This is a genomic window from Dictyoglomus sp., from assembly GCF_049968615.1.
GTDB lineage: Bacteria > Dictyoglomota > Dictyoglomia > Dictyoglomales > Dictyoglomaceae > Dictyoglomus > Dictyoglomus turgidum.
This window is the reverse complement of record NZ_JBMFQK010000003.1, coordinates 1-177,840: the sequence shown is the minus strand read 5'-3', so window position 1 is coordinate 177,840 and position 177,840 is coordinate 1. Positions and strand designations below refer to the sequence as shown.

General features: G+C 33.5%; 168 protein-coding genes, 3 pseudogenes and 1 other annotated feature. Of the genes and pseudogenes, 94 read left to right on the top strand and 77 right to left on the bottom strand.

What is annotated here, in order from left to right:
- Positions 1-622 precede the first annotated feature (622 nt).
- The 4 genes from queD to folK are packed head-to-tail and all read left to right on the top strand — an operon-like array spanning position 623 to position 3,396.
- Complete coding sequence (queD, locus tag ACP5QL_RS04270) at positions 623-1,000, top strand: 6-carboxytetrahydropterin synthase QueD (protein WP_272996505.1); 378 nt, start codon at positions 623-625, stop codon at positions 998-1,000.
- Positions 981-1,754, top strand: a complete 774-nt coding sequence (gene folE2 / locus ACP5QL_RS04265) for a GTP cyclohydrolase FolE2 (RefSeq protein WP_012582988.1) — start codon at positions 981-983, stop codon at positions 1,752-1,754. The genes queD and folE2 overlap by 20 nt, the downstream gene beginning before the upstream one ends.
- Positions 1,751-2,953, top strand: a complete 1,203-nt coding sequence (gene folP / locus ACP5QL_RS04260) for a dihydropteroate synthase (RefSeq protein ID WP_012582989.1) — start codon at positions 1,751-1,753, stop codon at positions 2,951-2,953. The genes folE2 and folP overlap by 4 nt, the downstream gene beginning before the upstream one ends.
- Positions 2,929-3,396, top strand: a complete 468-nt coding sequence (gene folK, locus ACP5QL_RS04255; protein ID WP_012582990.1) for a 2-amino-4-hydroxy-6-hydroxymethyldihydropteridine diphosphokinase — start codon at positions 2,929-2,931, stop codon at positions 3,394-3,396. The genes folP and folK overlap by 25 nt, the downstream gene beginning before the upstream one ends.
- 12 nt (positions 3,397-3,408) lie before the next feature.
- Here the strand turns inward: folK and cas2 are convergent, their stop codons facing one another.
- Genes cas2 through cas6 form a run of 8 tightly spaced genes read right to left on the bottom strand, consistent with a single transcriptional unit; the run spans position 3,409 to position 11,687 of the window.
- Complete coding sequence (gene cas2 / locus ACP5QL_RS04250; protein WP_420536159.1) at positions 3,409-3,672, bottom strand: CRISPR-associated endonuclease Cas2; 264 nt, start codon at positions 3,670-3,672, stop codon at positions 3,409-3,411.
- Positions 3,673-3,681: 9 nt separating this feature from the next.
- The gene (gene cas1b / locus ACP5QL_RS04245) at positions 3,682-4,677 is read right to left on the bottom strand and encodes a type I-B CRISPR-associated endonuclease Cas1b (RefSeq protein ID WP_273333795.1); all 996 of its coding nucleotides are present in this window, start codon (positions 4,675-4,677) and stop codon (positions 3,682-3,684) included.
- Positions 4,674-5,180: a CRISPR-associated protein Cas4 gene (cas4, locus tag ACP5QL_RS04240; protein ID WP_272996499.1), complete on the bottom strand. Its 507-nt coding sequence runs from the start codon at positions 5,178-5,180 to the stop codon at positions 4,674-4,676. Before cas4 ends, cas1b begins: the two co-directional genes overlap by 4 nt.
- Positions 5,174-7,528, bottom strand: coding sequence for a CRISPR-associated helicase Cas3' (gene cas3 / locus ACP5QL_RS04235; RefSeq protein WP_272996497.1), 2,355 nt, complete (start codon positions 7,526-7,528; stop codon positions 5,174-5,176). The genes cas4 and cas3 overlap by 7 nt, the downstream gene beginning before the upstream one ends.
- On the bottom strand, positions 7,512-8,228 hold the full coding sequence (cas5b, locus tag ACP5QL_RS04230) for a type I-B CRISPR-associated protein Cas5b (RefSeq protein WP_428125588.1): 717 nt from the start codon (positions 8,226-8,228) through the stop codon (positions 7,512-7,514). Before cas5b ends, cas3 begins: the two co-directional genes overlap by 17 nt.
- A gap of 13 nt (positions 8,229-8,241) precedes the next feature.
- Positions 8,242-9,153, bottom strand: coding sequence for a type I-B CRISPR-associated protein Cas7/Csh2 (gene cas7b / locus ACP5QL_RS04225; RefSeq protein WP_428125586.1), 912 nt, complete (start codon positions 9,151-9,153; stop codon positions 8,242-8,244).
- 13 nt (positions 9,154-9,166) lie between these two features.
- Positions 9,167-10,924, bottom strand: coding sequence for a TIGR02556 family CRISPR-associated protein (locus tag ACP5QL_RS04220; RefSeq protein ID WP_428125584.1), 1,758 nt, complete (start codon positions 10,922-10,924; stop codon positions 9,167-9,169).
- A complete protein-coding gene (gene cas6 / locus ACP5QL_RS04215) occupies positions 10,917-11,687 on the bottom strand; it encodes a CRISPR-associated endoribonuclease Cas6 (protein ID WP_012582998.1) in 771 nt (256 codons plus the stop codon). Before cas6 ends, ACP5QL_RS04220 begins: the two co-directional genes overlap by 8 nt.
- Positions 11,688-11,851: 164 nt before the next feature.
- On the opposite strand from cas6, the gene ACP5QL_RS04210 reads away from it, so the two are divergent.
- The gene (locus ACP5QL_RS04210; protein ID WP_012582999.1) at positions 11,852-12,577 is read left to right on the top strand and encodes a creatininase family protein; all 726 of its coding nucleotides are present in this window, start codon (positions 11,852-11,854) and stop codon (positions 12,575-12,577) included.
- A gap of 19 nt (positions 12,578-12,596) precedes the next feature.
- Positions 12,597-15,755: a GGDEF domain-containing protein gene (locus ACP5QL_RS04205; RefSeq protein ID WP_428125581.1), complete on the top strand. Its 3,159-nt coding sequence runs from the start codon at positions 12,597-12,599 to the stop codon at positions 15,753-15,755.
- 33 nt (positions 15,756-15,788) lie between these two features.
- Here ACP5QL_RS04205 and ACP5QL_RS04200 read toward each other — a convergent pair whose 3' ends face one another.
- Genes ACP5QL_RS04200 through ACP5QL_RS04190 form a run of 3 tightly spaced genes read right to left on the bottom strand, consistent with a single transcriptional unit; the run spans position 15,789 to position 18,973 of the window.
- Entirely contained in the window at positions 15,789-16,655 is an 867-nt protein-coding gene (locus ACP5QL_RS04200; protein WP_012583001.1) for a GH12 family glycosyl hydrolase domain-containing protein, read from the bottom strand.
- A gap of 39 nt (positions 16,656-16,694) precedes the next feature.
- Complete coding sequence (locus tag ACP5QL_RS04195; protein ID WP_012583002.1) at positions 16,695-17,948, bottom strand: glycosyl hydrolase; 1,254 nt, start codon at positions 17,946-17,948, stop codon at positions 16,695-16,697.
- Positions 17,945-18,973 carry a zinc-dependent alcohol dehydrogenase family protein gene (locus ACP5QL_RS04190; protein WP_272996591.1) on the bottom strand — a complete coding sequence of 343 codons (1,029 nt, stop codon included), beginning with the start codon at positions 18,971-18,973 and terminating at the stop codon, positions 17,945-17,947. Before ACP5QL_RS04190 ends, ACP5QL_RS04195 begins: the two co-directional genes overlap by 4 nt.
- 93 nt (positions 18,974-19,066) lie before the next feature.
- Between ACP5QL_RS04190 and ACP5QL_RS04185 the strand changes: the two genes are divergently transcribed.
- The 7 genes and pseudogenes from ACP5QL_RS04185 (at position 19,067) to ACP5QL_RS04155 (ending at position 22,113) form a co-directional block, all read left to right on the top strand.
- Positions 19,067-19,432 carry a GntR family transcriptional regulator gene (locus ACP5QL_RS04185; RefSeq protein WP_272996590.1) on the top strand — a complete coding sequence of 122 codons (366 nt, stop codon included), beginning with the start codon at positions 19,067-19,069 and terminating at the stop codon, positions 19,430-19,432.
- A complete protein-coding gene (locus ACP5QL_RS04180) occupies positions 19,433-20,119 on the top strand; it encodes an ABC transporter ATP-binding protein (protein ID WP_273333781.1) in 687 nt (228 codons plus the stop codon).
- A gap of 13 nt (positions 20,120-20,132) precedes the next feature.
- Positions 20,133-20,912, top strand: coding sequence for a hypothetical protein (locus ACP5QL_RS04175; protein ID WP_272996588.1), 780 nt, complete (start codon positions 20,133-20,135; stop codon positions 20,910-20,912).
- Positions 20,913-20,961: 49 nt separating this feature from the next.
- A pseudogene (locus ACP5QL_RS04170) lies at positions 20,962-21,153 on the top strand (ATP-binding cassette domain-containing protein); the annotation flags it as partial.
- A gap of 112 nt (positions 21,154-21,265) precedes the next feature.
- On the top strand, positions 21,266-21,454 hold the full coding sequence (locus ACP5QL_RS04165; RefSeq protein ID WP_164931001.1) for a hypothetical protein: 189 nt from the start codon (positions 21,266-21,268) through the stop codon (positions 21,452-21,454).
- Positions 21,455-21,457: 3 nt separating this feature from the next.
- A complete protein-coding gene (locus tag ACP5QL_RS04160) occupies positions 21,458-21,694 on the top strand; it encodes an FtsX-like permease family protein (RefSeq protein WP_337955230.1) in 237 nt (78 codons plus the stop codon).
- A 44-nt stretch (positions 21,695-21,738) separates the two neighbouring features.
- On the top strand, positions 21,739-22,113 hold the full coding sequence (locus ACP5QL_RS04155; protein WP_164931002.1) for an alcohol dehydrogenase catalytic domain-containing protein: 375 nt from the start codon (positions 21,739-21,741) through the stop codon (positions 22,111-22,113).
- A 40-nt stretch (positions 22,114-22,153) separates the two neighbouring features.
- On the opposite strand, the gene ACP5QL_RS04150 is transcribed toward ACP5QL_RS04155, so the two are convergent.
- On the bottom strand, positions 22,154-22,642 hold the full coding sequence (locus tag ACP5QL_RS04150) for a hypothetical protein (protein WP_428125573.1): 489 nt from the start codon (positions 22,640-22,642) through the stop codon (positions 22,154-22,156).
- 184 nt (positions 22,643-22,826) lie between these two features.
- Here ACP5QL_RS04150 and ACP5QL_RS04145 point away from each other — a divergent pair, with 184 nt between their 5' ends.
- The 6 genes from ACP5QL_RS04145 to ACP5QL_RS04120 all read left to right on the top strand — a co-directional run bounded on the left by ACP5QL_RS04145 (position 22,827) and on the right by ACP5QL_RS04120 (position 29,609).
- Positions 22,827-23,813 (top strand): GTPase, encoded by a 987-nt coding sequence (locus tag ACP5QL_RS04145; protein ID WP_012583008.1) that lies wholly within the window; start codon positions 22,827-22,829, stop codon positions 23,811-23,813.
- A gap of 13 nt (positions 23,814-23,826) precedes the next feature.
- On the top strand, positions 23,827-24,792 hold the full coding sequence (locus tag ACP5QL_RS04140) for a Gfo/Idh/MocA family protein (RefSeq protein WP_272996582.1): 966 nt from the start codon (positions 23,827-23,829) through the stop codon (positions 24,790-24,792).
- A gap of 50 nt (positions 24,793-24,842) precedes the next feature.
- Entirely contained in the window at positions 24,843-25,280 is a 438-nt protein-coding gene (locus ACP5QL_RS04135) for a MarR family winged helix-turn-helix transcriptional regulator (RefSeq protein WP_012583010.1), read from the top strand.
- Positions 25,281-25,284: 4 nt separating this feature from the next.
- On the top strand, positions 25,285-27,018 hold the full coding sequence (locus tag ACP5QL_RS04130) for an ABC transporter ATP-binding protein (RefSeq protein WP_424662161.1): 1,734 nt from the start codon (positions 25,285-25,287) through the stop codon (positions 27,016-27,018).
- Positions 27,011-28,873, top strand: coding sequence for an ABC transporter ATP-binding protein (locus ACP5QL_RS04125; protein WP_272996578.1), 1,863 nt, complete (start codon positions 27,011-27,013; stop codon positions 28,871-28,873). Before ACP5QL_RS04130 ends, ACP5QL_RS04125 begins: the two co-directional genes overlap by 8 nt.
- Before the next feature lie 88 nt (positions 28,874-28,961).
- Positions 28,962-29,609 carry a sugar-binding protein gene (locus ACP5QL_RS04120; protein ID WP_428125567.1) on the top strand — a complete coding sequence of 216 codons (648 nt, stop codon included), beginning with the start codon at positions 28,962-28,964 and terminating at the stop codon, positions 29,607-29,609.
- Positions 29,610-29,652: 43 nt separating this feature from the next.
- On the opposite strand, the gene ACP5QL_RS04115 is transcribed toward ACP5QL_RS04120, so the two are convergent.
- On the bottom strand, positions 29,653-30,516 hold the full coding sequence (locus ACP5QL_RS04115; RefSeq protein WP_273333770.1) for a DMT family transporter: 864 nt from the start codon (positions 30,514-30,516) through the stop codon (positions 29,653-29,655).
- Between the two features lie 87 nt (positions 30,517-30,603).
- Here ACP5QL_RS04115 and ACP5QL_RS04110 point away from each other — a divergent pair, with 87 nt between their 5' ends.
- The 6 genes from ACP5QL_RS04110 (at position 30,604) to ACP5QL_RS04085 (ending at position 40,620) form a co-directional block, all read left to right on the top strand.
- A complete protein-coding gene (locus ACP5QL_RS04110; protein WP_428125564.1) occupies positions 30,604-31,458 on the top strand; it encodes a lipoprotein in 855 nt (284 codons plus the stop codon).
- Positions 31,459-31,621: 163 nt separating this feature from the next.
- Positions 31,622-32,428, top strand: coding sequence for a 5-deoxy-glucuronate isomerase (gene iolB / locus ACP5QL_RS04105; protein ID WP_272996173.1), 807 nt, complete (start codon positions 31,622-31,624; stop codon positions 32,426-32,428).
- Between the two features lie 11 nt (positions 32,429-32,439).
- Entirely contained in the window at positions 32,440-33,087 is a 648-nt protein-coding gene (locus ACP5QL_RS04100; RefSeq protein ID WP_012583017.1) for a bifunctional 4-hydroxy-2-oxoglutarate aldolase/2-dehydro-3-deoxy-phosphogluconate aldolase, read from the top strand.
- Positions 33,088-33,298: 211 nt separating this feature from the next.
- The gene (locus tag ACP5QL_RS04095) at positions 33,299-35,728 is read left to right on the top strand and encodes a GH36-type glycosyl hydrolase domain-containing protein (protein ID WP_273333766.1); all 2,430 of its coding nucleotides are present in this window, start codon (positions 33,299-33,301) and stop codon (positions 35,726-35,728) included.
- Between the two features lie 14 nt (positions 35,729-35,742).
- The gene (locus ACP5QL_RS04090) at positions 35,743-38,178 is read left to right on the top strand and encodes a GH36-type glycosyl hydrolase domain-containing protein (protein ID WP_012583019.1); all 2,436 of its coding nucleotides are present in this window, start codon (positions 35,743-35,745) and stop codon (positions 38,176-38,178) included.
- Between the two features lie 111 nt (positions 38,179-38,289).
- On the top strand, positions 38,290-40,620 hold the full coding sequence (locus ACP5QL_RS04085) for a glycoside hydrolase family 31 protein (protein WP_428125559.1): 2,331 nt from the start codon (positions 38,290-38,292) through the stop codon (positions 40,618-40,620).
- A gap of 2 nt (positions 40,621-40,622) precedes the next feature.
- Here the strand turns inward: ACP5QL_RS04085 and ACP5QL_RS04080 are convergent, their stop codons facing one another.
- Together ACP5QL_RS04080 and ACP5QL_RS04075 are read right to left on the bottom strand one after the other, a co-directional pair.
- Complete coding sequence (locus tag ACP5QL_RS04080; protein WP_273333762.1) at positions 40,623-41,864, bottom strand: MFS transporter; 1,242 nt, start codon at positions 41,862-41,864, stop codon at positions 40,623-40,625.
- A 1-nt stretch (position 41,865) separates the two neighbouring features.
- Entirely contained in the window at positions 41,866-43,035 is a 1,170-nt protein-coding gene (locus ACP5QL_RS04075; protein ID WP_424662166.1) for a cellobiose 2-epimerase, read from the bottom strand.
- Positions 43,036-43,150: 115 nt separating this feature from the next.
- Here ACP5QL_RS04075 and ACP5QL_RS04070 point away from each other — a divergent pair, with 115 nt between their 5' ends.
- From ACP5QL_RS04070 to ACP5QL_RS04060, 3 genes are read left to right on the top strand one after another with little or no spacing between them, the layout of a single operon-like run.
- On the top strand, positions 43,151-44,788 hold the full coding sequence (locus tag ACP5QL_RS04070; RefSeq protein ID WP_012583023.1) for a permease: 1,638 nt from the start codon (positions 43,151-43,153) through the stop codon (positions 44,786-44,788).
- Between the two features lie 17 nt (positions 44,789-44,805).
- Positions 44,806-45,195 carry a GIY-YIG nuclease family protein gene (locus ACP5QL_RS04065; RefSeq protein WP_428125552.1) on the top strand — a complete coding sequence of 130 codons (390 nt, stop codon included), beginning with the start codon at positions 44,806-44,808 and terminating at the stop codon, positions 45,193-45,195.
- On the top strand, positions 45,192-45,821 hold the full coding sequence (locus ACP5QL_RS04060; protein WP_012583025.1) for a LysE family transporter: 630 nt from the start codon (positions 45,192-45,194) through the stop codon (positions 45,819-45,821). The genes ACP5QL_RS04065 and ACP5QL_RS04060 overlap by 4 nt, the downstream gene beginning before the upstream one ends.
- 3 nt (positions 45,822-45,824) lie before the next feature.
- On the opposite strand, the gene ACP5QL_RS04055 is transcribed toward ACP5QL_RS04060, so the two are convergent.
- Positions 45,825-46,286, bottom strand: coding sequence for a hypothetical protein (locus ACP5QL_RS04055; RefSeq protein ID WP_012583026.1), 462 nt, complete (start codon positions 46,284-46,286; stop codon positions 45,825-45,827).
- Positions 46,283-47,272 (bottom strand): CapA family protein, encoded by a 990-nt coding sequence (locus tag ACP5QL_RS04050; RefSeq protein WP_273333799.1) that lies wholly within the window; start codon positions 47,270-47,272, stop codon positions 46,283-46,285. Before ACP5QL_RS04050 ends, ACP5QL_RS04055 begins: the two co-directional genes overlap by 4 nt.
- Before the next feature lie 163 nt (positions 47,273-47,435).
- On the opposite strand from ACP5QL_RS04050, the gene ACP5QL_RS04045 reads away from it, so the two are divergent.
- Positions 47,436-49,580, top strand: a complete 2,145-nt coding sequence (locus ACP5QL_RS04045; protein WP_428125546.1) for a glycosidase — start codon at positions 47,436-47,438, stop codon at positions 49,578-49,580.
- On the opposite strand, the gene ACP5QL_RS04040 is transcribed toward ACP5QL_RS04045, so the two are convergent.
- The gene (locus ACP5QL_RS04040; protein ID WP_012583029.1) at positions 49,567-50,082 is read right to left on the bottom strand and encodes a biotin transporter BioY; all 516 of its coding nucleotides are present in this window, start codon (positions 50,080-50,082) and stop codon (positions 49,567-49,569) included. The genes ACP5QL_RS04045 and ACP5QL_RS04040 overlap by 14 nt on opposite strands.
- Before the next feature lie 142 nt (positions 50,083-50,224).
- Between ACP5QL_RS04040 and ACP5QL_RS04035 the strand changes: the two genes are divergently transcribed.
- The 3 genes from ACP5QL_RS04035 to ACP5QL_RS04025 are packed head-to-tail and all read left to right on the top strand — an operon-like array spanning position 50,225 to position 51,748.
- Positions 50,225-50,470, top strand: coding sequence for a PspC domain-containing protein (locus tag ACP5QL_RS04035; RefSeq protein WP_272996159.1), 246 nt, complete (start codon positions 50,225-50,227; stop codon positions 50,468-50,470).
- Between the two features lie 15 nt (positions 50,471-50,485).
- The gene (locus ACP5QL_RS04030) at positions 50,486-50,845 is read left to right on the top strand and encodes a PspC domain-containing protein (protein ID WP_012583031.1); all 360 of its coding nucleotides are present in this window, start codon (positions 50,486-50,488) and stop codon (positions 50,843-50,845) included.
- Between the two features lie 12 nt (positions 50,846-50,857).
- Positions 50,858-51,748 carry a LiaF transmembrane domain-containing protein gene (locus ACP5QL_RS04025; protein ID WP_428125539.1) on the top strand — a complete coding sequence of 297 codons (891 nt, stop codon included), beginning with the start codon at positions 50,858-50,860 and terminating at the stop codon, positions 51,746-51,748.
- A 2-nt stretch (positions 51,749-51,750) separates the two neighbouring features.
- On the opposite strand, the gene ACP5QL_RS04020 is transcribed toward ACP5QL_RS04025, so the two are convergent.
- A complete protein-coding gene (locus ACP5QL_RS04020; protein WP_012583033.1) occupies positions 51,751-52,767 on the bottom strand; it encodes a LacI family DNA-binding transcriptional regulator in 1,017 nt (338 codons plus the stop codon).
- 268 nt (positions 52,768-53,035) lie between these two features.
- Here ACP5QL_RS04020 and ACP5QL_RS04015 point away from each other — a divergent pair, with 268 nt between their 5' ends.
- From ACP5QL_RS04015 to ACP5QL_RS03980, 8 genes are all read left to right on the top strand, one after another.
- On the top strand, positions 53,036-54,979 hold the full coding sequence (locus ACP5QL_RS04015) for a peptide ABC transporter substrate-binding protein (RefSeq protein WP_428125536.1): 1,944 nt from the start codon (positions 53,036-53,038) through the stop codon (positions 54,977-54,979).
- Between the two features lie 70 nt (positions 54,980-55,049).
- Positions 55,050-56,012, top strand: a complete 963-nt coding sequence (locus tag ACP5QL_RS04010; protein WP_012583035.1) for an ABC transporter permease — start codon at positions 55,050-55,052, stop codon at positions 56,010-56,012.
- A 38-nt stretch (positions 56,013-56,050) separates the two neighbouring features.
- On the top strand, positions 56,051-56,923 hold the full coding sequence (locus ACP5QL_RS04005) for an ABC transporter permease (RefSeq protein WP_012583036.1): 873 nt from the start codon (positions 56,051-56,053) through the stop codon (positions 56,921-56,923).
- Between the two features lie 4 nt (positions 56,924-56,927).
- Entirely contained in the window at positions 56,928-57,908 is a 981-nt protein-coding gene (locus tag ACP5QL_RS04000) for an ABC transporter ATP-binding protein (RefSeq protein WP_012583037.1), read from the top strand.
- Positions 57,901-58,848: an ABC transporter ATP-binding protein gene (locus ACP5QL_RS03995; protein ID WP_424662168.1), complete on the top strand. Its 948-nt coding sequence runs from the start codon at positions 57,901-57,903 to the stop codon at positions 58,846-58,848. Before ACP5QL_RS04000 ends, ACP5QL_RS03995 begins: the two co-directional genes overlap by 8 nt.
- A 52-nt stretch (positions 58,849-58,900) precedes the next feature.
- Positions 58,901-59,899, top strand: a complete 999-nt coding sequence (locus ACP5QL_RS03990) for a glycoside hydrolase family 5 protein (protein WP_012583039.1) — start codon at positions 58,901-58,903, stop codon at positions 59,897-59,899.
- A 127-nt stretch (positions 59,900-60,026) separates the two neighbouring features.
- Positions 60,027-60,827, top strand: a complete 801-nt coding sequence (locus ACP5QL_RS03985) for a glycoside hydrolase family 5 protein (protein ID WP_428125604.1) — start codon at positions 60,027-60,029, stop codon at positions 60,825-60,827.
- A 26-nt stretch (positions 60,828-60,853) separates the two neighbouring features.
- Positions 60,854-61,849: a glycoside hydrolase family 5 protein gene (locus ACP5QL_RS03980; RefSeq protein ID WP_272996143.1), complete on the top strand. Its 996-nt coding sequence runs from the start codon at positions 60,854-60,856 to the stop codon at positions 61,847-61,849.
- Here ACP5QL_RS03980 and ACP5QL_RS03975 read toward each other — a convergent pair.
- The 11 genes from ACP5QL_RS03975 to ACP5QL_RS03925 all read right to left on the bottom strand — a co-directional run bounded on the left by ACP5QL_RS03975 (position 61,846) and on the right by ACP5QL_RS03925 (position 76,305).
- Positions 61,846-63,021: a hypothetical protein gene (locus ACP5QL_RS03975; RefSeq protein ID WP_428125521.1), complete on the bottom strand. Its 1,176-nt coding sequence runs from the start codon at positions 63,019-63,021 to the stop codon at positions 61,846-61,848. The genes ACP5QL_RS03980 and ACP5QL_RS03975 overlap by 4 nt on opposite strands.
- 22 nt (positions 63,022-63,043) lie before the next feature.
- Entirely contained in the window at positions 63,044-64,996 is a 1,953-nt protein-coding gene (locus ACP5QL_RS03970) for an ABC transporter ATP-binding protein (protein ID WP_428125519.1), read from the bottom strand.
- Positions 64,980-66,749, bottom strand: a complete 1,770-nt coding sequence (locus tag ACP5QL_RS03965; protein ID WP_272996139.1) for an ABC transporter ATP-binding protein — start codon at positions 66,747-66,749, stop codon at positions 64,980-64,982. Before ACP5QL_RS03965 ends, ACP5QL_RS03970 begins: the two co-directional genes overlap by 17 nt.
- Positions 66,750-66,851: 102 nt before the next feature.
- Positions 66,852-69,980: a glucodextranase DOMON-like domain-containing protein gene (locus ACP5QL_RS03960; RefSeq protein WP_428125516.1), complete on the bottom strand. Its 3,129-nt coding sequence runs from the start codon at positions 69,978-69,980 to the stop codon at positions 66,852-66,854.
- 13 nt (positions 69,981-69,993) lie between these two features.
- Positions 69,994-70,797 (bottom strand): glucodextranase DOMON-like domain-containing protein, encoded by an 804-nt coding sequence (locus ACP5QL_RS03955; RefSeq protein ID WP_012583046.1) that lies wholly within the window; start codon positions 70,795-70,797, stop codon positions 69,994-69,996.
- A 57-nt stretch (positions 70,798-70,854) separates the two neighbouring features.
- A complete protein-coding gene (locus ACP5QL_RS03950) occupies positions 70,855-72,267 on the bottom strand; it encodes a hypothetical protein (protein ID WP_428125512.1) in 1,413 nt (470 codons plus the stop codon).
- Positions 72,268-72,469: 202 nt separating this feature from the next.
- The gene (locus tag ACP5QL_RS03945) at positions 72,470-72,913 is read right to left on the bottom strand and encodes an ImmA/IrrE family metallo-endopeptidase (RefSeq protein WP_428125509.1); all 444 of its coding nucleotides are present in this window, start codon (positions 72,911-72,913) and stop codon (positions 72,470-72,472) included.
- Positions 72,894-73,211: a helix-turn-helix domain-containing protein gene (locus ACP5QL_RS03940; RefSeq protein WP_272996112.1), complete on the bottom strand. Its 318-nt coding sequence runs from the start codon at positions 73,209-73,211 to the stop codon at positions 72,894-72,896. Before ACP5QL_RS03940 ends, ACP5QL_RS03945 begins: the two co-directional genes overlap by 20 nt.
- A gap of 73 nt (positions 73,212-73,284) precedes the next feature.
- Positions 73,285-74,295, bottom strand: a complete 1,011-nt coding sequence (locus ACP5QL_RS03935) for a M42 family metallopeptidase (protein ID WP_012583050.1) — start codon at positions 74,293-74,295, stop codon at positions 73,285-73,287.
- Between the two features lies 1 nt (position 74,296).
- Entirely contained in the window at positions 74,297-75,295 is a 999-nt protein-coding gene (locus tag ACP5QL_RS03930) for a M42 family metallopeptidase (protein WP_012583051.1), read from the bottom strand.
- A 2-nt stretch (positions 75,296-75,297) separates the two neighbouring features.
- Complete coding sequence (locus ACP5QL_RS03925; RefSeq protein ID WP_012583052.1) at positions 75,298-76,305, bottom strand: M20/M25/M40 family metallo-hydrolase; 1,008 nt, start codon at positions 76,303-76,305, stop codon at positions 75,298-75,300.
- An 89-nt stretch (positions 76,306-76,394) separates the two neighbouring features.
- Between ACP5QL_RS03925 and nth the strand changes: the two genes are divergently transcribed.
- Positions 76,395-77,027: an endonuclease III gene (gene nth / locus ACP5QL_RS03920; RefSeq protein WP_012583053.1), complete on the top strand. Its 633-nt coding sequence runs from the start codon at positions 76,395-76,397 to the stop codon at positions 77,025-77,027.
- A 31-nt stretch (positions 77,028-77,058) separates the two neighbouring features.
- On the opposite strand, the gene ACP5QL_RS03915 is transcribed toward nth, so the two are convergent.
- Complete coding sequence (locus ACP5QL_RS03915) at positions 77,059-78,189, bottom strand: aldo/keto reductase (RefSeq protein WP_012583054.1); 1,131 nt, start codon at positions 78,187-78,189, stop codon at positions 77,059-77,061.
- A gap of 156 nt (positions 78,190-78,345) precedes the next feature.
- Here ACP5QL_RS03915 and ACP5QL_RS03910 point away from each other — a divergent pair, with 156 nt between their 5' ends.
- Genes ACP5QL_RS03910 through ACP5QL_RS03900 form a run of 3 tightly spaced genes read left to right on the top strand, consistent with a single transcriptional unit; the run spans position 78,346 to position 80,646 of the window.
- The gene (locus ACP5QL_RS03910; RefSeq protein ID WP_272996108.1) at positions 78,346-79,362 is read left to right on the top strand and encodes a zinc-dependent alcohol dehydrogenase family protein; all 1,017 of its coding nucleotides are present in this window, start codon (positions 78,346-78,348) and stop codon (positions 79,360-79,362) included.
- 4 nt (positions 79,363-79,366) lie between these two features.
- Positions 79,367-79,783 carry a hypothetical protein gene (locus tag ACP5QL_RS03905; RefSeq protein WP_012583056.1) on the top strand — a complete coding sequence of 139 codons (417 nt, stop codon included), beginning with the start codon at positions 79,367-79,369 and terminating at the stop codon, positions 79,781-79,783.
- Positions 79,780-80,646 (top strand): metallophosphoesterase, encoded by an 867-nt coding sequence (locus ACP5QL_RS03900; RefSeq protein WP_012583057.1) that lies wholly within the window; start codon positions 79,780-79,782, stop codon positions 80,644-80,646. Before ACP5QL_RS03905 ends, ACP5QL_RS03900 begins: the two co-directional genes overlap by 4 nt.
- Here the strand turns inward: ACP5QL_RS03900 and ACP5QL_RS03895 are convergent.
- The gene (locus ACP5QL_RS03895) at positions 80,617-81,780 is read right to left on the bottom strand and encodes an ROK family transcriptional regulator (protein ID WP_272996105.1); all 1,164 of its coding nucleotides are present in this window, start codon (positions 81,778-81,780) and stop codon (positions 80,617-80,619) included. The genes ACP5QL_RS03900 and ACP5QL_RS03895 overlap by 30 nt on opposite strands.
- Before the next feature lie 163 nt (positions 81,781-81,943).
- Between ACP5QL_RS03895 and mnmA the strand changes: the two genes are divergently transcribed.
- The 9 genes from mnmA (at position 81,944) to ACP5QL_RS03850 (ending at position 90,949) form a co-directional block, all read left to right on the top strand.
- On the top strand, positions 81,944-82,993 hold the full coding sequence (gene mnmA, locus ACP5QL_RS03890) for a tRNA 2-thiouridine(34) synthase MnmA (protein ID WP_272996118.1): 1,050 nt from the start codon (positions 81,944-81,946) through the stop codon (positions 82,991-82,993).
- A 76-nt stretch (positions 82,994-83,069) separates the two neighbouring features.
- Positions 83,070-83,343 (top strand) — a binding site (T-box leader).
- A 64-nt stretch (positions 83,344-83,407) separates the two neighbouring features.
- Positions 83,408-84,805: an anthranilate synthase component I family protein gene (locus ACP5QL_RS03885; protein WP_272996104.1), complete on the top strand. Its 1,398-nt coding sequence runs from the start codon at positions 83,408-83,410 to the stop codon at positions 84,803-84,805.
- A 1-nt stretch (position 84,806) separates the two neighbouring features.
- On the top strand, positions 84,807-85,385 hold the full coding sequence (locus ACP5QL_RS03880) for an anthranilate synthase component II (protein ID WP_012583061.1): 579 nt from the start codon (positions 84,807-84,809) through the stop codon (positions 85,383-85,385).
- Complete coding sequence (trpD, locus tag ACP5QL_RS03875; protein ID WP_428125501.1) at positions 85,378-86,388, top strand: anthranilate phosphoribosyltransferase; 1,011 nt, start codon at positions 85,378-85,380, stop codon at positions 86,386-86,388. Before ACP5QL_RS03880 ends, trpD begins: the two co-directional genes overlap by 8 nt.
- Positions 86,385-87,161: an indole-3-glycerol phosphate synthase TrpC gene (locus ACP5QL_RS03870; protein WP_272996099.1), complete on the top strand. Its 777-nt coding sequence runs from the start codon at positions 86,385-86,387 to the stop codon at positions 87,159-87,161. The genes trpD and ACP5QL_RS03870 overlap by 4 nt, the downstream gene beginning before the upstream one ends.
- On the top strand, positions 87,137-87,757 hold the full coding sequence (locus ACP5QL_RS03865) for a phosphoribosylanthranilate isomerase (RefSeq protein ID WP_012583064.1): 621 nt from the start codon (positions 87,137-87,139) through the stop codon (positions 87,755-87,757). Before ACP5QL_RS03870 ends, ACP5QL_RS03865 begins: the two co-directional genes overlap by 25 nt.
- Positions 87,738-88,943, top strand: coding sequence for a tryptophan synthase subunit beta (gene trpB / locus ACP5QL_RS03860; protein WP_012583065.1), 1,206 nt, complete (start codon positions 87,738-87,740; stop codon positions 88,941-88,943). Before ACP5QL_RS03865 ends, trpB begins: the two co-directional genes overlap by 20 nt.
- Entirely contained in the window at positions 88,940-89,701 is a 762-nt protein-coding gene (trpA, locus tag ACP5QL_RS03855) for a tryptophan synthase subunit alpha (protein WP_272996096.1), read from the top strand. Before trpB ends, trpA begins: the two co-directional genes overlap by 4 nt.
- 21 nt (positions 89,702-89,722) lie before the next feature.
- Complete coding sequence (locus ACP5QL_RS03850; RefSeq protein WP_012583067.1) at positions 89,723-90,949, top strand: zinc-dependent alcohol dehydrogenase; 1,227 nt, start codon at positions 89,723-89,725, stop codon at positions 90,947-90,949.
- Here ACP5QL_RS03850 and ACP5QL_RS03845 read toward each other — a convergent pair.
- Together ACP5QL_RS03845 and ACP5QL_RS03840 are read right to left on the bottom strand one after the other, a co-directional pair.
- Positions 90,946-91,599 (bottom strand): cyclodeaminase/cyclohydrolase family protein, encoded by a 654-nt coding sequence (locus tag ACP5QL_RS03845; RefSeq protein ID WP_273333739.1) that lies wholly within the window; start codon positions 91,597-91,599, stop codon positions 90,946-90,948. The two genes, ACP5QL_RS03850 and ACP5QL_RS03845, sit on opposite strands and share 4 nt — an antisense overlap.
- A complete protein-coding gene (locus tag ACP5QL_RS03840; RefSeq protein ID WP_428125495.1) occupies positions 91,586-92,776 on the bottom strand; it encodes an aminotransferase class I/II-fold pyridoxal phosphate-dependent enzyme in 1,191 nt (396 codons plus the stop codon). Before ACP5QL_RS03840 ends, ACP5QL_RS03845 begins: the two co-directional genes overlap by 14 nt.
- A gap of 182 nt (positions 92,777-92,958) precedes the next feature.
- On the opposite strand from ACP5QL_RS03840, the gene ACP5QL_RS03835 reads away from it, so the two are divergent.
- From ACP5QL_RS03835 to ACP5QL_RS03795, 9 genes are all read left to right on the top strand, one after another.
- Positions 92,959-93,915: an L-lactate dehydrogenase gene (locus ACP5QL_RS03835; RefSeq protein WP_012583070.1), complete on the top strand. Its 957-nt coding sequence runs from the start codon at positions 92,959-92,961 to the stop codon at positions 93,913-93,915.
- 124 nt (positions 93,916-94,039) lie between these two features.
- Positions 94,040-94,951, top strand: coding sequence for a KaiC domain-containing protein (locus tag ACP5QL_RS03830; RefSeq protein ID WP_012583071.1), 912 nt, complete (start codon positions 94,040-94,042; stop codon positions 94,949-94,951).
- Positions 94,938-95,321 carry a hypothetical protein gene (locus ACP5QL_RS03825; RefSeq protein WP_012583072.1) on the top strand — a complete coding sequence of 128 codons (384 nt, stop codon included), beginning with the start codon at positions 94,938-94,940 and terminating at the stop codon, positions 95,319-95,321. Before ACP5QL_RS03830 ends, ACP5QL_RS03825 begins: the two co-directional genes overlap by 14 nt.
- A gap of 6 nt (positions 95,322-95,327) precedes the next feature.
- Positions 95,328-96,674: a 23S rRNA (uracil(1939)-C(5))-methyltransferase RlmD gene (rlmD, locus tag ACP5QL_RS03820; protein WP_272995102.1), complete on the top strand. Its 1,347-nt coding sequence runs from the start codon at positions 95,328-95,330 to the stop codon at positions 96,672-96,674.
- 58 nt (positions 96,675-96,732) lie between these two features.
- Positions 96,733-97,677, top strand: coding sequence for an AAA family ATPase (locus tag ACP5QL_RS03815; protein ID WP_012583074.1), 945 nt, complete (start codon positions 96,733-96,735; stop codon positions 97,675-97,677).
- A complete protein-coding gene (locus tag ACP5QL_RS03810; RefSeq protein WP_012583075.1) occupies positions 97,678-98,817 on the top strand; it encodes a DUF58 domain-containing protein in 1,140 nt (379 codons plus the stop codon).
- Positions 98,798-100,048, top strand: coding sequence for a hypothetical protein (locus ACP5QL_RS03805; RefSeq protein ID WP_272995100.1), 1,251 nt, complete (start codon positions 98,798-98,800; stop codon positions 100,046-100,048). The genes ACP5QL_RS03810 and ACP5QL_RS03805 overlap by 20 nt, the downstream gene beginning before the upstream one ends.
- 18 nt (positions 100,049-100,066) lie before the next feature.
- A complete protein-coding gene (locus ACP5QL_RS03800) occupies positions 100,067-100,612 on the top strand; it encodes a D-lyxose/D-mannose family sugar isomerase (RefSeq protein WP_272995099.1) in 546 nt (181 codons plus the stop codon).
- Between the two features lie 2 nt (positions 100,613-100,614).
- A complete protein-coding gene (locus ACP5QL_RS03795; protein ID WP_272995096.1) occupies positions 100,615-101,889 on the top strand; it encodes a ribonuclease HII in 1,275 nt (424 codons plus the stop codon).
- On the opposite strand, the gene ACP5QL_RS03790 is transcribed toward ACP5QL_RS03795, so the two are convergent.
- The 4 genes from ACP5QL_RS03790 to malE form a co-directional block, all read right to left on the bottom strand.
- Positions 101,830-102,321, bottom strand: a complete 492-nt coding sequence (locus ACP5QL_RS03790) for a DUF4352 domain-containing protein (protein ID WP_012583079.1) — start codon at positions 102,319-102,321, stop codon at positions 101,830-101,832. The genes ACP5QL_RS03795 and ACP5QL_RS03790 overlap by 60 nt on opposite strands.
- A gap of 68 nt (positions 102,322-102,389) precedes the next feature.
- A complete protein-coding gene (locus ACP5QL_RS03785) occupies positions 102,390-103,235 on the bottom strand; it encodes a sugar ABC transporter permease (RefSeq protein ID WP_428125486.1) in 846 nt (281 codons plus the stop codon).
- Entirely contained in the window at positions 103,232-104,749 is a 1,518-nt protein-coding gene (gene malF / locus ACP5QL_RS03780; protein ID WP_428125484.1) for a maltose ABC transporter permease MalF, read from the bottom strand. Before malF ends, ACP5QL_RS03785 begins: the two co-directional genes overlap by 4 nt.
- A 55-nt stretch (positions 104,750-104,804) precedes the next feature.
- On the bottom strand, positions 104,805-105,998 hold the full coding sequence (gene malE / locus ACP5QL_RS03775; RefSeq protein ID WP_428125482.1) for a maltose/maltodextrin ABC transporter substrate-binding protein MalE: 1,194 nt from the start codon (positions 105,996-105,998) through the stop codon (positions 104,805-104,807).
- A 206-nt stretch (positions 105,999-106,204) separates the two neighbouring features.
- Here malE and ACP5QL_RS03770 point away from each other — a divergent pair, with 206 nt between their 5' ends.
- Together ACP5QL_RS03770 and ACP5QL_RS03765 are read left to right on the top strand one after the other, a co-directional pair.
- Complete coding sequence (locus ACP5QL_RS03770; protein WP_012583083.1) at positions 106,205-106,681, top strand: DUF4330 domain-containing protein; 477 nt, start codon at positions 106,205-106,207, stop codon at positions 106,679-106,681.
- Positions 106,682-106,684: 3 nt separating this feature from the next.
- A complete protein-coding gene (locus tag ACP5QL_RS03765) occupies positions 106,685-109,030 on the top strand; it encodes a glycosyltransferase family 9 protein (protein ID WP_273333731.1) in 2,346 nt (781 codons plus the stop codon).
- Here ACP5QL_RS03765 and rfaE2 read toward each other — a convergent pair.
- The 6 genes and pseudogenes from rfaE2 to nifS all read right to left on the bottom strand — a co-directional run bounded on the left by rfaE2 (position 109,007) and on the right by nifS (position 114,069).
- Positions 109,007-109,501 (bottom strand): D-glycero-beta-D-manno-heptose 1-phosphate adenylyltransferase, encoded by a 495-nt coding sequence (gene rfaE2 / locus ACP5QL_RS03760; protein WP_012583085.1) that lies wholly within the window; start codon positions 109,499-109,501, stop codon positions 109,007-109,009. The two genes, ACP5QL_RS03765 and rfaE2, sit on opposite strands and share 24 nt — an antisense overlap.
- A complete protein-coding gene (rfaE1, locus tag ACP5QL_RS03755; protein WP_012583086.1) occupies positions 109,488-110,489 on the bottom strand; it encodes a D-glycero-beta-D-manno-heptose-7-phosphate kinase in 1,002 nt (333 codons plus the stop codon). Before rfaE1 ends, rfaE2 begins: the two co-directional genes overlap by 14 nt.
- Entirely contained in the window at positions 110,465-110,953 is a 489-nt protein-coding gene (locus ACP5QL_RS03750) for a D-glycero-alpha-D-manno-heptose-1,7-bisphosphate 7-phosphatase (RefSeq protein WP_353745323.1), read from the bottom strand. The genes rfaE1 and ACP5QL_RS03750 overlap by 25 nt, the downstream gene beginning before the upstream one ends.
- A gap of 9 nt (positions 110,954-110,962) precedes the next feature.
- Positions 110,963-111,535 (bottom strand): annotated as a pseudogene (locus tag ACP5QL_RS03745) (D-sedoheptulose-7-phosphate isomerase); the annotation flags it as partial.
- A complete protein-coding gene (locus ACP5QL_RS03740) occupies positions 111,535-112,836 on the bottom strand; it encodes a UDP-glucose dehydrogenase family protein (RefSeq protein WP_428125478.1) in 1,302 nt (433 codons plus the stop codon). The gene ACP5QL_RS03740 and the pseudogene ACP5QL_RS03745, both read right to left, overlap by 1 nt.
- Positions 112,837-112,884: 48 nt before the next feature.
- Positions 112,885-114,069 carry a cysteine desulfurase NifS gene (gene nifS / locus ACP5QL_RS03735; RefSeq protein WP_012583089.1) on the bottom strand — a complete coding sequence of 395 codons (1,185 nt, stop codon included), beginning with the start codon at positions 114,067-114,069 and terminating at the stop codon, positions 112,885-112,887.
- A gap of 98 nt (positions 114,070-114,167) precedes the next feature.
- Here nifS and ACP5QL_RS03730 point away from each other — a divergent pair, with 98 nt between their 5' ends.
- Genes ACP5QL_RS03730 through ACP5QL_RS03695 form a run of 8 tightly spaced genes read left to right on the top strand, consistent with a single transcriptional unit; the run spans position 114,168 to position 119,168 of the window.
- On the top strand, positions 114,168-114,791 hold the full coding sequence (locus ACP5QL_RS03730; protein WP_428125475.1) for an iron-sulfur cluster assembly scaffold protein: 624 nt from the start codon (positions 114,168-114,170) through the stop codon (positions 114,789-114,791).
- 42 nt (positions 114,792-114,833) lie between these two features.
- Positions 114,834-115,223, top strand: a complete 390-nt coding sequence (locus ACP5QL_RS03725) for a glycosyltransferase family 2 protein (RefSeq protein ID WP_207285095.1) — start codon at positions 114,834-114,836, stop codon at positions 115,221-115,223.
- Positions 115,220-115,777 carry a hypothetical protein gene (locus tag ACP5QL_RS03720; protein ID WP_272994847.1) on the top strand — a complete coding sequence of 186 codons (558 nt, stop codon included), beginning with the start codon at positions 115,220-115,222 and terminating at the stop codon, positions 115,775-115,777. The genes ACP5QL_RS03725 and ACP5QL_RS03720 overlap by 4 nt, the downstream gene beginning before the upstream one ends.
- On the top strand, positions 115,770-116,570 hold the full coding sequence (locus ACP5QL_RS03715) for a hypothetical protein (RefSeq protein WP_428125472.1): 801 nt from the start codon (positions 115,770-115,772) through the stop codon (positions 116,568-116,570). Before ACP5QL_RS03720 ends, ACP5QL_RS03715 begins: the two co-directional genes overlap by 8 nt.
- 38 nt (positions 116,571-116,608) lie before the next feature.
- Positions 116,609-117,382 carry a hypothetical protein gene (locus ACP5QL_RS03710; RefSeq protein WP_428125470.1) on the top strand — a complete coding sequence of 258 codons (774 nt, stop codon included), beginning with the start codon at positions 116,609-116,611 and terminating at the stop codon, positions 117,380-117,382.
- Complete coding sequence (locus ACP5QL_RS03705) at positions 117,363-117,635, top strand: lysylphosphatidylglycerol synthase domain-containing protein (protein WP_428125467.1); 273 nt, start codon at positions 117,363-117,365, stop codon at positions 117,633-117,635. Before ACP5QL_RS03710 ends, ACP5QL_RS03705 begins: the two co-directional genes overlap by 20 nt.
- A 13-nt stretch (positions 117,636-117,648) precedes the next feature.
- Positions 117,649-118,056, top strand: a complete 408-nt coding sequence (locus tag ACP5QL_RS03700; protein ID WP_428125595.1) for a lysylphosphatidylglycerol synthase domain-containing protein — start codon at positions 117,649-117,651, stop codon at positions 118,054-118,056.
- Positions 118,053-119,168, top strand: coding sequence for a glycosyltransferase family 39 protein (locus ACP5QL_RS03695; protein WP_428125465.1), 1,116 nt, complete (start codon positions 118,053-118,055; stop codon positions 119,166-119,168). The genes ACP5QL_RS03700 and ACP5QL_RS03695 overlap by 4 nt, the downstream gene beginning before the upstream one ends.
- On the opposite strand, the gene ACP5QL_RS03690 is transcribed toward ACP5QL_RS03695, so the two are convergent.
- The gene (locus ACP5QL_RS03690; RefSeq protein ID WP_428125463.1) at positions 119,165-122,842 is read right to left on the bottom strand and encodes a DUF3857 domain-containing protein; all 3,678 of its coding nucleotides are present in this window, start codon (positions 122,840-122,842) and stop codon (positions 119,165-119,167) included. The two genes, ACP5QL_RS03695 and ACP5QL_RS03690, sit on opposite strands and share 4 nt — an antisense overlap.
- A 136-nt stretch (positions 122,843-122,978) precedes the next feature.
- Here ACP5QL_RS03690 and ACP5QL_RS03685 point away from each other — a divergent pair, with 136 nt between their 5' ends.
- From ACP5QL_RS03685 to ACP5QL_RS03655, 7 genes are all read left to right on the top strand, one after another.
- Positions 122,979-123,992, top strand: coding sequence for a LacI family DNA-binding transcriptional regulator (locus ACP5QL_RS03685; protein ID WP_012583096.1), 1,014 nt, complete (start codon positions 122,979-122,981; stop codon positions 123,990-123,992).
- An 86-nt stretch (positions 123,993-124,078) separates the two neighbouring features.
- On the top strand, positions 124,079-124,717 hold the full coding sequence (locus tag ACP5QL_RS03680; RefSeq protein ID WP_428125460.1) for a cobalamin B12-binding domain-containing protein: 639 nt from the start codon (positions 124,079-124,081) through the stop codon (positions 124,715-124,717).
- The gene (locus tag ACP5QL_RS03675; protein ID WP_273333712.1) at positions 124,718-126,430 is read left to right on the top strand and encodes an ASKHA domain-containing protein; all 1,713 of its coding nucleotides are present in this window, start codon (positions 124,718-124,720) and stop codon (positions 126,428-126,430) included.
- Between the two features lie 3 nt (positions 126,431-126,433).
- Positions 126,434-127,393 carry a uroporphyrinogen decarboxylase family protein gene (locus tag ACP5QL_RS03670; RefSeq protein ID WP_012583099.1) on the top strand — a complete coding sequence of 320 codons (960 nt, stop codon included), beginning with the start codon at positions 126,434-126,436 and terminating at the stop codon, positions 127,391-127,393.
- Positions 127,394-127,549: 156 nt separating this feature from the next.
- Entirely contained in the window at positions 127,550-128,773 is a 1,224-nt protein-coding gene (locus tag ACP5QL_RS03665; protein ID WP_424662190.1) for a homocysteine biosynthesis protein, read from the top strand.
- Positions 128,770-129,183, top strand: coding sequence for an NIL domain-containing protein (locus ACP5QL_RS03660; protein WP_012583101.1), 414 nt, complete (start codon positions 128,770-128,772; stop codon positions 129,181-129,183). Before ACP5QL_RS03665 ends, ACP5QL_RS03660 begins: the two co-directional genes overlap by 4 nt.
- 68 nt (positions 129,184-129,251) lie before the next feature.
- Positions 129,252-129,983 carry a UPF0280 family protein gene (locus ACP5QL_RS03655; RefSeq protein ID WP_272994837.1) on the top strand — a complete coding sequence of 244 codons (732 nt, stop codon included), beginning with the start codon at positions 129,252-129,254 and terminating at the stop codon, positions 129,981-129,983.
- Here the strand turns inward: ACP5QL_RS03655 and ACP5QL_RS03650 are convergent, their stop codons facing one another.
- From ACP5QL_RS03650 to ACP5QL_RS03605, 10 genes and pseudogenes are all read right to left on the bottom strand, one after another.
- Positions 129,984-130,334 (bottom strand): SHOCT-like domain-containing protein, encoded by a 351-nt coding sequence (locus ACP5QL_RS03650; RefSeq protein WP_012583103.1) that lies wholly within the window; start codon positions 130,332-130,334, stop codon positions 129,984-129,986. It lies immediately after the preceding gene.
- Positions 130,335-130,355: 21 nt separating this feature from the next.
- Positions 130,356-130,502 (bottom strand): annotated as a pseudogene (locus tag ACP5QL_RS03645) (LiaI-LiaF-like domain-containing protein); the annotation flags it as partial.
- Positions 130,495-130,872, bottom strand: a complete 378-nt coding sequence (locus ACP5QL_RS03640) for a DUF2089 domain-containing protein (RefSeq protein WP_012583104.1) — start codon at positions 130,870-130,872, stop codon at positions 130,495-130,497. The gene ACP5QL_RS03640 and the pseudogene ACP5QL_RS03645, both read right to left, overlap by 8 nt.
- Before the next feature lie 95 nt (positions 130,873-130,967).
- Positions 130,968-132,194, bottom strand: coding sequence for an ABC transporter permease (locus tag ACP5QL_RS03635; protein WP_012583105.1), 1,227 nt, complete (start codon positions 132,192-132,194; stop codon positions 130,968-130,970).
- Complete coding sequence (locus ACP5QL_RS03630) at positions 132,191-133,279, bottom strand: efflux RND transporter periplasmic adaptor subunit (protein WP_272994834.1); 1,089 nt, start codon at positions 133,277-133,279, stop codon at positions 132,191-132,193. The genes ACP5QL_RS03635 and ACP5QL_RS03630 overlap by 4 nt, the downstream gene beginning before the upstream one ends.
- Positions 133,280-133,282: 3 nt before the next feature.
- Positions 133,283-134,233, bottom strand: a complete 951-nt coding sequence (locus tag ACP5QL_RS03625; protein WP_272994832.1) for a hypothetical protein — start codon at positions 134,231-134,233, stop codon at positions 133,283-133,285.
- A gap of 14 nt (positions 134,234-134,247) precedes the next feature.
- A complete protein-coding gene (locus tag ACP5QL_RS03620) occupies positions 134,248-135,321 on the bottom strand; it encodes an ABC transporter ATP-binding protein (protein WP_012583108.1) in 1,074 nt (357 codons plus the stop codon).
- Between the two features lie 3 nt (positions 135,322-135,324).
- Positions 135,325-135,984 carry a LolA family protein gene (locus ACP5QL_RS03615; protein ID WP_012583109.1) on the bottom strand — a complete coding sequence of 220 codons (660 nt, stop codon included), beginning with the start codon at positions 135,982-135,984 and terminating at the stop codon, positions 135,325-135,327.
- A 1-nt stretch (position 135,985) separates the two neighbouring features.
- Positions 135,986-136,543 (bottom strand): flavin reductase family protein, encoded by a 558-nt coding sequence (locus ACP5QL_RS03610; protein ID WP_428125453.1) that lies wholly within the window; start codon positions 136,541-136,543, stop codon positions 135,986-135,988.
- Between the two features lie 12 nt (positions 136,544-136,555).
- Complete coding sequence (locus ACP5QL_RS03605; RefSeq protein WP_012583111.1) at positions 136,556-137,134, bottom strand: hypothetical protein; 579 nt, start codon at positions 137,132-137,134, stop codon at positions 136,556-136,558.
- 54 nt (positions 137,135-137,188) lie between these two features.
- On the opposite strand from ACP5QL_RS03605, the gene ACP5QL_RS03600 reads away from it, so the two are divergent.
- On the top strand, positions 137,189-139,156 hold the full coding sequence (locus tag ACP5QL_RS03600) for an ATP-dependent helicase (RefSeq protein WP_428125449.1): 1,968 nt from the start codon (positions 137,189-137,191) through the stop codon (positions 139,154-139,156).
- A gap of 1 nt (position 139,157) precedes the next feature.
- Here the strand turns inward: ACP5QL_RS03600 and ACP5QL_RS03595 are convergent, their stop codons facing one another.
- Positions 139,158-139,442 (bottom strand): metal-sulfur cluster assembly factor, encoded by a 285-nt coding sequence (locus ACP5QL_RS03595; RefSeq protein ID WP_012583113.1) that lies wholly within the window; start codon positions 139,440-139,442, stop codon positions 139,158-139,160.
- A 94-nt stretch (positions 139,443-139,536) separates the two neighbouring features.
- Here ACP5QL_RS03595 and ACP5QL_RS03590 point away from each other — a divergent pair, with 94 nt between their 5' ends.
- Complete coding sequence (locus tag ACP5QL_RS03590) at positions 139,537-139,902, top strand: response regulator transcription factor (protein WP_012583114.1); 366 nt, start codon at positions 139,537-139,539, stop codon at positions 139,900-139,902.
- A 29-nt stretch (positions 139,903-139,931) separates the two neighbouring features.
- Positions 139,932-142,379: an ATP-binding protein gene (locus tag ACP5QL_RS03585; protein WP_428125445.1), complete on the top strand. Its 2,448-nt coding sequence runs from the start codon at positions 139,932-139,934 to the stop codon at positions 142,377-142,379.
- Here the strand turns inward: ACP5QL_RS03585 and guaB are convergent.
- Entirely contained in the window at positions 142,373-143,854 is a 1,482-nt protein-coding gene (gene guaB, locus ACP5QL_RS03580) for an IMP dehydrogenase (RefSeq protein WP_012583116.1), read from the bottom strand. The genes ACP5QL_RS03585 and guaB overlap by 7 nt on opposite strands.
- Positions 143,855-143,948: 94 nt before the next feature.
- On the opposite strand from guaB, the gene ACP5QL_RS03575 reads away from it, so the two are divergent.
- Positions 143,949-145,166, top strand: coding sequence for a TIGR04013 family B12-binding domain/radical SAM domain-containing protein (locus ACP5QL_RS03575; protein ID WP_012583117.1), 1,218 nt, complete (start codon positions 143,949-143,951; stop codon positions 145,164-145,166).
- On the opposite strand, the gene ACP5QL_RS03570 is transcribed toward ACP5QL_RS03575, so the two are convergent.
- The 7 genes from ACP5QL_RS03570 to ACP5QL_RS03540 form a co-directional block, all read right to left on the bottom strand.
- Positions 145,142-145,996: a DMT family transporter gene (locus ACP5QL_RS03570; RefSeq protein ID WP_272994823.1), complete on the bottom strand. Its 855-nt coding sequence runs from the start codon at positions 145,994-145,996 to the stop codon at positions 145,142-145,144. The two genes, ACP5QL_RS03575 and ACP5QL_RS03570, sit on opposite strands and share 25 nt — an antisense overlap.
- The gene (gene nadC, locus ACP5QL_RS03565) at positions 145,997-146,836 is read right to left on the bottom strand and encodes a carboxylating nicotinate-nucleotide diphosphorylase (protein WP_272994822.1); all 840 of its coding nucleotides are present in this window, start codon (positions 146,834-146,836) and stop codon (positions 145,997-145,999) included.
- Complete coding sequence (gene nadB, locus ACP5QL_RS03560) at positions 146,796-148,424, bottom strand: L-aspartate oxidase (RefSeq protein ID WP_428125439.1); 1,629 nt, start codon at positions 148,422-148,424, stop codon at positions 146,796-146,798. Before nadB ends, nadC begins: the two co-directional genes overlap by 41 nt.
- Entirely contained in the window at positions 148,421-149,317 is an 897-nt protein-coding gene (nadA, locus tag ACP5QL_RS03555) for a quinolinate synthase NadA (protein ID WP_012583121.1), read from the bottom strand. Before nadA ends, nadB begins: the two co-directional genes overlap by 4 nt.
- A 77-nt stretch (positions 149,318-149,394) precedes the next feature.
- Entirely contained in the window at positions 149,395-149,682 is a 288-nt protein-coding gene (locus ACP5QL_RS03550; protein ID WP_012583122.1) for a LapA family protein, read from the bottom strand.
- An 80-nt stretch (positions 149,683-149,762) separates the two neighbouring features.
- The gene (locus ACP5QL_RS03545) at positions 149,763-150,368 is read right to left on the bottom strand and encodes a phosphate propanoyltransferase (RefSeq protein ID WP_012583123.1); all 606 of its coding nucleotides are present in this window, start codon (positions 150,366-150,368) and stop codon (positions 149,763-149,765) included.
- A gap of 102 nt (positions 150,369-150,470) precedes the next feature.
- On the bottom strand, positions 150,471-152,351 hold the full coding sequence (locus ACP5QL_RS03540; RefSeq protein WP_012583124.1) for a DUF4914 family protein: 1,881 nt from the start codon (positions 152,349-152,351) through the stop codon (positions 150,471-150,473).
- A 167-nt stretch (positions 152,352-152,518) separates the two neighbouring features.
- Here ACP5QL_RS03540 and ACP5QL_RS03535 point away from each other — a divergent pair, with 167 nt between their 5' ends.
- Positions 152,519-153,850, top strand: a complete 1,332-nt coding sequence (locus ACP5QL_RS03535) for a bifunctional folylpolyglutamate synthase/dihydrofolate synthase (protein ID WP_424662194.1) — start codon at positions 152,519-152,521, stop codon at positions 153,848-153,850.
- On the opposite strand, the gene pdo is transcribed toward ACP5QL_RS03535, so the two are convergent.
- The 3 genes from pdo to ACP5QL_RS03520 all read right to left on the bottom strand — a co-directional run bounded on the left by pdo (position 153,847) and on the right by ACP5QL_RS03520 (position 156,427).
- On the bottom strand, positions 153,847-154,530 hold the full coding sequence (pdo, locus tag ACP5QL_RS03530; protein WP_012583126.1) for a protein disulfide oxidoreductase: 684 nt from the start codon (positions 154,528-154,530) through the stop codon (positions 153,847-153,849). The genes ACP5QL_RS03535 and pdo overlap by 4 nt on opposite strands.
- Before the next feature lie 3 nt (positions 154,531-154,533).
- Positions 154,534-155,505: a thioredoxin-disulfide reductase gene (trxB, locus tag ACP5QL_RS03525; protein ID WP_428125434.1), complete on the bottom strand. Its 972-nt coding sequence runs from the start codon at positions 155,503-155,505 to the stop codon at positions 154,534-154,536.
- 70 nt (positions 155,506-155,575) lie between these two features.
- Positions 155,576-156,427, bottom strand: coding sequence for an aldo/keto reductase (locus ACP5QL_RS03520; protein WP_012583128.1), 852 nt, complete (start codon positions 156,425-156,427; stop codon positions 155,576-155,578).
- Between the two features lie 178 nt (positions 156,428-156,605).
- Between ACP5QL_RS03520 and ACP5QL_RS03515 the strand changes: the two genes are divergently transcribed.
- Positions 156,606-157,982: an MATE family efflux transporter gene (locus ACP5QL_RS03515; RefSeq protein WP_428125431.1), complete on the top strand. Its 1,377-nt coding sequence runs from the start codon at positions 156,606-156,608 to the stop codon at positions 157,980-157,982.
- Complete coding sequence (lipB, locus tag ACP5QL_RS03510; RefSeq protein ID WP_012583130.1) at positions 157,960-158,658, top strand: lipoyl(octanoyl) transferase LipB; 699 nt, start codon at positions 157,960-157,962, stop codon at positions 158,656-158,658. The genes ACP5QL_RS03515 and lipB overlap by 23 nt, the downstream gene beginning before the upstream one ends.
- Here lipB and ACP5QL_RS03505 read toward each other — a convergent pair.
- The 6 genes from ACP5QL_RS03505 to ACP5QL_RS03480 are packed head-to-tail and all read right to left on the bottom strand — an operon-like array spanning position 158,600 to position 164,738.
- The gene (locus ACP5QL_RS03505; RefSeq protein WP_012583131.1) at positions 158,600-158,947 is read right to left on the bottom strand and encodes a hypothetical protein; all 348 of its coding nucleotides are present in this window, start codon (positions 158,945-158,947) and stop codon (positions 158,600-158,602) included. The genes lipB and ACP5QL_RS03505 overlap by 59 nt on opposite strands.
- Positions 158,948-159,937 (bottom strand): flotillin-like protein FloA, encoded by a 990-nt coding sequence (gene floA, locus ACP5QL_RS03500; RefSeq protein ID WP_428125428.1) that lies wholly within the window; start codon positions 159,935-159,937, stop codon positions 158,948-158,950.
- The gene (locus ACP5QL_RS03495; protein ID WP_012583133.1) at positions 159,934-161,205 is read right to left on the bottom strand and encodes an NfeD family protein; all 1,272 of its coding nucleotides are present in this window, start codon (positions 161,203-161,205) and stop codon (positions 159,934-159,936) included. The genes floA and ACP5QL_RS03495 overlap by 4 nt, the downstream gene beginning before the upstream one ends.
- A gap of 1 nt (position 161,206) precedes the next feature.
- The gene (locus ACP5QL_RS03490; RefSeq protein ID WP_012583134.1) at positions 161,207-161,671 is read right to left on the bottom strand and encodes a hypothetical protein; all 465 of its coding nucleotides are present in this window, start codon (positions 161,669-161,671) and stop codon (positions 161,207-161,209) included.
- Positions 161,672-161,707: 36 nt separating this feature from the next.
- Entirely contained in the window at positions 161,708-163,006 is a 1,299-nt protein-coding gene (locus tag ACP5QL_RS03485; RefSeq protein WP_272995540.1) for a nitrate/sulfonate/bicarbonate ABC transporter ATP-binding protein, read from the bottom strand.
- Positions 163,007-163,025: 19 nt separating this feature from the next.
- Entirely contained in the window at positions 163,026-164,738 is a 1,713-nt protein-coding gene (locus ACP5QL_RS03480; protein ID WP_012583136.1) for an ABC transporter permease, read from the bottom strand.
- Positions 164,739-165,010: 272 nt separating this feature from the next.
- On the opposite strand from ACP5QL_RS03480, the gene ACP5QL_RS03475 reads away from it, so the two are divergent.
- Together ACP5QL_RS03475 and nfi are read left to right on the top strand one after the other, a co-directional pair.
- On the top strand, positions 165,011-167,500 hold the full coding sequence (locus ACP5QL_RS03475; protein WP_012583137.1) for a glycoside hydrolase family 57 protein: 2,490 nt from the start codon (positions 165,011-165,013) through the stop codon (positions 167,498-167,500).
- Positions 167,475-168,161, top strand: a complete 687-nt coding sequence (gene nfi / locus ACP5QL_RS03470) for a deoxyribonuclease V (protein WP_012583138.1) — start codon at positions 167,475-167,477, stop codon at positions 168,159-168,161. The genes ACP5QL_RS03475 and nfi overlap by 26 nt, the downstream gene beginning before the upstream one ends.
- Here the strand turns inward: nfi and ACP5QL_RS03465 are convergent.
- Positions 168,129-169,205: a DUF763 domain-containing protein gene (locus ACP5QL_RS03465; protein WP_272995542.1), complete on the bottom strand. Its 1,077-nt coding sequence runs from the start codon at positions 169,203-169,205 to the stop codon at positions 168,129-168,131. The two genes, nfi and ACP5QL_RS03465, sit on opposite strands and share 33 nt — an antisense overlap.
- 56 nt (positions 169,206-169,261) lie before the next feature.
- Between ACP5QL_RS03465 and ACP5QL_RS03460 the strand changes: the two genes are divergently transcribed.
- The 5 genes from ACP5QL_RS03460 (at position 169,262) to ACP5QL_RS03440 (ending at position 173,287) form a co-directional block, all read left to right on the top strand.
- Positions 169,262-169,750: a DUF192 domain-containing protein gene (locus ACP5QL_RS03460; RefSeq protein WP_272995543.1), complete on the top strand. Its 489-nt coding sequence runs from the start codon at positions 169,262-169,264 to the stop codon at positions 169,748-169,750.
- 66 nt (positions 169,751-169,816) lie between these two features.
- Positions 169,817-170,002, top strand: a complete 186-nt coding sequence (locus ACP5QL_RS03455) for a ferredoxin (RefSeq protein ID WP_012583141.1) — start codon at positions 169,817-169,819, stop codon at positions 170,000-170,002.
- Positions 170,003-170,079: 77 nt separating this feature from the next.
- Positions 170,080-171,468 carry a TldD/PmbA family protein gene (locus ACP5QL_RS03450; protein WP_272995546.1) on the top strand — a complete coding sequence of 463 codons (1,389 nt, stop codon included), beginning with the start codon at positions 170,080-170,082 and terminating at the stop codon, positions 171,466-171,468.
- 5 nt (positions 171,469-171,473) lie between these two features.
- The gene (locus tag ACP5QL_RS03445) at positions 171,474-172,787 is read left to right on the top strand and encodes a TldD/PmbA family protein (RefSeq protein WP_272995548.1); all 1,314 of its coding nucleotides are present in this window, start codon (positions 171,474-171,476) and stop codon (positions 172,785-172,787) included.
- 20 nt (positions 172,788-172,807) lie between these two features.
- A complete protein-coding gene (locus ACP5QL_RS03440) occupies positions 172,808-173,287 on the top strand; it encodes a ferritin-like domain-containing protein (RefSeq protein ID WP_428125421.1) in 480 nt (159 codons plus the stop codon).
- Here the strand turns inward: ACP5QL_RS03440 and dapF are convergent.
- Genes dapF through ACP5QL_RS03425 form a run of 3 tightly spaced genes read right to left on the bottom strand, consistent with a single transcriptional unit; the run spans position 173,284 to position 175,536 of the window.
- Entirely contained in the window at positions 173,284-174,141 is an 858-nt protein-coding gene (dapF, locus tag ACP5QL_RS03435) for a diaminopimelate epimerase (RefSeq protein ID WP_012583145.1), read from the bottom strand. The two genes, ACP5QL_RS03440 and dapF, sit on opposite strands and share 4 nt — an antisense overlap.
- A 30-nt stretch (positions 174,142-174,171) precedes the next feature.
- Positions 174,172-174,792: a GGDEF domain-containing protein gene (locus ACP5QL_RS03430; RefSeq protein WP_428125418.1), complete on the bottom strand. Its 621-nt coding sequence runs from the start codon at positions 174,790-174,792 to the stop codon at positions 174,172-174,174.
- Positions 174,793-174,828: 36 nt separating this feature from the next.
- A complete protein-coding gene (locus tag ACP5QL_RS03425) occupies positions 174,829-175,536 on the bottom strand; it encodes a cache domain-containing protein (RefSeq protein WP_428125416.1) in 708 nt (235 codons plus the stop codon).
- Positions 175,537-175,854: 318 nt separating this feature from the next.
- Between ACP5QL_RS03425 and ACP5QL_RS03420 the strand changes: the two genes are divergently transcribed.
- Positions 175,855-177,603, top strand: a complete 1,749-nt coding sequence (locus ACP5QL_RS03420) for an ATP-dependent DNA ligase (protein ID WP_428125413.1) — start codon at positions 175,855-175,857, stop codon at positions 177,601-177,603.
- Positions 177,604-177,840 lie beyond the last annotated feature (237 nt).

The window sequence follows — 177,840 nt, the reverse complement described above, 5'->3', positions numbered from 1 at the left end:
ATAATTTTAAAGTTAATTTAGGGTTTTTCTGATATGGTAAAATAGTTTCAAGGATCCCTTATAGGTACGCTACAAACTGAAATTCCTAGTATTCCTCCTCCCTACACTCCCTCGTTTCAATCCCTTATAGGTACGCTACAAACCCGTAAAAAGGGCAAAAAAGCTACCGCTTAAAATTAACTACCCTTATAGGTACGCTACAATTTTGAGGATAATATAGCATAAAAAGAATAAGATGTAAAGAGGTATGGAATGGAAAATTTATAGGTCTGTCGATCCCCCGGGGTTTAGGGGGTTATTGGGGGTCGACGAAGAAATAAGCTTTTAAGAATAAAATTAAAAAGTTTTAAATGAAGTATTTAAGAAGATTTTAGAGAGATTCTACTCAGAAAAGTTAGAAAATTTTTATGAAATTGAGTAATAATGAGGTTTTTCTTTAAAAATTTGCTTTGATTTTTTGTTACAATTTCTGTCGATCTTAAAAAGTTTAGATAAAATAATGTTTTTGTTGAATGGTATTATGTAACAAAATGGTATTTTTTTAAAGATTTTTAAACAGAAAATTCCATTTAGTTTCTCATTTTAAATGGTATAATTTACAAAAAACTTAGGGAGATTTGAGATGTTCCTTATACGTGAGTTTAAATTTGACGCAGCTCACAATTTAGAAAATTATAAAGGTAAGTGTGAAAAATTGCATGGACATACTTATAGGTTGGTAATTGTTGTAGAGGGTGTTCCAGATTCGGAAGGTATGATTATAGATTTTGTAGAATTAAAAGATATTGTAAAAGAAGAGGTAATTAATGTTTTAGATCATTCTTATATAAATGAAATAATAAATCAACCTACTGCAGAGAATATAGCTATATGGGTCTGGAAGAGGTTAGAAAAAAAACTGCAGAGGGATAATTGTCATCTTTATGAAGTGCAAGTGTGGGAGACAGAAGATAGCGGGGTAATTTATAGGGGTGAAAAGATTGAAGGATGTTCAAAATGAGAGAGACTATAGAGGTATATATTTGAGAAAAGTGGGAATTAAAAATATACATTGGCCTATAAAGATTATTACAAAGAGTGGAGAATATCAAAGTACTGTTGCTAATATTGATATTTCTGTGGATTTAAGAGAAGATTTAAGGGGAACCCACATGAGTAGATTTGTTGAAGTTTTAAATGGAATTGACTTTCTTCATCCAGAAAATCTTGGCAAGATATTGCAAGAGGTCAGAGAAAAGTTAAAAGCAGACAGCAGTCATATAAAGATAACCTTTCCTTATTTTATCTTTAAAAAGACTCCTGTATCTCAGATAGCTTCTCCTAATATGATAGAATGTGTTATTGAGGCTGAACTTAGTAAAAAGCTCTATATGATTATTGGAGTCAAGGTGCCTATTCATACTTTATGTCCATGCTCAAAAGAAATAAGCGAATATGGGGCACATAATCAGAGGGCTATAGCAGAGATCTATATTAAATCTAAAAAGTTAATATGGTTTGAAGATCTAGTGGAGATTGCTGAAAGATCTGCTAGTGCTCCTATCTATTCTCTTTTAAAAAGACCCGATGAGAAGTACATCACTGAGACTGCATATAACAATCCCAAATTTGTTGAAGATGTAGTAAGAGACATTGTTTCAGAGTTAGAAAAAGAACCTAAAATTAGTTGGTATAGAGTTGAGGTCACAAGTTTTGAAAGTATTCACAATCACAATGCTTTTGCATGCGTAGAAAAGGGGTGGATTAAGAAGTGATAGTAGAGCTTAGTCATGAATTTTTAAGAAAAGAGATATTAAAAGTAGGAGCTCATCCTGCTTCTCTTGAAATTTTTGAAAGAAAAGCTCAAATTATTCCTCTAAAAATTTTTAATATTTCTTCTCCAACTGCAAATGTAATTAAGCAAGAGATGCTTTCTCTTGGTGGGGATGTAGTGGTGCATAAGAACGTTGTAGATTGTAAAATTGAAAAAAGTGATGTTATTCTTCTTGGAACCAAAAAGCATTATGAACTTTTTATTAAAAAATTAGAGAACAACAAATATTTTGAAATTCCACTGGTTCTGCAGGAATTAAAAGAATATTTATTAAAGCAAAAACCTGAAAAAATTGTCTCTCCATGGGGTAGAGTTTTAAACTTAAGTAGAACTTTAGTTATGGGGATAATAAATGTAACTCCTGACTCTTTTTATAGTGGATCAAGAAAGATGCAGATTAATGAAGTTTTAAAGACTGTTGAAGATATGGTAATAAATGGTGTAGATATCATAGATATAGGGGGTCAATCTACGCGTCCTGGTGCTGAACCAGTAAGTATAGATGAGGAGATGTCAAGAGTTATTCCAGCTATTGAGAGTATTAGAAAAAGTTATCCCGATGTAGTGATCTCAGTTGATACTTATTATTCTAAGGTAGCAGAGCTTGCTGTTGATAGAGGGGCAGACATGATAAATGATATAAGTGCCTTTAGATTTGATAATGATTTAGTTAAAATAGTTGCAAAATATAAAGTTCCTTATATACTTATGCATATGAAGGGAACCCCTAAGGATATGCAGAAAAATCCATATTATGATGATGTGGTTAGAGAAATCATGGAATTTTTTGAAGAGAGAATTAATTATGCTAAGGAAAATGGTGTTGATCCTGAGAAAATAATTGTCGATCCAGGAATTGGTTTTGGAAAGAGATATGAGGATAATCTTGAGATTATGGCAAGATTAAAGGAATTCAAAAGTCTTAGAAAGCCTATACTCATAGGGGCTTCAAGAAAGAGTTTTATTGGAAAAGCTTTATCTGATCTTCCACCTGAGGAGAGGCTTGAGGGAACTCTTGGAATTACTGCACTGTGTGTGCTAAATGACGTGGATATCGTTAGAGTTCATGACGTTAAAGAGAATAAGAGAGTAATAAAGGTACTTGAGGAGATAAAATGCATAAGGTCTTCATCGCTATAGGAAGTAACATAGGGGACAGAAGAAAGAATATTGAGACAGCCTTAAAGAAAATGGAAGAGTTAGGGTTGAGAATTATTAAGAAATCATCAATTATTGAAACAGAGCCCTATGGATATAAGGATCAGGATAAATTTTTAAATGGAGTAGTACTAGTAGAGACAGGTTTTGATCCCTTTGAACTTCTTGAACTTCTTTTGAATATAGAGAAAGAAATGGGAAGAGAGAGAAAAATAAAATGGGGACCAAGAAATATTGATCTTGATATAATCTTTTACGATGATTTAGTAATTGATACTGAAAATCTAAAAATACCCCATCCTGATGCTCATAATAGAACCTTTGTTATGGGTCCACTTTCGGAAATAGCTCCTGATTTTGTACATCCTGTTCTAAAAAAAAGAGTAGAGGAAATATATAAAGAATTGATTGAGAAAAATGCTTAATTCTTAATTTACTTATAATATTTGTTCTCTTTTATTTTTTTCAATACCGAGTATTTGTCTTTCCGAATATTTGGTAGTTCTCATTATGTAGAAAATTACTGAGTCTTCTTCTTCATTTATTATGATTTCGATTTCTCTTTTTAGCATCTCAAATTTAGCTTCGGTTATTTCTCCCTCAAGAACTGAATTTTGTATCCATTCAAGATACTTCCTAGCAGTATTCAATACTTTGTTTACCCTTCTTTGGTTCACATCATATACCATTATTACATACATGGAAAATAATTACCAAGAGGATATGTAAGGTTCGTATTCTTCCTCTCCTATTAGGTGTTTCTCAAGTTTATAAAGCTCAAGTCTTATAAGTCTTCTATACGAGACCTTGCCAAGATTTTTATACTGTATTGTAGTTTTCATTCTTTCTTCAAAATTTTGTACAAAGATTTTCATGCCTTTTTCATTCATGTAAACTCCATCTAACTTTTCTTCAAAATCCTTAGGAGTAATCTCTCCTTTATTTACAAGGCTAAATATTATTCTATCCACAATGATAGGTTTAAATATCTCAGCTACGTCAAGATTTAATGTGAATCTACGGAAATTAGTAGTATGAAGATATCCAATTCTTGGGTCAAGGTGAGTTTTGTATATTTCAGAGAGTGTAGTAGTATAAAGGAGGGAATTTCCAAAACTTATGAGAGCATTCATATAGTTTGAGGGGGGTCTTTTGGTTCTTTCATCAATAAAGAATTCTTCTTTTTCTGTTATTATGTTGAAACAGGAGTAATAAATATCTCTTATATTTCCTTCTATTCCCATAAGTCCGTCCACATTATTAGTAATATCTATTTTTTCTTCCAGTTCTTGAATTCTCTCAAGATAATCTTCTAACTCTTTCTTTTCGCGATTTAGATAATAATTAATCACTCTTTTTATATTTCCCGAAGCTCCTTTTACAATTTTTGTTGCTATCTTTAATCTTTTTTCATTATCTAAGTAGTGCTCTGCTTGTTTTAGAACCATAAAACCAGAGTTATAATGTTCCCTTGGGTAAAAGCTTCCTATATAATATTCATAATAGTTATAGAAGTGCAATATTATTTCTTTTTGAGATATTAACTCTAAAAACTCTTTATTAAGGGTTACCTCACCAAAAAAGTGTATATCCCTAATGTTTTCTATGGGAAGATACTTCTTTTGACCGTCGGACGTTTCGAAAAATGTTGTATTGTGCTTTCTTTTTAGTTCCCCACTTGAAAAAATATAAATACTTTCGCTCATGACCAACAAAGCTCCCTGTATGCACAGTGTATACAATAATTTATTTTTTCTGGTGCAGGAGGAAGATTTTTATAAATGATCTCACTTATCTCATAGATTATTTTTTCTATCTTTTTCTCTTCCTCTTCGGTAAGATCTACCTTTATTCTTTTCTTTTCCTTTGGGAAAAGGAGTATTCCTTTAGCTTCTATGCCGTAGTTATATTTTAAGTTATATAGGTAAAAAAGAAGTTGGAGTTTTGCACTCTCTTGAGCTTTTGAGGTCTTCTTTATTTCTCCTATAAGGAGCGTGTTATTTTCAGTTTTTATAAGGTCAATTATCATATTTTCAAGGTTTACTTTTTTCTTTTCTTCATTATAACTTTCCATGTCAATAAATCTTCCAAGTTCTAAGTATGGATGATCTTGATCAGGAGTAATCTGATGAGACATAAGCCAACACTGTCTTTTGCAGATAAGAAAACTTTCTACTAATGTTCCTGTAATTAATCTTGGAACTACCATAATAGGATCTCTGCCTTTGCCTGGTAACCTGTAATCTTGCTATAGAAATCCTCTAAGTTATCTTTACTTACATAGCCAAAACCGTTTACTATTGGAGGTAAATTCTCTATTTTAGTGGGTACAGATATGACGTATTTGTAAAAATCTCCTTTTATTTTTTGAAATTCAGTCCTTCTTTCATAAATATCTTTTATCTCTTTTAAATTGCAATATTTTTTCCATAATTCTTCAGCGTATTCGTCAAGTTCTATAAAAACATCTATTTTGGGATAATCCTCTTCAATGAGTTTAAAATTCTCAATACCTACTTGTTCTTTATCTTCGGTTTCTGTCCATCCAGAATATCTTAATGTGTAAACAGCATTGAGCAGATTTTTGGAGATATCATGAGATTTTCTGTCGTTTATTTCTAAAAAATAGTCTTGAATAAAGTTAATGAATTTGATCTCTTCTATTTTTTCTTCCTTTTTGAGTAGATCCGTGGTGACCTCTAATAAAATCTTGTCATAGATATATGAGGCGTATTTTCTTCTTTCATCTTTTAAGATAAATATATCTACTTCTCCTATATCTTTTTCCCAATTTCGATTACATCTTCCTGCAGATTGATTTATAGAATCAAGAGGTGCTATGTCTCTATATACTATATCAAGATCAATGTCTACTCCTGCTTCTACCAGTTGAGTGCTTATTACGATTCTTGACTTTTTATTTCTAATCTTTTCTATTCTTTCTAACCTTTCTTTAGGAGTAACGTGGCTTGAGAGAAAAATAATGTCCTCTTTTGTTTTTTCTCTTAAAAGTTCATAAAATGTTTTTGCAGAGTTTATGGTATTTAGTATAAACATATAACTTTTGTCGGGTTCAAAATTAATTCTTTCAACGAATTCTTCTAAACTTAATACTTCAGAAAGATTGGGAATTAATATAGTACGATTTAATTGAACAAAATAATCTTCACCTTTTACTAAGTTAAACATTTCATCTTTTTGGAATATTAAGGGTTGAGTTGCAGTAGAGAAAATAATGTAACAATTAAATTTTTCTACAAGACCTATAAAGATCTCCCTAAGAAGTAACCAATATTTCATAGGAATTGATTGTACCTCATCAAGAATTATGATACTTCCAAATATTCTGTGTAGTTTTCTTAAATTACTATTTCTGTTAGATAGAAGAGTTTGGAAAAGTTGTACAAAGGTAGTGATTATTATTTCAGAGTTCCATCCTTCAATTAAGATTTTTGCATCATCTGGTTCTAATTCTTTTTCGTCAATTTTATAATATATATCCGCTAAGTGATGGTGTTTTAACAAAATCGTTGTGTCTATTTTTCCAAAGTAATCTTTAAGTATTTTCTCTATTACTTCTGCATTTTGTTCAATAATACTTAAGAAAGGTAGTGAATAAATGATTCTTGGGGTATAATTCAGCTTCTTCTTTATTTTTTCTCGAAGTTTTAATGCAAAAGCAAGAGATATGAAGGTTTTGCCAAGCCCAGTAGGAAGATTAAGAGAGTAAATCTTTTGAGAAAGATCTATTTCTTTACTTAAAGCCTCATTATAAGCTTTTTCTCTGAGATTATTAATTGGTTTTTTTTCTATTTTAATAGTTTTTTTGAAGGCATCGACTATAATGTATGGTATTTCTTGTAAATTTCTTTCGGGTTTACCAATAGTTACTTCACTTTTATCACTATCTATTAGAAGGGAAAATAATAGATTATTTAAAAAGTAGTAGTCTAAGGATTTTTGTTTAGAGAGTCTTTTCATACTTAGCCTAAGAATTTTTATATCCTTTGAAACTTCTTCAAGAATTGAATATAGTTTTTCTTTGGAAATTTCTTGAAAATTGGGATCTTCTAAATTTTTTATTAATTTCTCAAATTTTTCTTCATCTATAGAGTCTATTTGCTTTTTCAAGAGATTCTTTTCTTCTTCATCCAAGTCTAGTTCTATGGTTATGTCTGAAAAATTTCCATGGTGCCTTTTAACGGTGAGAAAAGCAATTACAGGAAAAAAGATCTTAACATCTTCTGGAATATTTTCCCTAGAAAAAGAGTTTTTAGTTATGTAGTAAGCAATAATAGAGGAGAGGAGAGAATGTCTGGTCTCTTTCTCTCCTCTCTTCTCTCCTTTAAGAAGATAATCTTGGAAAAATGTAGTAGACTTTCCTATATCATGGGAAAGGGTTATGATTTGAGCTAACTTTTTTATATGTTCTTTTTTAATTGGCAGTTTTTCTATGGGAATGTCTTCCAAAAATTTCCAGGAAAGCTCCTTTACATTTTTCAAATGTAATTCTAATGGTTTTTCAGGATGGGAATAAAGTTCAGAAAAAGATGACATTTAGATTCTCTCCCTTATAATAGGAGTTTACAAAAGCCTTGATAGGTTTTCCATTACTTTCATATATTACATCTTCGTATTTTTCTACCACTCTTTCTTTGTTCATTATTACGGGTATTCTCTCTCTAAAATAGCTCTTGCCTTCTTCAAATATGATCTTGCTTTCGGAGATGTAAGACATGGGGAGAAGGGAGTGAATATAAACCTCTTCTTTCTCTTTTATTTCAATAAACTCAGCCACTTTTATAAATTGAAAATCCCCAATAAGCTCTGAAAGCCCTAAGGAAAAAGTGAAGAAAGTTTCATGGTTTTTAATCTTGTTTATTACATCTTCAAAGATGTTTTCATCCTTGTGGTAAAAATAGACCCTATATCTTGGATCTTTTATAAATTCAGTCTTTACTTGAGTTCTAGCATCATGATTTTTAGTTTTAACGGGTTGCCAGAAGTTTCCTTTTGTGTTTATTAAGTTAAGCCCCAGTCTTATCTTCTTTATAGGATTCATTATTTGTAGAGAGATTTTACAATTTTCTGGACAAAGTACTTCCAGATATTTTTTTCTATCTATTCCAGCAATGGCTCCTATCATCCCTAAGATGGTAGGGGGAGGAGGAAAGGAAAAGGATAGGGGAGAGGATGTAGTATAGAATCTTCTAAAGTGAGCTAAATCTCCAAATATATCAAATACAAGAACTTTCATTTAAGATCATCTCCTAAAAAGAAAGTTCCTCAAGAGAAAGCTGTGATAAAGCTTGAGTTAAAGATGTGTCCATACCGTCTTTTACTAATCTTAATCTTTCATCTACTTTATATCTTATTTTTTCAATTTTTCCTTTATTCTCCTCAAGGGCTTTTGCAAGATCAGAGATGTCAATCTTTACCTGAGAGATATCTCTTATTTTTTCATCCTCTATATCAGATATTAACTTTATTCTTCTATTTAGTTCACCAATGTAGAAATAAGAATCGGGTTTATATACAATTTGTATGAGAAGTCTTGGAACTTGGCCGAATTTAGAGCCTGAAATTAAATTTTTGGTTCCATGCCACATAGCTTCAAGCATATAATCCACATCTTCCTGAGTAAGAGGAATATTCTGTACTTTAGCAAGGTTATCGTTTACTATTCCATAAAAGGCTATAAGAGAATAGGGAAGTATATACTTTTCAGTAAAGGTGCCTTGAGTTTTCTCTGCTCCAGAGGGCATTACAGTTGTACCTTTAATATAAGTTAGATCAACCCTATGGAGAGATCTTCCATATTTGAATTGAACAGGTCCAGTTAAAGCCATAGTTTTCCTTTCCACTGCTGTAGTTGCCCCAAAAAGTCTTATATCAATGCATTTTTCTATCACTTCTTGATTGCTCTTGAATTCTTCAAGCCTTTCTTCTTTAGTTTTTAGTTTTCCATCTTCTTTTCTTATTTCTCTTATAAATACCTCTAATCCTTTATACTCATATAGATAATCTCTTATGGTTCTTTTTAATCTTACATCGGTGACAATGTTTACTCCTGTCTCTTCATCTATTCTTGGCTTATTTTCATCAACGGGATCTCCATTAGGGTTTGCATCGGTCACATCATAGAGAAATAATAGTTCAGACCTATTTTTTAACTCAGTCATTTTTAAACACCCCCTAATTAGTTTTTTCATAAACTATAGAAGTAATTTCTGGTAAAAGATTCATACCACAAACAAAGTAAAAGTTTAGTTCGTCATTGGATAATTTCCAATTGTCTCCTGCTTGAAGGAGATAGTAGGATGCTTCTTCTGCTATTTTCTGTTTGCCTTTATCAAAGGCATCATATTCTTGAAGTTTATTGATTACCTTTGGAAGGAGCCCTTTAAAGTCCTTTTCTTCCATTTTTAAGCTTTTAAGTTGTTTTCTAAATGGGGTACTTTCTCTTTGGGAGTATTGTATGTTTAGGAGCATCTGGGTCAATGCACCCAAAAGGAAAAGACCCTTTTTCACTGGATGGTCAAAGGTGGGAGAGAATCTTTTAAATACAGGATCAAACAATCTCTCTTCATCCATGAGTTTCACCTCCATTTGTATTAAATTTAAATATGTTAAGAATAAGAGGGACATAATAGCATCTTTTACAACCTGTGGAAAATATTCTTCTCTTACGAAGGCAATTCTTACTCTTTTCATAATAAATTGCATAAGGAAGTTTTTATCTATAGGTCTTGCTTTAAATATTCGGTCCACAATATCTAAAAAGTAGTTAATTAAGTCTTGATCTCTATTATTAGGATCAGATTTGGAGAAGAAGGTCCATAGGTTTCTAAAGGTAAAATCGGTTTCAAATAATTTGTCAATTTTGTCTTTTATATTAAATATGGTTCTGAATCTTGAAGGAAGTACGTCTTCAATTAGAGCAAGTATTTTTTCAGCGCTTTGTCTTCTTTCTATAAAGAGAAAGTTTAAGGTTAAGTTATCCTCAACAAAACTTAAATAATTTAAGATATCTTCCTCATCAGTTAGGTATTTTTTAGCTTCTTGTTTTCTTAAGTTTATAAGTTTATTTGTCTCAAAAAAAGTATTTAAAACGTCTTCTTTTACAAATTCTTTTCCAATTACAAATTTAGGTATAAGCTGATAGGATAAACCTCCTAATTTAAAAGTTAGTTCTTTGTTAATATATTCTTTTCCTTTTTCAAGGCTTCTTCTACAGTCCTCGCAAAGAGGAAAATTTTTCCAGGCTTCCTTTTCTTTAAATCCACCAGCTATAAAACCTGGTTTGTCAACAGTAAAGAAAGTGTAAATACCGTCCCCTACACTTACTTCCTTTTCCTCAAGACAGATAGAACATATACCTATGGTGCTACCTTTTTTACCCTCTCTTATTCTAAGAAGATCCTGTAAGATTCTTACAAAAACTTCTTTATCCCCGAGATATTCAATTTTATGAGGACTTCTAAATTTAAAAGTAAGGAAAATTCCTCCCTCTTTTTTTGGAATTTCTTTGATGAGCTCATTATATTCCTTTATAAATTTCTCTGTGTTATTCATGATTTCTTGACTTAAGTTTTCTAGAAATGCTCTTTCTTCGGTGCTGAGTTTAATATTTTTATTCGATAAAACCTCCTTAAACCATCCTATAATTTTATTTTTCAGGGTTTTATCAATTTCAGTAACCTTAGTTGAAGGTGAAAAGTTGGCTCCGTTTTTTGGTCCACCTCTGTATAGATATCTTACAAGTTTATCTGTGGAATATTCTTCTCTTTCTATTCCTTTATACTGGTATTTTCCCTCCCTCTCCTCAAAAGTAAGGCAAAATACATTTTTATATCTTCCCTCTGCATTAGGATCTTCTAATAAAGTCTCTAAGGGATACGAGATTTTCTTACCTAAAATAATATCTCCGATTTCTTTCACTGCATCAAGCATTTTCATCCTCCTCCTTTTCTCTCCATATTTCCCACATACCAAATCCCCCTGAGTTTTTGTTTCCCAATCCTGCCTCGTAGGTTACGTAGATTAATTCAGGACTTCCAGTAAGCTCATATACTCCGGTATATCCCTCAATTATTGTGTCTTTAAATTTAACAAGTTTTAAATTATCTTTTACAGAAAACTTCAGGGGTTTTATTTCTAACTTTAGTTCCTCTGGGTCTTTTCCATATATTAGGTGAAATTTCTTTTTAGCATTATTTTCTATTAGTTTGGAAAATTCTTTATCTATGGGCTTGTAAAAATGTACAATTTTGCTTCCATCCGCCTTCTTTAATGTACTATATATGGTGATAGGAGATATGGCTTTTATTTTTACTTTTTCTTCAATTTTAGGAGTTGTGATTATTTGAAGTTGAGATATGTATATTTTCTTTCCACAAAGTTCAAATTCTCTCTCTTTAAAGCTTCTTTCTGCAAGATTTTCAACAATATCTTCTATTGGGGAAGAAAAATAGAATGTAATTTTCCTTTTAAAGATTAATTTTGTGTCATCCTTAGTAGGGATACCCTTCTCAAGGATACGAGAGAAGGTAAAAAGCTTAAATCTTCTTTTCCCATATGGAAAACCAATATTGTGAAGATTTGTGGCAAGCTGCGGGGAGAAGGTTTTGTAAATAAGAGCCTGGATATGATGATTATAGTGCTTAGGAAGTACTATATCTCCGTCAAGAGTCTCATATGTTATTTTTATTCTCACTTTTTCTTCCCCCTAATTTTTTAATAATTTTAACATATAAACCTTTTGTTTAAATATTACCATATTGATGGGGTCAAAATAAGTCACTTTTCTTTTTAACACAAAAAGAAATTTTTAAAGGATAAAATTAAAGTTAAAAGTAAAAAGTTATGGAGGTTGAAGGTATGCTTAAGTATAGGTATGAGAGCATGTTTCCTTATCATCTTAGAGAAGTTCTTGAAAAGAACCCTATAGTTTATCTTCCTGTAAGTCCTCTTGAGTGGCATGGAGAACATCTTATATTTGGTACTGATCCTTTTAGAGCAAGAAAATTATTGGAGCTTGTATGGGAAAGATTAGGAGGAGTGCTCATGCCTACTTTGTATGTGGGGACTGATAGTACTTTGGTGGAAGATGGAGAAGAATTTTGGGGAATGGAGATGTTTGCAAAGGAGAGAATACCTGGAAGTATTTTTGTAAGAAAGGAAACTTTTTACAATCTTCTTAAAGATATACTTAATTTTCTTGAAAGGACTGGTTTTAAGTTATGTATTTTATGTACAGGACACATGGCAAAACCTCAAATAGAAGTAGTAGAAAGGTTAGAAGAAGAACATAAAGAAAGGAATATGAGGGTGCTTTCATGGCATTGGGGAAAGGTAAATTACCCTAAGGAGCTTATGACCCCAAATCCTCTTCATGCAGGAGTTGAAGAAAGTAGTGAGATTTTAAGTATTGATCTTTCCTATGTAGATCTTGATAGGATAGGAAGTATGGAGGTGGATAGGAAAGTTAGTTTGCTAAAAGAGAATTTGAAAGGTATTAGTGAAACTTTAGGGATAAAGAGGTTTAACTTTGAGGTTGAGGAACTTATTAAAGAGATTATGAAATGTTATAATAAAAATAGTTAGTTAAAAACTTTAATGTAAAATGGATTTTCTTTTAGAGAATTTAAATCATATTGAAGAGCTTTTAAAGAGGGAACCTATAATATATTTAAACCTTCCAAGGGGAAGTGGAAGAACCTATTTATTAAGATCTCTTTTTGAGAGAAATAAGTCTTATTCTCTTTTTACCCATTATGCATCCCATAGAACTCCAATTGGTGAATTCTTTTTAACTCTTCTTTCTTTAATAGATAAGAGGGCTTTTTTTAAAGAAAAGGGAGATTTAGTGGGTCCCATATTAGTAAGATATATTCATCCTAGGTTCTTGTCCTATCTGGAAAAGTATAAATCCGAAGAAGTGATATCTTCAGATTTAGAGATAGGTCAAATAGCTGATATAGCCTCATATATTTTAGGGCAGAAAAAGATAAAATATTGGATTTTTGATAATTGGCAGGAATATTTAAATTATAACGAGATTTTTAAAGAATTAATACCCTATTTGAATAAAAAGCACAGTGTAAATTTTGTTGTTGCTGGTGAAGATTTTGATGTAGAAGCTTATGAAATAAGTTCTGAGGCCTTATCGGTTCCTATAAGTGAGAAGACTTTTATAGAAGAAATAAAAAAGGCATTTAATTTGCCCCATAAGGATGCATTAAAACTTTTTGAAATGAGTAATGGAAACTGGAATAATGCTTTAATAGTATATAAGAACAATTTTAAAACCCTTCAAGAGATTATTAATGAAAAAGTCAATTCTTTAACAGATAGCGAGAAAAAAGCTCTTTATACTCTTACTTTTGTTGGAAAGACTTTTTCCTCTACTTCCATAAAGGCATTAAAGGAACTTTATGGTCCCTTAAATTTTATTATGGATTTTGTTAAGACAGGATTAATAAGGTGGGAATATCCTCTTTGGAGATTTGGATCCGAAGAGGTTTTAAATTATATAAAAGAGAATATGTCTCATGATTCATCTCAATTAAAAGAGGAATTTATAAAAAAACTTTCTTCTTTTAACTATTGTGATATATGGGGAAGAATAGGAGTGTTAGCTGAGGATAATAGGAAATATTGGAAGTATGCAAAGATAAGGGAGTTTAGAACCTCTTATAACACTCAGAGGAAAATGGAAATTTTGGAAGAAATTATTAAAAAAGATGAGGACAGTAGAAATATATATAAACGAAGGTTGATAGATCTTCTTATAGATTTCCAGAAGTTTGATAAAGCCCTTATTATAATTGACTCTATTGAAGATAAAAATGAGCTTGATCTTGCAAATAAAATTAGATGTTTATCATATTTAGGAAGGTATGAGGAGGCAAGAAAAATAAAAGAGGAAATTTTGGGTAGACTAAAAGTGGATTATACTCTTCCTCAGGTTCTTTCTAGGTTGGTTAGTTATTACTTTCTTACTAAGGAAAGTCTTGATGGTTTAATTCTATTGAATAAATATTTAGAAGATATTTTACGCTTGAGGAGTTCTCCTAAATACCTTGCTAATTTTTATAATGCCTTAGGACTTTTGACCCTTACTGATAGTAAATTTGAAAAGGCTCTTTCCATATTTGAGAATGGGCTTATTTTTGCCGAAAAAACAAGAGACAAAATAATATTGCATAAATTAATAAACAATCTTGGCGATTTGAGGAATTACCTTTATGGTCCTAAGAGTGCATTAGTACTTAATCAAAGGGCATATGAGATATCAAAATCCCTTTCTAAGAATTTAATGGTTATTAGCCTTGGAAACTTGATTAAAAGTAAAATGCAATATGCTGATTTCTCTGAAGTAAAAAACTTATTAAATGATCTGGAAGAGCTACTGTCTGAAGTAGAATTAGAATATTTTCTTTACTCGGGATATAGAAGATTAGCGATTGCATATCTTAGTTATAGAGAAGTGGAAAAATTAGAAGAAGTTATGAAAAAATTGGATAGTCTAAAGACTATTCCAGAAAGTAAAGTTCTATTGAAGATTTTAAAGAGTTTCTTAGGGGAGATTGAGATAAGCGAAGATGAAGTAATGTGGACAAAAGAAGAACAGATAATGACTCTATATATGAAATTAGTTGCTGAAAAAAGCTTAAAGATTTCTAAATCTTTAAGAGATTATCCTACCGATTATCCTATTCACAATTTTTTGAAAGGATATATTCTCAGGGAAAGTTTTTTTACACTTCTCTCTTACATAGACTTGATGCTTGAGAGATGGGAATTTTTAGATGCTCTTTATTCTTATAAACTTCTTATTAGATTCCTTGAAAAGGATAAAAATTTAAATGTCTTTATTCCCTATATAAGACTTGAGATTATAGGACTTGCTACCCTTTTAAATCTTCAAAAGGAGTTAGAAACTCAGATAATAGAGCTTTCTTCAGATTATGTAAACCTAATGAAGGAACATTCAAAGGTAAAAGCTCTGGAAGGTTATGTGGGAAAAGCTATTATAGATTCTGAAGATGAGAATGAAGCCTTAGAACTAATATATAGGGTTATTTCAGATTTTGTAGATGATTTTCTGTTAGTATTGAAAGTTGGAGAAAAAACTTTAGAAAAAGGCAATAAGCTTATTTATAGGAATAGATTTAGATTCTTCTATAAAAAGCCTCCTTTTTCCATAACTGTCTACTCCCTTAAAAATCTTCCTCCTTCTCTATTCTTTGTTATACGAAATCTTCTTAAGAGTTTTATTGTCTTTTGGGAGAGAAAGTATGGTATGTTTGATCCATTGACAGGACTTTTTAATAGATCTTATGGGGAGAGAAAGCTTGAAGAAGCTTTTTTGGATTTCTTGCGTGAAAAGGAAGATTTTAGTGTGGTTTTTGTAGATATAGATGGATTTAAAAGAATAAATGATACCCTTGGGCATTCCTATGGAGATTATGTATTGAAAGAGATTGCAACTGCCATCAAGAATTCTATAAGGCAAAGTGATTCTGCGGTAAGGTGGGGTGGTGATGAATTTTTAATTCTATTAAGGAAAGCTGATTATAACGAGGCACTAAAAGTGGTAAATAGAATTAAGGATAGAATTGAAGATATAACTAAGGGAGAAATAAGGATTAGTTTTGGTATAGAGACAACTTCAGAGGAGATATCTTCTTATAGGGAACTTGTGGATAAAGCAGATATGAAGATGTACGCTCAAAAATTTAGAAAGGCAAAGGGTTTAGAAAATACTAAAAGAGATTAGTTATAAAGGGACCCAATACTGGGTCCCTTTTCTTTATTTAGATTCAATGTTAAAGTTTGAGAAGGTCCACCCAAATTTTGCTTCATTGGTGTAGGGATCTCCAAATTCAGTTCCAATTTCCCAAACCGTTACATACATCTGGTCATATTTTTCTGCAGTTATTCTACTGGAATTATTAGCTATAACTGTTCTTAAATGTTTTATAAAATCCTTTATTGGTATTTTTACTTCTCCTTGGATAATGTTTTCTTTTGATTTATAAGCAATGTAATCCCAACTCCCTGGTGAGAAATATACTTCCCATACAATGTCTTTTTGATTTCCATTGAGAATAATTGGTATTTTTACTTCTGCTACTTTTCTTCCTGCAGGAGAGAGTCTATTGGCATAAAGCCATACCATCATCTCAATATCTCCTGCGGTTACTGTTTTTTGATATGGTTCTTTTGTTATCCAGGTCTCCATTGCAAAGTTTATAGAGAGATTTCTCTCATACCATATATTGTATTTTAAGTTAAATAAAACATCGGGAAATTCTAATACTTTTCGTGGAAGAACTAATTTTTCAATGGAGTTTCCATGGGCAGACCATGGCTTGTATCCATAATAAACCTCAGGATACCCATGTACCCATGAGTTTTTATCCTTTAGTATTATATTTTTTATATCTGCATAATATTCTACTGCATCTTCTTCTTTATAAAATGCCATCCACGTATTTCCTTCATACTTTGCAATATTCCAAAAATTAAGCTCTATGGTAAGGGGAAGATTTTTGGTTATCACATCCCCTGAAGATGGTTCTTTAAGGATAAATGCGTCCTTATACTTTGGAGTTTGGCTAAAGGAGAGAGTAATAAGAAGCAAAAGAAATACGATTAAAAGTAGATATTTTTTCATAGGTTTCCTCCCCAAAAATAGTTTTTTTTTGAAATTATTTTAGCATGATAAGAAAAGATGAGTCAAATTTTTTAAATTTTCCAGAGTGATTACTTTTTCGTGATTGTAAACCTTTTTAAAATGTTCTTTAGAATTGAAGTTTTCATTAAAGACGAAATCTCCAAACCAGGGCATAAACCATAGGAAGTAAGCTTCATACTCAAAAAGAAGATCAGGATCTGGAATGGGTCCATTTTCTGTTAGAGCTACGAGTTTTTCATTATCGGTAAGTCTTAATAAGAGATCATAAGAAAACTTCATGGGTCCATAATTTCCAGGTGGTGCATAATGGTCAATACCCGCTATGTCGTATAGGTCTTTCTCAATTTTCCATTCGGGATGAGGAGCATTCCATATCCATATTAAGTTGTTTAATCTGTATTTCTCTGTAAATATCTCATAAAGAAGCATGTATAGTTTTTTGTAGTTTTCAGGACCTTTTGCACCCCACCAAAACCATTTTCCATCAGCTTCATGAAGGGGTCTCCATAAAATTGGAATATCAAGATCTCTAAGTATGGAAAGTTTTTCTGCAATAATCTCTATATCTCTCAATAGAGTTTTATTCTCTTCAGTGCCATTTAGGAGGGCTTCTTCTAAATTAAAGTCAGTGTTAACGGTGTAAAAGGTTTTATCCTTTCCTCCCAAGGGTGCATACCAGTGCCAACATAGAGTGATAATGCCTCCAAGGTCTTTTGCCCATTCTATGGCTTTTTCTATAGAACCTTTATTCCCTTCAATCTCAATTAGGGCATGGGGAGTCATATCTTGAGTCCTTACGGCTGGAGTATAACTTAAAAGATCAAAACCACGAAGGGCAGGTTTTTTCCCTGTGAAATATTCTATGTAGGCTATCTCAGGACCTAAGGCAGTGTTTGTATGTTGTCCAGCTATTATGTATTTGGAATAAATCTTTTGTAAGAATTCTAAAAGTCTTTTAGCATTATCTGAGAGATTAGGCCTTATTTTATAATTTGTGATCTTTGTAGTAGAATAATCTTTCTCTTTAATTTCTAAGGAAATTATTTTAAAGTCTTCTTGAGGAAGATTTATTTTAAAAGAGTATTTTCCAGGTTTAAGTTTTAATTCTCCTATGTAGGAATGAGTTTCTCCCTGTGGAAATTGTATTTCTCCAAAGGCAAGGTTGTTTATGAAAACGTGAGTTTTTGAAAATTGATTTAAAGGAGTGTGATTTAAGTAGAGATCGTAATATTTTTGTTTCTCAATTATAAATTCTATTTCTATAATTTTCATCTTATTTTCAATACCTTTGCCCCTCTAATTTTTCCTTCTTTTAGCTCAAGAAGGGCTTTATTAGCTTCTTCCAAGGGATATATTTGAATCTCAGGTTTAAAATTTAGTTTTTCTGCTATCTTTAAAAATTCCTCTACATCTTTTCTTGTTACATTGGCTACACTTTTTATTTCCTTTTCCATCCAAAGATCTCTTTCATATTTTAAGTTCAAAAGAAATTCTTTATCTCCCTCTTCCTTTCTTATGGCATTTATCACCAATCTTCCACCTTTTTCAAGGTTTTTTAGTACTGAAATTATGGGCTTCCATGCTGGAGTAGTGTCTATTATGGCTTTTAGTTTTTCAGGAGGATCTTCATCGAAATCTCCTGTCCAATAAGCTGAAAGTTCCTTTGCAAAATTTCTTTCTTCTTTGCTTCTTGCAAAGACAAAAATTTTTGAATTAGGATAGAGAAATTTTATCATTTTTAATACCAAGTGTCCCGATGCTCCAAATCCAGAAAGTCCAATATTATCTCCATCTTTTATGTTGGTGAGTTTTAAAGATCTATATCCTACAGCACCTGCACAAAGAAGGGGAGCCGATTCTTCATCGGAATAATTCTCAGGAATCTTGTATGCAAAATCTTCTGAAACCACTGTATACTCTGCATATCCTCCATCCACATCTCTTCCTGTAGCCTTAAATTCATCGCATAGATTTTCTTGCCCTGATAAGCAATATTTACACTTTCCACAAGAAGAATTTATCCATGCAATACCTACCCTTTCTCCAATGGAAAATTTATTTGCATTTTTACCCTTTTCCACAACTCTTCCCACGATTTGATGTCCTAAGATTATGGGAAATTTTGATGGAAGAGTTCTTCCTTCAATAATATCTAAATCGGTTCTGCAAACTCCGCATGCATATACCTCTATTAATATTTCTTTCTCCTTTGGGGTTGGAACTTCTATTTCCTCAAGGGTTAGAGGATTTCTATCTATGGATAGATTTTTTATCTCTTTTAAAAGCATCGCCTTCATCTTCATAGGAGATATTATACACCAAAATTGTTGACAAGATTAAAGTAATACTGTATTATATAGCTAATACAGTAGCATAGAAAGGTGGTGAAGATGATTAATTTTGATGAGGAAATTCCCATATATTTGCAGATTATGGATTTTATTAAAAAAGAAGTAGTAAAAGGAAAGCTTAAAGGGGGTGATAAATTGCCATCGGTGAGGGAGCTTGCAGAGATGTTGAAGGTAAATCCTAACACTGTTCAGAAAGCTTATCAAGAACTTGAAAGAGAGGGTATAACTTACACATTAAGAGGGATTGGTTCCTTTGTAACTCAGGATGGAAAGAAAATAGAAGAACTTAAGAAAAAGATGGCAGAGGATATTTTGGAAAGATTTTGCAAGGATATGAGAGATTTAGGTTTTTCTGATGAAGATATTATTGCTTTGCTACAAGGTTATTTGAAGGAGGTTAAGTAAATGGAGATTCTTAAGATTTCTAATCTCTATAAGGATTATGGTAAAAAACTTACTTTGAAAAATATTAACCTATCTTTTAATCTTGGTGAGATTGTAGGACTTTATGGACCTAACGGGAGCGGAAAGACTACCTTTTTAAAAATCGTAGCTGGACTTTTAAAACCTTCAAAAGGAAAAGTATTGGTAGATGGCAAAGAGGTTGGAGTCTATTCAAAATCTATAATTTCTTATCTTCCCGATAGAAATATTTTTCCTTTGTGGATGAAGATTAAAGATACTTATAAATTTTACAGAGATTTTTTTGATTTTGATGATAAAAAATTTAAAAATCTTCTTGACTTTTTTAGTTTAAAAGAAGATTTATCTCTTAAAGCACTTTCTAAAGGTGACATGGAAAAATTACTCCTAAGTCTTTCCCTTTCAAGAAAAGCCAAAATTTATCTTTTGGATGAGCCCCTTAGTGGCATAGATCCATCTACAAGAGACAAGATTATTACAAGTATTTTAAAAAATTACCATGAAGAAAGCCTAATGATCATAGCTACTCATCTTATAAATGAGATTGAAACTATAGCAGATAGAACTATTTTCCTATACCAAGGTGAGATTGCTTTAGATGAGAATACAGAAAAAATAAGGGAACAGAAGAAGATTTCTATAAATGAACTCTTTAAGAGTATGTTTTAGGGAGGAGAATAAGATGAGGAATGTAATAAATATTGTAAAATATGAAATTTTGGGGAAAAAGAACGCTTATCTAATTTCTCTACTTACATTAATAGGGTTGGTTTTTGCTATTTATGCAAGGTTAAATTCTACTGTTATGAATAGAGATGATCTAAGTCTCATAATTTTTGTATTTCTCTTTTTGGTGTTTTTGGTAGGCATAATACTCATAGCAATTAGTAATCTTATGGATATTAATTCTAAGGATCTTAACTATTTGAGCTTTACTTTACCCCTGAAACCTTCTGTTTTGTTTTTAAAAAGGATGATTATATATTTAATTGAGCTTTTAAGTTTCTTAATTGTCATAATATTTTTAACATTTTTCATTTTAAGACTTTACAATACTTCTTTCTCTCATGCTGTAATTAATTATTTTTCCAGTTATGGAGCTATCTTGTTTTTGGATTTTCTCTTTGGTAACGTTATTGCCTTTTTCCTCGTTTCTCTCATGATTATTGCTAAAAAACTCCCCTATGAAAATAGAATTTTGAAAATAATCATTTATATTGGATGTATTTTATACCTATTATTTAAGGGTCATTTAAATAATTTTCTAATCAAGATTTTTCCTCAAAAACTTCCTATTTTTATTCCTGCTTTTGATTATAAGATTAGTGGAAAGTTAGAAACAGGATTTAGTGTTCCTAAGATAGAATATTTTGTGGTGGAGGTAATATTAAGAATTTTGGTACTTGCAATTATTATTTTTCTTTACAATAGGCTATTAAATAAGGTGGAAATCAGGGGGTAGGAGAAAATGATAAAGGTGGAAAATTTATATAAATATTATCTTATTTATGCTTCCTCTAATATTTTCAGAGGGTAATAACAGGGAATTAAGGGTAAAGGAAGCTATTGAGAAGGTTGGTCTTTCTCATAAACTAAAAAATAAGGGAAACGAGCTTTCTGGGGGTGAAAGACAAAGGGTTGCCATTGCGAGAGCTATTGTTAATAATCCATCAATTTTACTTTGCGATGAGCCTGCAGGAAATAAGTAAGATGTGAAGATCTTTAAAAATATAAATGGAGTGTCTGCAGTAAGGGCTGTTGTAGAAGTAATTTTGAGCGAGATTAGGATCAATAGTAAGAAATTAGCCTTTGTTTATGGCTAAGGAATACTCAGTAGGAGATGAGAGTTATTTTGAGAGATATGGATATGAAGTAGTCTATATTAGAGCAGAGTCTTTTAGAGAAGTAGAGGAGATTGCAAAGAAGATAAAAGATATGGGGTTTACGGTTAACACCTTTAAAGAAGCCTTAGACGAATTAAATAAGTATTTTAGAATTTTTTAAGGAATTTTAGGGGGATTTTTGGGAATTTTCATGGGATGGTTTTTAAATAATCTTTTAAATTTCGCTTTAAATAAAATGTTAATTAAAGACTCGTCAAATTTTGTAAGAATCTTTTATGTTCCTCTTCCTTTGGTTATTGCCACCTTACTTTTTGCTTTACTGCTTTCTGCTGTAGCAGGGCTGTATCCTGCAATAAGAGCATCAAGACTTGATCCTGTGGAGGCTTTAAGGTATGAGTAAAAAATAGTAAAATATATTTACAAAATTAAAACTTAGAAGGTAAAATGAAGTCAAAAGCAATAGTGTTTAGAGGACCCTTTCAGTTAGAGATTAAAGAGTATGATTTAAGAGAATTAGAAGAGGGGAAGATTTTGGTAAAAACAATTTACACGGGAGTAAGTCCAGGTACAGAGCTTAGAGTTCTTTCTGGAAAGCAGAAAGGAGAAAAATTTCCTCTAATTCCTGGTTATGAAAATGTGGGAAAAGTAGTTGAAGAAGGTAAACAGAATATTCCATTCTGTTTTAATTATCATCCTACCCTTTTTGATCACGAGATAGATATTTTGGTCTCAAGAGATTGCACTTATTTTGATCTATTGGAAGGATACAAAAAGCTGATGAAAGAGGAAATAATTAAGGCAATATTCAAATGGAGCTAACCAAGGGGAGAAATTAATTTCTCCCCCCTTGGTTTTTCTCTTACTTATGGGAGTTTAGATTTGTCTTTATCTTAGGAGAATAAACTTCTTCTGCAGATGGTGGAATATCGGGGCTTACGTCTAAATTCATAATATATCTTAAAGATCTAACAAGCATTAATTTGAATAAATCTTTATATGTAGTAGTATATCCTTCAGGACAGGATGTTGGTCCATTTACCACATACCATTCTAATGGAGTTGTAGTAGCTAAAACCCTTCCCATATTATATCGGTACTCAATGTATGTTGGATATTGACTACTTCCGTCTCCGTAATTTTCTTTTACATATACCATGAGATTAGATATATTAATAGAATCAAGGTTATTAAAACCACCATGACTTGCGTAGTTTCCATAAAGTTGTGCAGGAAAGTTTTTAGTAATGGGATGCTCAAAATAGACAATATCATTGTAATTGTCGTAAGCATCTCTCCAGCTTACTCCACCAGGAAGGGTAGAAGAGAAGTTTCCATTTTCCCATCCCATATCGCAAGCTATCCAAAAGATGGTCCCACCGTTATATACAAAGTTGTCAAAGGCATTTTTATTGTTAGTATATACATCAAATATTTTTTAAAATAATTATAAAAGTGACTTATATCACACTTTGAGAAGCTATTTCTTTTTTAATGTATAATCATGAAGGATAACAATTAGAAGGGGTGATTTTATGCCTGCTAATTTGCCACCTCAATATTTTGAGGCAGAAAAGAAATTCCGAGAGGCGAAAACTATTGAAGATAAGATTCAGGCATTAAAAGAGATGCTTGCTATATTACCTAAACATAAAGGTACCGATAAGATGAAGGCAGATTTAAGAAGAAAACTTTCCCAACTTATGGAAGAGGCAGAAAAAAGGGCTAAAAAAGGAGGTGGAAGGGGACTTGATTATATTGAAAAGGAAGGAGCAGGTCAGGTGCTTTTAATAGGTCCCCCTAATACTGGAAAATCTAAATTTTTTACCCTTCTTACAGGGGTCGAGAGTTTAGTTGCTGATTATCCTTTTACTACCATGAATCCTGTGATTGGTATGTTACCTTATGAAAATATTCAAATTCAACTTGTAGATCTTCCTCCTCTTTGGGAGGAATCGGAAGGGTGGATGTATAACTTAATAAGAAATGCAGATTTAATAATCTTATTTTTAAGCATGGATCTTGATTCCATAGTGGATGAATATATAAAGATAAGAAATCTTTTGGAAGGAAAAAAGATAAAGCTTGTAAGGAAAAATCCTGATAGAGATCCTTATTCTCCTATTAAGGAAAATAGGGGCATTGTAATATTGAATAAAATTGATATTTTTGCTCCCGAGGAAAGAAAGGAGGAAATAGAGATTATAAAAAAAGATCTAAATGTATTTTGTGTATCCGCTGAAGAGGGTGTAAATATGGAGGATATTAAGAAGAGCATATTTGATGCTCTACATATAGTAAGGGTTTATACAAAAAAGCCCGGGTATCCTCCCGACTTATCAAAACCATATATTCTTGAAAAGGGAAGTACTGTATTAGATGTAGCAGAGATGATCCATAAAGATATTGCAAAAAATTTAAAATTTGCAAAGCTTTATAAAAAAGACGGTTCAGTAAAAGGACTTCCTGTAGAAAAGAGTTATGAGGTAAAAGATGAAGATATTTTGGAATTTCACACTTAAGGAGGGAAAATTTATGAGATGGGGAATAGTGGGAACTGGAAGGATTGTAAGGGATAGGTTTTTGCCTGCCTTAGAGCAAGTTCCCGGGGCAAAGTTGACAGCTATTGTGACCACAAATCCAGAGAGAGCAAAAGATCTTTCTGAGAGATATGGGGCAAGAATTTATTCTAATTTAGAAGCTGTAGAAGATGTAGATGTGATCTATATTGCAACGCCAAATAAATTTCATAAAGAGCAGACAATAATATGTGCTAAGATGGGAATTCATGTGCTTTGTGAAAAGCCTATGGCGCTTAGTGTGAAAGAGGCTGAGGAGATGGTAGAAGAGTGCAAAAGAAATAAGGTTATTCTTGGAATTGCCAATATGGGAAGATTTAATCCTTTTAATATTGGAGCTAAAAAGCTTCTTGAGGAAAATATTGTGGGGAAAATTGGAATTATAAAGGCAAGCTTTTCTTTTGTAAATAATGAGAGGAATGCCTGGAGATATAGTTTAGATCTTGCTGGGGGTGGAGCCATAATGGATATTGGAGTTCATGTGATAAATACCCTTCATTTTTGGTTTCCTAATAATAAAGTTGAAGAGATTGTGGCTATCAATGAGCATTATGGGTATGAGGTAGAGCAAAATGCAGGTGCAGTGGTACGTTTTGATAATGGTATGATGGCACTTTTGGATGTAAGTTATGATACTATGCTTTCTGTGTCCTTTGAAATACGCGGAGATGAAGGTATTTTATATATTCTTGACACATTATATCAGGAGTATGATGGAAAAGTAATCCTAAGAAGGTTTAATAATTACACCTTTTATAATTTTTATGGAGAGAATCAATATGTGGCTGAGATAAAAGACATGGAGGAGGCTATAAAAGAAGGAAGAGAGCCTGCAACTTCAGGAACTGATGGGCTGAAAGATATGAGGGTAATAGAAGGTTGGTATGAATCGGCAAAAGAGAAAAAGTTAGTATACTTGTAAAATTTATAGTGGAGTGATAATATTTAGATAGCTAATTTTTGGAGAGAAGTATGGAGAAGAAGAATATATATGAAATATTTAAAGAAGTGATAAGGGAGCACTTTATAAGGAGAGAAAAACTTCTTAGTGGTTTGAAGCTTTATCGGGGACAGGCTCCTATACTTCTTCTTTTATCAGAAAGAGATGGTTTAACCCAAAAGGAGATTGTAGAAAATATGAAAATAAAGCCTTCTACCGTTGCTATAATGATAAGGAGAATGAAAAAAAGAGGTTTAGTAATTACAAAGAGGGATGAAAAAGATAAAAGGTTCTCAAAGGTTTATCTTACCGATGAGGGAAGAAAATTTATCTGTAAACTGAAGAAAACTTATAAACAGCTTGAAGAAGAATGCTTTGGGAACTTTACAGAAGAGGAAAGAGAGACTTTAAAAAATTATTTAGAAAGGATCAGAGATAATTTGAGAATACTTAACGAAGAAAAAGGGTAAAAATATGAGAAAACTTTTGAAGTTTTTAAAACCTTATACTTATGCAGTTATTCTTGCACCTCTTTTAATGCTTGTGGAAGTTATTTGTGATCTTTATCAGCCTAATTTGCTTGCTAAAATTGTAGACCAAGGAATTTTGAAAAATAATTTTCAAGTTATTCTTAACACAGGACTTATTATGTTAGGTATTGCTATGATAGGTATGATTGGAGGTGTTGGCTGTACCATTTTTTCTTCTATTGCAAGTCAGAATTTTGGTAAGGATTTAAGAAATGAGTTATTTAAAAAGGTTCAAAAACTTTCCTTTCATAGTATTGATAAATTTAAATCATCTTCTCTTATTACACGTCTCACCAATGATGTAACCCAGCTTCAGACCCTTGTCATGATGGCTTTAAGAATAATGGTAAGAGCGCCTTTACTTTTTATTGGTGGGATAATTATGGCTATATCCCTAAATAAAAATCTTTCTTTCATATTTTTATTATCAATTCCTGTCCTTATTGCTCTCTTTTTGTTTATTATGAAAAGAAGCTTTCCTTTGTTTTCAGAAGTACAAAAAAGAATTGATTATGTGAATAGTGTGGTGAGAGAGAATTTAGTTGGGATAAGATTAGTAAGGGCTTTTAGAAGGGAAGATTATGAAAGGGAAAGATTTAAATATGCTAATACTGCTTTGATGAATGCTATTATAAAAGCGCTTATGCTTATGATAATTGCCATGCCTCTCTTTATGCTGGTTATGAATTTTAGCATTTTAGCTGTGCTATGGTTTGGAGGACTTCTTGTGGAAAGAGGAAATATGCAAGTTGGAGAGGTGATGGCTTATATAAACTATATGGGACAGATTCTTTTTTCTTTAATGATGATTGGAAATATTTTGATGTTTATCTCAAGGGCTTCAGCGTCAGCTTCAAGAGTGGTAGAAGTACTTGAGGAGAAAATTGACATTGAAGATAAAGAGGAGAGTGATACAAGATCTATAGAGAGCGGGAAGGTTAAGTTTGAACATGTTTATTTTAGTTATTTCAAGGATAGGGAGCCTGTACTTATAGATATAGATTTTGAGGCTGAAGCTGGAGAGATTATAGGAATAATAGGTACAACGGGTTCTGGAAAATCTACCTTAGTAAATCTTATTCCAAGGCTATATGATGCCACTTCTGGAAGAATTCTTGTAGATGGTAGAGATGTGAGGGATATAAATTTGAGGGTTTTAAGAAGTGCTATTTCCATGGTTCCCCAAGATATAATTTTGTTCTCTGGAACTATAAAAGAAAACATTTGCTGGGGAAAAGAGGATGCTACTGATGAAGAAGTGATAGAAGCTGCCAAAATTGCTCAGGCTCATGACTTTATAATAAGGCTTCCTAATGGATATGATACAGTAATTGGAGAGCGTGGGGTGACTCTTTCTGGGGGACAAAAGCAGAGGATTGCTATTGCAAGAGCCCTTATCAAAAAACCAAAGATTTTAATTCTGGATGATGCTACTTCTGCGGTAGATTTTGTAACAGAACAAAAAATAATCAGAGGGTTAAAGGAGATAATGAAGCATTGCACTACCTTCTTAATAGCTCAAAGGGTAAGTACTATGATGAATGCTGATAAGATTATAATTCTTGACAGAGGGAGAATTGTAGGTTTTGGTACTCATTATGAACTTTTAGAGAAGAATCCTATTTATCAAGAGATTTATAGATCTCAAATAGATGAAGAGGTAGTAAAACATGCGTAGAGATGATAGAACTTTAAGAAGCCAAATTCCTCAGAGAGGTTTTGGTCCGAGACCTTTCGGTGGTCCTGGGAGGGGAGGTCCTCGGTTTAGTTTTGAAAAGATTGAAATAAAAGATCCTTTGGGCACATTGAAGAAGTTATTAAAATATATAAGTCTCTATAAATGGGGATTTGTCTTCTCATTTTTATTGGTATTTATCTCCTCGGTTTTAGGTATAATTGGTCCCTACCTTATAGGTCGTGCCATAGATTTGTATATACTACCTAAGAAATTTGCAGGCTTTCTTAATTTTCTCATCCTTCTTGGAGGAATTTATCTTTTATCTTCTTTTCTTGCCTGGCTTCAAGGTTATATAATGTTGAAAACTACTCAAAAGTTAGTATTCACATTAAGAAGCGATTTATTCAACAAATTTCATTCTTTGCCTGTTAAATTTTTTGATCTTCGCCCTTACGGAGACCTAATGAGTAGGATAACCAATGATATTGATAACCTTAGTATGGTTTTGTCTAACAGTGTGATACAATTTTTCTCTGCTATTACTACTCTAATTGGCATAGTAATTATGATGCTTAGAATAAGTATTCCTATGACCTTTGTAAGTTTAATAACTATTCCATTGACTGTATTTTTAACTGACTTTATCTCAAAAAGGACTCGAAATTATTTTTATGCTAATCAGACTCTTCTTGGAAAGTTAAATGGAATCATAGAAGAGGATATTTCGGGCTTAAAGGTAATTAGAATATTTGGTAGAGAGGAAAAGGAGATTAAAAAATTTGAAGAAGTGAATAATGATCTTACTCAAGTTGGTATAAGAGCTCAAATATTTTCTGGTTCTATAGGTCCTCTAATGAACCTTTTAAATAACTTAGGATTTGCAATTATAGCTGGAGTAGGAGGTTTTTTTGCTTATAGAAGATTAATTACAATAGGAGATATTACAGTTTTTATTAACTACTCAAGGCAATTTACAAGACCTATAAATGAGCTTGCTAACCAATACAATATGATTCAGTCTGCTATTGCGAGTGCTGAGAGAATTTTTGAGGTTATGGATGAAGAAGATGAGAAGGATGTCATGGATGGAGCAATAGAGCTTAAGGATATTAAAGGTGAAGTGGAGTTTAAGAATGTTTGGTTTTCTTATGTTAAAGGTAATCCTGTAATAAAAAATGTGAGTTTTCATGTAAAACCAGGAGAAGTTTTTGCTCTTGTTGGACCTACTGGGGCAGGAAAAACTACAATTGCGAGTTTGGTGGCAAGATTTTACGATGTGGATGATGGTGAGATTTTAATTGATGGAATAGATATTAGAAGAATAAGAAGAAAGAACTTAAGGGAATTTTTGGGGATTGTTCTTCAAGATACTCTCCTCTTTTCTACAACAATTAGGGAAAATATAAGATATGGGAGACTTTCTGCTACCGATGAGGAGGTTGAAGAAGCGGCAAAATTGGCTCATGCCCATGACTTTATAATTAAACTTCCCCAGGGCTATGATACAGTGCTCTCTGAAGATGGAGGGGGTCTTAGTCAAGGGCAAAGACAGCTTATTGCTATTGCGAGGGCTATTCTTGCAGATCCTAAGATTTTGATTCTTGATGAGGCTACCAGTAATGTGGATACGGTTACAGAAAAATATATACAAAAAGCTATGTTAAATTTAATGTCAGGAAGAACGAGTTTTGTGATAGCTCATAGACTGTCTACAGTAAAAAATGCTGACATGATTTTGGTGATAAACAATGGGGAAATAATAGAGATGGGAAGTCATGAGGAGCTTATTAGAAAGAAAGGTTTTTATTATCGCCTTTATATGAGTCAATTTGCCGATGAAGTAGAAATAAAATAAAACTTACTAATAAAAAAATTGACTCTTTTTAAAATTAATTTTATAATACAACCACAATTAAAATTTTACTTAAGGGGGTGGATCTTTTGTGAGAAGGTCAAGACTTTTTATCCTCATTACTCTTTTGGTTATCGGGCTTTTCCTATCCTTAGCTTTTGGTCAAACTTTAACTGCTACTGCTAAATATGGTAAACCTAAGATTGATGCAGAGATGGACGAGGTTTGGAAAAATGCCGAGGAATATATTACTGATCGTTATGTACAGGGGGAAAAGGGGAAGGTAGCATATGCTAAATTCAGAGTACTCTGGGACGAAGAAAGTATATATGTTTGGGCTGAAGTGTATGATTCACTTCTAAATAAGGATAGTACGAATCCATGGGAACAAGATTCTTTAGAAATATTTGTAGATGAGGGTAATGAAAAAGCAACCTCTTACGATAAAAATGATGCTCAGTACAGGGTAAATTTTGAGAATGTACAAAGTTATGGTACTAATGCTTCCCGTGATTACTTTGTGACAGCTACAAAAAAGACTGACTTTGGCTATATTGTAGAGGCGCAAGTAAAGATGAGAACAAGAAAACTTAACGAGGGAGATGTAATTGGATTTGACGTGCAAGTAAACGATGCTGATAGGTTTGGAAGCAGAGTTGGAATTATTGCATGGAATGAGACTGAGAATGAAAACTGGAGAAATCCATCCTATCTTGGGAATTTAAAACTTGTGAAGTGATATTTGGAAAAATTAGCCTGCCCTCGTAAAGAGGGCAGGCTTTTTATTTTGAGGATGATATGCTTACCCCTAAAATGATTAGCACTCCACCAATTATCTTTATAAAAGTTAAAGACTCATTGAGGTAAATTACTCCCCATATAGCTCCGAAAAGGGGTATCAAATTTAAGATATTAACTACTTGGCTTACTGATAGGATTTTTAAACCATGGTTGTAGAAAAGATATCCAAGCCCTGAACAAAAGAAGGCAAGAAAGAATATTCCTATAAATGCATCAAGGGTTTTTGGAATTTTTAATCCTGTAGAGAAAAGGAAAGGAATAAACAAAATAGAACCCCATATCATTTGGAAGGTAGTTATTACCTCATAAGGATAATTTTGATTAACCCTTTTAATCTCCCAGTTGTATATGACCCAAGAGATTCCAGAAAGTAGGATTAAAAAATCTCCAAAAAGGTTGTTAAATTTTAAATTTAATCCTGAATCGCTCATGATGAGAAATACACCAAGAATGGAGAGAAGAACTCCTAATATCCTATTTAAAGGAAGTTTTTCTCTATGAAACAAGTATTCTACTAAGAGTCCTAAGGCAGGAAAAGATCCTACTATAAGAGCTCCCTCTGAGGCATCAGTAAATTTTAAACCACTATTTTCGAATATGAAATATAATGTAACTCCAAGAAGACCAGCAATAAAAAGAGGCTTTTGATAATTCCAACTTAAGGATGCCTTTCTTATTTTGGGAAAGAATACAATTAGTGAAAAGATGGAAGCAAGAAAGAATCTAATAAAGGCAAGTTCAAAAGGAGAAAGAATTTTAAGAAGGAGTTTTGACACTGAGAAGGATATACTCCAAAACAGGCACGCTATTATAACTAATGTTAATCCAATTAGTTTTTCTTTCATTTAATCTATTTTAATCAATATTTGACAAATTTTTATTGCCATATTATTATAATATTAGAAAATTTCAAGGGGAAGGAGGAAAATTTTATGAAGAAGTTTATTGTTTTAATGCTTATTATTTTTTTTGTTTTTTTTGTTTCTGGCTGTGTAAAGCAGGAGCCACAGGCAGATAAAGATTTAAGTAGTACTGAACTAAACAACATTTATGATTTAGTTAATAGTGGGGAGTACAACAAAAGCATTCAAATCTATATGTTAGATTTACCAGGAAATTTATGGCCTACCTCTCCTGTTTCAAAACCAGAGCTTAGTAAATTAATTGAGAAGGCTCCGATGGCTAAATCCATAGATAAGGTCTCTATTGAGCTTAATTGGCAAGGACCCGATGCCGATGGATGGTATACTTTAACTTTAGATAGTTCTTCTTATCTAAAAATTAGATATTACTCCTCTCTTAAGAAGTTAGAGTTTAAAGCATACAAAGCATACTTAGATTCTACAAATACATTGAGATCTGTAGTAGTTGAGGAAGGATATTTTGTCTTTAACAAAAATATTAGGGTAGATACCATAAATGTTTATCCTGTAAGTGGAAAATTTTCTTTCTACTTTTTAGCTCCATCTAAAAATGATCCAAATAAAATGAATAAATTTGGACTTACATTGTCTTGGGATGATATTAGCATAACTTCTCTTTCTCAGTTTAATATAGGTATTCTTACAGGAAGTATGGGTTTATATATAACATATGTCGATTATGATCAAAATATTAACGTGAATAATAAATTAATGGCAAATTTTACATCAAGTGTTAATGGCGCTGATACTACTGATCCAATTTTAATAATTTCAGGTACTAAGGATAGTGATGGAGATCCCACTACAGATGGATATGACAATTTCAATTTAGAGCTTCCTCTTGCTAATCTGCTTGGAACTTAGTTAAGACTGAAAATAAAGATAGAAGAGTAAAAAAGAGCCCCCACCTCATAGGGGCTCTTTTTTGATTTATATTTTTTTTTTCTTGACATAAAAATTTATTGTCTTTATTCTCTTAAATAAGGATAAATATTTTTTTAGCAATAAAAAAGGAGGATCTTAAAGTATGTTTAGAAAGGTTAATCTGCAATGGGGATTAAATATTCTTGTTAAGCCTGGAGAGATGCAATTTATAGAGCTTGATATTTTTAAGGGCCAAAAAGGAGACAGTTATAATTTTAACTCTCGAGATTATGAGATTGGACTTGTGATTCTTACAGGTAAATGCAATGTGGAGATTGATGGGGAGATGTATAACTCCATTGGAGCAAGGAGAAATGTTTTTGATGGTAATGCCTATGCTTTTTACATACCCAATAATAGGGAAGTAAAAATTGAGGCATTAGAGCCTCTTGAGGTTGCTATTTGTAAGACAAAAGTAAAGACTGACGAGGAGGTTAAGTTGATTAAGCCTAGTGATGTGGTGGTAAGGGATGTAGGGGTATATAATTGGAGAAGGGATGTAAAGGATATTATTGATGGAAGGATTAAGGCAAAGAGACTTCTTATAGGAGAGACCATAAATCCACCTGGGAATTGGTCTAGTTATCCTCCTCACAAGCATGATACTGACAATTATCCTGAGGAAGTGAGGATGGAAGAGGTTTATTTTTACAGAGTAAATCCTCCATCGGGTTTTGGACTTCAAAGGGTTTATACTGAGGAGGGTGATATTAATGAGGTATTTCTCATAGAGAATGATAGTTTACTTCTAATAGATAAGGGATATCATCCTGTTGTGGCTGCACCTGGATATCAGTTATACTACTTGTGGATACTTGCGGGAGAGATTAGAGAATCAGTAATGTACGATGATCCTAAGCATAAATGGTTAAGAGCTGTGGAGAAAATTATGAAAGAAGCTAAGAAGTAAGTAGGTTTATTATGGGAGATAGGTTTGATATTTTACAAAAGATGATTGATTGCGGAATTGTAGCAGTGATAAGGACTGATTCTCCTGATGATCTTATACCAGTTACGAAAGCCTTAAAAGAAGGTGGAGTTATAGCTTTGGAAGTTACTATGACAGTTCCTTCTGCCATAGAGTATTTGCCAAAAGTGAAAAAAGAGTTGGGTAAAGATGCCATAGTGGGAATGGGAACTGTCCTTGATCCTGAAACTGCCCGATTAGCGATTCTTGCAGGTGCCGATTTTATAGTTTCTCCTGTTTTGAAGAAAGAGATCATAAATCTTTGTCATCGCTATGATAAGATAGCTATTCCTGGGGCATATACTCCTACTGAGATTTTAACTGCTTGGGAAGAGGGTGCCGATGTAGTTAAGTTATTCCCCGCAGATACTCTTGGACCTAAGTATATAAAGGCTATACATGGACCTATGCCTTATATTAGGATTTCTCCTACAGGTGGGGTAAGTCTTGAGAATGTGGGTGAGTTTATTAAAGCAGGAGCATGTTTTGTGGGAGTTGGAGGAAATCTTGTAGATAAAAAGGTAATTGCTGAGAAGAAGTTTGAGATTCTTACCGAGAGAGCAAAGGAATATATAGAAGCAATAAAGAAGGCAAGAAGCTAAGCTGATTTTAAATTATATTCTCAGGATTGTTTTTAGAAAGGAGAAAGATAAATAGTCTTTCTCCTTTCTATTTTATATTTTTTTGTAAATAGTTACTTAATGCTTGACATAATGGTTTAAAAATTATAGTATACTTATTAATTAAAAGTTTCTTTATGAAATTATAAACGGTTTCTTAATAAAAATCTTTAAAAGGTAAGGGGGTCATTCAATGAAGTTTGGTTATTTTGACAATGAAAAGAAAGAGTATGTAATCACAAGACCCGATACTCCCCGTGAATGGACTAATTATCTTGGATCCTTAGAATACGGAGCTATTATAACCAATAATGCTCAGGGATATAGTTTTGTAAAATCAGGTGCTAGTGGAAGAATATTAAGAGGTAGGTTCAATGTTCCTCCAACCACAGCTCCTGGAAGATATATTTATTTAAGAGATATGGAAAATGGGGATTTTTGGTCTGCCTCTTGGCTTCCAGTAAAAAAGGATTTATCAAAATATGAATCAGTATGTAGGCATGGAGTTCTTTACACTATCATATCTTCAAGATATGATGGAATTGAGACTGAAACTCTTTATTATGTACCTCTAAATGCTCTTTATGAGGTATGGGCTATAAAGGTAAGAAATAAAAGTGGAAGAAAAAGGAAGATATCCCTCTTTAGCTATGCAGAGTTTACTAATGAACCTAATGAAAATCAGGATTTAGTAAACATGCAATATACCCTTTTCATATCTCGCACTTATTACAAAGATAATCTTATTATTCAGACCATAAATGAAAACTATTCTGAACTGGGAAGAAATATTCCTCAGGAGAAAGGAATAAGTGGGAGAAGGTTTAATAGATTTTTTGGAGTTATTGGAGCAGAAGTGGTATCCTTTGATGGAGATAGAGATGTATTTATAGGGAATTATAGAGATTATTCTAACCCTATAGCAGTGGAAAAAGGAAAATGTAGTAATAGTCTTAACTATGGCAAAAATAGCTGCGCAGGAACTCAAGTTATTCTTGAACTTGATGTGGATGAGGAGAAAGAAATAATTTATGTTCTTGGGGATGGAGCAGAGGAAACAGGAAGGAAGGTAATGGAAAAGTATAAAGAAAAGGGAAAAGTAGAGAGAGAATGGGAAGAGCTTAAGAGGTATTGGCATTCAAGGATTGAGAATTTTAAAGTAAAAACTCCTGATGAATCCTTTGACAGTATGATAGGAATCTGGAATGCTTACCAGTGCTTTATAACCTTTTTCTGGTCAAGGGCAGCCTCTATGATCTATGTAGGACATAGAGATGGCTATGGATATAGGGATACGGTTCAAGATATTCAAGGGATAATTCATCTTGATCCTCAAAGTGCAAAGGATAGACTAAGACTTATGCTTGCGGGTCAAACTTCAAAGGGGGTAGCTTTACCTCTTGTATTTTTTGATTACGAAATTAAGCCCAATCAAGGTTTATCCTTAGATAATCCTTATTATGTGAAGAGAACTGGTTATACTGAATATAGATGTGATGACCATTTGTGGTTATATATTACCACACGTCAATATGTGAGAGAAACAGGAGATCTCGCATTTTTGGATGAAGTAATACCTTATTCTGATTATGGAGAAGATACGGTTTATGAGCATCTAAGAAAGGGAATACTGTTTTCTTTAAGCAAACTTGGGAAACATGGTCTTACTTATGGACTTGATGCAGACTGGAATGATACTTTAAGATTGGGAGAGGAAGGAGAAACAGTTTTTGCATCTTTCCAACTATATTTAGCCTTAAAAATCTTTGCTGAATTTGCGGAAAAGAAAGGAAAAAAAGAAGATTTGGAATGGGCAGAGAAAGAAGCAAGTAAATTATATGAAAACCTTCAAAGATATGCTTGGGAAGGGGATAGGTTTGTAAGAGGATTTATGGGAGACGAAGTAATAGGCTCAAAGAATAATTCTGAGGCAAGTTTCTGGCTTAATCCTCAGGTATGGTCTGTACTTTCAGGAGTAGCAACTTCTGAGCAGGCAAAGATTGTTATGGATAATGTGGAGAAAATACTAAATACCGATTATGGCGCTATGATTATGTATCCTCCTGTAAGAACCTTAGGGCTTCCTGTGTTTAGGATGATACTTTTTAATCCTGGAATGAAAGAAAATGCTGGAATTTTCTGTCATCCTCAGGGTTGGTTGATAAAGGCTGAAACTATGCTTGGAAATGGGAATAGAGCTTATAAATATTTCCAAGAGATAAATCCAGCTAATATGAATGATAAAGCCGAGGTAAGAGAAGCTGAACCTTATGTGCATTGTCAATTTGTAGAGGGTAAAGATAGTCCATTCCATGGTAGAGCTCATGTGCATTGGCTGACAGGTACTGCATCCAGTGTTATGGTAGCATGTGTAGAAGGTATTCTTGGACTTCAACCCGATTATGAAGGGCTAAGAATAGATCCATGTGTTCCTTCTCATTGGAAAGAATTCTATATGGAAAGGATGTTTAGAGGAAAAAGGTTAAAGATCAAAGTTGAAAATCATAGTGGGGTTCAAAAGGGAGTAAAAAAGATAATAATAAATGGGAAGGAGATAAATGATAATTTTCTCCCCGAATCCGAAATGAAGGATGAAAATGAAGTATTAGTCATTATGGGCTAAGAGGAGGTAAAAGTATGAGATTTGGTTACTTTGATGATAAAAATAGAGAATATGTTATTACTGATCCTAAGACTCCATTTCCATGGATAAACTATCTTGGAGTTGATAACTTCTTTTCTTTAATATCTAACACAGGTGGAGGATACTGTTTTTATAAAGATGCAAGACTGAGAAGAATATTAAGGTTTAGATATAATAACGTTCCTATTGATAATGGTGGGAGATATTTCTATATATGGGAAAACGGAGATTTTTGGTCTCCTACTTGGAAACCAGTAAGGAAAGATCTTGATAAATATGAATGTAGACATGGACTTTCTTATACTAGAATTCTGGGAGAGAGAAATGGAATCTCCGCACAGGTTCTTTATTTTGTTCCTCTAAAAGAAAACTGTGAGATTCATTATCTGAAATTAAAGAACAATACTAATTTAAAGAGAAGTTTAAAACTTTTCTCTTTTGTAGAATGGTGCCTCTGGAATGCTTGGGATGATCAAACTAACTTTCAAAGAAACCTTAGTACTGGAGAGGTAGAGATAGAAGGATCAGTGATTTATCATAAGACTGAATATAGAGAAAGAAGGAATCATTATGCCTTTTATTCAGTAAACGTTCCTATTCAGGGTTTTGACACCGATAGGGATATTTTTATAGGTATGTATAATGGATTTGAGGCTCCAAGAGCTGTGGTAGAGGGAAAGTCCTATAACTCAGTAGCTGAAGGTTGGTCTCCCATTGCATCTCATTATATTGAGATAGAACTTGAGCCTGGAGAAGTAAAGGATTTTGTTTTTATTCTTGGTTATGTGGAAAATCCTGAAGAGGAAAAATGGGAAAGACCTGGGGTTATTAATAAGAAAAGGGCTTATGAGATCATAAATAAATTCAAGACTTCTGAAGATGTAGAAAAAGCTTTTTGGGAATTGAGGAATTATTGGAATGATATTTTGTCAAAATATCAAGTAAATCACAATGATGAGATTTTATCTCGTATGGTTAATATTTGGAATCAATATCAATGTATGATTACCTTTAACTTGGCAAGAAGTGCCTCCTATTTTGAGTCAGGAATAAGTAGGGGGATTGGTTTTAGAGATTCTAATCAAGATATTCTTGGTGCAGTACATATGATTCCTGAGAGAGTAAGGGAAAGAATTCTTGATCTTGCATCTACTATGTTTGAGGATGGTAGCTGTTATCACCAATATCAACCTTTGACTAAGAGAGGAAATAATGAAATAGGAAGCGGTTTTAATGATGATCCTTTGTGGATAATTTTATCTACAGGTGCTTATATAAAAGAGACAGGGGACTTTAGCATACTGAGGGAGGTTATCCCATACAATAATGATGAAACTAAAAAAGGAACTTTGTTTGAGCATATCAAAAGGGCTTATCATCATGTAACCGATAACTTAGGCCCTCATGGTTTACCTCTCATTGGGAGAGCAGACTGGAATGATTGTTTGAATCTTAATTGTTTCTCTAAAAATCCTGATGAGTCTTTTCAGACCACATCTAACGTAGAAGGTGGGACGGCAGAATCGGTATTTATAGCTGGTTTGTTTGTATATGCAACTCCTGATTATATAAGAATGTGCGAGGAAATGGGAGAGAAGGAGGAAGCAGAATGGGCTAAAAAGGCTGCTCAGGATATGATAAATGCAATTAATAACTATGGATGGGATGGAGAGTGGTTCTTAAGAGCTTATGATTATTTTGGAAGGAAAGTAGGAAGTAAAGAATGTGAGGAGGGTAAGATATTTATTGAACCTCAAGGAATTTGTACCATGGCTGGAATAGGAAAAGACGACGGAAGAGCAAAGTTGGCGTTGGATTCTTGTATAAAGTATCTGGATACAAAATATGGAATGGTACTTCAGCAACCTGCGTATTCTAAGTATTACTTGGAGCTTGGCGAAATATCTTCTTATCCACCGGGTTATAAAGAGAATGCAGGAATATTCTGCCATAATAATCCTTGGGTTGGCATAGGGGAGACCATGATAGGTAGAGGTTGGAGAGCTTTTGATGTTTATAGAAAAATTACACCTGCTTATTTTGAAGATGAAAGTGAAATTCATAAGATGGAGCCTTATGTGTATTGTCAGATGGTGGCTGGAAAGGATGCAAAAAGACATGGAGAGGGTAAAAACTCTTGGCTTACAGGTACTGCTTCTTGGGCTTTTGTATTGATCTCCCAGTACATATTGGGAGTAAGACCTGATTATGATGGGTTAAGAGTGGATCCCTGTATTCCTGAGGATTGGAAAGAATTCAGAGTGGTAAGGAGATATAGAGGTTCAGTTTATGATGTAAAAGTGATAAATCCTGAAGGGAAGTCTAAAGGGGTAAAGAGGATAGTTGTAGATGGGAAAGAAATTTCTGGGAATCTACTGCCTGTCTTTAATGATGGAAAGATTCATGAAGTGGTTGTAGAGATGGGTTAAGAGTAAAGGGTAATATTAAAGGGTACATTGGGGACAAGAAACTGAATCTTGTCCCCTTTTTTTTCTTGGTATATTATTTAAGTATATTTAAAAATTTTGGGGGGTTAGAATTTGGACGAGAAAGTTTTGAGAGTAAAAGATGAGCTTTTGAAAATACATTTTATTACTCCTAAGATTGTTAATCTCCATTACTCAAAATATGGAAAATTTGATAAAAATTATTCGCTCTGTGTGGATTATGAAAAGATAAAAGATTCAGGGGTGAGGGTAACTTATGAAGAGGGAGAAAATTATTATCGTTTATCTACAGATTATCTTGAAATTATTGTTTCCAAAGAGTTAGGAAAGGTTTCTATTTATGATAAAGGTAAAAATTTGATTTTGTCCGATTATGAAGATAAAGGTTATGTAAAAGAAGGCAAAAAAATATATACCTATAAAAAGATTAGGCATGAAGAGGCTTTTTTGGGATTTGGGGAGAGGTTAGGTCCACTGAATAAAAGGGGTCATGTTTTAATCAATTGGAATACCGATGAATCTGATCATAGTGTTGGAAATGATCCTCTTTATCAATCCCATCCCTTTTTTATTGCTTGGCATCCTACTGCAAGTTATGGTTTATTTTTTGATAATACTTTTTTAAGTTATTTTGATATGGGGAAGGAAGATAAAGATTATTATTATTTTTGTGCTGAAGATGGAGACTTGGACTATTACTTTATCTATGGGTCATCTCCAAAAGATGTGATAGAAGGTTATACTTATCTTACAGGTAGATATTATATGCCTCCTCTTTGGAGTTTAGGTTTGCATCAATCTCGTTGGAGTTATGATTCGGAGATAAAACTTTATAATCTTGCAAAGGAATTTAGAAAAAGAAATATTCCTTGTGATGCTTTGTATCTTGATATTGATTATATGAGAGGGTATAGAGTCTTTACGATTAATAAAAAGAGGTTTCCCCATTTTGAAAAGATGGTTAAAGATCTTAAAAATCTTGGATTTAAGTTAGTAGTTATTATTGACCCAGGAGTCAAATGGGATAGGAAATATGAGATTTTTAAAGAAGGATTATCAAAGGATTTCTTTTGTAGAATGGAAAATGGAAAAGTTTTTACGGGATATGTCTGGCCTGGAAAATCAGTTTTTCCTGATTTTTTAAGAAAAGAGGTAAGGAATTTTTGGGGAGAAAAGCTTAGAGAATTTGTAAACATGGGAGTTAGCGGGTTTTGGAATGATATGAACGAGCCTTCTGTTTTTTCCAGAATAGAATATTGGGCAATGAAAATTCTCTTTCATATCTTAAAATTCAAAGAGCCCCCAAAACTTCCAAAGCCTAAAAATTTTGAAGAAAAGATAAAACAAATAAAAAGAAAAACCGTGCATGAAAAAGTAATTCATAAGGAAGATGATAAAATTTTTTATCATTCTGAGATCCACAATCTTTATGGACTTTTGATGAATCAAGCAACTTTTGAGGGTTTTTTAAAAGCCAATCCTCATGAAAGACCCTTTATTTTAACAAGGTCAGGATTTTCAGGTATCCAAAAGTATTCTGCAGTTTGGTGTGGAGATAATAAAAGTTCTTGGGAAAATCTTTTTTCCTCGATTATAACTTTACAGAATTTATCTATTTCAGGTGTTCCTTTCATAGGGGAAGATGTAGGAGGTTTTTGGGGAGACTGCGAGAGAGAACTTTTTGTGAGATGGATGGAGCTTGGTATTTTCTATCCCTTCTTTAGAATACACACGGCTAAAAATACAAGGAATCAAGAGCCATGGAGTTTTGGGGATGAAGCAGAAAAGATTGCAAAAGATTTTATTTCCCTAAGGTATAGACTTATACCTTACATATATTCTCTATTTTACGAGGCAAAGGAGAAAGGAATTCCTCTTATAAGGAGTTTGATTTTAGAGTTCCCAAACTCAAAAGAGGTATTGAGTTATGAGGACGAATTCATGTTTGGTCCTTTTATTCTTGTAGCTCCTGTTTATGAAAAAGAAAAAAGGGAAAGAAAGGTTTATCTTCCTGAAGGTTTTTGGTATGACTTTTATACTGGGAAAAGATATAGAGGGGGAACTCTTGTGAAAGTTAATGCTCCTCTGAATAAAATTCCCTTATTTTTAAGAGAAGGGGCAATTATTCCTATGTGGAATACGCAAAGTTATGTTGGAGAGAAAAAACAGGAAATGTTAAACTTAGAGGTATATCCAGGAGATGGAAAATTTCTATATTATGAGGACGATGGAATTTCTTGGGATTATGAGAAGGGTATGTATAATCTAATAGAGTTTTCTACCTTCAAAAAGGAAGAAAAACAGTTTTTAAGGATTCGTTTTATCCACAAAGGGTATAAGGATGGTACTAAATCTTTAAAGGTGCATTATTGTAAGAAGGAAAAGAAATTAGAACTTATGGAAGGAGAGTTTGAGATAAATTAAAACTAGTTTATTCCTTTTTTATCAAAAATAGAGTATATATGTTTCCTTAATAGAGGGAGTCTTATTCTATAAATAAAACTACAAATAATACATAATATTCCACTTAAAAGTACCGTACTTACAGCTCCTATATGCTTTGCGAAAAGACCACCTATGTAACTTCCTATAGGCATAGATCCCATAAAGAACATTACGTATATACTCATTACTCTTCCCCTTACATGATTATCAATGATACTTTGTATTAAGGTATTACTACATACAGAGTTTAGCATAAAGCTAAGTCCTGTAATGAATAGAGCAAAGAGAGAAAAATAAAGATTTTTTGATAGGGAGAAAAGAATAAGTCCAATTCCAGCAGTTCCAAAAGAATAGGATATTATACTTTCTATTCCTTTGACCTTTGATCTTCCTGCAAGATAAATTGCTCCTATAAGGGCTCCACCGCCGATTGCTCCCGTCAAAATTCCAAGGGTTTCTGGTCCTCCGCGAAGGATGTCCTTAGCAAAAATAGGCATGAGTACGCTATATATTGAGGCAAAGAGGCTGGAAAGGGAAATAAATATAAGGATATATTTTACAACTATAAATTTAAAGGCATAATTAAATCCAGCTTTTAGATCCTTAATAATGTTTTCCGAAACAACCAAAATTTGGGACTTTATTCTCATAAAAAGCAATGCAATGATTACTGCTAGAAAGCTTAATGCGTTTATCAAGAAGCACATGCCTTCGCCTAATAGGGCAATAAGAAATCCACTTATGGTGGGTCCTATAAGCCTTGCAATATTAAAAAGAAGAGAATTTAGAGCGATGGCATTACTTAAGTCTTCTGGATTTTCTACCATCTCAATTACAAAGGATTGTCTTGTAGGTGCATCAACGGAATTAAGAATTCCAAGAATTAAACTTAAGAGTAAAAGGTGCCATATTCTTATTGTATTTGTAAGAGTTAAAAGAGAAAGAGTAAAGGCCTGAAGCATAAGGAGGGTTTGGGTAAGTATTAGGATCTTATGTTTGCTAAATCGGTCGAGAAATACCCCCACAAAAGGAGAAAAGAATAGGTTTGGTATTTGGGAAAGAAAGGCGGTAGTTCCGAGAAGAACAGAGGAATTAGTTAACCTATATACGAGCCAACTCATAGCTGTAGATTGAATCCAGCTTCCTATTAAGGATATAGCTTGACCTGAAAAGTATAGTTTGTAATTTCTGCTTTTTAGTGCTCTAAATAAGTTCTTCCTCATTTTAAATCCTTTTTATTACCTCAAGACACATTCTCCCATTGTGATATGGGCACTTCCATAAGTCTACCTCAGGCATAGGAGATGGAATATAGTTTTCATCAAGTTTCCAAAACCATTCCCCTTGGGCTCTTTTATCTACAAGAAAGTCTTTTATAAATTCCCAAAGTTCGAAAACAGCTTTTAAGAACTTATCTAATTTTGATTTTTGATATGCATTTAAGAAACCCACTAAGGCTTCTGCCTGAACCCACCAGATCCTGTTTTTATCCACTATTCCCTTTACCCTTTCATTTAGTAGGCTTCCGCTTTCAAAAGCTTCCTCTAATACTTTTTCTGCTATTTTAAGGTTTATCTCACTCATTTCTTTTATTAATTTATTGTTATCAATATATCTTAAGGCTTCATCTATTAACCATGTAGCTTCAATATCATGTCCATAAGATATGGCATCTATAATGGGGTTCATCTTTTTGTCGAAAAATACATAAAGATGATTAGTCTTAGAATCGTAGATCTTTTCTTTAAAAAGTATTATTAAATCTTCTATCTTTTTTTTAATACTTTGATCATAAGTAGCAGTAAAAAGGTTTGTATATGCTTCCAAAATATGAAGTAGAGTATTCATACTCTTCTCACATATAATTCCATATTCACTCACAATTATGTTTTCTTTTGGATTCCATTTTTCATCAAATTCTTCTTTGTAGCCTACATCATTTTTACATACCTCTTCAATTATTTTGTAAATCTCTAAAGCCAAATCAAGGCTTTCCTTTTTTTGAGTGGCTTTATAGTATTCCGAGAGTCCATAGAGAACAAAGGCTTGCCCGTATAAATGTTTTCTTTTGTCTATAGGCTCTCCTTTGTAATCTACCATCCAGTAAAAACCTTTGTTTTCCTTGTCTAAAAAGCTTTTAATAAGAAATTTGTATGAGTGATCTGCAAAATTTATAAATTCCTCTTTTCTCAATTGATTGTAAAGTCTGGAGAAAAACCATAAAATTCTTGAGGTTAAGACCAATCCTTTGGGAGCATAGGGGTCGGGTTTTAAATCAAAACCCACATAACTTATGTATCCTCCATTATTTTCGTCCTTTAATTCTTCCCAGAAGGGGATTATTTTGTTGTTTAGATGTTCAAAAATCTCACTTTTTAAAACTTTTAAATCCATCTTTTTATACTCCCTTTTAAATATTTAGATAGCTATGTAACTATTATATATTGTGTTATCTTAATTTCAATACTATAATGTTTAAAAAGCTTGAAAGTCTTTCTGGAGGAGAAATATGGGATATAAAAATTTTAAGCTTGCTATTTATTGTACTGCTCCCTTCTTAAATAACACATCTATTTATAGTCTGGAAAATGATTTGAAATTTTTTCAAAGGTATTTGCATTTGGATAAAGTTTATCTTGAAACCCATAGAGGGAAGGAGGATGTATCAAGAGAGAAATTACTTGAGTTTAAAAATTTTTTTGAGAGCCAAGGAATAAAAGTTTCGGGAGGTATTACTACTACTATTGATCTTTTGGATGATCCTGTACATAATTTGAGAATTTTTCATACTTTTTGCTATTCAAAAGAAACTTTAAGAGAGAAATTAAAAGAGATTGTTGAATACACTGCTAGCATATTTGATGAGATAATTCTTGATGATTTTTATTTTACCAGTTGCGCCTGTGAAGATTGTGTTAGGGCAAAGGGAGATAGATCTTGGAGAGACTATAGGCTTAGTTTGATGACTGAAATTTCCCAGGGATATGTGGTAGAGCCTGCGAAGAAATTAAATCCAAAGGTAAATATAATAGTAAAATATCCTAATTGGATAGAATCTTATCACGAAAATGGGTATAATCCAGAAACTCAGAAGGATATATTTGATGAAATGTATGTGGGTACTGAGACCAGGGATCCTAGGTATACTCAACAAGATCTGCCAAGATATCTAAGCTATTCTCTTATGAGATGGTTTGAGAATGTAAAGCAGGGAAGGATTAAAGGTGGTTGGTTTGATTCCTTTGAGTGTGATTTGACTCAGTATTTGGAACAAGCTCATTTGACTTTATTTGCCAAGGCAAAGGAGATTACTCTTTTTGATTTTAGCTCTTTGAGGAACACTGTATATATTCCTCCTTTAGGATTTGAATTAGAAAGGATTGATGATATGCTTTCTTTATTGGGCAATCCAGTAGGGGTTAGTTTTTATCATCCTTTTCACTCTGATGGAGAGAATCATTTAGAGGATTATCTTGGAATGATGGGAATTCCTTTTGAACCTACTCCTTACTTCTCCTATGAGGAAAGCCCTGTATTTATAACAGAGACTTCTTGTGGCGATAAAGATATAATAGAGAAGTTAAAAAATACACTCTTAAGGGGTAATACTGTCATAATCACTTCAGGAGTTTTAAGAAAACTTAGCAGAAGAGGGATTGAAGAACTTACCTCTATAAGGTACACTGACGGTAAAGCTTATTTAGACTTTTTTGCTATTGACCCAGCTATGACTGGCTTTACCAAGTATATTCATTCAAAGGAGATATTATTCCCGATTCTTGAGTATTATACTAATTCTTCTTGGCCCCTAATTGTGGGCATAAAGGGAGAAAAGAATTTTCCTATTCTTTTGAAAGATTTTTATGGGAAAGGGAAATTATATGTTTTAAATATACCCGATAATTTTTCTGACCTATATAATTTTCCTGTAGATGTTCTAAATGAGATAAGAAAAGTTTTTATGGAAAAGATAAATATATATCTTGAGGGGAAGGAAAAGATAGGGCTCTTCTTATATGATAATAATTATGCCATTCTTGAGTCTTTCTTACCCTATAGAACAGAAGTGTTCCTAAATTATAAAGATAAAAGGATTAAAATATTACTTAGTCCACACACTTTCAAACTGATAAACTTAAGTCAATGAAGGGAATATATGTATTAGTGTTAGAAGTAGAGGAAGATATAGAGGTAGAAGTGGGAAGCCTTGGAAAACTAACCTTTAAAAAGGGGATATATTTATATGTTGGATCTGCACAAAATAATTTGGAAAAGAGGATAAAAAGACATTTATCAAAAGATAAGAAATTTCATTGGCATATTGATTATCTTTTGGCAAATAGAAAGGTAAAAATTGTTGAGGTTTTATATAGAGAGCTTAGCAAGGAGTGGGAATGTAAGATAGCAAAATCCATAACTGGTGAGATAGTGCCCAAGTTTGGAGCTTCCGATTGTAATTGTCTTTCTCATCTTTTTAAGATAGACAAAAGTCAGATACAATTTTTGAGAGAATTGAGATTTAAAAATCTTATTATAGGGGAGACAAGACTATGAGTTTGGGAATTTGGGGTATATTCATTACAAGTTTTCTTGTAGGTTTTTCAGGGGCATCTTCACCAGGTCCTATGCTTACCATGGTTCTTACTCAAAGTAGCATAAAAGGTTGGTTTGAGTCGGTAAAAATAGTTACTGGGCATGCTATTCTTGAAGGAATTCTTGTGATACTTCTTCTCTTAGGTTTACAGCCTTTTTTACAAAATCAGGTTTTTCTTAAGATTTTTTCTTTTCTTGGAAGCTTATTCCTTCTTTACATGGGAATAGGATTATTTGTCTCTCTTTTGAAAAATAATATTCATATTAAAAATGCATCTTCTTTAAAAATTCCAAGTATTCTCGGTGGTATTTTGGTTTCTTTTTCTAATCCCTACTGGCTTATGTGGTGGATTACTATTGGTGTTAGTTTTCTTACTCAAGCAAAAGATTATTTGATTTTCGGAGTTTTGAGTTTTTATTTTGGGCATATCCTTTCCGATTATGTATGGTATGCCTTTATCGGGCTTATAGGACAAGGTTTATCCCTTCCTTTTTGGAAAAGGATATACAAAGTTATTTTATACTTTGCTTCTGTGTTTTTAATATTCTTTGGAATCTATTTTATGCGGTATGTTTTTGTAGGCTAAGAATTATTTTTGATGTCTGAAAAGTAAAAATACTCCAACAATTATAAGGACTATTGGTATGAGATATCTTAAGTAGTCGGGGAAACTTTGGATTAGGCTAATTAAAATACCAATTATAATTAATATTATTCCAGGATATAAAGACCAATATTTTTCTCCAGGACTAATATCTCTTTTTCCAAAATAATGAATAAAATATATTCCTAAGAAGCCTATTCCTATAAAAGTTAGACTGTGAATTGGGTTTATATTAAAAAGATTATTTACTGTGTTAAAGAGAAATATAGAAAAAAGAATGCATCCTGGGATCAAGAATCCAATATTTCTATTCATTCTAAAATATAGAATTAAAAAGATAGCGCTCAAAAGCAATAAAAATATTTCTCCCCTAAGAAGATTAAAGTTTGCAAGAAGAAGGAAGACGCCTACAAGGAGTAAAAGAATTCCTATGGATTTATTTCTCATATTTGTTCCTCCTCTAATCTAAGAATTTTCTTTACCCTTTTTAAGTATATTTTATCCTTAACATCAATATTTGATAAGTATTTAACCTTCTCTGCCTTTAAAAGCTTGTATTCATATTTACTTCCTAAACTTTTTCTCCAAATGAATATGGGGATTATATCTTTTTTAATAATGTTTACTCTCTCTTTGTATTTTAAAAGGTAAAGGTTTAATATATACCCGTATTTTACCTCCGGTCTATATACCCCATATTGGTCAGTAAAAAAGTTGCCGAGAGCATAGAAACACCATTTTCCCTCTATGTTTTCATAGGTTTTAATGGCGTGAGGGTGGCTTCCTACTATAAGATCTGCACCATAGTTTATAATTTCTTTTGCAAGTCTTTTTTGCCATTCTTCTACTTCGTCTAAATACTCTATATTCCCCCAATGTAGGTAAACTATTTTGAAATCACAGAGATTTTTTACCTTACTAAGATCTTTTTTGATTTTCTCTCTATCTATTAGATTAACGAAGTATTCCTTACCTTTGGGTAAAGGAATACCATTTGTGCTAAAAGTATATGCAAGGACTCCAATTTTTATATTATTTTTCTCTAAGATGAGATACTTTTTACTTTCCTCTTTTTTACTATTTGTTCCTACATAATATAAATCTCTTTTTCTTATATTTTCTATAGTAGCAATAAGTCCTCTTTCTCCTTTATCTAAGGCATGATTTCCTGAAGTGATCATTATGTTAAATCCAACCCTTTTTAAAGTGTCCAGAATCTCTATAGGAGCATTATATGAGGGGTATCCTGAGGGAGGACAAAGATTGGTGGCCACAGGAGTATCAATGACAATAGAGGAAAAATCTTTGTTTATGTATTCTCTTATATCTTCAAATATTTCTTCTGGGAAATAATAAGTTTTCCTTTGGGGATCATAATATGAATTGAATAATTGTCTTTGAATAAAAAGATCTCCTACAAAGGATAGGCTTATGGTCTCAAGGGAGTTTTCTTGAGAGTGTAAGTCAATAAGAAAGGTAATTAATGGGAATATTTTTTCTCCTTGATTTTTTTCTTTAATTTTATATCATATTTACCTTGGAATAACAAAAACCAATGAAAGAAGTAAAAATTGGTAGAGGGAGGAAATAGGTTATATGGTTTTTACAAAAGGCGATGTAATAAATGTGATAGGATTTAATGATTTCCTAACTCCAGTTATAAATTACTGGGAAGAGGAAGGATATAGGGTGGAAATATCCTACGATTATAGAATTAGAAATAAGGATTACAAATTGTATCTTGTCATAGACACTCCTAAGGCTCAGGTACCATGGAGGATCCTCTTAGAAGAATTAAAAGAAGTAAAGGGTAAAGTATTATTTTTGAATTATCCAAGAGCTTACAAAATGCCTGATCATCCCCTTTGGAAACATCAATGGGATGGGATTATTGCTTTCTTCTGGGAAGAATATCTACCAAAAAACATCTACCTTGTTAACTTTCCATCGTATCCAGTAGTAGAGAAGCAGGTTACAGTATCTAGAGAAAAGTTTAGAATTCCAGAGAATAAAAAGGCAATTCTTGTCATAGCTGATTATAGTTTTGAAAATATTCTTTTACAACTCTCTGAATTAAAGAGAAAGCAAGATTTTTACTTTATGGTTTTTGTGTCCACAGCGGAGAGGGAAGTCCTCGTTAAAAGATTTATTGAAAAGCAGGGTATTGATGTAAATAGTATAACCCTTGGAGGAGTATGGTATGATGAATTACAACTCATATCTGCTGTAGATCTTGTGATTATTGATGGAGGAAAAGATGTGGAGCCCTTTCACGTATATAAGCTTATAGGTTGTAGAACTCCTGTGATAGTTAAAGACAAGATTTTTACAAATTTTCTATATAACGAAGTTATAAAATTTGATGGTAAGGAGAAGACAGAAATTAAAGGAATTACTCCTACAGAACTCAGTACAGGTGTGATGAAGTTTAGAAATAAGGAGGAGTTATTTTATAAGATAGACCTTATTTTTACTAATGACTATTTTAGAAATCTAATCCTTGGGACTTCTCGGGCTTTTGCTTATGCTCATTCTCCTGAGAGGGTGGGAAGTCAGTTCATATTTATATTTAGAGATGTACTTAATCCTCCTCTTTATATCTCTTCTAAAAAGGCTATAAGATATATGAATAATCCTCTATTTAAAGCAAGACCAAAAGTTTATATTAATGTGGGAAGGAAAAAAGTGGCTTGGGAAAAATTAGTTTATAATGCTGGAGCTATAAGAATAAAAGGGACTACTTATGTTTTATACAGAGCCTTAGGAGAGGATGGGGTTTCCAGGATTGGCCTATGGTGGTCAAGGGATGGATATACTCAGGAGGGGAGATTGGATTATCCCATATTTGGACCTAAGGAAAGCTATGAGATGCCTAAAAATCCTGAGCAAAGGAGAAGATTTCATAAAAGGACTTTTGGAATGATAAGAGAGGTTGGGGGAACTGAGGACCCAAGATTGAGCTTGATAGACAACAATTTGTATATGACCTATACTGCATATGGGGATGTGGTACAACTTGCGCTTGCCAAGATTCCTGTTGAGGTGTTTTTAAAAGGAGTAAAAAGTTTTAGAAGTTATGAGGAATGGAATAATGCATGGATTAGGAATGGACCAATTTTTAAATATTTAGAAGATAAAGATGCGGTTTTATATTTGGTAGATGAAAGGCAGGAAGAATATTCAAATGGGAAGAGAGTAGAGGATGATTTTGTGAACATCTTTCCTGAACTTTTAGAAAAGAAGATTGCTCTTATTCATAGAATTCCTCCTGATATGCAGATTCTTTACACTGATGAATTGAAGAGAAAAAGTATTAAAGTAGGAAGAACTTTTTTAATGCCAACTCCTAAATTTTGGGATAGTATAAAGATTGGTGCAGGAGCTCCTCCTTTGAAGACAAAATATGGTTGGCTTCATATTTATCATGGGGTAGGAGATTGGATGGGTAAAAAGGCATATGGTTTGGGAGTGGTTTTGACTCCTCTTGATGATCCAGAAAAAATTATATATAGATCTGCAGAGCCCATCCTTCAACCTGAGGAAATTTATGAAGTTGAAGGATGGGTTCCTAATGTAGTGTTTACCTGTGGAGTAGTTCCAAAGAATAAAGATTCCACTGAAACTCTTGATTTAAATGACGAAATACTTATCTATTATGGTGGTGCCGATGAAGTGATGGCTCTTGCCGAGATTAAGGTTGGAGATTTACTGCCTGAGGATATCATAGCTAAGACTTATTAGTTTTTAATTGTTTCTTTAATCTCTGCCATATAAGATAGGAGATTAAAGCCTTTGCAAAGTCATAAGGTATAAATGGGAGTACTCCTGTAATTAGGGCTTTATAATAACTTATTTTTAGTGAGTTGGAAAGCCATATACTGCCAGTTAGATATATTATAAGAATACCTAAAAATAGGGCAAGGATCTCAGAGTATTTTTTAACCATAGAAATAATAATTCCTCCAATTAGGAATCCAAAGAGGTATCCTCCGGTAGGTCCAAAAAGTGCATTTAGACCTCCTTTTCCTCCTGCAAAAACTGGGAGACCAATTCCTCCAAGAAGTAAGTATGCAAATACGATAAAAAAGGTTTCTACTGGAGAAAAATATAGGGTAATAAGGAAAAGAAAAAATACTTGTAAAGTGAAGGGAATTTGAGTAAATGGAAGATAAAAGCTTAGATAACTTCCTAGAATTAATAAGGCAAGTCCCAAAGCAAGGTAGGGAATTTGTCTTACCTTCATATGCTATCTTCACCTCCGGTTTTAGGGATTTTAGAAAGGGATTATATCATCTTTATTTTAAAGAAAATTTAAAATTTTGGTTGCAACTTTTAATGGGGTAATAGAGTATTTACAAGTGAGTAAAAAGGGAGGAGGTAAATTTATGGAGAAAAAGCTGTATAGAAGTAGGAAGAACAGAGTCATTTTAGGAGTTTGTGGAGGAATAGCGGAATATTTAAATATTGATCCTACAATAGTTAGGCTTATTTTTATTTTTCTTCTCATACCCTTTCATTTTACTCTAATAATATTATATTTCCTTTCAGCCTTTGTTATTCCTGAAGAGCCTGAAAACATAGAGAGAAAAGACGATACTATAACACCTTCGGGTCCAGCGCAACATCTATAAAGGGAGGAAGAAAATATGGAAAAAAAACTTTATAAAAGTAAAAAAGATAGGATTTTTTTAGGAGTTTGTGGAGGAATAGGTGAATATTTGGGTATAGACCCTGTTTTAATAAGACTTATTTTTATATTTTCAATTCTTTTTTTAGGTCCTTTAAGTGTTCTTCTTTATATTATTTGTGCTCTTGTTATTCCTGAAGAGCCTGAATATAGTGAACCTCGCTCTTATAGGAGTGATGGAGAACTTTTGGGATGGTTATTTCTTGCTATTGGAGTTTATTTTCTAGGAAGGACTTTTGGGATTTTTCATGTCTCTTTTGGTTTAATGCTTGCTTTACTTTTTATCTTTTTGGGTATTTTACTTCTTTTTAAAAAATAAAGGGGTGATATTATGAAAAGACGAATCTCTTTATTAGGTATTTTTCTAATTCTGAGCGGGTTATTATTACTTTTATCAGAATTGAGAGTGATCCATTTTTACTGGAAAGATCTTCTTAAGCTGTGGCCCTTAATTTTCATCTTTTGGGGACTTGATTTGCTTATTGGAGAAAAAAGATGGGGAAGCTGGGTGACCATTTTAATTATTTTCCTATTAGTCTTTTTCATTGTATTTTTATCTACTTATGGAAGGCCCTTTTTTAGAGGTAGAGGACACGATTTTTACTATAAGGAATGGAGATATCCTTTTAAAGAGAATGTAAAGGTACTTAATTTAGATATTTCTACTGGGATAAGAAGTGTGATATTAGAAGGGGTGAAAAATAAAGAAGATTTAATCTACATAAAATCTAATTCAGATTTTTATATTAATAAAATAAAGGAAGAAGAGCAAAATGGGGAATTAAGTCTTTCTTTAAAAATTGAGAATGAAGAATTGGAATTTGGCTTCTTTTATATGTCAAATGCAGATCAAATTAATCTTAATATTTCGTCTGATATCTTTCTTAACTTAAATTTTGAGAGAGGAGTGGGAAATGCAGTTTTGAATATGAAAAATTTTAAATTAAGAAATTTGTCAGTTAAAGGTGGAGTTGGAAATTTAAAAGTATATCTACCAAAATTCTCTTGTTATGTGGAAGTAGAAGGCGGAGTAGGTAGTATAGAAGTATACATACCTGAAAATGTGATTTTAGATCTTTCCACAGAAGCAGGAATAGGAAGAATCTCTGTGGATAAAAACATAGAACAGGGAAAGGGTGGAGAGAAGGAGATAATACATTTGCGGGTAAGGTCAGGAATAGGGAATATAAAAATTCTTTCTGAAAAGAAAGAAGTAATTTAATCTTATCCTGCTGATCTTCTCCATATAAAGGTAGCAGGAAGGATTATGGGTTCAAAGTCTATAGGGTTGTCAAGAATATGCAGAAAAAGTTTTGCTGCTTCTTTTCCCATTTCTTCTATTTCTTGTCTTACCGAGGCAAGAGGTGGTTCTATTTTCCCATCAATATATAGATCATCAAATCCAATTATGGCAACATCTTCTGGGATTTCCCATTTTTCTTCCAAGATAGCATCCATTGCTCCTATGGCCATGTAATCGCTACAGGCAAGAACTGCCGTAGGAGGGTTATTTATTTTTAATAACTTTTTCATGGCTTTATAGCCACCATCTATAGTAAGGGTATCTTCTACTATTAATTTAGGATCTGGTTTTATTCCATATTTTTTAAGAGCAAGTATGTAGCCTTCATATCTATCTTGAATAAAGTTATAGTTACTATTTCCTTTCAATAGAGCTATTCTCTTATGTCCTTTCTCTAAGAAATAAGTAGTAGCTTCAAAGGCACCTTTTACATTGTCAGTGTCTACGTAAGGATATTTCTTAAGCTTTGATGATACTCTTCCCACGCTTACAAAGGGAATATTTTCTTCATAGAGAATTTCTGGAAAAGGATCATCTTTTTTCACGTTTGCTAAGATATATCCATCTACAATTCCTCTTTTGTATAGAGAGACATATTTTTGTGGTATGTAAGGAGATTCAATCATTGATAACATAATATTGTATTCTTTTTTGTCAAAAACCTCAGTCATACCCTTTATTAATGGTGGGAAGAAGGCATCTGATAATATAAAGCCTCTTTCATAAGGAATTAAAAGGGCTACAATTTGAGTTCTTGCCTTAGATAATTTTTGAGCAAAAGCACTGGGATGGTAGTCGTACTCCTGAATAATTTTCAGTACTTTTTTCCTTGTTTTTTCACTTACATTAGGACTACCATTAATAACCCTTGAGACTGTAGCTACAGACACATTAGCAAGTCTTGCTATATCTCTTATATTAATCTTAACCTTTCTCAATATACCTCACCTCAAAGTTTTTTATTTCTTGATATTATACATCAAACTGGTTAAGTAAATAAAGGGTATGGTTTCAGTTTGAAATCATTAAAACCCTTTAAATCATTTAATTTCAGTTTAAAATTATATTGACATCTGGAAATGCCTATTATAAAATCATTAACGAAATTAGTTCCAATTAGGAAGGAGGTGATGGGGTAAAATATTAATTCTTTTAAAATCGTTTTCCTTTAAAAATTTTTAAAATTTTTGGGGGAGGAGTGATTAAATGCGTAGTAAAAAAGGTTTAATTATTTTGTTGGTTTTAGTTTTAGTTTTCCTATTTTCGGGGGTAATTAATGGACAAAAGGAAAAAGTTGTGAGTTTGCCTTTCTGGGATACCCCTGGATTGATTCCTTACTATTGGCAAGCTCAACATATATTAGCACAGGGAACAATTTTTGAGGGACTTTATGGGTATGCTCCCGATCCTAAAGGACTTGGTGGTGTAAAAGTCGTTCCAGTTATTGCACAAAGTTATAAGGTTTCTAAGGATTACAAGGTATGGACTTTTAAATTAAGAAAGGATAAGAAGTGGTCTAATGGTGATCCGGTGACTGCAAAGGATTTTGAATGGTCCTTCAAATACTACGCAAGTCCTAAGATTCCAGATCTTCCTGCATGGGCAGGTCCACTTCAATTTATTGAGAACTTCTGGGCAGTAAAATCTGGAGCATTGGATCCTGATAAACTTGGGGTAAAGGCTCTTGATGATTATACATTAGAGATTAGGCTCACCACTCCAAGATATGATATGAAAGAATGGCTCTGCGTAGCTCAAGGAGTGCCAATTCATAGAAAGAGTGTTGAGGCAGATCCTCAGAACTGGTGGAGACCTGGAAAAATAGTAGTTAATGGACCTTATATTCCTGTATCTTGGACACCTGGAAAAGACATGACCTTGGTGAAGAATCCCAACTATGTAGGTGAAAGAGGAAACGTAGATAGGATTGTGCTTAAGTTTGGTGGACTTGGAATCCAGCAATATCAAGCAGGAGAACTTGATGCTGCAATGATTAACAACGTAGCTGAGTACAGATTTGTAACATCTGATCCTAAACTCTCCAAAGAATTTCATGAAGATGTGATGGATTGCTTCTGGAATGGATATCAATGGTCTCGTGGATTTGATCCAATAATGGATAACGAAAAATTAAGACAAGCTCTTGCTATGGCTATAGATAGGGAAAAACTTTGTAAGGATGTTCTTGGTGGAAGAGCATTACCCCTTAATAAATATTGGCCTGATGGTAACCCCATTGGAGACAAACTAAAGGGAATACCCTTTGATGTAAAGAAGGCTCAACAATTACTTGCAGAAGCGGGATATCCTGGTGGGAAAGGCTTGAAGACTCTTTTATTCTACATCACTGGTGGTGGCGATCCAGTGGTAGAGTTCATAGTAGATCAATGGAAGAAGAATCTTGGAGTTAACGTAATAATTGAGAATATAGAGTCTGGATTATATTGGAACTCCTATGTATGGCCAAGCTTCTCACCTGATTCTAAGGCTGGATTCACTGTGATAGGTGCTCCAATGAATAACTTAGAGATTGGTGCATTGTTTAAGAACTCTGACCATACCGTTTGGTTCTATGATTTTCCAACTTCTGCAAGAAAGAGATACTATGAGTTACAACAGGAGCAAGATGCATGGTTGAGAAAAAGTGGTGGATTAACTGAGGCAGATTGGAAACCATTACTTGAAGCAAGGAAGACATTATATGAAACTTACAAGAAAATTGTAAGCACAGAGCCTGAGAAATTATGGGTAGCAGATCTAACTACCAAACCGGAATGGTATGAGAGATTTGATGAACTTTATGAAAAATGGAAGGCTGCAAAGACTGATGCGGAGAAGACTAATTATTGGAGACTTGCAGGAAGAGAGATTGTAGGACAACAGATATTCCAAAATTGGTATCTTAATCTTACTGAGAGAGCAAAGAATGCATTAAGATGGAGATATAGAACAGTTAATAGGCCATTCAGTGAGGCAGTAAAAGTAGCTCATTATGGACTCCAACTTATGCAAGATGCATACTACATGGTACCAATTTATCTTGCGAAGGCACAATGGGTACAGAATCCAAAACTTGAGGGCTTGATGCTCTACAAGTTCTCTTGGGGTCCTGGATTCTTTAACTTTAAGTGGCTTAATCTTAAAGACTAACTTGTAGTAAAATACCAGGGGGAGAGTATAAAACTCTCCCCCTTTTTAAATTATGTAAAGGAGGTAGAAAATGGGCCTTTTAAAGTACATTTTACGAAGACTCTTTACTATTTTCGTATCAATCGTAGTAGTGATAATCATAACCTATGTACTTATGTGGCTTGCTCCTGGTGAATTTTTTAATATTGCTCAATTCCAGGCAAGTGCTGGTAAAGTTGCCACTTTGACTCCTGAACAACTTCAAATATTAATAAAAGGATTTGAGGAAAAGTATGGACTAAATGTACCTTTGTGGAAACAGGTTTGGAATTACCTAAAAGATGCCTTTAGATTTAAATTTGGTCCATCCTTTTCTAATCCTAACGAGCCTATAGAAGTGCAAATAGCAAGAAGATTTCCTGTGACCTTTACCCTTGCAATTCTGGCTATGGCTCTCGCTGTAATTGTGGGAATACCTCTTGGGGTGCTTGCTGCTTTAAGGAGGAATACATGGGTAGATTATATTACCATGTTTTTCTCAATGATAGGAAGTATTATCCCTGCCTATCTTATTGGTGTTATAATGGTTATAATATTTAGTGTTTATTTGAGATTGCTTCCTACCTCAGGTTGGGAAACTCCAAAACAGATGATTATGCCTGTTATTACTGTTGCTTTGGGTCCTATGGCAATAATTGCGAGGTTTACAAGATCAAGTCTTCTTGACGTATTGAATCAGGATTATATAAGGACTGCTTATGCAAAGGGTGGAACAGATAGGGCGGTAATTATGAGACATGCTTTAAGAAATTCACTTTTGCCTGTAGTTACTGTTATTGGTCCTCAACTTGCATTCCTTTTTACAGGAACAGTGTGGATTGAAAACTTATTTAGAGTTCCTGGCCTTGGGCAACTTTTTGTGAATGCTGCTTCTATGAGGGATTATCCTCTCCTTGTAACCTCAACTTTTATTCTTTCTTTGTCAGTTATGTTAATGAATCTTTTAGTGGATATTATCTATGCCTTCTTAGATCCTCGAATTAAATATCAATAACAAATGGGCTTTATGAATATAGAAGGAGGTTTTGCTAAATGGAAGTCGCATTAAAGCAGAAAACAAAGAGGGTAAGTTATTGGTCTGCTGCTTGGAGAAGGTTTAAAAGAAATAAAATGGCTGTTGCAGGATTAATTTATATTATAATAATCACCATAGCAGCCATATTTACTCCCTGGATTGCCCCATACCCTTATGATGAACCTCATTATGCTCATACCTTTGAACCGCCAAGTGCAAGATTTTGGTGGGGTACTGATGATTTAGGTAGGGATATGTTTAGTAGAAACTTATATGCTATGAGAAACGCACTGTTAATAGGATTTGGCTCCCAAATAGTAGTACTAATAATAGGTGTTATAATTGGATCCATAGCTGGATTTCGAGGTGGTGCGGTAGATACATTCCTTATGAGGATTACAGATATCATGTATGCTTTTCCAACATTCCTTTTTAACGTCATATTGGTTACCGTTATGGGAAGAGGACTTTTTACTATTCTTGTAGCGGTGGGTCTTACGGGATGGGCTGGTATGGCAAGGCTTGTTAGAGGAATGGTTATGTATCTTAAACACGCTGATTTTGTGGAAGCAGCAAGAGCTCTTGGGGCAAAAGACAGTTATATTATCAGAAGATACATTTTACCTAATATGTTGGGTCCTATAATTGTTAGCCTTGCCTTTGGAATACCTAATGGAATATGGGTAGAAAGTGGTTTAGCATTAATTGGTATGGGAGTAAGACCACCTATGCCTTCTTGGGGAAATATGATTGGTGCAGGGATAGGATATATTATGGCTTTCCCTCATATGGTTATTTTCCCAGTCTTGACTTTTGCTATTACTCTTCTTGCCTTCACTTATGTAGGGGATGGTTTGAGAGATGCATTTAATCCAAGGAGTGAGGTATAGAGCCATGGCAGAACTATTAAGAGTTAATAATTTAAAAACCTATTTTGATAGATATGATGGTGTGGTTAAAGCTGTGGATGGTGTTAGTTATAAAGTGGATTATGGAGAAACCTTAGCTATTGTGGGGGAAAGTGGTTCTGGGAAGACTCAGTCAGTTCTTTCCCTTCTAAGACTTATTAAGGGAAATGGAAGAATTGTAGATGGAGAAGCCATATTTGAGGGTAAAGATCTATTAAAATTGAGTAAGGAAGAATTAAGACAGATAAGAGGAAAAGATATCTCTATTGTTTTTCAGGATCCAATGACAAGCTTGAATCCTATTATGAGAATTGGTATCCAGATAATGGAGCCTATCTTGTGGCACAAGATTATGTCTGACAAGGAAGCAAGGGAAAGGGCTATAGAGCTTTTAAGGGTCGTAGGAATTCCAGAATACAAAACCAGAGTATGGGATTATCCATTTCAGTTTTCAGGTGGAATGAGACAAAGGGTTATGATTGCAATTGCTCTTGCATGTAATCCAAAGCTTGTTATTGCTGATGAGCCAACAACAGCATTAGATGTTACAGTGAGAGCTCAAATATTGAATTTGTTATCAGACATGAAAGAAGAGTTTAAAACCAGTGTTATATTTATAACCCATGATGTTACCCTTGCAATGAATTTTGCAGATACTATTATGGTAATGTACGCAGGAAAAATTGCCGAGTATGCTCCTATAGATAAATTTATAAGAAATCCACTACATCCATACTCCAATGGCTTAATAAGTTCCACCTTAGATATAAACGCAAAAGAGGGTACTTTAAAGCCCATACCTGGAAACCCACCAAGCTTAGTTAATCCACCATCTGGTTGTAGATTCCATCCTAGGTGTCCATATGCTCAAGATATTTGTAAAGAAGTTGAGCCAGAGTATAGAGAGGTGGAAGATGGACACTATGTAGCTTGTCATCTTGTGAAGGGAGGAAAATTCAATGCCTGAATTATTGGTAGTTAAAAACTTAAAAAAATATTTTCCTGTAAGAAGAAAGTTTTTAAAGGCTGTAGATAATGTGTCTTTTTCTTTGGAACAAGGAGAAACTTTGGGCCTTGTGGGAGAGAGTGGATCTGGCAAGTCTACCCTTGGAAGAAGTATATTAAGACTTATAGAACCTGATGATGGAGAGATAATATTTGATGGGGTAGATATAAGGAAACTTCGTGGAGAAGAATTAAGACAGAGAAGAAGATTTATGCAAATTATATTCCAGGATCCTCTTGCATCTTTAAATCCCATGATGACTATTGGGCAGAATATTGAGGATCCTTTAATAATCCATAAAATAGGTACAAAAGAAGAAAGAAGAAGAGCTGTGGAGGAGCTTCTTGAAATAGTAGGTCTTGGAAGAGAGGTTATAGATGCCTTTCCTCATGAGTTTTCTGGGGGACAACAACAAAGGGTAGGAATAGCAAGGGCTCTTGCATTAAATCCTAAATTCATTGTGGCAGATGAGCCTGTTTCGTCCTTAGACGTGTCAATTCAGGCACAGATTGTCTCTCTCCTTTACGAGCTTAAGAGAAGATTTAAGATATCTTACCTATTTATATCCCACGACTTAGCTGTAGTAAGATATCTCTCTGATAAAGTTGCTGTTATGTACTTAGGAGCAATAGTAGAGATGGCTCCTAAGGAAGAGTTATACCAAAACCCATTGCACCCTTATACCAGAGCACTACTCGCTTCGGTACCTAAAATGCCAAGGGATGGGGAAAGACAAAAGAGATTCCCTGCTCTTAAAGGTGAGATACCATCCCCAATCGATCTTCCTCCTGGGTGTAGATTCCAGAGTAGATGTGAATATGTGATGGATGTATGTAGAAAACAAGAACCTGCTTTTAGGGAGGTATCTCCCGGACATTTTGTGGCTTGTCATTTGGTTTAAAAAATGCCTTTGGGGTGAGAGGGGAAAAGTAATTTAAAGGAGGAAAGAGGGAATGAGGAGGATTTTGTGGATAATTTTGTTAACTTTATTTATTTTTAACATCAATGGATATACTCAAGAGAAACTTCCTATTAGAAGAGGAGTAAATCTAACAGGGCTTGAGGCTCCTTTTGAAGGGTCCTGGGGGGTTTATGTAAAGGATGAATATTTTGAATTAGTGAAAAAGGCAGGTTTTGATCATATAAGGGTTCCTATAAGGTGGAATGGGCATGCCGCTTATGAACCTCCTTATACTATTAGAGATTATCTTTTTGAGAGGGTAGACCATATAATAGAAATGGCATTTAAAAATAAATTATATATAATAATTAACATTCATAATTATGAAGAGCTAATGCAAAATCCAGAAAAGCATAAAGAGAGGTTTCTTGCTCTATGGAGACAAATAGCAGAACACTATAAAAATTATCCTGATACCTTGTGGTTTGAGCTTCTAAATGAACCAAATACTAATCTTACTCCTCAACTTTGGAATGAGTATTTAGCTGAGGCAGTAAAGGTTATAAGAGAGACTAATCCTACAAGGAAAATTGTGATAGATACTGCTAATTGGGCAAACTATAATACTATATCTTTTTTGAAGCTTCCTCAAGATAGAAATTTAATAGTAAGTTTTCATTACTATAATCCCTTTAATTTTACCCATCAGGGTGCAGATTGGGTTCAACCTCAACTTCCTGTAGGAGTAAAATGGACCGGTTCTGACCAAGAGAAAAAAGCTATTGAGAGAGAACTTGATTTTACTTTGGAGTGGGCAAAGAGAAATGGTAATGTTCTCCTTTACATGGGGGAGTTTGGAGCATATTCAAAGGCAGATATGGAGTCAAGGGTAAGGTGGACAGATTTTGTAGCAAGATCTGCAGAAAAAAGAGGTATTGCTTGGTCATATTGGGATTTTGCCTCGGCAGGCTTTGGAGTTTATGATGGGTTAAATAAGATGTGGAGGATCGAACTCCTCAAAGCATTGATTCCTGAAACAAAAATAAAATAGATAGGAGTGGGGAGAGAATGAACAATCTTCCTATTAAGAGAGGAATTAATTTTGGGGATGCTTTAGAAGCTCCTTATGAGGGGGCTTGGAGTGGTTATATAATTAAGCAGGTTTTGATCATGTAAGAATTCCCATAAAGTGGAGTGTTTATACTCAAAAAGAAGCCCCATATTCTATTGAGAAAAGAATTTTTGACAGAGTGGATCATTTAATAGAAGAAGGACTTAAAAATAATCTCCATGTTATTATAAACATTCATCATTATGAAGAGATAATGGAGGATCCCTTAGGGGAAAAAGAAAGATTTCTAGCTATATGGAGACAGATTTCTGAACACTACAAGGATTACCCTAATAATCTTTATTTTGAACTTTTAAATGAGCCTACTCAAAATCTGAGTAGTGAATTATGGAATCAGTTTTTAAAAGAGGCTATTGAAGTTATAAGGAGAACGAATCCTGAAAGGAAGATTATTGTAGGACCAGATAATTGGAATAGTTTATATAATCTTGAGAAATTGATAATTCCAGAAAATGATGGGAATATCATAATTACTTTTCATTATTACAATCCTTTCCCTTTTACTCATCAGGGGGCAGGGTGGGTAAAAATTGATTTACCTGTAGGAGTAAAATGGTTAGGTACTGAGGAAGAGAAAAGGGAAATAGAAAGAGAACTTGATATGGCAGTAAGTTGGGCAGAAGAGCATGGCAATATACCCCTTTATATGGGGGAGTTTGGAGCATATTCAAAGGCAGATATGGAGTCAAGGGTAAGGTGGACAGATTTTGTGGCAAGATCTGCAGAAAAAAGAGGTATTGCTTGGTCATATTGGGAATTTTATTCTGGATTTGGAGTGTTTGATCCTGAGAAAAATGAATGGAGAACGCCTCTTCTTAGGGCATTAATACCTGAAAGGAATATATGAACTTATTTTAGATAGGAGGTATAGTTTTGAAGATAAAAAATGTTATTCCGAGATGGAAGGGTTTTAATCTGACAAATATGTTTCTTTTTCATCTTGCGAAGGATTTTGATGAGGAAGATTTTAAGTGGATTAGTGAGTGGGGTTTTAACTTTGTTAGAATTCCCCTTTGTTATAGGCTATGGATAGAAGATGATAATGTTTACAAAATAAAGGAAGAAATTTTAGAGAAAATAGATAAAGTGGTGGCATGGGGGCAAAAGTACAATATTCATGTTTCTTTAAATTTTCACAGAGCACCTGGCTATTGTGTAAACAATGAATTTACAGAAAAATTTAATCTCTGGAGGGATGAATCTGCTCTTGATGCCTTTTGCTTTCATTGGGGTATTTTTGCGAAAAGATATAAAAGGGTTTCATCTAAGTATTTAAGTTTTAATTTGGTAAATGAGCCTTTGCATCCTTCTCCTGAAGTCATGACAAGAGAGGATCATAATAGAGTAATTAGGCGCACAGTAGAATATATAAGAAATATTGATTCAGAAAGGCTGATCATTATAGATGGTATTTCCTATGGAAATTCTCCTCTTCCAGAGCTTTCAGATCTTAATGTAGTCCAAAGTTGTAGGGGATATCTTCCTATGGGGCTTACCCATTATAAAGCAAATTGGGTGGGGGGAGAAAATTGGCCAGAGCCCAAGTGGCCAGGCGCCTGGCATTATGGAGAAATATGGGATAGGGAAAAACTTGAAAGACATTATGATGAGTGGGCAAAACTAATAGGAATGGGAGTAGGAGTTCATTGTGGAGAGGCGGGGGCATATAAGTTTACACCTCATAAGGTAGTAATCGCATGGCTTAGAGATCTTCTTGAGATTTTAAAAGAAAGGGATATAGGTTTTGCACTTTGGAATTTTAAGGGACCTTTTGGTATTCTTGATTCTGATAGATCAGATGTGGAGTATGAAGATTGGTATGGACATAAGCTTGATAGGGAGATGTTAAAACTTTTGCAGGAGTACTAAGGAGACTTTTTGTAGATCTCTATTTTATAGCCATCTTTTCCTGATAGCATTATTATTAAAAAGTTTTCGTTTTTTGAGAATTGAATATCTTCCACAAAATAGTCTTCTTTAAGATTGATTCTTTTTTGCTCATTGTTTTCCCTATTTATAATGAGGATTTCCCTTGAAAGAGAAGCGAAATTCTTGCTCAAAGCATAAGCCATATAGGTTTGGGAAGGAGATAGAGAAGAATTAGATCCTAAGTAGGTTGCTATTAATTCTTTATTTTTAATATCAAATATATTTATACTTCTGTTTCCTTCTACTATTAGAAGGTTCTCAAGAGGACTAAATTTTACATAGCCTGAGATTGGAAGTGTAGAAATTTCATTTAAACTTTTTAGATCAATAATTTTTGTGCCAGTCTCTTCTGTGGAGGCTACAAGAAGTTTGGCACTTTTGGTTGTGTCAAAATCTATAACTGTGGTGTTTGGAAGAAGATTGTATTCTTTTTGTTTGTTTAGATCATATAAAGTAAGTCCATAGAATTTATTAGAGTCTTCTATATATTTTGTATTTTTAAAGATCAAAAAATTATCATCAGGTGAAAATACTGCATTTTCAAAGTTTATTTCCTTAAGGGTAATAAGCTTTTTAAATTCAGGATAGGATAGAATCGTGTATTCATAGTGGTCTTCAATGGGTATAAAATTTAGGAACAATTTAGTTATGTGTTTCTTAGTAAAAATGAATTTAGCGGTGTTGGATATATCTAAATCCTCGATAATTTCAAGCTGAGAGATAAAAAGGTTATTTTTTTCATTCTTATTGTATTCTATATTAAATGGTAATTCTATTTTGCTATTTTTAACAGGATTCCATATTGTTAGGTATGGCTCGTTATTTATTATGGCTACATCACCGTTGGATAGCAACTTAAATTTTAGGATATAAGTATTAAAATCTTGAGCTTTTGAAGACTTAACTCCTAATCTTGTCTCTTTAAAGGTATTAAGATCGAGAAGAACAATCTGATCTTGATAAGCATAAATTAGAGAATCGTTATAAGTGATAAAATAATTAAGAGCTTCAGTACCTATAAATATGGATTTAGCAGGTACCGTATCAAAACCTTGGGAAAAAATATTTCCTATGGTTAACAAAGCTATACTTCCTATGATGACTTTTCTCACTTTTTGTGTCTCCTATAAGTTTCTATTTGTTAGCATAATTTAAACTTTGTAATTTGTAAAGATGGTAATATATTCCTCTTTTTCTTATTAGTTCTTGATGATTTCCTTTTTCTACAATTCTCCCTTTATGCATTACATATATAGTATCTACTTTTTTAATTGTGGAAAGCCTATGGGCAATTATTATGCTTGTTCTACCTTGAGTTACTTTTTCAATGGCATCTTGTATGAGTTTCTCAGTCTGGGTATCTATATTAGCAGTGGCTTCGTCAAGAATAAGAATCTTAGGTTCAAAGACAAGGGCTCTTGCAAAAGCAATGAGTTGGCGTTGTCCAGCAGAAAGCGTTGCTCCTCTCTCTTGTACAGGTGTATAGTATCCTTGAGGAAGCTCTCTTATAAATTTATCAGCATTTACTAATTTTGCAGCTTCTATTACTTTTTCCTCAGGTATATCATTTCTATTAAGTCTAATATTTTCTAAGATGTTAGTTGCAAAGAGATGTACATCTTGCAGTACAACACTTATTTGTCTTCTTAAATCATAAAGATCAACATCCTTTATATTTATGTCGTCAATTAAAATTTCACCTTTTTGTACGTCATAAAATCTTGTAAGAAGGTTTATTATGGAAGTCTTTCCTGCACCTGTTGCTCCTACGAAGGCTACCTTTTCTCCTGGCTCTATTTTGAAGGATAAATCCTTTATAACCCATTCTTTGTCGTAAGCAAACCATACATTTCTAAATTCTATCTTTCCCTCTATTCGGGTTAATCTTATAGGATTCGAAGGTGAGTCTATGCTTATTTTTTCGTCCCTCAGAAGAAAAATTCTCTCTGCTGATGCCATGGCATCCTGTAATATATCATATTTTTCTGCTATGTCTTGAATGGGTTGAAAGAAACTTCCTAGATAGGAGATAAAGAGAAATAAAGTTCCAAAGGATATTTGGTTATTCATAATTTGCCAACCACCAAAAAAGATTAAAAGAGCTGAGATAATACTGCCAAGAGCACTTACTACAGGTCTAAAAATAGCATTTACAAAGACATTTCTTAACTGTGCCTCTAACAATTTATCGTTTATTTCTTTAAATTCTTTTTCATTTTCTTTCTCTCTTGCAAAAAGTTGGGTTACTCTTACTCCACTTATATGTTCTGCTAAATAGGCATTAAGTCTTGCAAGTCTTATTCTAAAGTTGCGATAGGCTTCCCTCGCATATTTTCTAAATACAAAGCTTATATATCCTACTATAGGAAGAGAGCCAATACATATTAAGGCTAATTTCCAGTTTAAGAGAAACATTACTATGGAAAGTCCGAAAATTAGAAATATATCCACAATAAAACTAGTGATTACAGAATTATACATTTGTTGGAGAGTTTCGGTATCGTTAGTAACTCTTGTAACAAGTCTTCCTACCGGGTTCTTATCAAAGAAGCTTATGGGAAGTTTAAGAATGTGTCCAAAGAGTTCTTTTCGCATATCAAAAATGATTTTTTGAGAGGTTAAATTTAGAATATAAACTTGAGCATAAGTTAGCGTAAATATGAGAAGTATGATTAAAAAATAAATTAAAGCTGATTTTTTAAGATTATTTATATCTTTAAATCTAACAATAATTCTGTCCTTAGAACTTAATTTATTTAAATCTTCAAGCAATATATATTTTCTACTTTTAAAGTCTTTTATTATATTTTTATACCTTTGCAGTATATCCTTAGGTATTTTTTCGTCTAAATAGTAAACTCTTAACTCTTGGTTATTTATTAAGATTGTCTCTATTGGGTTTATACTTTTATCAATGGAATTTTTGATTATATATGGGTTTACAAGTTTTAATACAGTTACAAGAATAATAAGAAGGAGAGCAAAGAGAATATAGTGCAAATAAGGTTTTGCATATTTGAGAAGTCTTCTCATTATTCTTGAATCATAGGCTTTTCCTAATATTTCTTCTTCATAATATTCTTTCATCTTCTCTCCTCTCAAGTTCTGATTCTATCTTTTGCTGCTCAAATAATTCCGCATAAAATCCACCAAGCCTCATTAATTTATTGTGGTCACCTCTTTCTATTATTTTCCCTTCCTTTAATACAATTATTTCATCCGCATCCTGAATTACAGAAAGTCTTTGAGCAATTACTATGAGGCTTTTGTTTTTTCTTATCTCTAAAAGATTTTCAAGAATTTGCCTCTCTGTTTTAGCATCCACAGCAGATAAGGCATCATCAAATATAAGAACAGGAGGATTTATGGCTAAAGCTCTTGCAATGGCAACTCTTTGCTTTTGTCCTCCAGAAAGGGTTACTCCTCTTTCACCTACTATAGTGTGTATACCGTTAGGAAATTCTTTGAGATCTTCCTCTAATGCTACGATTTTGATGAGTTTATAGATTTCATCATCACTTAGGTCAGGTTTTCCAAATCTTATATTGTTTGCAATGGTATCCGAGAATAAGAAACTGTCTTGGGGAACAAATCCTATGTTTTTTCTAAGGTAATGAAGGGATAGATCCTTTATAGGGATATTATCAATAAAGATTTCTCCCTTTTGTATGTTGAATAATCTTGGTATAAGACTTACAAGGCTTGTTTTTCCTGAACCAACAGGACCTGTTATACCTAAAAATTTTCCTGGTTTGATTTCTATGGAGATATCTTCAAGGATCCATTTTGGACTTGATGGATATTTAAAATACACATTTTTAAAAGTTATATAACCCTCTAATGTTTCCTTTTTTATAGATTTAGGGGAGTCTTTTATATCAGGAATTTCATCAAGAACTTCATTTATCCTCTCAAGGGAAGCTCTACCTCTTTGGAAATTGTTAACTACCCATCCAAGGGCATTCATAGGCCAAATAAGAAGCCCTAAATATGAGTTAAAGGCAATGAAATCACCAAGACTAATATTTCCCTTTATAACTTCAAGGCCTCCTAATAAGAATACGAGAAGAATAGAAAGATTTGCCAGAAGTTCAATAGTGGGAAACATAAATCCCCAAGCCTTTACCAAGTGAATATTTTTACTTAATAAATCTTGAGCTTTTTCTATAAATTTTTTTAATTCTGCTTCTTCTTGGACATAGGCTTTTACTACTCTTATTCCAGCTATGGTTTCCTCTGCCTTATCAGTTAGTTTTGCAAAGCTGTCCTGTACAAGTTTGAATCTTTTATGAGTTATTTTCCCAAAGAAGGCAATAGTTAAGGTTATTAATGGGAGAGGTATAGCAATGTATAAAGTAAGTTTAGGGCTTATGCTTAATAAAAAGAAGATAGAAAGGGTGCCAAGGAAAATTGTATCCAGTAGCATAACTACTCCAAAAGCAAACATTTCTCTTACAGCTCCTAAATCGTTTGTGGCAAGAGCCATTAATTCTCCCGTCTTTTTGTAGTTAAAGAAGTTAAGGGATAAAGTTTGTAGGTGAGTAAAATATTTTTCTCTTATTTGGGCTTCTAATTTTCTTGCTGTTGCGAGGATTTGTATTCTCCAAAAAAAGCGAAATATGGCCGTAAGTATGGCAAGAAGTAGTAATGCTGAAAATACTAATAGTAGGCTTTTAAAGGTTAAGGATCCTTTATTAAGGTAGTCTACTCCCCAACCGATTAATCTTGGAGATATGAGTTGGAATATGTCTGTAAGGAGTAGAAAAAATGCTCCTGTTATGTATTTCCATCTGTATTGTATTAATAGCTTTTTAATATGTCTAAGTAATGGTTTGTTCATAACAGTAAATAATTTTATAGCTAATTATTTTTTTTGTAAACAAGAATTATAAAAAAATAAAAGCGGGGAGGAAAAATCCTCCCCGCTTTTTGATTGGTTACTTTATTGAGACATTAAAACCCTAAGGGGGATCAAGGGTAATTCTACATAAACATTTTCTTCCTCATCTTCACTACTTACCCATTTAGACAGTATATCCTCTTGTTTCATTCCAGGGGGAACAATCATATCTATGATATTAGGATCGCCGTAGAAGTCGTCCCCACCACCAAATCTCCATTGTTTAGCTTCTTCTTCTACTTCTCTTACTCTCCAGCTTCCAGGTCTTGGGTATCCTTCTTGTCCACATAATATCACGAGGATTTTCCAGTCAGGTGTTACAGGACCTAAGTATTTTTCAGGTACTGAGATTATTATAGTTCTTTCTGTAGGATCGGTGCTTAATTGTACTACTCCTTTTATCTCTTTTAGTTGTACTTTTCCTTTCTCATCTAATGTAGGAATTATTAATTCTTGTATCCATCCTTCAGCCCAAATTGCTTTGTTCCAACCCTCAGGAATATTAGCTTGTCTTCCAGGTAAGGCTTGATAGTAATAGGTGCTCTCTTTTCCATCATTAATATATATGTCTATGGTTTGAACTGAGACTCCTGTGGGCGAACCCCATGGATTTTCTAAATCTCCTCTAATCTTAATTTTGAATACAATATCATCTTTGCTTTTACCCATTTCTACATGGATTATGTCGAAAACACCGGGTTTAAATACTGGAGCTGTTGGATATACAACTTTGCCCCATCCATAGTCATCCCCAGTTGGATCATCAATAGAGAAGTATGTTATTTCTAACTTCTTCTCAGGAACAGTTAAGTAAATAGGAACATAGTAAGGTACCACATCTATCGGTTCTTCTTTCCCAAATATCACATTCATTGCTATTTGTTCTCTTCCTTGTACTTTAATTTCCTTGAAAGGTACGCCTACTTCTATGTATTTCTCCGATACTCCTGCTTTTAGTGTAGATTGTTGTCTCCAGGAATTATTACCAGTAGCTTGATTTAATATGGCATCTACTTCTCCAAGGGAGCTGATCTTTGAAAAATCAATTAGAAGTTCGTAAGCTATTCCATACCCGAGAGTCTGACTTCCCTTTCTTGGATACAAATTATATTCCTTTTGGTTTGGATTAGAAAAGTACACTGCTAAGAAATAAGGCTTTCCTAAATAGTCTTTGAGATTTGTTTTTGACTCTATAAGAAAGTATACATTATCATTGTCAAGACCTAAGTATACTTTTTCAATAAAATCACTTGGCTTTGTGGAAAGTCCTGTTCCTTTTTTAGCAAGGTAGATTGCAGCGTTCTTCCATTCGTCTTCGGGATTAATCAGTCCATCAATCTTAGGTGTGAATTTTGCTTGTAAGCTTTGTACTGGTTTTTCTTCACCTATTTTTACTATAGGAAGGAACAATTCTTGAGGAACTTCTTTACCAATTAATTTGTAGACATTTATAAGATGTTTCCTAAAGAGTTCATCAAAGGCAAGGTCATTTGTGGAGTCTTGATCATCTCCATACCACCAGAACCAGTCACTACCTTCTGCTGCATATAGTTCAAACCATGCTTTTTCGATATTGTTTCTTAAGAGATCTGGATTTAATACGGGAGATATAGTTTTCTTCTGTTTCACTGTTTCATATATTAACTCTGTCCTTGCTTTATCTAAGATTTCCCATGCTTTGTTTTCTTCTTGTTCTCCTACCCAAGTTAAGAAAGTGCCATCTATCCAAGATCCTGAATGGAGCCTTTCTATCTTCTTAGTGGGAGGGAATTTATTTAAGTAGTCTGTTAGCCTTACTGTTTCAATATAAGGACTGTCTGTGAGTAATTTATAAAGAGTGTTTAAAAATTCCTTTCCATCGTTTTCATAATATTCCCAACAGTTTTCACCGTCAAGTATTACTGTTACGAGATATGACTTTTTGTCATCCTTTACTCTCTCATAGATATTCTCTAAGCGGTTTACAAAGTCTTTTGCTGCATTTTCTCCTTTCATTCCACTATAGACAAAACCAATTTTATCTGAAAGATTTTTGTCTCTAAACACCACATAAACCTTTTTACCTTGTTCTTCCACTATGTAAGGTTGATAAAGTACATCAGGATTCGTTACATTTCCTCTTGAGTCTCTGAGGATAGGAGTGTTTAGAGATTTTGAAAGCACATCCTCATCACTTGCCATCCATAAAAAGCCTGAATTTCCTACGATGGGAATAATGTCTTGGCTTACGGATCCTTCGGAAGGCCAAAGACCCTTTGGTGTATCTTTGAAAAATTTTTTATAGTAGTTAACAGCCATTGAAAGTTGAGCTGATGCATCATCACTGTAGTTTATTGTGGCATTAGGTAGAGCTATGTCTTGTACTGCAATTTTGGCAGATTTTATGTCCACTAATAATGGCATTATTGGATGGAAAAATGGAGTAGTAGTTACTTCTATTTGTTTGGTTTTTTGTAGTTCCGCATAAAGAGGAATAATCTTAGACATAATTTCATATTGTTTGTTTATTACCACTTTTTTATCTTCTTCAGTAAAGTTTTTACCTTTTTCTATAAGTCTTGATAGATCTTTGTCATACTTTTGAAAATCAGGATCAAACCATGCTAAATTGAACCATACTTGTAGATCTCTAAAATCTTGAGTTGTAAAGTTCTGAATTGCTTTTGCTATTACCACATCGTCAACAGATTGGCCTCTTTTATTCAAAAGTTCCCAATATCTTGGGAATTTTTTGATTATTCTATCCCAATTAACGTCAAAGAATCTTCTTAATATAAATTCTTTATCTTCAATGGTAAGTTGATCTGCAGGTTTTTCTGTGAGAATTAGATATTTATCCTTTATGCCCTTCTTGGTATAAAGTTCTAATTGATATAAGAGAGATGGAACCATGTTAAAATTAGCTTTTATTTGGGGATAGTTTTTTAATATGTATGCCATGTCATAGTAATCTTTTATTGCATGCATCCTTACCCAAGGAAGGATATTTATATTTTGATCTGGATCATAATATAAAGGCTGGTGGTTATGCCATATAATGGCTAAGTATAATGGTCTTTCTGCTTTTTGTACCTTTGGATCATAGATATTTAAAGGAATGTCTTGGGAAAAGCTTAAGGAGATTAGGGAAATTATAATAAAGAGTAGAGAAAAAGCTAAAATTCTCTTCATAGAGAATCACCTCTTACTTGACGTATATGAAAGGTACTTGAGCATATACATTTTTCTCAAATTTAGCATCACTCTTATACTTGCCTAAAACTTCAAATTGATTAATTCCCTCGTAATCTAACATGTCTATAATATTAGGATCGCCGTAGAAGTCGTCCCCACCACCAAATCTCCATTGTTGAGCAGTGGAAAGTACCTCTCTAATCCTACAAGAAACAGGGTCTTGAGTCGGGAATCCTTCTTGTCCCATTATGAATACCTGAAATCCCCAACCTTTCTGGAAATCATCTCCAAGGGTCTTTTTAGAAACAGGGATGATGATAGTATTGCCATCAACAGTCACACCTTTTGAGGGGAAGACGCAATATTTGTACATTTCTGGAGCTGCATTCTTTACCGAGCTTTTAAGTTCTGTAGGCCAGCCTTCTACAAGTATAGCTAAATCCCATGCACTTTCTGGAGTGGTTTGAGCTCTTACTCCTGGTATAAAATCTCTAAATCCTGAATCTTTCTTATGATCTTTGTCAATATATATGTGGATTGTTTGAAGAGAGAGTCCTATTGGACTTCCCCAAGGATTTTCTATAGGTACTCTGAAAGAGATTTTAAAGTATACATTATCATTGTCAGCATCTATAACTACTTTTGTCATGTCAAAGGTTCCAGGTTTAAATACCCCATCTGTGGGATAAGTATATGTTCCTGGTCCTTTGTCATCATTTGTAGGATCATTAAAAACTAAAGGATATTTAACAGGTTCTGCAAAAATAAGAGTGGAAAGAAGAATTAGAAATATGAAAATCAAAAACTTTTTCATTTTACTAACCCCCTTTAAAATCGGGGAGGATAAATCCTCCCCGAAATTTTAAATTAATTAGAAATCAAAAGAAATTTTTGCTCCTATTTGCTTTACAAAATCTGCGGGAGTTCCTTCTTCTGGAGCATTACCAAAGTATAAAGAAGCGTTGGGGAGTTCAAGAGCTAAGTAATAAGTGTTATGTTTTGTTCCGTTATCGTTAAATAGTTGAGAGATACCTCTTAGTTTGAGATTTTTAGCCAAGTCATACGCAGCATTTAAGAAAAGATAGGATTTATTTGTTGTATAATTACCAGCTAAATAAATGCTTAAATTATTGTAGATGGTAGATAGATTTCCATAAAGCTCAGTATTTCCACCTATTGGTTGATATAATTTACCATATACAGAAAGATCTTTTAGTGGTACAAAGGTTGCTTCAAGGGTAACATTAGTGGAATTGGTGCTATCAACTGTTGAATTATTCACGGTTCCTTTGATGGTTAAATTCTTGCTTACTATATATGTGACTATACCTGTTAGTTTGGTAGTTTTTTGGCTTATATCTTCTCTATTTATTAGCTCAACAATGGGCTCAAAGGATAAGTTGGAAATTGGAGCAATTACTGATCCAAGCTTAAAGTATGTACCGTAAGATTTACTTTCTCTTGGAATAAGTTGAGTTTGGTCAGTTTTGAACCAATCAAATTGGTTAATATAGCCCTTATCAACTTTCTTTCCAATTCCATAAAGCTTTATAACAGGTGTTAATTGGGTTGAGAAGTCCCCATAAAGGACCATTCCGCCCTCAGAATCGGTAGGATTTGGACCCCATACGCATTTACCATATATTCCTTCTGCTTTTATGTCCACATTAGCTACTTTTCCAGTAACATCTACTCCAAATAGGCTCTTTCCTGCGTTAGCTTGTCCCCAATTACTACCCATAGCAGTAAATCCAACCATGAGTGGTGGGAAAGCTCGTTTTAGTCTCACATAAGAAATTTGATCTGAGGAATTAATTCCTGCCAAGAAATTTGTATCAAATGCTTTTCCAGAGATCTCAATTCCGTTTCCCCATATCCAGGAAGATCCAGGAAGATCTCCAGGTTTATTTAAGAGAAGAGGATCATCAAAGGGAGTTGCATCTTCTCTATAATATACCCTTAAGTTCATAACAGAGCTTTTTGCTATTAAGTGTGCCTTTTGTACTTCTATGATGCCAGGCCCAAAAAGGTTGCTATAATTTGGATATAGATGAAGTTCGAAATAGCTTTCAAGAAGGCTTGAGGGTTCTGCTTTTATTTTAAAGTAGGTATTCCAATAATCCAGATTAACTGGTCCTAAGGTATTAGAGTAATTTCCATTGGAATCTTTTAAGAATTCACTATGAACTCCTATTTCACTATAACCATAGAAAGTGACCTCTTGAGCATAGACAAAGGTTAACGTTAAGAGAAGAGCAAGAATTAAAAACAATACTTTTTTCATCTCAATACCCCCTTTAGATTTTTAAAATTTTTAAGAAGTGAAGTTAACTTGAATTAGTTTTTGTTTTTCTGTATTCTTATTCCTTATATCACCTCCTAAACACGTGTTAATTTTCTTTAATAAAAATTACACGTGTTAGTATTCCTTGATGATATTTTAAGAGAAGATGGTTAAATTTGTCAAGAATATTTTTAAACCAATCTTAAAGTGTTTTAAAATCTTTTAATCTTATCTCTGTAACCTTTCGGGAAACATAGAAAATACTAGAGATCTTTTCAAGAGAAAGATTTAAATATCTACCAAGAAGAAAGTCTGGAAGAAGTAGAGATGCTGCAAAGGTATTAGCTTCTCTTTCAATTTTAGAGTTTTCTATTGGGTAGTCAAAATAGATTTTGTTGTTGGAATAATGAAGTAAGAAATGTCCAATTTCATGGGCAATTGTAAATCGCTGTCTTAAAAGGTTGTCATTTTTGTTAATAAGCATTGTGGGACTATTTTTGCGGTTATACAATATTCCAGAAATCTGTAAGGGTAATTCGTAGAAGTATAATTCTACTCCTAATCCGTAGGCTATAATCTCGGGTTTTATGGGAGGCTTATTTATATAAAAAAGGGATAACAGTTCTTTAATCAGTTCTTCGTACACCTTTTTTCTTCTCCAAGGATTTAATGAGTTGAATTATCATCCTTCTTTCATCTTCATCAAGGGAGGTTTTTGTTCTTAGAAAGGTCTCTATGGTTTCATCATTATCTTCTGAGAAAAAGTAGGAAGTAGGAAGGTTAAGAGCTTGAGCTATTCTTTCTAGGGCTTTTAGAGACGGGTTTTTAAGCCCTCTTTCAATGAGGGATATATAAGATAAAGAAAGACCTGTTTTTTCTGCCAGATCTTCCAGTTTCATATTATGCTTTTTTCTAAGTTCCCTTATTCTCTTCCCCACATTCATGGTTACTTATATTTTATTATCAATTTGGTATTTTGTTAATAAAAGGGGGACTTTTATATTGTCCCCCTAAAAATTAAAAAAGGCTTTCTTCACTTTCTACTAAGAGTTTTAATATTTTAACTGCATTTTCTACGTCTTTTATGTCTACCATTTCATGGGGTGAATGCACATATCTTGTAGGTATAGATAAGGTTCCTGCAGGAATTCCTTCTCCTGTCCTTTGTAGAGCAGCAGCATTGGTACCACCACGAAGTAGAATCTCAATTTGGTAAGGGATATTATTCCTTTCTGCTATATTTTTCAACTTTTCAACTATTCTTCTATCACTAATAGATGCGCTGTCTTTTATTTTTATGGCAGGTCCTTTTCCTAATTCGAGGGACATTCTTTTTGGTCCTTTAGGAGTATCAGAGTGGGCTGTAACATCAACAGCTATGGCAAGATCTGGTTTTATATTAAAGGCAACCACACTTGCCCCTACAAGTCCTATTTCTTCTTGAATAGAAAAGGTTCCATAAAGGGTATAGTAAGGATTAGATTTTTTGAAAACTTCAATTATTATAGCACATCCAATTCGGTCATCCATGGCTTTAGATACAATTCTTTCTCCTAAGTCTTTAAAGCTTGCTGAGTAAACTCCAAAGGTTCCTGGTGGAACAAGCTTTTCTGCTTCTAATTTATTTTTTGCTCCAATATCTACAAAGATTTTATCAAAATCAAGATTTTTGAGGTTTTTTGAAAGTTCCTCGGAAGTTTCTCCTTCAACTCCTACAAATCCTTCTATATTTGGAAATGCTATGCTACTTCCTAACAAGTTATAAGGAGAAACTCCTCCGATAGGTTCTATTCTGATAAATCCTTTTTCATCGATATGAGTGGCAAGGACTCCAATCTCATCCATATGAGCATCAAGAAGTATTTTTCCTTCTTTTTTTCCTTTTTTCCAAACTATTAAGTTTCCGAGTTTATCTATCTCATAGCCATCAATGTATTCTTTTAATTCTTCAAGGATTGCACTTCTTATATTTTCTTCTCTACCACTTGGAGATTTTATTTCTGTTAATTTTTTGATAAGTTCTTTCATCTTATAAGACCTCCTTTATAAGAATTAGGGAAAGAAGCTTTAGAGTATTTTGATAATCACTAATATTTACTACACTCATGGGGGAGTGAATATATCTGGAAGGAATAGATATAACTAAGGATGGTGTACCTGTAGTTATGGCTATTCTTGCCGCATCAGTACCCCCTACAGTTCTTCTTTTTATTTGATAGGGGATGTTATTTTCTTTTGCTACTTTTACCGCAAAGTTAAATAATCTTTCATCGTTTACATATCCCCTATGGGCAGGTGTAATAACAGGTCCTTTTCCAAGTTCTGAAGATCTTCTGTCAGGAGGGAATTCTGGATTATCCCCCGAAGTGGTGGTTTCTACCACAATTGCAAAATCAGGGTTTATCTTAAAGGCACAAGAGCCAGAGCCTCTCAGTCCTGTTTCTTCTTGTATTACAAAGGCAAAAAATGTGTCGTAATATAGATCTAAACCTGAAAGGATTAAGTCCATGAGAATTGAACATCCCCCTCTATCATCAAGGGCTTTTCCAGATATCCATTCTTCGTGTACCATGGCGTTTGGCGCAAAACTTACAAAATCACCAATTTTTACTTTTGATTCAGCCTCTTGTTTTTTTGTGGCTCCAATATCTACTTTTATATTCTCAAAGGATACTTTTTCGTATCCCTCCATAAGGTGTACAGGTTTTGAACCTATAACTCCCAATATCTGTTTTTCTCCTATTACTACCTTTTTCCCTAAGACTACTCTTGGATCAATGGTCCCTAAAGGTATTATGCTTATCTTTCCATCTTCTTCAATATTACTTACAATAAACCCTACTTCATCCATGTGGGCGGTAATCATAAGTTTTTTATTTACTTTACCTTTTTTAAGAGCTATAAGGTTTCCTAATTTGTCTGTCTCTATATAATCTACTTTATCTTTTATCTTTTCTTTAATAAATTCTCTTACTTTTCCCTCAAACCCAGAAACCCCAGGTATATCTGAAAGTTCTTTTAAAAACAATTTTATTCACCTCCTCTTGCAAGGAAAAAGCTCAGAAGTCTTGCGGTTTCCTCCATATCTCTTATGTTTACTACTTCATATGGGGTATGCATATATCTTAGGGGGATAGAAATAAGTAAAGTAGGAATGCCTTCTCTCGTTATTTGTATTCTATCGGTATCGGTATGGCTATGATCACCATTAGGTTCTATCTGATAATTTACTGAAAGTTTTTCGGCAAGATTTTTAATTTTATCGAAATACTCATAATTCACCATAGGGCCTATATCTAATACAGGACCTTTTCCTGTCTCAATTTTAGGATATGATGGTCTTAGGATGTCTCCGTGAGTCACGTCTAAAACTATAGCAAGATCAGGATTTATTTTATATGCAGCATTGACGGCGCCAGACACACCATCTTCTTCTCTCACTGAAAAAACGAAATAAATATCAGCATTGACTATAAATTGATTTAGTAGTTCCAATGTATAAAGGAGAGTGGCACAGCTTGCTCGGTTATCTAAGGCTTTTCCTGCGATATATCTTTCATTCAAATCAAAAGCTTCTGAGTCAAAAGTAGCAAGATCACCTATTTGGACACTATCACTTTTGTCGAGCACATCTATAAAGAGGTCATCGAAAGTAATGTTTTTTTGTCTTATTTCCTCATTCTGTAGATGGGGTTCTAACATGCCTACTATACCGTACGAAATGCCTTCTTTAGTGTGAATTCTTAGCCTTTGAGAGATTACAACCTTAGGATCTACTCCTCCAAAGGTGTGGATACGAAAATAATTTCCAAATTCCTTTTTTGTTATCACAAAAGCAATTTCGTCGGTGTGAGCAAATAAGGCTATTTTTCTTCCATCACCCTTTTTCCTCACAATAAGATTTCCATGATTATCTATGAGGGTTTTTACAGGGGCAATTTTTTCTGCCACATCTTTAATATACTTAATCACTGGAAACTCGTATCCTGAGGGTCCATCCAAATTTGATAGATTCTTTAATATCTCTTTGACTTCCACCCTGAAGCCTCCTTTCTTTTAAAGTTATATTTTGATTATACATGTTTATGCTAAACTTTAGTAGTTTGATTATGGAGGTGGGAGATAATATGGATAAAAGGGAGCAAGTAATAGAGATACTCAAAAGGTTGAGAACTATTTATGAACCTAAAATTGCTCTAAAATTTTCTAATCCATGGGAACTTCTTGTAGCTACAATACTTTCAGCACAAACCACCGATGAAAGGGTGAATATGGTTACAGAAAAGCTTTTTAAAAAATATAGAAGTCCAGAGGATTATTTAAAAGTTTCTTTAGAAGAGTTAGAACAAGATATAAGGTCGGTAAACTATTATAAAACGAAGGCTAAAAATATTAGAGCCTGTGCTCAAATAATTGTAGAAAAATACAATGGTAAAGTTCCAGATACTATGGAGGAACTTTTAAAGCTTCCTGGAGTTGCGAGAAAAACCGCTAATGTAGTGCTTTCCGCGGGTTATGGAAAGAATGAAGGTATTGTGATAGATACCCATGTAAACAGGCTTTCTAAGAGGCTTAATTTAGGGAAGGAAAAAAATAGGGACAAGTTAGAACAGGAATTAATGAAGATTGTCCCAAAAGATGAGTGGGCAAATTTTTCCTATCTTTTGATCCATCATGGAAGAAACGTATGTAAGGCAAAGAATCCAAAATGTGATGAATGTATATTAAAGGATATCTGTCCTTCAGCATTTAATGAGTAGGAGGGGAACATAAGAGTTCTCCTCCTAAATTTTAATAAGATAATGTATTATGAACCATTTCTAAGAGATCTCTTATGGCAAGACCCTGAGGACATTTAGTCTCACATTCTCCACACTTCTTACAATTTTCAGCTCTCTCTTCAGGTTTCATAGCATTATTATATTCCCATCTTGGGGCGCCCCAATCATCATATCTTACACCTTCATTGTAAATATAGAAATTCCTTGGTATATCTACCCCATATGGACAAGGCATACAATATCTGCATTGAGTACAATCTATAGCCCTTCTTCCTAAGAAGGCAAGTCTAACTTTTTCTATAAATTCAAGATCCTCTTTAGAAAAGATATTTACTTCTGCTTTATCTGCGATTTCTAAGTTTTCTTTGACTTGGTCTAAGGTGCTCATTCCGGAAAGAGCAAGCGAAACTTCTTTGTGGTTCCATACCCAAAGTAATGCCCACTCTACAGGAGATCTTTTTGTAGGATATTTTTCTATGAGTTCCATCACATCCTTAGGTGGTCTAGCAAGCCTTCCGCCTCTTAGAGGTTCCATTACTATGACTCCTATCCCTTTTTTACCTGCATATTCTAATCCTTCTTTTCCTGCTTGGTAGTCTATGTCCATGTAGTTATATTGAATTTGGCAGAAATCCCAATCATGAGTATCGATTATTTTCTTAAAGGTTTCAAGGTCATCATGGAAAGAAAAACCAAAATATCTTATGAACCCCTTTTCTTTCATTTTTTCTCCCCATTCAATGGCTCCGAGGTTATATATTTTTTGCCAGCTATCTTTGTTCAAAGCATGAAGGAGATAAAAATCTATGTGATCAGTATCGAGTTTCTTAAGCTGCTCATTTAATAATCTATCCATATCTTCCTTCTTGTTTACAAACCATACAGGAAGTTTTGTGGCAAGGTAGGTTTTTTCTCTATAACCATTCTTTAATGCTTTTCCAACTAATATCTCACTCTGCCCTCCATGATATCCATAGGCTGTATCTACATAATTTACTCCGTGATCAATGGCGTATCTTATCATCTCTATAGCTTTTGGTTCATCAATTTGAGATTCTGTTCCTAGTGTGGGGAGTCTCATTGCACCAAACCCAAGTACTGAAACGGTTACGTCAAGCTTTCCCATTTTCCTGTACTTCATTCTTATCCCTCCTTAATTTTGTGATAATTTCTTGCTGATTTTATATCAGTGGAAATACTATAAAGTAAATGTTTTTTACAATTTTAAATTTTACTATATCATGTTTAAATTGTAAAATATAATCGATTAATTTATTTTTTAGCGGGGTATGTTAGTATGATTGCAGCAGTATGGAAGAATAGAAGAATATCCTTAGAGAATTTACCTAATCCTATCATTGAAAAAGGTGATGAAGTTATTATTAAAGTTCTTGCTTCGGGCATATGTGGCACTGATCTTCATGTGTTTTCAGGAAAGGCATATGGCAAAGATGGAATAATAAGGGGACACGAATTCTCAGGAAGAGTGGTTGAAGTAGGTAAAGAAACTAAAGGGATAAAGGTAGGAGATCTGGTAGCTGTTGACCCTAATATAACTTGTGGCTATTGTTATTTTTGTAAGAGGGGAGAAGTAAATCTTTGTGAGAATCTTATTGCTTTAGGTGTAGATATAGATGGAGGTTTTGCAGAATACTGCATAGTGCCTTATAAACAGCTTTATGTTTTTTCTAGCAAAATCTCCCCTGTAGAAGGAGCAATGATGGAACCTGTGGCATGTGCTCTTCATGGAATTGAGAGATTAAATATTAAATCGGGGGATGTAGTGCTTATTGTAGGAGGAGGCGCCCTTGGATTGATATTACTGCAACTTGCAAAACTTTCTGGGGCTTCTAAGGTCTTTTTGGTGGAAAAGGTAGAATGGAAAAGAGAGATTGCAAAAGAGCTTGGGGCTGATGTGATTATAAGCCCTGAGGAGAATGTGGTAGAGATTATTAAAGAGAATAATAAAGGGAGAGGGGTAGATGTGGGAATTGAGGCGGTAGGAAAAGGGGAGACTGTGAGACTTACCTTGGAAAGTGTAAGAAGGGGAGGAAAAGTTTTAATATTTGGAGTATCCTCTCCTGAGGATTTAATTAGCATTTCTACCTATGACATATACTTTAAAGAGTTAACTATTATGGGCTCTTTTGTTAATCCTTTTACCAATTCAAAGGCTCTCTCCCTTATTGAAGAGGGGAAGATAAATGTGAAAAGAGTTGTTTCTCATGAGTTTCCTATAGAGAAGATAGAAGAAGGAATAAAGATGGGGCTTTCTGGGGATGCTTTGAGGGTAATGATAACTTTTAAGGAGTGATAAAATGGTATTTGATATTATATGTACGGTTACTATTTTAGGGCTTGCTTTAAAGGGAATAAAAGAATTATTTTTTAACAGGCTTGCCTTAATTGTTTCTTTAATAATTGCTTTTTCTTTATCCTCAGTGCTTATGCCTATTTATGGGGAGTATATAAGACTTCCCATAAATCTCTCTTCTAATATATCAAGTTTTATATTAACTTTTATTCTTGCATATCTTCTTCTAACTCTTCCTGGATTCTTTTTAAAAGTGGCTGTTGGAGGTATTATTCTTATAATAATTTATGGGGTTATTTTGAACTTTATTCCTTTAGAATATCAGAAAATGATTGTCCAAAACTCTTATATTTATTCTTTTATAAAGCCCATAGTTTGGTATATATTGATTCTCTTTAGGTTTTTGAGAATTATTAAATGAAGATCTTTGCAATTTCTGATCTTCATATTGATTATCTAAGAATTCGGAGAGGGCTTAAGATTTTTGAAGAGAGGGAATTGCTAAAAGATTTTTTAAAGGAACTAACAAGTAAAGATGTTGATGTTTTTGTCTTTGCTGGAGATATCTCTGCTAAGTTGTGGGAAGTAGAATTATTTTTAGAGGTATTTAGAAAATTTTCAGGATTAAAGATCTTCGTTCCAGGAAATCATGATATCTGGAGGGAAGGTGAAATTACCAGCGATCAAAAGTATTACAAAATTCTTCCTGAGCTTTGTAAAGGGTATGATTTTATATATTTGCCCTTTAAACCCTTAGAATTTAGTAATTTAGCTATAATAGGGACTATGGGTTGGTATGATTATTCTCTTGGGGATAGTTATTATAGTAAAAGGGACTTTGAAAGGGGAGAGTATAAGGGTATTAGATGGAGAGAGACCTATTGGAAGCTTGTGAATTTTTATAACCATGAAAAAGTACTTAGAAATGAGGAGATTTGCGAGTTAATATATGAGGAGTTTCAAAATAGTCTTTTAAAAGTGGAAAAAAGTATAGAAAAAATTGTTATAACCCATTTTATTCCTTTTGAAGAAATCTTGCCTATTAAGAATTTCTTTTCGGCTTATCTTGGGAGCAAAAAATTTGGAGATGTCATTGTTGCAAATAATGTAGGCAAAGTTATATGTGGACATGAGCATAAAAGTGGAGTCTTTTATGTGAGCAATATAACCGTATATAAGCCTGCTATTGGATATGCAGATTCCATTGAGTCTTTAATTTCTAAGTATAGACAAAACTCTATACTGATAGAGATATTAGATAATCACAGGCTTAGTATGATATAACTCTAAGGCTCTATATATGGCTCCATAGACTACTGTTTTTGGATAGAGAGCTGAAGGTATGATTTTTACAGGAACAGGCAAATAATATTCTATAGTTGGCTTTATCTTCCGCATTAAAATATTTAGGAATTTTCCTACTATTCCACCTACTATTATGACTTCAGGATCAAGTACACTTACCATGTTTACTATAGCCTTTCCAAGGTATTCCCCGATCCTATCAATTAATACTTTTATTTCTTCAACCTTGTTGTAATCATCGAAGATTATTTCCAAAAGAGTATATTTGGAGTCGAAGGATTTTGCTTTTTCAATGATTCTTGCTCCCGAAGCAACCCATTCTAAGGCACCTAAGGGAGTATATTCTACGCCAGGAAAGTTTTCATGGTGACTATCCACTACCATATATGCGATTTCACCAGCAAACTTATTACTTCCTTCATAAAGTTTACCATCTATGACAATTCCCGCACCTATTCCTGTACTTAGGCTTAAATATACTATATTTTTAAGACCTTTTCCTGCTCCTTTCCACATTTCACCCATTACAGCCGTATTCACATCATTCTCTAAAATTACCTGAGTTTCTGGAAAAGCTTCTTTTATTAAATTCTGAAGAGGAGCATGATTCCACTCAGGTAGGTTTGGTGCGAAGATTAGTTTTCCCTCTTCTATAATACCAGCAATTCCTAAGGCAATTACTCTTATATTCTTCTCTTCAACACTGTTTTCTTTTAGAAATTGCTTTATTATGTCAATAAAGTTTTCTGGTTTCATCATATTTTTTTGCCGTAAATCATTAAGAGATAACACCTTTTCATATAAAATCTCTCCACACAGATCTGACAAGGCAAAGCGCATGATAAATCCTTCTATGTCTCCTGCAAGAAAATATCCATGTCTTGCATTATACTTTAAAAGAATCCCTTTTCTTCCTTTAGAACCTTTTCCTTTTCCTACTTCAATAACTAATCCTTCTTTTAATAACTCTTTTATATGGGTAGAGACAGTGGGACGACTTAATCCTAATCTTCTTGCAATTTCTGCACGGGATATAGGGCCTTCTTCTCTCAATAATTTCAAAATTTGTCCTTTATTAACTTCATCAATTAATTGAGGTCTTCCTATCTTCATATTTTCTTCTCCCCATAAATAAAATTTTTAAATTAAAAATATAACGAAAGAAAAATTTTGTCAAGGAAAAATAAAGATATAATTTAAATTATAGTATTTAACTTATGTTTATTTGTTAAGTTTGACTTTTCAATGAAAAAATCTTATAATTTATAAAAAATCCATACTTAAAAGGTATAAAATGTCTATTAAAGTAGCAGTAGGAATGAGTGGCGGTGTGGATAGCTCCATAACTGCATACCTTCTTAAAAAAGAAGGGTATGAAGTTATTGGTTTAACTATGAACATTGCTTATTCTTCTTCTATTAAAGATGCAAAAAAAGTTGCAGAATATCTTAATATACCTCATTTTTTTGTAGATCTAAAGAAGGAATTTGAGGAAAAGATAATAAAATATTTTGTGGAATCTTATAAGCATGGTTATACTCCAAATCCGTGTGTCTTCTGTAATAAATTAATAAAATTCGGACTTCTTCTTGAAAAGGCTAAGGAACTTGGGGCAGATTTTCTTTCAACAGGTCACTATGTAAGAAAGGTCTGGGATGAGGAAAGGAAAACATATCTCCTTATGAGGGCTAAAGACCTAAAAAAGGATCAGTCTTATTTTCTTGGGATGTTAACTCAGGAACAAATTAAAAAGACTCTTTTCCCTTTAGGGGAGCTAACAAAGGAAGAAGTAAGAAAAATAGCTGATGAGCTTGGGATTTTTGTGGCTAATAAAAAGGAAAGTCAGGATATTTGCTTTTTGCCTGATAAGGATTATAAGAGATTTTTGAGTAAATATCTTGAAGATAAGCCAGGAAAAATTATTACGGAAGATGGAAAAGAAGTGGGTTATCATAGTGGAGTTTTCTCTTTTACTATAGGTCAAAGAAGGGGTTTAAGGGTTGCTTTAGGAGTGCCAGTTTATGTGAAAGATATTGATCCTAACACGGGGAATGTTACCGTAACAGATAGAGAGAAAGTATTTGGAAAAGAAGTTTATGCTGTTAATGTAAATTATCCTTCATATTTTCCAGAGAAAAGAGAATTGAGGGCCTATGCTATGATAAGGTATAATATGAAACCTTCTCCTGGAGTATTGAAGATTGTTTCAGAAAAAGAAGTTTTATTTATATTTGATGACCCTCAGTGGGCTATTACTCCAGGGCAAATCCTTGTCTGCTATTTAGATAATCATGTTCTTTGTGCAGGTATAATTGAAAGAAAGTAAATTTTTGAAAACCTATGATTTGAAAATTTTTTATTTTTGTATTATAATTTATGACACAATTTAAGAAAGTTTTGTTTTAAAGGCTGAGAACAGGAGGAGTAGCTCCCAAGCGGGATCCAGAGAGGCCGGGTAAGGTGGAAGCCGGCTATCTGCGCAGGGAGTGAATGGGCCTGGGAGCTGCATACTGAAAGGGAAGATAATGTTCTTCCCGAGTAAGCTATGCCGGAGTAGCCACCGTTATCAAGGCGAAGGGTATCGGAGGCGATGTGGTACTCCCGTACCCGAGAACGAGATGGGCAATGTAGCCCAAGAAAGGTGGCACCGCGAGAGTAAACCCTCTCGCCCTTTTAAAAGGGCGAGAGGGTTTTTTATTTGGAAGGTTTTTAAAACTCTTTTAGGGAGGTGGTCCCAATTGTGGAGAAGATTTTATCAACAAAAAACTATGTACCGATAATTTATGATTTTCCAGGAGATTTTGAAACTCCGTCTAGTTTGCTTTTTAAAGTAAGGGATGAAGACTTTTTATTTCTTTTAGAAAGTGCAGAGGGTGGGGAGAGAGTTGGTAGGTATTCTTTCATAAGCTGGAGGCCCAAAGAAGTTTTAACCTTTAATAATGATGTAAATTTTGACATTTTGACATATCTTTCTGAAAGATTCCCTGTGGTTAATGTTAAAAATGGGAAAATTTTACCAAGATTTGTTGGAGGATTGGTAGGTTATTTTGGTTATGATTTGGTTAGGCAGTGGGAAAAGCTCCCTAATTTAACCCATGATCCTATTGGATTTCCCTTGGCAGAATTTCAGGTGGTAGATTTTTTAGTGGTTTTTGATCATCTTAAAAGGAGAATAAGCGTGATTTTTCTTATACCCGAAGAGGAAATAGGTAATTTTGAGGTAAAAGATAGAATAGAAGAAAAACTCTCAGAGATTAAGGAAGTTTTAAAGAAACCAGTAGGAAATCTTTGTAAAGCAAACATTAATGCACAAATAGAAAATTTAACTTCAAAGGATGAATACGAGGAGAATGTTAAAAAAGCTATAGAATACATAAAAGCAGGAGAGATATTTCAGGTGGTATATTCCCAAAGATTTTACACGAGATATGAGGGAGACCCTTACCTTCTTTATAGGGCTTTGAGGTTTGTAAATCCTTCTCCTTATATGTTCTTCTTAAAGTTTAAGGATAGATATTTAATTGGTTCTTCTCCTGAAGCTCTTGTAAAAGTTGAAGAAGGGAAAGCAGAGATAAGACCTATTGCTGGTACAAGAAGAAGGGGGAAGGACGAGGAAGAAGATATATCTCTTGAAAAAGAACTTCTTAGGGATGAAAAGGAAAAGGCTGAACATACTATGCTTCTTGATCTTGCAAGAAATGATCTTGGAAGGGTTGCAAAGATTGGTACTGTAAGGTGTGAAAATCTGATGCATGTAGAAAAGTACTCTCATGTAATGCATTTAGTAAGCACTGTTACTTGTGATGTTAGAGAAGGCATTCACCCTCTTGAGGTTCTAAGAGCTTCCTTTCCTGCAGGCACAGTATCTGGAGCTCCAAAGGTTCGAGCTATGGAGATAATAGAAGAACTCGAGAAATATCGTAGAGGTCCTTATGCAGGAGGAGTTGGTTATTTTTCTCTAAATGGTAATTTAGACACTTGCATAACTATAAGGACATATCTCTTAAAAGGGAAAGATCTATTTATCCAGACAGGAGCTGGTATTGTTTATGATTCTATTCCAGAAAGAGAATATAAGGAATGTATAAATAAAGCTAAGGCTCTTTTTGAAGCCATAAAGATTGTGGGGGATATTTAATATGGTGCTTTTAATAGATAATTACGACTCTTTTACTTACAATCTCTATCAGTATGTAGCTGAGTTTTGTAAGGTAAAGGTATATCGAAATGATAAAATAACTATTGAAGATATTTATAAATTAAATCCTCAGGCAATTATCATCTCTCCAGGACCTTCTATTCCCGAAAATGCTGGAGTAAGTATTCCAGTAGTAAAAGAATTTAAGAATAAATTGCCAATTCTTGGAATCTGCCTTGGACATCAGGCTATCGCTGCGGCTTTTGGAACCAAGATTGTAAGGGCACCTGTTCCTGTGCATGGGAAAGTTTCTTATATTTATCACTCTCAAAATCCTATCTTTGAGGGTATAAATAATCCTTTTGAAGCAACAAGATATCATTCTCTTGTAGTGGACATAGATTCTTTGAGCTCTTCTTTAAAAGTTATAGCCTGGACACAAGACAAACTTATCATGGGGATTCAATATGAGGATAAACCAGTGTATGGATTGCAGTTTCATCCTGAATCTATATTTACAACTTTTGGAAAAAGAATAATTAAAAATTTCCTAAAAATAGGGGGTGTCATATATGGTTAAAGAATTTTTGAAAAAGATATCTGAAGGAAAGCATTTAAATTTTGAAGAGGCAAGAGAAATAGTACTTAGTATTGATAGGGAAGAGATTACAGAGGCACAGCTTGGAGCTATTCTTCTCGGTTTAAGGTTAAAAGGAGAAAATCCAGAGGAGATAGCTGGTTTTGTGGATGTACTCCATGAAAAGGCAAAAAAAGTACCTAATAAGACTCCAGCTATAGATGTCTGTGGTACAGGAGGAGATAAATCAAATACTTTTAACATCTCCACTGCTGTAGCTTTTACTCTTGCAAGCTTAGGAATTAAAGTAGCAAAGCACGGTAATAGAGCTATGTCAAGTAAAGCGGGTAGCATTGATGTGATTGAGGCTTTGGGCTTCAAATGTAGCGATAATCCTGAAGAAATTGCAAAGAACATAGATGATAAAGGAATAGGCATAATCTTTGCACCCTATTTTCATCCTGTGGTAGGTAAAGCGGTAAAGGTGAGAAGAGAACTTGGTATTGGAACCATATTTAACATGGCAGGTCCTATGTTAAATCCTGCTAATTTATCTGGACAAATTCTTGGGGTTTACTCAGAAAAAGTTATGCATAGAATGGCAGAAGCGTCTTTAATCTTGAAAAAAGATAATATTTTATTCTATCACGGTAAAGATGATGGAATTGATGAGATCTCTTTGTCTGGAAAAACTGTTTTTGCCTATTTAAAAAATAGTAAAATAGATTATTTTGAATTTTCTCCTGAGGATATTGGAGTAAAGAGATATCAAAGAGAAGATTTTAATGGTGGAGATGCTCAGGAAAATGCCAAGATATTAGAGAACATTTTTAAGGGTAGAGCAAAAGAGGCTCATATTGACATTGTGGCAGTAAATAGCGCTTTTGCCCTTTGGGTTTTAGGAAAAGTAAAAGAGGTAAAAGAGGGCTTTGATATGGTAAAGGATCATATCATGAAAGGAAAAGTATATGAATATATTGAAACCTTGAGGGGGAAGACCGCATGAATATTTTGGATAAACTTGTAGAGGAGAAGAAAAAAGTAATTTTCAATAAAATATATAAAATACCTAATAGCTTTCCTGAAAAGGAAAAGGACTATTTTTATAAAGTTTTAAGCAAGGATAGATTCAATATAATAGGAGAAATAAAACCTGCTTCTCCTGTGAAGGGAAAACTTCTTTCTCTAACCATTTCTGAGATGGCAAGGATATACGATGGCGCTAAGGAAATATCTGCTATATCGGTCCTTACTGCTGAGTCTTTTTCTGCAAGTATGAATAATCTATCTTTGGTAAGGAAGATTACTCAGAAACCTTTGTTACAAAAGGATTTTATTCTTATACCTGAGCAAATTTACGAAGGAAGACTCCTTGGTGCTGATGCAATCTTACTCATAGCAAGGATACTTTCTCAGAGTGATATTAAGGCTTTGTACAATCTTTGCTTGAGGCTTGATATGGAACCCATAATAGAGGTTTACAATGAAGAAGATTTAGAAAAAGTAATTGATTTAAAACCAAGAATTATTATGATAAACAATCGAGATCTTACAAGTTTTAAAGTAGATATTAATAACACCTTAAGGTTATTGCCTCATATACCAGCAGATACTTTTGTGATAAGCGCCAGTGGTATAAAAGATGGAGAAGAAGTAAAGATTCTTTATGAGCATGGAGTAAAAGGTATTCTTGTTGGAGAAAGCATTGTGATCTCACAAGATCCTCAAAAGAAAATAGAGGAACTTTTTGAGGGATGTGGATTAAAATCTGTGGAATAACAGATATAATAAGTGCTTTGCATTGCGAAATGGAGAAGGTGAATGCCATAGGTTTAGTTTTTGTTCCATGGTCTCCCAGATTTATATCCATGGAACAGCTTAAAAAAATGTCCCCCCATCTTAAGAGAATTAATATAATGAAAATAGGGGTATTTGCAGGAAATTCTGAAGAAGAAATAAAAGAGGTTTTGGAAATTCTTCCTCTTGATGGGATTCAATTTCATGGGAATGAGGATCTTTCTTTTTTAGAAAAGTTTAAAGAATATTTCTTGATTAGGGCTCTAAATATAGATGAAGAAGTTGACTTAGAAGAGAATATAGAAAAATTTTCCAAATTGGCTTATATTTTGCTAGATAAAAGCAAGAAATCAGATATGAGTTTTGAAGAATTTATAAGAAAGGTAAAAAATTACGTGGATAAGAAGGTGATTATAGCAGGAGGTATAAATGAGAGTAATGTAGATATGGCTTTAGAGCTTGATCCGTTTGGTTTGGATCTTTCCAGCGGTGTTGAAATAGAAAAGGGCAAAAAAGATCTTATTAAGATATCAAATTTTATGAGAAAGGTGAGAGATTATGAGAAAAATAGACTTTAAAAATCTTCCCGATGAGAGAGGATACTTTGGAGAATTTGGAGGAAGGTTTGTTCCTGAGACTTTAATGGAACCATTACTTCAGTTAGAAGAAGCTTATAATAAATACAAAGATGATGAAGAATTCAAAAAGGAATTAGGTTATTATCTTAAAACCTATGTGGGAAGACCAACTCCTCTCTATTTTGCAAAAAATCTCTCAGAAAGGCTAAATGCAAAGATATACCTAAAGAGAGAAGACTTATGCCATACAGGAGCTCACAAAATAAACAATGCTGTAGGACAAGCACTGCTTGCTAAATACATGGGAAAAAGGAGACTAATCGCAGAGACGGGCGCAGGACAACATGGTGTTGCTACTGCTACTGTAGCTGCACTTTTTGGTTTTCAGTGCACAGTTTATATGGGAGAGGAAGATTGTGAAAGGCAAAAGATTAATGTCCTAAGGATGAAACTCTTAGGTGCAGAAGTAGTTCCTGTAAAGGTTGGTTCAAGGACTTTAAAAGAAGCAATAAATGAGGCATTGAGGGATTGGGTAGCACATCCTGAAGATAGTTATTATCTTTTGGGATCAGTAGTTGGTCCTCATCCTTATCCCATTATTGTAAGGGATTTTCAAAAAATAATAGGCGAAGAAGCCAAGAATCAGATATTAGAGATAGAAGGAAGACTTCCTGATTATTTGATAGCCTCCGTAGGAGGAGGAAGCAATTCTATAGGACTTTTTTATCCTTTTCTTGAGGAAGATGTAAAGATAATAGGAGTTGAGGGAGGAGGAAAGGGGTTAGGATCTGGCTTACATTCTGCAAGCATAAATTTTGGAAAAGTAGGGGTTCTTCACGGGGCTAAGATGTATCTTATACAAGACGAAAATGGGAATGTTTCTCCTACTCATTCCATATCTGCTGGTTTGGATTATCCTGGGGTGGGTCCTGAACATAGTTTCCTTGCTCAGATTGGAAGAGTAAAATACGATATAGCTACTGATGATGTGGCATTGAAGGGTTTTTTGACTCTTTCGGAGTTGGAGGGAATTATTCCTGCTCTTGAGAGTGCTCATGCCATAGGATATGTAATAGAGCATAGAAAAGATTTTCCTGAAGAAGAACCTATTATAATAATCAACCTTTCGGGAAGAGGAGACAAGGATTTAGGAATAATAATAAATTACATGGGGGAGAAAGAATGAGCAATTTATTAGAAAAATTCAAAAATAAAAGTAAATCTCTATTTTTTATTCCCTTTTTTGTTTCAGGATTTCCCAGTTTTGATTTTTTGGAGGGTTTTTTATTGAAGAACAAGGATAAGATTGATATACTTGAGCTTGGGGTTCCTTTTTCGGATCCAGTGGCTGATGGTCCCGTTTTACAGGAGATAAATTACAGGGCGATGGTAAGGGGAGTAAATTTAAATAGTACTCTTGATTGGCTTGTGAGGTCGGGAGTTTCGAGAAATATTGATGTTATTCTTCTACTTTATTTTAATTTAATTCAGAATAAGCTTGAAGAGAATCTGAAAAGATTCAAGGATACGGAGATTAAAGGATTAGTTATACCTGATCTTCCTATGGAAGAGGCAGAAACTTTAATTCCTCTATTTAATAAATATAACCTTGATCTTATTCTTTTTATTTCTCCTACCACAAGGGATGAAAGGATGAAAAAGATTTTAAAAATGGCTCCAAGTTTTCTTTATTGTATCTCTGTCAAAGGAGTGACAGGAGAAAGGGACAAACTTCCTGAAGAGGGAGTGTCTTTTATAAGTAGGATTAAAAAAGAAACTGATAAACCTCTTGTTTGGGGTTTTGGTTTAAGTAATAGTTCTCAAATAGCTGCTTTAAAAGGCTTAGTTGATGGAGTAATTGTGGGAAGTGCTATAGGGAAGAGACTTTTAAATAATGAGGATATTCAGGAATATTTTGATGAGCTTTATAGAGCTACATTATGAATTTTTAGGAGGACTAAAAATATGAAGGCAGTGTGGTTTGAGGAAAGTATACCGAGATATTTAATAAGTAAAGCTTTAGGAAAAGTGCATCATTCTTTTTATTACAATATTTTTTCCTGTATAAGATATGGAGAATATCCTGAGCCAAAACTTCCCAGCGGTAAATGGGTAAAGATAAAAACTTTGATGGGAGGAATTTGTGGCAGTGACATAGGTCTTATTAGATTACATGATAGTCCTTCTACCTCTCCTTTTGCTTCTTTTCCTTTTGTTATAGGACATGAAAATTTAGGAATTATAGTAGAAAAAGGAGATGAAGTTGAGGGATTTGAGGTAGGAGATAGGGTTATAGCAGATCCTACTTTGTCTTGTAATGCCAGAGAAATATATCCTCCATGTGAGAAATGTCAAAATTTTGAATTTTCCCAATGTATGAATTTTAATGAAGGTATAGTTTCTCCTGGTCTTATGATTGGATCTTGTAGGGATACAGGCGGAAGTTGGGGAGAATACTATGTGGCTAATCAATTTCAGCTCTTTAAGGTGCCTGATAAAGTTTCTAATGAGAATGCTATTCTTGTGGATGCTTTTTGTTCAGCTTTACATCCTGTAATGAGAAACTTCCCAAAGGATAGCGATACAGTGATTGTGGTTGGATCTGGAAGTATAGGCATAAATGTAGTTAGTGCTTTAAGGGCGTTGGGGAGTAAGACAAGAATTATTGTTCTTGCAAGATATAAGTTTCAAGGAGAGTTTGCAAAACATTATGGGGCAGATGAAGTGGTATATACAAAAGGTTTGAATAAATGGGAACTTTATAAAAAAGTGGCTGAATTAACCTCTGCTAAGCTTTTAAAACCTCTTCTTGGAAAGCCTGTAATGGTGGGTGGAGCAGATGTAGTCTTTGAGTGTGTGGGAAGCGATGACTCTATAGATGATGCTTTGAGGTTTACAAAGCAGGGAGGAACAACTGTTCTTGTGGGGCTTGCAGGGGTTACCAAGAGGGTAGATTGGACTTTTGTTTGGTTTAAAGAATTAAGAGTAGCAGGTACCAATAGTAGTAGTGGAGAAATTTTTAGGGGTGAGAGGAAAAGAGGATATGGCATAGCTTTACAGTTAATGGAAGAAGGTCTTGATCTTTCCCCGCTCTTGACCCATACTTTCAAGCTTGAGGAATATAAAAAGGCAATAGAGATGAACTTTTTCCGAGGAAAATATGGTTTGATAAAATCGGCTTTTGTGTTTTAAGTTATTTGTAATATACTTTCTACTTCCTCATAAATTTTGTCAGAAAGCAGAATCCCGTCTTTCAAAAGGGATTCTGCTTCTTTTTGTATATTTTTCACAAAATCTTTATCTCTTATACTTGCTAAGTTAATCTTTACGTTAAGCCACGCTCCTTGAAGAGCAGCTTTAAGACATACTGCTCCAACTCCTATATCACTTACTGCATTGGGATTAGAGTTTCCAAGGGATTTTTCAAGGAGTCTTAGTGCATTTATACTTTTTCTCATGATCTCAAGGGGAACAAGGGCTGCTTCTTTTAGTGCAGTTTCTAATGCTTCTTTTCTTTTATTTTTTTCTTCTTCTGTACCTTTAGGCATTTTTAGAGCTTTTGCTACCTTGGAAAAGGCTTCGGCATCTTTTTCTATTAATTCTAAAAGTTCTTTTTGAATTTTCTTGTTTTCTTCTATTATTTCATTCATTAATTCCTCTTTATCTTTAAACTTTTCCTTCCCCACGGTGAGATTTGCCACCATTGAAGAAAGAGCAACCCCAATAGCGCCTACCAAAGAAGATGCAGCTCCCCCTCCTGGGGCGGGTTCTTGAGAGGCTAAGAGTTCAATAAATTCTGTTATGGCTCGATTAATGAGTTTTATTTTACTATATGATTCCAACTTTCTTCCCTGCCTTTTCAAAAATTTCTAAGGCTCTGTCTATTTGTTCTTCAGTGTGAGTCGCCATATAGCTGGTTCTAAGTAGGGATTGATTAGGAGGAACACCAGGAGGAAGTACAGGATTGCAATAGACTCCAAGATCAAAAAGTTCCTTCCACATGTAGATTGTCTTCCAACGGTCCCTAATGTATATAGGAATAATTGGAGTACAACTGTTTCCAATATCAAAACCAAGGGATTTTAAGCCCTCTCTCATCCTATTTGCTATCTTCCAGAGATGGTCAATTCTTTCAGGTTCTTCTTGCATGACTTCTAAAGCTGCGAGGGCTGCTGCAGTATTTGCTGGTGACATACTTGCAGAAAATATAAAGGATCTTGCAGTATGTTGTATGTAGAATATTACATCTTCATCTCCCGCTATGAATCCACCAAGGCTTGCAAAAGATTTACTAAAAGTTCCCATAATTATGTCTACTTTGTCCTCAAGTCCAAAGTGATTTGCAGTTCCTCTTCCGTGATCTCCCAGCACTCCAATGGAATGAGCATCATCTACCATTAGTCTTGCCCCATATTTTTCACATAACTTTACAATTTCAGGAAGGGGTGCTATATCTCCAGCCATAGAAAATACCCCATCTACAATGACTAATTTTCCTGCATTATCAGAGCAGGAAGCAAGAACTTTTTCCAAATCTTCCATGTCATTATGTTTAAATCTTTTCATCTCTCCCTGAGAAAGTCGGCATCCATCAATTATGGATGCATGATCTTCTTTATCAGTTATAGCGATATCCCCTTTGCTAATTAAGGCAGAAATAGTGCCAAGATTTGTCTGATACCCTGTTGAAAAAACAAGAGCTGCTTCTTTGTGTAAAAACTCCGCAAGTTTTTCTTCTAATTTTTTATGAAGCTTTAATGTACCGTTCATAAATCGGGAACCGGTACAACTAGTACCATATTCTTTTATTGCCTTTATTGCTGCCTCTTTCACTTTGGGGTGGGTGGTTAAGCCAAGGTAGTTGTTAGAACCAAGCATTATCAATCTTCTACCATTTATAACCACTTCTGTTCCTTCAGTCTCTTCAAGCGGTAAGAAAAAGGGATAAATCCCTTGGTCAATGGCTATCCTTGCTTCTTGTAAATATTCTACTTTCTTTATCTTATCAAATAAATCCATACTCCTTCACCTTCTTTAAAATTATAAATTTTTATCTATGAATATAGCACTTTTATATGGGATTTTTCAATAACCTTGATTTGTTGAGATTTTTAATTTCTTAATATTTCTTTAATTGACTTTTTGGAATAGTATTGATTTAATTATATTTAGAATTCATACTAAAAGAGTAGGTGATTTAAATGAAAAAAGTATTAATCGTAGGTGCAGGTGCTGTTGGAACATCCTTCGCTTATAGCCTTATTCATAAAGGTCTAATAGAAGAAATTGTACTTTATGATATAGATGAAAAAAGAGCGATAGGGGAGGCTTTAGATTTAGCTCATGGAATATACTTTACAAAGCCTGTAGAAATAAGAGCAGGAGATTTGAAGGAAGCTAAGGATTCAGACATGGTAGTTATCACCGCTGGAGCTAAACAAAAACCAGGAGAAACAAGGTTGCAGCTTTTAGATAGGAATATCAATATTTACAGGAGTCTTATTCCAGAAATAGTTCAGAGTGGTTTTAATGGAATATTCTTGATCGTGACCAATCCTGTAGACGTTTTAACTTACTTTACTTATAAGTTCTCTGGTTTCTCCAGGAATAAAGTGATAGGTTCGGGAACTGTTCTTGATAGCTCAAGGTTTGCTTATCTTCTTTCAAGACATTGTGATGTAGATCCCAGATCTGTAAATGCTTATGTAATAGGAGAACATGGAGATACTGCGGTTTTAGCCTGGAGTTTGACTCATATTGGTGGCATTTCTCTTTCGGAATTCTGTCCTGTTTGTGGTAAGAGATGTTTTGAGGATAATGTGAAAGAGGCGATAATAAAGGAGGTAAGGAATTCTGCTTATAAAATAATTGAATATAAAGGTGCAACTTACTATGCTATAGGACTTGCCCTTGTAAACATAGTAGAGGCAATAGCCCGAGATGAAAATAGGATTCTTCCTGTCTCCATAGTTCATCCGGAGATTTTTGGGTTTAAAGATATACCTTTAAGTTTACCCTCTATAGTCGGAAGAAATGGGGTGAAAAAGGTTTTACAAGTGAAATTATCAGAAGAGGAAGAAAGAGAGCTTTATAAGTCAGCGAAATTGATAAAGGAAGTAATAGATTCTTTTAGTTCTCTCTCCCTCTCCTCACTATAACCTCAGCCTCTCCTTCTAACCCAGAGCCCCGGGTCCCCCTTCCCGGGGCTTTAAGTTTTATATTTTAATTTAAAATTTTTGATATACTTTAATAAATTTCTCTTTAAAAAGGGGAGATGAGAGCATGGAAAAAGAGGAAAGAAGTTATCAGCAGACTCAGTATGAGGTAGTAGAAGATGCAATTTTATCTTTGAAAGACATAGGTGATAGGGCTGTAGAAATAAGAGGTATTCCTACTGGAATAGAAGGACTTGATAATCTTTTTTTTACAACAAAAATTGAAAAAGGAAAAACAAGAGTTGTACCTTTAGGAGGAATTCCTCAGTATAGCGTATTCAACCTGACGGGAATTTCTGATACAGGTAAGAGTCTTATGGGAGAGCAATTTGCAATAAAACAAGCTTCTTTAGGAAATGCGGTGGCCTTTATTACAGTAGAGTCTCCAGCTCATTTTGTGGCTACATCTATGAAGTCAAGAGCTGCTGCAATGGGTGTAGAAGAAAGTGTAATTGATGAGAATATTGTGTTTATTGATGCAGCTTCTTACTCCAAACTTAGGGAAGATGTGCCCACTCTTCTTGCAACCCTTGCCCATGCCATAAAAAAGTATAAGATAAAATATACGGTAATAGATTCTATAACTGGACTTTATGAGGCTAAGGAAATGATGGCAAGGATTATTGTACGGCAACTTTTTAATTTTATGAAGAAATGGTATCAAACAGCTATATTTATTTCTCAAAAAAGATCTAGCCAAGAAGAATTTTCAGCCGAAGCAGCGGGAGGTTTTGCCATATCTCACATAGTGGATGGAACTATGGTCCTTTCAAAGGTTTTAATTAGTAGTCAGTATATGGAGAGGATGTATAAAAGACCTATGGGAGAGTTGGTCAGACTTTTTAGAATAGATGGTTGTAGGATGTGTGGACATAGTACTGATACCTATCTTCTTGAGATTGACAGGAATGGTTTAGTGAGAATTGGTCAATCTTTGAAGGAACTTTCTAAGGGGGTGAAGGCTGATGCCAATACTTAGTGGTGATGAGATCCCTATAAAAGAAGATGAGCTCGATAGTCTTGCTATGAAGACCTTTTTAAAGACTCTTGATATTCTGGGTGGACCAAGGAAATTAATTCTCTATAGAAACCTTACTTGGGTTCCAAGCCTTATTGAGGCTTGTTATGCAGTAATATTGAGGGATAGGTATATGAAGACAGAAGCAGAGATAGCCGAGTTTCTTGGACTGACAAAGCAAACAGTAAGGAATATTCTTAAAGCAGATCCTGATATAGTTCTTGATGTCCTTGAAGATGAGTTAAAAAAGAAAGAGATAAAAACTCATGTGGCAGGGGGGCTTGCTAAATTAGCCTATAGAAAAGTAAAAGAGGAGCTTGGTATAGAATAAAGGTATATGGTTAAAGTCGGAGAAGAATATCAAGTAAAGATTGAGAAAATAAATTCTCAAGGACAGGGGATTGCTTATATAAATAGTTTTGTAGTGTTTGTAGATTATGCTCTTCCTGGAGAGGTTGTTAAAATCAAAATTCATACAGCAAAAAGGGATTATGCTGTTGGAAAAATTGTGGAGTTTATAACAAAGGATCCTCAAAGATGTGAACCTGCTTGTAATGTATTTTATCAATGTGGAGGATGTCATTTAATGCATGTTAATTATGGTTATCAATTAGAATTAAAAAGAATGATTGTAGAAGATGCTTTTAAAAGAATTGGAAAGATTGAAAAGGAGATAAATCCTGTAATAGGTATGGAAAACCCTTACAGATATAGAAACAAGGCAAAAATTCCTGTAGGAAAAAGAAGAGGAAAGGTAGTTTTAGGATTTTATAAGCCCAATACTCATCACATCGTAGATATAAGTGGTTGTATAGTGCAACATGAAGATGCGGATAAAGTTATAGAAACCACAAAAGAAGCTATAAAAAAATTTCATATAGAAGTTTATAATGAGCTTCAACACACAGGACTTTTGAGGTTTGTAGTGGTAAGAAGATCTTTTGCCTTTGATGATCTTATGGTGGTTCTTGTTTCCAAAGGGATGATTGATAATGCCAAAAAGATTGCAAGATTTTATAGATATAGACTTAAGAATTTAAAGTCTTTTTATATAAATATCAATCCTAAAAGGACAAATGAGATCTTTGGGGAAGAGAGTAGACTTATATGGGGAGAGGAGGTAATAAGAGATAAAATTGGAGAATTTATATTTGAGATATCTCCTGTTTCCTTTTTTCAGATAAATTCTATTCAAACGGAAAAACTTTATAACAAGGCTTTAGAGTATTTATCCCCTAATAGTAAATTGGTTTTTGACGCTTATTGTGGAATTGGAACTATTTCTCTTTTTCTCTCTAAAAAAGCTGAAAAAGTGTATGGGATAGAAGTAGAAAGATCAGCTATTGAAGATGCTTGGAAGAATGCGAGAATAAATAAGGTTAAAAATGTGGAGTTTATTTGGGGAAGATCTGAAGAGGTAATACCTAGATTAATCGAGGATGGGAAGATTCCTGATGCTATAGTGTTGGATCCACCAAGAAAGGGATGTGATCAAAATCTTCTTGAGGCTATAATCCGTGCTAAGGTTAAGCAGATTATATACATCTCTTGTTATCCTTCAACCTTAGCAAGGGATGTGAATATTCTTGTGGATGCTGGTTATAATTTGGTGAATATTCAGCCTGTAGATATGTTTCCTCAAACTTTTCATGTGGAGAATATTGCCTTACTTGAAAAGGGATAAAAAATTAGTTAGGAAAGTGATAAAATAAAAAACAAAAAGTTGTTTAGGAGGATTTTTCATGGATGTTGATAGATATGTAGAGTTTAAGGAAAAAGTGGTGAAAAACGTTTCAAAGGCCATAGTAGGGAAGGAAAAGATAATTGAGCTTATAGCAATATCTTTTATATGTGGAGGACACGTTTTATTAGAAGATGTGCCTGGACTTGGGAAGACTCTTATGGTAAAAGCTTTTGCTAAAACTATTGGAGGAAGTTTTAAGAGAATTCAGTTTACTCCAGACCTTCTCCCTTCAGATCTTACAGGGATTAATTTTTATAATCAGAAAAAAGGGGAATTTGAATTTAGGCCTGGACCATTGTTTGCTAATGTTATTCTTGCTGATGAAATAAATAGGGCAACTCCAAGGACTCAAAGTAGTTTATTAGAAGCAATGGAAGAAAAGCAAGTTACTGTAGATGGAGTTACTTGGAAGCTTCCTGATCCTTTCATGGTGCTTGCAACTCAAAATCCTGTAGAAACTTACGGAACTTTTCCTCTTCCTGAAGCAGAACTGGATAGATTTTTTATGAGAATAAAGATTGGATACCCCACGAGAGAAGAGGAAATAGAAATTATAAATAGAAATAAAAAGAGGGACATGCTTGAAGATGTGGAAAGTGTAGTAAATTTTGATGAAATAGAGTATTTAAGAAATAATTTTAGTAATGTAAAAATCTCGAGAGAAGTACTGAATTACCTTCTTGACATAGTAGAGTATACTCGAAATTCCGATACTATTCTTCTAGGAGTAAGTCCTAGAGGGAGTATTGCCCTTTTTAAGGCAAGTCAAGTTTATGCTCTCTTTAATGGTAGAGATTACGTAATACCTGAAGATATAAAGTACCTTGCTCCTTTTATACTGAATCATAGGATAATCTCTATGGGTGCATCCAGAACTAAGGATATATATGAGAATATCAATATTATTGTTGACAATGTTAAAGTCCCATTAGAGGAATTTTAAATGGTATATCTCTTACTTTTTTTAATATTAATTGGTATTTTGTTAAACGAATTATCAAAAAGATATATCCTTGACAAGGTATACTTCAATAGAAATTTTTCGAAGAGAGTTGCTGAAATAGCAGAAGATATATATATTGAAGTAGTGGTTGAAAATAGAAAACTTATACCTGTTACGTTTCTTCAGGTTATTCAAGAACTACCCTCAGTCATTGAGTATAAATTTCAAGTAAATAAGGTGAGAACAAAGGACTTTTTATATCATACTATGACTTTTTTTCTTCTACCTTATCAGAGAATAAAAAGAAAATACCTTGCTACTTGTACTAAAAGAGGAAGATACGTGTTTGGAAATGTAGAGCTTTGTGGAGGAGATTTTTTAGGATTGAATTTAAAAACTAAGTCCATTTCTCTTGTTCAAGACTTAGTAGTTCTTCCTAAAAGAAAAGATCTTGAGAAAGATTTGATCCCCTATGGAAATTTTAATGGGGATACTTCAGTAAAGAGATGGATTATAGAAGATCCTACCATGATTATCGGAGTTAAGGATTATACAGGAAGGGAGCCAGCCAAAACCATTCATTGGCCTCTTTCTTTAAAACATAACAAGATTCTCGTAAAAAATTTTGATTTTACCTATGAGAACAATGCCATGATATTTTTAAATGTGGAATGCTCTAAACCTTACTGGATCAAAATGGATGAGAAAAGTATTGAGGAATGTATATCGGTAGCGAGAAGTGTAGGGGAGATATTTCATGAAAGAAAGATTCCTTTTGGTTTTACTACTAACTCTTTAATCTATGGATTTTCAAGAGATGAGAATACAGTCTATCCAGGTATGGGCGATGCTCATCTTCAACTTTTCTTGGAATATTTAGGGAGGCTTTCTTATAATGTTAATGTTCCTTTTGAGGAAGTGATAAAGGCTTTTATGAGGAATAATAACTTCATGATCTCTACCTATGTAATAATTACGCCCTATCTTTTAAGGGAATATATTCCATATATCTCTGCTCTTGATACTGATTTAACGAAAGTGATATTAATAACGTATTATGATGACAATCTTAGCTTTCTTTCGCCAAAGATACTGAAATATTCCTTGAGAAGGGAGAAAAATGTGGCTTCTATATCTTGATTTAATAACCAGAATATCTTTTATATTTTCTCTAATTATGGCGGCGGTTATTATAATGTATAATCCAGTTGTTCCTTTTTATTTCTTTCCCCTTCTTATTTTTCTTTCTTTTATGGCCCATATATTAAAGAATTTTCTTTCGGAAAAATTAAGATTTTTTGTATTAATTCCTTATATCTCAATTATCTTCTTACCTTTGGGAACATATGAAAAGATATTAATTCTACTCATTTCCTTAATATCTACATATCTGCTTTTAACTCAAAAGTCAGTAAGCTATGGTCTTGCGGTAGATCATTATAGAAAAACCAGTCCTATAGCTATTATTATTTTTATAATCTCGTTTTTTATGAGATATCTTTCTACAAGTAGGTTTATGAATTTTGAGCTTACAGTTTTACCCTCCCTTTTAGTGTACTTTGTGGTTAGTGTTTTTCTTCTCAGAACTTTAAGATATATGGAGCATAAGATTGAGGATAAGAAATTAGTTTCTTTAAATCTAAGATATGCTTTTGGAGTAATTTCTTTGTCGGCTCTTTTGAGTATTCCTGGGGTTAGAGATAAAATATTTTTCATAACTAGCAATATCTTTTCAATAGTTTATTTTCTATTCACCACAGTTATAGCAGTAATTTTTATAGTAATAGGTTATATTCTTTCTTGGATCTTTTATTTAGTTTTGAATTTTATGGCAAAAAGAGGACTTATTGGAAGTTTGAATACTCGAGATTTTAGAATGGATCCTAATTTGAGTAGACTATTAAGACTTCTTTGGGATAGGAGAGAGTCTCATTCAGAAATAATTGATATCTTGCTTGTGATTTCTTTTTATATTTTAGTTACAGGAGTAATAATATTAATAATTTTGTGGGTAATAAGAAGGGTATTTTCTTCTCAAACAAAAGGTGAGAATTATATAGAGGAGAGAGAATTTTTATTTTCTCAGATAAACCCATGGAATGCAATAAGAAGGTTTCTTGAAGGGAGAAATTTAGGGATAGTGAGGGAGTATTATAGGAAATATCTTATGAGGAGTAAAAATCTTGGGGTAGATCTAAAACCTTCAGATACTACTCAAGATGTCTATAAGAAGACTTTTCAGCTTTTTGATTCTGAAGTTTTAAGAAGAATAAGAGAGATTTATATATATGTGAGGTATAATAGGATGGAAAGCTCAAGGGATTTAGATAAAGAGTTTATTTCTCTCTATAGGAGATTGTTTAAAAAGTGAATAGGGGAGGGTTTGAAAATGAAGAGGTCGGAATATGAAAGGGCAAAGAAGAGGGCTATTGAGTTTCTAGAGAGGGCTCATATTGTTATTACTGATGAGGAGAAGAATAGAATTGAAGTAGCTGATTTTGGACTTGGGAAAATTGATGTATTTGGCCTACAAATTCTGACCTATGTGAGTACAGAGAGGGTTTGTGCTAAAGAACTTATTCTATTTCCAAGACAAACTTGTCCAGAACATAGGCATCCTCCTTTCGGCGGAGATCTTGGTAAGGAAGAAACCTTTAGATGTAGATGGGGAAAAGTTTATCTTTATGTTCCTGGCGAGCCTGCGGAGAATCCTAAAGCTATTGTTCCCGAAGAAAAGAAAAAGTATTTTACTGTTTGGCATGAGATAGAACTGAATCCGGGGGAGCAATATACTCTTTACCCTAACACTCCCCATTGGTTTCAAGCAGGAGATGAAGGCGCTATTGTTTCAGAATTTTCTACCCGAAATTCAGATGAATATGATATCTTTACAGATCCTGAAATAAGAAGAATTCCTGTGATTGAGGAAGATTAAAATTGTATGGGAGAAGTTGGAAGTTAGATATTAATGAAAGTGAGAAAATAAAAAGTTATTTGATAAAAATGGGAGGTGTGGAGGAATCTATTAAAAATTCTTATGAATTATGGAGAATAAAATTAGGAGGTAGCACTTTTATATATTATACTTCTGGTAAGTTGTATAGTACTCCTTCAGCCAAGGTCATAAATATTTGGGATGAAATAGATAAACTTGTTAGTAAGAGCTATGATTTGAATAAAGACTATGTTTTAGGATTTGACGAAGTAGGTAAGGGAGAAGTATTTGGACCAATTATAACTTGTGGAGTTCTTATAAGAAAAGACGTTATCTCCCAGATACCCTCCGAGTTAAAAACTCCTGATACAAAAAAATCTCATGGTTTTGAGTACTGGACAAGGATACTAAAGGTACTTGAGGATCTTATATCCGATGGGTTTTATTATATTATTGATATTATTCAGCCTCGAGAAATTGATCGTTTTAATATTAACCAGCTCTTGGACTTGTCTTATATGAAACTCATAAAGCAGTTAATTACTGATTTACCTTATAGAAAAGAAGTAAGAATCGTAATTGACGATTATGGAGTAGGAGAGGGATTGCAAAGGTTTTTGGAGATTATAAAGGGAGAAAACAATTTTGAAACTATTATTGTCACAGAGTCGGAAGATAAATTTTTAGAAGCTAAATTGGCATCTTTAATTGCAAAATCTTACAGGGAGAGCATATTAAAAAATTTGCAGGAAAGATATGAAATTCCAGAAAGTTTAATCAAGGGGAATATGTCTAATAAAGCCTTGGAATCCTTCTTAAAAAATTATTCCAAGGAGGATCTGTGGTTTATCAGAAGATCTTTTGGAAAAAGGATTAAGAAGGAAAAGCCTTCTTTTTATAATTTAATATCCGAGGATAATTTTAGATGCTTCTTTTGTGGTAAAGAAAGTAGTAAGGTAATTTTAAAAGATTATAGATTTCTTTGTTCCTTTTGTGGTAAGGAGATAAAAGATCTTGAGCTGGCTATGAAATATCATAGTGGAATTATTAAGTTAGAAAAAGAGAGCTTTTACTCTTTTTTTGAAATTATTAAGAATTCCTACTTATTTGATGGGTTTAGTTTTTTAGTTGATAATTCTTTAAGGAAGCTTCTTACTCCCTACGAGGATATAGGAAGAATACTAATTCTTAAAAGGGCTTTTTCAAAGTTTTTAACCCTAAAGATTGAGGGAGACAGTATAGCTTTTTCCTTTTTCAGGAATATCTACAATGTTTAATTTATAAGGAGTATTTGATTTATTAATTTCAAAGATTAAATATCCTTCCATTAACTCTCCAGGTTTTATATATTTCTTAAAAAAGACATTATAGTCCCTTAAGGCATAATATACGGAGGCAAAGGTGCTTACAGGATTTTTTCTTCCATCATCGTCGATTAAACTAAAATTATTGTGGGTAAGTAATATCTCCTTTTCGGTTTTATTCCATATAAATAAATTAACCATATAGAAGATTCCTTCTGGGAGATATTTGAAATCCAAGTATAAGGGAAGTTCTTCTATTTTTTGAACTTTAAGAATGTATACTATAAGACCGTCAAGATTTTCTCCTTTTACTTCCTTTCCTTGAATTATAAGAGGTGTGGTTTCTCCAAAAGAAAGGCTAAAGAATAAAAGCCATATTATTATAAGAATTACTCCTTTTCTCATACCTTACCCTCTTAATTTTTTTGTTTAATTATAGCATATTTTAAAGAGTAAGGTAGGATCTCCCTACCTTACTCTTTAACAGCACCACGGGTTAAACCTGAGATTATAAGATTTTGAAGGGATAAAAATAATATCACAATGGGTAAGGCTCCAACAATGGAGGCTGCAGCAAAATCTCCCCATCTTACATCATACATCCCTGATATAAAGTTTCTTAAGCCAACTGCAAAGGTATATTTTGATGGATCCTTTAAAATAATACTTGCTAATAGAAAGTCAGAATATGTTCCTATAAAGGAATTTATTGCTACTACCGCTAAAACAGGAGTAGCAAGGGGAAGTATTATTTTATAGTAGGCTTGGAATCTTGTGGCTCCATCAATTAAAGCAGACTCTTCTAAGGAGTCAGGAATGCTGTCAAAAAATCCCTTCATAAGCCATATGTTATAGGGTACGCCTCCTCCAAGATAAACCATTATTAATCCTGATAGAGTATTCAACCCTAAAAAAGGAATGTATTTACCAATATGAAAGAGTAATAGATATACTGCTACCATTCCCATTACTGCTGGGAACATTTGTAAGATAAGAAGAGTAAGAAGGGAGTATTTTTTACCCCAAAAGTTAAATCTTGAGAATGCATATGCTGCAAGAGATACAAAAAAAACTGTAAGAATGGCAGTAGTTAAGGATACTATTAGGGAATTTTTAATCCAATTAAAAAATCCTATAGCTTTTAGATTTGAATAGTGCTCTAAGGTTAAAACCTCAGGAATTAGTTTTTGACCTACAAGCCCACCACCAGCTCTTAATGAGGCTGATACAGTCCATGCTACTGGAAAAAATGTAAACACTAAGATGATCCATATGAGTAAGTGTTTAGGAATATGGTTTAAAAAATTATTTTTTTTCATTCATATCTCACCTCTTTTTTAAACATTCCAGAGATCCAGAAGTTTAGAAGACTTAACAATGCGACAATTAGAAATACAATTATGGATATGGTGGCTGCAAGTCCGTAATCTTGCCCTCTTCCTCCTTCAAAGGCAAGTTTATAAGTATAGGAGATTAAGATATCAGTTGTACCTGCTACCGATGATATATCAGCCATAGGGGGTTTTCCACCTGTAAGAAGATATATCACATTAAAATTATTAAAATTGAAGGCAAAAGTACCAACAATAAGTGGTCCAATGGCAGTAAGTAATAAGGGTAGGGTTATGGTTTTAAGTTGTTGGAAATAACTTGCTCCATCTACTTTTGCAGCTTCATATAACTCTTCAGGAATACTTTGAAGAGATCCAAGACATACGGTCATAGCATAAGGATATCCTAACCAAAGGTTAACTACAAAGAGAGCAAGTCTTGCCCACTTAGTCTCCAAAAACCATGGTATTTTTACCCCAAAAATAGAAAGAAGTATTCTGTTTACTACTCCTACCTCTGTATTCAAAAGACCAACCCAAATAAGTAAAGAAATAAAAGAAGGAATAGCCCATGGTACTATGAGAAGGGTACGATATATACCTTTAAATTCTAAGTTTTTGTCATTCATAAGTAGGGCTAAAAAGAGTCCAAAGGCAAAGTTAATAAAGGTAGTCAAAGTTGCCCATAATACGTTCCAGATAAAAACTCTTAAAAATGGTTTTGAAACCCTTTCATCCTTAAAAAGTCTTATAAAATTCTCTATCCCCACATTTGTGACAAAACCTGGCAAAATTTCTTGCCCATTAGGTCTTACAAAAAATCCATTCTTAGGAATTAGTTTTTCTCCTGTGAGATTGTCTATTAAAACATCTTCTGTTGATATATACTTATATCTTTGTCTATAAATGGAAAATGTGTTTAAGTCTGACATTTGTAAAAAGGTATCATTCTCAAGTTCTATTTTGATATTTTGTAGTTTTGAGATTTCTCCATATTTTTGAGTTTGAGGAACAATTTTGTAGTTAGAATACTCCTTAGGAAAATCTCCTTCTCCTATTTTGATAAGTTTTTTATCTTCAATCTTGTAGATATTTTTGCTTTTATCTCGAAAAAGGAGTAATATTTCCCCAGTTTTTGCCTTATAGATCTCATACTCAAAGTTCTGAGTATTTTCTGGCAAGAAAGTTTCCTTTTCCAACTGTTCTATTACTTGGGTTTTTGTAAGAATATGACCTGTTCCATAGTTTGTAAAAGCGATCTGGATTGTATATATTATAGGATAAATCATGAACATAAACATGAGTAAGAAAGATGGTACTATGTATCTCCAGGGATAGCTTTTAGGATGAACAATTAAGAGAGCAAATAAAAATACTACGAGAAAGAAAATTAAACCCCAAACAAAGCCTGCAATTATGCTTAGAATATAGCTGAAAAATGTTCCAATTGCTACTATAATTCCAGCATATATTATGGGAAGAAAAGGCATAAGAAGGTTCATACATTCCCTCCTTTTTCAAAGGGGGAGAGAGTTTCTGCTCTCTCCCCCTAATTTTTTACTTTCTTGCCTTTAAGATAGCATCCTTAATTTGTGCTACAGCTTCCTTAAGAGCTACATCAGGAGCTTTCTTCCCAGATGTGATCAAAGTTAGAGTATCTCCCATATAGCTCCATACAGGACCCATTTCAGGAATATTCGGCATAGGAATCCCGTCAGCTGCGCTGGCTCCAAAGGCTTTTATATCAGGATTTGAAGAAACCACTTTATATGCGTCTTTTCTTGCAAGGATTCTGGGATCAGTCTCGAATAATTTAAGTTCTAATTCTTTTGTGGCGAGAACTTCAAGGGCAAAGGTTTTTAAAATAGCAATATTGGGTGATCTTGAGTTTATCATAAAGCCTTGTACTCCTACAAAAGGTCTCATGGGTTTTCCATCTATCTTGGGAAGTTTGGCAACACCATAGTTAATATTTGCCTTTTTAATATTATCAATCTCCCATGGACCATTTATCATCATACCCAATTTTCCTTCTGAGAACAAACTTGTAGTGGTTTGGTAATCTACACCTTGTTTTAAGATACCTTCTTTAAATAAATTCACAAGTTTTTCTACTCCTTTTATGGCTCCTTCATTGGCAAGCCCGATATCTAATGGATCGAGCCCATTAGGTGTTTCTTTGAATACATAACCACCTAAAGCAGAAAAGAATGGAAAGCTGAAGTAGAAATTGTTGTAATCATAGAGGAATCCATAGATTCCTCCTTTTGTAAGATTCTTAGCTGTTCTTACTAATGACTCATAGGTGGTTGGAGGGTTAGGAACTAAGTTTTTGTTGTATATTAAGGCTACTGCTTCCATAGAGTAGGGGATACCATATAGTTTTCCACCATAGGACATAGCTTGTAGAGTGACAGGTGTAAATTGATCTAAGATACTCTTGGGTAGGAAATCGATAGGAAGGAGTAATCCGTTAACTGCTAATTCTCCAATCCAATCGTGGGCTCCAACAATTATATCTGGTCCCTCTCCTGTAGGAGCTGATGTAATAAATTTTGGCTTTATGTCACTGAAACTTACTTCGCTAACTTCTACTGGAATGCCATATTTGGTGCTAAAGTTTTTTACAAACTCTCTTAGTCCTTTTACTTGTGCTTCTGAAGTCCATATGGTGATTTTTCCGGGCACAGCAGCTTTAGAAAGAGAGAAAACCACCATTAGTAAGAGCACTAAAATTAAAACTTTTTTCATAAAACTTTACCCCCTTTAATTTTTAATTTTAAAATTTAAAGAGATATGATTTTTATGTTATTTCCTCTCTTTCACCTCCTTACCTAACTCGTGTTAATTAAATTATATCACAAATTAAAATTTCTTTAAAGATATAAGAGAAAATTTTTTGTGATATAATTTTTCTTGTTTAATGGATATATTTTAGGAAGGAGAGGTAGAAAAGTATGAGGTTAAAAATAAACGTTTTTGATGTTGTAGTGTTTCTTGTTATTCTACTTGGAATTCTTGGTTTTTTCTTAGTAAGAGAGGGTAAAACTCCTCTTGCAAGGGTTCAGGGGGTTGAGAAAGAAATAGAAATAGATATGATAGTGAGAAATTTGCCTCTTAATGATAAAGAGGTTATAAAGCCAGGTGATAAAGCCTTTATAAGAATTAAAAATCAACCTTTTGCTTGGGTTACTGTTAAAGATGTAAAAATTTATGAGAAAAAAATGCTTATTCCTAATTTTAATGGTACTTATACTTTCATAGAAGATGTTAACAATCCTTTTAACGTGGATATGCTTATAACTTTTACTTCAAAAGGGTATATTACTGAGGATGGTGTGGTTCTTGGAGTAAAAGTAAAGGTAGGTATGCCTATTAGTATTGAGAGCTATAAACTTGATGTAAATGGAGTTATCTCTGCATTAAGGTATTAATTTATGGATAGGTTAATGCAGGTTTGGAAAGAGAGTTTAATATTTAAGGTTCTAAATTTATTAGAAGATAAGATAAAAACCAAGCTTGAGCCTATTATTTCTACATCCTTCTTTTTTCCTTTCTTTCATCTGGTTTTAGAATATTATCTTTACATTTTCCTTTTTTTGCTTCCTTTTTTATCCTCAGGAAAGATTGCTGTTGGAATTTTTATAGCTTTTATTTTATGGGTTGTTGATACCTTTTTGGCTAAGGATAGAAAATTTTTTGAAAGTCTTGATACTTTTACTTTACTTTATATTTTATTCATGTTGATAAATCTTGTGGCTACGTTCTTTTCCCCCTATTTGATGCCTGCCATAAAGGGTTATTTAAAATTCTGTGTTTATTTTGGAATATTCTTAGTCTTCAGAGATGTATTTAAAAATAAAGAGAAGGTTAAAAGAGCTATTTTTGCTATACTTTTTTCTACCTTTTTATTGTCCCTATATTGTCTTTATCAGTGGATAATAAAAGTTCCCCCTCTTGCAGGTTGGGAAGATGTGGAGTTTGTTGGTGAGAATGTAACAAGGGTTTATGGGACCCTTCAAAATCCAAATCTTCTTGGAGGATATTTAATTGGCATTTTTCCTTTTATCCTTTCTTCCATCTTTATTTTTAGATTCAAAAGTATTCCTCTTCTTGCAAGTTTACTTTCTTTCCTTTCTATAATTTGGACTTATTCAAGAGGAGCCTATTTTGGCTTCTTTGTTTCTTTGATTTTGTATTTTTATTTCGTTATTCATATGATTTGGGGATTTGCAAATAGGAGACAGAGGAAAATTTTATTAACCTTCATTATAGCTTTAGTATTCTTAGGAGTGGGAATTTTCTTAAAATCTTCTTATCTTCAAAAAAGGATATTCTCAATTTTTACCCTTTGGGGACATTCCTCTAATGCTACAAGGATAGTTATATGGGAAAGATCTTTTAAGATATTTAAGGACTTTTTCTTAACAGGAATTGGGCTTGGAAATGATGTTTTTAGGAGAGTTTATGCCTTTTATATGGAGCCTAAATTTACTGCTCTTGCATCTTACAATCTTTTTATGGAAATAGGAATCGAAGGAGGAATATTTGCTCTTATAGTATTTCTTCTGATGCTATATTATCTCTTTAGTAGGTTTATTAAAAGGTATGATTCATGGGATATGGAACAAAAGTTAATTGGGATAACTTCATTATCATCAGTTGTTGCTCCCATTTTCCATGGTTTTGTAGACACTATTTGGTATAGACCTTATCCTCAAATTATTTTTTGGTTTTCTGTTAGTATACTTGTGAATTTATATAAAGATAAAAAGGAATCGAAAATACTGCTTTTTAACTTAGGAGGATTAGGTGATCAAATACTTTTTCTTCCTGTGATAAAAGCTCTTAAAGAAAAGCTTAATCCTAAAATAACTATAATTACAGAGAGAAGAGGTAGAAAAATTTATGATCTTTTGAAAATGGATGTAATAGAATTTAATCCTAAGGAAAATTTTTCATTAAAAGATACAGTGTATCTTTTAACAAAACTTCATAGAGAAAATTATGATATCTCAATTTCTACGGGAAAGTCCCTCTTTATACCTATTTTTATGTATCTTGTAGGAGCACCTATAAGGGCAGGATATAAAGAGAATCCTTTGAGCTTTTTGTATACTCATAAGGCTTCTTCAAAGAGAAATGAATATATGGCAAGGGTTCATTTCAGGCTTGTGGAGGCAATCTTTAAAGATGCTTCTTATGCTAATCCTGAAATAGAACTTTCAGAAGGTATAAAAGAGGAGGTCGAAAGGAGAATTAGAGAATATGGATTGAAGCCTTTTGAATATACGCTTTTGCATCCTGGTGTAAGTAAGATGAGTATTAAAAGGGGTATAGATAGAAGATGGTCTGAGGAAAATTGGGTAGAGTTAATAAAGAGATTGAAAGAGCACAATATAGATTATGTGATTATTTATGGACCCGATGAAGAAGATAGTATAAGGGAATTAAAGGAAAAAGTTCCTGATGGCAAATTTGTTTCTCCCAAGTCCTTAGAGGAATTCTTAGGATGGATATATTATTCAAAAGTCATGGTTTGTTTAGACTCTGCTCCTCTTCATCTTGGTGTTGCTCTCAAAAAACCTATTGTGGCTCTTTTTGGTCCTACAAATCCTGCTGAGATCTTGCCTATAGATCCCATTTATCAAGTGGCAAAGATTGATCTTCCTTGTGAGCCTTGTCTTTGGGATAAAAGAAAAAGGGTTTGCGAATCTTTAGATTGTATGAAAATACCCGTGGATTTGGTATGGGAAAAATTAATGATCTTTGTAAAGAGCTAAAATCTTATTTATTATCTGGGTAGTTGAAAAACCTTCTATAAGTGGAACTATTATAATTTTGCCTCCATAACTTTTTACAATTTTTGCTTCAGGAAGATCTTCTTCTTTGTAATCTCCTCCCTTTACATGAATGTGAGGTTTTATGATACTTATTATATTTTCAGGAGTTTCCTCATTAAAAAGGACTGTATAGTCAACACATTCTAAGGCAGATATTATTTTTAATCTACTTTTCTCATCAAATATAAGCTTCTTTTCTCCTTTGATTTTTTTTACCGATTCATCACTGTTGATACCAACTATTAAGATATCTCCAAAGCTTTTTGCTTTTTCAAGAAGCGTAATGTGACCTGGGTGTAGTATTTCAAAGCATCCGTTAGTAAAAACAATAGTCTTTCCTTCTTCTCTAAACCTCTCAGCTATGTTACATATTTCTTCTTTTGTTTTAATTTTCCTTTCAGAACTCCACATAATTTTTGTCTATGTTTATTTTTTGAGGAATTACTTGAATGATTTCTTCAGGAGATAGGGTGCTGGTTCCTAATTTTCTTACCACTACGCTACCAGCAAAGTTAGATATAAGAGCAGCTTCAAGAGGATTTGCATCAGAAGATATTGCCAAGGTCAGGGCGGATATTACAGTATCTCCAGCTCCCGTAACGTCTCTGACCTCTGCTTTAAGGGCAGGGATAAAATAATAGGAATCTTTTAAGTAAAGAAACATGCCCTTTTCTCCTCGAGTAATAATTACACCTTCTCCTTCTATTAACTCCAAGAGTTTTTGGGCACAAATTATAATGTCAAAATTTTCTTCCATATCTGTAGCAATTTTTGCCTCTTTTTCATTAGGAGTGATATAGCTTGCTCCTTTATATTTTGTAAAGTCTTTTCCTTTAGGATCTACAAGTATTTTTTTTCCATAGGTTTTGGCAAGCTCAATAATTTTCTTAGTAAAGGAATAAGTTAGTACTCCTTTTGCATAATCTGACAGGAGAAATATATCTATTTTTTCAATGTTTTCCTTTATTTTTTCTAATAAAAGCATCTCTATCTCTTCTTTTATGGGATTTCTTTTTTCTTTATCCATTCTTACTACTTGCTGGCTCAGAGCAATGAGTCTTGTCTTAGTAGTAGTAGGTCTTTCTTTATCTTTCACAAGAAAATTTTTTATTTCCCTTTGATTTAGGAGGTTTAATATCTTTTCTGCTCCTATGTCTTCTCCCACTACTCCAAAAAGCAAAGGTTCTCCTCCAAGGGCTTTTATGTTATTAGCCACATTTCCTGCACCCCCAAGTACATATTTTTCTTCTTCAATCTCAAGAACAGGCACAGGAGCTTCTGGAGAGATTCTTTCTATTTTCCCTATTATATATTCGTCAATCATTATGTCCCCAATTACTGCAATTTTTTTCCCTTTCCAAGAATTAATTATTCTTATAAGTCTTTCTCTAATATCCATTGGGCTGCCTCCAATAAATTTTTTGCCGAGAAATCTGCAAGAGAATTTTCTTTTCCTATAATTATAGTTTTACATCCAGCCTTTTTACCTGCCTCTACATCGGTAATTTTATCTCCAATCATATAAGATTTTTCTAAATCTATATTCCAGTCCTTTGCTGCTTGAATCAGCATTCCTGGATTTGGCTTTCTGCACTCTCCCTCAAGATAGGGGCAGTAATAAAAGTCGTCTATGTATACTTTCTCCTTTGCTAAAGTGTAGTATAAATGTCTGTGAAATTTATCTACATCCTCTATGGTATAATATCCCCTCTCTACCCCTGATTGATTAGTTACTACGATGATAAGAAATCTTTTTTGTAATAATTTTAAGCCTTCTATAACATGGGGCAAAATTACTAAGTCCTCTGTTTTATAAACATATCCTTTATCTTCATTAATAGTTCCATCTCTATCAAGAAAGATAGCACGATTCTTGGAGGGAAATAGTTTCTCCTCTATTAGATCACATAGGATATGTCCTATGGTTATGTGAGCTTCTTGGACATGAGGGGTCATATGAAAAGGTACAGTAATAGATATGTCAGCATACTTAATCATTTCTCCCCCATCTCTTCCTGAAAGGGCTATAGTTACCCCTTTAAGCTCCTTTGCCTTTTTAAGTGCTTTTACTACGTTGGGAGAGTTTCCTGAGGTACTTATCCCAATAACTACATCCTCTTCCTCTAATAGAGCCTCAACTTGTCTTTCAAACACTTCATCAAAACTATAATCATTAGAAATGGAGGTTATATTTGAGGAATTTGTAGTGAGAGCAATGGCAGGAATTCCCTTTCTTTCTTTTAAGAACCTTCCTACAAGTTCCGCAACTATATGCTGAGCATCAGCTGCACTTCCGCCATTTCCAAAAATAAGTACTTTTTTACCTTTTTTGTATTTTTCTATGATTATCTCAGCTGCTTTTTTAATATCAGAAATCAAATATTCTTCTACAAGTTTTAAAGTAAAATCATGCTTCCTAAGCCGTGCTTTTATTCTCTCTTCCATTATTGCCTTCCCACCCCTTTGTATATAAATCCCATATTTTTAATAATTTGGGGATCAAGTAGATTTACACCGTCAATTATTATGGGAGCTTTCATCACCCTCTTTATTTTTAAAAAATCCAATTCTTTAAATTCTTTCCATCCCGTGAGGATAACAAGACAATTAGAATCTTGAGCTACATCATAGGGATTATCACAGTATTCAACATCATTAATTTCTTTTTTTGCCTCTTCCATTCCTAAGGGATCAGAGGCTTTGATTTTTGCCCCATCATTTTTAAGCATTTTTGTAATCCTTAAAGCTAAAGAATTTCTTACATCATTTGTATCAGGTTTAAACGTGAGTCCTAATACTCCTATAATTTGTCCGTCCAAAAATTCTCCTAAGAAAGACTTAATCTTATAAATAGTTTGTCTTATTTGATGTTCATTCTTTTCAAGAATACTTATAAGTAAATTAGGTTGATAACCTTGTTTTTCTGCCATTTTGATAAGTCCCATGAGATCTTTTCCTAAGCATGGTCCTCCAAAGCCAATTCCAGGCTGTAAGTAATCCTTGCCTATTCTTTTGTCATACTTCATTCCTTCTATCACTTCCTGTATATCAATTCCGAATCTTTCTGCGATATTTGCAATCTCATTTATGAAAGATATTCTCATGGCAAGAAAGGCATTAGATGCGTATTTTATTAGTATAGCTGCATTAGGTGATGTTATAATAAAGGGTGCGTTTAAAGGAGAGAAAAGTTTTTTTAACTCTTCTATGATTTCAGGGTTTTCTGCTCCTATAACTATCCGAGATGGATTATAAAAATCATATACTGCATTTCCTTCTCTCAAAAATTCAGGGATAAAGGCTATCTCAAAGTCTTGATTTTTCTTTTTTCCATAGTTTTCAAATATCTGATTTATTTTTTCCAAGGTTCCTATCGGAATAGTGCTTTTAATAGCTATTATTTTTTTATCTTTTAAATTCTTGGCAAGGCTTTCAGAAACCGATATTACTTGAGATAAATCTACACTTCCGTCTTCTTTTGGGGGAGTATTTACACATATAAAAATTATTTCTGAATTTGAGATAAGTTCTTGAATATCTTTAGTGAATTTTATCCTATTTTTTTCTATATTTCTTCTTAACAGTTCATCTATGTCCTTTTCTTTAATTGGAGAAATACCTTTTCTCAACTGCTCAATCTTTTCGTCGTCTATATCAAGACATATTACTTGGTTTCCAAAATCAGCAAGACCAAGCACTATTACCAGACCTATGTATCCTGTTCCTATAATGCCTATCTTTTTCAACGCTTCCTCCTTTAAATAGGTTTTCTTAAAAATTTTATCATAAAAATCTTAACTTTTCTTATTTATCTTCCACTCTTGCTTATATGGGGAGATAGTTCTTAATTTTTCTATGATTCTTTCCAAGACATCAAGGGTATAATTAAGATCCTCTTTGGTGGTATATAATCCGAGGGTAAATCTTATGGAGCCATGGGCAAGTTCAATAGGTACATTAATTGCAGAAAGAACATGGGATGGTTCTAAGGAACTGGAACTGCATGCAGATCCTGTAGAGACCTCAACCCCCTCTAAATCTAAATGAAGAAGAATAGATTCTCCCTCTACATAAGCAAAACTAAAGTTTATATTATTAGGAAGTCGATTTGATCTGGGACCATTTAAATAAACATCTGAAATCCTTTTTTCTACCTCTCTTATGAAATAATCTCTAAGCTCTGTTAATCTTTCTATCTCTTTATCCATTTCCAGAATTGCTAACTCTATAGCTTTTCCCATACCTATAATTCCTGCTACGTTTTCTGTTCCAGCTCTCTTATTGTTTTCTTGTGATCCTCCATGAATTAATGGATGAATTTTTGTGCCTTTTCTTATGTATAAGGCTCCTACTCCTTTGGGACCATAAAATTTGTGGGCAGAAATGGAAAGAAGGTCCACCCCTAATTCATCCACATTTACAGGTATATGTCCTACGGTCTGTACCGCATCGGTATGAAAGTAGATATCATATTCTTTAGCAATCTTTGAAAGTTCTTGGATGGGTTCAATAGTTCCTATTTCGTTATTGGCATGCATTATAGATATCAATATGGTATCTTTTCTTAAAGCTTTTTTAAGATCATCTGGATCCACAAAGCCCTCTCTGTCGACAGGAAGATAAGTTATTTCAAACCCTAATTTTTCAAGAAAATGGCATGGTTCTAATACTGCATGATGCTCAACTTTACTTGTGATTATATGTTTTCCTTTGGTTGATAAAGCAAAAGCAACCCCCTTGATAGCCATATTGTTTGATTCTGTTCCTCCGCTGGTAAAAATTATTTCGTCAGATTTTGCCCCTATGGCTTTTGCTATTTTTTCTCTTGCTTCCTCAATGGCAGTTCTTGTTTCTCTTCCAAAATGGTGAATACTGGATGGATTTCCGAATTTTTCCTTTAAGAATGGTTTCATTGCTTCATATACTTCTTTTCTTAAGGGAGTTGTAGCTGCATAGTCTAAATATACTTCTCTTTTCATTTAATTTACCTCCTTTTTTATAAAGAATTGACTAAGATACAAAAAAGTATTATAAAAATTATACTAAAATAGTCGGAAAAATAAAAAGAGGGATTAAAATGTTGAGATATACGGATATAGTATTGGAACATTTTAAAAACCCCAGAAATGTAGGAGTCATAGAAGATCCTGATGGATATGCTATAGAAGGAGGTCCTGCTTGTGGGGATCAAATTGTAGTTTATATAAAGGTTGATCCCAATACAAAAGTCATAACTGACATAAAGTTTCAGTCTTTTGGTTGTGCCTCAAATATAGCTACAGGTTCTATGATGACGGAGATGGTAAAGGGGAAAACTATTGAAGAAGCTTTAAAACTTACTTGGAAGGATGTGGTAGATGCTTTAGGAGGGCTTCCTCCTGTAAAATTACACTGTTCAGTTCTTGCAATAGATGGTCTTAAAGCAGCAATTAGAAATTATTTGGGAGAAAAAACTGAAGGAAAACTGAGTAAAGAAGAGGTAGTCAATGTTTTATCCAATGTTTTATATCCCAGCTTGGCTGTAGATATAGTAACTTTGAAACTTTTAAATTTTTTAAAAATTACAGAGAAAGGAAAAGTTATTATTGAGCTATTATTAGGTGAGGAAGATCCTTTTAAGGAGCATATCAAAGAGGAGATTGTTGAGAAGTTATCAAAAATAAATGGGGTTAAGGAGGTTGAAGTGAATTTTGTCAAGTAAAAGTTATTGACCGTCACTTATATGTTTGATAAAAATATTATCATGAAGAGTTTGGATGTTTCTTTAGTGATACCAGTCAAAGACGAAGAAGTCACTTTAGAAGCCTTATATGAAAGAATCACAGAAGTATTAGAAGGGTTAAATCTTACTTTTGAAATTATTTTTATTGATGATGGAAGCACTGATCAGTCTTTTGATATTATGAAAAAGCTATCTCAGAGGGATTCAAGGGTTAAGGTTGTGAAATTTAGAAAAAACTTTGGAAAAGCTGCAGCTCTTTCTTGTGGGTTTGAAAAGGCAAGGGAAAATATTGTTATAACTATGGATGCTGATTTTCAGGATGATCCAAAAGAAATTCCCAAATTTATTGACTTGATTAACAATGGGTATGATGTGGTTTCTGGCTGGAAAAAAATAGAAAAGATCCTTTGAGTAAAAGACTTCCTTCAAAGATATTTAATAAAATTACTGCTTGGCTTACAGGTGTAAATATTCATGACTTTAATTGTGGATTTAAAGCCTATAGAAATGAGGTTATAAGAAATCTTGAGGTATATGGGGAACTTTACAGATATATTCCTGCTCTTTCTCATAGTAAAGGATTCAAAGTTGGTAAGGTAGTAGTAGAACATCATCCGAGGGTTTATGGAAAGTCAAAATATGGATGGGAAAGATTAATAAAGGGATTTTTAGACCTATTTACGGTAGTGTTTCTTAAAAGATTTTTGAGGTGTCCTATGCACTTTTTTGGTGGTGTTGGATTAATATTTTTCTTTTTAGGGTTTCTCATAAACTTGGGACTCACCATATACAAATATACTACTGGTGTTCTCATAGGAAATAGACCGCTACTTCTTTTTGGAGTACTTTTAATGATTTTAGGAGTTCAATTTTTATCTATAGGTCTTCTTGGAGAGATGATAAATAATGTTACTCATGGAAGAAAAAAGGAATATCTGATTTCAGAGGAGATTGGTTTTGAGTAATGTATATTTTAAGGTCATCATTGATGAGATTCCAAGGCTTCTTGGACTTTTAGATAAGAACCCTATAAGTCCTACTTTTGGTTCTTTTGATAGAAACTATTGGCATTATAATATTTCTGACTTTTCCTGTGCCAGATTTCAAGAGGCGACTTTGACTTTGGCTTTGCTATATCTTTTGAATTACGATAATAATCCTTATTATAACTCAGAGGATATTTTGAAATTTATTAACGGGGGAGTTAATTTTTGGTGCAAAATCCAGAGGAAAAATGGATCTTTTGATGAATGGTATCCTTATGAGGGTAGTTTTGTAGCAACTGCTTTTTCTACTTGTGCTATTTCAGAGGTTTTACTTCTTTTAAAGGAAAAGATAGCAAATTTTGACAATTCTTTAAGATGTATTAAAAAGGCGGTGGATTTTCTTTCTAAAAATGTAGACTATACTGCTTGCAATCAAGAAGCAGGTGCTATTCTTGCTATATATAATTGCTATTTGCTCACCTCGGAGAGTAAATATAGGGATTTGGCTTATAAAAGACTAAATGATCTCTCTAAATTACAGAAGGAAGAAGGATGGTTTCCCGAGTATGGAGGACCTGATATAGGTTATTTATCTCTTACCATAGACTACCTTGCTAAGGTTTACGAAAAGTCTAATTGGGATCTTGCAAAAGAAATGCTAACTAAAGCTATAGATTTTTTATATTATTTTTCCCATCCTGACGGGAGCTTTGGTGGGGAATATGGCTCAAGAAATACTAAACATATAATTCCTTCTGGAATAAATTTATAGCTCCATGGAATAGGAAAGCTGGATATATAGCTTTCAATTTGAGAAGAGCCCTTTTTGAGAAAAAAACCATAGGACCATATAATTTAGATGATAGATACATTGCTTATATTGGTTATACTTATCTTCAAGCATCTTTATATCTTAGAGAGGATTTAGAGGTTGAAGAAAGAGGTCATGTAGACAAATATTTTGAGGAAAGTGGAATATGGATTTTCTCTAATAGCAGTTTTTATCTTGTTTCAAATTTCAAAAAGGGTGGAGTCTTAAAGGTTAATTTCAAAAATGGCAGTTCTTTTAAAGATAGTGGGATTATTTTAAAAACTAAAAACAAAATCTATACTTCTTCTTGGTTAAATTCTTCTGAGGAAAAGATAATTAAGGATGGTGGATTTAAGGTTTCAAGAGAAATGAAGCTAATTTCTTTTTACAAAATGAGCATTATTAAAGGCATTTCTTTAAGAGTTTTTCAACTTTTACTGGGAAGATTTGAGTTTATAAACAAGCTGGTGAAAAAATTCTTGAGAGGCATATTAATTACGAAGCAAAAATCTTTAGGAATAAGATTTTTTAGGACTATAAAAGTAGTAAATGAAAAAATTGAAATGGAAGATCTAATTCTTTCGTCAGAAAACATAAATAAAGTATTTTGTGGGGTGGAGAACTCTTATATTTTCATACCGTCTTCTCGATATTTTGAGATAGGAGATTTGAATAAGTATTTTCATGAAATTGAAGTAGGTTCTAAGAAAGTGATAATTAGGAGGGTATTTGATGAGGAGGGGAATGAGGAATTTGATTATAAATCTGATTAAGTTAGGATTAACTTTTCTTGTTTTCTTAGTAATCTTTAAAAGAGTTTCCTTTCCTTCCTTGATAGAGATTTTACAAGGAGTTAAGTTTATCTATTTTATTCCTACTTTTTTGTTAAGCTTGGCTTTTACGATTTTGAAAATTTATAAGTGGCATTTACTACTAAAATCTCTTGAGGATGTAAGTTTTTCTAAATCCGTGGATAGCTATCTCATTGGTATGACTCTTCTTAAGAAGTTATCCTCAACTTGTTAATGGTTTAAAGGCTATTGAGAGAAAAATCTTTATAGTTAATCTTCTTATTACTTTTGTGGCTTATTTTCTTGTTGTTTTTGAGGGATATTTTTTAGGTAAGGCTTTTGATATTGATAATTTCTTTGCTTTTCTTTACGGATATCCTCTTGTGATGCTTGTAAATTTAGTTCCTATGACCATTGCAGGGCTTGGATTAAGAGAGGGCACTGCTATCTTACTTTTGAATAAATTTTCTATTCCTTCTAATGGGTCGTTTAATGTTTCCTTTTTGATATTTCTTCTAAATACTGCCTTGCCTGCTATTTGGGGAATTTTTGCCATGTACCTAGAGGAAATTAAAAAGAGTATTTATAAAACTGATGTATGGGCTTACTTGATTACTCTTTTTGGGGGATTTTTGGAATTTCATGTATCTTTATGATATATAAACTTGCTTCGAAGCTTTTTGATAAAGCTACAGGGCTTATTTCTAGTATCCTTTTTGCTCTTTCTCCTTTTCATATATATTTTGCTCAAGAAGCAAGAATGTATCCTATGGTGATTTTTCTTGTACTTTTTTCTGTCTATTATCTTGTTAAAGGAATAGATAAAACTAAGAATCTTTTCTTTATAACTATCGCTAACGTCCTTATGCTTTATACCCATATTTTCTCAGCTTTTGTAGTACTTGTTGAAAATCTTTATGTTATTACTACAAGCTTTAAAAATAAAAAACTTTTAAAGAGATGGGTTATTGCTCAATTTATAATTTTGATTTTTATCTCTCCATGGTTATATGTGATTATTCAAAGCAGGACTCCAGAAGTTTATCAGGGTGCCCAAAAAGTTTCTTTGATTAGTCTTGCCTATACCTTTTTAGAAGTAAACCTTGGAGCTGGAAGATCAGTTTTTAGGAATAAAGCTCTTATTGCAATTGTATTCATTTTTCTTTCTATTATTGGATTGTTGCCTCCTTGGGATAAGAAAAGGGAGCTTTTTCTCTTGATTTTGTATCTTTTTGTTCCTATTTTACTTTTACTATTTCTTTCCTTAGGGAAAAGTTTCTTTAGTGCGAGATACATTTCTATATTCATACCTGGATACTTAATTCTTCTTAGTAGAGGTATCAGAAGATTTAAGTATTATTCATTGATATTACTTCTTCTTATTGGAATTCTTGGAGTATATTTTCTGTCTTTAAATTATTATTATAGCAATCTTGCTAATTTAAATCGTCCATGGAGAGAAGCTGTGAGATATATACATGAGAATGTGGCAAGCGAGAAAGTCTTTATTTTTGCTCCTTATATGTGGAGACCTTTTGAATACTATAATAGAGGAAAAATAAATTATGAGACTCTAAGTATTTCTCAATTAGAGAGTAAATTGTTTAATTTGTCTCAGGGTGAAAAGTTCTGGGTAATAATTGCAAATGAAGGAGTAGAAGATCCTGAAGGAAAACTTCTGAGGTTTCTGGAGAGTAAGTTTATCCTGCTAAGAGAAGTTAAATATTATAGAATTGTTATTAAGCAGTGTAAAGTACCAGAAAGTTAATTTATATTTATAAGAAGCATGCCTTTGTCATAGTTTATTATTTCTTCCATATCTTTTTTGTATTCTTTAAAATCTTGAGCAGGAATTAATATTTCTTTTTGAGTGAAGACCCTTTTTAGGGATAGGATATTATTCTTTTCTTCAATTTCCACGGAATATTTTATCCATTTATTTTCTTTTGTTACACTTTTGATTGTCGTATCTATGTTTATTCCCTGAGGAATGTTTATGCTTATTTCTTCTATCTCTTGATAAGGTAAATAGTATTCTATATCGTAATTTCTTTCTTCTCTTGTTATCTCTTCTGCAGACTTTATACTGGAAAAGGGGAACATGTTTAATAGGTTTATTTCTTTTTTATAAGATGTAATATATGGATTCTCAAATTTTAATTTAATTATTAATGGTTCTTCTAAGTTACCTATATTTTGGACATCCCAATCCGTCAACTTAGAATTGGGAATATAGTAATTCAAGAGTCTTGATAAGAAGTTTTCTTTTTGTAATGTAGTCATAGTCTTAAGATAGTACCGATAAGAGTTTGCAAAATATCCTGTAAGAGTTATCTGAGTTTCTGCTACCAAATTCTTCTCTTCAATGTTAATTTTTGTGTTATATTTTCTTAAGTTGTTCTCTGGTTTACTCATAGGGATTGTGGTAAGAATTGGTTTTCCATCTATGATGATCATAGCATCTGCTCCTTGATCCATGCCTGGAACTTCTCCAAAGGGAGTGTCTTCTGCAGTTCCATCTAAAAAGAGATAGGAATTTTTATAGGGGAGTGCAACTATAGCATGATCAAATTGAAATCCTGGAAGTTCCTTTTTCAAAGGCGATGAATATCGGGTAGAGACTAAAGTGTAATAAGCTTTTATTCCTGCCTCCTTTAACATAGTAAGAAGTAATACTGCTTTATCCTTACAATCTCCATATTTAGCTTTAAATATCTCAGGAGCACTATGGGGCATGATTCCTCTTATTCCATATTCTAATCCCACGTATCTTATTTGATTGGTTACAAAGTAATAGATGGCTTTTATTTTTTCTTCTTCCATTTTTGCACCCAAAACAAGTTCTTTTACCTTTTCTTTTATTTCCTTATTACTTCTGATCTGAGGGTAGGCAAGAGAGTAGTACCAATCTGCAAGATCCTCCCAACTTCTAAAAGTGGTTATCCATAATTGAGGCACCAATTTAGCAAGGTCTGGCATATAGGGTTCTTCTGTGATGCCTGGAACGTTCTCCATCTTCCATGTGAATATTTTATAATCTTTATTCTGGTTTACCTCTGGATCAACTTTACCATTGTATACTTTATATTTAAAATCTATGGTAGATGGTATCTTCAAGATATATATACTCCTTAGAGTTGGAACTTCATTTTGGAAGAAGAATATATCTTGAAAGTTTTTTCCGAATATACTTCGTGTATATTCATCAATTACATAGAAACACTCAAGAATGGCTCCTTTTTCTACTGCTGGCATAGAGATAATAATTTGTCTTTGATCAGTATAAAGGGGATAATCGGATGCTACCGAAAAGTCCTGTATGGAGGTTGCCTCTAATTCCTTTCCATCGGGTTTTATGGTTCTTGCTCTTAATATTCTTACATCTTCAAAGCTTGAATCATAATTTATAGTTATCTCTCCATATCTGTCTTTTGCTTCATCTTTTAGAATTTTTATTATTTTGTGGAAAACTACGGTAAAAGATCCATCTTTATGCATCGTTCTTTCTTGCCAATCTAATAGATATATGGCGGGAAAGTCTAAAAATTCTTTTGGAATGTCCTTTGATAGATATTCTGAGATATCCGGAATCTTAATTTGCTCACTTCTCAGATAGTTTAGATATTCTCTTATTCCCTTATAAGATGGATCAATTTCTATAGCTTTTTCATAGGATTCTATAGCAAGCTCTTTTTCATCTTTCAAGTGATGTATTTCTGCTTCATAGATAAAAATTTCTGGATATAAGTAAGTTATCTTTTTCGTTTTTTCTATTAATCTTTGAGCCTCTTCTATTTTCTCTTGAGAGAGATATATTCTTATGAGTTGAATGTATGCCCATATATCCGTAGGATCTTTTTCTATTAGATTTTTGGCTAAGTTTTCTATTATGTCATATCTGTGTAGATCTCTAGCAAGATAGAAGAGACTATAAAATACTTCCCAGTTTTCCCAATTCATAGATAGGGCGGTTAAGTAGTTTTCTATGGCTTTGAAGGGCATATTTCTTTTTTCATACATTTTACCTTTTAAAAAGTAAGCTTCTTGACTCGTTTTATAACCCTTCTCAAAAATACTTATTTGATTTTCTACCTCTTTAGTCCAGGAGAGAGCATTAAAGAGTCTTATAAGTAGACTTCTCAAAAGAAAAGAATTTTCGGGTATATCTTCTTTTTCTAAGTTTTTCAGTGCTTCCTCATATCTTCCATGCTCTAATTCATAGAGGGATAGGTAATAAAGATTCATTTTCAGATTTTTTGAGAGGGAATAAGAATCAAGAAGGTATTTTCTTCCTGTTTCTACATCTTGAGAGCCTAAGTAGAATTTTCCGAGAATAAACTTTATAACTTCAGAATCCTTTTTTATTTTCTCTGCTCTTTTAAGGTACTCTTCTGCCTCTTCCGAAACCCCTTTTTCAGAGAGTAAAAATCCATAAAAGGTATAAAAGATTTCAGAAGAGTCACTCTCTTTTATAAGCTCTTTTTCAGGTAGAATTCTTTCAAAATATATTTGGGTTTTTCTATAATTTTGAGGTTTCACTGAAGTTTTTAGTCCTGATATTTTATTTCCTTTAGAATCTGTTATTCTTAAAAAGAAGCCAAAATCTCCTTCTTGATTGCAAAATTTTAACAAAAGTTTATGCCAGCCTGAAGATAGAGGAATTCTATATATTTCTTGGTCCCAAATTGCTCTTCTTTGGGTTTCTATTTCATATATATGGCAATCATCTAAGAAGAGTTTATAAGAACTTGTAGTTCCTATTCTTATGTATATCTCTTGATTTTGAGGTATATAAAAATAACAGAGAGCATAAGAAGTAGACCATTGATTTGGATAAATTAAATTATAGAGGCTTATATATGCACTTTTACTTTCTTCAGGGGAAAACCATCTTATATCAAGTCCATTTTTCCCTTGATATGTCTTTTCAAGTTTTATCTCCTTCTCGGGAGGATATTCTTTGTAAAGTCCAGAATTCCCTATGTTTTCAAAGGGGCCTATAAAAATGAAATCTTTTATAAAGCCTTTTTCCTCAGAGTACTTTTCTGCTTTAGAAATAAGATTTTGAGAAAGAAGAGCTTTCCAATATAAATATTCTAAATAAGAGTTATTAAATTCTCTTCCATCTAATAAAGATACTATTTCTTTATATATGGGAAGACTATCCCAAAGATCATAACCTAAAAGTCCTATTACTTCATGCCAGAGAGAATTTGGGTTTATTTCTATGGATTTTTTCCAATGTTTCCATGCTTGAGAAGCATTATCTTCAAGGAGGTAGTATATACTAATTATGGCATTTGAGTAAGCATCTTCTTTATAAGAACTTTTTAAAAGATCAAACTTATTCTCTAATAGTAGATTTCCAACTTTTATACTTTGAGCAGAGGTAGATATAATAAGAAGGGCTAAAGTTATAAATAGAAATATTTTTTTTCTCATACTCTTCTCCTTTATCTCTGGATTCTAATTAATTATACAATATAAAAAGCTTGAAAATATTATCAAAAAGAGTGTAAAATTCTTAAAAATAACTTGTGTTAGTAAGTAATTATTTCTCAAAGCGGAGGGAGGATCTATGACAAAGAAGAAAAAAGCACCCACCAGTTGGGATGTGGCAAGGCTTGCAGGAGTTTCAAGATCTACAGTCTCTTTTGTGCTTAATAATACTCCCGGAATAAAGATAAGTGAAGAGACAAGAAGGAGAGTTCTTGAGGCAGTAAAGGCTCTTGATTATAAGCCCAATGCTATAGCTCGAAGTCTTGCAAAACAAAAGACGGAGGCTATTGCATTTTTTGTTTTAGATATTGCAAACCCTGTTTTTCCTAATATGGCAAGAGGTATAGAAGATGTGGCAAGACAAAATGGCTACACTTTGTTTCTATGTAACACCGATGGGAAAACTTTAAGAGAAGTAAGATATATGAATATAATGCTGGAAAGAAGGGTGGATGGCATAATTGCTGGAGCTCTTTCTAACGAGGAAGTGAGTAAGATAGCTCAGAAGAAAAATATACCTCTTGTTATTCTTGAACATCCAAGACTTCCAGAGCATGATGTGGTTTATGCGGACAATGTTAAAGGAAGCTATGAGGCAGTGATGCATTTTGTAGAGTTGGGACATAAGCGGATTGCTCACATAACTATAAACCCTGAAAGTATAATTGTTCAAGAAAGAATTGAAGGGTATAAAAAGGCTCTTGAAGATGCTGGAATTCCCTTTGATGATAATCTTTTAAAAATATTTTACGACAAAGTTGACGAAGAGAAAGCAATAAATGAACTTTTTTCATTACCTGATCCCCCAACTGCAATCTTTACCTTCAGTGATTTTATGGCAATCCAGGTTATGAAGATATTGATAAGAAGGGGCTATAGGATCCCGGAGGATGTTTCCGTAATAGGCTTTGATGATACCCTGGCAAATTTGACGATACCTGCTTTAACTACGGTTTCTCAACCTTTTTATGAGATGGGGGCAAAAGCTGCTGAAATTTTAATTGAAAGATTGAAAAATCCTAATATGCCAATACAGCATATAAAATTACCAACGAAATTGGTAATAAGAGAGAGTACTGCAAAAAGAAGATAGGTTTTTAGCTTAACTTTTTAAGTAAGATGATATGTTATAATATCGTCAAAATAGAAAAACGTTTTTTTAGGAGGTGTAAAAATTAAATGGTAGATTTAGAGGAGATTGCCAATGCTGTTATAGCGGGAAATAGAAAAAAGGTTCAAGAACTTGTAAGTAAGGCTTTGGAAAAGGGCTTAAATCCTGAGGAAATTATAAATAATGGACTTCTTGCAGGAATGAGTGTTATTGGGGAGAGATTTAAAAATAATGAAATATTTGTACCTGAAGTTTTAGTTGCAGCTAGATTAATGCAAGCAGGAATGGATATATTAAAACCTTTAATTGCTAAAAATTCTGGTATTATAAAAGGGAAAGTAGTAATTGGGACGGTTAAAGGTGATTTACATGATATAGGAAAGAATTTAGTATCTATGATGCTAGAAGGAGCTGGATATGAGGTTATTGATCTTGGAATTGATGTTCCCCCTGAAAAATTTGTGGAGGCTATAAGAGAGTATAATCCTGATATAGTAGGTATGTCTGCTTTACTTACTACAACTATGCCTTATATGAAAGTGACCATAGATGTTCTTGAAAAAGAAGGGGTGAGGAGGAAGGTTAAAGTAATTGTAGGGGGAGCTCCTGTAACAGAAAGCTTTGCCAAGGAGATAGGTGCTGATGGTTATGCTCCTGATGCTCCATCTGCAGTGGATCTTGTAAATCAGCTTATGGGTTTAGGATAAATGTATAAAATTAGGATAGGCAAAGATAAATTAATTTACTCAGAAAAGGGAGAAAATCTCCTCAGGGTGTTGAGGGATAACAATGTAAGTGTACCTTCCATATGTAATGGGGCAGGATGGTGTGGAAAGTGTAAAGTAAGGGTTTTGAAGGGCAATAGTTTAACTTTGACTGAGGAAGAGAAGAGACTTCTTTCAGAGGAAGAGATTAAAAATAATATTAGGCTTGCTTGTCACCTAACTATTGAAGAGGACTTAGAGATAGAAGTTTTAGAAGAGATTAGTACTTTCAATTTTTCTAAAGAGATAGAATATAAAACTTCTTTAAATCCCTTAGTAAACTTAGAGAGATTCCGGAATAAAATAGATTCTAAAGATATAGATATCTCTTATATAGAGTATATAGAAAAAAGGAAATATGTCGTAAGAAATTTAGAAATAGTTAGAAGATTACCAAGCTTTTTAAAGGATGGATACTTGGAAGGGACCATAGTAGTGTTGGATAATGAGGTCATAGATTTGAGGGAGAAAGATTTAGAAAAAATTTATGGATTTGCTATAGATATCGGAACTACAACTTTGGTTGTTTCTCTTTTAGATATTACCACAGGTAAAAGAGTAGGAGTTAAGATGGAGATTAATCCTCAGGTTTCTTATGGAGCTGATGTTCTTTCACGAATTAATTATGTAATGAGTGATCCTCATGGGCTTTTTGTTTTATGGGATCTGCTCATTTCTAAACTTGAGGATATGATAGGTAGTCTTTGCAAGGAGAAGGATATAAGTGTTAATGATGTTTATGTTGGTTCTATAGTTGGTAATTCTATAATGACACATATTTTTCTTGGAGTAGATCCTTCAAGTATTGGGGTTTTCCCCTTTACTCCAGTCTTTAAGAAGAGTTTTCTAATTTCTTCTAAAGACCTTTTTAAAAGCATTAAAAATGCAAAAATTTACACTTTTCCTCTTATTTCTGGCTATATAGGTGGGGATATTGTATCAGGAATTTTAGCTTTAGGTATGCATCGTAAACCTGAAAATAGTCTCCTTATAGACATAGGAACTAATGGGGAAATAGTATTGAAGCATGATAACAAATTATTTTCCTGCGCTACTGCAGCAGGTCCTGCTTTTGAGGGAGGAAATATATCTCAGGGAATGATAGCAGTAAGTGGTGCTATAGATCATGTGTGGATTGAGGACGGTAAGGTAAAGTATAGTGTCATTGGGGGTACAGAGGAAAAAGGTATAACGGGTTCGGGTTTGGTAGATGCTATAGCGGTAATGCTGGATTTAGAGGTATTAGATAAAACAGGAAGAATGAGAAAAAATGAGTTTAACGTAGGAAAGGTGAGGATAACCCAAAAAGATATAAGAGAGTTTCAATTGGCAAAGTCTGCTATAAGGGCTGGAATAGAGGTATTACTTAATAAAGCTGATATTACCTATGAAGATCTCGATAGAATATATGTGGCAGGAACCTTTGGAAATTACATTAATTTAGAGAATGCTATTAAAGTAGGGCTTTTACCTCCTATTGAAATTAAAAAATTTGTTATTTCAGGGAATACAGCTTTAATGGGCGCAGAGATATTGCTTCTTAATAAGGAGTTAATAGAAGAAGCAGAGGAGATAATTAAAAAAGTTAAATATATAGATTTATCGTTATCCTCTGAGTTTCAAGAGTTATTTGTGAAATTTATAGGGTGGGGTTAGAACATGATGATTTCTGAAAAGAAGAGACTTGTAATTCCTCTTTTAGGAGCTCCAGGAATTAAACTTACAGGTACTACTCTTAAGCAAAATTTAATTGATCCCTCCATTCAATTTAAAACCCTTTATAAAATTTTAGAGAGATTTAATCCTGATGGAATCTTTCCCTTTATGGATCTTACTGTGGAAGCAGAAGCTTTAGGATTAAAAATTGATTTTCCAGAAAATGAGAATCCATCAGTAAGAGAACATCCTATAAAAGATAGGGAGGCTTTAGCTGAGTTAAAAAGAAAATGGAATGGTATTTCTGGAAGAATGAAAGTTTTTATAAAAGTCTGTGAGATGATGGTAAAGGAGTTTGATAGAATTAAAGGAGGATATGTTATTGGTCCCTTTACTCTTGCTGGAGAGCTTATGGGTGTAAATGATTTAGGGATTAATGTATTAGAGGAGCCAGAGTTTGTTAAAGAGGTTGTGGAATTTACTACAAAGGTGATTTTAGAATATGCTAAGGTCCTTTTTGAGACAGGAATAGATGTAGTTGCAGTCCTAGAACCTACAGCGGTAATTCTTTCTCCTCAGCTTTTTAAAGAGTTCTCAATGAAATATTTCAAATATCTTTCCTCAGAGATTAAGAGACCTCTTATTTATCATATATGTGGGAATACTAAACACTTGATTGAGGATATGGGTAAAAGTGGCGCTTGGGGATTAAGTCTTGATAGTGCTGTGGATTTAAAATGGGCATCTGAGATTGTTCCTTCGAAGGTAAATTTGATAGGTAATTTGGATCCTGTAGGGGTGTTTTTGCAGGGAAGTCCTGAGATGGTGTATGAGAGAACTTGGAAACTCCTGGAAAGGATGAAAGATGTGGAGAATTTTATATTAAGTTCTGGATGTGATATTCCTGTGGGGACCCCTCTTGAGAATATTGATGCATTTATGCAAGCTGCTAAAAATTTTTGAGTAGTTATTGAAAAACTCCGACGATTTTGGTATTATATCTGATAAATTTTATGGTTTTGAGGAGGTGATGAAATTGTTATGGATCATGCCTTGCCCGAAAAGGGCGGTTCATATAGAAGCAAACATATCAAAATTCGAAAAAGGGAGGTATAGAGAATGGCAAAGACAATTGAGGAAATAAATGAGAAGATCCGCCAGGGTAAGGCAGTGGTGGTTACTGCCGAAGAGATGATTGATATTGTGAGAGAAAAAGGAGTAGAAAAAGCTGCAAAGGAAGTTGATGTGGTAACAACGGGAACTTTTGGTATTATGTGTTCATCGGGAATATATTTTAACATAGGACATACAAAACCAAAAATAAAACTTGGTGGAGGAAGGGTTTATTTAAATGGTGTTCCAGCTTATGCAGCATACGCAGCAGTGGATCTTTTCCTTGGAGCAAATGCTCTTCCCGATGATGATCCCAGAAATAAATATTATCCTGGTGATTTTGAGTATGGTGGTGGACATGTAATAGAGGATCTTGTTTCAGGAAAAGAAATAAGAATCACCGCTCAAGCTTATGGCACTGATTGTTACCCAAGAAAATTTCTTGATGCATATATAACTATACATGATTTGAATGAAGCAGTGCTTTTTAATATAAGAAACGCTTATCAAAACTATAATGTAGCTGTAAATTCATCAGATAAGACTATATATACCTACCTAGGAATGCTGAAGCCCCGCTTTGGGAATGCTAATTATAGCAGTGCAGGACAACTCTCTCCCCTATTAAATGATCCTTACTATAAAACCATAGGAATAGGCACAAGAATATTTCTTGGAGGAGGAATAGGATACGTAGCTTGGCATGGGACTCAACATAATCCGAATGTAGAGAGAACGGAAAGAGGAATACCAAAGGGGGGCGCAGGAACTCTTGCAGTAATAGGAGATTTGAAACAAATGAGTAGTGAATGGCTTAGAGGCGTTAGCATGAAGGGATATGGCGTGTCTCTTGCAGTGGGAATTGGAGTTCCTATTCCTATTTTAAATGAGGAAATTGCTTTTTACACTTCTGTAAGTGATGAGGATATATTAGCCCCTGTAGTGGATTATGCTACAGCCTATCCTAATAGAGAATCGGACGTTATAGCTTATGTAACCTATAAGGAATTGAGAAGTGGAGAAATAGAATTGTTTGGCAAAAAAGTTCCTACAAGTCCTCTTTCTAGCTATTTTAAGGCAAGAAGAATTGCTGAAATTCTTAAAGAATGGATTAAAGAAGGTAAATTCTTACTTACTTCTCCATCTGCCCCAATTCCTGGAGTTGAGTCAGGAATCAAATTTAAACCCTTTAGCGGGAAAGAGATATTGGAGGAGGTGGAGAAGAGATGAGAACTGAAAGGATTGTCTTACACTTTCCTAAAGAGCTTGCAGATAAACCCATAATTGTAAACTTGGTGAAGAAGTTTGATCTTGATTTTAATATATTGAAAGCCACCATTACTCCTGATGCAGAAGGGGTTATGGTTTTGGAAATATCAGGAGAAGACGATAATTTTTTAAAGGGTATAGAGTATTTAAAAGATCTTGGAGTATCTATACAGCCCTTGTCTAAGGATGTGATATGGCTTGAAGAAAAGTGTGTCCATTGTGGGTATTGTGTAAGTTATTGTCCGACAAAGGCCTTGTATAGAAATGAGAAGACATTGATGGTTGGTTTTGATTCTCAAAAGTGTACCGCATGCGGAGTATGTATAGAGATTTGTCCATATAATGCTATGGAGATGAAAATTTTTGTATAAAATTAAGACTTGATGAAATAAAATGGGGGAGATGGTTTTTACTTTATCCCCCATTTTCAATTGTGGAAATGTCATCGGATAAGTATATAGAGAGAACCTATAGAAAATATATGAGAGCTCCTGACCTTGTGTCTTTTCAGGTAAAGGTACAAGAGAGTGATCTATACATTCTTGCTAAAAAAGATCTAAGAAAAGAGGCAGAAAAACTTTTAATATTTTATAGAAGACAGATTGAAGACTATATTTTAAAAGATCCAGTATTTAAATTAACCTTGACTCCTTATAAACCCAAAGATAACGCTCCTGAGATAGTAAAGGAAATGAGTTTTTGGTCAGAAAAGGCAGGAGTTGGTCCTATGGCTTCGGTGGCTGGAGCTATAGCAGAGTACATAGGAAAAGAGCTTTTGAATTATTCTGACGAAATTATTGTGGAAAACGGTGGAGATATATTCATCTCTACAAAGAGAGAGAGAAAAGTAGCTATATTTGCTGGTGAATCACCTTGGAGTAACAAAATAGGTGTTTTAATTCCTCCTGGAACAACCTTTGGAGTATGTACATCGTCAGGAACGGTTGGTCCTTCCTTAAGTTTTGGAGTGGCTGATGCGGTAATGATTGTGTCTCCTTCAGCAATTTTTTCAGATGCCTTAGCAACAACCCTTGGAAATATGATTAAAACTGATAAAGATATAGAAGTTGCTCTTGAATTTGCCCAAAGGTTTCCCGAAGTAATACAGGTAGTAATAGTTTATGGTAAACATCTTGGTGTATGGGGAAATCTCAAACTTATAAGATTGTAATTATACAATCTCAATTATAACTTGTACGTTATCTTCAGGAGTATTTATATCTACAAGTTTTCCTCTAAAATCAGGGTCATTAACGAGGTTTTCTATCTCTTCAGGAGATATTTCTACTTTTTCTCCATACTTTTCAGCATAGGTGTTAGCAAACTTTAATCCCCACTTTAATAAGGAAAGAGGTACATTTATATTTACAATATTCTTACCATTTTCAATAACGTTTACTCTTAAATATCTTTTCTCCTTTTTACTAGTTTCCTCCAATGTTTTTATTAGTTCTTCTGCTTCGTCAGCTTTTATTCTTCCTTCTTCTACAAGTTTTAAAATTTTATATCTCTCTTCTTTCATCCTTAAACTCCTCCTTTTTTTAGGGAATATCAACTTTAGACCAATATACACAAAAATTAGGGGCCATAATTTCCATAAATCCTTCAGTAAAGGGATATCAAAATTGTTCGCTAAAAGAGATAGCCCTAAAATTATTAATACAACACTCCAAAATATCTTATTAAACATCTTCTCCCTCCTCTAAAATTTTCAGAGCATCCTGTACAGTTATTTCTCCTCTTTCAAGTTTGTTTATAATCCATTTTACTTTATCCTTAGGTTCTTCCTCTTCCTCAGAAAGAAGTCCAAGTTTCTTGAGAATACTATCTAATTTACTTCTTACCGTAGGATAGGAAAGCTTTAAAATTCTTTCCATTTCCTTAACATTTCCTCGGGTTTTTAAGAACAATTCTAAGAATTCAAGCTCTTCTTGAGGAAGACTTGCTAAGCGGTTTACCCAAAATTCACCCTCTATGGTAATTTTACAATTAGGGCATTCAAGCTTTTTAATTACCATTTCATTACCGCATATAGGACATCTTGGTAATGGATGTGGCATTCCCTTCCTCCTTTAAAATTTCTATGAATAAGTTTATAAAATTTAAAATAAAAAATCAATATATTGAAAAAAGAAATTTTAAAAAATAAAAAATTTTACTCTGAGCGCAAAGCTTGAATGGGATCTAAATTTGCTGCTCTCATGGCAGGTAAAACTCCAAAGATGAGCCCAATAAAAAGGGAAAATAGAAAGCCTAAAATTAGGGTTGAGTAAGAGAGATTATAAGGTACCTCAAATCTGGATAGTATTTCTCCTGTGATGATAGATAGGCCTATTCCAAGGGTTCCACCAATCATTCCTAAAAATCCAGATTCGGTTAAAAATTGTATAAGAATATCTTTCTTCTTCGCTCCAATTGCTTTTCTAATTCCTATCTCTTTATATCTTTCCGTTACAGAAACCAGCATTATATTCATGATACCTATTCCTCCCACAATAAGGGAGATAGCTGCTATTCCAGCAAGGGTTAAAGTCAATATGTTTAATATATCGTTCATAGCAGAGAGTAAATCTTCTTGCTTTGCAATGACAAAATTTAATTTTCCTCTTCTTTGCTTTAGGACAAATATCAATTTTTGTCTATATATTTCTATGTTTTTGCTATCTCTGACTTGTACGATAAGGAAATTCAAAATTTGGTCACCTTTTAACATCAAAGCAGTAGTTAGGGGGATTATTATTCTTGAGTCTAAATCTCCTAAGCTTTGATTATATCCTCTCTCTTTTAAGACGCCTATTATTCGAAAGTTGTGATCTCCAATTTTTATTATTTTATTTATGGCTTCCTTGTAATTAATGGCTATGTTTTTTGCTACCTTAGGTCCTACAATACATACTTTCTCTTTTGCATTTTGCTCATAGGAAGTAAAAAATCTTCCCTCACTTATGGAATCTCTGTTTATTAAGAGTCCATCATTATCAGTACCATGAACAGTAGCTTCAAGGGGAAAGATTTGGTAGTAAACATTGTAGTAAGAGGATATTAAAGAAGAAACTAATAATTCATTTTTAAAGAGAGCCCTTAGATATAATAGGTCATTATAATTAAATAGCTGAGGTATTCCTCTTCTTGTCCTTTGTATTTGTATGGAAGTGAAAGTTCCTCCAGTTTCCAAAGCCGATGGAAATATTATTAAGGTATTACTACCAAGATTTTCTATTATTTGAAGAGTTTGATTTTTAGCGCCCTCTCCTATAGATATGAGGAGTACCACAGAAAATACTCCAATGATTATTCCTAATATGGTTAAAAAAGACCTAAGCTTGTTAGATTTCAAGGAATAAAGAGCTAATTTTAAGTTTTCCTTAAGCTGTGTCTTCATTTTATGCTATTTTCTATTTTTACTTTCATATTATTTGAGATCTTATCAATAGGTGATATTATTACAAGGTCTCCCTCTCTTAGTCCTTCTTTTATCTCAATCTCATCAAGGGTCATATCTCCAATCATGATTTCTTTCTCTTTTGCTCTTCCATTTTCATATAGATATACGTAGGTTTTTCCCTCCTTAAAGGTTATGGCATTTAAGGGAATAGTAAGAATATTCTTCTTTTCTCCGATATTTATGGTGGCTGAAATGGTCATTCCTTCCACAACCATTTCTCCCAATTGGGGAAGAGGGATATAGATTTCATATGAATAGGTCCCATCTTTGTTTAGAGATGGAATTTTGCTTATAGAGGCAACTTTTCCTTCCCATGGGTTTTGATCAAGGGCATCCACATTAACTACCGCCTTTTGCCCCTCTTTAATCTTTAAAATATTATTTTCATCCACTTTTAATATGGCATTCAATGAAGTGGGGTCAATTACAATAAAAGCTGGATTATTTTGAGGCAAAGATAAGTTAAACATATTAAGTAAATTTGCGAAGTTTCCTAAAAGATTATTTAAATTTAAGTTGTTTTGAGAGGCCTGTACTGTTTCTAATGGAGAAATATTGATCTTTGCAATAATCCCATTTATGGGAGATCTTATTATCCTTTCTTCATACAGTTTGTTTAAAGATTCATAATATGACTCCAAGGTTTTTATCTGATCTTGACTTATCTTAATTTCTGATTGGGGATTAAAGGTACTAAAGGCACTGCTGATTTTAGCAAGTTCAATTATATTTTTAATCTGTTCTATTTGTTTTTTTAGATCTTCTGCATCTATTATTGCTAAAACTTCTCCTTTTTTCACCTTATCTCCTGGTTTTACTCTTACTTCTCTAACGGTTCCTGAGACCTTTGGATAAATCTCTATTTTCCTTAGAAAGGAAAGATTACCACTTAAGTTAATGGTTAAATTCAAATTTTTTCGGTTAACTCTTTCTACTTTTACGGAAAGAGTATTGTTTAATTTATAGAAAATAGTTAAAGCTAGTGCTATGATTATAAAAACTACTATCAATATTCTTTTCATATTCTACTTCCCATCTTCTATTTTTTCTAAAAATTCTTTCAAGAATTCCAAATATCCTTTAGTATATCCTGCAAAATTTTCTAAATTACGAAGAATAATTTTATCATATTCTTCTTTAAGAGTAGAATTATTTCCTTTAAACAATTCTTTTGGAGCCTTATAATTTTTAGTGTTGTTAATGCCCGGAAAATACTTTGATTGAATTTCAAATAATTTTCCTGCATCATTTCTTGCTGTCCATGCTGCTTTAATTCCTGCTTCCTCAGGATTTTCTATTTTATAGGGTTTTGCTTTCTTTAAGGTATCAATATATAAGGGATTTTGATTTAAGATTTGATATTCTTGGTAATCTTCAAGGGTATAGTGGTGATTTTCTCCTTGAGCAATTACTTTATCAAGATTAAAGATATTTTTAATTACATTTCCAAGGGGCATAGGATAGGCATGAAAGGGTTGAGTTAGGTCTTGGAGATAATGGAGACTGTAGGCAAAGAATCTAAATCCCCAATAATAATCTTTCTTTTGAAAAGCTTCCTTTGCTAAGTTCCAGAAATGTATTATCCTTTTTGGAGCTTCCCCCAGTTTTAATGCTCCTCCAAGGGCAATGTAGTATTGGTGTCTCCATCCTGAGCTTCCTCCTGTGAGTTTTTGCATGGAATTTAAGTTGATGTTATCATCCATACCATTGTCTGGTTCTATTACATATCTTGTAATAATTGTTATAGCATCTATGGTATCTCCTATTTTTTCTCCCCTATAAGGTATGGTATAGGCTGGATTATAGGGCGAAGGATCGTTATAGGTATACGGTGTAACTTTTATTTTATTATATTTTCCAAGCCATGGATAATCTTTCAATATGAGCTCTGTCATTTCTCTGTGAGCTGACCAAGAGAAAATTGGAGAAATTAAAACAAGAAGTAAAATTCCTAAAAAGATAATTCTTTTTCTCATAGATTTAACCTCCTTTATACTACTCTCTCACCTGTACTTTTTTTAAAAAGATAAATCCTCTTTGGTAGAGAGAAAGATATATTTTCTCCACAACGGTATATTTCTCCTGATTTAATCTCAATTTTTATGGAAGTGTTATCTTCTAATTGTATGTGTAATATTTTAGAAGGATCTGCCGGAGTACCATCAATAAAATATATCTCGCCTTTAATATCTCCATCGGGATTTATTAGTACATCCCTCCCATGAAATCCTAAAAGATATTCTCCATCTTCTATTGGTTTTTCTAAGGGTATACCCTTGTTTCTCCATATAATCTGAGAGTTAATTACTTTTACTTCTATCAAATTCATGGAAGGTTTTCCAAAAAAAGATGCTACAAAGGCATTTTGTGGATTATTTGCTATTTCATCATAGGTCCCTATTTGAATTATTTCTCCATTATTCATGATTCCTATGAGATCTCCTATACTTATTGCCTCGGTCTGGTCATGGGTTACATACACAGAGGTTGTATTAAACATTACAAGAAGCCTTTTTAGTTGAGCTCTTGTAATAACCCTAAGTTTTGCGTCAAGATTAGAGAGAGGTTCATCAAAGAGCATAATTGATGGATTTCTTATTATGCATCGCCCTATGGCAACTCTTTGTTGCTCTCCTCCAGAAAGCTCCTTAGGTTTTTTGTCTAATAGATATTCAAATCCTACACCAAGAATTTTTGCTGTTTCCTTTATTTTTTCATCAATCTCTTTTTCAGGGGTTTTTTTAATCCAGAAAGGAAAAGCTAAATTTCCTCTTGCTTTATAGTGGGGATAAAGGGCATAGTTCTGAAAAACCATGCCAATTTTTCTTTCATAAGGAGAAAGTTCTGTTACGTCTTCATTATTAAAAAATATTTTTCCTTCATCGGGTCTTTCTAAACCTGCAATTATCTTTAAAAGGGTAGTCTTACCACATCCTGAAGGCCCTAATATGGATATGGTTTTGCCAGGGGGTATTTTAAAGTTTATATTTTTAAGAGCATATAAGATTTCATTTTTTGTTTTAAAAGTTTTTGTGATGTTTTCTAATCTAACTTCTATACTCATTTTTTATATGTTAAAAATTTTCTCATCTATAGGTAAGTTTATTTTAAAGTTTCTATATATTCTTTTATGGACTAATTCGTTTTGTCCATTTATATTTTCGTATTGCTCCAATTGAATTGGGACGAAGGTATTCTTTTCTACATATATTCTCTGCATGGAATAATTATATAAGCGATCTTTGCTTTCCCCAATTTCAATAACATAACAATTGTATCCAAATATACTTACCTCTTTTATAGATTTGGGCTTATATTTACTCAGTATGTCAAGAATGTAGTCAAAAGTTAGCTCATTTATTCTTCCCTTTCTTATAGAAAGCACAATGGGGTCGTCTATGTTTAGAGATAAAGGTATAAAGCTTAAAACTCCTCCTTTTTTATATCTTATTCTATTGTTTTGGTACACAATGGTGGTTCCTTTGTCTTTTCCTTCAAGGACTTCCAGTCTTAATTTATCTGGTTTTTGAAAGTAGTATTCATAGGTTACGTTTTCTTCAGTATTTCCAGCTTTATTATAGACTTCGAGGATACAGTAAAAACTTTGAAGATTCCTGTAGAAAGATGACATCCTTTCCAAAATCTCTTCATAAGATATAGCATACGATAAGCTTATTACTAAAAGGAGGAGTAGGAGGATTAAAGTTGTAAACCTTGCAGTCTTCATTTCAAAACTCCTCAGTTTTAATATGTTCATAAGTGTCTATAGTCCCATAAATGTACTTTCCAAAATATAAAAGGGGTTTAAATTTTTCAGGAATGTAGGTATTTTTGAAAAATTCTTCGTGGGCTTGAGCATACTGTACTCTGCCAATTATAATATGATGATCCGCAGGAAGATCAATGATTCTCTCAAGGGTACATTCAATATGAGCTAAACACTCTTTAACTATAGGAGATCTTATTTTCTTTGCGGGTATAGGCGTAAGATTTGATTTTTTGAATTTGTTTATCTTTCTTCCCGAGTATCTTCCACAAATAAATACCGCTTTTCTTAATGAGTAATCTGGTATATTTATTGCAAAATCTCCTGTTTCTTTAATTAGTTCGTAGGTATATCTTTCAGGTCTTAAGCTTATACTAATAAGAGGAGGATTTATGCTTATAGGGGTTATCCATGAAGCCGACATTACATTTGGATTGTTATTTTTTCCAATACTTGTTATAAGTATTCCTGGCAATGGATGTATTAGATAGACGAAATTTGATTTTACCTCGTGATACATAGATTCCTACCTCTATAATTTTAAGATCCATTCGAAGTCATAATTTTTAGAGGAAAAAACTCCATTTTTATATTCTAATTTTTCAGTTTCTAAGAAAGCTATTATTTGAGCTCCAAATTTATTTAAATCTTTTGTCTTAGCATATTCTTTAACTGCAGAAAGGGCGAAGTTTAGAAATAATGTTTTTCCGTTATATAAGTCTTTATCGTCTTGGGTATAAAGTACTATGTTTATACCGGTCTTTTCAGGAAGATTAGAAGAACTTAGGGGAGCTACTAAATTTTTAAGGATTCTGTTTATCATAGACGGATAGGGGAGTCCTTTTTGGTGAAGTTTGGTGTAAAAGGATAAGTTTAAACCAATTGCAGGATGGTATATAGGTATACCCATTCTAAAGGTGTCATCAAGGGCTTTTAAGTCTTTTTCCAAATTTGTTTTTGACAAGCTATCAAAGGTTAGTACATGTAAAATAAAAATTGTAGCCTGCCTTTTAGGGGGTTGAGTTTTTGTGGGAGTTTGAGTTTGGGCAAAGACTAAGGTCAGCAAGAAGCATAGCAATAATAGCATTACAAGAATGTTATTCTTTTTCATTTTATCCTCCTCTGTAAATTAATTTCAGCTTAAACTATTATATAATAGTTTATCATGAATAACCAATTTGATGGTGAAAAGAAAATATTCATAATACCCTCAAAGAAGAAAAAAGAATTTCTTGAGAGAGTTGAAAGGGATCTTAATGAGGAACAAAGAAAGATAGTCTTAGAATCAGATGGCCCCTCTTTAGTTATTGCTGGGCCAGGATCTGGAAAAACAAGAACTATTGTCTATAGGGTAGGGTATCTTGTAGCCTTGGGTTATTCTCCTCAAAATATAATGCTTTTGACCTTTACTAACCAAGCTGCAAGACACATGATTAATAGAACCCAAGCACTTATAAGAGAGGACATTGAAGAAATTTGGGGTGGAACGTTTCATCATGTGGGAAATAGAATATTGAGAATTTATGGGAAAAGAATAGGTATTGGTGGGCAATATAACATTCTCGATAGGGAAGATTCTTTGGATCTTATTGATGAGTGTCTTGAAGAATTATTTCCTAAGGAAGATGTTGGTAAGGGAATATTAGGTGAAATTTTTAGTTATAAGGTAAACACAGGAAAAGATTGGGAAGAGGTTTTAAAGATAAAAGCACCTCAAATAATAGATAAGATTGAGATTATTCAAAAATTATTTGAGAGGTATAAAGAAAGAAAAAGAGAGCTTAATGTCCTTGATTATGATGACTTACTTTTTTTTTGGTACAGACTTCTTTTAGAGGATGAGAAGACAAGAAGAGTTTTGAACGATAGATTTTTATACATCCTTGTGGATGAATATCAAGATACAAATTGGCTTCAAGGAGAAATTATAAAACTTATGAGGGAAGAAAATAAAAACATATTGGTAGTCGGCGATGATGCTCAAAGTATATATTCTTTTAGAGGAGCAACTATTGAGAACATTTTGTCTTTTCCAGAAGTTTTTTCTGGAACAAGAATTTTTTATTTGGTATTTAATTATAGAAGTACTCCTGAGATAATAAATCTTGCCAATGAGATAATAAAGAGAAATACAAGGCAATATTTTAAAGAAATAAAACCTGTCCTAAAAAGTGGAAGCAAACCAAAACTTGTATGGGTAAGGGATGAGGAGGAAGAAGCTCAATTTGTAGTTGAAGTTATAAAAGAATTGCATCGAGAAGGTATTAAATACAAAGATATAGGGGTGCTCTTTAGATCTAATTATCATTCTATGGCTGTCCAGATGGAACTCACCATTCAGGGTATACCATACGAGGTTAGAGGTGGATTAAGATTTTTTGAGCAAGCTCATATAAAAGATATGCTTTCTCTTTTAAAAATTATTTTTAATCCTCAGGATGAAATCTCTGCTCAAAGGTTTTTTAAGTTATTTCCTGGTATTGGTAGATCTTATGCCAAAAAACTATCCCAAGTTTTGAAAGAATCTAATGATTTTGAAAGAATTTTCCAATTGCCATTCAGTGGTAGGACTCTTGAAGGTATAAGGATATTGAAAGTTCTTTGGGATAAGATTAAACCTATTCCAATTCAAAGGTTTTCAGAGATTTTAAGAATTTTTTTCCATGAGTATTATAAAGATTATTTAGAAAGAACTTATCCTGACTTCAAAGATAGAGAAAAAGACGTTGATCAGCTTATTCTCTTTTCAGAAAGATATGATGATCTTGAGAAGTTTTTGAGTGAACTTACCCTTTATACCTATGCAGGAGAGAAACTCATAGAAGAGGGGGAAGAAAAGGATTTTGTAGTTTTGTCCACAGTCCATCAGGCTAAAGGGCTTGAGTGGCATGCTGTATTTATTTTAAGGCTTGTTCAGGGAGAATTTCCTTCTTACAAAAGTATGGAAAATATAGAAGAGGAAAGAAGGCTTTTTTATGTGGCAGTTACAAGAGCAAAAAAGGAACTATATGTGATTACGCATCTTACAAAAAGAGTAAAAGATATGAATATTTTTAGTAAACCGTCTATTTTTATTGAAGAGCTCCCTTACAGGGAGCTCTTTGAGGAATGGATAGTTCAAAGAGAAATTTAGTCTATTGATTTTTTAATAATTCATTAGCTTGTTCTGCAAATATGAAATCTACTACTTCTATATCCACATTCTTTACTCCCTCTATTTCTTTAACTGCCTTTTTGATGGAAAGAGCAAGTTGTATTCCTAAGGGACAGAAAGGAGTTGTCGGTCTGAACACTATTTTTACATTTCCATCATTATCTACTTCTAACTTGTCTATGGTATTTAGAGTAACTAAGTCAAGTCCAACCTCTGGGTCTATTATCTCTTTGAGCTTGTTTTCTATAGCTTCCTTTAAATTCATACCATTCACCTCGTAATTTTTTTGTTAGTATAATATAATAAAATATCCTAAGATAAAATTAAAGAAATGTTAAATTTGATTTGGGAGGTAAGTAATGAAGAAAATATTAATTGTAGAAGATGAAGAAAATGTAAGGGGACTCATTAAAGAGACCTTAGGGTTTTTGAATAAGTATGAAATTCATGAGGCTGGTACGGGTAGAGAGGCACTAGAAAAAATAAAGGAATTAAATCCAGATTTAGTGATTTTAGACATAATGCTTCCTGATATTGATGGATATACCATATGTGAGCAGATTAAAGAGGACCCTTCTTTAAATTCTCTTGTCCTAATATTGACCGCAAGATCCAGCAATCTTGACAAGAAGGTAGGTTTTAGTATGGGGGCTGACGATTACATGACTAAACCTTTTGGACTTGCTGATTTGATTACAAGGGTAGAAAATCTTTTAGGAGAGTAGAGAGATTAAGAAATAATTTTTAATATCTTATGAAAACTTATTATAACGAGAAGAAAGAAAAATTTCTATCTTTATTTAGAGGGTTACTTCTTTTTACAGCCTTACTTCTTGTAAAATTTGACATAATTCCTCCAATAAGCCAAAGCATTTTTAACATATTCCTTATAATCTCCTCTGTTTATATATTGATTACAACGGTTTTTCCTATTTATAAATATTCTCTTTTTTATAAATACGAGATTTTTTCTGCAATAGATGTGATTATTGTAGCCATACTTGTGTATCTCACGGGAGGCATTTCCAGTGATTTGTATTTGTTCCTTATTTTTCCCATAGTCTCATCGGCTTTTAGGTATGATTTTAGATCTGCCATACTTTCTGCAATATTAGTTACTCTTATTTTTACTCTCTTTGGTATTGTTCAAGGAATCAATATAATTTTAAGTTCTGCCTATATTAGGGTTATTGAACTTGGTATTATAGCTATAATTCTTGCTTTGTTCTTAAACTATATAGGCAGAGAAAGCTTAAGGCTTGAGCAGAAAATTAATGAGATGAAGATTTTTTCGGAGATAATAAAGACTGTCAATTCCTCTTTAGAGACTAAGGAGGTATTATCTTTAATCTTAGAATCTGCAGTAAAGCTCTTAGGAGCCGATGGTGGGACGATCTTTTTAAAAGATAAGGAGACAGGAGATTTAATATTTGAAAAAGCTATAGGGGAAAAAGGGGAATTATTGGAAGGAAAAAAACTATCTAAGGGAGAAGGGGTAGTAGGTTGGGTTGTAGAGAATGGATCTCCTGTAATTATCAATAATCCTCAAAAAGACCCACGTTTTTCAAGTTATTATGATAAACTTTCTGGATTTAAAACAGGATCCATAATTTGTGTACCATTAAAGGTGGAAGATGAGGTTCTTGGAGCTATAGAGATTATTAACAGTAATAGAAACAGAAAATTTACAGATTATGACCTGGACATGCTTATGAACTTGGCATATGAGACTTCTATAGCCTTGAATAAAGCATTACTCTATAGCCAGGTTAATTTAGAAAGGGAAAAGATGAAAAAGATTCTTGAAAATGTAGGGGATGGGCTTGTCATTTTAGATGGGAGAAAAAGACTATCCATGTTCAACAATGTGGCAAGTGAGATTTTTCAGCTTTCATTTGGGCAAGCAGGCAAGAGATGTACAGAAGTTTTAAAATGTAGGAATTTATCGGGAGAAATAATGTGTTCTGAGTGTCCGTTGGACAAAATGGTTTTTCAAGGACTTTCTTTGATGCAGTATGAGATGAAGGTTTGGAATGGGGAGAAAGAAATTATCTTAGGATGTAATCTTTCGGGCACTTGGGAAGGAAGAAAAGTTACCAATTTTATCCTTGCTCTTAGAGATATAAGCTTGGCAAAAGAACTTGATAGAATGAAATCAGAATTTGTTGCCAATGTATCCCACGAATTGAAGACACCATTAACAGCTATAAAGGGTTATAGTGAACTTTTAATGAAGATGAATCTTCCTCCAGAAAGGGTGAGAAACTACTATCAAATAATTTATAAAGAATCGGAAAGACTAACTCAGCTTGTAAATGATTTGCTTGAGGTATCAAGGATAGAATCAGGTAGAATTGAGTTAAAAAAAGACATGGTAGAAATAAGAAAGATAATAAAAGAGAGAGCTACTTTCTTTCAGACTCGGACCTCAAAACATACTATAGTTTTACAATTTCCTGAATATCCTACCTTTGTTCTTGGTGACTCTGCAAGGCTTACTCAAGTTTTTCATAATCTTTTAGATAATGCTATTAAGTATTCACCTAACGGAGGGAATGTATGGGTTAGGGTTGCTGATAAGATGGAGGATATATTAATAGAAGTACAAGATCAGGGAGTGGGAATTCCGCCAGAGCATCTTCCCCACATTTTTGATAGATTTTACAGGGTAGATAGTTCTTTGAGAAAGTCTACAAGTGGGACAGGTCTTGGTCTTTCTATAGTAAAGAGTATTGTTGAGGCACATGGTGGAAAGATTTCAGCGACAAGTAAGGTGGGAGAAGGTACCACATTTACCATAAGGCTTCCAAGAAGATTTTCTCTTATAGATCCCCTTACAGGGACCCTTTCACTGCCATACTTTTTTCCCATATTATGGAGGGAGATGTATAAGACTCAAGGTCCTTTTGCGTTTGGTAAGATCTCTTATGAGTTTGAGGGGCTTATTTCAGATAATGTGAGAAAGAATACTGTTTATAACCTTGCAAACAGGTTAAAAGAGAGATTGAAGCCTAATGATTTAATTGGGCATGGTTTTGACAGATTTTACCTTTTTACAAGGACTGTTATGGATATAGAGGAAAAAATCTCCCATATCCCTTTAGGAGATATGGGAGCTCTAAAGGTACATTTTAAGTTTTTATCTTCTGTTAACAGTAGTATAGAAGAAGTAGTTAAGGTTATAAACGAAGATTTTCAATGATTTTCCCATGTGGAAATACTATAATTAGGCGCCTCCCTTGTGATTATTATGTCGTGAGGATGGCTTTCCCTTAATCCTGCATTGGTAATCTTTATGAATTTTGTCTTAGTTCTTAGTTCTTCAAGATTTTTAACTCCACAGTACCCCATCCCAGATTTTAATCCACCAACGAGTTGAAATAGTACTTCCGATACAGGTCCTCTATAGGGTACTCTTCCCTCAATACCTTCGGGTACTAATTTTTCTGAATTTTCTTGGAAATATCTGTCTTTGCTTCCTTCTTTCATGGCTGATAAAGATCCCATTCCTCTATATACCTTAAAACTTCTTCCTTGATATATCTCTATTTCACCAGGGCTTTCCTCGGTTCCTGCAAGTAGACTTCCTAACATTACTGCATGAGCACCTGCTGCTATAGCTTTGGTAATGTCTCCAGAAAATTTTATGCCTCCATCGGCAATAATAGGTACATTATGTTTTTGGGCCTCCTTAGCACATTCCCATATGGCAGAAAATTGTGGTACTCCTATTCCTGCTACTACCCTTGTGGTACATATAGATCCTGGCCCAATTCCTACTTTGACCACATCTGCACCTGCATCAATTAAAGCTTTCGTACCTTCTGCCGTAGCCACATTTCCAGCAACAATGACAACCTCTTTTGAGAATAATTTCTTAAGTTCCTTTACCGTTTCTAACACCTTCTTATGGTGACCATGAGCAGTATCAATTACGATTACATCTACTTCTGCCTCTACAAGGGCTTTTGCTCTTCTTATAGCCTCATCTCCAACACCTATAGCTGCACCTGCAAGAAGCCTACCTTTTTTATCCTTTGCAGCATTAGGATATTGTCTCATTTTTTGTATGTCTTTGATGGTTATAAGTCCCTTTAATTTGAAGTCTTTATCTACAATGGGAAGTTTCTCAATTTTATATCTTTGAAGTATCTCTTGGGCGTCTTTTATGGTTATTCCTACCTGAGCTACTATAAGGTTGTCTTTAGTCATGATCTCAGATACTTTTTTGTTCATGTCTGATTCAAACCTCAAATCTCTGTTTGTCACAATACCTACTAATTTCCCGTCTCTTTCTACCACAGGAAGGCCCGAAATGTGATATTTTGCCATTATACTTAAAGCTTCACCTACTGTTTGATCAGGGTATAAGAAAATAGGATCTGTGATCATACCATGTTCAGATCTTTTTACCTTATCTACTTCTTCCGCTTGTCTCTCAATACTCATATTTCTATGGATTATACCAAGACCACCCTCTCTTGCTATAGCTATTGCCATTCTTGCTTCTGTTACGGTATCCATAGCAGCACTTAATATGGGTATATTTAAATGAATTCTATCAGTAAGATAAGTATCTACGCTTACTTCTCTAGGAGTCACTTCACTATATGCTGGTACTAATAATATATCGTCGAAAGTTAAAGCCTCTCCTAAAAACCTTTCATCGAAGTTCATAGCAAAATTCCTCCTTTTGGTTTGTGAAAATTTTCAATTATTTTATTTAAGGGAACCTTAAAAGTCAAATTTATTTTTTGTAAAATTATTAATCATGAAATACAAGATAGTATTTTACGATGTTAAAGAGAATAAATATAGTATAAATGCTCTGCTTGGAGCTTTAGAAAAAGACTTTAAAAATTTTGAGATAGGTTTTGTAGAAAAAAGCCAAGTTGATTTTTGGTTAGAAAATATAGAAAAGGATGTATTTTATATTTTTTGTGTATCCTTCTTTACTACTCAGTTTTTTGAAACAGAGGCTCTTTTAAAAAGGATAAAAGAAAAAATAGAAAATGTAAAAATTATTGCGGGAGGACCTCATGCCTCAGGCGATCCTTATAGTACACTTAAAATTGGAGCAGACATTGTAGTAGTGGGAGAAGGAGAGAAGATTTTCCCCGAGATTATTAAAAGAATTATTTCTGGGGAAGATGTTAAAGGAATTTTTAAAGGAGAATCTTTTGTCAAGCTTGATGATTATTTTCCTTTCTCTCTAAGATTTAAAAGGTTTGGCCCTATTGAAATAAGCAGAGGATGTCCTTATGGATGTTATTTTTGTCAAACTCCAAGAATTTTTGGGGGAGTTATGAGGCATAGGAGTACGGAAAAAATTTTAGATATCGTTAAAATAATGAATAAGCTTAATTTGAAAGACATAAGATTTATAACCCCTAATGCTTTTGCTTACGGTTCTCTTACAGGAAAAGATGTTAATTTAAGAAGGCTTGAAGAGTTACTTTATGGAATAAGAAATATAATTGGAGATAAGGGAAGAATATTTTTTGGATCTTTTCCTTCGGAGGTAAGGCCCGAACATGTTAGAGAAGAAATTTTGGAGCTTCTTAAAACCTATGCTGATAATGATAATTTAGTAATAGGAGCCCAATCTGGAAGTCAGAGGATTCTTGATTTAGCTCACAGAGGACATACTGTTGAGGATGTTTATAGAGCTGTTAGTTTAACTTTAAGATATGGTTTAAAAGCTAATGTGGATTTTATTTTTGGGCTTCCTTATGAAGAAGAAAGAGATATTGAAGAAACTTTAAAATTTATAGAAGAATTAGTAAAAATGGGAGCAAGAGTGCATGCTCATACCTTTATGCCTCTACCAGGAACTCCTTTTGCTAAATTTCCTCCAGGTAAGCTTGAAGGAATGTATAAAAAAATTATAAACAGGCTACTTCCTAAGGGAGTTATCTTTGGTAATTTTAGAGAACAAGAAAAAGTAGCTTGGGAAATTTACAATTATTTTTCTTTAAGGGAAGAGTAAATGATTCCAATAATAATAAGAAGCATTCCTAAGGTTTGGAGGAGGGTTATTTTTTCTTTAAGAAAGACTAAAGCAAGGAGTGTAGCTATAACTGTTTCACCTATTAATATGATGGAAGTTGCATTAGGAGAAAGAATTCTTATAGCATAGTTTGCTGATGTATGTCCTATAAGTTGAGGAATTAGTGCAAGTAGAAAAACATTGAAGTATATTTTGAGAGGGTACACTATAAGAGGTGTTTTTGTTAGAATTGCAAATACTAAAAGGATTATCCCTCCTGTGAAATAGACTAATGTGATATATGAAGACACACTTAAATTGGGAGATAAATACCTTCCCATATAAAGATAGATGGCAAAAGTAATAGCTCCTAATATAGCAAGTAGTTCTCCCTTTCCAAATTTTAAAGAGATTTTGTTATTAGTTATTAAAACTATACCCAGAAGTATAAAAAATAAAGAAAGAAAAAAACTTCTTGTAGGTTTTTTCTTCTCAAATATATAAGAAAGAAGAGAGATAAAAATGGGACTTGTATTTACAAGGACTACTGCATTAGCAACAGTGGTCAAGAAAAGGGAAGAAATCCATGAGTAGAAATGCATACCTAAGGAAAGTCCTGCAATAAGTAATATAGGGAGATTTTTAGGCAATTTTAAGGTTTTTCTGTTTAATAAAAGTAGAATTAAAGATGCAATAAGTAACCTATAGGAGGCTATGATTATAGGTGGAGCAGAGGTGAGTCTTATTATTAAAGAAGCTGAAGCCATAGCTGTTATGCCAATTATAAGAAATATATAGGCTTTTTCTTTTTCTGTCTTGTTTTTCAGCATTTAGAGTAGTTCTAAGCTTAAGTCTAAACTTTTGTAAGAGTGGGTAAGTTTTCCTATTGATATAAAGTTTACACCTAATCTGGCAATCTTTTCCAAATCCTCTAAGGAGATATTTCCAGAAACCTCAATCATTACTTTTCCCTTTGCTATACTTACTGCCTCTTTAAGAGTATCATAGTCCATATTATCTAAAAGCACAATATCAGCTTTACTTTCAAGAGCCTCCTTTAGTTCTTCTAAGTTAGTCACTTCTACTTCTATTTTGTAAACATGAGATACTCTTTCTCTTACTCTTTCTATCGCCTCTTTTATGCCTCCAACAGCTCTTATATGATTATCCTTTATTAGGACCATGTCATAAAGTCCAAATCGGTGATTTTCGCCACCACCTATTTTTACTGCATATTTTTCAAAAATACGCAAAGTTGGAGTAGTTTTTCTTGTATCTAAAATCTTGACCCCATAAGGCTTTACAACATCCACACATTTCTTTGTATAGGTTGCTATACCTGAAAGCCTTTGAAGAAAATTTAGAGCAGTTCTTTCTCCCATCAGAATTGTTTTTGTTTTTCCTTTTATCTCTAAAATTACATCTCCCTTTTTGATTTCATCTCCATCCTTTTTAAATTCTTTAAATTCTATTTTACTATCAAGGAGTTTAAAAACCTCTTCTGCTACGGGTAAACCTGCAAGTATTCCTTCCTCCTTTGCTATAATTACTGCTCTTGAAATCATATCTTCAGGGATAGTGCTTTCTGTAGTAATATCTCCAAAGCCTATATCTTCTTTTAATGCTTCTTCAACAATTTTTCTTAAATGAAGGTAAGGAATTAACCTCACAAAATATCACCTCTTTTTCTCTTTCCCAGATTATATGTTTTTTCCATTCTTCCTTAGATTTTGGATAATCTATTCTAAAATGTGCTCCACGACTTTCCTTTCTTATTAAAGCAGAATTTATCATAAATTTGGATATTAAAAGCATATTTTTAAGTTCCACAAAGGATCTATCTAGAATAAAGGAATTATGCAGTTTTTCAATTAAGTTATCAATAATATTTTCTGCATCTTTTAATTCTGTTTCATTCCTTATAATTCCTACTTTATCCCAAAGGATTTTTTTAAGAATTTTTATTCCTTGATTTACCTCGTTAAGAGAAATATTCAGGAGGTTATTTTGATGTTTTGGAATAGAGTGATTCTTAGCTGGATCTTCATTCAATATGGCATCAATACATCTTTTACCAAAGACAAGTCCCTCTAAGAGGGAATTACTTGCTAATCTATTAGCACCATGCAGTCCTGTACATGCAGTCTCTCCACATGCATAGAGATTTTTTAAATTTGTCCTTCCATATTCGTCGGTTTCAATTCCTCCCATAAAATAATGAGCAGCAGGGGAAACTGGTACTAATTCCTTAGTAATATCTATGCCGTGTTCCATACATTTTTTGTAAATATTGGGAAATCTTTCTTTTATCTTTTTCTCCCCAATGGGTCTAAGATCCAAATATATTCTATCTTGAGTTTCTAACATTTCGAAAAATATTGCTCTTGTCACTACATCTCTTGGGGCAAGTTCCGCGAGGGGGTGATAGTTTAACATAAATCTTTCTCCAAAGGCATTTAAAAGATAGGCTCCTTCACCTCTTACTGCTTCAGAGATGAGAAATCTTTGTGGAGAAGCCACATCAAGAGAGGTGGGATGAAATTGAAAGAATTCAAGATCCATTATTCTTGCACCAGCCCTAAACGCGATTGCAATGCCATCCCCTGTTGCAGTGAGAGGATTTGTAGTATGTAGATATAGTTGACCTGCACCACCTGTGGCTAATATAATGTATTTTGAAGTAAATATTCTAATTTTCCTTTCTTTTGTGTCGAAAAAAACGCCCCCATATACCTCATCTTCATAGGTTAATAGATCTATCAACACGTAGTGCTCGTAGATATTCGTATTCTTTCTGTCTTTTACAATGTTTATAAGGGTTCTTGCTACTTCATATCCTGTGGCATCTCCTTGGGCATGAATTATTCTTCTCTTGCTATGGGCAGCTTCTTTTGTAAAGGCGAGACCATCAATTTTATCAAAATTTACCCCTAATTTAATAAGGTCTTTTACTCTCTCTATGCCTTCTTGTACTACTATTTTTACAATTTTTTCTTCGTTAAAGTCTGCTCCTGCACTTAAAGTATCCTTATAGTGGAGTTCTGGAGAGTCTTCAGGATTTAGAGCTACAGCAATTCCACCTTGAGCATAGTACGTATTACTTTCTTCTAATCTATCTTTAGAAAATAGGGCTATTTTGAAATTTTCAGGAGCATAATATGCTGATATAAGTCCTGCTATACCGCTACCTACTATTATTAAATCGTATTCTTTTTCAAAATCTTCCTCAGAAAAAGGCAATATAAACCTTTCTATCATAAACTAAGCATTCTTTCTATGGGTTTTATAGCTTTCTCTCGGGTAGACTCTTCTACTTTAACCTCTGGCTCTAAATTCTCAAGACTCGTTAATATTTTATCAAGAGTGATTTTTTTCATATTGGGACATATTGCAAGGGGGGATGCAAGGTAAAATTCCTTTTCAGGGTTTTCTTTTCTTAAGCGGTGTAAAAGTCCAACTTCTGTTCCTATAATATAGCGTTTTCCGTTATCTTCTTTTACAAATTTAATTATCCCACTGGTACTTGCAATTTTGTCTGCGAGATCTAAGACTTCTTTTCTACACTCTGGATGAACTACTACTTTAGCGTCTTTATATTTTTCTTTAAGGGCAATAATGTCTTGAGGAAGTATTCTTTGATGGGTTGGGCAAAAGCCATTCCATATGATTATCTCCTTTTTAGTATGTTTGCTAACATAATATCCTAAATTTCTGTCAGGTATAAAAATAACTTTTTCTTCTGGAATTTTCTCTACTATGAAGGTGGCATTAGCAGAGGTGCAAATGTAATCACTTTCTGCTTTTACTTCTGCTGATGTATTTACATATGCTACTACTGCATAATTAGGGTACTTTTCTTTTAGTTCCTTGACTTCTCTCGGAGTAATAGTATTGGCAAGGGGACAACCCGCAAAAAGATCGGGAAGTATAACTTTTTTGTCTGGAGCAAGGATAGAGGCTGTTTCAGCCATAAAATGCACGCCACAAAATATGATGACTTCTTCCTTTACTTGGGCGGAAATTCTTGCAAGCTCTAAGGAGTCTCCTACAAAGTCTGCTATATCTTGAACTTCTGGAAGCTGATAATTATGAGCTAAAATTATAGCATTCTTTTCCTTTTTTAGTTTTTGTATCTTCTCTTGTATAGTCATTTTAAAATCTCACCTCTAAAAGAAGAGTCATATAGAATTATAAGTTAATGAAATATTAAGCTCTTGTCAAATGTTATTTATTTCTCACTACTCTGCTCAGGTATATTCTCCTTATTGATACTTTTTTCTAACTCTTTTATTTTTTTGTTTAACTTTGCTATAGTTCTTTTATCTTTGATGATAGTTGGCAGTACGCTTATAAAAGCAAGAATTACACCAGAAGCAAAGGTTAAAAATAAAACAGTAAATATTTTTTCTTGAAAGGACCAATTTAGAAAATAAATGGTTATTAGAGCTTGATTTTGAAAGGAAAGTAAAAGAGCAATAATTACTCCTATAAGGAGTACTATTATTATAGTACTCATTACTCTTACCTCCTAAAAAAAAGAGGGAGAATCAAGTCTCCCTCTTTGAGATTTTGGCTTAATTTTTTAAATTTATACTTTTAAGTTATTTGTGGTATTTTGACTGGTTCAAAAATTACTATTGCCTTATCACCTGTCTTCACCATTGCCGCATTTGCTTCGTCGGTATCAATATGGAATTCCCAAGCAAATTTATTGCTTATCCTTATTAAGACATTTTCAAAAGTAATCGCTCTTACTCCTTCTACTTTAACTTTTACTAATTGTTTGTCTACAAGCCCTAATTCTTGTGCTATATTTTCTGGCGTATGAATATGTCTCCAAGCAATAATAACTCCCTGAGGTATTTCAATCTCTCCTAAGGGTCCTCTCATTTTTATTCCTGGAGTCCCCTCAATATCTCCGGAGTCTCTTACTGGAGGGATTGTGGGAAGCCCAAGATAAATTACATCAGTTAATGCTAATTCTACTTGGGTATTTTTTCTTACTGGGCCAAGAATTCTTACTTTGAGAGATCTCTTAGGTCCAATTAGTTCTACCTCTTCTTCTGCTGCAAATTGACCTGGCTGAGACAATGGCTTCAAGGGGTGTAGTTCATAATTCTTTCCAAATAACCTCTCCAGATCATCCTGAGAGAGGTGGACATGGCGTGCAGACACACCTATTGGTACTTTTACCTCCTTCATTTTATATTCCTCCTCGAATATAATCGTTTTAATTTTTTCTTTCAATTTATGTTATACCACTTTCGATATATTTTTTAAAGTAAAAAAAATTTAAAATCTCTTTTATCTTCGAGGAGGAATAAGTTTTATATAGTCTTCTAAAGTACCGTCCGCAAGACAACACTCTATAATTCTTTTGCCTAAGGGGTCAAGATCTAAAGAGAGGAATTTTTGTAATTCTTTTTTGAAGAATGCTTTGAGCATTTCTGCCCCTTTGTCATAAGCTTCAGGTCCTACTTCAGGTTGCTGATCTACTTGTAGAAGAGCCTTAGGTATATAATGTCCTTCCACTTTTAGGGTTTCAAGGGCAAATCCTAAAAGTGAACATCTTGCAGGCTTCAGATTATCAGGTTTAATCCTTGCGCTGCCTCTTTTAGCTAAATACTCTCTTACTATCCATTCAGGCATAAATCCTACTCTATATGCTCCGATATATTGATTGGGTATAAGTATATACTGAGTACGAGGATAATCTAAAATTTGTTGCAATAAAAGATTGGCTTGTTTTACCATTTTTCCTGTAGCAAAGGGCCAATATGATCCAACTCCTTCACTGCTCATGAGATCTCCATCAGTTATGCTTGGGTTATCATATCCTCTTGGACTTACTAATCTCCATAGCCAGGCTAATGCAGGTGGAAGTACATGGAATAACCCTACTATTCCGTAGGTAGGTTTTTCCTTTGTGCAAGGAGGGGTTCTAAATCCAAAGCTTCTTACATCTACCTCAACAGGTTCATTTATGATGTTAGGTACAAATCTTCTTGGCAATATTACCCTTGGATTAGGACAGGGCTTTCCTGGTTCGTCCATAGTGTGTTCCCATATTAAGGCTGTAGCTCCAGGATGCCCCTCAATATTTAGGAATATAAGAGGCTCTGGGGGATGGATAGTAATTCCTTCAAGTTGCGGATCAGTCCCATATCTTTTTATTTGGTCTACCCTTACAAACCATCCTTGTTCTGCATCTTTTATAACCATTTTGCCACTTCCATTTTGAAGTCTTGGATGACATAAAGCCATGTCGTCAGTTATAGGAAATATTTCACATGATTCCTTTATCTCAATGTAATATCTTTCTCCTGTAATTATATTTTCTCCTACCAGGATTCTGTTATCTTTTTCTCTATGCATTTGCTGGATCATTTCACTCTTTCCACCACCACTTGCTCCTTCGTGCATAATTACTAATTCATTATCATAAGGAGTAACTATCTTTACTGTAGAAGCATGAGCAGTAACCCATCCTTCCATTTCGCCTATATTTATAAGCACCCCATAGATACCCTTTTTAGCACTTGGCCCAGGATATAAATTATAGGAAAATACCTCGTGTCTTCCGTTGGACCTATAGTGTACCACTATCTGTTTGCCTGAAAAATGCGTATGCCTAAAGGGAGGTGCTACATAAACGATGGCCATAGGTTCAAATTTTTCTCTTAACTGATTTCTTGGTATGAAACCTTGAATATCTGCAAGAGCCCATGCAAAAAATCCTGCATTAGAAGGAGCAATTAAAAGAGACGGATATCCCAATTCATGCCCTCCAGACATAAAGGGCATGACAATTAATTCCTGTCCTTTAAGCCAATTAAAGGTTTTTTCTCTTAAAGAGTCAAAATCCTCTCCAAATCTTTCTTTAAATGTAGGCTTGTCAGTATCTCCCTCGTCCCCTACAACCAAGCTATCTGGGTCTCTTCTTCTCATGTAGACATCTGGATAATTTACTACGATACCATTTTTAGCTCTTGTGATTACTGCTTCTACCACTTCTCCCTTTCCAGATACTTCGTATTTTACTTCAAACTCCATATTGTCCTTCCCGCCCATAGCAAGTTCTAAGAAATGTTCTCTACTTTCAGGAATTATAATTCCTTTACAGGAGATAAGAATATCCTCTACTTCTTTTGGGATGACTAAGTAAGAAACCTCTTCCCTTATCATATATAGACAACTCCTTTCTAAAAAAATTATAATAAAAAGAAATTATGTTAAATTCTTCATTGGAAACTTTGGTCACCGTTGATCCAGATTTTACGGAAATAAATTTAACACAAAAAGATGTTAAAATCAATAAAAATTGTGTTAATAAAACTGGGAGGGATAAAAAAGTGTCATACTTTGAGAGATTAAATTACCTTAATAGCTTTATTAATTATGAGAAACGTCTTGACAACATAACCTATGAAGAAAAAAAATTTTATCTCGAACGAATGAGATACTTATTGAAATTAATGGGGAATCCTCAAGATAATCTCCAGGCTTTTCATGTGGCTGGCACAAAAGGCAAGGGATCTACCTCAGCTATGATTTTTTCAATCTTGAAGGAGGCAGGTTATAAGGTAGGTCTTTACACTTCTCCTCATCTTCAATCCATAAGGGAAAGAATATCTACCCATAAGGGTTTCATCTCTCAAGAAGAATTTATTGATCTCATTGATTACGCAAAGCCCTATATAGAAGAGGCTAAGAAACATCCTATTTTTGGCCCTCCAACCTTTTTTGAAGTTTTAACTGCTCTTGCTTTTTTATATTTTTACATAAAAAAACTTGATTATGTGGTTATAGAAGTGGGACTTGGGGGGAGATTAGATGCAACAAATGTTATTAATCCTCTTGTCTCGATCATAACTCCCATAGGTTTTGACCATATGCATATATTAGGTAATACAATCGAGAAAATTGCCTTTGAGAAGGCTGGAATAATTAAGGAAGGAAAAATTGTCATATCTTCTATTCAAAAAGAGGAAGCAGAGAAAGTTATCGCAAAAGTTGCAAAGGAGAGAAATGCTATTTATTATAAAATAGATAATCTTTTTAAATGGGAAAGAAAAGATTTTAGTCTTAACGGACAGAGGTTTTTATTGAGTGGAAAAGATATAAATGAAGAGTTTTTTATTCCCCTTCTTGGAGAACATCAAATTGTTAATGCTATTACTGCCTTTGGAGCCATATATTTACTAAGGGATAAATTAAGTATAGATTATGAAACTGTGAGAGAAGGATTTAAAAAAGTACAATGGAGGGGGAGATTTCAAATTGTTAGTAAAAGTCCTTTGACAATCATAGATGGAGCCCATAATGTGGAATCTGCTATAGCTTTAAGAGATACTTTAAAAAATTATGTAAACTTTAATAGGTTATTCTTAATATGCGGGCTTATGAAAGATAAGGATGCTGAAGGTTTTCTTAAAATCTTGAATCCTTTGGTTCATAGCTACAATTTTGTTCCCTTATCTTCTCATAGAACTAGAAGTCCAGAGGAGCTTGGTAATATAGTTAAATCTTTTAATGCCGATGCTAATATAAATCTACATACTAACTTTTATGAGGCAATAAATTTTGTCAAAAAAGAAGCCTCACCTGAAGATTTAATACTTATCACAGGGTCTCTATATCTTGCAGGTGAGGCTTTAAATTATTTTTATGGAAACTTAGACTAAGCTTTTAAAGCAGACTTGAAATATTCGAGAAAGACATTTTCTGGTACAGCTCCCTCGATTTCTACCTTTTCATTTATTATGGTCTTGGGAACACCAGTCACATCGTATTTCTCAGCAAGATGTGGAAATTCAATGGCCTCAATCATATCTGCAGTAATTAGTGGATTTTCCATGGCAAATTGGTGGGCAAGTCTTACTGCTCTTGGACAATAGGGACATGTAGGGGTGACAAATACCTGAATATGTACTGGTTTATCAACAGTGGCAAGAAAGGCTTTTGTATTTGGTGAAAGTTGAGTTTCACCACGAGATATATCAATAATATCCTCAATTAGACTTGAGAATTCATAACCTGATGGAATACCAAAATATCTTACTCCCAGTACATTATTATTCTTTTCGAAAAGAATTGCAGGAATTTTGTCCAAATTGTATTTTTTAGCAAGTATTTCGTCGGTTAAGAAGTCATGAATTTCGAGTTCTAATTTGTCTGAGAGAGACACAAGCTCTTCTAAAATTTCTCTTGTTTGTTGACAATAAGGGCATTCAACTCTTCCTGGAACAACTAATTTACTTCCTGCAGCTTTATCGCTGAAAAGTATAATTTTTAATTTGTCCTTGAGATTTTCTCTAAATAGATTTTCCAAATATTGACGGTCCTCTTCTTTTAATAGAGCCATTTGTTAAACCTCCTTGTAATTTAATTCTTCTAAAAATTTGCTTGCTGCCATACCAGCTATTGCTCCATCAGCGACCGCAGTTACTATTTGTCTTAAAATCTTACTTCTTACATCTCCTGCTGCATATATTCCAGGCATAGAAGTATGCATTTTCTCATCTGTTATTATAAAACCATTTGGATCTAAATTCAAAATACCTTTAAAAAGCTCTGTATTAGGAATTAAACCTACGTAGATGAATACACCATCTACAGGAAAAATTTTGGTTTCTCCTGTTTTAAGATCTTCTAATACTAATCTTTCAACTTTTTTCTCTCCTTCTATGGCTTTTACTACATGGCTCCATAGAAATTTAATTTTAGGATTAGAGAAAGCTCTTTGCTGAGTTATCTTTTCGGCTCTTAGAGTATCTCTTCGATGAATAATTGTTACTTCTTCGGCAAATTTTGTTAGGTAAATTGCCTCCTCAACAGCAGAATCTCCTCCTCCAATAACTGCTACTTTTTTCCCAATAAAAAAGGCGCCATCACATACTGCACAATAGGAAACACCTTTCCCTATAAAGTCTTCTTCTCCAGGGACCTCTAATTTTCTTGGTCTTGTTCCAGTTGCGATAATAAGAGTAGGAGCTCTGAAAGTTCCCTGTGATGTTTCAACTATTTTCCAGTTTCCGTCTATTTTTAAGGATAATACATCAGATTCTAATATTTTGGAACCAAATTTTTTAGCTTGAGTTTCCATTCTTTTTACTAACTCTTCACCCGTTATTCCTTCTGGAAAACCAGGATAATTGTCTATTTTTTCTGTAAGAGCTGCATTGCCTCCTAATATACCCTTTTCAATAATTAGGGTTCGCCATAGATTTCTTCCAGTATATATTCCTGCTGTAAGCCCTGCTGGTCCTCCTCCTAAGATAATTACATCTTGTACTTCTTCAATCTTTTCTATAGGTTTTGTTATGGATATAAACTCCATTTTTTCACCTCCCTTTTAATATACCATATGGAGTATATCAAAAATTGATAACATTTCAATAGATTTTATGTTAAGAAACTTTAAAGATTGGTTCTAAGTCTTGAGCTTTTTGTTTAAGAATATTTAACTCCTCATCAGTTAGTGGTTTAAAGTTTTCTCCAACTTCTACTGCCCATTTGAAGAATTTATATTCCCCAGGGGGTATAGCTGCTGTTATGGGTTGAGATAAGGTAAATCTTAATGCCAGTTGGGCAAGTTCTTTGTCATCTATAGGGTCATACCAACATTTGGGATATCTTCTTTCTTGTCCTTCTGGAATTATAGTCTTTGCCATCGCTTTTAAGGCAAGTATGGTTACGTTTTTTTCTTGCGCTTTTTTTACTACCTGAGGACCAAAATTTCCGTTAAAGAAATTTACCCAATTTATAGGGAAAAGAATAGAATCAAAATCAAAGATTTCAAGAAGTTTTAAGGCGACTTCAACAGAATGAGCTGAAAATCCTATATATCTTATTATTCCATCTTTTTTAGCTTTTATAAAAGCTTCTAAAGCCCCATTAGGACCTGTAACTAATTGGAAATCTTCTTCTGTAGTCATGGCATGTAACTGATATAGATCAAAATGGTCTGTTTCAAGTTTTTTTAGAGACCTTTGAAGTTCTTCCCAAGCTTTGTCCTTGATTCTTTCCATGGTTTTACAAGCGAGAAAAATATCTTTTCTTTTTCCACGAAGGGCTGGTCCAAGTTTATCTTCAGCATCTCCATAGGATGGTGCCACATCAAAGTAGTTAATTCCAAGATCTATAGCTTCAGCAACTCTCCTGTTGGCTTCCTTTTGTTCTTCGTTCATTACTAATATTCCACCAAATCCAATAATAGAGAGGAGTTCTCTATTTTTGCCATAGGGTCTTTTTTGGATCATAAAAGACACCTCCTAAATTTTTATACTTTTATTTTAGCTTATCTTTTCATTGCAAAAAAGTATGCTTTCGAATATAATATATTCACACACCCCCCTCCTTACGAGAGGCTGGAGAAATAACCATGAAACTCCAGCCTCTCTTTTTTAATGGGGTTATATAGTTGGAGGAAAAGCAAAGATGCTTGAAGATGAACGGGGTAAAATAGGTAAAAGAGTTCTTGCTCTTGCTATACCCGTTTTGTTAGAAAACCTATTTCAGCTTGTCTTTAGTTTTGTGGATATGATTTTTGTAGGGTTTTTAGGAGCGGTTGCTCTTGCCGCGGTGGGATTAGGGATGCAAGTTATTAACGTAATTCTTGCTATTATTGCGTCTCTTACTGTGGGTACTATGGTTACAGTGGCTTATAGTGTAGGTGCTAAAAAGCATAATGATGCTGCAAGGTATTTGGAGAACTCATTAGTTTTAGGCTTTTATCTCTCAATTTTGATTCTTCTATTTGGTTTATTTGGAACCGATAAACTTTTACAGATTTTAGGTGCAAAAGGAGATCTTCTTTATAATTCTTCTCTTTATTTAAAATACATTCTTATTCCTAGCTTTTTAATTGTGTATATGTCTATAATCTCTTCTGCTTTGAGGGGGTCAGGTGATACAAAAACCCCCTTATATGTAAGTATAGTTTCAAATGCTTTAAATATTTTCTTGGATTATGTGTTTGTTTTTGGCAAATTGGGATTTCCTAAGATGGGGGTTGCAGGTGCAGCTTTGGCAACAACTTTGTCTCGCTTGTTAGGTATGGTTATTCTTTTTTATATTATTTATAAGAGAAATGATTTTTTAAGCTATAAGTTTTCCTGCAAGATTGTTCCTGAGAAAGATGTCAGTACCCAAATACTAAAGATAGGTATTCCTACATCTCTTGAGCAACTCCTCTTTAACATGGGAGCTCTTCTTTATGCTACTATTGTATTAAGCTTGGGTACTAAGGTTTATGCAGCTCATAGAATAGCATTAAATGTAGAATCTCTTTCTTTTCAGCCTGGTTTTGCTTTTGGGGTTGCAGCAACAACTCTTGTGGGGCAGTATAAGGGGGCAAGGGAAGATGATTTGGCAAGATTAGCCTCTATTGAATCATGGAGGAAAGCTGTTATTTTCATGGGAAGTGTTGGCGTCCTTCTTTTTTTCTTTCCGGCGTATCTGGTTCAAATATTTACAAGAGATATGGAAGTAATTAAATGTGCTTCATCAGTATTAAAAATTATTGCCGTGATTCAACCACTTCTTGCAACTGCAAATGTTATGTCTGGATCCTTAAGAGGAGCTGGTTTTTCTAAGATTCCTATGGTAATAAGTGGCGTAGGTATGTGGTCTATTAGGATACCTCTCGCTTATGTGTTAGCTTTGAAGATGGGTTTAGGACTTACTGGAGCATGGATTGCTATGGCCACAGACATATCTTTAAAAGCAGCTGCTAATTATTACATGTTTATAATCAAAAAGTATTATAAAAAGGAAACTTTTAAACTAAGGTATGAAGAAGCTATTAGTAATTGATTTTAAAGAGAAAATAAAATATGAAGACGCATGGAATTTTCAGAGAAAACTTCATGATTTGAGGGTAAATAATATTATTTACGATACCTTGATACTTTTAGAACACTTTCCAGTAATAACCTTGGGAAAGTTCGGAAATGAGAGTAATTTACTTAAGAGGAAGGAAGAGCTTGAAGATATAGGGATAGACTTTTTAAGGGTTGATAGGGGAGGAGATATTACTTATCATGGTCCCTTACAACTTGTAGGTTATCTTATTTTCAGGGTTGAAGGGGTAAAAAATTTTGTTTTAAAAATTGAGAGATCTATCATAAACGTCCTTAATGAGTATGGTATAGAGGCAAAAGAGAATCTAAAATATCCAGGAGTTTGGGTAGGTGATAGGAAAATAGCTGCTATAGGTATTGCTATAAAGAAAAAAGTCTCTTATCATGGATTTGCGTTAAATGTAAGTAACGATTTAACACCTTTTTCTTATATAATTCCTTGTGGTTTAAAGGATAAAAAAGTTACCTCAATACTAAAAGAGGCAGACTTTTCTCCTTCCATGGAGGATGTTAAGAAAAAAGTCTGCCTCTCAGTAGTTAGAGAATTTGGCTTTGACTCGTTTAAGGTTTTTAATTTTTCTTCCTATAAGGAACTGTCCAATTTTGATATGCTTTTGGAGGACCAATAATTTCTATAAGTGCTATAATCTCTGGTAAATTATTTTTTAGGCTTTTTTCAATATATGTTTCTTCAATCTTTTTTTCCTTTTTAACTTTTTCTTCTATTTTTTCCTTTTTTTCAACTGTTTTCTTAGGGAGTAAAATCTCTTTTGGAACTTCTTTTTTAATCTCTTCTTCTTTAGGTATCTCAGCTTTTTTTATGATAATTTCTCTTTTATTCTTTACTTCTTTTGCAGTGTTTAATATGGCAGAAACAATAACAAAGAGTATATATAAAATTATCAGCCATTCAAACATTTAGTCTTTCCTTCCCTCTTCTTCTTTTTGTCCTAATTTAGAGATGGCTTCTCTCATTGCAGTATCTGCTATTATATTCTTTAGGGTATAGTAATCTAAGACTCCAATTTTTCCGCTTCTTAATGCTTCTGCTATAGCAAGGGGTACTTCTTTTTCGGCTTCTATTAATCTTGCTCTCATCTCTTGAGTAAGGGCTTTCATTTCCTGTTCTCTTGCAATGGCAAGGGCCCTTCTACTTTCAGCTTGAGCTTGTGCGATTCTCATATCAGCTTCTGCTTGATCCATTTTTAACCTTGCTCCCACATTATTTCCTACATCTACATCAGCTATATCAATAGATACTATCTCAAAGGCAGTTCCCGCATCGAGTCCTTTTGCAAGTACTGTTTTTGAAATGCTATCTGGATTTTCTAAAACTTCTTTATAACTTTCTGCAGAACCAATAGTGGTTACTATTCCTTCTCCAACTCTTGCTATAATTGTAGCTTCTCCTGCTCCTCCTACTAATCTTTCAATATTTGCTCTTACTGTTACTCTTGCTTTGGCTTTTAATTCAATACCGTCTTTCGCTACAGCAGCTACCACAGGAGTTTCAATAACTTTTGGATTAACACTCATTTGTACTGCTTCTAATACATCCCTTCCTGCAAGGTCTATAGCTGCTGCTTTTTCAAAGGTCAAGGGAATACCTGCTCTCTGGGCAGCAATTAAAGCATTTACTACTTTATCTACATTTCCACCAGCTAAGTAATGAGCTTCTAATTTATCAAGAGTCACCTCTGAAAGTCCAGCTTTATGAGCTTTGATTAAGGAGTTTATTATTACTTCAGGTGGAACCCTTCTAAGCCTCATTCCAATTAGATCGGTAATTCTTATGGAAACTCCTGCAGCAAGAGCAGAGATCCATAAACCTAAAGGTACGAAGCTAAAAAATACTCCAAGAAATATCAATACTAAAATTAAAATTAAAAAACCCCACATCAAATTCATTTCTCACTCCTCCTTACAAAGATTTTATTCCCCTCAACCTTAAAGACTAAAACTTCTTCACCGGGCTCAATAAATTCTGATTCTGAATAGGCCTCAAATCTTTCCCCGTCAATCTCTATAATTCCTGTGGGACGTAACATGGTAATAGTTTTTCCCTTTTTTCCAATCAAATCTTTTCTCTCTTGAACTGCAGTATAACCTAACTCTTTCTTTTGACTTCCAGAAAGGCCAAACTTTTTCCAAACACGGCTTCTTGGTAGATAAATTGCTAAAAATATTATGAGAGAAAGCACTACAAAGATTCCTGTAAGTAGGGCTTGAAAGGTACCTCCTTTTTGAACTATAGTCCAGTATATACTAAGGAACACTGAAATACTGCCTGCTATTCCTGGAATTCCGAATCCTGGCGTATGCATTTCTATAAATATGAGTATAAGCCCAAGGATAAATAGGATTAAGGGTTCTAATCCTGCAAGACCAGCAAGATAATGTCCTCCAAAAAAGAGTCCCAGACATATCAAAGCTAAGAGCTCAGGTAATCCAAGACCAGGGGTAAAAATGGCCACATATAAGGATAGCATTCCAATGGTCAAGATAATACTTGATACAGTAGGATCAGTGATAAATCTTACAAAATTTTCAGCCCAATTGGGGTGTAAGTTTGTTACTTTAGCTTTCTCCAAGCGAAAATACTTTAATACAGAGTCTAAGTCTTCTAATATTTCATCAGCAATTTTCCACTTTTTGGCCTCTTCAGCATAGAGAGTTAATATCTTTCCTTTCTGTTTTAATCCTGGAATTACTTCATCAGCATCTACCATTGCAGCAGCAATTTTAGGGTTTCTTTGTCTTTTTTTAGCTGTACTTTCAAATTCGGCTTTAAGGGCTGAAATGGTTTTCTCTTCTGCTGGACGCGGCTCTGCAGCTCCAATACTGCCTGAGGGAGAGATAATAATTTTTTCGCAGGATAATGCTATTAAGGCTCCAGCTGACCAGGCTCTATCTTTTATAAAGGCGATAGTTAAATTAGGTGTAGATAATATAGCATCTCTTATACGGATAGCTGCATCTACTCTGCCCCCAAAGGTGTCTATTTCAAAGATGAATGCTTTAGCGTTAGGATTTTCTTTTAAACTTCTTTCTACGAACGAGGCAAGACCAAGTTCAATAGTTCCTTTTATAGGTATAACATAGACATTTTGGGGTTGAGCGTTTAGAAAAGATAACAATAAAAACGAAAAGAGAATGGTGTAAAGAATCTTTTTCAAATTAAGATCCCTCCATTTCTTTTAAATAAGAGGAAGAAAGATAGGGGAGAAGAAAAGAGATGGGAATAAGGGAAGTGGTTATTTTTAAGGGTAAACTCTCTTTTAATATAAAGGATAAAATTATAACCCCTAAGTTTCCTAGGAAGCTTATCATGTAGGCATTTTTAATTCTTCTGTAGAGAATTTCTTTTATTGTGGGAAGATAAATAAGAAATAAAAACTTTACTGCTATAGCATCTATTAAGAAAAGATAAAGTAGGATGACAAAAAGATCTATAAGAGATAGTACAAAACTCTCTTTTACCTTTTCCCTTGCTGAAAAATAGTACATGACTGAGCTATAAAGTATTGCAAAGATCATTAAGATTAATATTCTAAAATCATCAAAAAAAGCATTTGTTAGGAGATATATAGTCATGAACAAGAAGGTTAAAATTCTCAATCTACTTATTACTAAACTTTGCAAGATCTTATTCCTCCCCTTTATTTTTAAATTATAACATTATTCTTCCTCTTTTTGAACATTTACTAAGAGCTCAGAGGTTTCAGGTAAATATAGTTCATCTCTGTCATCGTCATATTCAAAGAGCTCTGCATATCTTCCCCAATCTATAAGTATATCTAGTTCTCTTTCTGCTTCCTGGGGTGAAAGGTGCTGTTTTAATAAATCTAAGAAGAAGGAACGTGGTACTTTATGATTTGATTTTGATTGTAAAACCTTTACAATTTGCTTTAGAAATGGTACTTTTTCTATAGCGAATTCTTTGAAAATCTCTTTTCTTTCTAAAACATCTGCTTCTGAAAATTTTTTACCTGCTTCTGTAAGGATTAAATCTCCTTCTTTGACTTCAGCAAAGCCTAATATCTCGCAAGCTTCAATGATAGGTAAGAGGTCTTCTACGTCCATAAGAAGTTCTTCTCCTAATTTATATATGTCAGCTTTTCCATCAAGGTCATTTACTAATTCTACAAGTCCGGTTATGGATCCAACACTTGCTTGAGGTATATGAAGAGGTCTCTTTTCTCTTGCTATAATTCTTTCTACAGGTTTTCCAGTTAATACTCCATATATTTCGTCTACGATATCCAAAAACTCCTGAGATTTTTTATCTCTCCAATGAGGTAGATCGATTCTAACTTCTTTTATTATCCTTCCTGGATCTTTGCTAAGAAGTATTATTCTGTCTGCCATATATACTGCCTCTTCAATGCTGTGAGTTACAAGAATTATAGCCTTTGTAGGAATTCTTTTTTCTATCCAGAGTTCTATTAAGTCATTTCTTAAGTTCTCAGCGGTTAAAACATCAAGAGCAGAAAAGGGCTCATCCAGTAGTAATATATCAGGCTCCATAACCAAGGCTCTTGCAAAACCAACCCTTTGTTTCATTCCTCCAGAAAGTTCTTTAGGATAGGCATTCTCAAAACCATCAAGACCAATAAGATCTATGGCTTTAATTGCTTTTTCTTTTCTTTCCTCTGGTGGTACTCCTTTTGCTTTAAGACCAAGTTCTACGTTCTCAAGTACTGTAAGCCATGGAAATAATGCAAAATTTTGAAAAACCATGGCAACTCCAGGATTTACCCCTTTTATCTCTTCACCCTTGTAATATACTTTCCCCTTGTTTGGTTTTAAAAGCCCAGCAATTACTCTTAAGATGGTAGATTTTCCAGAACCTGATGGTCCAAGTAGAGCGATAAAATCTCCTTCGTTTACTGTAAAGTTTATATTATCGAGTACTGTTATTTCTCCTTCAGGGAATGTAAAGCTAACAGTTATATGTTCAAGCCTTAAAAGCTCCATTATTATCCCTCCTTAAACTTTAAGATAATAACTCTTCGGATTTTTTAAATAGTCTTTTCCAGAATAATCTATTTATAGTGACCACCATAATAGCCATAACCAGGGTACTTGCTGCAAGAAGTGCGTTATCACCTTTGCTTGACGCTTCGGTAATAAGAGCTCCAAGCCCTTTTATTTTGTATATTTGATTTTGAAACTCTATATATTCGGAGACTATACTTGCATTAAAGGCTCCTCCCATAGCAGTGATACCGCCGGTCACAACAAAAGGCAAAATGGATGGAAGGATAAGTATTCTCCATCTATCTATTTTACTTAATTTTAATAATGCACTTATTTCTATGAGGTCATTGGGGATGGACATACCTCCTGCAATAGTATTAAAAAGTAAATACCATTGGGTACCCAAAAGCATTAATATAATGCTTGCTATATTTAACCCTCCTGGGAGATTTATAAGGTACATGACTATTACCGGGAAAATTGCTGTTGCTGGGACAGAGGCTACTATTTGAACTACAGGTTGGATTAATCTTGATAACTTTGGATTCATACCAATCCTTACCCCTAAGGGAAGAGTCCAGGAGAGGGCAATTAATACTGCAGTAGTAACTCTTAAAAGAGTGAGAAGGGCTGAATAAATTATGTTTTTCCACATAGGTAAGGGTAAGGTTATAATCAACCTTAAAAGTCCAATAAAGCCTCTTAATACTAAAGCGATCGTAATAAGAGAGATAAGGGTGATAAATAATTTCGAAACTATACTTGCTTTTCCTTCTTGAGTTCCTCTTTTGTTATAGTAAAGCACAAAAAAGTTTTCTAATTTTTCTCTTAACGGGAAAATAACCTTTTTATATAAAAAATCAAAAATGCGTGATCTTCTATACCATAAAAGTACTCTTGAAGAATAATATCCTTCTGCCTGAACATATTCTACTTTAAATTTTTGACTCCAGGCAAGAAGGGGTCTCCAAACTAATTGATCTAAGAGTACTATAACAGTAATTAAAGCAAATAGCCCATAAAATATCTTTAAAAGATCCCCTTTTAAAGCTGCGAAGGATAAATAGGATCCAAGTCCTGGCAGAACAAAGTTTTGATTAGTTAGAGTAAACATTTCGCATGCCATTAAAAAGAACCAGCCTCCAGCCCAAGACATCATACTATTCCAAATTAATCCGATAGCAGCATAAGGAAGCTCTAAATACCAAAATCTTTGCCAAGGATTTAGCTTAAGTAACGAGGCTGCTTCTCTTAGATCTTTTGGAATAGAAATTAGGGATTGATAAAAACTGAAGACCATGTTCCATACTTGTCCTGTAAAGATAAGAATTATAGAAGTAATTTCAAGTCCTAATTTTGAACCTGGAAACATAGCAATGACCGCCATAAATACTGGAGGAAGAAAAGAAAGTACTGGAATAGATTGTAATATATCAAGAAGGGGTATAAGAATTTTCTCAAGACTCTTTTTGTAAGCAGCAGTGTAAGCATAAACAATGGTAAAGACTAAAGAAATAAAGTATGCAAAAATCATTCTTAATAAAGAGAAAAGAGAATAAAGGGGAAGTTTTTGAGGAGATAAATCTAAACTAATTATTTCTGTAGGCTTTGAATATATGGTATTGAGGGAGGATATAGCATAGATAATACTCCCTATGAAGAGGAGTATTATTATATCTCCAAAGGAAAACCTCCTGTACTTTACTGGAGACCAGATTACCCTGGACATTTTCTCTGGCCTCCTTTAAATAAGGGAGAGAGCTTTCTTCTTTCCATGTTATTTTTTCTCCTTTCTTTTTATTCTTATAAACGAACAAGAAGTGTCTCGGGATAGTGTCCTCACTGCTACTCATATATCTTTCTCTCTCCCTCCCTTCCTTTTAATGTTTTTTTTGTTATAGCACTATAGACTTTTAGCGTCAATTAGAATTGAAAAAAATTAAATTAAAATGATATGATATTTAACAAAATTAACACCTTTTAGTAGGAGGCAAGACAAAAATGAGCAAATTATATGTCAGTTTTATATGGCATATGCATCAACCTTATTACAAAGATAATTCTGAGAATTTATCCATGTTTCCCTGGGTTAGACTTCATGGCATAAAGAATTATTACAATATGGTATCCATACTAAAGGAATTTCCCAAGATAAGACAGACTTTTAATTTGGTTCCAGGTTTGCTTTTACAAATAAAGGAATATTTAGAAGGAAAAACCACCGATTTGTGGTTGGAGAAAACCCTTAAAAGGGTTTCTGAATTAGATGACAAAGATAAGAAGTTTATTTTAGATAATTTTTTTCTCCTTAATAAGGAAAAAATGGGATTTATATTTCCACGCTTTAAAGAGCTTTATCATAAAAAAATAAACCGAGAAGAATATACCCCTCAAGATTTTTTAGATTTGCAAGTATTGTATAATCTTGCATGGTTTGATCCTGACTTAAGAAAAAGGGATTCTTTTTTAAATCATTTAGTAGGAAAGGGTAGAAATTTTACCGAGGAGGAAAAAAGAAAACTTATAGATAAGCAATTTGAGATATTAGGGAAGCTCTTTTCTCTTTATAAAACCTTACAGGAATCTGGACAAATTGAGATAATTTTTTCTCCCTTTTTTCATCCCATTATGCCTCTTTTAATAGATATTAATAGTGCTAAAGTGTCTACCCCAGAACTTCCTCTTCCCTTTGATTATTTTTCTTTTATAGAGGATGCTGAAAAGCAGCTTCTTCTTGGAAAGGATTATTACAAGGAGATATTTAATAGAGAATCTTTGGGGATATGGCCCTCAGAACAGGCGATAAGCCCTGAATTTATAAAGCTTATCTCAAAATTTGGTATTAAGTGGTTTGTGTCTGATGAAAAGGTTCTGTTTAAAAGTTTAGGGGAAAAAATAATAAGAGACAGAGAAGGATTTATAAGTGAACCAGAAGTTCTTTATAAGCCTTACAAGATAAATTTAGGAGGTAAAGAGGTATTTGGAGTTTTTAGAGATCAGTTTTTGTCAGATAGAATTGGCTTTGTATATATGAATTATTCTCCTGAAGATGGAGCTAAGGATTTATATTCTCGACTTTTAAAAATAAAAAAGAGTCTACCTCAAAATTTAGAATTTCTTGTAACCATTGCTTTGGATGGTGAAAATTGCTGGGAATACTATGATAATGATGGAAGAGAATTTTTAAGAAACCTTTATAGTTTGCTTTCTGATTCTGAAGAGATTGAAACCACAACGGTAAAAGACTTTATTGAAAAAACTCAAAACTTTGGAGAGCTTAATAATGTCTTTACTGGTTCTTGGATAAATGCGGATCTTACTACTTGGATTGGAGAGATCGAGGAAAATGTAGCATGGGAATATTTAACTATTACGAGAAAGCTTGTGGAGAAAAGGGAAGACCAAGTAGACTGGATAAGCCTTATGGCTGCAGAGGGTAGTGATTGGTTTTGGTGGTACGGGGATGATCAGGAATCAGGATATGACGAAATTTTTGATGATATCTTTAGAGCTCATTTGAAGAACGTATATAGATCTATTGGTAAAGATTATCCTTCATTTCTTGATTTTCCTATTGTTTTTAGAAATCCATTATGGAGGAATAGAAAATCCTTGATTTTTACCCCTCATATTGATGGAATTATAACTTCCGAAGATGAGTGGGCTCTTTCTTCTTTAAATCTATTGAGAAATAATAAGGGCAAATTGGTAACGGGATTGTATTTTGGATATGATTTTAAAAATCTTTATTTTCGGCTTGATTTAAAAGATAAAGCAATAAATTATCTTAGTGAGGATTATCGAATTTTTATCAATTTTTATTCAAAAGATAAAACTGATTATACTTTGAGTCTAAAATTAGAGAAAAACCCCACTGATAATGTTCTAATAGGGGTAAAAGATATAATTGAAATTGGTATTCCTTGGGAAAAATTTTCTGGATTTGATAGAAGGTCAAAGATTTATTTTGAAATTGAGTTATATAAAAATACTGAAAGAGTAGAAAAGCTTGAAGATGAAGAAAAATTCTTTTTTAGAATTCCTAATTTAATGGATGAAATTATCACAAAGCTATTCCTTTCAAAAAATCCTTCCCAAAAAGTTGAAATTTCAACTATACTTATCAGTAGAAAAAATTTATATAATCTTTACTCCAAGATAAATGTCACTCAGGATATTCTTCAAAGGGATTTTACGGAGGTAGAAAATAGGGATAAAATTTTAAAAGTCACAAAACATATATCTCTGAGGGAGCTTTTATTCCTGATTCAATCCATTAATGATCTTAGAGCTTTTGGTTTTTTAAATGGATATGTTCTTTATCCTATAGGAAAGGTTAGTAAAATAGATGGTATATATGTATTAGAACCTAAAAATATTTTGGTTAAATTTTTAGAAAAGTATGTGGAAAAAGAAAAATTAGTTATTCCTGTTGAGAAGAACAAATTTGGGAGAATAGAAATATATGGATTGGGGACGGGAATTTTTTAAGTGGAGAGGATACGAAGAGACAGTAAAGCTTCAAGAAGAGCTGAGTAAAAAGATAATTTTAGAAGATAAGTTTAAGGAGTTAAGATATATTGGAGGAGTAGATACTTCTTCCTTAGGGGAGAAGATAGTAGGGATAATCACTATACTGGTTTTTAAAACTTTGGAGCTTGTAGAAATTTCGGTAGCTCTTTCTGAGGTTAATTTTCCATATATTCCAGGTTTTTTGAGCTTTAGAGAAGGTCCGGTAATCTTAAGGGCTTGGGAAAAATTGAAGATTAAACCTGATCTTCTCATTTTTGATGGACAAGGTATAGCCCATCCTCGAAGATTAGGAATAGCATCTCACATAGGTTATGTTCTTGATGTTCCTTCTATTGGTTGTGCTAAGAATATACTTGTAGGGTTTTATAAAGAGCCAGATAAGAGAAAAGGCTCTTTTGAGTACATTTATCATAAGGGTGAAATTGTTGGGGCTGCTGTAAGAACCAAAGATAATGTAAAACCCGTATTTGTATCCTTAGGACATAAGATTTCTTTAAATACCTCTATCGATATTATTCTAAAAACCTCTACAAAGTATAGAATACCAGAGCCTGTTAGGTTAGCCCATCTTTATAGTAAAAGAATGTTAAATTCGGAAATAGAAGGAGAGCCTTTTTAGCGTTTCAAGTTCTTCTCTTCTTCCTAATTTTGCATTTTTAATTGCTCTTTCTAATATCTCAATGGTTTTGTCGTAATTTTTTTTATCTACTGGGTATGGGTGTCCATCTTTTCCACCATGAGCAAAAGAGAATCTTGCGGGGTCTTTAATACTTGCTGGAGTATCATAAACTAATTCACTTATCAGGGTTAAAGCTCTCAGAGTTTTTGCTCCTACTCCTTCTTTAAGAAGAACTTCCTGAAAATCCTTTGGTGGAGCCTCGTAGGTTTTTAACAAAATTTTTTTTAGGTTTTCAGATTTTATTTCTTTAGGGGTTATGGGATGATAAGAAGGAAGTTTCAGAGAAACTTTATTCCATAGGCTTATTACTTTATTGGGGTCTTCTTTCATAAGAGTTGTAATAATTTCTTGAGTTTGTTTACTTTCTTTTGCTACTAAGTTTACAACATAGTCCTCAAATTTCTGAGTAATTATTCCTTTGTGAGGCTCTTCTGTAAAGCTTTTTAGCTCCTCCCCAAGCCAATGATACCTTCTTGCAAAGTTATTTTTATTATTCATGCCTTGTTGTATGACACACCAAGTTCCTTTCTTTGTGAAAATTAAAAGATGGTGATATAACTGGTATCCATCTTGAATAGCGTTATTATCCACCCTTGCTACAATTCTACTTATAAAAATCCACTTTTGAGGATCAAAACCCTCCTTTTCCGCTAATTTTGTTATCTCTTCAGGGGTATTAAGAGCAGTTTTACCTTTTCCTCCTACAATATAAAGTCCTATTTCATGGGACAGCTCTCCTAACCCCTCTTTAAGGGCGGCACCAGTAGTGGTAGTAAGACCACTTGAGTGCCAGTCAAAACCGAGAATACACCCTAAGGCCTGAAACCAAAAAGGATCTGATAATTTTCTTAAGAATTCATCTGTTCTGTTTTCTATGGCAAAAATAAGAATGATCTCTCTTGCAAGCTTTTTCATTCTCTGAAAAAGCCAGGCAGGAGCTTTTCCTGAATGAAGAGGCAATTCTGCAATTTCTCTTTTGAACATAATCAATTATAATTATAGCTGAAATATTTAGTAAAAAGAAGAAGGGAGAAAATTATATGAAAAAAAGAACAGTTCTTTTCTTTATTGTTTTTACAGTTTTATTAGTTATAACCATGTTTTCTCTCTTTTCCTTCGGGAAAGGAAATTTAAGTAAGTTTCCTCGTGGAAAACTTTTAATAACTCAAGAAGGAAGATCTCTACAAATACCTATTGAAATAGCAGATAAGGAGGAATTGTGGACATTGGGGCTTATGTATAGAAAAAGTATTCCGTGGGAATATGGAATGCTTTTTGTATTTCCTTATGATACAAATGCTGGATTTTGGATGAAAAATACCTATGTACCCTTAGATATAGCCTTTATATCAGCAGACGGAATTATTTTTAATATACAAAGAATGGAGCCGTGTAAAGATCAGGAGAATTGTCCTGTTTATTACAGCCCTAAACCTTATAGATATGCTTTAGAGGTAAAGGCTGGATTTTTTGAAAAGTATGGTTTTTCTTTGGGAGCAAAAATCAAGTATTGGAAAGATGGTAATTGACTTTTAAATTAAAATTTTCTATGCTTTAAGAGATATTTTTGAGATTTTTAGAAGGGAGGTTTAGAAATGAGTGCACCAAAAGTAGACAGAGATCTTTGTATTGGATGTGGAGTTTGTGCTTCCTTATGTCCTGATGTATTTGAAATTGATGAGGAAGGAAAAGCAATAGTAAGAGAGGGAGCAGACTGTGAATCTGCAGGATGCTGTCAAGACGCTGCAGATTCTTGTCCAGTAGGAGCTATAACTCTCTGAAATTTAAACTTAAAATTAATTTAAAGGAGGGAGGGAAATTTTTCCTCCCTCCTATTTGATTTTGGGGGTAATAAAAGGTGATATCTAAAAGTGCGTTGGAAGAAATTCTTGACATTTCTTTAAGCAAAGGTGGGGATTTCTCAGAACTATTTTTTGAGGTAAATAATTCTCTTTATTTCTATTTTGATGATAATAGATTGGAAGAAGCAGTAGTAGGAGAAGATATAGGCGTAGGACTTAGAGTTATTTTGGGGGATAGAACTTTTTATGGTTATACTACTGACGTATCTTTATTGGGATTAAGAAAACTAGCTCAAAATTTGGCTGAAGCTGTATTCTTAAGAGATCAGAATATAAAAGTTGTTTTATCGGATAAAAAGGAGTATGGAATAAGACCCTTGAAGGATAAGGGAAGTTTTGAGATAAAAGAAGTATATGATATTTTGAGAATGATGAATGAAAAGGCAAGGAGTTATGATTCAAGAATAGTACAATTTACCTCGGTGATAAGGACTGTGGATCAGAAGGTTCTTATTGCAAATACAGATGGGGATTGGGTTGAGGATAGGAGAGTAAGAACTGTGGTATATGGACTTTCTGTCGGATCTTATAATGGGGTTATTCAAACAGGCTATGAATCCATAGCAGGAATGGTAGGTTGGGAGTTATTTACCGAAGAGGTTATTAACAAAATTCCTTATGAGGCCTCAAGAAGAGCTATTTTGCTTCTTGAGGCAAAAGAAGCGCCAGCAGGTGTCATGCCTGTAGTTATATCTTCTAAGGCTGGTGGTGTTTTAATACACGAAGCGGTAGGACATGGTCTTGAAGCAGATTTGGTAGATAAAGAAGTTTCGGTTTATAAGGACAAAATTGGAGAAAAGGTGGCTTCAGAGCTTGTTACTATGGTAGATGCGGGAGTACTTGAGGGAATGTATGGATCTTCAGGTGTAGATGATGAGGGAGTTAAGACTAATTATAATGTTTTAATCGATAGGGGTGTTTTAAAAGGGTATATGCATTCAAGGATTACTGCGAAAAAATTTAATGTGCCTCCTTCTGGTAATGGAAGAAGACAAAATTTTCGTTATCCTCCTATTCCTCGAATGACTAATACTTTTATTTTGCCTGGAGAAAGTAAATTGGAGGACATGTTACAGAGATTAGAAAAAGGGATATATGTAGTAAAAATGGGAGGGGGTCAAGTAGATACGACTTCTGGAGACTTTGTTTTTGCGATAGAAGAAGGGTATTTTGTTCTCAATGGGGAGATTAAATATCCTATAAGGGGAGCCACATTAATAGGAAATGGACCTAAGGTTCTTGAAAAGATTGAGATGGTAGGGAATGATATTGGTTTTGCACCTGGGACTTGTGGCAAGGATGGGCAAGGAGTGCCTGTAACTGATGGTATGCCTACCATACTCATATCAGAGATTACTATTGGTGGCACTGAGAAGGGAGAGTAATCTTTATGAATGTGGGTTATTTGTTTAGGTTTATTGAGAGTTTAAAAAAACAGAAGATAGACTGTGAGGTATTTTTTCAGGAAAAAGAGAAAAGCACTTTGATAATTTCAAGACAGGAAGTAGAAAATTATCAAACTTCCAAGGAATACGGGATTGGTGTGAGGGTTATAAAAGAGGGAAAACATGGTTTTGCTTATACTACGAATTTGGAGGAATTAAATGAGATAATACAAAAAGCGATAGAGGTTTCTCAAATAATGGAGGAGGATAGAAATTGGCAATTCTCTAAGGAGTTGATTTTGAAAGATACCAAATGTTACCCTGAAGAACCCTCTCTTCAAGAAAAAATAAGTAGGTTATTGGAATTAGAAAGAGAAATTTATTCAAAAGACAAAAGGATTAAAACTGTAAGGAATGTGGTTTGGGAAAAAACTCATGAGAACAATAAAATATTGAGTACTACAGGTTTATTCTTAGAGTATAATCAGCAATATCAGTATGTTTATACGGAAGTTGGGGCTTCTGATGGGATAAATGAGAGAAGTGGTTTTGATTTTGATGTGGCAAGAAGTTGGCAAGAGCTTGAATTGGATAAATTAGTGGATAAGGTAGTATGGCAAGCTACAAGTTTGTTAGGAGCCTCACCTAAGAGAACTCAGAGTGTAGATATAATTCTTCCTATGGAGCGGGCTGGAGAGTTCCTTGAACTTATATCAGAATTATTTTCTGCTGATAATGTACAAAAGGGAAAATCCATATTAAAGGGGTTTTTGGGAGAGAGAGTAGCTTCTTCGGTTTTGAATATTATAGAAGATCCCTTTTGTGGAGAAGCTTTAGTTCCAAGGGCTTTTGATGATGAGGGAATGAAAACCTGTCGTAAATACTTTGTGAGAAATGGTATCTTAGAAAATTATGCTTATAACATTTATACCGCAAATAAAGAGGGTAAAATTTCTACAGGAAATGGAGTTAGGGGATCATTTAAAGCTTTGCCTCAGGTAGGATATTTCAATTTGTATATTGAGCCTGGGGAAAAGAGTGAGAGGGAACTTATAGAATCAGTAAGAAACGGTGTTTATGTGATCTCTTTAATGGGACTTCATCTTGCTGATACTATTTCTGGGGATTTTTCTTTGGGGATTGAGGGTTTGTGGATAAGGAATGGAGAATTTTTAGACCCTGTAGCAGAAATGACCATTTCAGGCAATTTAAAAGATTTTCTAAAAAATATTTCTGGAATTGGGAATAAATTAAATTTTAAGGGGAATATAAATTCTCCTATGTTAAAGCTTGAAGATATTATCTTAGCAGGAAAATAGTTTAAAGGGAGGAATTGTTTATGTTAAGGATGTTTTCTTCTCAAGATTTACTTGAAATGGCAATGCATATTGAAGAGGAGGGAGAGAGATTTTATAAACTAATGGAATCAAAAGTAGAGGATGAAAACTTGAAAAGACTATTTAATTATCTTGCTGTGGAAGAACAGAGGCATGCTTTAACCTTTAAAGAGATTTACTCCCAAATAGAAAAAGAAGGTTTTATCTCTGCTTATCCCGACGAAGAAGCTAACAAATATCTACACGCTTTTGTGGATTCTCAGGTCTTTATTGACTGGGATAAACTTTCATCAAGGACTGTGTGGAATTTGATGGAAGTTTTAGACCTTGCTATAGGTTTAGAGAAGGATTCTATTCTCTTTTATTATGAGATGGAAAAATATATTCCTGAGAAGGATAAGGTAGTCCTTCATGAGATTATTAAACAGGAAAAAGCACACCTTTCTCAACTTACTGAATTTAAAAAAGGAATAAAGAATTAAGTTTTTAACTTAAAAAGAAATTCTTGAGAAAGTTCTCCTTTAAATACTTCTTCTGCAGGTCCAACAAGGTTTACGGACCAATCAGGATTAATTTTTACATGTAATACCCCACCTGGCATTATTACCTCAACTTGATTATTTACTAATCCTTTCTTATATGACGCTGAGGCGGCTGCGCAGGAACTACTTCCTGAAGCAAGGGTATATCCTGCTCCTCTTTCCCATATTCTTATTTCTATTTTATCTGGACTTAAGACTTTTACCATTTGTACATTTATTCTGTTGGGAAACATCGGATGATTTTCTATTTTGGGACCTAAGGATTTAATTTTTTCTTCATTAATTTCATCCACAAAGAATACACAATGAGGATTTCCAATAGAAAGACAGGTAACTTTTATTGTCTCATCATTAATTTTTAATTCTTCATCTATTATCTCTCTTTCTGAGCCTAAAACAGGAATTTCGGAGCTTTTAAAAGTTATTTTTCCCATTTCAACCTCAATACTTTTTGCTCTTCCTTTTTGTTCTTCTACTATAGAGACTTTGACCTTTCCTCCAAGGGTATATATATAGAATTCTTTTTCTGTAGTATATCTGTAATCGTATATATACTTTGCCAGTATCCTTATGCCGTTTCCACTTTTTTCAGCCTCACTCCCATCTGGATTAAATATTCTTACTTTAAATTCCTGATTGTTTATTTTTTCAAGGATAAGTATTCCATCAGAACCAATTCCATAATTTCTATCGCATATAAGACGTACATTTTTCTCAGTTAAGGGAAAGTTTATTTTTTCTTTATCAAATACAATATAATCATTTCCAAGACCATGGCTTTTTATAAACTCCATAACTTACCTCCTATTTGTAGTTTTTTAAACTTAAAATACAACTTTATTTTTACCATATTCTTTTGCTTTGTAAAGATTTTTGTCTGCTCTTTGAATTAAAGAATCAATACTTTCATTGTTTTCTATATTTGCAACTCCAACACTAACAGTTATTTTCTCGTCTATTCCAAAGTTTGCTTCTTCAATTTTCCTGCGAAAAGCTTCTGCAACAAGGGTTGCATTTTGGAGATTGGTTTCTGGAAGGAGAATTAGAAATTCTTCTCCTCCCCATCGGGAAGCAATATCGGATTTTCTTATATTCTCTCTTATAATTTTCGAAATTTTTTCAAGAACCATATCTCCTATTAAATGTCCATAGGTGTCATTTATTTTCTTAAAATCATCAATATCTATTATGATTATAGAGAAAGGACGATTATATCTTTCCCAAATATAAAGGCATTTTTCTAATTCTTGATCCATTTTACGTCTGTTGTAAAGACCAGTTAAATCATCTTTTATTGACAATTCCTCAAGTTTTCTGTTAAGGTTTGACAACTCTAAATTCTTTTTATACATTTCCTTTTCAGTTATCCCTTCTATCTCTTTTGCTATACTTCTAATTTCATTATCAGGATACTTATAAACATCCTTTTCATAAGTTTGATTCAAAATATTTTCTATTCTTTGTTTTAAGTGCTCTACAGGTTATATGACTTTGTTTATAGTAATTCTATTTACAATAACTCCTAAGATAATCGAAAGCAATAGAGCAAAAAATAAAGGAGGAATTATTCTTCTTAAAACATTATCCATGACTTCTGATTTATTAACAACTGTGATAATAGTCCAATTGAGATCGTTAAGCTTTGTGTAATAGGCTAATTTTTGTATGTTATCAAAGGTATATTCAAATTCTCCTTTAGTTTCATTTAAGTTTGGAATAGGAGTAATTAGATCTTTTAATTTTTTGAAAAGGAAATTTGTGTTAGGATGGAAAATTATCTCTTCATAGTTATTTACAATATAACTATATAAGGAGTTATATTGGCTTTTTTGAGTATTTAATAATTGGTTTATCTTATCAATATGAGTATCCACAGCAATGACTCCTACTATTTTATTATCATCATATAGAGCTTCACTCAAGGAGATAAGCCATTCTCCTGTTTTTGCTTCAGTGTACGTTAGACCCTTTGATATATCAGGAGCGCTTTCAACTGCTGCTAAATACCAAGGTCTTATCATAGCTACATATCCTGGAGGAGGAGTATAGTTATATATAATCAAAGTGTTAGTAAAATAACCGGAGTATAGGTAGTTTATATCCGGATCTTGCCTTTCGAAAAGGTGATAGAGCCTTGCTAATTCTTCTCTCTCTACTACTGAGCTTATATCCTTTTCTAACTTTTTCAAGCTCACTTAAAAAATCAATCACTATTTGGAATTTTTTAAAATACCCATTTATGGAATTTGCTATCGCTTCATTTTCAAGTCTTAATATCGTTTTTACATTGTTCGTTTCATTTTGATACAAAAGGTAACCTAAAGAAATTCCCAAGAGAATCGTTATAAAAAGATTTACTAAAATAATACTAATATTAAATTCTCTTTTGAGGCTTTTCTTCATAATTAACATTTAATTATAACTTTAAATTATACGAACGTCAAACGTTTTCAAATTGTGGTAAAATTATGAAAGGGATAAACTTTTGCCAGAAAGGAGAAAATAATATGCTTTTTGGAGAACTTGCTCAATATTTTGAAAAAATAGAGAAAACTACTAAAAGAAATGAGATGATGGAGATTCTTGCTGATCTTTTTAAGAGAGTTGATAAAGAGGAAATTGAAAAGATCATTTATTTGTTAAATGGTAGAGTTGCACCTGATTATGAAAAGATTGAGTTTGGAATGTCTGAGAAGTTAGTTTTAAGAGCCATGGCTTTAGCTTTAAAAGTTCCTATATTTGACCTTGAGAAAGTGTATAAAGAAGTGGGGGATTTAGGGGAATTAATAATCAAGTATTCCCAAAATGAGGGAAAGGACTTAACAGTGGTTGAGACCTTTAACACTCTGTTTGAAATTGCAAATTTGTCTGGAGAGGGAAGTGTGGATGCTAAAGTAAACAGACTTGCTTTTTTGATAAACTCTTTGACTCCTCAAGGTGGGAAGTATTTGGTGAGAATTGTTTTAGGAAAATTAAGGCTTGGTGTTGGAGAGCCAACGGTTATGGATGCTCTATCTTTTGCAAAGGTGAAAGATAAGAGTTTAAGACCTTTCATTGAAAGAGCTTTTAATATTACTTCTGATTTGGGATATGTGGCAAAGGTTTTTTGGGAAGGGGGAATCGAAGCTTTAAAGAAGATTAAAGTAGAAGTAGGAAAACCTATAAGAATGGCTTTAGCAGAGAGGGTTTCAAAGGTAGAGGAAATTGTAAAGAGGTTAGGAAAATGTGCTATAGAGCCAAAATTTGACGGTTTTAGATGTCAGATTCATAAAAAAGAAAATAATGTGAGAATTTTTTCAAGAAACTTAGAGGACAACACCCACATGTTTCCTGATCTTGTGGAGGCTGTATTAAAGCAGTTTTCTGATAAAAATGTTATTATAGAAGGAGAGGCTATTTCGTATAATCCTGAAACAGGGGAGTTTTATCCTTTTCAGGTCACAGTGCAAAGAAAGAGAAAATACAATATCTCTGAAATGGTAGAACTTTATCCTTTACAGCTTTTTGCCTTTGATATTTTGTATCTGAATGGCGAAGACATTACTTCACTTCCTTATATAAGAAGAAGGCAAAAATTAGAAGAGGCTATCTCAGAAGGAGAAAAGATATTTGTTACAAAAAACATCATTACTAATGATCCTAAGGAAATTCAAGCCTTTTTTGAGGAATGTATTACCGAAGGATTAGAAGGCATAGTCGCAAAAAGATTAGATGCTCCTTATCAAGCAGGGATTAGAAATTTTAATTGGATTAAATTGAAGAGATCCTATCAAGGACATTTAGCGGATACTGTAGATTGTGTGATTTTGGGATATTTTAAAGGAAGGGGACATAGGGCTAAATTTGGTATAGGTGCTCTTCTTGTAGGAGTTTATGATGATGAAAGGGATCTCTTTAAAACCATAGCCAAGATAGGTACAGGACCAACCGAGGAAGAGTGGGTAAGATTTAGAGAAGTACTTGATGAAATAAAACTGGAGAGTAAGCCTAACAATGTAGAATCATTAATTGAACCTGATGTTTGGGTAGAACCAAAGTATGTAGTGGTTATTCAAGCAGATGAGATAACCAGAAGTCCTGTACATACTTGTGGTAGAGAATTAGATGGGTTAGGCTATGCTTTAAGATTTCCCAGGGTAATTGGTTTTGTAAGGGAAGATAAAGGTCCTTATGATGCTACTACCGTAAAAGAGATATTGGAAATGTTTAGGGGTCAGAAGAAAGAGAAGGTTGAGGAAGATTCTGATAATTTGTAGATCTAAATATTTATATTAAAAAAAGATCCCAATACCCTCTTGCAAAGTTAGAGGGGGATGTGGTAGAATTTAAAGCGCCCGATGGAAAGGGGCGGCTGAACCTTAGACAAAGGGAGAGAGAAGGAAGAAGGAGAAAGAGGAAAGGGAAGCGGTCGAGAGAAAAGAGCGAGGATTAAACCTTCCGAGGAGGAGGGTTATAGTTATTATAACCGGATGGAGGGTTTGATCCTGGCTCAG

Coding starts and splice junctions, on each gene's coding strand:
- ACP5QL_RS03800 (WP_272995099.1), top strand. CDS start 100,067: ATGAAGAGGTCGGAATATGAAAGGGCAAAGAAGAGGGCTATTGAGTTT.
- ACP5QL_RS03995 (WP_424662168.1), top strand. CDS start 57,901: ATGCCTGAATTATTGGTAGTTAAAAACTTAAAAAAATATTTTCCTGTA.
- ACP5QL_RS03830 (WP_012583071.1), top strand. CDS start 94,040: ATGGAAAAAGAGGAAAGAAGTTATCAGCAGACTCAGTATGAGGTAGTA.
- ACP5QL_RS04185 (WP_272996590.1), top strand. CDS start 19,067: ATGATTAATTTTGATGAGGAAATTCCCATATATTTGCAGATTATGGAT.
- cas2 (WP_420536159.1), bottom strand. CDS start 3,672: ATGTATGTAATAATGGTATATGATGTGAACCAAAGAAGGGTAAACAAA.
- ACP5QL_RS04140 (WP_272996582.1), top strand. CDS start 23,827: ATGAGATGGGGAATAGTGGGAACTGGAAGGATTGTAAGGGATAGGTTT.
- ACP5QL_RS03660 (WP_012583101.1), top strand. CDS start 128,770: ATGAGAACTGAAAGGATTGTCTTACACTTTCCTAAAGAGCTTGCAGAT.
- ACP5QL_RS03680 (WP_428125460.1), top strand. CDS start 124,079: ATGGTAGATTTAGAGGAGATTGCCAATGCTGTTATAGCGGGAAATAGA.
- ACP5QL_RS03815 (WP_012583074.1), top strand. CDS start 96,733: ATGGATGTTGATAGATATGTAGAGTTTAAGGAAAAAGTGGTGAAAAAC.
- ACP5QL_RS03950 (WP_428125512.1), bottom strand. CDS start 72,267: ATGAAAAAAGTATTGTTTTTAATTCTTGCTCTTCTCTTAACGTTAACC.
- cas7b (WP_428125586.1), bottom strand. CDS start 9,153: ATGACTGAGTTAAAAAATAGGTCTGAACTATTATTTCTCTATGATGTG.
- ACP5QL_RS04070 (WP_012583023.1), top strand. CDS start 43,151: ATGGGATATAAAAATTTTAAGCTTGCTATTTATTGTACTGCTCCCTTC.
- guaB (WP_012583116.1), bottom strand. CDS start 143,854: ATGAACTTCGATGAAAGGTTTTTAGGAGAGGCTTTAACTTTCGACGAT.
- ACP5QL_RS03805 (WP_272995100.1), top strand. CDS start 98,798: ATGTGGCTTCTATATCTTGATTTAATAACCAGAATATCTTTTATATTT.
- ACP5QL_RS04135 (WP_012583010.1), top strand. CDS start 24,843: ATGGAGAAGAAGAATATATATGAAATATTTAAAGAAGTGATAAGGGAG.
- ACP5QL_RS03790 (WP_012583079.1), bottom strand. CDS start 102,321: ATGAGAAAAGGAGTAATTCTTATAATAATATGGCTTTTATTCTTTAGC.
- ACP5QL_RS04130 (WP_424662161.1), top strand. CDS start 25,285: ATGAGAAAACTTTTGAAGTTTTTAAAACCTTATACTTATGCAGTTATT.
- nth (WP_012583053.1), top strand. CDS start 76,395: ATGGATAAAAGGGAGCAAGTAATAGAGATACTCAAAAGGTTGAGAACT.
- ACP5QL_RS03910 (WP_272996108.1), top strand. CDS start 78,346: ATGATTGCAGCAGTATGGAAGAATAGAAGAATATCCTTAGAGAATTTA.
- ACP5QL_RS03675 (WP_273333712.1), top strand. CDS start 124,718: ATGTATAAAATTAGGATAGGCAAAGATAAATTAATTTACTCAGAAAAG.
- trxB (WP_428125434.1), bottom strand. CDS start 155,505: ATGGAGTTTATATCCATAACAAAACCTATAGAAAAGATTGAAGAAGTA.
- ACP5QL_RS03630 (WP_272994834.1), bottom strand. CDS start 133,279: ATGAAAAGAATATTGATAGTAGTTTTTATAATCATAGCACTAGCTTTA.
- ACP5QL_RS04165 (WP_164931001.1), top strand. CDS start 21,266: ATGGCTAAGGAATACTCAGTAGGAGATGAGAGTTATTTTGAGAGATAT.
- ACP5QL_RS04210 (WP_012582999.1), top strand. CDS start 11,852: ATGCTTAAGTATAGGTATGAGAGCATGTTTCCTTATCATCTTAGAGAA.
- ACP5QL_RS03445 (WP_272995548.1), top strand. CDS start 171,474: ATGAATGTGGGTTATTTGTTTAGGTTTATTGAGAGTTTAAAAAAACAG.
- ACP5QL_RS03835 (WP_012583070.1), top strand. CDS start 92,959: ATGAAAAAAGTATTAATCGTAGGTGCAGGTGCTGTTGGAACATCCTTC.
- ACP5QL_RS04220 (WP_428125584.1), bottom strand. CDS start 10,924: ATGCTTGATGCAGTGAAAGAAATCGGAGATATTATTTTAGGTAAGAAA.
- queD (WP_272996505.1), top strand. CDS start 623: ATGTTCCTTATACGTGAGTTTAAATTTGACGCAGCTCACAATTTAGAA.
- ACP5QL_RS03595 (WP_012583113.1), bottom strand. CDS start 139,442: ATGAATTTAAAGGAAGCTATAGAAAACAAGCTCAAAGAGATAATAGAC.
- ACP5QL_RS03900 (WP_012583057.1), top strand. CDS start 79,780: ATGAAGATCTTTGCAATTTCTGATCTTCATATTGATTATCTAAGAATT.
- ACP5QL_RS04180 (WP_273333781.1), top strand. CDS start 19,433: ATGGAGATTCTTAAGATTTCTAATCTCTATAAGGATTATGGTAAAAAA.
- ACP5QL_RS04045 (WP_428125546.1), top strand. CDS start 47,436: ATGGTTTTTACAAAAGGCGATGTAATAAATGTGATAGGATTTAATGAT.
- ACP5QL_RS03695 (WP_428125465.1), top strand. CDS start 118,053: ATGATATATAAACTTGCTTCGAAGCTTTTTGATAAAGCTACAGGGCTT.
- ACP5QL_RS03615 (WP_012583109.1), bottom strand. CDS start 135,984: ATGAAGACTGCAAGGTTTACAACTTTAATCCTCCTACTCCTCCTTTTA.
- ACP5QL_RS03460 (WP_272995543.1), top strand. CDS start 169,262: ATGAAAAAAAGAACAGTTCTTTTCTTTATTGTTTTTACAGTTTTATTA.
- ACP5QL_RS03440 (WP_428125421.1), top strand. CDS start 172,808: ATGTTAAGGATGTTTTCTTCTCAAGATTTACTTGAAATGGCAATGCAT.
- ACP5QL_RS03970 (WP_428125519.1), bottom strand. CDS start 64,996: ATGAAAGAATATTATGAAGAAGAAATATTAGGAAAAGCCTATGATTCA.
- ACP5QL_RS04175 (WP_272996588.1), top strand. CDS start 20,133: ATGAGGAATGTAATAAATATTGTAAAATATGAAATTTTGGGGAAAAAG.
- nadB (WP_428125439.1), bottom strand. CDS start 148,424: ATGATAGAAAGGTTTATATTGCCTTTTTCTGAGGAAGATTTTGAAAAA.
- ACP5QL_RS04005 (WP_012583036.1), top strand. CDS start 56,051: ATGGAAGTCGCATTAAAGCAGAAAACAAAGAGGGTAAGTTATTGGTCT.
- ACP5QL_RS03865 (WP_012583064.1), top strand. CDS start 87,137: ATGTGGATTAAAATCTGTGGAATAACAGATATAATAAGTGCTTTGCAT.
- ACP5QL_RS04125 (WP_272996578.1), top strand. CDS start 27,011: ATGCGTAGAGATGATAGAACTTTAAGAAGCCAAATTCCTCAGAGAGGT.
- nfi (WP_012583138.1), top strand. CDS start 167,475: ATGGATTGGGGACGGGAATTTTTTAAGTGGAGAGGATACGAAGAGACA.
- ACP5QL_RS03575 (WP_012583117.1), top strand. CDS start 143,949: ATGAAATACAAGATAGTATTTTACGATGTTAAAGAGAATAAATATAGT.
- ACP5QL_RS03880 (WP_012583061.1), top strand. CDS start 84,807: ATGGTGCTTTTAATAGATAATTACGACTCTTTTACTTACAATCTCTAT.
- ACP5QL_RS03475 (WP_012583137.1), top strand. CDS start 165,011: ATGAGCAAATTATATGTCAGTTTTATATGGCATATGCATCAACCTTAT.
- floA (WP_428125428.1), bottom strand. CDS start 159,937: ATGAATTTGATGTGGGGTTTTTTAATTTTAATTTTAGTATTGATATTT.
- ACP5QL_RS04190 (WP_272996591.1), bottom strand. CDS start 18,973: ATGAAGGCGATGCTTTTAAAAGAGATAAAAAATCTATCCATAGATAGA.
- rfaE1 (WP_012583086.1), bottom strand. CDS start 110,489: ATGGATATTAGAGAAAGACTTATAAGAATAATTAATTCTTGGAAAGGG.
- ACP5QL_RS03690 (WP_428125463.1), bottom strand. CDS start 122,842: ATGAGAAAAAAAATATTTCTATTTATAACTTTAGCCCTTCTTATTATA.
- ACP5QL_RS03570 (WP_272994823.1), bottom strand. CDS start 145,996: ATGCTGAAAAACAAGACAGAAAAAGAAAAAGCCTATATATTTCTTATA.
- ACP5QL_RS03455 (WP_012583141.1), top strand. CDS start 169,817: ATGAGTGCACCAAAAGTAGACAGAGATCTTTGTATTGGATGTGGAGTT.
- ACP5QL_RS03825 (WP_012583072.1), top strand. CDS start 94,938: ATGCCAATACTTAGTGGTGATGAGATCCCTATAAAAGAAGATGAGCTC.
- ACP5QL_RS03420 (WP_428125413.1), top strand. CDS start 175,855: ATGCTTTTTGGAGAACTTGCTCAATATTTTGAAAAAATAGAGAAAACT.
- nadA (WP_012583121.1), bottom strand. CDS start 149,317: ATGACTATACAAGAGAAGATACAAAAACTAAAAAAGGAAAAGAATGCT.
- ACP5QL_RS03610 (WP_428125453.1), bottom strand. CDS start 136,543: ATGTATCACGAGGTAAAATCAAATTTCGTCTATCTAATACATCCATTG.
- ACP5QL_RS04000 (WP_012583037.1), top strand. CDS start 56,928: ATGGCAGAACTATTAAGAGTTAATAATTTAAAAACCTATTTTGATAGA.
- ACP5QL_RS03550 (WP_012583122.1), bottom strand. CDS start 149,682: ATGAGTACTATAATAATAGTACTCCTTATAGGAGTAATTATTGCTCTT.
- ACP5QL_RS03505 (WP_012583131.1), bottom strand. CDS start 158,947: ATGTTTGAATGGCTGATAATTTTATATATACTCTTTGTTATTGTTTCT.
- ACP5QL_RS04100 (WP_012583017.1), top strand. CDS start 32,440: ATGGGAGATAGGTTTGATATTTTACAAAAGATGATTGATTGCGGAATT.
- ACP5QL_RS03485 (WP_272995540.1), bottom strand. CDS start 163,006: ATGGAGCTTTTAAGGCTTGAACATATAACTGTTAGCTTTACATTCCCT.
- ACP5QL_RS03620 (WP_012583108.1), bottom strand. CDS start 135,321: ATGAGTATAGAAGTTAGATTAGAAAACATCACAAAAACTTTTAAAACA.
- ACP5QL_RS03600 (WP_428125449.1), top strand. CDS start 137,189: ATGAATAACCAATTTGATGGTGAAAAGAAAATATTCATAATACCCTCA.
- ACP5QL_RS04035 (WP_272996159.1), top strand. CDS start 50,225: ATGGAGAAAAAGCTGTATAGAAGTAGGAAGAACAGAGTCATTTTAGGA.
- ACP5QL_RS03605 (WP_012583111.1), bottom strand. CDS start 137,134: ATGAAAAAGAATAACATTCTTGTAATGCTATTATTGCTATGCTTCTTG.
- ACP5QL_RS04110 (WP_428125564.1), top strand. CDS start 30,604: ATGAAGAAGTTTATTGTTTTAATGCTTATTATTTTTTTTGTTTTTTTT.
- ACP5QL_RS04030 (WP_012583031.1), top strand. CDS start 50,486: ATGGAAAAAAAACTTTATAAAAGTAAAAAAGATAGGATTTTTTTAGGA.
- ACP5QL_RS04145 (WP_012583008.1), top strand. CDS start 22,827: ATGCCTGCTAATTTGCCACCTCAATATTTTGAGGCAGAAAAGAAATTC.
- ACP5QL_RS04060 (WP_012583025.1), top strand. CDS start 45,192: ATGAGTTTGGGAATTTGGGGTATATTCATTACAAGTTTTCTTGTAGGT.
- ACP5QL_RS03655 (WP_272994837.1), top strand. CDS start 129,252: ATGTCATCGGATAAGTATATAGAGAGAACCTATAGAAAATATATGAGA.
- trpA (WP_272996096.1), top strand. CDS start 88,940: ATGAGCAATTTATTAGAAAAATTCAAAAATAAAAGTAAATCTCTATTT.
- ACP5QL_RS04150 (WP_428125573.1), bottom strand. CDS start 22,642: ATGGGATGGGAAAATGGAAACTTCTCTTCTACCCTTCCTGGTGGAGTA.
- ACP5QL_RS03725 (WP_207285095.1), top strand. CDS start 114,834: ATGAAGAGTTTGGATGTTTCTTTAGTGATACCAGTCAAAGACGAAGAA.
- ACP5QL_RS03465 (WP_272995542.1), bottom strand. CDS start 169,205: ATGTTCAAAAGAGAAATTGCAGAATTGCCTCTTCATTCAGGAAAAGCT.
- ACP5QL_RS04055 (WP_012583026.1), bottom strand. CDS start 46,286: ATGAGAAATAAATCCATAGGAATTCTTTTACTCCTTGTAGGCGTCTTC.
- ACP5QL_RS03670 (WP_012583099.1), top strand. CDS start 126,434: ATGATGATTTCTGAAAAGAAGAGACTTGTAATTCCTCTTTTAGGAGCT.
- ACP5QL_RS03850 (WP_012583067.1), top strand. CDS start 89,723: ATGAAGGCAGTGTGGTTTGAGGAAAGTATACCGAGATATTTAATAAGT.
- trpB (WP_012583065.1), top strand. CDS start 87,738: ATGAGAAAAATAGACTTTAAAAATCTTCCCGATGAGAGAGGATACTTT.
- ACP5QL_RS04200 (WP_012583001.1), bottom strand. CDS start 16,655: ATGAAAAAATATCTACTTTTAATCGTATTTCTTTTGCTTCTTATTACT.
- lipB (WP_012583130.1), top strand. CDS start 157,960: ATGAAGAAGCTATTAGTAATTGATTTTAAAGAGAAAATAAAATATGAA.
- ACP5QL_RS03765 (WP_273333731.1), top strand. CDS start 106,685: ATGGATAGGTTAATGCAGGTTTGGAAAGAGAGTTTAATATTTAAGGTT.
- ACP5QL_RS03810 (WP_012583075.1), top strand. CDS start 97,678: ATGGTATATCTCTTACTTTTTTTAATATTAATTGGTATTTTGTTAAAC.
- ACP5QL_RS04155 (WP_164931002.1), top strand. CDS start 21,739: ATGAAGTCAAAAGCAATAGTGTTTAGAGGACCCTTTCAGTTAGAGATT.
- ACP5QL_RS03515 (WP_428125431.1), top strand. CDS start 156,606: ATGCTTGAAGATGAACGGGGTAAAATAGGTAAAAGAGTTCTTGCTCTT.
- ACP5QL_RS03915 (WP_012583054.1), bottom strand. CDS start 78,189: ATGAAGTACAGGAAAATGGGAAAGCTTGACGTAACCGTTTCAGTACTT.
- nifS (WP_012583089.1), bottom strand. CDS start 114,069: ATGAAAAGAGAAGTATATTTAGACTATGCAGCTACAACTCCCTTAAGA.
- dapF (WP_012583145.1), bottom strand. CDS start 174,141: ATGGAGTTTATAAAAAGCCATGGTCTTGGAAATGATTATATTGTATTT.
- cas5b (WP_428125588.1), bottom strand. CDS start 8,228: ATGAAAGTTCTTGTATTTGATATATTTGGAGATTTAGCTCACTTTAGA.
- ACP5QL_RS04025 (WP_428125539.1), top strand. CDS start 50,858: ATGAAAAGACGAATCTCTTTATTAGGTATTTTTCTAATTCTGAGCGGG.
- ACP5QL_RS04075 (WP_424662166.1), bottom strand. CDS start 43,035: ATGGATTTAAAAGTTTTAAAAAGTGAGATTTTTGAACATCTAAACAAC.
- ACP5QL_RS03770 (WP_012583083.1), top strand. CDS start 106,205: ATGAGGTTAAAAATAAACGTTTTTGATGTTGTAGTGTTTCTTGTTATT.
- ACP5QL_RS03730 (WP_428125475.1), top strand. CDS start 114,168: ATGTTGAGATATACGGATATAGTATTGGAACATTTTAAAAACCCCAGA.
- ACP5QL_RS03540 (WP_012583124.1), bottom strand. CDS start 152,351: ATGATAAGGGAAGAGGTTTCTTACTTAGTCATCCCAAAAGAAGTAGAG.
- ACP5QL_RS04095 (WP_273333766.1), top strand. CDS start 33,299: ATGAAGTTTGGTTATTTTGACAATGAAAAGAAAGAGTATGTAATCACA.
- ACP5QL_RS04090 (WP_012583019.1), top strand. CDS start 35,743: ATGAGATTTGGTTACTTTGATGATAAAAATAGAGAATATGTTATTACT.
- iolB (WP_272996173.1), top strand. CDS start 31,622: ATGTTTAGAAAGGTTAATCTGCAATGGGGATTAAATATTCTTGTTAAG.
- cas4 (WP_272996499.1), bottom strand. CDS start 5,180: ATGGTAGTTCCAAGATTAATTACAGGAACATTAGTAGAAAGTTTTCTT.
- ACP5QL_RS03650 (WP_012583103.1), bottom strand. CDS start 130,334: ATGAAAGAAGAGAGATATAAAATTTTAAAACTTGTAGAAGAAGGAAGA.
- malE (WP_428125482.1), bottom strand. CDS start 105,998: ATGAAAAAAGTTTTAATTTTAGTGCTCTTACTAATGGTGGTTTTCTCT.
- pdo (WP_012583126.1), bottom strand. CDS start 154,530: ATGGCTCTATTAAAAGAAGAGGACCGTCAATATTTGGAAAATCTATTT.
- ACP5QL_RS03480 (WP_012583136.1), bottom strand. CDS start 164,738: ATGTCCAGGGTAATCTGGTCTCCAGTAAAGTACAGGAGGTTTTCCTTT.
- ACP5QL_RS04195 (WP_012583002.1), bottom strand. CDS start 17,948: ATGAAAATTATAGAAATAGAATTTATAATTGAGAAACAAAAATATTAC.
- ACP5QL_RS03955 (WP_012583046.1), bottom strand. CDS start 70,797: ATGAAAAAGTTTTTGATTTTCATATTTCTAATTCTTCTTTCCACTCTT.
- ACP5QL_RS03965 (WP_272996139.1), bottom strand. CDS start 66,749: ATGAACAAACCATTACTTAGACATATTAAAAAGCTATTAATACAATAC.
- ACP5QL_RS03905 (WP_012583056.1), top strand. CDS start 79,367: ATGGTATTTGATATTATATGTACGGTTACTATTTTAGGGCTTGCTTTA.
- rfaE2 (WP_012583085.1), bottom strand. CDS start 109,501: ATGTGGAGTTCTGAAAGGAAAATTAAAACAAAAGAAGAAATATGTAAC.
- ACP5QL_RS03840 (WP_428125495.1), bottom strand. CDS start 92,776: ATGGATTTATTTGATAAGATAAAGAAAGTAGAATATTTACAAGAAGCA.
- malF (WP_428125484.1), bottom strand. CDS start 104,749: ATGAACCTTCTTATGCCTTTTCTTCCCATAATATATGCTGGAATTATA.
- ACP5QL_RS04015 (WP_428125536.1), top strand. CDS start 53,036: ATGCGTAGTAAAAAAGGTTTAATTATTTTGTTGGTTTTAGTTTTAGTT.
- ACP5QL_RS04115 (WP_273333770.1), bottom strand. CDS start 30,516: ATGAAAGAAAAACTAATTGGATTAACATTAGTTATAATAGCGTGCCTG.
- ACP5QL_RS03935 (WP_012583050.1), bottom strand. CDS start 74,295: ATGAAAGAACTTATCAAAAAATTAACAGAAATAAAATCTCCAAGTGGT.
- ACP5QL_RS03625 (WP_272994832.1), bottom strand. CDS start 134,233: ATGAGAAAAAGAATTATCTTTTTAGGAATTTTACTTCTTGTTTTAATT.
- ACP5QL_RS04205 (WP_428125581.1), top strand. CDS start 12,597: ATGGATTTTCTTTTAGAGAATTTAAATCATATTGAAGAGCTTTTAAAG.
- ACP5QL_RS03665 (WP_424662190.1), top strand. CDS start 127,550: ATGGCAAAGACAATTGAGGAAATAAATGAGAAGATCCGCCAGGGTAAG.
- ACP5QL_RS04080 (WP_273333762.1), bottom strand. CDS start 41,864: ATGAGGAAGAACTTATTTAGAGCACTAAAAAGCAGAAATTACAAACTA.
- ACP5QL_RS03685 (WP_012583096.1), top strand. CDS start 122,979: ATGACAAAGAAGAAAAAAGCACCCACCAGTTGGGATGTGGCAAGGCTT.
- folK (WP_012582990.1), top strand. CDS start 2,929: ATGCATAAGGTCTTCATCGCTATAGGAAGTAACATAGGGGACAGAAGA.
- ACP5QL_RS03990 (WP_012583039.1), top strand. CDS start 58,901: ATGAGGAGGATTTTGTGGATAATTTTGTTAACTTTATTTATTTTTAAC.
- ACP5QL_RS03590 (WP_012583114.1), top strand. CDS start 139,537: ATGAAGAAAATATTAATTGTAGAAGATGAAGAAAATGTAAGGGGACTC.
- trpD (WP_428125501.1), top strand. CDS start 85,378: ATGGTTAAAGAATTTTTGAAAAAGATATCTGAAGGAAAGCATTTAAAT.
- ACP5QL_RS03785 (WP_428125486.1), bottom strand. CDS start 103,235: ATGAAAAAAAATAATTTTTTAAACCATATTCCTAAACACTTACTCATA.
- ACP5QL_RS04040 (WP_012583029.1), bottom strand. CDS start 50,082: ATGAAGGTAAGACAAATTCCCTACCTTGCTTTGGGACTTGCCTTATTA.
- ACP5QL_RS03640 (WP_012583104.1), bottom strand. CDS start 130,872: ATGCCACATCCATTACCAAGATGTCCTATATGCGGTAATGAAATGGTA.
- ACP5QL_RS03545 (WP_012583123.1), bottom strand. CDS start 150,368: ATGAAGGAGGTAAAAGTACCAATAGGTGTGTCTGCACGCCATGTCCAC.
- ACP5QL_RS03960 (WP_428125516.1), bottom strand. CDS start 69,980: ATGAAGAGAATTTTAGCTTTTTCTCTACTCTTTATTATAATTTCCCTA.
- ACP5QL_RS03635 (WP_012583105.1), bottom strand. CDS start 132,194: ATGAAGACACAGCTTAAGGAAAACTTAAAATTAGCTCTTTATTCCTTG.
- ACP5QL_RS03520 (WP_012583128.1), bottom strand. CDS start 156,427: ATGATCCAAAAAAGACCCTATGGCAAAAATAGAGAACTCCTCTCTATT.
- ACP5QL_RS03895 (WP_272996105.1), bottom strand. CDS start 81,780: ATGAAGATAGGAAGACCTCAATTAATTGATGAAGTTAATAAAGGACAA.
- cas1b (WP_273333795.1), bottom strand. CDS start 4,677: ATGAGCGAAAGTATTTATATTTTTTCAAGTGGGGAACTAAAAAGAAAG.
- cas3 (WP_272996497.1), bottom strand. CDS start 7,528: ATGTCATCTTTTTCTGAACTTTATTCCCATCCTGAAAAACCATTAGAA.
- ACP5QL_RS03585 (WP_428125445.1), top strand. CDS start 139,932: ATGAAAACTTATTATAACGAGAAGAAAGAAAAATTTCTATCTTTATTT.
- rlmD (WP_272995102.1), top strand. CDS start 95,328: ATGGTTAAAGTCGGAGAAGAATATCAAGTAAAGATTGAGAAAATAAAT.
- ACP5QL_RS04010 (WP_012583035.1), top strand. CDS start 55,050: ATGGGCCTTTTAAAGTACATTTTACGAAGACTCTTTACTATTTTCGTA.
- ACP5QL_RS03870 (WP_272996099.1), top strand. CDS start 86,385: ATGAATATTTTGGATAAACTTGTAGAGGAGAAGAAAAAAGTAATTTTC.
- ACP5QL_RS03940 (WP_272996112.1), bottom strand. CDS start 73,211: ATGAATGTGGGGAAGAGAATAAGGGAACTTAGAAAAAAGCATAATATG.